The 230,016-nt window shown below is 71.3% G+C and carries 211 protein-coding genes and 2 pseudogenes (2 of these 213 running past the window's edge); 75 read left to right on the forward strand and 138 right to left on the reverse strand.

The features are described 5' to 3' along the window. From coaBC to pyrR, 12 genes are all read right to left on the reverse strand, one after another. Positions 1-145 carry the 5' portion of a bifunctional phosphopantothenoylcysteine decarboxylase/phosphopantothenate--cysteine ligase CoaBC gene (gene coaBC, locus BC793_RS04030; RefSeq protein WP_109589312.1) on the reverse strand. It extends 1,073 nt beyond the left edge of the window, so only the first 145 of its 1,218 coding nucleotides appear in the window; its start codon is at positions 143-145; its stop codon lies off the left edge, out of view. 87 nt (positions 146-232) lie between these two features. Beyond that, positions 233-496, reverse strand: coding sequence for a DNA-directed RNA polymerase subunit omega (rpoZ, locus tag BC793_RS04035; protein ID WP_015623990.1), 264 nt, complete (start codon positions 494-496; stop codon positions 233-235). An 11-nt stretch (positions 497-507) separates the two neighbouring features. Then, positions 508-1,095 (reverse strand): guanylate kinase, encoded by a 588-nt coding sequence (gene gmk / locus BC793_RS04040; RefSeq protein ID WP_109589314.1) that lies wholly within the window; start codon positions 1,093-1,095, stop codon positions 508-510. Between the two features lie 32 nt (positions 1,096-1,127). Then, positions 1,128-1,445, reverse strand: a complete 318-nt coding sequence (mihF, locus tag BC793_RS04045) for an integration host factor, actinobacterial type (protein ID WP_109589316.1) — start codon at positions 1,443-1,445, stop codon at positions 1,128-1,130. Between the two features lie 183 nt (positions 1,446-1,628). Then, positions 1,629-2,459 carry an orotidine-5'-phosphate decarboxylase gene (gene pyrF, locus BC793_RS04050; RefSeq protein WP_109589318.1) on the reverse strand — a complete coding sequence of 277 codons (831 nt, stop codon included), beginning with the start codon at positions 2,457-2,459 and terminating at the stop codon, positions 1,629-1,631. Positions 2,460-2,479: 20 nt separating this feature from the next. Continuing rightward, positions 2,480-3,811 (reverse strand): adenosylmethionine--8-amino-7-oxononanoate transaminase, encoded by a 1,332-nt coding sequence (locus tag BC793_RS04055; protein WP_109589319.1) that lies wholly within the window; start codon positions 3,809-3,811, stop codon positions 2,480-2,482. Continuing rightward, positions 3,808-4,836 (reverse strand): quinone-dependent dihydroorotate dehydrogenase, encoded by a 1,029-nt coding sequence (locus BC793_RS04060; protein ID WP_109589321.1) that lies wholly within the window; start codon positions 4,834-4,836, stop codon positions 3,808-3,810. Before BC793_RS04060 ends, BC793_RS04055 begins: the two co-directional genes overlap by 4 nt. 82 nt (positions 4,837-4,918) lie before the next feature. Further along, positions 4,919-8,233, reverse strand: a complete 3,315-nt coding sequence (gene carB, locus BC793_RS04065) for a carbamoyl-phosphate synthase large subunit (protein WP_109589323.1) — start codon at positions 8,231-8,233, stop codon at positions 4,919-4,921. A gap of 4 nt (positions 8,234-8,237) precedes the next feature. Then, on the reverse strand, positions 8,238-9,347 hold the full coding sequence (carA, locus tag BC793_RS04070; protein WP_109589325.1) for a glutamine-hydrolyzing carbamoyl-phosphate synthase small subunit: 1,110 nt from the start codon (positions 9,345-9,347) through the stop codon (positions 8,238-8,240). After that, on the reverse strand, positions 9,344-10,606 hold the full coding sequence (locus tag BC793_RS04075; RefSeq protein WP_109589327.1) for a dihydroorotase: 1,263 nt from the start codon (positions 10,604-10,606) through the stop codon (positions 9,344-9,346). Before BC793_RS04075 ends, carA begins: the two co-directional genes overlap by 4 nt. Next, a complete protein-coding gene (locus BC793_RS04080) occupies positions 10,603-11,523 on the reverse strand; it encodes an aspartate carbamoyltransferase catalytic subunit (RefSeq protein ID WP_109589329.1) in 921 nt (306 codons plus the stop codon). The genes BC793_RS04075 and BC793_RS04080 overlap by 4 nt, the downstream gene beginning before the upstream one ends. Continuing rightward, positions 11,520-12,104, reverse strand: coding sequence for a bifunctional pyr operon transcriptional regulator/uracil phosphoribosyltransferase PyrR (gene pyrR, locus BC793_RS04085; RefSeq protein WP_373871146.1), 585 nt, complete (start codon positions 12,102-12,104; stop codon positions 11,520-11,522). The genes BC793_RS04080 and pyrR overlap by 4 nt, the downstream gene beginning before the upstream one ends. A 284-nt stretch (positions 12,105-12,388) precedes the next feature. Between pyrR and bldD the strand changes: the two genes are divergently transcribed. Beyond that, entirely contained in the window at positions 12,389-12,877 is a 489-nt protein-coding gene (bldD, locus tag BC793_RS04090; protein WP_014446326.1) for a transcriptional regulator BldD, read from the forward strand. A gap of 321 nt (positions 12,878-13,198) precedes the next feature. On the opposite strand, the gene nusB is transcribed toward bldD, so the two are convergent. From nusB to aroB, 4 genes are all read right to left on the reverse strand, one after another. After that, positions 13,199-13,633: a transcription antitermination factor NusB gene (gene nusB, locus BC793_RS04095; RefSeq protein ID WP_109589331.1), complete on the reverse strand. Its 435-nt coding sequence runs from the start codon at positions 13,631-13,633 to the stop codon at positions 13,199-13,201. Next, the gene (gene efp / locus BC793_RS04100) at positions 13,633-14,190 is read right to left on the reverse strand and encodes an elongation factor P (protein WP_109589333.1); all 558 of its coding nucleotides are present in this window, start codon (positions 14,188-14,190) and stop codon (positions 13,633-13,635) included. Before efp ends, nusB begins: the two co-directional genes overlap by 1 nt. A 75-nt stretch (positions 14,191-14,265) precedes the next feature. Next, on the reverse strand, positions 14,266-14,685 hold the full coding sequence (gene aroQ / locus BC793_RS04105) for a type II 3-dehydroquinate dehydratase (RefSeq protein ID WP_109589335.1): 420 nt from the start codon (positions 14,683-14,685) through the stop codon (positions 14,266-14,268). Continuing rightward, positions 14,682-15,746 (reverse strand): 3-dehydroquinate synthase, encoded by a 1,065-nt coding sequence (aroB, locus tag BC793_RS04110; protein ID WP_109589337.1) that lies wholly within the window; start codon positions 15,744-15,746, stop codon positions 14,682-14,684. The genes aroQ and aroB overlap by 4 nt, the downstream gene beginning before the upstream one ends. Before the next feature lie 78 nt (positions 15,747-15,824). Between aroB and BC793_RS04115 the strand changes: the two genes are divergently transcribed. Together BC793_RS04115 and BC793_RS04120 are read left to right on the forward strand one after the other, a co-directional pair. Beyond that, the gene (locus BC793_RS04115; protein ID WP_109589339.1) at positions 15,825-16,544 is read left to right on the forward strand and encodes a Clp protease N-terminal domain-containing protein; all 720 of its coding nucleotides are present in this window, start codon (positions 15,825-15,827) and stop codon (positions 16,542-16,544) included. Between the two features lie 79 nt (positions 16,545-16,623). Beyond that, positions 16,624-17,403 carry a polysaccharide deacetylase family protein gene (locus tag BC793_RS04120; protein WP_249037374.1) on the forward strand — a complete coding sequence of 260 codons (780 nt, stop codon included), beginning with the start codon at positions 16,624-16,626 and terminating at the stop codon, positions 17,401-17,403. 56 nt (positions 17,404-17,459) lie between these two features. Here BC793_RS04120 and BC793_RS04125 read toward each other — a convergent pair whose 3' ends face one another. The 19 genes and pseudogenes from BC793_RS04125 to BC793_RS04225 form a co-directional block, all read right to left on the reverse strand. Continuing rightward, on the reverse strand, positions 17,460-17,984 hold the full coding sequence (locus tag BC793_RS04125) for a shikimate kinase (protein ID WP_109589343.1): 525 nt from the start codon (positions 17,982-17,984) through the stop codon (positions 17,460-17,462). Beyond that, complete coding sequence (aroC, locus tag BC793_RS04130; protein ID WP_109589345.1) at positions 17,984-19,162, reverse strand: chorismate synthase; 1,179 nt, start codon at positions 19,160-19,162, stop codon at positions 17,984-17,986. Before aroC ends, BC793_RS04125 begins: the two co-directional genes overlap by 1 nt. Before the next feature lie 78 nt (positions 19,163-19,240). After that, complete coding sequence (locus BC793_RS04135; RefSeq protein WP_109590306.1) at positions 19,241-20,125, reverse strand: shikimate dehydrogenase; 885 nt, start codon at positions 20,123-20,125, stop codon at positions 19,241-19,243. Between the two features lie 31 nt (positions 20,126-20,156). Next, the gene (mltG, locus tag BC793_RS04140; RefSeq protein WP_109589347.1) at positions 20,157-21,338 is read right to left on the reverse strand and encodes an endolytic transglycosylase MltG; all 1,182 of its coding nucleotides are present in this window, start codon (positions 21,336-21,338) and stop codon (positions 20,157-20,159) included. Between the two features lie 165 nt (positions 21,339-21,503). Further along, entirely contained in the window at positions 21,504-22,685 is a 1,182-nt protein-coding gene (mltG, locus tag BC793_RS04145) for an endolytic transglycosylase MltG (protein WP_109589349.1), read from the reverse strand. A gap of 1 nt (position 22,686) precedes the next feature. Then, positions 22,687-23,142: a Holliday junction resolvase RuvX gene (gene ruvX / locus BC793_RS04150; protein WP_373871231.1), complete on the reverse strand. Its 456-nt coding sequence runs from the start codon at positions 23,140-23,142 to the stop codon at positions 22,687-22,689. 264 nt (positions 23,143-23,406) lie between these two features. After that, a complete protein-coding gene (alaS, locus tag BC793_RS04155; protein ID WP_109589351.1) occupies positions 23,407-26,088 on the reverse strand; it encodes an alanine--tRNA ligase in 2,682 nt (893 codons plus the stop codon). Next, on the reverse strand, positions 26,085-26,375 hold the full coding sequence (locus tag BC793_RS04160) for a hypothetical protein (protein ID WP_093613856.1): 291 nt from the start codon (positions 26,373-26,375) through the stop codon (positions 26,085-26,087). Before BC793_RS04160 ends, alaS begins: the two co-directional genes overlap by 4 nt. A gap of 32 nt (positions 26,376-26,407) precedes the next feature. Beyond that, on the reverse strand, positions 26,408-26,857 hold the full coding sequence (locus BC793_RS04165) for a DUF948 domain-containing protein (RefSeq protein ID WP_109589353.1): 450 nt from the start codon (positions 26,855-26,857) through the stop codon (positions 26,408-26,410). Positions 26,858-26,936: 79 nt separating this feature from the next. Then, positions 26,937-27,710: a hypothetical protein gene (locus tag BC793_RS04170; protein ID WP_146246184.1), complete on the reverse strand. Its 774-nt coding sequence runs from the start codon at positions 27,708-27,710 to the stop codon at positions 26,937-26,939. Between the two features lie 302 nt (positions 27,711-28,012). Next, positions 28,013-28,789 (reverse strand): hypothetical protein, encoded by a 777-nt coding sequence (locus tag BC793_RS48705; RefSeq protein ID WP_146246185.1) that lies wholly within the window; start codon positions 28,787-28,789, stop codon positions 28,013-28,015. Positions 28,790-32,119: 3,330 nt separating this feature from the next. After that, positions 32,120-34,063 carry a replication-associated recombination protein A gene (locus tag BC793_RS04190; protein ID WP_239170141.1) on the reverse strand — a complete coding sequence of 648 codons (1,944 nt, stop codon included), beginning with the start codon at positions 34,061-34,063 and terminating at the stop codon, positions 32,120-32,122. Positions 34,064-34,225: 162 nt separating this feature from the next. Continuing rightward, on the reverse strand, positions 34,226-34,447 hold the full coding sequence (locus tag BC793_RS04195; protein WP_109589361.1) for a hypothetical protein: 222 nt from the start codon (positions 34,445-34,447) through the stop codon (positions 34,226-34,228). Between the two features lie 32 nt (positions 34,448-34,479). Then, the gene (locus BC793_RS04200) at positions 34,480-35,736 is read right to left on the reverse strand and encodes an MFS transporter (protein WP_109589363.1); all 1,257 of its coding nucleotides are present in this window, start codon (positions 35,734-35,736) and stop codon (positions 34,480-34,482) included. Continuing rightward, positions 35,733-36,302 (reverse strand): helix-turn-helix domain-containing protein, encoded by a 570-nt coding sequence (locus tag BC793_RS04205; RefSeq protein ID WP_239170140.1) that lies wholly within the window; start codon positions 36,300-36,302, stop codon positions 35,733-35,735. The genes BC793_RS04200 and BC793_RS04205 overlap by 4 nt, the downstream gene beginning before the upstream one ends. 127 nt (positions 36,303-36,429) lie before the next feature. Then, complete coding sequence (gene aspS, locus BC793_RS04210; RefSeq protein ID WP_109589367.1) at positions 36,430-38,232, reverse strand: aspartate--tRNA ligase; 1,803 nt, start codon at positions 38,230-38,232, stop codon at positions 36,430-36,432. A gap of 97 nt (positions 38,233-38,329) precedes the next feature. Further along, positions 38,330-39,172 carry a serine/threonine-protein kinase gene (locus BC793_RS04215; RefSeq protein ID WP_146246186.1) on the reverse strand — a complete coding sequence of 281 codons (843 nt, stop codon included), beginning with the start codon at positions 39,170-39,172 and terminating at the stop codon, positions 38,330-38,332. A 129-nt stretch (positions 39,173-39,301) separates the two neighbouring features. Beyond that, a pseudogene (locus BC793_RS04220) lies at positions 39,302-39,586 on the reverse strand (GNAT family N-acetyltransferase); the annotation flags it as partial. A 21-nt stretch (positions 39,587-39,607) separates the two neighbouring features. Next, a complete protein-coding gene (locus BC793_RS04225) occupies positions 39,608-40,795 on the reverse strand; it encodes an alanine racemase (protein ID WP_109589374.1) in 1,188 nt (395 codons plus the stop codon). A gap of 125 nt (positions 40,796-40,920) precedes the next feature. Between BC793_RS04225 and BC793_RS04230 the strand changes: the two genes are divergently transcribed. Next, positions 40,921-41,841, forward strand: coding sequence for an aminoglycoside phosphotransferase family protein (locus BC793_RS04230; RefSeq protein ID WP_109589376.1), 921 nt, complete (start codon positions 40,921-40,923; stop codon positions 41,839-41,841). Positions 41,842-41,852: 11 nt separating this feature from the next. On the opposite strand, the gene BC793_RS04235 is transcribed toward BC793_RS04230, so the two are convergent. The 4 genes and pseudogenes from BC793_RS04235 to BC793_RS04250 form a co-directional block, all read right to left on the reverse strand. Further along, positions 41,853-43,220 (reverse strand): beta-N-acetylhexosaminidase, encoded by a 1,368-nt coding sequence (locus tag BC793_RS04235; protein WP_239170138.1) that lies wholly within the window; start codon positions 43,218-43,220, stop codon positions 41,853-41,855. A 67-nt stretch (positions 43,221-43,287) separates the two neighbouring features. Continuing rightward, a pseudogene (locus tag BC793_RS04240) lies at positions 43,288-44,007 on the reverse strand (carbohydrate ABC transporter permease); the annotation flags it as partial. Positions 44,008-44,078: 71 nt separating this feature from the next. Beyond that, positions 44,079-44,960: a carbohydrate ABC transporter permease gene (locus tag BC793_RS04245; RefSeq protein WP_109589380.1), complete on the reverse strand. Its 882-nt coding sequence runs from the start codon at positions 44,958-44,960 to the stop codon at positions 44,079-44,081. Beyond that, entirely contained in the window at positions 44,957-46,219 is a 1,263-nt protein-coding gene (locus BC793_RS04250) for an extracellular solute-binding protein (protein ID WP_109590310.1), read from the reverse strand. The genes BC793_RS04245 and BC793_RS04250 overlap by 4 nt, the downstream gene beginning before the upstream one ends. A 160-nt stretch (positions 46,220-46,379) precedes the next feature. Here BC793_RS04250 and BC793_RS04255 point away from each other — a divergent pair, with 160 nt between their 5' ends. The 4 genes from BC793_RS04255 to BC793_RS50490 are packed head-to-tail and all read left to right on the forward strand — an operon-like array spanning position 46,380 to position 51,484. Next, a complete protein-coding gene (locus BC793_RS04255; RefSeq protein WP_109589382.1) occupies positions 46,380-47,675 on the forward strand; it encodes a MarR family transcriptional regulator in 1,296 nt (431 codons plus the stop codon). After that, positions 47,672-48,910: an amidohydrolase family protein gene (locus BC793_RS04260; protein ID WP_109589384.1), complete on the forward strand. Its 1,239-nt coding sequence runs from the start codon at positions 47,672-47,674 to the stop codon at positions 48,908-48,910. Before BC793_RS04255 ends, BC793_RS04260 begins: the two co-directional genes overlap by 4 nt. Next, positions 48,910-49,290, forward strand: a complete 381-nt coding sequence (locus tag BC793_RS04265; protein WP_109589386.1) for a RidA family protein — start codon at positions 48,910-48,912, stop codon at positions 49,288-49,290. Before BC793_RS04260 ends, BC793_RS04265 begins: the two co-directional genes overlap by 1 nt. 49 nt (positions 49,291-49,339) lie before the next feature. Beyond that, entirely contained in the window at positions 49,340-51,484 is a 2,145-nt protein-coding gene (locus BC793_RS50490) for a serine/threonine-protein kinase (protein WP_211340630.1), read from the forward strand. Between the two features lie 205 nt (positions 51,485-51,689). Here the strand turns inward: BC793_RS50490 and BC793_RS04275 are convergent, their stop codons facing one another. Then, a complete protein-coding gene (locus BC793_RS04275; RefSeq protein ID WP_203896283.1) occupies positions 51,690-54,836 on the reverse strand; it encodes a bifunctional cytochrome P450/NADPH--P450 reductase in 3,147 nt (1,048 codons plus the stop codon). A gap of 49 nt (positions 54,837-54,885) precedes the next feature. Here BC793_RS04275 and BC793_RS04280 point away from each other — a divergent pair, with 49 nt between their 5' ends. From BC793_RS04280 to BC793_RS04315, 8 genes are all read left to right on the forward strand, one after another. Continuing rightward, positions 54,886-55,455 carry a TetR/AcrR family transcriptional regulator gene (locus tag BC793_RS04280; RefSeq protein WP_158319198.1) on the forward strand — a complete coding sequence of 190 codons (570 nt, stop codon included), beginning with the start codon at positions 54,886-54,888 and terminating at the stop codon, positions 55,453-55,455. A gap of 204 nt (positions 55,456-55,659) precedes the next feature. Further along, positions 55,660-57,684 carry an acyltransferase family protein gene (locus tag BC793_RS04285; RefSeq protein WP_239170136.1) on the forward strand — a complete coding sequence of 675 codons (2,025 nt, stop codon included), beginning with the start codon at positions 55,660-55,662 and terminating at the stop codon, positions 57,682-57,684. Between the two features lie 153 nt (positions 57,685-57,837). Then, positions 57,838-58,140: an urease subunit gamma gene (locus BC793_RS04290; RefSeq protein WP_109589394.1), complete on the forward strand. Its 303-nt coding sequence runs from the start codon at positions 57,838-57,840 to the stop codon at positions 58,138-58,140. Next, positions 58,137-58,544 (forward strand): urease subunit beta, encoded by a 408-nt coding sequence (locus BC793_RS04295; protein WP_109589396.1) that lies wholly within the window; start codon positions 58,137-58,139, stop codon positions 58,542-58,544. The genes BC793_RS04290 and BC793_RS04295 overlap by 4 nt, the downstream gene beginning before the upstream one ends. Next, positions 58,541-60,259, forward strand: coding sequence for an urease subunit alpha (locus BC793_RS04300; protein ID WP_109589398.1), 1,719 nt, complete (start codon positions 58,541-58,543; stop codon positions 60,257-60,259). Before BC793_RS04295 ends, BC793_RS04300 begins: the two co-directional genes overlap by 4 nt. 36 nt (positions 60,260-60,295) lie before the next feature. Then, complete coding sequence (locus BC793_RS04305; RefSeq protein ID WP_109589400.1) at positions 60,296-60,940, forward strand: urease accessory protein UreF; 645 nt, start codon at positions 60,296-60,298, stop codon at positions 60,938-60,940. A 101-nt stretch (positions 60,941-61,041) separates the two neighbouring features. Then, positions 61,042-61,740 carry an urease accessory protein UreG gene (gene ureG / locus BC793_RS04310; RefSeq protein WP_109590312.1) on the forward strand — a complete coding sequence of 233 codons (699 nt, stop codon included), beginning with the start codon at positions 61,042-61,044 and terminating at the stop codon, positions 61,738-61,740. A gap of 2 nt (positions 61,741-61,742) precedes the next feature. Beyond that, positions 61,743-62,495 (forward strand): urease accessory protein UreD, encoded by a 753-nt coding sequence (locus BC793_RS04315; protein WP_109589402.1) that lies wholly within the window; start codon positions 61,743-61,745, stop codon positions 62,493-62,495. 43 nt (positions 62,496-62,538) lie between these two features. Here the strand turns inward: BC793_RS04315 and BC793_RS04320 are convergent, their stop codons facing one another. From BC793_RS04320 to BC793_RS04355, 8 genes are all read right to left on the reverse strand, one after another. Beyond that, positions 62,539-63,441, reverse strand: coding sequence for a sigma-70 family RNA polymerase sigma factor (locus BC793_RS04320; protein ID WP_109589404.1), 903 nt, complete (start codon positions 63,439-63,441; stop codon positions 62,539-62,541). 211 nt (positions 63,442-63,652) lie between these two features. Further along, entirely contained in the window at positions 63,653-63,907 is a 255-nt protein-coding gene (locus tag BC793_RS04325; RefSeq protein WP_109589407.1) for a hypothetical protein, read from the reverse strand. Positions 63,908-64,153: 246 nt separating this feature from the next. After that, positions 64,154-66,136: a serine/threonine-protein kinase gene (locus BC793_RS04330; protein WP_239170135.1), complete on the reverse strand. Its 1,983-nt coding sequence runs from the start codon at positions 66,134-66,136 to the stop codon at positions 64,154-64,156. A 364-nt stretch (positions 66,137-66,500) separates the two neighbouring features. Continuing rightward, positions 66,501-69,227 (reverse strand): cyanophycin synthetase, encoded by a 2,727-nt coding sequence (gene cphA / locus BC793_RS04335; protein WP_109589411.1) that lies wholly within the window; start codon positions 69,225-69,227, stop codon positions 66,501-66,503. Next, positions 69,224-70,030 carry a cyanophycinase gene (locus BC793_RS04340; protein ID WP_109589413.1) on the reverse strand — a complete coding sequence of 269 codons (807 nt, stop codon included), beginning with the start codon at positions 70,028-70,030 and terminating at the stop codon, positions 69,224-69,226. The genes cphA and BC793_RS04340 overlap by 4 nt, the downstream gene beginning before the upstream one ends. 54 nt (positions 70,031-70,084) lie before the next feature. Beyond that, on the reverse strand, positions 70,085-71,014 hold the full coding sequence (locus tag BC793_RS04345; protein WP_109589415.1) for an acyl-ACP desaturase: 930 nt from the start codon (positions 71,012-71,014) through the stop codon (positions 70,085-70,087). Between the two features lie 37 nt (positions 71,015-71,051). Next, complete coding sequence (hisS, locus tag BC793_RS04350; RefSeq protein ID WP_109589417.1) at positions 71,052-72,362, reverse strand: histidine--tRNA ligase; 1,311 nt, start codon at positions 72,360-72,362, stop codon at positions 71,052-71,054. A gap of 13 nt (positions 72,363-72,375) precedes the next feature. After that, positions 72,376-73,074 carry an MBL fold metallo-hydrolase gene (locus tag BC793_RS04355; RefSeq protein ID WP_109589419.1) on the reverse strand — a complete coding sequence of 233 codons (699 nt, stop codon included), beginning with the start codon at positions 73,072-73,074 and terminating at the stop codon, positions 72,376-72,378. A gap of 189 nt (positions 73,075-73,263) precedes the next feature. Between BC793_RS04355 and BC793_RS04360 the strand changes: the two genes are divergently transcribed. Together BC793_RS04360 and BC793_RS04365 are read left to right on the forward strand one after the other, a co-directional pair. Then, on the forward strand, positions 73,264-74,142 hold the full coding sequence (locus tag BC793_RS04360) for a peptidylprolyl isomerase (protein ID WP_109589421.1): 879 nt from the start codon (positions 73,264-73,266) through the stop codon (positions 74,140-74,142). A 35-nt stretch (positions 74,143-74,177) separates the two neighbouring features. Beyond that, positions 74,178-75,062: a peptidylprolyl isomerase gene (locus BC793_RS04365; RefSeq protein ID WP_109590314.1), complete on the forward strand. Its 885-nt coding sequence runs from the start codon at positions 74,178-74,180 to the stop codon at positions 75,060-75,062. Between the two features lie 154 nt (positions 75,063-75,216). Here BC793_RS04365 and BC793_RS04370 read toward each other — a convergent pair whose 3' ends face one another. From BC793_RS04370 to ruvC, 8 genes are all read right to left on the reverse strand, one after another. Beyond that, the gene (locus tag BC793_RS04370; protein ID WP_109589424.1) at positions 75,217-77,616 is read right to left on the reverse strand and encodes a RelA/SpoT family protein; all 2,400 of its coding nucleotides are present in this window, start codon (positions 77,614-77,616) and stop codon (positions 75,217-75,219) included. Between the two features lie 133 nt (positions 77,617-77,749). Then, a complete protein-coding gene (locus BC793_RS04375) occupies positions 77,750-78,292 on the reverse strand; it encodes an adenine phosphoribosyltransferase (RefSeq protein ID WP_109589426.1) in 543 nt (180 codons plus the stop codon). A gap of 79 nt (positions 78,293-78,371) precedes the next feature. Further along, a complete protein-coding gene (secF, locus tag BC793_RS04380) occupies positions 78,372-79,538 on the reverse strand; it encodes a protein translocase subunit SecF (protein ID WP_109589428.1) in 1,167 nt (388 codons plus the stop codon). Position 79,539: 1 nt separating this feature from the next. Then, positions 79,540-81,456, reverse strand: a complete 1,917-nt coding sequence (gene secD, locus BC793_RS04385) for a protein translocase subunit SecD (RefSeq protein WP_109589430.1) — start codon at positions 81,454-81,456, stop codon at positions 79,540-79,542. A 164-nt stretch (positions 81,457-81,620) separates the two neighbouring features. Further along, the gene (gene yajC, locus BC793_RS04390) at positions 81,621-82,016 is read right to left on the reverse strand and encodes a preprotein translocase subunit YajC (protein ID WP_109589432.1); all 396 of its coding nucleotides are present in this window, start codon (positions 82,014-82,016) and stop codon (positions 81,621-81,623) included. A gap of 157 nt (positions 82,017-82,173) precedes the next feature. After that, entirely contained in the window at positions 82,174-83,220 is a 1,047-nt protein-coding gene (ruvB, locus tag BC793_RS04395; RefSeq protein ID WP_109589435.1) for a Holliday junction branch migration DNA helicase RuvB, read from the reverse strand. A gap of 37 nt (positions 83,221-83,257) precedes the next feature. After that, positions 83,258-83,860, reverse strand: a complete 603-nt coding sequence (gene ruvA, locus BC793_RS04400; RefSeq protein ID WP_109589436.1) for a Holliday junction branch migration protein RuvA — start codon at positions 83,858-83,860, stop codon at positions 83,258-83,260. Continuing rightward, entirely contained in the window at positions 83,857-84,387 is a 531-nt protein-coding gene (gene ruvC / locus BC793_RS04405; RefSeq protein ID WP_109589438.1) for a crossover junction endodeoxyribonuclease RuvC, read from the reverse strand. The genes ruvA and ruvC overlap by 4 nt, the downstream gene beginning before the upstream one ends. Before the next feature lie 101 nt (positions 84,388-84,488). On the opposite strand from ruvC, the gene BC793_RS04410 reads away from it, so the two are divergent. Beyond that, the gene (locus tag BC793_RS04410; RefSeq protein ID WP_109589440.1) at positions 84,489-85,007 is read left to right on the forward strand and encodes a hypothetical protein; all 519 of its coding nucleotides are present in this window, start codon (positions 84,489-84,491) and stop codon (positions 85,005-85,007) included. Here BC793_RS04410 and BC793_RS04415 read toward each other — a convergent pair. The 3 genes from BC793_RS04415 to pdxT are packed head-to-tail and all read right to left on the reverse strand — an operon-like array spanning position 85,004 to position 86,980. Then, complete coding sequence (locus tag BC793_RS04415; RefSeq protein ID WP_239170134.1) at positions 85,004-85,573, reverse strand: Uma2 family endonuclease; 570 nt, start codon at positions 85,571-85,573, stop codon at positions 85,004-85,006. The genes BC793_RS04410 and BC793_RS04415 overlap by 4 nt on opposite strands. 39 nt (positions 85,574-85,612) lie before the next feature. Further along, positions 85,613-86,365 carry a YebC/PmpR family DNA-binding transcriptional regulator gene (locus BC793_RS04420; protein WP_109589442.1) on the reverse strand — a complete coding sequence of 251 codons (753 nt, stop codon included), beginning with the start codon at positions 86,363-86,365 and terminating at the stop codon, positions 85,613-85,615. Between the two features lie 18 nt (positions 86,366-86,383). Continuing rightward, entirely contained in the window at positions 86,384-86,980 is a 597-nt protein-coding gene (gene pdxT / locus BC793_RS04425) for a pyridoxal 5'-phosphate synthase glutaminase subunit PdxT (protein ID WP_109589444.1), read from the reverse strand. A gap of 132 nt (positions 86,981-87,112) precedes the next feature. Here pdxT and pdxS point away from each other — a divergent pair, with 132 nt between their 5' ends. Continuing rightward, the gene (gene pdxS / locus BC793_RS04430) at positions 87,113-88,009 is read left to right on the forward strand and encodes a pyridoxal 5'-phosphate synthase lyase subunit PdxS (RefSeq protein WP_109589446.1); all 897 of its coding nucleotides are present in this window, start codon (positions 87,113-87,115) and stop codon (positions 88,007-88,009) included. Between the two features lie 950 nt (positions 88,010-88,959). Here pdxS and BC793_RS04435 read toward each other — a convergent pair. Genes BC793_RS04435 through pgsA form a run of 4 tightly spaced genes read right to left on the reverse strand, consistent with a single transcriptional unit; the run spans position 88,960 to position 92,170 of the window. Then, positions 88,960-89,511, reverse strand: coding sequence for a hypothetical protein (locus BC793_RS04435; RefSeq protein ID WP_109589448.1), 552 nt, complete (start codon positions 89,509-89,511; stop codon positions 88,960-88,962). A 30-nt stretch (positions 89,512-89,541) separates the two neighbouring features. Beyond that, the gene (locus BC793_RS04440; protein WP_109589451.1) at positions 89,542-90,678 is read right to left on the reverse strand and encodes a glycosyltransferase family 4 protein; all 1,137 of its coding nucleotides are present in this window, start codon (positions 90,676-90,678) and stop codon (positions 89,542-89,544) included. 8 nt (positions 90,679-90,686) lie between these two features. Continuing rightward, on the reverse strand, positions 90,687-91,553 hold the full coding sequence (locus BC793_RS04445) for a phosphatidylinositol mannoside acyltransferase (RefSeq protein WP_109589454.1): 867 nt from the start codon (positions 91,551-91,553) through the stop codon (positions 90,687-90,689). Next, complete coding sequence (gene pgsA, locus BC793_RS04450) at positions 91,550-92,170, reverse strand: phosphatidylinositol phosphate synthase (RefSeq protein ID WP_109589455.1); 621 nt, start codon at positions 92,168-92,170, stop codon at positions 91,550-91,552. Before pgsA ends, BC793_RS04445 begins: the two co-directional genes overlap by 4 nt. A gap of 176 nt (positions 92,171-92,346) precedes the next feature. Between pgsA and BC793_RS04455 the strand changes: the two genes are divergently transcribed. Then, positions 92,347-94,509, forward strand: a complete 2,163-nt coding sequence (locus tag BC793_RS04455; protein ID WP_109589458.1) for an elongation factor G-like protein EF-G2 — start codon at positions 92,347-92,349, stop codon at positions 94,507-94,509. Here BC793_RS04455 and BC793_RS04460 read toward each other — a convergent pair whose 3' ends face one another. Then, positions 94,510-95,682, reverse strand: coding sequence for an FAD-dependent monooxygenase (locus BC793_RS04460; RefSeq protein ID WP_109589460.1), 1,173 nt, complete (start codon positions 95,680-95,682; stop codon positions 94,510-94,512). It abuts the gene before it with no gap. Between the two features lie 53 nt (positions 95,683-95,735). Between BC793_RS04460 and BC793_RS04465 the strand changes: the two genes are divergently transcribed. Next, complete coding sequence (locus BC793_RS04465) at positions 95,736-96,335, forward strand: TetR/AcrR family transcriptional regulator (protein WP_109589462.1); 600 nt, start codon at positions 95,736-95,738, stop codon at positions 96,333-96,335. Here the strand turns inward: BC793_RS04465 and BC793_RS04470 are convergent. The 3 genes from BC793_RS04470 to BC793_RS04480 form a co-directional block, all read right to left on the reverse strand. Further along, entirely contained in the window at positions 96,285-96,824 is a 540-nt protein-coding gene (locus BC793_RS04470) for an HIT family protein (RefSeq protein WP_239170133.1), read from the reverse strand. The genes BC793_RS04465 and BC793_RS04470 overlap by 51 nt on opposite strands. A 67-nt stretch (positions 96,825-96,891) precedes the next feature. Beyond that, entirely contained in the window at positions 96,892-98,889 is a 1,998-nt protein-coding gene (gene thrS, locus BC793_RS04475; RefSeq protein WP_203896282.1) for a threonine--tRNA ligase, read from the reverse strand. Positions 98,890-98,927: 38 nt separating this feature from the next. After that, positions 98,928-99,854, reverse strand: coding sequence for an ADP-ribosylglycohydrolase family protein (locus BC793_RS04480; RefSeq protein WP_109589467.1), 927 nt, complete (start codon positions 99,852-99,854; stop codon positions 98,928-98,930). Between the two features lie 96 nt (positions 99,855-99,950). Between BC793_RS04480 and BC793_RS04485 the strand changes: the two genes are divergently transcribed. The 4 genes from BC793_RS04485 (at position 99,951) to BC793_RS50155 (ending at position 104,703) form a co-directional block, all read left to right on the forward strand. Beyond that, positions 99,951-100,640, forward strand: a complete 690-nt coding sequence (locus BC793_RS04485; RefSeq protein ID WP_043525920.1) for a response regulator transcription factor — start codon at positions 99,951-99,953, stop codon at positions 100,638-100,640. Between the two features lie 2 nt (positions 100,641-100,642). Then, complete coding sequence (locus tag BC793_RS04490) at positions 100,643-102,064, forward strand: HAMP domain-containing sensor histidine kinase (RefSeq protein ID WP_239170132.1); 1,422 nt, start codon at positions 100,643-100,645, stop codon at positions 102,062-102,064. Positions 102,065-102,315: 251 nt separating this feature from the next. Then, a complete protein-coding gene (locus tag BC793_RS04495; protein WP_109589469.1) occupies positions 102,316-104,541 on the forward strand; it encodes an RICIN domain-containing protein in 2,226 nt (741 codons plus the stop codon). A gap of 15 nt (positions 104,542-104,556) precedes the next feature. Next, a complete protein-coding gene (locus BC793_RS50155) occupies positions 104,557-104,703 on the forward strand; it encodes a hypothetical protein (RefSeq protein WP_170167196.1) in 147 nt (48 codons plus the stop codon). Here the strand turns inward: BC793_RS50155 and BC793_RS04500 are convergent. Next, positions 104,694-105,716, reverse strand: coding sequence for an adenosine deaminase (locus tag BC793_RS04500; protein ID WP_109589471.1), 1,023 nt, complete (start codon positions 105,714-105,716; stop codon positions 104,694-104,696). The two genes, BC793_RS50155 and BC793_RS04500, sit on opposite strands and share 10 nt — an antisense overlap. Before the next feature lie 13 nt (positions 105,717-105,729). Further along, positions 105,730-106,473: a methyltransferase domain-containing protein gene (locus BC793_RS04505; protein WP_109589474.1), complete on the reverse strand. Its 744-nt coding sequence runs from the start codon at positions 106,471-106,473 to the stop codon at positions 105,730-105,732. A 64-nt stretch (positions 106,474-106,537) separates the two neighbouring features. Between BC793_RS04505 and BC793_RS04510 the strand changes: the two genes are divergently transcribed. Continuing rightward, positions 106,538-107,515 (forward strand): aldo/keto reductase, encoded by a 978-nt coding sequence (locus BC793_RS04510; protein ID WP_109589476.1) that lies wholly within the window; start codon positions 106,538-106,540, stop codon positions 107,513-107,515. Beyond that, positions 107,509-107,739, forward strand: coding sequence for a hypothetical protein (locus BC793_RS04515; RefSeq protein WP_109589478.1), 231 nt, complete (start codon positions 107,509-107,511; stop codon positions 107,737-107,739). The genes BC793_RS04510 and BC793_RS04515 overlap by 7 nt, the downstream gene beginning before the upstream one ends. Before the next feature lie 127 nt (positions 107,740-107,866). Here the strand turns inward: BC793_RS04515 and BC793_RS04520 are convergent, their stop codons facing one another. The 7 genes from BC793_RS04520 to BC793_RS04550 form a co-directional block, all read right to left on the reverse strand. Further along, positions 107,867-108,070 (reverse strand): cold-shock protein, encoded by a 204-nt coding sequence (locus BC793_RS04520; RefSeq protein WP_011905669.1) that lies wholly within the window; start codon positions 108,068-108,070, stop codon positions 107,867-107,869. 356 nt (positions 108,071-108,426) lie between these two features. Then, positions 108,427-108,699, reverse strand: a complete 273-nt coding sequence (locus BC793_RS04525) for a DUF4235 domain-containing protein (RefSeq protein WP_109589480.1) — start codon at positions 108,697-108,699, stop codon at positions 108,427-108,429. After that, positions 108,699-109,064, reverse strand: a complete 366-nt coding sequence (locus tag BC793_RS04530; RefSeq protein WP_109589483.1) for a DUF3618 domain-containing protein — start codon at positions 109,062-109,064, stop codon at positions 108,699-108,701. Before BC793_RS04530 ends, BC793_RS04525 begins: the two co-directional genes overlap by 1 nt. Then, on the reverse strand, positions 109,061-109,495 hold the full coding sequence (locus BC793_RS04535) for a phage holin family protein (protein ID WP_109590321.1): 435 nt from the start codon (positions 109,493-109,495) through the stop codon (positions 109,061-109,063). The genes BC793_RS04530 and BC793_RS04535 overlap by 4 nt, the downstream gene beginning before the upstream one ends. Before the next feature lie 49 nt (positions 109,496-109,544). After that, positions 109,545-110,732 (reverse strand): mechanosensitive ion channel family protein, encoded by a 1,188-nt coding sequence (locus tag BC793_RS04540; protein ID WP_109589486.1) that lies wholly within the window; start codon positions 110,730-110,732, stop codon positions 109,545-109,547. A gap of 125 nt (positions 110,733-110,857) precedes the next feature. Further along, positions 110,858-111,679, reverse strand: coding sequence for a DUF1206 domain-containing protein (locus tag BC793_RS04545; protein WP_109589488.1), 822 nt, complete (start codon positions 111,677-111,679; stop codon positions 110,858-110,860). 44 nt (positions 111,680-111,723) lie between these two features. Then, positions 111,724-112,050, reverse strand: a complete 327-nt coding sequence (locus tag BC793_RS04550; RefSeq protein WP_109589490.1) for a hypothetical protein — start codon at positions 112,048-112,050, stop codon at positions 111,724-111,726. Positions 112,051-112,093: 43 nt separating this feature from the next. On the opposite strand from BC793_RS04550, the gene BC793_RS04555 reads away from it, so the two are divergent. Beyond that, positions 112,094-112,381 (forward strand): GNAT family N-acetyltransferase, encoded by a 288-nt coding sequence (locus tag BC793_RS04555; protein ID WP_109589492.1) that lies wholly within the window; start codon positions 112,094-112,096, stop codon positions 112,379-112,381. 70 nt (positions 112,382-112,451) lie between these two features. Here BC793_RS04555 and BC793_RS04560 read toward each other — a convergent pair whose 3' ends face one another. Continuing rightward, the gene (locus BC793_RS04560; protein WP_109589494.1) at positions 112,452-114,020 is read right to left on the reverse strand and encodes a glycoside hydrolase family 3 protein; all 1,569 of its coding nucleotides are present in this window, start codon (positions 114,018-114,020) and stop codon (positions 112,452-112,454) included. Positions 114,021-114,142: 122 nt separating this feature from the next. Here BC793_RS04560 and BC793_RS52195 point away from each other — a divergent pair, with 122 nt between their 5' ends. From BC793_RS52195 to BC793_RS04575, 4 genes are all read left to right on the forward strand, one after another. Next, positions 114,143-114,268, forward strand: coding sequence for a hypothetical protein (locus BC793_RS52195; protein WP_275413259.1), 126 nt, complete (start codon positions 114,143-114,145; stop codon positions 114,266-114,268). A 15-nt stretch (positions 114,269-114,283) separates the two neighbouring features. Further along, on the forward strand, positions 114,284-115,234 hold the full coding sequence (locus BC793_RS04565) for a TIGR03557 family F420-dependent LLM class oxidoreductase (protein WP_109589496.1): 951 nt from the start codon (positions 114,284-114,286) through the stop codon (positions 115,232-115,234). A gap of 10 nt (positions 115,235-115,244) precedes the next feature. Then, positions 115,245-116,891, forward strand: coding sequence for a RecQ family ATP-dependent DNA helicase (locus tag BC793_RS04570; protein WP_109589498.1), 1,647 nt, complete (start codon positions 115,245-115,247; stop codon positions 116,889-116,891). A gap of 150 nt (positions 116,892-117,041) precedes the next feature. Next, entirely contained in the window at positions 117,042-118,130 is a 1,089-nt protein-coding gene (locus BC793_RS04575) for an LCP family protein (protein ID WP_109589500.1), read from the forward strand. Between the two features lie 483 nt (positions 118,131-118,613). On the opposite strand, the gene BC793_RS04580 is transcribed toward BC793_RS04575, so the two are convergent. Together BC793_RS04580 and BC793_RS04585 are read right to left on the reverse strand one after the other, a co-directional pair. Further along, positions 118,614-119,288 carry an MBL fold metallo-hydrolase gene (locus BC793_RS04580; RefSeq protein WP_239170131.1) on the reverse strand — a complete coding sequence of 225 codons (675 nt, stop codon included), beginning with the start codon at positions 119,286-119,288 and terminating at the stop codon, positions 118,614-118,616. A 577-nt stretch (positions 119,289-119,865) separates the two neighbouring features. Beyond that, a complete protein-coding gene (locus BC793_RS04585; RefSeq protein WP_109589504.1) occupies positions 119,866-120,315 on the reverse strand; it encodes an HXXEE domain-containing protein in 450 nt (149 codons plus the stop codon). A gap of 97 nt (positions 120,316-120,412) precedes the next feature. Here BC793_RS04585 and BC793_RS04590 point away from each other — a divergent pair, with 97 nt between their 5' ends. Continuing rightward, a complete protein-coding gene (locus tag BC793_RS04590) occupies positions 120,413-120,916 on the forward strand; it encodes a hypothetical protein (protein ID WP_109589506.1) in 504 nt (167 codons plus the stop codon). 651 nt (positions 120,917-121,567) lie between these two features. Here BC793_RS04590 and BC793_RS04595 read toward each other — a convergent pair. The 7 genes from BC793_RS04595 to BC793_RS04625 all read right to left on the reverse strand — a co-directional run bounded on the left by BC793_RS04595 (position 121,568) and on the right by BC793_RS04625 (position 127,568). After that, positions 121,568-121,975, reverse strand: coding sequence for a VOC family protein (locus BC793_RS04595; protein WP_109589508.1), 408 nt, complete (start codon positions 121,973-121,975; stop codon positions 121,568-121,570). 27 nt (positions 121,976-122,002) lie between these two features. Further along, on the reverse strand, positions 122,003-122,794 hold the full coding sequence (locus BC793_RS04600; RefSeq protein WP_109589510.1) for an AraC family transcriptional regulator: 792 nt from the start codon (positions 122,792-122,794) through the stop codon (positions 122,003-122,005). Between the two features lie 15 nt (positions 122,795-122,809). After that, the gene (locus tag BC793_RS04605; protein WP_109589512.1) at positions 122,810-123,436 is read right to left on the reverse strand and encodes a response regulator; all 627 of its coding nucleotides are present in this window, start codon (positions 123,434-123,436) and stop codon (positions 122,810-122,812) included. Next, on the reverse strand, positions 123,433-124,701 hold the full coding sequence (locus BC793_RS04610) for a sensor histidine kinase (RefSeq protein ID WP_109589514.1): 1,269 nt from the start codon (positions 124,699-124,701) through the stop codon (positions 123,433-123,435). Before BC793_RS04610 ends, BC793_RS04605 begins: the two co-directional genes overlap by 4 nt. A gap of 2 nt (positions 124,702-124,703) precedes the next feature. Beyond that, the gene (locus BC793_RS04615) at positions 124,704-125,444 is read right to left on the reverse strand and encodes an ABC transporter permease (protein ID WP_109590323.1); all 741 of its coding nucleotides are present in this window, start codon (positions 125,442-125,444) and stop codon (positions 124,704-124,706) included. A 5-nt stretch (positions 125,445-125,449) separates the two neighbouring features. Continuing rightward, a complete protein-coding gene (locus tag BC793_RS04620; RefSeq protein WP_109589516.1) occupies positions 125,450-126,343 on the reverse strand; it encodes an ABC transporter ATP-binding protein in 894 nt (297 codons plus the stop codon). An 82-nt stretch (positions 126,344-126,425) separates the two neighbouring features. Continuing rightward, positions 126,426-127,568 carry a glycosyltransferase gene (locus BC793_RS04625; protein ID WP_239170130.1) on the reverse strand — a complete coding sequence of 381 codons (1,143 nt, stop codon included), beginning with the start codon at positions 127,566-127,568 and terminating at the stop codon, positions 126,426-126,428. Positions 127,569-127,687: 119 nt separating this feature from the next. On the opposite strand from BC793_RS04625, the gene BC793_RS04630 reads away from it, so the two are divergent. After that, on the forward strand, positions 127,688-128,119 hold the full coding sequence (locus BC793_RS04630) for an SRPBCC family protein (protein ID WP_307784575.1): 432 nt from the start codon (positions 127,688-127,690) through the stop codon (positions 128,117-128,119). Here the strand turns inward: BC793_RS04630 and BC793_RS04635 are convergent. Next, positions 128,110-129,672: a phytoene desaturase family protein gene (locus tag BC793_RS04635; protein ID WP_109589522.1), complete on the reverse strand. Its 1,563-nt coding sequence runs from the start codon at positions 129,670-129,672 to the stop codon at positions 128,110-128,112. The genes BC793_RS04630 and BC793_RS04635 overlap by 10 nt on opposite strands. A gap of 170 nt (positions 129,673-129,842) precedes the next feature. Between BC793_RS04635 and BC793_RS04640 the strand changes: the two genes are divergently transcribed. After that, the gene (locus BC793_RS04640) at positions 129,843-130,307 is read left to right on the forward strand and encodes an SRPBCC family protein (RefSeq protein WP_109589524.1); all 465 of its coding nucleotides are present in this window, start codon (positions 129,843-129,845) and stop codon (positions 130,305-130,307) included. 101 nt (positions 130,308-130,408) lie between these two features. Next, a complete protein-coding gene (locus BC793_RS04645) occupies positions 130,409-130,597 on the forward strand; it encodes a hypothetical protein (protein WP_109589526.1) in 189 nt (62 codons plus the stop codon). A gap of 256 nt (positions 130,598-130,853) precedes the next feature. On the opposite strand, the gene BC793_RS50495 is transcribed toward BC793_RS04645, so the two are convergent. Further along, complete coding sequence (locus BC793_RS50495; RefSeq protein WP_146246187.1) at positions 130,854-132,122, reverse strand: YML083C domain-containing protein; 1,269 nt, start codon at positions 132,120-132,122, stop codon at positions 130,854-130,856. Between the two features lie 4 nt (positions 132,123-132,126). Here BC793_RS50495 and BC793_RS04655 point away from each other — a divergent pair, with 4 nt between their 5' ends. Beyond that, positions 132,127-132,411 carry a hypothetical protein gene (locus BC793_RS04655; protein WP_239170129.1) on the forward strand — a complete coding sequence of 95 codons (285 nt, stop codon included), beginning with the start codon at positions 132,127-132,129 and terminating at the stop codon, positions 132,409-132,411. A 408-nt stretch (positions 132,412-132,819) separates the two neighbouring features. Here the strand turns inward: BC793_RS04655 and BC793_RS04660 are convergent, their stop codons facing one another. Beyond that, positions 132,820-133,326, reverse strand: a complete 507-nt coding sequence (locus tag BC793_RS04660) for a hypothetical protein (RefSeq protein WP_239170128.1) — start codon at positions 133,324-133,326, stop codon at positions 132,820-132,822. Positions 133,327-133,536: 210 nt separating this feature from the next. Here BC793_RS04660 and BC793_RS04665 point away from each other — a divergent pair, with 210 nt between their 5' ends. Next, positions 133,537-133,893 (forward strand): DUF6401 family natural product biosynthesis protein, encoded by a 357-nt coding sequence (locus BC793_RS04665; RefSeq protein WP_109589529.1) that lies wholly within the window; start codon positions 133,537-133,539, stop codon positions 133,891-133,893. A gap of 567 nt (positions 133,894-134,460) precedes the next feature. Here BC793_RS04665 and BC793_RS50500 read toward each other — a convergent pair. Continuing rightward, positions 134,461-137,391 (reverse strand): mechanosensitive ion channel family protein, encoded by a 2,931-nt coding sequence (locus BC793_RS50500; RefSeq protein ID WP_109589531.1) that lies wholly within the window; start codon positions 137,389-137,391, stop codon positions 134,461-134,463. Positions 137,392-137,920: 529 nt separating this feature from the next. Between BC793_RS50500 and BC793_RS04675 the strand changes: the two genes are divergently transcribed. From BC793_RS04675 to BC793_RS52750, 6 genes are all read left to right on the forward strand, one after another. Continuing rightward, positions 137,921-140,002 (forward strand): ATP-binding SpoIIE family protein phosphatase, encoded by a 2,082-nt coding sequence (locus BC793_RS04675; protein WP_239170127.1) that lies wholly within the window; start codon positions 137,921-137,923, stop codon positions 140,000-140,002. After that, on the forward strand, positions 139,999-141,258 hold the full coding sequence (locus tag BC793_RS04680; RefSeq protein WP_239170126.1) for a cation:proton antiporter: 1,260 nt from the start codon (positions 139,999-140,001) through the stop codon (positions 141,256-141,258). The genes BC793_RS04675 and BC793_RS04680 overlap by 4 nt, the downstream gene beginning before the upstream one ends. Before the next feature lie 144 nt (positions 141,259-141,402). After that, the gene (locus BC793_RS04685) at positions 141,403-142,119 is read left to right on the forward strand and encodes a VOC family protein (RefSeq protein WP_239170125.1); all 717 of its coding nucleotides are present in this window, start codon (positions 141,403-141,405) and stop codon (positions 142,117-142,119) included. A 158-nt stretch (positions 142,120-142,277) separates the two neighbouring features. Further along, positions 142,278-142,481: a DUF3072 domain-containing protein gene (locus BC793_RS04690; RefSeq protein ID WP_109589535.1), complete on the forward strand. Its 204-nt coding sequence runs from the start codon at positions 142,278-142,280 to the stop codon at positions 142,479-142,481. 107 nt (positions 142,482-142,588) lie between these two features. Next, the gene (locus tag BC793_RS04695; protein ID WP_109589537.1) at positions 142,589-142,825 is read left to right on the forward strand and encodes a helix-turn-helix domain-containing protein; all 237 of its coding nucleotides are present in this window, start codon (positions 142,589-142,591) and stop codon (positions 142,823-142,825) included. Between the two features lies 1 nt (position 142,826). Continuing rightward, the gene (locus BC793_RS52750; RefSeq protein WP_109589540.1) at positions 142,827-143,447 is read left to right on the forward strand and encodes a Clp protease N-terminal domain-containing protein; all 621 of its coding nucleotides are present in this window, start codon (positions 142,827-142,829) and stop codon (positions 143,445-143,447) included. Between the two features lie 6 nt (positions 143,448-143,453). Here the strand turns inward: BC793_RS52750 and BC793_RS04705 are convergent, their stop codons facing one another. Next, positions 143,454-143,969: a GNAT family N-acetyltransferase gene (locus tag BC793_RS04705; protein WP_109589542.1), complete on the reverse strand. Its 516-nt coding sequence runs from the start codon at positions 143,967-143,969 to the stop codon at positions 143,454-143,456. 66 nt (positions 143,970-144,035) lie between these two features. Beyond that, positions 144,036-144,500 carry a GNAT family N-acetyltransferase gene (locus BC793_RS04710; RefSeq protein WP_239170124.1) on the reverse strand — a complete coding sequence of 155 codons (465 nt, stop codon included), beginning with the start codon at positions 144,498-144,500 and terminating at the stop codon, positions 144,036-144,038. Positions 144,501-144,570: 70 nt separating this feature from the next. Between BC793_RS04710 and BC793_RS04715 the strand changes: the two genes are divergently transcribed. The 3 genes from BC793_RS04715 to BC793_RS04725 are packed head-to-tail and all read left to right on the forward strand — an operon-like array spanning position 144,571 to position 147,178. After that, positions 144,571-145,011: a MarR family winged helix-turn-helix transcriptional regulator gene (locus tag BC793_RS04715; protein ID WP_109589544.1), complete on the forward strand. Its 441-nt coding sequence runs from the start codon at positions 144,571-144,573 to the stop codon at positions 145,009-145,011. A gap of 5 nt (positions 145,012-145,016) precedes the next feature. Further along, entirely contained in the window at positions 145,017-145,967 is a 951-nt protein-coding gene (locus BC793_RS04720) for a pirin family protein (protein WP_109589546.1), read from the forward strand. 14 nt (positions 145,968-145,981) lie between these two features. Next, complete coding sequence (locus BC793_RS04725; protein ID WP_109589548.1) at positions 145,982-147,178, forward strand: aminopeptidase; 1,197 nt, start codon at positions 145,982-145,984, stop codon at positions 147,176-147,178. 4 nt (positions 147,179-147,182) lie between these two features. On the opposite strand, the gene BC793_RS04730 is transcribed toward BC793_RS04725, so the two are convergent. Continuing rightward, a complete protein-coding gene (locus BC793_RS04730) occupies positions 147,183-148,766 on the reverse strand; it encodes a phospholipase D family protein (RefSeq protein WP_109589550.1) in 1,584 nt (527 codons plus the stop codon). A 98-nt stretch (positions 148,767-148,864) separates the two neighbouring features. On the opposite strand from BC793_RS04730, the gene BC793_RS52200 reads away from it, so the two are divergent. Next, positions 148,865-148,990 carry a hypothetical protein gene (locus tag BC793_RS52200; protein WP_275416199.1) on the forward strand — a complete coding sequence of 42 codons (126 nt, stop codon included), beginning with the start codon at positions 148,865-148,867 and terminating at the stop codon, positions 148,988-148,990. On the opposite strand, the gene BC793_RS04735 is transcribed toward BC793_RS52200, so the two are convergent. Further along, positions 148,956-149,630, reverse strand: a complete 675-nt coding sequence (locus tag BC793_RS04735) for a class I SAM-dependent methyltransferase (RefSeq protein ID WP_109589553.1) — start codon at positions 149,628-149,630, stop codon at positions 148,956-148,958. The genes BC793_RS52200 and BC793_RS04735 overlap by 35 nt on opposite strands. 84 nt (positions 149,631-149,714) lie before the next feature. Between BC793_RS04735 and BC793_RS04740 the strand changes: the two genes are divergently transcribed. Together BC793_RS04740 and BC793_RS04745 are read left to right on the forward strand one after the other, a co-directional pair. Further along, positions 149,715-150,968 (forward strand): sensor histidine kinase, encoded by a 1,254-nt coding sequence (locus BC793_RS04740; RefSeq protein ID WP_109590332.1) that lies wholly within the window; start codon positions 149,715-149,717, stop codon positions 150,966-150,968. Next, on the forward strand, positions 150,965-151,606 hold the full coding sequence (locus BC793_RS04745; protein WP_109589555.1) for a response regulator: 642 nt from the start codon (positions 150,965-150,967) through the stop codon (positions 151,604-151,606). Before BC793_RS04740 ends, BC793_RS04745 begins: the two co-directional genes overlap by 4 nt. Positions 151,607-152,504: 898 nt before the next feature. Here the strand turns inward: BC793_RS04745 and BC793_RS51055 are convergent. Then, positions 152,505-153,794 (reverse strand): protein-L-isoaspartate O-methyltransferase family protein, encoded by a 1,290-nt coding sequence (locus BC793_RS51055; protein WP_239170123.1) that lies wholly within the window; start codon positions 153,792-153,794, stop codon positions 152,505-152,507. 42 nt (positions 153,795-153,836) lie between these two features. Here BC793_RS51055 and BC793_RS04755 point away from each other — a divergent pair, with 42 nt between their 5' ends. Next, a complete protein-coding gene (locus BC793_RS04755) occupies positions 153,837-154,694 on the forward strand; it encodes a transglutaminase-like domain-containing protein (RefSeq protein ID WP_239170122.1) in 858 nt (285 codons plus the stop codon). Here the strand turns inward: BC793_RS04755 and BC793_RS04760 are convergent. The 3 genes from BC793_RS04760 to allB are packed head-to-tail and all read right to left on the reverse strand — an operon-like array spanning position 154,680 to position 158,085. Then, positions 154,680-155,807 (reverse strand): phosphotransferase family protein, encoded by a 1,128-nt coding sequence (locus BC793_RS04760; protein WP_109589557.1) that lies wholly within the window; start codon positions 155,805-155,807, stop codon positions 154,680-154,682. The genes BC793_RS04755 and BC793_RS04760 overlap by 15 nt on opposite strands. Then, entirely contained in the window at positions 155,804-156,775 is a 972-nt protein-coding gene (gene alc, locus BC793_RS04765) for an allantoicase (RefSeq protein WP_109589559.1), read from the reverse strand. Before alc ends, BC793_RS04760 begins: the two co-directional genes overlap by 4 nt. Then, on the reverse strand, positions 156,775-158,085 hold the full coding sequence (gene allB / locus BC793_RS04770) for an allantoinase AllB (protein WP_109589561.1): 1,311 nt from the start codon (positions 158,083-158,085) through the stop codon (positions 156,775-156,777). Before allB ends, alc begins: the two co-directional genes overlap by 1 nt. A gap of 159 nt (positions 158,086-158,244) precedes the next feature. Here allB and BC793_RS04775 point away from each other — a divergent pair, with 159 nt between their 5' ends. Next, a complete protein-coding gene (locus BC793_RS04775; protein ID WP_109589563.1) occupies positions 158,245-158,667 on the forward strand; it encodes a glutaredoxin family protein in 423 nt (140 codons plus the stop codon). Here the strand turns inward: BC793_RS04775 and BC793_RS52205 are convergent. Then, a complete protein-coding gene (locus BC793_RS52205) occupies positions 158,658-158,780 on the reverse strand; it encodes a hypothetical protein (protein ID WP_275416198.1) in 123 nt (40 codons plus the stop codon). The genes BC793_RS04775 and BC793_RS52205 overlap by 10 nt on opposite strands. 271 nt (positions 158,781-159,051) lie before the next feature. Between BC793_RS52205 and BC793_RS04785 the strand changes: the two genes are divergently transcribed. Continuing rightward, a complete protein-coding gene (locus BC793_RS04785; protein ID WP_109589567.1) occupies positions 159,052-159,366 on the forward strand; it encodes a hypothetical protein in 315 nt (104 codons plus the stop codon). A 107-nt stretch (positions 159,367-159,473) separates the two neighbouring features. On the opposite strand, the gene BC793_RS04790 is transcribed toward BC793_RS04785, so the two are convergent. The 7 genes from BC793_RS04790 to uraD all read right to left on the reverse strand — a co-directional run bounded on the left by BC793_RS04790 (position 159,474) and on the right by uraD (position 166,128). Next, positions 159,474-160,130, reverse strand: a complete 657-nt coding sequence (locus tag BC793_RS04790; protein WP_203896278.1) for a hypothetical protein — start codon at positions 160,128-160,130, stop codon at positions 159,474-159,476. Positions 160,131-160,151: 21 nt separating this feature from the next. Beyond that, complete coding sequence (locus tag BC793_RS04795) at positions 160,152-161,288, reverse strand: DUF6986 family protein (protein ID WP_109589569.1); 1,137 nt, start codon at positions 161,286-161,288, stop codon at positions 160,152-160,154. A gap of 59 nt (positions 161,289-161,347) precedes the next feature. Continuing rightward, positions 161,348-162,895 carry a malate synthase A gene (gene aceB, locus BC793_RS04800; RefSeq protein ID WP_109589572.1) on the reverse strand — a complete coding sequence of 516 codons (1,548 nt, stop codon included), beginning with the start codon at positions 162,893-162,895 and terminating at the stop codon, positions 161,348-161,350. A gap of 171 nt (positions 162,896-163,066) precedes the next feature. Beyond that, entirely contained in the window at positions 163,067-164,410 is a 1,344-nt protein-coding gene (locus BC793_RS04805; RefSeq protein WP_109589574.1) for an 8-oxoguanine deaminase, read from the reverse strand. Then, a complete protein-coding gene (gene pucL, locus BC793_RS04810) occupies positions 164,407-165,258 on the reverse strand; it encodes a factor-independent urate hydroxylase (protein WP_239170121.1) in 852 nt (283 codons plus the stop codon). Before pucL ends, BC793_RS04805 begins: the two co-directional genes overlap by 4 nt. Before the next feature lie 14 nt (positions 165,259-165,272). Next, positions 165,273-165,632 (reverse strand): hydroxyisourate hydrolase, encoded by a 360-nt coding sequence (uraH, locus tag BC793_RS04815; protein WP_109589578.1) that lies wholly within the window; start codon positions 165,630-165,632, stop codon positions 165,273-165,275. After that, on the reverse strand, positions 165,622-166,128 hold the full coding sequence (gene uraD / locus BC793_RS04820) for a 2-oxo-4-hydroxy-4-carboxy-5-ureidoimidazoline decarboxylase (protein WP_170167197.1): 507 nt from the start codon (positions 166,126-166,128) through the stop codon (positions 165,622-165,624). The genes uraH and uraD overlap by 11 nt, the downstream gene beginning before the upstream one ends. Positions 166,129-166,474: 346 nt before the next feature. Between uraD and BC793_RS04825 the strand changes: the two genes are divergently transcribed. Beyond that, the gene (locus BC793_RS04825) at positions 166,475-169,222 is read left to right on the forward strand and encodes an ATP-dependent RNA helicase (protein ID WP_373871230.1); all 2,748 of its coding nucleotides are present in this window, start codon (positions 166,475-166,477) and stop codon (positions 169,220-169,222) included. Between the two features lie 12 nt (positions 169,223-169,234). On the opposite strand, the gene BC793_RS04830 is transcribed toward BC793_RS04825, so the two are convergent. From BC793_RS04830 to glgX, 8 genes are all read right to left on the reverse strand, one after another. Then, on the reverse strand, positions 169,235-172,036 hold the full coding sequence (locus BC793_RS04830) for a putative bifunctional diguanylate cyclase/phosphodiesterase (protein ID WP_239170119.1): 2,802 nt from the start codon (positions 172,034-172,036) through the stop codon (positions 169,235-169,237). A 45-nt stretch (positions 172,037-172,081) separates the two neighbouring features. After that, the gene (locus BC793_RS04835) at positions 172,082-172,804 is read right to left on the reverse strand and encodes a PP2C family protein-serine/threonine phosphatase (RefSeq protein ID WP_109589583.1); all 723 of its coding nucleotides are present in this window, start codon (positions 172,802-172,804) and stop codon (positions 172,082-172,084) included. A gap of 81 nt (positions 172,805-172,885) precedes the next feature. Next, positions 172,886-173,935: a hypothetical protein gene (locus BC793_RS04840; protein WP_239170118.1), complete on the reverse strand. Its 1,050-nt coding sequence runs from the start codon at positions 173,933-173,935 to the stop codon at positions 172,886-172,888. Further along, a complete protein-coding gene (locus tag BC793_RS04845) occupies positions 173,932-175,164 on the reverse strand; it encodes a transporter substrate-binding domain-containing protein (RefSeq protein WP_239170117.1) in 1,233 nt (410 codons plus the stop codon). Before BC793_RS04845 ends, BC793_RS04840 begins: the two co-directional genes overlap by 4 nt. A gap of 45 nt (positions 175,165-175,209) precedes the next feature. Then, a complete protein-coding gene (yidD, locus tag BC793_RS04850; RefSeq protein WP_239170116.1) occupies positions 175,210-175,584 on the reverse strand; it encodes a membrane protein insertion efficiency factor YidD in 375 nt (124 codons plus the stop codon). 27 nt (positions 175,585-175,611) lie between these two features. Beyond that, a complete protein-coding gene (gene treZ / locus BC793_RS04855) occupies positions 175,612-177,342 on the reverse strand; it encodes a malto-oligosyltrehalose trehalohydrolase (RefSeq protein WP_109589587.1) in 1,731 nt (576 codons plus the stop codon). Then, entirely contained in the window at positions 177,339-179,606 is a 2,268-nt protein-coding gene (gene treY, locus BC793_RS04860) for a malto-oligosyltrehalose synthase (protein ID WP_109589589.1), read from the reverse strand. The genes treZ and treY overlap by 4 nt, the downstream gene beginning before the upstream one ends. Further along, entirely contained in the window at positions 179,606-181,717 is a 2,112-nt protein-coding gene (gene glgX / locus BC793_RS04865; RefSeq protein ID WP_109589591.1) for a glycogen debranching protein GlgX, read from the reverse strand. Before glgX ends, treY begins: the two co-directional genes overlap by 1 nt. Before the next feature lie 197 nt (positions 181,718-181,914). Between glgX and BC793_RS04870 the strand changes: the two genes are divergently transcribed. Together BC793_RS04870 and BC793_RS04880 are read left to right on the forward strand one after the other, a co-directional pair. After that, complete coding sequence (locus tag BC793_RS04870; protein WP_239170115.1) at positions 181,915-183,927, forward strand: glycogen debranching enzyme N-terminal domain-containing protein; 2,013 nt, start codon at positions 181,915-181,917, stop codon at positions 183,925-183,927. A 331-nt stretch (positions 183,928-184,258) separates the two neighbouring features. After that, on the forward strand, positions 184,259-185,512 hold the full coding sequence (locus BC793_RS04880) for a glycosyltransferase family 4 protein (RefSeq protein WP_109589595.1): 1,254 nt from the start codon (positions 184,259-184,261) through the stop codon (positions 185,510-185,512). Positions 185,513-186,049: 537 nt separating this feature from the next. Here the strand turns inward: BC793_RS04880 and BC793_RS04885 are convergent. The 5 genes from BC793_RS04885 to BC793_RS04905 are packed head-to-tail and all read right to left on the reverse strand — an operon-like array spanning position 186,050 to position 190,210. Beyond that, on the reverse strand, positions 186,050-187,108 hold the full coding sequence (locus tag BC793_RS04885) for a 2-dehydropantoate 2-reductase (protein ID WP_109589597.1): 1,059 nt from the start codon (positions 187,106-187,108) through the stop codon (positions 186,050-186,052). Continuing rightward, positions 187,105-187,368 carry a UBP-type zinc finger domain-containing protein gene (locus tag BC793_RS04890; protein ID WP_109589599.1) on the reverse strand — a complete coding sequence of 88 codons (264 nt, stop codon included), beginning with the start codon at positions 187,366-187,368 and terminating at the stop codon, positions 187,105-187,107. The genes BC793_RS04885 and BC793_RS04890 overlap by 4 nt, the downstream gene beginning before the upstream one ends. After that, complete coding sequence (locus BC793_RS04895) at positions 187,365-188,939, reverse strand: Na+/H+ antiporter (protein WP_109589601.1); 1,575 nt, start codon at positions 188,937-188,939, stop codon at positions 187,365-187,367. Before BC793_RS04895 ends, BC793_RS04890 begins: the two co-directional genes overlap by 4 nt. Before the next feature lie 34 nt (positions 188,940-188,973). Beyond that, positions 188,974-189,573 (reverse strand): fibronectin type III domain-containing protein, encoded by a 600-nt coding sequence (locus BC793_RS04900; RefSeq protein WP_109589604.1) that lies wholly within the window; start codon positions 189,571-189,573, stop codon positions 188,974-188,976. A gap of 31 nt (positions 189,574-189,604) precedes the next feature. Further along, a complete protein-coding gene (locus tag BC793_RS04905) occupies positions 189,605-190,210 on the reverse strand; it encodes an EcsC family protein (RefSeq protein WP_109590346.1) in 606 nt (201 codons plus the stop codon). Between the two features lie 237 nt (positions 190,211-190,447). On the opposite strand from BC793_RS04905, the gene BC793_RS04910 reads away from it, so the two are divergent. Then, complete coding sequence (locus tag BC793_RS04910; RefSeq protein WP_109589606.1) at positions 190,448-191,353, forward strand: proteasome assembly chaperone family protein; 906 nt, start codon at positions 190,448-190,450, stop codon at positions 191,351-191,353. A gap of 3 nt (positions 191,354-191,356) precedes the next feature. Here the strand turns inward: BC793_RS04910 and BC793_RS04915 are convergent, their stop codons facing one another. The 3 genes from BC793_RS04915 to BC793_RS04925 form a co-directional block, all read right to left on the reverse strand. After that, a complete protein-coding gene (locus BC793_RS04915) occupies positions 191,357-192,100 on the reverse strand; it encodes an alpha/beta hydrolase (protein WP_109589608.1) in 744 nt (247 codons plus the stop codon). 79 nt (positions 192,101-192,179) lie between these two features. Continuing rightward, positions 192,180-192,935, reverse strand: a complete 756-nt coding sequence (locus tag BC793_RS04920; RefSeq protein WP_109589610.1) for a class I SAM-dependent methyltransferase — start codon at positions 192,933-192,935, stop codon at positions 192,180-192,182. Positions 192,936-193,053: 118 nt separating this feature from the next. After that, a complete protein-coding gene (locus tag BC793_RS04925) occupies positions 193,054-193,617 on the reverse strand; it encodes a uridine kinase family protein (protein WP_109589612.1) in 564 nt (187 codons plus the stop codon). Positions 193,618-193,909: 292 nt separating this feature from the next. Between BC793_RS04925 and BC793_RS04930 the strand changes: the two genes are divergently transcribed. The 5 genes from BC793_RS04930 (at position 193,910) to BC793_RS04950 (ending at position 200,654) form a co-directional block, all read left to right on the forward strand. Next, entirely contained in the window at positions 193,910-194,524 is a 615-nt protein-coding gene (locus BC793_RS04930; RefSeq protein ID WP_109590348.1) for a hypothetical protein, read from the forward strand. 574 nt (positions 194,525-195,098) lie between these two features. Next, the gene (locus tag BC793_RS04935; RefSeq protein ID WP_239170112.1) at positions 195,099-196,244 is read left to right on the forward strand and encodes a DMT family transporter; all 1,146 of its coding nucleotides are present in this window, start codon (positions 195,099-195,101) and stop codon (positions 196,242-196,244) included. A gap of 148 nt (positions 196,245-196,392) precedes the next feature. Beyond that, the gene (locus BC793_RS04940) at positions 196,393-197,418 is read left to right on the forward strand and encodes a TolB family protein (RefSeq protein WP_109589616.1); all 1,026 of its coding nucleotides are present in this window, start codon (positions 196,393-196,395) and stop codon (positions 197,416-197,418) included. A 241-nt stretch (positions 197,419-197,659) separates the two neighbouring features. Further along, a complete protein-coding gene (gene trmB, locus BC793_RS04945; RefSeq protein ID WP_428839515.1) occupies positions 197,660-198,277 on the forward strand; it encodes a tRNA (guanosine(46)-N7)-methyltransferase TrmB in 618 nt (205 codons plus the stop codon). 223 nt (positions 198,278-198,500) lie between these two features. Beyond that, positions 198,501-200,654, forward strand: a complete 2,154-nt coding sequence (locus BC793_RS04950; protein ID WP_109589621.1) for a sensor histidine kinase — start codon at positions 198,501-198,503, stop codon at positions 200,652-200,654. Between the two features lie 3 nt (positions 200,655-200,657). Here BC793_RS04950 and BC793_RS04955 read toward each other — a convergent pair whose 3' ends face one another. The 3 genes from BC793_RS04955 to BC793_RS04965 form a co-directional block, all read right to left on the reverse strand. Continuing rightward, the gene (locus tag BC793_RS04955) at positions 200,658-201,242 is read right to left on the reverse strand and encodes a hypothetical protein (RefSeq protein WP_109589623.1); all 585 of its coding nucleotides are present in this window, start codon (positions 201,240-201,242) and stop codon (positions 200,658-200,660) included. Between the two features lie 59 nt (positions 201,243-201,301). Then, positions 201,302-203,092, reverse strand: a complete 1,791-nt coding sequence (gene ggt / locus BC793_RS04960; protein ID WP_109589625.1) for a gamma-glutamyltransferase — start codon at positions 203,090-203,092, stop codon at positions 201,302-201,304. 70 nt (positions 203,093-203,162) lie between these two features. Then, complete coding sequence (locus tag BC793_RS04965) at positions 203,163-204,671, reverse strand: alpha/beta hydrolase (protein WP_109590350.1); 1,509 nt, start codon at positions 204,669-204,671, stop codon at positions 203,163-203,165. Positions 204,672-204,773: 102 nt separating this feature from the next. Here BC793_RS04965 and BC793_RS04970 point away from each other — a divergent pair, with 102 nt between their 5' ends. Then, positions 204,774-205,862 carry a PQQ-dependent sugar dehydrogenase gene (locus BC793_RS04970; protein ID WP_109589627.1) on the forward strand — a complete coding sequence of 363 codons (1,089 nt, stop codon included), beginning with the start codon at positions 204,774-204,776 and terminating at the stop codon, positions 205,860-205,862. A gap of 5 nt (positions 205,863-205,867) precedes the next feature. Here BC793_RS04970 and BC793_RS04975 read toward each other — a convergent pair whose 3' ends face one another. The 4 genes from BC793_RS04975 to BC793_RS04990 all read right to left on the reverse strand — a co-directional run bounded on the left by BC793_RS04975 (position 205,868) and on the right by BC793_RS04990 (position 208,849). Further along, positions 205,868-206,119 carry a hypothetical protein gene (locus BC793_RS04975; protein WP_170167198.1) on the reverse strand — a complete coding sequence of 84 codons (252 nt, stop codon included), beginning with the start codon at positions 206,117-206,119 and terminating at the stop codon, positions 205,868-205,870. Positions 206,120-206,208: 89 nt separating this feature from the next. Beyond that, positions 206,209-206,469 (reverse strand): hypothetical protein, encoded by a 261-nt coding sequence (locus BC793_RS04980; protein ID WP_109589629.1) that lies wholly within the window; start codon positions 206,467-206,469, stop codon positions 206,209-206,211. 13 nt (positions 206,470-206,482) lie between these two features. Continuing rightward, a complete protein-coding gene (locus BC793_RS04985; RefSeq protein ID WP_109589631.1) occupies positions 206,483-208,129 on the reverse strand; it encodes a sodium:solute symporter family protein in 1,647 nt (548 codons plus the stop codon). A 60-nt stretch (positions 208,130-208,189) separates the two neighbouring features. Continuing rightward, positions 208,190-208,849 carry an HAD family hydrolase gene (locus tag BC793_RS04990; protein ID WP_109590354.1) on the reverse strand — a complete coding sequence of 220 codons (660 nt, stop codon included), beginning with the start codon at positions 208,847-208,849 and terminating at the stop codon, positions 208,190-208,192. Positions 208,850-209,050: 201 nt separating this feature from the next. On the opposite strand from BC793_RS04990, the gene BC793_RS04995 reads away from it, so the two are divergent. Further along, positions 209,051-210,256, forward strand: coding sequence for a glycosyltransferase family 2 protein (locus BC793_RS04995; protein WP_158319199.1), 1,206 nt, complete (start codon positions 209,051-209,053; stop codon positions 210,254-210,256). Between the two features lie 9 nt (positions 210,257-210,265). Here BC793_RS04995 and fgd read toward each other — a convergent pair whose 3' ends face one another. Next, positions 210,266-211,264: a glucose-6-phosphate dehydrogenase (coenzyme-F420) gene (gene fgd, locus BC793_RS05000; RefSeq protein WP_109589635.1), complete on the reverse strand. Its 999-nt coding sequence runs from the start codon at positions 211,262-211,264 to the stop codon at positions 210,266-210,268. 80 nt (positions 211,265-211,344) lie between these two features. Continuing rightward, positions 211,345-213,168, reverse strand: coding sequence for a sigma-70 family RNA polymerase sigma factor (locus tag BC793_RS05005; protein WP_109590356.1), 1,824 nt, complete (start codon positions 213,166-213,168; stop codon positions 211,345-211,347). Positions 213,169-213,297: 129 nt separating this feature from the next. Between BC793_RS05005 and BC793_RS05010 the strand changes: the two genes are divergently transcribed. The 4 genes from BC793_RS05010 to BC793_RS05025 all read left to right on the forward strand — a co-directional run bounded on the left by BC793_RS05010 (position 213,298) and on the right by BC793_RS05025 (position 216,668). Then, positions 213,298-213,684 carry an ATP-binding protein gene (locus BC793_RS05010; protein ID WP_239170111.1) on the forward strand — a complete coding sequence of 129 codons (387 nt, stop codon included), beginning with the start codon at positions 213,298-213,300 and terminating at the stop codon, positions 213,682-213,684. Between the two features lie 169 nt (positions 213,685-213,853). Then, complete coding sequence (locus tag BC793_RS05015; protein WP_109589639.1) at positions 213,854-214,996, forward strand: PP2C family protein-serine/threonine phosphatase; 1,143 nt, start codon at positions 213,854-213,856, stop codon at positions 214,994-214,996. Between the two features lie 75 nt (positions 214,997-215,071). Beyond that, positions 215,072-215,536 carry a MarR family winged helix-turn-helix transcriptional regulator gene (locus tag BC793_RS05020; protein WP_109589641.1) on the forward strand — a complete coding sequence of 155 codons (465 nt, stop codon included), beginning with the start codon at positions 215,072-215,074 and terminating at the stop codon, positions 215,534-215,536. A gap of 253 nt (positions 215,537-215,789) precedes the next feature. After that, positions 215,790-216,668, forward strand: a complete 879-nt coding sequence (locus tag BC793_RS05025) for an LLM class flavin-dependent oxidoreductase (RefSeq protein WP_109589643.1) — start codon at positions 215,790-215,792, stop codon at positions 216,666-216,668. Positions 216,669-216,944: 276 nt separating this feature from the next. Here BC793_RS05025 and BC793_RS05030 read toward each other — a convergent pair whose 3' ends face one another. After that, a complete protein-coding gene (locus BC793_RS05030) occupies positions 216,945-217,295 on the reverse strand; it encodes a histone-like nucleoid-structuring protein Lsr2 (protein WP_109589645.1) in 351 nt (116 codons plus the stop codon). 184 nt (positions 217,296-217,479) lie between these two features. Here BC793_RS05030 and BC793_RS05035 point away from each other — a divergent pair, with 184 nt between their 5' ends. Next, positions 217,480-217,911: a hypothetical protein gene (locus BC793_RS05035; protein ID WP_109589648.1), complete on the forward strand. Its 432-nt coding sequence runs from the start codon at positions 217,480-217,482 to the stop codon at positions 217,909-217,911. A gap of 236 nt (positions 217,912-218,147) precedes the next feature. Continuing rightward, entirely contained in the window at positions 218,148-219,359 is a 1,212-nt protein-coding gene (locus BC793_RS05040; RefSeq protein ID WP_239170114.1) for a D-alanyl-D-alanine carboxypeptidase family protein, read from the forward strand. A gap of 102 nt (positions 219,360-219,461) precedes the next feature. Here BC793_RS05040 and BC793_RS05045 read toward each other — a convergent pair whose 3' ends face one another. Beyond that, a complete protein-coding gene (locus BC793_RS05045) occupies positions 219,462-219,962 on the reverse strand; it encodes a DUF456 domain-containing protein (protein WP_109590360.1) in 501 nt (166 codons plus the stop codon). Between the two features lie 331 nt (positions 219,963-220,293). On the opposite strand from BC793_RS05045, the gene BC793_RS05050 reads away from it, so the two are divergent. Then, positions 220,294-221,217 (forward strand): sigma-70 family RNA polymerase sigma factor, encoded by a 924-nt coding sequence (locus BC793_RS05050; protein ID WP_109589650.1) that lies wholly within the window; start codon positions 220,294-220,296, stop codon positions 221,215-221,217. An 89-nt stretch (positions 221,218-221,306) separates the two neighbouring features. Here the strand turns inward: BC793_RS05050 and BC793_RS05055 are convergent, their stop codons facing one another. After that, the gene (locus BC793_RS05055; protein WP_109589652.1) at positions 221,307-222,155 is read right to left on the reverse strand and encodes a GNAT family N-acetyltransferase; all 849 of its coding nucleotides are present in this window, start codon (positions 222,153-222,155) and stop codon (positions 221,307-221,309) included. Positions 222,156-222,255: 100 nt separating this feature from the next. Continuing rightward, entirely contained in the window at positions 222,256-224,562 is a 2,307-nt protein-coding gene (locus BC793_RS05060; RefSeq protein ID WP_109589654.1) for a HelD family protein, read from the reverse strand. 175 nt (positions 224,563-224,737) lie between these two features. On the opposite strand from BC793_RS05060, the gene BC793_RS05065 reads away from it, so the two are divergent. Further along, positions 224,738-225,268: a hypothetical protein gene (locus BC793_RS05065; protein ID WP_109589657.1), complete on the forward strand. Its 531-nt coding sequence runs from the start codon at positions 224,738-224,740 to the stop codon at positions 225,266-225,268. 50 nt (positions 225,269-225,318) lie between these two features. On the opposite strand, the gene BC793_RS05070 is transcribed toward BC793_RS05065, so the two are convergent. Then, positions 225,319-226,173 (reverse strand): sigma-70 family RNA polymerase sigma factor, encoded by an 855-nt coding sequence (locus tag BC793_RS05070; RefSeq protein WP_109589659.1) that lies wholly within the window; start codon positions 226,171-226,173, stop codon positions 225,319-225,321. Positions 226,174-226,335: 162 nt separating this feature from the next. Between BC793_RS05070 and BC793_RS05075 the strand changes: the two genes are divergently transcribed. Further along, positions 226,336-227,916 (forward strand): DEAD/DEAH box helicase, encoded by a 1,581-nt coding sequence (locus BC793_RS05075; protein ID WP_109589661.1) that lies wholly within the window; start codon positions 226,336-226,338, stop codon positions 227,914-227,916. A 477-nt stretch (positions 227,917-228,393) separates the two neighbouring features. Here the strand turns inward: BC793_RS05075 and BC793_RS05080 are convergent, their stop codons facing one another. After that, positions 228,394-229,044, reverse strand: coding sequence for a hypothetical protein (locus tag BC793_RS05080; RefSeq protein ID WP_109589663.1), 651 nt, complete (start codon positions 229,042-229,044; stop codon positions 228,394-228,396). A 17-nt stretch (positions 229,045-229,061) separates the two neighbouring features. Here BC793_RS05080 and BC793_RS50165 point away from each other — a divergent pair, with 17 nt between their 5' ends. Next, positions 229,062-229,235 (forward strand): hypothetical protein, encoded by a 174-nt coding sequence (locus tag BC793_RS50165; protein ID WP_170167199.1) that lies wholly within the window; start codon positions 229,062-229,064, stop codon positions 229,233-229,235. On the opposite strand, the gene BC793_RS05085 is transcribed toward BC793_RS50165, so the two are convergent. Then, positions 229,232-230,016, reverse strand: the 3' portion of a protein-coding gene (locus tag BC793_RS05085) for an App1 family protein phosphatidate phosphatase (RefSeq protein ID WP_109589665.1). Its footprint extends 241 nt past the window's final position; the window shows 785 of its 1,026 coding nt (coding positions 242-1,026); its start codon lies off the right edge, out of view; its stop codon occupies positions 229,232-229,234. The two genes, BC793_RS50165 and BC793_RS05085, sit on opposite strands and share 4 nt — an antisense overlap.

Consider the following 230,016-nt stretch of genomic DNA (forward strand, 5'->3'; position numbering starts at 1 on the left):
CCCAGGTGGGCTCGCCGACGAACTTCAGCGCCGAGTCGGTCGGGACGACCCGCACCGCGTGGCCGGACTCGGTGAACAGCCGCAGCAGTTCGCACGCCTTGTAGGCGGCGATCCCCCCGCCGACGCCCAGCACGATCTCGGTCACAGTTTCACCATCGGCACGGAATCCCCTTGGATAACAATTGATCCCGCGCCCATGATGCGGGACGCGGGATCAAAGGATCGGCTCAGATCACGGGTTGTCGGTCGCCTCGGCGGTCAGCAGCCCGGCGTTGATCTCGCGCATCGCGATGGAGAGCGGCTTCTCCTGGGGAGTGGTCTCGACCAGCGGGCCGACATACTCCAGAAGGCCCTCACCGAGCTGGCTGTAGTAGGCGTTGACCTGGCGGGCGCGCTTGGCCGCGAAGATCACCAGCGAGTACTTCGACGAGGTCTTGTCGAGCAGTTCGTCGATCGGCGGATTGGTGATGCCTTCGGGGTTCGCGATGGTTCCCACGTGGTGAATCCTTAATGCTCGTGTGCCAGGTATAACGAACCGAGCAATCCTACCAGCTCATCAGCCGCACGTTCGACGAAGTCGTTCACGACGGTGACGTCGAACTCCGCCTCGGCCGCCAGCTCCTCGTCGGCGTGCGCGAGCCTGCGCTTGATCGTCTCCTCGTCGTCGGTCCCCCGGCCGATGAGGCGCCGCTGCAGCTCCTCCACGCTCGGTGGGGCCAGGAAGACCAGCTGGGCGGCCGGCATGGCGGCACGGACCTGCCGTGCGCCCTGGAGGTCGATCTTCAGCAAAACGGGCCGGCCCTGATGGAGCCAGCCCTCGACCTGTGCGCGGGGCGTCCCGTAGAGGTTGCCCGCGAATTCCGCCCACTCCAGTAGCTGATTTCCGTCGATCAGTCGCTGGAACTCGGACCTCGTCACAAAGTGATAGTGCTCGCCGTCGGTCTCGTAGTCGCGTTTCTTGCGTGTTGTCACCGACACCGAGAGTTTGATCCACGGCGAGCGCAGCCGGATCAGCTCGATCACACTGTCCTTTCCGACCCCGGAAGGGCCGGAAAGAACAGTGAGGCGGGCTGCCGGCTGCGCGTCGTCATCCATGCTCACGGCTCATTCCTACACGAGCCCGTGAGTCAGTTCGCAGCGAACTCCCCCAGGAGGGCCTTGCGCTGCTGCTCGCCGAGACCCCGGAGCCGGCGGCTCTCGGCGATCTTCAGCTTCTCCATGATCTGGGTCGCACGGATCTTGCCGATGCCCGGCAGCGCCTGAAGCACCGCCGAAACCTTCAGCTTGCCGACGACCTCGTCGCCTTCCGCGCGCTCGAGCACGGCGGCGAGGGTGGTCTTGCCGGACTTGAGCTGTTCCTTCAGCTCAGCCCGAGCCTTGCGAACTTCCGCGGCCTTCTCCAGCGCAGCAGCACGCTGTTCGGGGCTCAATGACGGGAGCGGCACCAGTTCTCCTCAGGTCCCTGAGCGGCGGTAGTTCAATACCGGCGCTTCTGTGAAACGTGGTGTGCCATGGAACCGAAGGGGCATATGGTTCCCGGCGCCGGGAAAACTAGCGGTCAAACCGGGTTTCGGCAACGTGGGGGTACCCCCGCCCCGCCTCATCCGGAGCCTGATAAGCAGGCCGTTTCACCCGAGCGCGGCGCGCACGCCGGCCAGAACGCGGTCCGTCGCGGCCCGCAGATCGGCGATCTCCGGGCCCGCGGCGAGAACCTCGCGTGAGTACGACGGCAACACGTTGTGAAGGCTCTCACCGAAGACTGCTCGCAGGTCATCGGGTGTTCCGCCCTGCGCTCCGAGGCCCGGCGCGAGCATCGGGCCGTTGACCGCGGAGAGGTCGTGACCGGTCTCGCCGATCGTCGCGCCGACCACGAGGCCGAGACTGCCGAGCGGCTTCACACCCGCGTTGACCTGCGAAATCTCATCGATCACCGTTTGCGCGACGGTCTTTCCGGACGCCGTGACGGCGTGCTGGACGGCCGGCCCCTCGGGGTTCGAGGTGAGCGCCAGGACGAAGACGCCGCCCCCGTGAGCGGCCGCCGATTCGAATGTCGGCCGCAGAGAACCGACTCCGAGGTAGGGACTCACAGTAATGGCGTCAGCACAGAGAGTGCTTGCGGGATTCAGGTACGCGTCGGCGTACGCGGCCATCGTCGAGCCGATGTCACCACGTTTCACATCGAGCAGGACAAGAGCACCGGCTTCTCGAGACTGTCGGATAGTTGACTCAAGAATCGCGACACCGCGTGACCCAAATCTCTCAAAAAAAGCCGACTGCGGCTTCAGAACAGCCACCCGATCGGCCAGTGCTTCGACGACCGTATGGGCGAAGCGTTCGAGGCCGGAGATGTCGTCGGGGAGGCCCCAGCGGGCCAGGAGCGAGGCGTGCGGATCGATCCCGACGCACAGCGGACCACGCTCTGCAACTACCGCGTGCAGTCGTTCGCCGAAGGTTTCCATGGACTTCTCACTCTCCCGTGTCAGGTTGCCGCCACCGCGGCGGCGATTCCGGCGGTAATGCGGGCCACGTCGGCGTCACCGGTGACGTACGGCGGCATGGTGTAGATCAGGTCCCGGAACGGCCGCAGCCAGACGCCCTCGGCCACCGCCGCCGCGGTCGCCTTGGCCATGTCCACCGGCCGGTCCATCTGAACGACGCCGATGGCGCCGAGGACCCGCACGTCAGCGACCCCGTGCGCCCCGCGAAGCGGCTTTAGACCGCGTTTCAGCCCGGATTCGATATCGGGTACGGCCGTCGCCCATCCGCCCGCCCGCAAGAGGCTGAGAGAGGCGAGGGCGACGGAACAGGCGAGCGGGTTACCCATGAAGGTCGGGCCGTGCGCCAGCCCGCCACCCTCCCCCGCCGAGATCGCCTCGGCCACCTCACGTGTGCACAGGGTCGCCGCCAGGGTCAGGTATCCCCCGGTCAGCGCCTTGCCGAGGCACATGATGTCCGGGCTCACCCCGGCGTGATCGGCCCCGAAGAACCGCCCGGTCCGGCCGAACCCGGTCGCGATCTCGTCGAAGATCAGGAAGATGCCGTGCGCGGCCGTCACCTCGCGGAGCACCCGCAGGTAGGCCGGATGATGGAACCGCATCCCCCCGGCCCCCTGGACGACCGGTTCGACGATCACCGCGGCGATCTCGTCGGCGTGACGCTCGATCGTGTCGGTCAGCCGGGCGGCGTAGCCTTCGTCCCACCCGGCGGGCGGCGCCTCCACGAAGACCTGGACCGGCAGCACCCCGGTCCAGAGCGAGTGCATGCCGCCGACGGGGTCGCAGACGCTCATCGGATGAAACGTGTCACCGTGATATCCGCCACGCCAGGTCGCGAGGCGGCTGCGTCCCGGCCGCCCCCGTGCCCGCTGCGCCTGGAGCGCCATCTTGATCGCCACCTCGACGCCGACCGAGCCGGAGTCGCAGAGGAAGACGTGCTCCAGCCCCTCCGGGGTGATCCCGGCCAGCTCGGTGGCCAGCCGGATCGCCGGCTCGTGGGTGAGCCCGCCGAACATCACATGGCTCATCCGGCCGGCCTGCTCGGCCAGTGCCGCGTCCAGAGCCGGGTGACGGTACCCGTGGATCGCCGCCCACCAGGACGACATCCCGTCGACCAGTTCACGGCCGTCGGACAGGCGCAGCCGTACCCCCTCGGCGCTCTCCACCAGGTAGGGCTCGCTGCGGCCGGGCATCGGCCCGTACGGGTGCCAGACGTGCGCCCGGTCGAGCGCCAGCAGCGCCGCCGCGCCGTCGTCCGGCCCCGTGGGACCGGACGACGGGCCGAGCGCAAACAGGTCGCGCCCGGCGGGGCTCATCGCGCCGCTGCCGCCCGCGCCGGGCGGGCGCCCCGGGCGACCTCCAGAACCAGGTCCGGGCCCCGGTAGATGAACCCGGAGTAGAGCTGCACCAGGGCGGCACCGGCGTCGAGCATCCGGGACGCGTCGTCGGCCGACATGATCCCGCCGACTCCGATGATCGGCAGCCTGCCGCCGCTCTCGGTGTGCACGAACCGGACCACCTCGCGGGACCTCGCGGTCAGCGGTGCCCCGGAGAGCCCGCCGGCCTCGTTCGCCAGATGCCGGTCCGCCGCGGCGAGACCGTCCCGGGACAGTGTCGTGTTGGTGGCGATGATCCCGGCCGCGCCGTGCTCCAGGCAGACCTCGAGCAGCTCGGCGATGGCCGGGGCGGTCAGGTCCGGTGCGATCTTGACGAGCACCGGCACCGGGCCGGCCAGCGCCTTGAGCAGCGCCGCGATCGAGTCCCGGTCCTGCAGGGTGCGCAGGCCCGGGGTGTTCGGCGAGGACACGTTGACCGCGATGTAGTCGGCGTACGGATGCAGCAGCCGGTACGAGGTCAGGTAGTCCTCGACCGCGTCCTCCAGCGGGGTCACCTTCGACTTGCCGAGCGAGATGCCCAGCGGCACGTCGAGCGGGCCCAGCTCGGCCAGGCGATCGGCCAGGGCCGCCGCACCGGCGTTGTTGAAGCCCATCCGGTTGACGATGCCCTCGCTGGCCCTGGCCCGGAACAGGCGCGGCTTGTCGTTGCCGGGCTGTGGCTTCGCGGTGACCGTGCCGACCTCGACGAAGCCGAAGCCGAGTGCCGGCCACGCGGGCAGCGCGACCCCGTTCTTGTCGACGCCGGCGGCCAGGCCGACCCGGTTCGGGAAGCGGACGCCGAAGACCTCGACCGGGTTGGAGAAGCCGTACCAGCGGCGCATCGCGGCCAGCGCCGGGGCGGGCAGCCGCGCGAGCCGGTCCAGCGTCCACTCGTGGGCGTGCTCGGCGTCCCCGCCGCCCAGCCGGAACAGGGCCGGCCGGGCGACCTTGGTGAACAGACTCACCAGAGCCTCCCGGTCATGCTCTCCTGGCCCTCACCCGCGGCGTTCCCGGCCGGCTCGGGCACGTTGCGTTCGGTGCCGTCGATCATTCCGAACCCCGCAGCAGCTTGTGCAGCTCCTGGAGCGGCCGGACCGTCATGTCACCGGCACGGAGGGCCTCGATGCCCATCACCGCGGCCGCCGCGCCCGGCACCGTGGTGATGCTCGGTACGTCCGCGGTGACGGCGGCGCTGCGGATCTCGTACCCGTCGAGGCGGGCGCTGGCGCCGGAGCCCTGCGGCGTGTTGATGATCAGCGCGATCTCGCCGGCCAGGATCAGCTCGACCGCGTTGCGCTCGCCCGGCTTCTCGTAGTGCTTCGGGACGATCTCGCAGTCGATGCCGTACCGGCGCAGCACCTCGCCGGTCCCGGCGGTGGTGACGATGGTGAAGCCCAGGTCGGCGAGCCGCTTGACCGGGAAGATCATCGACCGCTTGTCCCGGTTGGCGACCGAGACGAAGACCTTGCCGCTGGTCGGCAGCGAGCCGTAGGCGGCGGCCTGCGACTTGGCGAACGCCTGGCCGAAGCCGGCGTCGATGCCCATCACCTCGCCGGTCGACTTCATCTCCGGGCTGAGCAGGCTGTCCACGTTCTTGCCGGCCAGCGTGCGGAACCGCTTGAACGGGAGCACCGCCTCCTTGATGGCGATCGGCGCGTTGGCCGGCACGTGCCCGCCGTCGCCGGTGGGCAGCAGCATGCCCTCGGCCCGCAGATCGGCGATGGTGGCGCCGAGCATGATCCGGGCGGCCGCCTTGGCCAGCGGCACCGCGGTCGCCTTGGAGACGAACGGCACGGTCCGCGAGGCCCGCGGGTTCGCCTCCAGCACGTAGAGGGACTCGTCCTTGAGCGCGTACTGCACGTTCATCAGACCGCGCACGCCGATGCCCCGGGCCAGCGCCTCGGTGTAGCGGCGGACCTCGGCGATGTGCGAGGCGGCCAGCGTGATCGGCGGCAGCGAGCAGGCCGAGTCGCCGGAGTGGATGCCGGCCTCCTCGATGTGCTCCATCACGCCACCGAGGTAGACCTCGCCGGTGGCGTCGCAGAGCGCGTCCACGTCGATCTCGACGGCGTCGTCGAGGAACCGGTCGACGAGCACCGGGTGGTCCGGTGAGATCTCGGTGGCCCGCTCGATGTAGCCCTTCAGGGTCGGCTCGTCGTAGACGATCTCCATGCCCCGGCCGCCCAGCACGTAGGACGGGCGGACCAGGACCGGGTAGCCGATCGTGTCGGCGATCGCCTTGGCCTCGCTGAAGCTGGTCGCGGTGCCGTGGTCGGGCGAGCGCAGCCCGTTCTCGGCCAGCAGCACGCCGAACAGGCCCCGGTCCTCGGCCAGGTCGATCGACTCCGGTGTGGTGCCGACGATCGGGATGCCGGCCGCCTTGAGCCGGTTCGCCAGGCCGAGCGGGGTCTGACCGCCGAGCTGGACGATCACGCCGACCACGCCGGGCCCGCCGGCCGCCTTGCCGGAGCCGTCCTCGGCGTGGAAGACCTCGAGGACGTCCTCGAAGGTGAGCGGCTCGAAGTAGAGCCGGTCGGCGGTGTCGTAGTCGGTGGAGACCGTCTCCGGGTTGCAGTTGACCATCACGGTCTCGAAATCGACACCCCGCAGCGCTTGTACGGCGTGCACGCACGAGTAGTCGAACTCGATGCCCTGCCCGATCCGGTTCGGCCCGGAGCCCAGGATGATCACCTTGGGCCGGTCGCTCGGTACGACCTCGGTCTCGTCGTCGTACGTCGAGTAGTGGTACGGCGTGTTCGCCTCGAACTCGGCCGCGCACGTGTCGACGGTCTTGTAGACCGGGCGGATGCCGAGCCGGTGCCGCAGCGAGCGGACGCCGTCCTCACCGGCCAGTTCCGGGCGGAGCATCGCCAGCTGCTTGTCGGAGAGCCCGGACCGCTTGGCGCGGCGCAGCAGCTCCTCGTCGAGGAACGGGGCGGCCAGGATCTCGGCACGCAGCTCGACCAGGGCCTGGATCTCGTCGAGGAACCACGGGTCGATCCGGCCGGACGCCGCGTGCACCTGCTCGACGGTGGCGCCGAGCCGCAGCGCCGCCTCGACCGTGTAGAGCCGGCCGTCGTGCGGGATCTTCAGGGCCTCCAGGGCCTCGTCCACGTTCTCGAACGTCGGCGCGGTCCAGAAGCCGGCGGCCTTGGTCTCCATCGAGCGCATGGCCTTGTTGAGCGCCTCGGCGAAGTTGCGGCCCAGGCTCATCGCCTCGCCGACCGACTTCATCGTGGTGGTGAGCTCCTTGTCCGCGCCCGGGAACTTCTCGAACGCGAACCGCGGGATCTTCACGACCACGTAGTCGAGCGCCGGCTCGAACGCGGCCGGCGTCTTGAGCGTGATGTCGTTCGGGATCTCGTCGAGGGTGTAGCCGATGGCCAGCTTCGCGGCGATCTTGGCGATCGGGAAGCCGGTGGCCTTCGACGCCAGCGCCGAGGAGCGGGAGACCCGCGGGTTCATCTCGATCACGATCATCCGGCCGTCGTCCGGGTTGATCGCGAACTGGATGTTGCAGCCGCCGGTGTCCACGCCGACCTCACGGAGCACGGCGATGCCCAGGTCACGGAGCTTCTGGTACTCCCGGTCGGTTAGCGTCATGGCCGGGGCCACGGTGACGCTGTCGCCGGTGTGCACGCCCATCGGGTCGATGTTCTCGATCGAGCAGACGACCACGACGTTGTCGTGCTTGTCGCGCATCAGCTCGAGCTCGTACTCCTTCCAGCCGAGCACGCTCTCCTCGATGAGCACCTCGTGCACCGGGGAGGCGGCCAGGCCGGCGCCGGCGATCCGCTCCAGGTCGTCAGCAGTGTGGGCCATTCCCGAACCCAGGCCGCCCATCGTGAACGACGGCCGGATGACGACCGGCAGGCCGATCTCGGCGACGGTGTCCCGTACCTCGTCCATGGAATGGCAGACCCGGGACCGCGGCGTCTCGCCGCCGGCCTGGGCCACGATGTCCTTGAACAGCTGGCGGTCCTCGCCCTTACGGATGGCGTCGACGTTCGCGCCGATCAGCTCGACGCCGTACTTCTCCAGGACGCCGCTCTCGTGCAGGGCGATCGCCGTGTTCAGCGCGGTCTGCCCGCCCAGGGTCGGCAGGATCGCGTCCGGGCGTTCCCTGGCGATGACCAGCTCGACGAACTCGGGGGTGATCGGCTCGACGTAGGTGGCGTCGGCGAACTCCGGGTCGGTCATGATCGTGGCCGGGTTGGAGTTGACCAGCGAGACGCGGATGCCCTCGGAACGCAGCACCTGGCACGCCTGGGTGCCGGAGTAGTCGAACTCGCAGGCCTGGCCGATGACGATCGGGCCGGACCCGATCACCATGACGTGCTTGAGATCTTCACGCTTCGGCACGTGCTCAGCCCTTCTTTTCCACAAGGTCGACGAAGCGGTCGAACAGGTAGTCCGCGTCGTGCGGGCCGGCAGCGGCCTCGGGGTGGTACTGGACGGTGAAAGCCGGGACCTCCAGGCCCCGCAGGCCCTCGACCACGTCGTCGTTCAGGCAGACGTGCGAGACCTCGACACCACCGAAGTCGGTGTCGATGCGCTGCCCGATCGGGGCGTCCACGGCGAAACCGTGGTTGTGGCTGGTCACCTCGACCTTGCCGGTGGTCTTGTCGAGCACCGGCTGGTTGATGCCGCGGTGGCCGTACCCCAGCTTGTAGGTGCCGAAGCCGAGCGCCCGGCCGAGGATCTGGCTGCCGAAGCAGATGCCGAACAGCGGCACCTGCCGGCGCATGACCTCCTGTGCCAGCGCGACCGGGCCGTCGGCGGTCGCCGGGTCGCCGGGGCCGGGCGAGAAGAACACCGCGTCCGGGCCGACCGCCAGCAGGTCCTCGATCGACGAGGAGGCCGGGAAGACGTGCGTGGTCACGCCCCGCTCGGCCAGCCGGCGCGAGACGTTGCGCTTGATGCCCAGGTCCAGCGCGGCGACCGTGTAGCGGTGCTCGCCCGCCGCCGCGACGGTGTACCGCTGCGGGGTGGAGACCTGGGCGGACAGGTCGGCGCCGAGCATCTGCGGCTGCGCCAGGACCCGCTGCTGCAACGCCCGCACGTCGAGGTCGACGGACGAGATGCCGACCCGCATCGCGCCGCGTTCCCGCAGGTGGCGGGTGAGAGCGCGGGTGTCGACGCCGCTGATGCCGACGATGCCCTCGGCCTTGAGCCGGTCGCCGAGGTCCCCGGTGGAGCGCCAGTTGGACGGGCGGCGGGCCGGGTCACGGACCACGTAACCGGCCACCCAGATGCGGTCGGACTCGTCGTCCTCGTCGTTGACGCCGGTGTTGCCGATCTGCGGCGCGGTCTGCACCACGACCTGCCGGTGGAACGAGGGGTCGGTCAGGACCTCCTGATATCCGGTCATGCCGGTGGTGAACACCGCCTCACCGAACGTCTCGCCCACGGCGCCGTACGCCGTGCCGTGGAATGTCCGCCCGTCCTCGAGAACGAGGATTGCCTTCGACGTCACTTGACTGCCTTCCCGTCCAGAACCGTAGCCTCGCCCCGCAGGAAGGTCGCCACGATGCGACCGGGCAGGGTCATGCCCGCGTACGGTGTGTTGCGACTGCGGCTCGCCAGCTCCGACGGGTCGACGACCCGGCGCGCGGACGGGTCCACCAGCGTCAGGTTCGCCGGGGAGCCGACGGTCAGGTCACCGCCGTGCCCGGCCAGACCGGCGATGCGGGCCGGGGCCCGGGACATCCGGTCGGCGATCAGCTCCCACTGCGGGCCGTAGATGCTCAGCACGATCGGCAGCGCGGTCTCCAGGCCGAGCATGCCGGGCCGCGCGTGCGCCCACTCGCACTCCTTGTCCTGCACGGCGTGCGGGGCGTGGTCGGTGGCCACCACGTCGATCACCCCGTCCAGCAGTGCCTGGCGCAGGGCCTCGACGTCCTTGCGCGTACGCAACGGGGGGTTGACCTTGAAGACCGGGTCGTAACCGGCCGCGAGCTCGTCGGTGAGCAGCAGGTGGTGCGGGGTGACCTCGGCGGTCACCCGGACGCCGCGGGCCTTGGCCTGGCGCAGCACCTCGACCGAGCCGGCCGTGGAGACGTGGCAGACGTGCAGGCGGCTACCGACGTGCTCGGCCAGCAGCACGTCCCGGGCGATGATCGCCTCCTCGGCGACCGCCGGCCAGCCGGTGAGACCGAGCCGGGTGCTGACCTCGCCCTCGTGCATCTGCGCGCCCTCGGTGAGGCGGGGCTCCTCGGCGTGCTGGGCGATCACGCCGTCGAACGCCTTCACGTACTCCAGGGCCCGGCGCATCAGCTTCGGGTCGGCGACGCAGAAGCCGTCGTCGGAGAAGATCCGCACGTTCGCGGCGGAGGAGGCCATCGCGCCGAGCTCGGCCATCTGCTTGCCGGCCAGGCCGACCGTGACCGCGCCGATCGGTTGCACGTCGACCAGCCCGGCCTCCCGGCCGAGCCGCCAGACCTGCTCGACCACGCCGGCGGTGTCGGCGACCGGCGAGGTGTTCGCCATCGCGCAGACCGCGGTGTAGCCGCCCAGGGCCGCGGCACGGGAGCCGGTCTCGACCGTCTCGGCGTCCTCACGGCCGGGCTCGCGCAGGTGGGTGTGCACGTCCACCAGGCCGGGCAGCGCGACGAGTCCCCCGGCGTCGACGACCTCGGCGCCCTCGAACGGAGCGGCGATCACACCGTCCTTGATGAACAGATCGGTCGGCGCGGCGCCGAGGATCGAGACGCCCTTGATCAGGTACGCCATCACTTGCCTCCCAAAAGCAGGTAGAGGACGGCCATCCGGACGCTGACGCCGTTGGCGACCTGTTCGACGATCGTGGAGCGGGGTGAGTCGGCCACCTCGGGCGCGATCTCCATCCCGCGGTTCATCGGGCCGGGGTGCATGACGATCGCGTGCTCCGGCATCTTCGCCAGCCGGGACACATCGAGCCCGTAGCGGCGGCTGTACTCCCGCGCCGACGGGAAGTAGGAGTCCTGCATCCGCTCGGTCTGCACGCGCAGCATCATCACCACGTCGCTGTCCGGCAGCACCGCGTCCAGGTCGAAGGAGACCTGGGTCTTCTCGGACAGCGCGGCGGCCACGTCGAGCGGGATCAGCGTGGGCGGGCCGACCACGGTCACCTGCGCGCCGAGGGTGGTCAGCAGCAGGACGTTGGACCGGGCCACCCGGCTGTGCAGCACGTCGCCGACGATCGCGACCCGCAGGCCGTCGAGACGGCCGAGACGGGACCGCATCGTGTACGCGTCGAGCAGCGCCTGGGTCGGGTGCTCGTGGGTGCCGTCGCCGGCGTTGACCACCGAGCCGTCCACCCAGTTCGCCAGCCGGTGCGGCGCGCCGCTGGCCCAGTGCCGGATCACCACGGCGTCGGCGCCCATCGCCTGGAGGGTCAGCGCGGTGTCCTTGAGGCTCTCGCCCTTCGACACGCTGGAGCCCTTGGCGGAGAAGTTGATGACGTCGGCGGAGAGCCGCTTGGCGGCCGCCTCGAAGGAGATCCGGGTGCGGGTCGAGTCCTCGTAGAAGAGGTTGACCACGGTGCGGCCGCGCAGCGCGGGCAGTTTCTTCACCTCGCGGCCGGAGAGCGCGGCCATCTCGGCCGCGGTGTCCAGGATCAGCGTGGCGGTGGCGGCGTCCAGGTCGGCGGCGGAGCGCAGGTGCTTGATCACGAGAGGCCTCCGAGCAGCTTGACCTCGTCGGCGCCGTCGGTCTCGGTGAGGGTCACCTTGACACTCTCGCTGAGCGCGGTCGGGATGTTCTTGCCCACGTAGTCGGCGCGGATCGGCAACTGCCGGTGACCGCGGTCGACCAGGACCGCGAGCTGCACCGAGCTGGGCCGGCCGACGTCGTTGAGGGCGTCCAGGGCGGCACGCACCGACCGGCCGGAGAAGAGCACGTCGTCGACGAGGATGACCCGCAGCCCGTCGATGCCACCGGGCGGCAACTCGGTACGGCCGAGCGCGCGGGTGGCCTTGAGGCGCAGATCGTCGCGGTAGAGCGTGATGTCGAGCGAGCCGACCGGGACCTCGACGCCCTCGAAGGCGTGAATCCGGGCGGCGAGGCGGTGGGCGAGCGGGACGCCCCGGGTCGGGATGCCGAGGAGCACGGTCCCGGTGGCGCCGGAGGTCTTCTCGAGAATCTGATGGGCGATCCGGTCGACGACCCGGTGCAGGTCGGACTCCGCCAGAATGATCTTGCTAGGTGCGTCTGCGCGTGGTTGTGCCACGGCGGACCTCCTTCCCCGCCTCACGGGACGGGTCGTTAAAGGACGTCGGTCGGGTCTCCGGTGGTGAAAGTCCCGATGGCTGACGCTACGTTACCAGTGGACGCGCCGTTGGCCATGGTGACGTGCCTGACGGGAGCAGAGCGGACAAATCACGCCGACTAGGGATACAGCCGGTAACTTTGGTGCGCCCCGCACGACTCATCGGTAACCAACACTTGACCGGCGGTCGCAAACTCCGTACCGTCACGCAGCGTAGCGATCCGTGAGGAAAGAACCCTCCGGGCCAGCACAGTACCGGGAGTGTCCGTATGCCGTCTGAGTACGCGAAGTCGCTGGGCGCCCGCCTGCGCTCCATCCGTCAGCAGCAGGGCCTGTCCCTGCAGGGTGTCGAAGAGAAGTCCAACGGCCGCTGGAAAGCCGTCGTGGTCGGCTCCTACGAGCGTGGCGACCGCGCCGTCACCGTGTCACGTCTGGCCGAACTGGCCGACTTCTACCGTGTGCCCGTCTCCGAGCTGCTGCCCGACGGCAGTGGCATCCGCCTCGAGGCCACCAACAAGATCGTCCTGGACCTCGAGAAACTGTACGACACCACTGGTGAGGACCTCGCCTATGTGGCGCGGTACGCCCGTGCGATCCAGCAGCAGCGTGGCGACTACAACGGCCGGGTGCTGTCCATCCGGGCCGACGACCTGCGTGCGCTCGCCATCGTCTACGACATCTCGCCGTCCGGCCTCATCGAGCGCCTGACCGAGCAGGGTGTCCTGGTGGCCGACCCGCGTGCGTTCTTCGCCAGCTGAACCCGGCTGCACCCGGCTGAACCTCGGCCGGCTTAACGAAATCAGCAACACCCTGTAGCGCCCCCCGTAAAGCCCGCGTCCCCCCGACGCGGGCTTTCGCCTTTGCACCCCTCGCCGCGCGTGAGCCCCCCGGCGACGCGCCCGCCGGGGGCGTCCCCGATGCGTGACCGCGCTCCGTGAAACGGGCCTCGTCGCTCTGCGTCGCCGGTTCGGGATTCCCGGGCCCGGACGCAGCACCTTCTCACAACGGGCTGACACGGGCTGTGAGGCGGAAACAGGGCGGGCCCGGACCACGAAGGTCCGGGCCCGCCCTGACAGCGCTCAGCGCGTGGCGAAGGCCGCGATCCGGTCGAGCAGCCCGTTGAGGAAACGGGGACTGTCGTCGGTCGACATCTCCCTGGCCAGTTCGACCGCCTCGGTGATGGCCACCGGGTCGTCCACGTCCGCCTCGTAGAGCAGCTCGTAGACCGCGATCCGGGCAAGGTTACGGTCGACCGCGGGCATCCGGTCGATCGTCCAGCCCTCGGCGTAGCTGGCGATCAGCTCGTCGATCCGGTCGAGGTGCTTGGCCACACCCTCGATGAGCGTCTTCGAATACTCGAGATGCTCGGGGTGTGGCCTCGCGATCCGGTCCAGGTACGTCAGGAGCACCTGACCCGGCGGGAGGTCACGCAGGTCTGCCTCGAAGAGGACGTCCAGCGCTCGCTTGCGGGCCTTGCGACGCGCGAGCCGTTCCTTCTTGGGACCTTCAGCCATCAGCTGCGGCCGAGGTAGCGGCCGTCGCGGGTGTCGACCTTGATCTTCTCACCGGTGGTGATGAAGAGCGGAACCTGAACCGTTGCGCCGGTCTCGACTGTCGCCGGCTTGGTGCCACCGGTCGAGCGGTCGCCCTGAAGGCCCGGCTCGGTGTAGGTGACCTCGAGGAACACGCTGGTCGGCAGCTCGATGTAGAGCGGCACACCCTCGTGCAGCGCGACCGTGGCCTCAGCCTCGGCCAGCAGGTAGTTGGCGTTGTCACCGACCGTGGCGCCGGGGACGTGGATCTGGTCGTAGGTGTCCAGGTCCATGAAGACGTAGTCCTCACCGTCCTGGTACAGATACTGCATCGTGCGCTTGTCCACGGTCGCGGTTTCAACCTTGGTGCCCGCGTTGAAGGTCTTGTCGACGACCTTGCCGGACAGCACGTGCTTCAGCGTGGTCCGCACGAAGGCCGGGCCCTTACCTGGCTTGACGTGCTGGAACTCAACGACGGACCACAGCTCCTTGTCGAGGTTGAGAACCAGGCCGTTCTTCAGGTCGTTGGTGGAAGCCATGTCCTGCCTTGATCTTGACGCGAATCGGTGACCGAACCACTCTACCGGCGTGAAGCTGGCCGGAGCGAATCGGGCCTAGCGGGCGATGTGCTCCAGGGCCAGGCGATATCCGTCGAAACCCAGTCCGGCGATCACCCCGGTGGCGACCGGTGAGATGACCGAGTGGTGCCGGAACTCCTCCCGGGCGTGGACGTTGGAGATGTGCACCTCGACCAGCTTGCCGCGCAGCATCGCGCAGGCGTCCCGCACGGCGTAGTTGTAGTGGGTCCAGGCGCCCGGGTTGAGCACCACGTCGGCGCCCTCGTCGGCGGCCTGGTAGAGCCACTCCAGCATCTCGTACTCGGCGTTCGTCTGCTTCACTTCGACGGTCAGGCCCAGGTCGTCGGCGACGGTCTGGCACATCTCGACCAGGTCCTGATACGTCGAGGACCCGTAGACGCCGGGCTCACGCAGGCCCAGCCGGCCCAGGTTCGGCCCGTTCAGCACATAGATCATCGGGCCACCGCCGCGTACGCCGCACGCAGCAGCTCCTCGTCCGGGCCGGCCAGGATGCCCGGTTTCGCCAGCCCGTCCAGGACCACGAACCGCAGGGTGGCCGCGCGCGCCTTCTTGTCGACGCGCATGGCCGGCAGCAGGTCGTCCCAGGCCTCCGCCGGGTACGCCGTGGGCAGCCCCAGCGACTCCAGGACCACCCGGTGCCGCGCGGCGGTCGCCTCGTCCAGCCGCCCGGTGAGCCGGCCCAGCTCGGCCGCGAAGATCAGGCCCACCGCGATGGCGTTCCCGTGCTTCCAGGAGTACTTCTCCCGTCGCTCGATCGCGTGACCCAGCGTGTGCCCGTAGTTGAGGATCTCGCGCAGCCCGGACTCCTTGAGGTCCACCCCGACCACGTCCGCCTTCACCCGGATCTTGCGCTCGATCAGCTCACGCAGCACGTCGCTGCGCGGGTCGAGAGCCGCCGCCGGATCCGCCTCGATCAACTCGAGGATCCGCGGGTCGGCGATGAAGCCGCCCTTGACCACCTCGGCGAGGCCGGCCGCGACGTCCTCGGCGGGCAGCGTGTCCAGCGCGTCCAGGTCGCACAGCACCCCGGCGGGCGGGTGGAAGGCGCCCACCAGGTTCTTACCGGCGGCGATGTTGACCGCGGTCTTGCCACCGACGGCGGCGTCGACCATGCCGGCCACCGAGGTGGCCACCGGCACCCAGCGGACCCCGCGGAGCCAGGCCGCCGCGACATAACCGGCGAGGTCGGTGGTCGCGCCACCCCCGACACCCACCACCACATCGGTACGGGTGAAGCCCGCGGCCCCGAGCTGGTCCCAGCACCGGGCGGCGACCTCGATCGACTTGCCCCGCTCGGCGTCGGGCACCTCGATCGGCACCACGGTCGTGGCACCGGCCGCCCCGGCGACGGCCTCGGCGCGCTCGCGGAGCGTCGGCGGGTGCAGCACCGCCACCCGGGTCGCGCCCTCGATCATCGCCGGTAGCTCGTCCGCCAGCCCTCGGCCCACGACCACGTCATATGGACGGTCACCCGTCACCGGAATCCGCGTCACCACGGGCTACACCCTATGCGTACGCCCGCGGGCCTCCATGGGGTTATATACAGATGACCCCAAGAGGGTTACACATGAGTCATGCCGAAAATCAACGTGTACCTTCCCGACGACCTGGCCGAAGCGGTCCGCGAGACCGGCCTGCCCGTCTCGCCGATCTGCCAACGGGCCCTGGAGCACGCGGTCCGCCGCATCACCACGATCCGCCAGGCCGTCCTGACCGACATCGACCCGGCCTGGCTCGCCGAGCGCCTGCCCAGCTTCACCGCCCGCCTGGTCAGCGTCCTCAACCTGGCCGCGGTGCGGGCCCGCGAGACCGGCGCCGGCTCGGTCACCACCGGCCACCTGCTGCACGGTCTGCTCGCCGAGGGACAGAACCTGGGCCTGCAGATCCTCCACGCGATGGACGTCGCCCCCGGCTCGCTGACCGCACCGGACACCCCCGAGCCCCCGGCCGTCCCCGGCGCGCTGCGGTTCAGCGCCGCCGCCGCGGTCGCCCTGGAACTCAGCGTCGGGGAGGCGATCGGGTTCGGCCACAACTACGTGGGCTGCGAGCACCTGCTGGTCGGCCTGGCCGCCGAGCCGGACGGTGCGGCCGGGGAACTGCTCCGCTCCCGCGCCGTCGACGGCAAGGCCGCCCGCCGCACGGTGGCCGCCGCCATCGCCGGTTACGCCCACCTCCGGGCCACCACCGCCGACCAGACCGCACCCCCGGCCCTGCTGAACGCCCTCCGTGCCGAACTGGCGCCGCTCCTCCAGCGGATCGAGCGGCTGGAACAGCACCTCCCGAGAATCCCCTGACGATCCCGTTGCGGTCGTCCGATATTGTCGCTGACCGCAACGGGGGGAACTGAAAATGGGTATCGATCGACGTACGGTCATGCGGCGTGCGCTCCTGGCGACCGGTGGGGTGGCCGCCGGCGCCGCCGGGGCGGTCGCTCTGCCCCGCCTGTTCGGATGGGACCGGCCGCCGCTCAGCGGTGGGTACGCGGCGGCCGCGGACGCACCGGCGGACCTGCAGAACCCCGGACTGTCGGTGCGCTACTACGTGGAGACCACGGAGCCGGTGGTGGCCTTCACGTTCGACGACGGGCCGGCCCCGGACTGGACGCCGATGGTGCTCGACGCCCTCGACGCCGCCGCGATCCCGGCCACGTTCTTCATGGTCGGGCGCAACCTGGAGGCCAACGCCGGGCTGGTCCGCGACCGGATGGCCCGGCACGAGATCGGCAACCACTCGTGGTCGCACGACGACCTCGCCACCCTGGACAAGGCCGGTGTGCAGAGCGAGCTGTCCCGCACGCACGAGATGATCCAGAAGGTCTTCGGGCGGACCCCGACGCTGATGCGCCCGCCGTACGGGCATCTCGGCGGCTCCACCGTGCTGGCCGCCGACTGCATGGGCTACGACATCGTGCTCTGGTCGCACCTGATGCGCGAGCTGCACTTCGAGGAGGACCCGGACGGGCAGGTACGCGACATCGTCGACAACGTCCGCCCGGGTTCGATCGTGCTGGCCCACGATGTCGGCAAGCCGCACCGGCTGGTGTCGCTGCGCGGCCTCGGCGCCATGTTCGCCGGCCTGAAGGCGCGCGGTTTCCGGTTCGCGACCGTCTCCGAGCTGGCCGCCCTGGAGACGAGCAAGACGAGCGCCGCCTAGCTGCCGGCCGCCCTCGCCGGCCGCCGGCCGCCCTCACTAGCCGCCGGCCGCTCTCGCTAGCTGCCGGTGCCGGTGCCGGTGCCGCGGAGCAGGGCGATCACCTCGGCGGTGATGTCCGGCTCCTCGCGGCCGTCGGTGACCACGGTGTGGGTGGCCACCTCGAGATAGAGCGGGCGGCGCTGCTCGAGCAGGTATTTCAGGGTGGCGCGCGGGTTCATCGCCAGCAACGGACGGCCCGCGCCCAGACCGACCCGCTTGATCGCGTCGGTCAGCTCCACGGACAGGAAGACGACCGTGTGGTCGGCGAGGCTCTTCCGCGTACCCTCGTCGAGGATCGCGCCGCCGCCCAGGGCGAGGATGCCGCCGAACGACTCCAGCGAGGACGCCACGACCTCGCGTTCGAGGGCGCGGAACGCGGCCTCCCCGTCGTCGACGAAGATCTCCGGGATCGGCTTGCCGGCCCGCTCCTCGATGATCGCGTCGGTGTCGCCGAAGGGCACCCCGAGCGCCGCGGCGACCGCCTGGCCGACGGTGGTCTTGCCGGCGCCCATCACGCCGACGAAGACGGCGACCGGCGCCATCAGTGGATGATCAGGTTGTCGAGGTACGACTTGAGGTTGCGCCGGATCTCGGCGACCGAGTCACCGCCGAACTTCTCCGTCGCCGCCTCGGCCAGCACCAGGGCGACCATCGCCTCGGCGACGACCGCGCCGGCCGGGACCGCACAGACGTCGGACCGCTGGTTGATCGCGGTGGCCGGCTCGCCGGTGAGGATGTCGACGGTCTGGAGCGCCCGGTTCAGCGAGGAGATCGGCTTGAGCGCGGCACGCACCCGCAGCGGCTCACCGTTGGTGATGCCACCTTCCAGGCCGCCGGCCCGGTCGGTCACCCGTTTCACGCCCTCGGGTGTCGGCACGATCTCGTCGTGGGCGACCGAACCGCGGGACCGGGCCTGGGTGAAACCGTCACCGATCTCGACACCCTTGACCGACTGGATCGACATCAGCGCGGTGGCCAGGCGGGCGTCGAGCTTGCGGTCCCACTGCACGTGCGAGCCGAGACCCGGCGGCACGTTGTAGGCCAGCACCTCGACGATGCCGCCGAGCGTGTCCGCGTCCTGCTTGGCGGCGTCGACCTCGGCCACCATGCGGGCGCTGGCCTCCGGGTCGAGGCAGCGCAACGGGTCCTCGTCGATGCGATCGAAGTCGTCGGGGGTCGGGATCACCCCCGGCTTCGCGGCGACCGAGCCCAGCTCGATGACGTGCGAGACGATGTCGATACCGAGGGCCTGCTTGATCAGCTGCTTGGCGACCACACCGACGGCGACACGGGCCGCGGTCTCCCGGGCGCTGGCGCGCTCCAGGATCGGGCGGGCGTCGGTGTGCCCATACTTCTGCATGCCGGCCAGGTCGGCGTGACCGGGACGCGGCCGGGTCAGCGCCGCGTTGCGCGACTGCGACGCCAGCACCTCCGGGTCGACCGGGTCGGCCGCCATGACGGTCTCCCACTTGGGCCACTCGGTGTTACCGATCCGGATCGCCACCGGCGAGCCCTGGGTCACCCCGTGCCGGACACCGCCGATGATCTCGAGCTCGTCCTGCTCGAACTTCATCCGGGCGCCCCGGCCGTAGCCCAGGCGGCGACGCACCAGATCACGGGTGATGTCCGCGCTCGTCACCTCGATACCGGCGGGAACACCCTCCAGCAGCGCGACGAGCGCCGGTCCGTGCGATTCACCTGCAGTCAGCCAGCGCAACACGGCAACAGTCTGGCACGGCGCCCGCACGCGGCGGCACGAGGCCGTCCGCATCCCGTCCTGCGGACACCCGGTCCGCTCTCACCCGCGGGTCGCGACGGCCTCGCCGAGAGCCGTCCGCATCGCCTCCTGCGGAGCCTCCGCCACCCCGGTGAACTGCTCGAACTGGCTGAGCGCCTGTGCCAGCAGCAGGTCCAGCCCGGAGACCACGGGAACGTCGTGCCGCACCGCGGAGGCGGCCAGCGGCGTCGGCCACGGGTGGTAGAGGGCGTCGAAATACACACTGCCGGGTCGCCAGGTGACCCGCTCGGCCAGCTCGTCGGTGGCGCCCTTGGGGACGGTGGACAGGACCGCGTCGGCGTCGAAGGCGCCCTCCGCGTCGGCCCAGGCGACGCCGTCGAGGGTGAGCCCGAGAGCCACGGCCACCGGCTCCAGCTCCTCGCGCGCCCCGGGACGCCGGGTGACCACGGTGACCGCCTGAGCGCCCAGCTCCGCCGCGGCGGCGAGAGCGGCACGGGCGGTGCCGCCACCACCGAGCACGGTGATCCGCGGCGGCGCCTCCTTGACCGCGTGCCGGCCGCGGCTCAGGCCGAGCCCGGCCTCGCGCAGCACGTGCACCATGCCGGGGACGTCGGTGTTGTCGGCGTGCCAGGAACCGTCCGGCTGCCGGACCAGGGTGTTCGCCACGCCGGCCGCGATGGCGACCGGCGACGCCGACGTGGCCAGCCGCAGCGCGGCCTCCTTGAGCGGCATGGTCAGCGACAGCCCGGCCCACTCCGGGCCCAGGCCGGCGATCAGATCCGGCAGCTCGGACTCGGCGCATTCGATCGCCTCATACGTCCAGCCGGCCAGCCCGGCGGCGGCGAACCCGGCATTGTGGATCACCGGGGAGAGCGAGTGTGCGATCGGCTTACCGCACACGGCGGCCTTCCGGCCGCTGGACGGGGTCTCGTCTTGGCTCTGCACCCGGCCCACTTTACGGGGCCGGGGAACCCGCTCATTTACCGCAGAGGTCGATGCCGTTGGCGCAGGCCTTCTGCACGTTCTTCTGGTGCTCGGCGTCGGTCACCGCGAACGCGGAGCGGCCACTCTTGTCGACCGCCACGAAGAACAGCCACGGCCCGGTCGTCGGCTTCATGGACCCGATCAGCGCCGCCTTGCCGGGGCTGTTGATCGGCCCGAGCGGCAGACCCTTCACGATCTCCGTGTTGTACGGGTTCTTCGGGTCCTCCATCTCCTTGGTGAGGAGTTCACCCGAGTGCTTGGGGTCCTTGCCGTTGAGCTGGAGCCAATAGTTCGTGGTGACGTCGAACTGCAGGGGCATGTCCTTGACGTACGCCCGGTTGTAGGCGACCCGGGCCACCTTCGGCAGGTCCGCGGTGATACCGGCCTCGGCCTGGGCCAGCGACGCCACGATCAGCCCCTCGTACGGCGACACCTTGCGGTTCTTCTGTACGTCGTCGGCGAAGCCCATGTCACCGGTGACGGTGAGGAAGTGCTCCACCATGGTGCGCAGCGCCTGCTCGGCGGTCACCTTCGGGTCGAACTCGTAGGTGTCGGGGAAGAGGAAGCCCTCGGCGCTCCTGGCCGACTGCTTGCCGTCACTCCGGTTGAACCACCAGTCCGGCACGCCGAGCGCCACCGGGTCCTTCGCCGCCTCCTCGAAGTCCTTCACCGGGATGCCGGTGCCCTTGGAGAGCAGCTCGTACGTCTGCTTCGCGGTCTTGCCCTCGGGGATCGTCACACCCTTGCTGAGCCGCGTGTTCGGGTCGAGGAGCTGTGCGAGGGCCTGCTTGGCGGCCATCTGGCGGCGCAGCACGTAGGTGCCGGCCTGGATGTTCTCACTCTTCGGCTCGGCCTCGGCGGCCTGGATGAACGCCTTCGTACTCTTCACCACGTCGGCCTCGACCAGCTCGTTGCCGATCTCGGTGAGCGACTGGTTCTTCCTGATCGTGACCTCGACCGGAGTGGAACCGGAGCCCTCGTAGTCGGCGGCGACGAAGAAGCTGGCGACCTTCGTGTAACCGAAGTAGACACCACCACCCAGGACCGCGAACAACAACAGGGTCATGACCAGCGCGACGGCCGACCGGCCCCGCCCTTTCCCGGCCCGGTTGCCACGCCGGGAACCACCCGACTCGGCGTCCTCTTCGAACGCCACATCCAGTTCGTCGATCATCTCCGTCTGCCTCCGCTGCCCGTCCGGCCGACTCCCGTCAGAACACGACCAGCACTGACGCGCACCATACCCACATCGATGCCTTCGCGCCCACCCCTGCGTTCCTGCCTAACGCGTGGTGGCCGACCGGAGCAACCCCGGCCGACCAGAGCACCCGTCAGAGGGTCAGCAGATCGGGATACCGTTCCTGCATGCCACCTGGATGTTGGCGTTGTGCTCGTCGAAAGTCTTGCCGTACGCCATGGTGCCCTTAGCGTCGACCGTCACGAAGAAGAAGTACGGACTCTTCGGCGCGTCGATCGCACCCTTCAGAGCGATTTCACCCGGGTTGCTGATCGGCCCGATCGACATACCGGGCGCGTTGTACCGGTACGGGTTCTCCGCACCGTGCAACTCGTCGATCGTCAGCTTCTCGGAGGACTTACCCTCCTTGCCGTTCAGCCGGAGCCAGTAGTTGACCGTGCTGTCCAGCTGGAGGCAGCCGCACGGGAAGTCACCGGAGTACGCCCGGTTGTACAGCACCCGGGCCACCGGGCCCATGTCCTCCGGGAGCAGCGCCTCCACCTGGGTGATCGAGGCGGCCACCAGGGCCTCGTACGGCGAGATCTGAAGTTTCGCGGCCTTGTTGGCGAAGTCCAGCTTCGTCATCTCGGCGTTGAAGTTCTTGACGAGCATCTTGAGGATCTGGTCGGCCGTGGCGTTCTTCGGCAGCTCGTAGGTCGCCGGGTAGAGGAAGCCCTCGATGTTGGACTTGTCCACCTTCTTGCCGTCGGTCCGCTTGAGCCAGGCCGCCGGGACGCCCAGCTTGGAGATGTCGGACGCGGCCTTCTCGAAGTCCTCGTACTTGAGGCCGCTGGCCTTCGCGAGCGCGTCGAAGACCTGCATCTTCGTCCACCCCTCGGGGATGGTGACGGCACCCTCGACGTACTTGTTCTTCAGATCCAGCAGGGCGGTCACCGCGTCGGCGGCCTTCATCTCCTTGCGGAGCCGGTACTGCCCGACCTGGATGTCGGTGCTGTCCGGGTTCTCGTTCGCCGCGTTGACGAACGCCCGCGCACTCTTGACCACACCCTTGTCGTAGAGGGTTTCGGCGATCGCGGAGGCGGAATCGTTCTTCTTCACCTCGACGATCACCTCACCGGTGCCGGGGCCGTCGAAGTCGGCCGCCAGGAAACGGCCGGCGAAGCGGTCGTAGCCATACCACGCGCCGCCACCGAGGACGCCGAACAGCAGCAGGATCATGACGAACGCGACGACGGAGCGGCCCTTCCCCTCCTTACGGCGGTGACGCCACCGCCCGGGATCCGGGTTGCTCTCGAACCTGAGTTCCATCTCGTCGTTGCTCAAATTAAGTCTGCCTCCGCTGCGCGTCCAGCCAGCCCTGCAGGATCTCCACAGCCGCCGCCTGGTCCACCACCGCCCGCTGCTTCTTACCCCTCACACCGCGCTCCGCCAGACGCCGGGTGGCCACGACCGTGGACATCCGCTCGTCGGTCATCAGCACCGGCACCGGCGCGAGCACCGCACCGAGCCGTTCCGCGTACGCGCGGACGTGGCCGGCCGCCACACCCTCGCGCCCGTTGAGCGCGACCGGGAGCCCGACGACCACTTCGGTCGCCTCGTGCTCGGCCACCAGCCGGGCCAGCTCCACCATGTCCTTCGGAGTGCCGTCGTCACCGGTCTCCCGGTCCCGTGACACGGTGACCACCGGGCTGGCCAGGATCCCGTCCGGATCGCACTTGGCGACACCGACACGCACCTGACCCACGTCCACACCCAGGCGGACGCCCCGAGTGAAGCGCATGATCACGCTCCCACCCTGCTCAGCAGCAACCCGCATCTCCCGTCCCCGATTACGCACTGACGCGAAGATCAGCGATCGACCTCTTCGATGATCGTCACCGATCGCGACCAAGAGCTTAGCCCCCTCGCTGGCCGCAGCGCCGCCGCCCGGGGCAAGGCCTAATGAACCGCTAAGAAACGGAGTACCCAAACGACAGAGGCAATCACCGTGCGTGACGAGAAGAGCGCCCCGGAGGGTCTCCGGGGCGCTCTCATCAGATGGGAATCAGCTCCGGTCGGCGACCGCCTGCTCGATCGCCGCGAGCAGGCGCGGCGCCTGGTCCGCCGGGACGCCGCCACCCTGCGCCAGGTCGGCGTTACCGCCGCCACGGCCGGACAGCGCCGCCCGCACCAGGTCCTGCGCCGAGATGCCGAGGCCCTTCGCCGCGCCGTTGATCGCGACGATCAGCGACGCCTTGCCGTTGGACCGGGCGGTCACCGCGACCACCGCCGGGCGCGCCGCGTCGACCTTGCCGCGGATCTCCTGCGCCAGCGTCCGCACGTCGTTGCCGGCCGCGCCCTCCGGCGCCTCAGTGCCGACGTACGCCACACCGCGCACGTCCTTCGCCTGGCCGGCCAGCGCGGCCGCCCCGCCGAGGACCATCTGCGCCCGCAGCTTCTCCAGCTCCTTCTCCGCGTCGCGCAGCGCCGTCACGGTCTGCTCGACCCGGTCGGCGACCTGGTCGCCGGGCACCCGGAACAGATCGGCCAGGCGGGACACCAGCAGGTGCTCCTTCGCCAGGAAGCTGAACGCGTCCAGGCCGACGAGCGCCTCGACGCGGCGTACCCCGGAGCCGATCGACGACTCGTTGAGGATCTTCACCAGGCCCAGCTGACCGGACCGCGCCACGTGGGTGCCACCGCACAGCTCGCGGGCGTAGTCACCGACCTCGACCACGCGGACCTCGTCGCCGTACTTCTCGCCGAAGAGCGCCATCGCGCCGAGCCGCCGCGCCTCCTCCTGCGAGGTGACGAACGCGTTCACCTCGAGGTCGCGCAGCAGCACCTCGTTGATCTGCTGCTCGACGTCGAACAGCACCGACGGGTTGACCGCCCCCGGAGTGTGGAAGTCGAACCGCAGCCGGCCCGGCGCGTTCAGCGAACCCGCCTGGGTCGCCGACTCGCCGAGGAAGTTACGCATCGTCTGGTGCACCAGGTGCGTCGCGGTGTGCGAACGGGAGATCGCCTTACGACGGTTCACATCGATCTCGGCGAGACCGGTCTCCCCGGCGCGCACCTCACCGCGGACCACCCGCGCCTTGTGCACGATCAGGCCCGGCAGCGGCTGCTGCACATCGATGATCTCCAGCCGGCCGCCGCCGACGTTGATCACACCGGTGTCGGCCTGCTGGCCACCGCCCTCCGCGTAGAACGGGGTGGTGTCCAGCACCAGCTCGACGAAGTCGCCCTCGCCGGCCACCTCGATGCGTCCCTTCTCGCCGATCAGCGCCCGGACCCGCGACTCCCGGGTGATCTCCTGGTAGCCGGTGAACTCGACCGCGCCGCCCGCGTCCAGCGCCGAACGGTACGCGGAGAGGTCCGCGTGGCCGGTCTTACGCGCCGCCGCGTCCGCCTTCGCCCGGTTCCGCTGGTCGGCCATCAGACGGCGGAAACCGTCCTGGTCGACCTGAAGGCCCTGCTCCTGCGCGATCTCCAGGGTCAGGTCGATCGGGAAGCCGTACGTGTCGTGCAGCTGGAACGCCTTGTCACCGGAGAGCTGGCGACCGCCCTCCTTCTTGGTGTCGGTGATCGCCAGGTCCAGGATCGTGGTGCCCGAGCGCAGCGTGGAGAGGAACTGGTCCTCCTCCGCGTACGCGTACGTGGAGATCCGCTCGAAGTCGGTCGCCAGCTCCGGGTACGACGGGGACATGCAGTCACGCGCGATCGGCAGCAGGATCGGCAACGCCCGCTCCTGCCAGCCGAGCAGCCGGATCGCCCGGATCGCCCGGCGCATGATCCGGCGCAGCACGTAGCCGCGGCCCTCGTTCGTCGGGGTGACACCGTCACCGATCAACATCAGCGCGGTACGGACGTGGTCCGCGATCACCCGCAGGCGCACGTCGTCCGGGTGGCTCTCCGACGCCGCGTGGCCGGAGCGCTTGCCGTAATCCTTACCGGTCATCTCCGCGGCCTTCGCCAGGATCGGCCGGACCTCGTCGATCTCGTACAGGTTGTCGACACCCTGGAGGATCGACGCGATGCGCTCCAGGCCCATGCCGGTGTCGATGTTCTGCTTCGGCAGGTCACCGACGATCGTGAAGTCCTCCTTCGACTTCACGTCGGTGATCTCGTGCTGCATGAAGACCAGGTTCCAGAACTCCAGGTACCGGTCCTCGTCGACCTCCGGGCCACCCTCGGCGCCGTAGGCCGGGCCACGGTCGTAGTAGAGCTCCGAACACGGGCCCGCCGGTCCGGGGATGCCCATCGACCAGAAGTTGTCCTTCTTGCCGCGGCGCACGATCCGCTCGGCGGGCATGCCGGTCTGCTTCCAGATCTCGATCGCCTCGTCGTCGTCGAGATAGACGGTCGCCCAGATCTTCTCCGGGTCCAGACCGAAACCGCCCTGCTCGACCGGCTTCGTGGACAGCTCCCACGCCAGCGGGATCGCGCCCGCCTTGAAGTAGTCGCCGAACGAGAAGTTGCCGTTCATCTGGAAGAACGTCCCGTGCCGGCTGGTCTTGCCGACCTCGTCGATGTCCGGGGTCCGGATGCACTTCTGCACACTCGCCGCACGCGAGTACGACGGCGTCTGCTGCCCCAGGAAGAACGGGACGAACTGCACCATACCGGCGTTGATGAACAGCAGGTTCGGGTCGTCGATGGCAGGCAGCGGGGCACTCGGGACCACCGTGTGCCCGTTCGCCTCGAAATGCGCCAGGAAGCGCCGCTTGACCTCTGCCGTCTTCATCGATTTCCCTCCTGCGAACCGGGCTGCGCGTCGTCACGCAACTCGGCGAACTTGTCCTCGTACAGCTCACCCGCGGCGAACGCCTCGTGGATCTGCTGCTCCCGCTCGGCCATGCCTTCGCGGACGTCCTCCACGAAGCTACGCAGCGACTCGACGAGGCCGCCAGCGGATTCCGACAGGGACGTGGCGATGCCCGTCGGGGTGAACTCATTGGCCTTCTGGTTCAGCTTGCGGACGACGAGGGCGCCGACGGCCAAGCCGACGCCGAGCCACAGCAGGCGCTTCATGACGACAGTGATACCTCTCTAGCGGAACAGGCTCAGCGGGCGGCCTTGCGGCGCTGCTTGATCGCGGCGCGAACCTCGCGCTCATCCTCGGCGGACCGGCGCGCGGCCGCGGCCTTGCGCAGCCCATACCCGAACGACGCGACCTTGACCAGCGGGTTCGCCGCGGCCGCGGACACGACGGTGACCAGGTTCGCGACGTTCGCGGACACGTTCTGCGCGTGCTCGGTCATCGTGTCGACCTTGGCGAGCTGCACGTTCACGCCGTCCAAAGAGACCTGAACCTGGCCGAGCGCGACGTTGACGTTCTCCACCGTGGTGTTCACGTTCGACAGCAGCGGACCCGTCCGGTCCACGGTGTCGTTGATCGCATTGGTGGTGGCGTCGATCGTGCGCCCCAGCTTGAGGATCGGCACGGCCAGCACGAGGACGAGCATGAGGAAGGCGCCCGCCGCGATCAGACCTGCGATTTCTCCGGCATCCATGTGGCGCTTTCTCCTATTCGGGTGGTCACGGTTCGGCGGGTCGACCACCAGACCCTACCGTCCGTGACCACCACACGCGTCACGACGCCTCGGGTGTCGGATCTGTCTGGAAGATGGAATCGTCGGTGGGCAGCACCGCATCCGGCTGCACGCCCTGCGGGCCCGGCGCGGGATCCTTCTTGCCCCGCTCGTCCTCGATCGCGTTCCACACCTTGATGCTGACCGTCGATCCCACACACGAGGCCGGATCGACCGGTTCCGGGGCCTCCGCACCCGCCTGCGGGTTCAGCTCCGCCGACACCTGATCCACCGCGCAGCCCGGCAGGCTCACCGCCAGATCCAGAGTCAGTTCGTCGCGCTGCCAGCAGGTGTAGGTACCCTCCTCGGCACGGATCGGAGTCTCCGGACAGCCCTCGACCTTGCGCTCCGACCAGCCGGCGTCGGTGAGCGCCTTGGTGTAGACCTTCGTCGTCTCCGCGAACGGCTGATCCGACTCGGACACCCGCTCCCGGAACTCACAAACCCCCAGGCACAGGCTGTTGCCGGTCTCGAAGTCCTTGTCGTTCTTCGACGCCCACTCCGGAATCTTCAGCGAGTCCAGGGACGCCAGCACCGGATCGCTGGTCACCGCCCGCACCCCGAAGAACGCCGGCAGCACCAGCAGCACGAGCGCCGCCAGCGACATCAACGTGACCAGGCGCAGACGCCGCTGCGTGCGCAGCTTGTGCCGCAACTCGGCACTCGCCCCGCGCAGGCCACTGTCCGGCTCCTCCAAGCCCTCCCGGTCCGCCTCACCCTCAGCGGGTACGCCCGGAGCGTTCGCCTTGGCGCCGGCCACCACACGGCCGCTCACGCCCCCGGCACCGGCCGGCGCACCGGGACCGCCGCCCACACCGGCCCGGCCCGAGCCGGCGCCTCCGACCGTAGCCGTCCCGGCCGAGCCGACAGCCGCGGTGCCCACACCTGCGGTGCCTACGCCCGCTGTTCCCACGCTCGCTGTTCCTACGCCCGCGGTGCCCACACCTGCGGTGCCCACGCCCGCCGTGCCCACGCCTGCTTTACCCGCCGCGGCGACGCCGGACTTGCCTGCCTCGCGTCCCACCGACGCCCGTCCGGGTGCGGCCACACCCACCGACGCGGCACCCACGGCTCCGGTCACCGAACCGGCTGCCGGCCCACCGTCGGAGCCGGGCCCACCGCGACCCGGCACAGCCGCGCCACCACGGGCAGCACCCTGACCGTTGGGGCCCGCTCCCGGTCCACCGGGGGCCAGGCCATCGCCGGGCCCACGGCCGGGCACGGTTGCACCGCCCATCGCCCGCGACGGACCGTCAGCACCGTCCGGCCCTGCCGGACCACGACCGGGAACAGCCGCCCCGCCCATCGCCCGCGACGGACCATCCGGCCCCGCCGGACCACGGCCGGGCACAGTTGCGCCGCCCATCGCCCGCGACGGACCGTCAGCGCCGTCCGAACCCGCCGGACCACGACCGGGAACCGCAGCACCACCCATTGCCCGTGAAGGGCCGTCGAACCCGTCCGGACCACGGCCGGGAACAGCGGCGCCACCGGATGCCCGCGACGGGCTGTCGGGGCCTGTCGCGCGACCGGGGCCGCCCACAGCACGCCCCGGGGCGTTCGGGCCGCGGCCGGGCAGGCCCGAGGGCTCACCGCCCGGGCCGCCGGGGCCAGCGCCCATGGCGGTGACCTGATCACCGTCCGGGCCGCCGCGACCGGGTGCGCCGATCGCTCGGGACGGGCCGCCGTCCGGGCCACGCGCGGGCAGACCCGAGGGCCCGCCACCACGACGGCGCGATCCGGTGGGCCCGCCGTCGGGACCCGCCATACCGTGACGTGGGTCGCCGTCGGCTCCGGGCATGCCGTGGCGTGCCTCGCCGTCCGCGCCCACCGGCCCGCCACGCGGATCCCCATGGGCTCCGCCCATGCCGGGACGTCTGTCCTCCGGTCCGGCCAGACCCGGCCGTCCGCCCTCGGGCCCACCCGGACCGGGCGGGCCGCCGGCAGGTCCGGGCGCACCCGGACGTCCACCGTCCGGGCCTCCCCTGCCTGGCCGGCCACCATCCGGTCCGCCCATGCCACGAGGCGGCATGCCCGTCGGGCCACCGTCCGGATCAGTCTGGCCACGTCCCGGGGCACCGGCGCGTCCGCGGCCCGGGGCGACAGCGCCCGCCGCGCCCGCAGCCGCACCCATCGCCGCCGGGGGCATCCCGTCCGGGCCGGACGGGGGCCGGCCGGGAACCGCGGCACCACCTCGTGCGGGACCCTGACCTCGTGCCGGACCCTGCCCGGGTACGCGGGCTCCCCCTCGGGGGCCGCCCTCCGGCCCACCACCGGGACCGGACGGGCCGACCGCGGCACGGCCGGGTGCGGCAGCGCCCATCGCCGATGTGGGGCCGGTGCCCGGCGGAAGCGCCGGGGCGCCCCCGCGTACCGGGCCGGTGTTGTCGGGTCGCAGGCCGCTGTGCCGGCCGGTGTGCTCCTCGGACTCGGCGGAGAAGCCACCCGGAGCATCGGCGCGGGCCGGACGCCTGCCGGGCCCTGCCTGCTCGGGAACGGCCACGGCGCCCGTGCCACGATCCTCGCCGGGCTGCGGTCCACGCGGGCCCCGGCCGGGACGCGGAATCACCCCGGAGGTGCTGTCGGCCATCGCGCCGGCACGGCCCGGAACCACCGGGGTGCGGGCACCCTGACGGCCCGGTACGACCGGCGGGACCACGGCCGCGCCTCGCACCGGCCGCCCGTCACCAGGGCCGATGCGACGCGGACCCGGCACGTCCGGGGTTCCGGTGAAACCCCCGGCTTCGGGCTCGTCGGGGTCGGCACCCTGATGCGCGTTACGGCGGCGGCGTTCCTCGCTCCTGGTGAGGCCTTCGGCTCCGGGCCGGCTCTGCGGGCCACGGCGAACGACGTTCTGGGTGCCGGTGTCGCCTCCGGGCTCCACGAACCTGTGCGAGCCGGTGTCCGTACCGGTCTGCACGAACCCGTGCGAACCGGTGTCCGTACCGGTCTGCACGAACCTGTGCGAGCCGGTGTCCGTGCCGGCCTCCACGAACCCGTGCGAACCGCTGTCGGTGCCGGTCTGAACGAAAGCGTGGGAACCGCTGCCGGACCGCAACGCGCCGTCCGGAGAACCGTGCCGACCGGGCCGCTCGTTGCCGGGATCGGCCGACGCGGCATGTCCCGGACGGTGGGCGGGGTCGCCCTCAGCGACATGGCCGGGTGGTACACCACGACCGGAGTGCCGCCCGGTCGGTCCCTCGGCGGTGCCTTCCTCGACCGGGGCCCGACGGGCTCGTGCCCGCCCGGGACGTTCGCCGTCCGGACCGGGCCGCCCGGGCCCCGCCGCGGCGCCATAGGTGCCGGAAGCACCCCGATCGCCCTGCTCGTAGACGTTCGGGATGGCCCCGGACTGATGCACGGCGTCATAACCAGTCGGGATCGGCCCCGACTGGTGCACGGCGTCATAACCGCTCGGGATCGGACCCGACTGATGCACGGCGTCATAACCGCTCGGGATCGGACCGGACTGATGAACATCGTCACGCCCACCCGGAAGCGGACCCGACTGGTGAACACCGTCACGGCGGCCCGGGATAGGACCCGACTGGTGAACACCGTCACGGCCGCCCGGAAGCGGACCCGACTGGTGAACAGCGTCGTAACCGCTGGGGATCGGGCCGGACTGGTCGTAGACGTTCGGGATGGCCCCGGACTGGTGCACGGCGTCGTAGCCGGCAGGGATCGGGCCCGTCTGATGGATACCGTCGGGGCGGCCGGGTGACACCGGGTCCGACGGGCGGAAACGGTCCCGCGCGGGTGCTCCCGGCGACACCGGACGGACTCCGGATCCAGCAGACCGTGCCCCCGGCGAGACCGGCCGCACGCCGGGCGGTGCGGTCCGGTTCATCGGAATCTCGGGTGCGTTGCCGGACGGTGGCACCGCCGGCCCACCCGACGGCGACTGGCCGGGGAACATCTGCCCGGACGGGTCCGGCGTGATCGGTCGGCGTCCACCACCCGCCTCCGGGCCGACCGGAGCGCGGCCACCCTGTGGGGGACCACCCCGGCGAGCGCCCGGCGGCATCTGACCCGGAACGGCACCAGAAGGCATCTGACCAGGAACACCCCGACCAGGAACAGCCTGCCCGGGAACACTCTGACCGGGCACGCCTTGACCGTGCCCGCCTTGACCGGGCGGCATCTGACCGGGCGGAGGAGTACCAGGCGCAAGAGCACCAGGCGCAAGAGCACCCGGCGCAAGAGCACCCGGGGGAAGAACACCGGGCGGAAGAGCGCCCTGCGACCCACCGGGTGGCCGCTGTCCAGCGGGACCCGGTCCACGCCGGCCGCGGCCCTGCTGCTGGTCGAACGGCACCTGCCCGGCCGGAAGACCACCGGGCGGCATCTGACCCGGGCTGACCGGCCCCGCCGGCATCTGACCCGGCGGAACCGAACCCGGCGGAATCGGACCGGCCGACGCCTGCCGCGGCGGCACACCGCCCGGCCGCTGTGCGGGGCCAGCCTGCCCAGGACCAGCCTGCCCGGGGTTACCCGGACCGGGCCGCTGCTGCCCACCACGCCCCGGCGGAACCTGCCCGGCCGGAGCAGCACCGGGCGGAAGACCTGGCGGAACAGCACCGGCCGCATGAGCACCGGGCGGATAGGCACCGGAAGGAACAGCACCGGCCCCACGGGCGCCGGGCGGCACAGCACCGGCCGCACGGGCACCAGGGGGAACAGCGCCGGCCGCACGGGCGCCGGGCGGAACAGCACCGGCCGAATGAGCACCGGGCGGGAAGGATCCGGACGGAGCCGAGCCAGGCGGAACACCACCGGGCGGCATAGCACCCGGCGAGACCTGAGCGGCTCGCGGCACCGGGCCGGACCGTTGTCCCGGCGGCGCCTGCCTTCCTGCGGGGCCGTCCCCGGCGGCCGGATCGTCGGCCGGGTACGCGTCATCGGCATCGCCCGGGAACCCGAAGTCGTCGTCGGGATCCTCGTCCGGGCCGGGGGCCATCCGCCCGGACTTGCTGGTCCGGGCTTCTCCGGGACGGATGCCGGGCCCGATCGCCGCGGCTTCCTCCTTGGCCGTGCGCAGGTCGTCGAGCCAGCCGGTCTCCTCGCGCGGGACCTCCTGGGGAACGGCCGGCTGCTCGGCACGGCCGCCACCACGCCCGAAGCGCCGGCGGTTCTTACCGCCCTGGCCGGCTTCGTCGTCGGGTCGTTCGGCACCCCGCCCTGTCACCGCTGTTCCTTCCCGGCACTATCGCCGCTGTCGTCACTGCTGCCCTCGGCGTCACCCGTGGCCGTTCCACTCCCGGCCACCACGACGGCGCCGGCACCACTCCCGGCTACCTCCGCAACCGGGCCCTCCCCTGGGGCAGTAGCAACCGGACCGCGCCCGGAGGCAGTCGCCACCGGACCGTTCCCGGCGGCATGTGCATCCGGACCATCGCCGGCAGCATCCGCAACCAGGCCTCCCCCGGCAGGCGCAGCCGCACCGTTCCCGGTAACCTCCACGGCCGCACCGTTCCCGGCAACCTCCGCAGCCGTGCCGTTCCCGGCAACCTCCACGGCCGCACCGTTTCCGGTAACCACCGCAGCCGTGCCGTTCTCGGTAACCTCCGCAGCCGCAGCGTTCCCGGTAGCCTCCGCAACCGGACCGTTCCCCGCCGCGTCCGCGACCGGGACGACCGGTTCCGAGTCCGCCGAAGACTGTGACTCATTAGTCGGCCGAGCACCACCCGCCGCGCGGTCCGCCGTGCTCGCCGAAGTGGTGACCGGCGGGTTCGCCGGGGTCCGCGTCGTGGGGCCGAGGCCTCGCACGATCCGGCGAAGTCGCGGCACCCGTTCACCGACCGCGCGTTCGGCGCCATGATCGGTCGGCCGATAGTAGTCGGTTCCGACGAGATCGTCGGGGACGTACTGCTGGCGGACCACACCGCGTGGATCGTCGTGCGGGTAGCGGTAGCCGCGGCCGTGGCCGAGACCTCGCGAGCCGGGATAGTGCGCGTCGCGCAGGTGGGGCGGCACCGCGCCGCCGCGGCCGGCACGGACGTCGGCCATCGCCTCGCCGAGGGCCACGGTGACACTGTTGGACTTGGGCGCGGTGGCCAGGTGCACGACGGCGTGGGCGAGATTGAGCCCGGCCTCGGGCAGCCCCACATTCTGCACGGCCTGGGCGGCGGCGGTCGCCACGAGCAGCGCCTGCGGGTCGGCCATGCCGACGTCCTCACTGGCGAAGATGACGATGCGGCGGGCGATGAACCGTGGGTCCTCGCCGGCGACGAGCATCCGGGCCAGGTAGTGCAGGGCCGCGTCGGGGTCGCTGCCGCGCATGCTCTTGATGAACGCGCTGATCACGTCGTAGTGGGCGTCGCCGTCACGGTCGTAGCGGACCGCGGCCACGTCGACGGCCTTCTCCGCGGTGGCGAGATCGATCTCGGTGACGTCCTGGGCGAGCGCCGAGCCGGCCGCGGCTTCGAGGGCGGTCAGGGCTTTGCGGACGTCGCCGTTCGCCAGCCGTACCAAATGGTCTTCGGCCTCTGTGGTGAGGGTGACGGCGCCGCCCAGGCCGCGCTCGTCGGTGGTCGCGCGCCGGAGGAGGCCGCGGACGTGGTCCTCGCCGAGGGACTGAAGGGTGAGCAGGACACAGCGGGAGAGCAGGGGCGAGATGACCGAGAAGTACGGGTTCTCGGTGGTCGCCGCGAGCAGGGTGACCGTCCGGTCCTCGACGGCGGCGAGCAGCGAGTCCTGCTGGGTCTTGCTGAAGCGGTGCACCTCGTCGATGAACAGCACCGTCGGCGGGCCGCCGTAACGCCGCTCGCGGCGGGCCGTGTCGATGACGGCGCGCACGTCCTTGACCCCGGCGGTGAGGGCGGACATGGCGACGAACTTGCGGTCGGTGGCGTTGGCCACCAGGTGCGCGATGGTGGTCTTGCCGGTGCCGGGTGGGCCCCACAGGATCACCGACATCGGGCTGGCACCGGTGACCAGCTGGCGCAGCGGGGCGCCGGGAGCGAGCAGGTGCTCCTGGCCGATCAGCTCGTCGAGGGACACGGGCCGCATCCGCACCGGCAACGGCGCGTCGCCGGCCGGACGGCCGAAGCCGGCGGTCACGGCGCCGGCCGGATCCGCTGCCCGTGCGTCCGGCGATGCGAGAGAGAAGAGCCCGTCCGTTTCCATCACAACCGACAGTACCGGCCCTGCGGAGCCGATCCGAAACGCTGCCTTCCGTCCTGTGGATAACCTTCGAGCAGCAACGACAGCCTCACCGAGAGTGTCGGAAAATGCCTCCGGCCCGCCCCGGGGGAAGGGCGGGCCGGAGTGGCCGGAGGGCCGACGGGGTCAGCCGCGGCCGGGACGACGGCCGTAGAAACGGCGGCCGGAGCCGGTGCCGGAGCTGGCGCGCGGCCCGCTGCCGACGCCCGCCAGGTAGAGGGCGAGCAGGAGCAGGCCGAGCGAGGCCATGGTCGAGAAGTTGAACAGGTCGGGGGCGCCGAAGTTGGTGTCGAACAGATCAGCGAGCAGGTAGATGCCGAAGACTACGGCGGCGGCGATGGCGAGCATCGGTTCCTCCGGGGGTGTCAGAGAGCCAGTGGCTAGCTGATACCCGACTGGGAGGGCTCCCGAAACACGGTCGTCGATTTCACCAGATAGAGCGGAGCCGCGAGGGCGAGCACGACCGCACCGATGACGATGGCCGTCGATGTACTGCTCTGCACGGCGACCGCGGTGAGCACGACGGCGCCGATCGAGAAGCCCGGTGCGGCGACCATCGAGTTGAGCGAGAGCAGGCTCGCCCGGTAGGACCCCTCGGCCTGCCGGTGCAGCAGCCCGGAGTGCACCGGGTTGGCCGCGCCGTGCACCGCGTAGCAGAGCAGGAACGCGCCGATCACTCCGACCGGTCCGGCGAACAGGCCCATGCCGACGATCGTGAGGCCCTGCGCGATACGCATCGTGAACCCGGCCCACTGCGCGCCGACCCGGCGGACGAGCAGCGGCACCAGCGCGGCGCCGGCCGCCGACGCGCCCCAGGCGACCGAACTGACCGGCCCCAGCAACGGACCTGCCGCGCTCGTCACCTCACTGAGCCGCACCGGCATCAGCTTCTCGAAGGTGACCATGCCGAAACTCCACAGGAATTCGACGCCGACCAGCGCCTGCACCACCCGGGAACGGCGGGCCAGGCTGAGCGCCGAGCCGATCGCCACGGGCACACCGCGCAGCGAGACCACGAACGCGGCCTTTCCGCGAGCGGGGCGGTCCTCGGCCATCAGCAGCGCCACGGCGATCGTGCTGAGCAGGCTCAGAGCAAGAGCGAGCAGCACGGGTACGGTCAGCGCGCTCACCCGCCCGAGCGGCCCGAGGTCGAGCGCCCCGAGCCAGACCAGGCCACCACTGGCGAGGGCCGCCCCCGAGATCGCCAGGCTGCATGCCACCTCACCCCGGCTCAGGCCGGTCTCGATGTCGGCCTCCGGGTCGACGGCGAGGGCCTGGTCGACGAACCACGACTCCAGCGGCCCGCTGTCGAGCGCCCGGTAGACGCCCTGCAGCAGGTAGGCAGCCGCGAGCATCAGGACCGAGTCGTGGACCGCGAGCAGGGTCAGCCCGGCCAGGTTGACGACGCCGGCGATGAGCAGCACCGGCCGCCGCCCGATCGCGTCGGCGAGTCCGCCGGTCGGCAGCTCCAGCAGCAGGACGACGATGCCCTGGACGGCGACCGCGGAGCCGATCTGGGCGACGGTGAGCCCGCGCTCCAGCGGCAGCAGCACGAGGACCGGGATGAGCAGCCCGACCGGGAGCCAGCGCAGCGCGAGCAGGATCAGGTAGCGGGAGCGGATTTGGGCGGCCGTCACTGCTCCTCCCCCGCGAACGGCATGCCGCCGTAGAAGAACAGCACCTGGCGTGCATCCGGCCGCGGGTCGGCCAGCGCCCGGGCGCGGTGCCGCTCGATCAGCTCCTCGAGGTCGGCCTGCATGTCCCGCAGCTGCTCCGGCGCCATGGTGAGGACGTAGTCGCCCAGGCCGGCGACGTCACGCCACTCCTGCGACTCGGACGGCGCGACCAGGCGCCAGGCCTCGACCCGCCGGACCATCTGATTCAACTGGTACGACTCGAGCCAGTCGACGGCGGCGGCCGCATCCGGATCGCCGGGGTAGTCGCTGCGCTGCCAACTGGACAGCTGGTGCAGGGCCCGCCAGAAGCGCTGCCGGCCGCTGCCCGGCCGGTCCTCCTCGGTGACCAGCCCGGCGTCGGCGAGCTGGCGCAGGTGATAGCTGGTGGCACCGGTGTTGGTGTCGAGGGCCTCGGCGAGGCGGGTGGCGGTCGCCGGGCCGTCCAACCGCAGCCTTCCGAGCAGGCGGATCCGTAAGGGGTGGGCGAGCACCCGGATCTGCCGGGCGCTCAGATGCACCTCGGTCATAGACTCATCGTTGGCCATGGATCCACAGTAACTGTGCACAGAATCTGTGCACAAGTTCTTTGCATAGATTCGAGCATGAAAAAACCGGCGGCCGGGGTGTCCCCCAGCCGCCGGCCTCGTGGTCTTACTAGTTGGAGTGCTGCACCGGCGCCGCCTGGCCGTCGGTCCCCGGCGTGCCCGCCGCGGCCTTCGGTTTCGCGTCGATACCGGCCTCCAGGCGCTGCTGCGCGGTGATCGGGGTCGGCGCGGTGGTCAGCGGGTCGAAACCGCCCCGCGTCTTGGGGAACGCGATGACCTCACGGATCGATTCGTTACCGCTGAGCAGCATGCACGTGCGGTCCCAGCCCAGAGCGATACCGGCGTGCGGCGGCGGGCCGTACTTGAACGCCTCCAGCAGGAAGCCGAACTTGTCCGCGGCCTCCTCCGGCGTGATGCCCAGCAGGTCGAACACCCGGCTCTGCACGTCGGCGCGGTGGATACGGACCGAGCCGCCACCGATCTCGTTGCCGTTCACGACGATGTCGTACGCGTACGCCAGCGCCTTGTCCGGAGCCGACTCGAACGTGTCGATCCACTCCTCGTTCGGCGAGGTGAACGGGTGGTGCACGGCGGTCCAGCCGCCCTCGTCCGTCTTCTCGAACATCGGCGCGTCGACCACCCAGCAGAACGCCCACGACGACTCGTCGATCAGCTTCGCCCGCTTGGCGATCTCGATCCGGGCCGCGCCCAGCAGCTCCTGCGCCTCCCGGCGCTCGTTGGCCGCGGCGAAGAAGACCGCGTCACCCGGCTTCGCACCGACCTGGTCGGCCAGCCCGGACAGGTGCTCCGCCGACAGGTTCTTCGCGACCGGGCCCTTCGGCTCGCCGGTCTCCGCGTCGAGGACCACGTAGGCCAGGCCGCGGGCGCCCCGGGCCTTCGCCCAGTCCTGCCAGCCGTCCAGCTCCTTACGCGTCTGCGCGGCCCCGCCCGGCATGACCACCGCACCGACGTAGCCACCGGCGTCGATCGCGCCGGCGAACACCCGGAACGCGGTACCGCGCAGGTAGTCGGTCAGCTCGACCAGCTCCACGCCGTAGCGCAGGTCGGGCTTGTCCGACCCGTACCGGTTCATCGCGTCGGTCCAGGTGATCCGCGGGATCGGCAGCTGCACCTGGTAGTCGGCCAGCTCGCTCCACAAGCGGGAGACGATCTCCTCGCCCAGCTCGATGATGTCCTCTTGCGTGACGAACGACATCTCGATGTCGAGCTGGGTGAACTCCGGCTGCCGGTCGGCGCGGAAGTCCTCGTCGCGGTAGCAGCGGGCGATCTGGTAGTAGCGCTCCAGGCCGCCGACCATCAGGAGCTGCTTGAACAGCTGCGGGGACTGCGGCAGCGCATACCAGGTGCCGGGCTGGAGGCGGACCGGGACCAGGAAGTCGCGGGCACCCTCCGGCGTCGAGCGCGTCAGCGTCGGCGTCTCGATCTCGTTGAAGTCGCGGGCGTGCAGCACCTCGCGGGCGATCTGGTTGGCGCGGCTGCGCAGGCGCAGCGCCTTCGCCGGACCGGAGCGGCGCAGGTCCAGGTAGCGGTACTTCAGGCGCAGGTCGTCGGAGGCGGTGATCGTGTCGTCGACCGGCAGCGGCAGCGGGGCCGCCTCGGAGAGGACGGTCAGCTCGCTGGCGACCACCTCGATCTCACCGGTCGCCAGGTCCGGGTTCTCGTTACCGGCCGGGCGGGCGTTGACCTCGCCCACCACCTTCACGCAGAACTCGTTGCGCAGCGCGTGCGCGTCCTCCTCGCGGAACACGACCTGCACCACGCCGGAGGCGTCACGGAGGTCGACGAAGATGACACCGCCGTGGTCGCGCCGGCGCGCGACCCACCCGGCAAGCGTCACCGTCGTGCCGGCGTCGCTCGCGCGCAGAGTGCCGGCGTCATGGGTACGGATCACGGGAACGTCTCCTAACAGGGTTTCGCGTCCTGACAGAGTTCGCGGGGCGCACCCGACATTCTGTCAGGAGCGCCCCGCGCCGCGTGCCACGGGCCGGTCACCCGCCTCCCGGAACCTGCCAGGATGTGGCACGCAGGCCGGCGGTGCCGGAGCCGCCGACGTCGATGATCTCCAGGAGTACGAGTGCGGCCGGGGCCGCCGCGGTGAGCACGCACAGTGCCGTGCCCGCCCTGACCTCCACCTCCGGGCCGCGCCCGAGCGGGCCGGTCCGGATCGCCCGGTCACAGTCGGCCGCGCCGGCGTCGGCAGTCACCTGCCGGCTCGCACCGGCCGCCCCCACGCCCAGGCCGATCCGCGGTGGACGGGTACCGCAGCCGCCGTCGTACCGGAGATCGGCGAGCACCTCGGCCGCGTCGGCCCGGGGCTCGTCCAGATCGATGTGCAGCACGGCGGCGCACGGCACCTGCAACCGAAGCGGCTCCTTGGCGTACGCGACCGGATACTGCGCCGGCTGCGGCGGCCGGGTCCGGACCGGTTCCGAAGCCACCGGTGTCAGGAACTGCGGCGGCGTGGTGAGGGCCCGGGTCGCTTCCAGGGCACGCCAGGAGAACCAGCCGCCGGCCCCGGACACCAGGAGGGCGAGCAGGCTGAACAGCACCGCGACGATCACCCCGCCCCGGCGCGGCCGCCTGGTCCCGGCCGTTCTGCGTTCCGGCTCGGCCGGCTTGCGCTCCGGCTCGACCGGGGCGGAGGAGTGGGCCGAGGCGGAGGGGTGGGCCGGGGCGGAGGGGTGCGCCGGGCCGAGCGGTTCGGTGGGGCCGTCCGGATAACCCGGTTCCGGGGCGCGCTGGTGCGGCACCCGGTGCCCGGGCGAAGCGGGATGTGCGGCGTCGGGCGGACGATGGGCAGGGTCGCTGGCAGCTGCGCGGAATACGGACATGGCGGACTCCAACGGCGCAGGCGATGAAAGCGCTCGTTCAGCGCTCAATCACCGTAAACACCATCGATCCGGCAGGCCATCCCCCGCGAGGGGACGACCCCCGGTGAGTACGGCGGGCCGGCCGGTGATTCACCCACCCGCCGCACCGTCCACCGTCGTCAGATCGCGGCGCCAGTCGTGGCAGCGCAGTGGATTGCCCGGAGGGAACTCGAAGTCCACCTCGCCGCGCAACGCGAAACCGGACCGGCGGCAGAGCGCGTTGGACGCCGCGTTGTCGACGCGCGGGAAGGCGTGACCCCAGCGGATCCGGTCCTGGGCGGCGGCGTGCGCCAGCGTCCGGGCCAGCGCGCGCCCGGCCAGGCCACGGCCCTGGAACTCGGGCAGCACCTTCCACCCCAGCTCGTAGACCAGCTCGCCCTGCCAGTCCTTCTCTCCTCAGAAGTAGGTGTGCAGCACATCCACCACGCGCCGATCGTCGTCCACCACGGGGATGTCCCGCCACTTGTCGAAGGCGGTGCACGGGTGCGAGATCCCGAACCGGATCAGGTCTCCCGGGGCGAGGGCGGCCCCGTCGGAGAGGTACGTGTGGTGGTCGTTCAGCTTCGTCACCCGCACCCCGGCGGCGGGCTCGACCCGCCCGTCCACCCGGCGCACGTCCAGCGGCACCGGCAGGCCCTCGTCGAACGGGGCGTCACGCTTGCCCATGCCGGCGATGGCCAGGCCCGGCTCGGGCGCCGAGATCACCTGTGCCCAGATCTCCAGTGCCGCCGTGAGCGGGCCCTCGCCGGGCATCCTGGTGAACGGTGTGCGCTCCCGGTAGAAGCCGTCGTCGTGGCTGACGGTGGCACCGCTGCGCAGGACGACCCGCACCCGTTCGCGGAGCCCGGCGAGCCGTGCGGCGACCCGGTCGAACCAGGCACTGCCGCCGGCGGCGACGATCGGCCGGCCGGGCAGCAGACCCGCCGCCGCCAGCCGGTCCACACCCTCGGCGAGCTGATCCAGGTACGCGTCGACGCTGTCCTGGTCGCGCAGCTGGCCTTCGTAGCCGGCGACACCGGCGAGCTCCAGCCCGGGCGCGGCGGCGACCGCCCCGGCGACCCTCTCCAGCTCTTCCAGGCCCCGGACCCCGGTGCGCCCACCGTCGTGGCCGAGCTCGACGAGAACCCGTAGCGGGCCGCCGGTCGCGGCCGCGGCGGCGACGCCGGCGAGCGAGTCGGCCTGGAAGTACACCTCCCAGCCGGCGGCACTCTCGGCGGCCAGCCACCGCAGCGCCACCGGGTCGAGGACCTGGTTGGCGATCACCACCCGGTCGATGCCGAGCCGCCGCAGCACGAGCGCCTGGTTCGGGGTGGCCACGGTCAGCGCCCACGCCCCGGCCCGCATCTGGGCCGCCAGCAGCCCCGGAGCCATCGTGGTCTTGGCGTGCGGCGCGAGGTCGAACCCGTGCCGCCGGCAGTACGCGGCCATCGTCGCGATGTTCGCCTCCACCGCGTCCCGGCGCACCACGAGCAGCGGCCAGGTGAAGCCGCCCTCGAAGATGCCCGGCCGCTCCACGGCGAGCCGCCGCGGATCGACCGCCTCGTCCGGTGCCCAGAAACCCTTGCTCCGCCAGTCGATCGTCATATCGCTCCTCTCTGTCCGCGGCCGCCGACCGGAGGTCCCGGCCCGCCGATCGGAAGTCGCGGCCCGCCGACCGGAAGCCCCGGCCCTCCGATTGCGGACGGGCACCGATTGCGAAACTGCACGCCATGGCCGACATCACGCTCACCCCAGGATTCCGCCGTACCGTCGAGCAGACCTGGGGCGACACCGGCCGGGCCTGGCTCGCCGGGCTGCCCGGGCTGGCCGCCGGGCTGATGGCGGACTGGGAGCTGTCGCCGGCCGGGCCACTGCCACTGAGCATGAACTGGGTCGGCCGGGTCCGCCGGGCGGACGGGACCCCGGCCGTGCTCAAACTGGGCGTGCCGGAGAGCGGGCATCTCGCCGACGAGGCGACGGCGCTGGAGTGTTTCGCCGGGCGTGCGGCGATCACCGTGCTGGCCCGTGACGACGCCCGCGGCGCCCTGCTGCTGGAGGAGGCCCGGCCGGGCACCCCGGCGACGTCGCTGACACCGCGGGACGACGCGGCGGCGACGTCCGTGCTGATCGAGGTGATCGCACGGTTGCACCGGCCCGCGCCGGACGGTGTCGCGCTGCCCGAGCTGTCCGGCCGCATCCGCTCGTTCCGCGGGCACCTGCGGCGTTTCCCCGGCGACGATCCGCTGCCCCGGCATCTGGTCGAACGGGCCGCCGGCCTCTTCGAGGAGCTGTGTGCCACCGCGACCGGACGGGTGGTGCTGCACGGCGACCTGCACCACGACAACGTGCTGGCCGCCGAACGGGAACCGTGGCTCGCGATCGACCCGCACGGGGTGGTCGGCGACCCCGGTTACGAGGTCGGGGCCATGCTCTACAACCCGGACCCGCACGCGCCCGGTGACGCCGTCCTCGACGCCGCCGAAGCCCGGATCGAGCAGCTCGCCGACGGTCTCGGCATGCCCCGCGAACGGGTGGTGGCGTGGGGTTTCGTCCAGGCGGTGCTGTCCGAGGTGTGGTCCTGTGAGGGCGACGGCATGGTGAGCGGGCGGCCGCTGCGGCTGGCCCACCGCCTCCTGCCGCTGCTGCCCTGACGGCGCCCGGGTCACTCCGGTTCCCCGCGCAGGCCGGCGGTCATCTCGTGCAGTTCGGCGAGGCGGCCGGCGAGGTCGCGGGGATGACCCGGGGCGTCCGGCCGGGCGTCGGCCGGGCGTGGTCCGGACAGCGGGCGGTAGTTGACGCCCAGCGCGTCCAGGCGCTCCAGGTGCCGGGGCAGGCGGGCGGCGAAGTCGGCGAAGTCACGCTCGGCCGGGCCCCAGACCATCTCGGCGAGGGCGCACAGCCGCGGGAACGCCATGTATTCGACCCGGCGCAGCGACTCCATGTGCTCGGTCCAGATGTTGGCCTGGGCACCGAGGACGAGCGGCGAGTCCGGCGGCTCGTAGGTGTAGACGTCCTCAAGGGTGAGCAGCGTACCGACGGGGGTGGGCTCGCCGGGGTCGTCGGACTGCCGGTAGTCGAGGTAGAGCCGCACGTCGGGACAGCAGACGACCTGGTGACCGGCCCGGATCGCCACCGCGGCGGGTTCGGTGCCGCGCCACGCGGCGACGACCGCCCCGGCGGGTGCGCCGCCGGCCAGGATCTCGTCCCAGCCGTAGACACGACGGCCCCGGGCGGCCAGGTGGTCCGCCATCCGCGCGGTGAAGGCGACCTGGAGTTCGCGGCCGCCGGGCCACTCGTCGGTGGGGCACTCGTCACCGCCGATCCCGATGACCTCGGACGGGAAGATGTCGCAGACGTGGTCGAGCACCCGGCGGCAGAAGGCGAGGGTCTCCTCGGACAGGTTGAGGACGTGGCGGGAGACGCCCCAGCCGGTCCGGACCGGGCCGTCGAAGCCGTTGCCGAGCGAGGGGTACGCCGCGATGGCCGCCTGCATGTGCCCGGGCATGTCCACCTCGGGCACCACGGTGACGTGGCGCCGCGCCGCGTATTCGACGATCCGCCGCAGGTCGGCGGTGGTGTAGAAGCCGCCGTGCGGCCGGCCGTCGAAGAGACCGTGCACGCGCGACCCGAGCATGGTCGACGAGCGCCACGCACCGACCGAGGTGAGCCGGGGCCACCCGGGCACCTCGATCCGCCACCCCTGGTCGTCGGTGAGGTGCAGGTGCAGCACGTTGAGCTTGTGCAGGGCGATCAGATCAACGAATCGCAGGACATCGGGTACGGGCATGAAGTGCCGGGCCACGTCGAGCAGCACACCCCGCCACCCGAACCGGGGTGCGTCCTCGATGCGGCCGCACGGTGCCGGCGACCCCAGTTGTGCCAGGGTCTGCCGGCCGTAGAACAGCCCGGCGCCGGAGCCTGCCCGCAGCACCACGCCCTCGGGCGACAGGTCCAGCAGGTAGCCCTCGGCCGGGAGGTCCGGGTCGATGCGCGAGTCGACCGGAGAACCGGCGACGGTGCCGGGCTCCACCCGTACCGCATGAGGTCGGGGTATCAATCCTTGACCGCCCTCCGAGACCCGCGACGAGGCGGCGCCGGACGACGAGGAAGAAGATCAGCACGGGCACCGTCATGAGCGAGGAAGCGGCCATGATCGCGCCCCAGTCGTTCTCGTCGGGTTTGAAGAAGACGAGCAGTGCCATCGGCAGGGTCTGATTGTCCGCCTCGCTGATGATGAAGGTGCGCGCGAACAGGAAGTCGTTCCACGCGTGGATGAACGAGAACACGCTGACCGCGGCGAGTCCCGGGGCGACCAGCGGGAAGAGGATGCGCCACAGGACGGTGAAGCGGCCGGCCCCGTCGAGCTGGGCGGCCTCGTCGAGTTCGTCGGGGATCGCGCTCACGAAGCCGCGCAGCATCCAGATCGCGAACGGCAGGGTGAACGCGGTGTGGACGAGCATCAGTGCGCCGAGCGTGTTGAGGCCGACCCCGGGCACCACCCCGCCGATGTCGCGGACCAGGAAGAACAGCGGGATGGTCAGGGCCTCGATCGGCACCATCTGCGCGATCAGGAAGGTCACCAGGACGGTGGTGCGGAACCGGAACCGGAACCGGGTCAGTGCGACCGCGGCGAGGAACGCGATCAGCCCGGAGATCGCGACCACCACGAGGGCCACGATGAGGCTGTTCAGCAGGTAGCGGCCGAAGTCGTTGACCGCGAGGACCCGGCGGAACGCGTCCAGCGACGGGGCGAGGGTCCACGGTCTCTGGTCCAGCGACTGGATCTCGCCGGCCGGTTTCACCGCGGACAGGACCATCCAGTAGATCGGGAAGACGGTGACCAGCGCGATCAGCACCGCCACGATGTCGAGCACACGACGGCCGGCTCTCACAGCTGTTCTCCCGACCGGCGCAGCGCACGAAGGTAGACGACGGTGACGGCGAGCAGGATCAGCATCATCACCACACCGATCGCGGCACCGCGGCCGTACTCACTGGAGGCGAAGGCCTGCTGGTAGGCGTACACGTTGAGGGTGAGGTTCTGCCCGGCCAGGCCGCCGCCCCTGGTCATCACCCAGATCTGGGTGAAGACCTTGAAGTCCCAGATGATCGACTGGATGACGACGATGGCGAGCACCGGTCGCAGGATCGGCACGAGGATCTGCCAGAAGGTACGCCAGGTGCCCGCGCCGTCCAGTGCCGCCGCCTCCAGCACCGACTTCGGGACGGCCTCGATGCCGGCGTAGAGGGTGACCATCACGAACGGGAACGACGCCCACACCACCACCGCGCCGACCAGGCCGAAGGCGGTGTACCGGTCGTACAGCCAGTTGAAGCCCTCGATGCCGAACAGCTGGTTGACGAAGCCCAGGTCGGTGTCGAAGAGGAACATCCACGTGGTGGAGCCGGAGACGGCCGGAACCGCCCAGGCGGCCATCGCGGCCAGCGACAGCATCAGGCGCGGGATCCGGCTGACCCGGGTGAGCAGGACGGCCAGGCCGGCGCCGACCGCCAGGGTGGCGAGCACGCACGCGGCGGCGAAGAGGACCGTGGCCAGCAGCACGTCCCAGAACCGGGAGTCGGTGAGCAGCCGGGTGTAGTTCTCAGCGCCGACGAACCGGGTCGGCTGCCCGCCGCTGACCTGCGCCTGGGTGAAGTCGAGCACCGAGAGCAGGCCGAGCTGGTACATCGGGTAGAGGAAGAGACCGCCGAGCACCACCGCGGCCGGCAGGAGCAGCCACAGTGGTGCCCGGGTGCGTACCCTGCTCACCTGGTCAGGGCCTCGTCGATGAGCTCGGCGGCTTCGGTTGTGGCCTCGTCGACACCCGCCTTGCCGGTCGCCACCTTCTCGATCATGGTGGGCAGCACGGCCGAGGCGTCGATCTTTCCCCAGCCCGGGTCGAGCGGGACGAACCTGGTACCGGCACCGATGGTGTCGATGAACGGCTTGACGAAGGTGTCCTTGGCGGCGACCTCGTCACTGGCCGGCTTCAGCGTCGGCAGGTTGCCCATCGCGTCGTACATCTTCGCCTGGTATTTCCGGCCCGCCAGCAGGGTGAGGAAGTCGGCGGCCAGGGCCGGTCGCTGGGCGTTGCGCATGATGCCGAGGTTGTTGCCGCCGGCGAAGGCCGGGGCGATCGAGCCCGCGGTGACGCCGGGCAGCGGCACGACGGCGTACTTCCCCTTGGCCGTGCCGGCGTCGACGGCGGCGCGGTTGAAGTTGCCGAGGATGCCCATGGCGGCCTTGCCGCTCGCGAACAGTTCGACGGTCTTGCCGCCGGTCAGGTCGGCACAGTTCTGCGGCGGGCAGTTGTCCTCGGCGATCAGGTCGGTGTACGCCTTCAGCCCGGCCCGTGACTGCGCCGAGTCGATCGAGGTGAGGTCACCGCCGTGGGCCCAGACGAAGGGCATCGCGCCGTACGTGTACTTGCCACCCACCGCGACACCGAACAGCTCGGGCCGGGCCGCCCGGATCGCCCGCGCCGTGGTGGTCAGCTCGGCCAGCGTGGCGGGCGGCTTGAGCCCGAGTTCGGAGAACACGTCGGTCCGGTAGTACAGCGCCCGCACCCCGAGATACCACGGCACACCGAGCAGAGTGCCCTGGTAGGTGGCACTGGCCCTGGCCTCGGCGGTCAGATCCGCGCCCTCGGGCCAGCCGGAGACGACCGCGCCCAGGTCGGCGAGACCACCGGCGGTGGCGTACTCGGGCAGGTCGGTGTTGCCGTACTCGACGACGTCGGGGGCGCTGGCCGGGTCGTTGAACGCGCCCTTGAAACGCTCGCTGCGGGTGTCCACCGCGATGTACTGGACGTCCACCGTGGTGTCCGGGTGGGCGGCGGTGAACTCGGTGACCGCCTCCTTGATCACGGCCTCCTTCGGCCCGCGGTTGGGTTCGTCGAAGAGCCAGACCTTGAGGGCGCCGGTCCGGGGGCCGCCGTCGGACGCGGCGGTCGACGGCGCCGACGTCGACGGGGCACAGGCGGTGATCGTCAGAGCAAGTGCGGCAGCCGCCGCGAGTCGCAGTCTCATGAGCACTCCAGACGAACCAGGTTCGTTAATAGTTCGTTTTCGATGCGCCCTAGCGTGCGGCCCTGACCATGCGATCGTCAAGGGCGACTTGACCGGGGGCGGTCGGTCAGCGACGCTACGACGGCAATAACGAACCACTTGAGAACGAGACGGGGCCGGCATGATCGGATTGGTGGTGCACGCCAGCCACCGGGCACGCTTCGCCGACGCGGCGAGCACGCTCACCGGTGTCGAGTTCGCCTGGGCGGTCTACGAGCGCGAGGACGAGATCCGCGACCGGGTGTCCGGGCTGCTCCGCGGTCACCGGCTCGACGGGCTCCTCCTCGGCCTCGCGCCGTACGCGAAGGCCCGTGACCTGCTCCCCGCCGACCTGCCGGTCACCGTCACCCGCTCCGCCGCCCTCGACCTGGCACTGGCCTGGGCCCGCGCCCGCGGCAACGGATGGCCCGCCACCCCGGTCAGCGTCGACACCTTCACCACCGAGACGATCGACGAGGTGGCCGCCGCTCTCGACCTGGACCGGACGGCGATCGCGGCGCTGCCGTTCGACCCGGACCAGCCGGTCACCGAGGTCGTCGACTTCCACCGCGAGCATCTGGCACGCACCGGCGCGCCGTACGTGATCAGCGTCCGGATGGGGGTGGCGGCGGCCCTCGACGGCCGGACCGCCGTGCTGCACGCCCTGGCCACCCCCGGCACCATCCGCGCCGACCTGCACGAACTGGCCCTGCGGATCCACACCAAACGGGCCGACGGCCAGCGCTTCGCCGCCGGGCTGTTCCTGGTCGCCAGACCGGAGCAGAGCAGTGATCTGGACCGGGCCCGGGTGGGGCTCCAGCACCTGCTGCTGAACACACCCGAGTTCGCCGACGCCTGGATCGACCAGCGCGGCGCCCGCGGGGTGCTGGTCTTCGCCCCCGCGTCGCTGTTCGACAGCGTCACCCACCACTGGGTCGGACTGCCCGTCCTGGCCGAGGCACGGGAGACGCTCGGCATCCGGGCCGTCGCCGGGTTCGGCATCGGCGCGTCCGCACGGCTCAGCGTCGCCCTCGCCGAGCGCGCCGCGGCCCGGGCCGAGCAGGACGCCGATCCGGGCGCCTACCTGTTCACCGGTGACGGCATGACGATCGGCCCGATGGGCGCGTCGGCGGCCCCGCTCACCTACACCTACCGCGAGCACGGCGAGATCGAGCGCCTGGCCGGCCGGGCCGGACTCAGCCCGGCCACCCTGTCCCGGCTCGCCGCGATCGAACGCAACCTGGACGGCCAGCCGCTGTCCCCCGCCGAACTCGCCCGCACACTCGGCATCACCGATCCCAGCGGGCGGCGACTGATCCGCAAGCTGACCGGCGCCGATCTGGTGATCGAGACGGGCAGCGCACAGGAGAGCCGCAAGGGCCGCCCCACCCGACTGTACCGGCTCGCCATCACACCGGCGCTGGACGCCACCCGATGATCTGGGACCTGCTGCTCACCGGCGGCTCGCCCGCAGACGTGGCCGTCCGGGACGGCCGGATCGCCGCGGTCGGGGACCTGCCCCGTACCGCCCGCACGATCGTCGACGTGACCGGCTGCCTGGTCACCCCCGGCCTGATCGACGTGCACACCCACGTCGGCCCCGGCTACTGGGGCATCGACCCGGACCCTGTCGCCTGGCGCTCCGGCGTCACCACCTGGGTGGACGCCGGATCGGCGGGCGCCTACACGGTGGCCGGGCTGCGCGCCGTCGCCCGCACCGCCACCGTCCGGGTCCACGCCCTGCTCAACATCTCCGCCGTCGGCCTGGCCGGGCGCACCGGGGAGAGCCGCGACCTCGCCAACTGCGACGTGGCGCTGGCGATCGACACCATCCAGGCCGACCGTGAGCTGTTCCACGGCGTCAAGGTGCGCATCGACGCCGAGACCGTCGGCGCCAACGGGGTCGAGCCGCTGCGCCGCGGGCTGACCGCCGCCCAGGCCTGCGGCGTGCCCGTCATGGTCCACATCGGTACCGCGCCACCCGCCCTCGACGAGGTGCTCGACCTGCTGCGGCCCGGCGACCTGGTGACCCACTGCGCCAGTGGCATCGCCGCGCCGCTCGGGCCGGCCGTCCGCGACGCCGTCGGCCGGGGTGTGCTGCTCGACCTCGGGCACGGTTCCGGCGGCTTCGCCTTCGACGTCCTGGAAGCCCAGCTGGAGGCGGGCCTGCGCCCGTACACGGTCTCCACCGACCTGCACGCCCGGTCACTGCACGGCCCGGTCTTCGATCTGCCCACCACCATGGCGAAACTGCTGGCCTGCGGCGTCGCGCTAGCCGAGGTGATCGCGGCGGTCACCGCACACCCGGCGCGGGCGCTGGGCCTGCCCGGCGGTTCCCTCACCGTCGGCGACCCCGCCGACCTGGCGATCTTCGAGGTACGGGACGAGCCGCTCACCGTCGTCGACGCACACCGGCAGGTCCGCGTCTCACCCGTGCGGCTGCTCAACCGGGCGACGTACGTGTCGGGCCGCCCCCTGCCACCCCGGCTGCCCGCCGCCCCACCGCCGTGGATCCCGCTCACCGACCGGCAGCGGGCCGCCCTGGCCCGCCGCGAGCACGACATCCGCGCCCTGCTCGCCACGCCGCTCGTGGACGTGGACGGGCTGGCCGAACAGTTCCCCAGAACCTCTCCAGATCCGAACCTTCCCAGATCCGAACCGAGGAGTTCCTGATGCCCAAGCGCGCTGTGATCACCGACAAGGCGGGGCCGGCCGGCGGCCCGTACTCGCACGCCGTCGTCGCCGGCGACACGATCTACCTGGCCGGCGCGATCCCCTCGCTGCCCGACGGCACGCGGGTCACCGGCAGCTTCGCCGAGCAGGCACACGCCGCCTTCCGCAACCTGGCGGCCGTCGCCGAGGCCGCCGGGTCCAGCCTGGACGACGCCGTCCGCGTCGGCGTCTACCTGCGCGACTTCGCCGACTTCCCGGAGATGAACGAGATCTACCGCGAATACATCAAGGGCGAGCACCTTCCGGTACGCACCACCCTGCCGGTCCCGCTGGTCGGCTTCGACATCGAGATCGACGCCGTCCTCTACACCGGCGAGTAGCCGGGGCACGCACGGGTAGCCGGGCGCTCTCCTGGGTAGGGGAACATCCATGCCTCACACCGGAGAGTTGCTCGGCGGACGATACCGGCTCGACGATCGGATCGCCGCCGGTGGCATGGGCGAGGTGTGGCAGGCGACGGACACGGTGCTCGGGCGGGCGGTCGCGGTCAAGACACTGCTCGCCGACCGGGCCACCGATCCCGGTTTCCAGCGACGGTTCCGGCACGAGGCACAGGCCCTCGCCGCGCTACGCCATCCGGGTGTGGTTCCGGTCTACGACTTCGGGAACACCGCGGTCGAGGACGCGTACCTGGTGATGGCCCGGGTCGACGGGCAGCCGCTGAACCGGGTGCTCGCCGAACGCGGGCGGCTCTCCCCGGCCGAGACCATGTCGGTGGTGGCGCAGGCCGCCCAGGCACTGGAGGCCGCACACGAGGCGGGCATCGTCCACCGGGACGTCAAACCCGGCAACCTGCTCATCGAACCGGACGGCACGGTCGTGCTGGTCGACTTCGGGGTGGCCCGGTCCGCGCACTCCGGCACGGTCACCGGCGCCGGCGAGGTGGTCGGCACCGCCCTCTACATCGCACCCGAGCAGGTCGCCCAGCATGTCGCCGGTCCACCGGCGGACGTGTACGCGCTGGGGGCACTCGCCTACCACTGTCTGGCCGGGCATCCGCCGTTCCAGGGTAAGAACCCGATCGCGATCGCCCTGCAACATCTGGAGGACGAGGCCCCGGAACTGCCGGGGGACGTGCCGCCGGTGGTTCGGGACATCGTGCGTACCGCCCTGTCCAAGAACCCCGGCGACCGGTTCGCCTCAGCGGGCGTCATGGCGGAGGCGGCACGGGCGGCGGTCGCCGAATCCCCCGCCCCGGGCGCCGCGGCCTTCCCCATTCCGGCCGCCATCGGCTTCCCCGACCCGGACGCCATCGGGTCTCCCGCTCCGGACGACGGGTCTCACTTTTCGGACGCCAGGTCTCTCCCTTCGGCCGCCCGGTCTGTCCCTTCGGACGCCGCCGGGTCTCCCGCGAAGGCGGACGACGGACTCGCCGCCACCCGGGCGGGATCGCCGTGGATCGGTGCCCTCGGGATGCAACCGCTGGACAACACCGCGATCAACCACGTGCTCGATGACACCGCGCCGGGCACGGCTGTCGGCGAAGCTACCGAGGCGGACGCCACCGGCATTCCCCGGCAGAGACCGGCGCCCCACTCGGGCGCAGGCGTGGCCGATGCAGGCGCGGCCGGTGCAGGCGCGGCCGGTGCAGGCGCGGCCGGTGCAGGCGCGGCCGGTGCAGGCGCGGCCGGTGCAGGCATGGGCGGTACAAGCGCGGGCGCTACAGGTGCGGCCGGTGCAGGCGCGGCCGGTGCAGGCGCGGCCGGTGCAGGCGCGGCCGGTGCAGGCATGGGCGGTACAAGCGCGGGCGCTACAGGTGCGGCCGGTGCAGGTGCGGCCGGTGCAGGTGACGGCGATGCAGGTGGCGGCATTGCAGGTGGCGGCATTGCAGGCTCGGCGAATGAGGGCTCGCCTGGTGCAGGCGTCGCCGCTGCGGGTGCCGCAGGAGTAGCCGCGGCAGCGGCCACCCGGAACGGCGGCGTCGCGGCAGCCCGGCCAACGGTCATCGGCGACGCTGCGACGACGACCCGTCCGGCAGCGCCGGAACGGACTCCTCCCCTCGCGGGCACGACAGCCGGGGCCACAACGGGCCGCCGCCGTCTGCTCCCCCTGCTCGTGCTCGCCGCGGTCGTCGTGCTGGGCGGCCTGGGGACACTGGTGGCGACGGATCCGCTCGGCTGGTTCACCGACGAACCGAAGCCGACGACGAACGTTCCGGCCGCGCCGGTGAGTTCCGCGCCGCGGTCCGCCGCACCGGCCGGAGGCGGGAACGGCGGGGAGAGGGCGACCCGGCCCGAACGCACCGGCGAGACGGACAACGAGAGCCGGCCGACGAGCGCTGCGGCGACCACCCGGCCGGCCGAGGCGCCGGAAAGCACCGCACCGACCGCCACGGCGACGACCGGTGACACCACCGAGCCGACCCAGACGGCGACGACCCCGCCGGAGACCGGCGCCCCGGACGAGGAAGAGACCGAGCCGGGCGAGGGTGAGGGCGGCGGCGATGAAGGCGGCGGAAACCAGGCGGCCGGCGATCAGGCCGGCGATCAGGCCGCCGACAACGAAGCCGGCTGACCGGCACCGCCAACAAGACATGCGCCGCTGACAAGACCAGCACCGCCTACAAGAGCAGCACCGAAGACAAGAACAGCACCGCCAACAAGACCGACACCGCTGACAAGATCGGCACCGCTGACAAGATCGGCACCGCCAACAAGGCCGGAAGGCCGATCCTCGCAGCGGAACGGCGCCGGGAACGAAGCCCCGGCGCCGGACCGGATCAGGCGAAGACGTCCTGCTGGTAGCGGCCCACCGCTTCCAGGGAGCGCAGCCACGCCTCGGCCTCGGCCGCGGTGCCACCGGTGTGGCGGCGGAAGATGGCGTACAGCTCGTCGCGGACCGCCGGGGCCATCCGGGCGCCGTCCCCGCACAGGTAGATGTGGCCACCCTGTTCGAGTAGCTCCCACACGGCGTCACCCTCGGCGGCGAGGGCCTCCTGGACGAAGCGATGCGGGTGGCCGTCGACGGCGGAGAAGGCCAGGTGCAGGTCGGTGACGCCGTCGGCGGCCCACTGCTCCATCTCGGCGCGGTACAGCCAGTCGTGTTCCGGGTGCCGGCAGCCGTAGAACAGCTTGGCGGGGCCGCTGCCGGCCGTACGCGCGCGTTCTTGCAGGAAGCCGCGCAGCGGGGCGAAACCGGTGCCCGGTCCGATCAGGATCATCGGGGTGGCCGGGTCCTCGGGCAGCCGGAACGGCGGCGCGGGCACCCGGACGTGGCCGTAGAAGACGTCGCCGGGCGTCAGCCGGGCCAGGTACTGCGAGCACATCCCGCGGTAGCGCCCGTTCCCGGTGCGGGACGGCCCGTCGACCAGGCCGACGGTGATCGTCACGAGGGACGCGTCGACCGCCGGTGACGACGAGATCGAGTAGAACCGCGGCTTGATCGTGCCGACCAGTTCGAGGAAGACCGCGAACGGCAGCTCGACGGCCGGGAACCGTTCGAGCAGGGAGAGCACCGACACGCGTTTGGCCAGGATCTCGTCGGCGTACAGGTCGGCCGAGGTGGTCCAGGAGGTCAGCTGCCGGGTCGTCCACGGGCATGCGGTGTGCTCGGCGAGGACGGCGATCTGGCTGCGGGTGGCCGGTTCCTGGAGCTCGACGAAGTCGGTCAGCAGCAGGCCCGCGGTGACCGGTACGCCGATCGGCAGGCCGGTCGGCCGTTCCCCGTCCTGTCCGAGCCGGATCACCAGGTCGCGGGAGACGCGCAGGGTGTGCAGCGCCCAGTCGACCAGTTCGGGATCGTTCTTGGCGTAGACGGCCAGGTGGTCGCCGGCGGAGTAGGTGATCCCGTCGGGCAGCCGGACGGTGATCGCCTTGACGCCGGGCCGGGGCGCCTCACGGCTGAAGTCCCACAGGCCGGCCGGGTCGCCGACCAGTTCCTCCACCGACATGATCATGACGGGGTGTGCCTGGGTGGAGACGACGGCCGGGCGGATCTGGTCCTCGCCGAGCACCTCGACGCGGTACCGCGGGCCGCCGCTGCCGGCCGGCGTGGCCGCCCCGAACTCGGCGGCGAGTGCGTTCCACAGCCCGTTCAGCCAGGTCTGCGCCATGCCGTCGAAGTCGGCGGAGGCGTCGGTCTCACCGCGGTCGACGAGGGGCCGGGCGCCCGCGGCGGCGAGCTTGGCGAAGACACGACGGGGGTACGCCTGGTAGGTCGCCCACTGGGTGTTGCCGTTGCCGAGCACCGCGAACCGTACCGAGTCCAGCGCCCCGGCCGGGATGTCGAGGTCGTCGAAGGCCTGCGCGTTGTCCGGTGCCTTGCCGTTGTAGCTGGACGTGACGACCGTGAGCAGTCCCTCGGTCGGCAGGTCGGACGCCAGGTCGTCGAGCGTCTGCACGGTGACGTCGAACCCGGAGCGCCGGGCCCGGTCGGCGATCTGCTGGGCGAGGTCCTCGGAGGTGCCCAGGTTGGACCCGTAGGCGACGCGCAGCCGTACCCCCGAGGCCTGGACCTCGACCGTCTCGGACGTCTCCTCGACCGCCTCGTCGAAGGAGAGGCGCTCGTGCGCCAGACGGGGACGGACCCGCAGCCGGAAGCCGTCGGGCTTGATGGTGAGGGTCTGCTTGATGGTCAGCCGGTGACCGGCCGGGTCGGCGATCGCGAACCGCTGGAGCAGCATGGCGAGCGCCAGCCGGGCCTCGGTGAGGGCGAACTGGCGGCCGATGCAGGCCCGCTCGCCGTTGCCGAACGGCTTGTAGGCGTGCGGGTGGTGCCCGGCCTTGGCCTCCGGCAGCCACCGGTCGATGTCGAACGTCTCCGGGTCGGACCAGGCCTTCGGGTGGGTGTGCAGCGGTTTCAGGATCACCGCGACCTTCTGGTGCGCCGGGATCTCCCAGCGGCCGCCGAGCGTGGTCGCCTCACGGGAGGCCAGGCCGATCGCGGTGATCGGCGAGTGCAGGCGCAGCGTCTCGTCGAGGATCCGCGGGATCACGTCGAGCTTCATGATCAGCTCGTAGGTGGGCACGGTGTCGCCGGGCAGGATCCGGTCGACCTCGGCGTAGGCCTGAGCCAGCACGTGCGGGTTGCGCATCAGGTGGTGCAGGGCGAACGAGAGGGTGCCGCTGGTGGTCTCGTGGCCGGCGATCAGGAAGGTGAGGACCTGGTTGCGGATGTTCTCGTCGGACAGCCGCGCGCCGGTGAGCGGGTCGGCGGCTTCGAGCATCAGGCCGAGCAGGTCGTTCGACTTCTCGCCGGAGGCCCGGCGCGCCCGGATCACCTCGTCGACGGTGTCCTGCATGACCGCGATGTCCGACCGGTACGCCGCGTCGGCCCGCTTCTTCAGCCCGGTGACCATCGGCAGCTGCCGGGTCCGGTTCATCGCCTCGGTCAGCGCGCTGCCCATGGCCTGCAGGAACGGGTGCAGCTCGGCCTGCTCGAAGGACCTGAACTGCTGCCCGAACCCGGCGAGGGTGATGGTGTCGAGGGCGAGGCGCGTCATGTCGTCGGAGACGTCCACCTCGGGCCGCCCGGACCAGGCGGTCACCAGGTTGCCGGCGATCTCCAGCATCTGCGGGAAATACGCCTTCATCGACCGCTGACTGAAGGCCGGCAGCAGGATGCGGTGCGCCTGACCCCACACCTCCTCTTCCTCACGTGCGGTGAAGAGGCCGTCACCGGCGAAGTCGCGGACGTGCGCGAGCGGCGGGTCGATCGGCTTGTAGAAGCGGGTCTCGTCGCAGACCTCGGCGACCAGGTCGGGGTCGTGGACGAAGACGACGTGCCGGCCGGCGAGGTTGAGCCGGTAGATGCCGTCGGGGTGCTGCGCGGCTAGGTCGGCGAAGAACCGGTGCGTGCCCTCCACCGGCACCTGCAGTCCATTACCGACGATCGGCAGTCCGCGGGGGGTGGGAATAGCGGCGCTCACGGGGGGATCCTCCTCAGCCATACGGTGTATGGCGACTACCATACGGCGTATGGCACAAACCGCTAAGTCCGGTGATCAACGTTTAACAAAGGGCGCAATCCTCCAAGCGGCCCTGAAAATCGTCGACACCGACGGCGTGGACGCACTGAGCATGCGCAAACTCGCAGGCCAACTGGGTGTGAATCCGATGTCGATCTACCACCACGTGGAGAACAAGGCGGCCCTTCTGGACGGCCTCACCCGCCTGGTCACCGATGGCGCACGTCACATCGCCGTCGGGGACGGAACGTGGCAGCAACAACTGCGCAACCTCGCGTACGAGTTCCGGTCGCTCAGCCTCGCCCACGGCAACCTGATCCGGTACGCCTTTTCGAGTGACGACTTCATCCAGCGCGACGGCCCGATGTGGCGGGCCCTGTGCACGGTGCTGCGCACCGCGGGCCTCCCCGAGACCGAGGTCGAGCGGACCGGCGCGGTCCTGGCCGTACTCGTCGGCGGACTGCTGCACACCGAGGTCAACGGCACGATGCGCCGTCTGATCGGTTCCGGACAGGCCGACGACGCCGGCTTCGCCCTCGCGGTGCAGCTGTTGATCGACGGTGTGGCCGCCCGGGTGTGAGGTGAGCTGACCATGAAGTTGTGATGAACCGGCTGTGGAAGACCTGTGTCGCTGCAGGTAGGCTCGGCCCCCGATCCCGGCCGGTCACTCATCGCTAGGTAGGACATGTCGGTCACTTACGACGCCCAGCTCCACAGTGCGCGGCCGGGGACAGCCTCCCCCTCCGCGCAACCTCACCTCGGTTTCCGACCGGACATCGAGGGGATGCGCGCCATCGCGGTGACGCTCGTCGTGCTCTCGCACGCCGGCATCACCAGCCTCGAGGGCGGATACGTCGGTGTCGACGTGTTCTTCGTGATCTCCGGCTTCCTGATCACGACGCTGCTGCTCAAGGAGCTGAGCCGCACCGGGACCGTCTCGCTGGCCACCTTCTACGCCCGGCGGGCCACCCGGCTGCTGCCCGCGTCGACCGTGGTCCTGCTGGTCACCGTGACCGCCGCCTGGCTGTGGCTCCCGGCCACCCGGTTCAAGTCGATCTCGCTGGACGCGATCTACGCGACGTTCTACGGCATCAACTGGCGCCTGGCGAACGAGGGCGTCCAGTACATGAACGCCAGCGCCGAGCCCTCCCCGCTGCAGCACTTCTGGTCGCTCGCGGTGGAGGAGCAGTTCTACCTGGTCTGGCCGCTCCTGCTGCTGATCTTCGCGCTGGTCTGGGGTAAGCGCCGGGCGCCGGTGATCATCACGTTGATGCTCGTCGTCGCGGCCTCGCTGACGGTCAGCGTGCTGCAGACCTCGACGTCGGCGCCGTGGGCCTACTTCGGCGCGCACACCCGCGCCTGGGAGCTGGCGGTCGGCGCGCTGATCGCGGTCGGCGCGGCCCGCCTCGCCGGCCTCCCGAAGACCCTGGCCGCCGCCCTCACCTGGGCCGGACTCGCCGCCGTGGTCGTCTCGGCGTTCCTCTACGACGAGGAGACCCCGTTCCCCGGCTCGGCCGCGCTCCTGCCGGTGCTCGGCGCGGCCGCGATCATCGCCGGTGGCACGTCCGCTCCGGCCGGCGGCGCCGCGACGATCCTGCGGACCTGGCCGTTCCAGCAGATCGGCAGGTACTCGTACAGCTGGTACCTGTGGCACTGGCCGGTCCTGATGATCGTCCCGCACATGCTCGACGTGGAGCCGAACGTCCCGCTCAACCTCGGCCTCGCGGCCGGTGCGCTGGTGCTGGCGATCGGGTCGTACCACTTCATCGAGAACCCGGCCCGCAACCAGGCGTGGGTGAAGGCCAAGGCGCGCCGCGGCCTGGCCGTCGGCCTCGCGCTCTCCTGTTTCGCCGCCCTGGTCGCCCAGGCCGGTGCGATGAAGCCGCCGCAGCTGGCCAAGGGTGCCCCGGCGGTCGACACCGCGGCGGCCCTCGCGGCGGCCGCCGACCCGGAGGCCGAACTCCGGCGGATCATCGCCGCCTCGGCGGGCACCGGCAAGCTGCCGTCCAACACCACGCCGAAGGTGCAGAGCGCGTGGAAGGACAAGCCGGTCTACTACAACGCCGGATGCCACCTGGACTACCTGGACGCGGTCATGCCGAATCAGTGCGTGTACGGCGACCCGGCCGGCACCCGGACGGTGGTCCTGTTCGGTGACTCGCACGCCGCACACTGGTTCCCCGCGGTCGACACGATCGCCAAGGAGCGTGGCTGGAAGCTGCTGGTCCGCACCAAGAGCGCCTGCAACGCCGCGTCGGTGCTGACCTTCAGCCCCGGGCTCAAGCGGGACTACACCGAATGCCCGGCCTGGCGCGCGGAGGTGCTCGCCGAGATCAAGAAGGCGCAGCCGTACCTCGTGGTGATCTCCTCCAGCGGCAACAACGGCAACCCCCTGGTGGACGAGGCCGGCAACCGCCCCTCCGGACCCGGGCTGGACGCGGAGTGGGCGGCCGGATGGGAGACCACGTACCGCGCGCTCAAGGGGCCGAAGACCAGGCTGGTGCAGATCCGGGACACCCCGTGGCCCGGCTACAACATGCCGGAGTGCCTCGCCGAGCACTCCGACAAGGTCGCCCGGTGCGCCGCGCAGCCGGCGAAGTCGATCGTCCTGCCGGACCGGCAGGTACTCGTCGCCCGGACCGCGAAGACCAACGGGGTCCAGATGATCGACCCGCTCCCCTGGTTCTGCACCGCGGACGCCTGCCCGGGGCTGATCGGCAACGTGCTGGTGTGGCGCGACGACGACCACATCACCACGCGGTACTCCACGATGCTGGCTCCGCTGCTGTCCGCGAGGCTGCCGAAGTAGGGCGCCGCCGACCCGGACAACTGACGAAACGGCCCCGCCACCGGTACGGAAGCACCGGCAGCGGGGCCGTTCCATGTTTTGATCAGTCCGGGGTTACACGTCCGAAACTTCCACCTGCGAGCATTCCGTGGCGCGATCAGCAGGAGGTTCCCTTTGTTCCTCAGCCAGCACGAGCAGGAACGCCTGCTCATCCACGTCGCGGCCGATGTCGCCCAGCGGCGCCGCGACCGGGGTCTCCGGCTCAACTACCCGGAGGCCACCGCGATCATCACCGCCTTCCTGCTGGAGGGCGCGCGCGACGGGCGTACCGTCGCCGAACTGATGGACGCCGGCCGGCGCGTGCTCACCCGTGCGGACGTCATGGAGGGCGTGCCCGAGATGCTGGCCGAGGTGCAGGTCGAGGCCACGTTCCCGGACGGGACCAAGCTCGTCACCGTGCACGGGCCGATCTCATGATCCCCGGCGAGATCCTCTTCGGCGACGGCGACATCGAGATCAACGCCGGGCGCCCGACCGTGGCCCTGACCGTCCGCAACACCGGTGACCGGCCGGTGCAGGTCGGCTCGCACTTCCACTTCGCCGAGTCCAACGCCGCCCTGGAGTTCGACCGGACCGCCGCCTGGGGTCACCGCCTCGCCATCCCGGCCGGCACGTCGGTGCGGTTCGAGCCCGGCATCCCCCGCGACATCACGCTCGTGGCGCTCGCCGGCAACCGCATCGTGCCCGGCCTCCGCGGCCTGGCCGGCGGGCCGCTCGACCGGGTCCCGCCGCCGCCCGCACCCGACCCCACCGACATCGAGCCGGCCGGCTCCCTCGACGAGGACACCGGCGAGGGCGAGCACAACGGGAGCCCGCGATGACATCGTTGGACCGCAGCCGTTACGCGGCGCTGCTCGGGCCCACCAAGGGTGACCGGATCCGGCTCGCCGACACCGACCTGCTGATCGAGATCGAAGAGGACCGCAGCTCCGGCCCGGTCCCCGGCGACGAGGTCGTCTTCGGCGGCGGCAAGGTGATCCGCGAGTCGATGGGACAGGGCCGGGCCACCCGCGCCGAGGGCGCCCCGGACACCGTCATCACCGGTGTCGTCGTCCTCGACCACTGGGGGATCGTCAAGGCCGACGTCGGCATCCGCGACGGCCTGATCGTCGCCATCGGCAAGGCCGGCAACCCGGACACCATGGACGGCGTACACCCCGACCTGGTCATCGGCCCCGGCACCCAGATCCTGGCCGGCAACGGCAAGATCCTCACCGCCGGTGCGATCGACAGCCACGTGCACCTGATCAGCCCGACCATCCTGGACACCGCCCTCGCCGCCGGCATCACCACGATCATCGGTGGCGGCACCGGCCCCGACGAGGGCACCAAGGCCACCACCGTCACCCCGAACGCCTGGCACCTGGCCCGGATGCTGGAGTCGCTGGACACCTGGCCGATCAACGTGCTGCTGCTCGGCAAGGGCAACACGATGTCCGCCGAGTCGATGTGGGAGCAGCTGCGCGGCGGCGCGGGCGGCTTCAAACTGCACGAGGACTGGGGCACCACACCCGCCGCGATCGACGCCTGCCTCCAGGTGTGCGACGCGTCCGGGGTGCAGGTGGCGATCCACACCGACACGCTGAACGAGGCCGGCTTCGTCGAGGAGACGCTGCGGGCCATCGCCGGGCGGTCGATCCACGCCTATCACACCGAGGGCGCGGGCGGCGGGCACGCGCCGGACATCATCACGGTCGCGTCGCACCCGAACATCCTGCCGTCGTCGACCAACCCGACCCGGCCGTACACCCGCAACACCCTCAGCGAGCACCTGGACATGCTGATGGTCTGCCATCACCTGAACTCCTCGGTGCCGGAGGACCTGGCGTTCGCCGAGAGCCGGATCCGGCCGTCGACCATGGCCGCCGAGGACTACCTGCACGATCTGGGCGCCATCTCGATGATCGGGTCGGACTCGCAGGCGATGGGACGGGTGGGCGAGGTGATCATGCGTACCTGGCAGACCGCGCACGTGATGAAGGCCCGCGTCGGCTCCCTGCCGGGCGACGGCGCCGCGGACAACAACCGGGCGAAACGGTATGTCGCGAAGTACACGATCTGCCCGGCGCGGGCGCACGGCATGGACGCCCACGTCGGCTCGGTCGAGCCGGGCAAGCTGGCCGACCTGGTGCTCTGGGATCCGGCGTTCTTCGGGGTACGCCCGGCGGTCGTCCTCAAGGGCGGCATGATCGCCTGGGCGCAGATGGGTGACGCCAACGCCTCGATCCCGACCCCGCAGCCGATGCTGCCCCGCCCGATGTTCGGCGCCTACGGTGTCGTCCCGGCGCAGACGTCCGTCGCGTTCGTGGCCCCGGCCGCGATCGACGCCCTGCTCAACGACCGGATCGGGGTGAAGCGGGCGCTGGTGCCGGTCGGCGACACCCGCTCGGTCGGCAAGGCGGACATGCCGCTGAACGACGCCATGCCCCGCATCGAGGTCAAGGCGGACACGTTCGAGGTGCGCATCGACGGCCAGGTGATCGAACCCGATCCGGTCGACGTGCTGCCGATGGCCCAGCGCTATTTCCTGTTCTGACATGCCACCCCCCACCACCCCCGCCGGGGTCGCGGCATGAGTCTCGGGGCCCTGCTGCTGCTCGCCGACGGGCGGCTGCCCTCCGGTGGGCACGCGCACTCCGGAGGGCTGGAACCACAGATCGCCAACGGGCGGGTCCGGGATGTCGACGGGCTGGCCGGGTTCCTGCGGGGCAGGCTCGCCACCAGCGGCCTGGTGTCGGCGGCTTTCGCGGCCGCCACCTGCGCCGACGTCGGGCGGAGCGCCGAACTGGACGCGGGACTGGACGCCCGGACTCCGTCCCCCGCTCTGCGCCGGGCCTCGCGGGCGCAGGGCCGGGCTCTGCTGCGGGCAGGCCGGGCGATGTGGCCGATCGCCACGATCGGCAGGGAGCCGCATCAGCCGGTGGCGCTCGGCGCCCTCGCCGCGGCGGCCGGGTTGACGCCCGCCGAGGCCGCGATCGCCGCCGCGCACGGCACGATCACCGGCTCGGCCAGCGCCGGCGTTCGGCTGCTCGGCCTCGACCCGTACGCCGTCCACGCGCTCCTGGCACGGTTGACCCCCGAGTGCGACCGGATCGCGGCGCTCGCGGCGGCCCGGTCCGGTGACCCGGTCGACGAGCTGCCGGCCGCGGGCGCACCCCTGCTCGACATCGGCGCCGAGCACCACGCCACCTGGGAGGTCCGCCTCTTCGCCTCCTGAGGAGGAGCCGGACCACACCTTCCGACGACCCGGCCCCGGCACCCCACGTGCCGGACCGGACGCACGAGCTGGACCGAACCATCCTGAAGGGCAGGACGAACATGCATCCGGAACCGCACGAACACGGCCCCGACGAGGTTCCGCACACGCACCCGGAACCCGGTGTGGATCCGCACCTGCCGCTGGACGGCGGGCCCCGCGCGCTGCGCATCGGGATCGGCGGGCCGGTCGGCTCGGGCAAGACCGCACTGGTCGCGGCGCTGTGCCGGGCGCTCGGCGACGAGCTGCGCCTGGCGGTCGTGACCAACGACATCTACACCACCGAGGACGCCGACTTCCTGCTGCGCAACGGTGTGCTCCCGGAGGAGCGGGTCCGCGCCGTGGAGACCGGCTGCTGCCCGCACACCGCGATCCGCGACGACATCTCGGCGAACCTGGACGCCGTCGAGGATCTCGAGGAGAAGCTGGGCCCGCTGGACCTGGTACTGGTCGAGAGCGGTGGCGACAACTTGACGGCGACGTTCAGCAAGGGCCTGATCGACCGGCAGATCTTCGTGGTCGACGTGGCCGGCGGCGACAAGGTGCCCCGCAAGGGCGGCCCCGGCGTGACCACCGCCGACCTGCTGGTGATCAACAAGACGGATCTGGCCCCGATGGTCGGCGCGGACCTGTCGGTGATGGACCGCGACGCCCGGGCGCGGCGGCACGACCTGCCCACGGTCTTCCTGTCGTTGGCCGAGGACAAGCAGGCCACGCCGGTGGCCGACTGGATCCGCGGCCTGGTCGCGGCCCGGGTCTGAGGATGCGGGCGGAAGCCGGGATCGTCGCGGAGCGCGACGACCGGGGCGGGACCCGGCTCGCCGTGCTGCGCGGCGAGTCGCCGTTGCTGCTGCGCCGGACCGGGCGACCGGACGGCGGCGGCGTGACGGTTCATCTGGTCGGCGGCGCGGCCGGTCCGCTACGCGGCGACGAGCTGCGGCTGGACGTCGTGGTGGAGCCGGGTGCCCGGCTGGAGATACGCAGTGTGGCGGCGTCGCTCGCGCTGCCCGGCCGGCCGGCGCCGCCGTCCCGGCTGACCGTCACCGCGTCGGTGGCGGCCGGTGGAACGCTGCGGTGGCTGCCGGAGCCGCTGATCGCGGCCGCGGGCTGCGATCACGACGTGGTGACGCGGGTGGACGTGGCCGAGGGCGGGACGCTGCTGTGGCGCGACGACCTGGTCTGCGGGCGGCATCGGGAGGCGTCGGGCGCGGTTCGGGCGGACACCCTGATCCGGTACGCCGGGGTCGCGCTCTACCGGCATGAACTCGCCGTCGGGCCGGGCGCCCCGGGCTGGGACGGTGCGGCGGTGCTCGGTGGCGGGCGGGCGATCGGCACGGTGGTCACCGCCGGCCCGGAGCTGCCGGAACCGGCGGTGCTCGGGACGGATGCCGCGGCGATGCGACTGGCCGGGCCGGGAGTCCTGGCGACCGCGGTCGGCGAGGACATCCGGCAGGTGAAGGCGGCGCTCGACCCGTGGTGCGATCCAGCGTCCCGTCGGGCTCTCACCGCTGTCTGAGGCACGCCGAGACAGCGGTGAGAGCCATACCGTGAACCACTTCTCAGGCGGCGACCGCGATGGGTACGCCGTGGCTGTCGGTCAGCGCCAGCCGGGTGTGCAGGCTGCCCTGCTGCGCGACCTTCGCGAAATATTCGCTGCGCCGTCGCTGGAGACAGCCCTTACGCGTTCGTGGTCCCCCCGCGGCCACGGTCAGCAGTTCCGGCGCGAGTGAGCTGTTCAGGCCCTCCCGGAGCAGCCGTAACGCCTCGGTGCGCAGCTGGGAGATCCGGGACTCGGTGACACCGAGCCGGGCCGCCACCTCGCTGAGCGGCTGTTCCTGTAGGAAAGATTCCTGCACCACCTGCCTCAGGCGCTCCGGCAGCGCCTGGATGGCCTGATGCAGATAGCCCAGGCGTTCCCGCTTGAGCAGCAGGTCCTCGGGTCCTTCGGAAGTCTCCGGCACCATCTCCTCTGCCGCTCCGGTGGGGAATCCCTGGAGACTGAGCAGGGAGGCCTTCTGTACGTCGTCCTCGACGCTGGCCAGCTCGTTGACGCCGATGCCGAGCATCTCGGCCACTTCGGCGTCGCTGGGCGTACGGCCGAGCGCTCCGGTGAGTTCCTGGCGGGCGGTGGCGGCACGCCGGGCCCGGGCCCGGACCGATCGGCTGGCCCAGTCCTGTCCACGCAGTTCGTCGAGCAGGGCACCCCGGATCCGGACCGCGGCGAAACGGTGGAAGGGGATGCCACGGGTCACGTCGAAGGACCGGGCCGCGCCGAGCAGGGCCGCGAAGCCGGCGGACGAGAGGTCATCTGCGTGGACATGGCCGGGCACCCGGTTGAGCAGTTCCCGGACCAGATGGCCAACCATCGGCATGTTCTCGCGAATCAGATCCTCGATGTCACGCGCAGAGGGCACGTCGTGAATCAAGCCGATGGTGGCGGGGAGTTCGGTCGTGGTGGTCACGTAGTCCTCCTCGCTGGTACTAACCGGCTGATGAAACCGGCTTACGAGAAGAACAGTGGCCGTCTACGGGTGCAGCGTCAGGCGAACTTGGTTGCATTTGTGGAGTTTTTTCATGAAAAACCTCAGAACCGAGAGGACCACCACGGACCAACGAGGTTTCAAACACGGAACCCGGCCGCTGTGCGCGGCCGGGTTCGCAGAAGCGGGGACGTCAGTGCAGCACCGGGGCACGCAGCGCCGGCACCTCGGCCAGCTCCTCGTGCACCCACGTCATCCGCTGCACCGCGATCTCCGGGTGATCACCGAACTCCTCCGCCACGCCGGCGGCGCAACCGTCGCTGCCGTGCCGCAGGATCATCGCGGTGATCGCCTCCTGCACCGCGACCCCGGAGGGGCTCTCAGACGGCTGGAGGTACGAGACGAAAAGCGCCTCGGCGGCCAGATCCTTCACTGCTGTGCTGATCATTTCTGTCGAACTCCCCGATGTCGACGACCTGCTTGAACTCGGCTGACACCAACGACTTACCCGGGCTCTCGCCCATCATCCGCTCGGGTGCCATACGGGCCGGCAGCCACGCCGTGCCAAAGTGCCGCAATCCGGACTCTCGGATCGGAGCAGAAGCGCCTGTCGGTCTGAGTTCACCGTAGCGCTTCGGTCCGACCTTCTGCCCCCGGTTTTCCACCGCCGATCGGCTCCACCAGCCGACCGTTCCTACGACCCGGTGATCGGGCACTCGTCGATCTCGGCCTCACAGTCGTCGTTCACCGTCGCCGGCGGGGCGGGCGTGGTCGTCGTCGTCTCGACCACCGGATCCGTCGACGGCGGTCCTGCCGAGCTCGGCGGAATCGGGTCGATCGAGACCTTGGTCGTGCCGCCGCCGCCGTTCGTCGGGGTGGTGGTCGTCGTCGAGCTGCCCCCGCCACCCGGGGTGGTGGTGACGGTCGGTTTCGACGTGGCGGTCCGGGTCGGCGTGGGCGGGATCTGCACGCTGCCGCTCGGGCCGACCGAGATGCCCGGTGACGTGGACGGGTCGGCGATGCGGGCGCCGCCGCCCTCCAGGTGCTCGACCGGCCGGGCGGGCTGGCCCGGCACGGCCGACACGTACGTCTCGCAGGTCTCGCCGTTGAGCTTGAAGACCAGCGGGGCCAGGTTGCTCTCGGCGTAGCGCCCGGTGATCTGCATGCTGGCGGTGCGCTTCGGCTTGAGCGCGGCCTTCGAGGTCAGGCGGACTTCCCGGTCCTCCTGGGTGAGGGCGACCTTGCCGTTGCCGGAGAGCGTCTGGTCACCGGGCAGCAGGAACCACAGGTCCCACCCGTCGACCGGGGTGTCGGCCCGGTTGGCCAGCGTCACCTGCGCCTTGAACTTGACGCCGTCGTCCGACCAGACCGCGTAACTGACCACACACTCGCCGGAGACCTTGACCACGGCGGGACCGGGCGTCCCGAGAGCCTGCGGATTCCCGGTACGCGACTGGCCGAGGGCCGTCCAGCCGTAGGTCAGGGCGCTCAGGACGGCGACCGTGCCGGCGACCACGAGCACCCGGCGGATACTCACGCGCGCACGGGTCGGCGGGCGGCCGGCCGGCGGCGCCGACGACGGCCCGGTGGCACCGTGCCGCAACGGCGGAGCAGCCGACGGAGTACGGGCGGGCGGCACCAGCGACCCGGGATCCACCGTGGGCGCCGGTTTCGGGCCGGTCGTCGCCTCCGCACCCACGGTGGACATCCCGCCCGCCGCCATGCTCGCCGCCTCGGCCGCCGGGCCGAACCCCGAATACGGGTAACCGGACGGCAGGATGAAGGTGTCCTCGCCGTCCTCCCAGGCCGCCTCGAAACCGGAGGTGACCAGCGGCGCCCCGGCCGAGATCGTGGCGAGCGCACCGGCCAGCTCGGCGCTGGACGGCCGGTCGACGGGGTGTTTCTCCAGGCACCGGGCGATCAGGGCGTCGACCGACTGCGGCAGCCCGTCCACCGGGGGCAGCGGCTCGGGCTCCACGTACTGGTGGGCGCGCAGCAGGGCGGTGGTGGTGCCGACGTCCCACGGCAGCTGGCCGATCAGCATGCGGTAGATGAGCAGGCCGACCGCGTAGACGTCGGTGGCCGGGCTGACCTGGCCGCCCTCCAGCCGCTCGGGGGCGAGGTAGGCCGGGGTGCCCATCAGGCTGCCGTCGGGGTCGGTGTCGTTCTCCCCGATCAGGGCCGAGATGCCGAAGTCGACCACCTTGGCGCCGGACGGGGTGAGCATCACGTTGGCCGGGGTCACGTCACGGTGCACGATGCCCCGGGAGTGCGCCGAGGCCAGCGCTGCCGCGACCTCGGCGGCGATCCGCGCCGCGGTGGGCCACGGCAGGGTCCGCACCCGGGCCAGGACGGCGGCCAGCGACTCGCCGTCCACGAGCTCCATCACGACGTAGGGGACCGGCTCACCGTCGACGGTGGTGGCCTCGCCGTAGTCGTACACATTGGTGATGTGGGGATGGGTGAGCCGCGCCGCCGCCTGGGCCTCCGCGCGCAGCCTGCGCCGGAACGACGGGTCGGCGCTCGTCGACGGTGGAAGGACCTTGACCGCGACCTGCCGCCCGAGCACCTCGTCGAACCCACGCCAAACCACTGACATCCCGCCGGCGCCGAGACGCTCGACCAGTCGATACCGACCGGCGAGCAGTCCCGAACCGGGCAGGTCCGCCGTGCTCATGTGCCCCCACATGCGCGCTTGAAGAAGAGAACGTCGGACCGCACCGCCATGCCGTCCGACGCCGGGCGAGTCGGGCCCGACCATCGGACTCCGAGCATCCCCCATCGACGGCGAGGATGTTAGTCCCTATCAGCCGTCAGTTCGACCCATCACCAAGGCGGTCCACCTGCGCGTCATCACCGTGCGTCGGCCCTCGGGAACACCCCTGGAGAGTGAACTGCGGAGCGGAGTGTGACCGAGTGGATGCGTAATGCCCGGTTCGTCAGAACTTTCACTCTCCACCGATCGGGTGAGTCCATGACAGAGGGACTCACTGTCGGTCAATGGATGGCTACGCAGAGAGATCATGGCTGTCCATGATCTGTCAACTGCGGACGGGCGTTCCGACCCGCCGTGCCGGATGGCGGGACGGCAGTGCGGCCACCCCGGCCCGCACCGGTGTCCCCCCGGCCGGGGTGGCACCCAGCTCGGTCAACCAGGCCCGCATCGGCGCCCACTCCTCGAAGATCACCAGCACCACCTCACCCGGGACCGCCAGCCGCAGCGCCGCGGTCACGGCGTCCCGGTAACCGTCCGCCCGCACCGCGGTCAGCTGCGGCCGGCGGGCCCGCATCTCCCGCTCGACCAGACCGGACACCTCACCGGGTGCCCGGCCCCGCGGGTCGGTGTCCTCGTAGAGCACCACCCGGGTCAGGCCGTCGGCCAGCACCTGCGCCGAGGCGGCCAGCAGGTCGTCGCGCCGGTCCCCGGGCAGGGTCACCGCGGCCACACAGCGCTCCGCGCCCCACAGCCGGTGCAGGGTCCGCAGCGTGGCGGCCAGGGCGGCCGGATTGTGGGCGTAGTCCACGAACACCGAGACATCACCCAGGCGGAACAGGGTGCCCCGGCCCGGGTTCGCCACGATCGGGTCGAACTCGGCCAGCCGGTCGGCCAGGTTCTCCGGACGGGCCCCGAGCGCCCGGGCGGCGGCGATCGCGGCCAGGGTGTTGGCCGCCACGTGCAGGGCCGCTCCCCCGTACGCCCCCGGCACCTCGGCCAGCCGCACCAGCGGCATCCGCCGCGCACCCGTCGCCTGCACCAGCCAGCCGTCGTGCAGCACGTAGGCCGCGCCGCCCCGGGTCAGATGCTCGGTCAGCACCGGGCTCTCCGCGTCCAGGGAGAACCAGACCAGGCGCTTGCGGTCGGCCCGGACCCGCGGCCGGGCGGCCAGGCTGCGCACCCACGGGTCGTCGGCGTTGAGGACCAGCGTCCCGCCGTCGCGGACGCGCTCGGCCACCACCGCCTTGACGTGCGCCAGGTCCTCCACCGAGTGCAGCCCGTCCTGGCCCAGGTGGTCGGCGGTGATGTTGGTGATCACTCCGACGTCCGACCAGTCGTAGCCGAGACCGCGCCGGAGCAGGCCGCCGCGGGCCGTCTCGAGGACCGCCACCTCGACGTGCGGGTCACCGAGCACCATCTGCGCCGACCGCGGCCCGGTGGCGTCGGCCACCTGGATGGTGCGCCCGTCGATGACCACCCCGTCGGTGCTGGTCACGCCGGCCCGGATACCGCTGCCGGTGAGCAGGTGGGCGATCAGCCGGGTCACCGTCGTCTTGCCGTTGGTGCCGGTCACCGCCACCGCCGGGATCCGCCCGTCCGAGCCGCCCGGGAACATCGCCCGGACGATCGCGTCGCCCACGTCCCGGGGCCGGCCGTGCGCCGGTGCCAGGTGCATGCGCAGCCCCGGAACGGCGTTGACCTCGATCACCCCGGCGGTCGCCGGCCCACCGTCGGCCCGCAGCGGGTTGCCGATGTCCGGCAGCCTCAGGTCGATGCCGGCGATGTCCAGGCCGGTCAGAGCGACGATCCGCTGGCACAGCCGGGTCACGTCCGGATGCACCTGGTCGGTGACGTCCCGGCTGGTGCCCCCGGTGGACAGGTTCGCGGTGTCGCGCAGCCACACCGTCTCGCCGGCGGCCGGGACCGACGCCCTGGTCCGCCCGGCCCGCCGCAGCACGCGGTCGGTGGCCTCGTCCAGGTCGATCCGGGTGAGCACCCGGGAGTGCCCGGGCCCGCGCCGGGGGTCGGCGTTGACCTGTTCGACCAGTTCGGCGACGGTGGCCGTACCGTCGCCGGTGACGTGCGCGGCGACCCGCTCGGCGGCCGCCACCACCTCGCCGGAGATCACCAGCACCCGGTAGTCACGCCCGTCGAGCTGCTGCTCCACCACGGCCTCACCGCCGACCGCGGCGAACGCGGTGGCCACCTCGTCCGCCGTGGTCAGGTGCAGGGCCACGTCGCGGCCCTGGCGGCCGTGCCGGGGCTTGACCACGACCGGCCCCGCCAGCCCGGCGAACAGCCGCAGAGCGTCCTGGACGGTGGCGGCCGCGCCGCCCGGGGCGACCGGGATGCCGGCCTCGTCGAGCAGCCGCCGGGTGACGTGCTTGTCGCCGGCGATGTCCACGCCGACGGCACTGGTGCGGTCGGTCATCGCGGCCCAGGCGAGCCGCCGGCGGTGGCCCCACCCGAGCCGGACCAGGCTGAGGTCGTCGAACCGCTCCACCGGGATGCCACGGCGCCGGGCCGCCGTGATGATCGAGCGGGTACTGGGCCCGGTGGCCTCCCGCTCGGCCAGTTCGGCGAGCCCGGCGAGCCGGTGCGACAGCGTGGCGGCGGACGGCCCGGCACCCCCGTGCACCTCGACTACCAGGGCGATCGCGGCCTCGAACAGCTCCAGGGGCACCGGTGATTCGGGGGACTCGTCGACCGGGCACTCCATGATCACGTCGTAGGTGCCGGTCTCCCCGGCTCCGACGGTACGGCCGAAGCTGACGTCCCGGCCGATCAGCTGGGACAGTTCGATGGCCACGTGCTCGGTGACGTGCCCGAAGTAGGTGCCACCGCGCAGCCGGCTGACGAAGCCGCCGGGCGCCCCGGCCGCGCAGTGGTGCTCGGCCAGGCCGGGCAGGGCGCGCAGCAGACGCTCGGTGAACCCGGTGACATCGGCCGTCTCCACCCCCGCCAGGTCGTCCAGGAGCAGCCGGGCCACCACGGCGGGCCGGGAGAGATAGACGTTGGGGCCGCGTAGACGGCGCAGACTTTCGATCTTCATGCGGCTCGTTCCCGTTCTGGGGAAGGCGGGCCGGTGACGGGTCGGCGGCCCGTGAGGTGAAAGGTGCAGCCGGCCGGCAGCACATGGATACGGGCACCGGCGAGCGCGATCGGCCCGGACGGCGGCACCCGGATGTCGGTGGCGGCGCCGGCGTCCACCACCGTCACCGCCCCCCTGCCGAGGACCTCGAAACTGTCGCCCCCGGTCAGGATGGCGGTGTCCTCGTCGATGCCCACGCCCAGTTCGTGGGGGTAGCGGGCGACCGCGCTGAGCAGCCGGTTGAGCCGGCCCCGCTCGGCGAAGTGCTGGTCGATCAGTACGCACGGCAGGAACTCGAGCCCGGGCCCGGTGCGCACGCTGTCCGCGGTCACCCCGGGACGATCCCCGCCGGTGATCATGGTGGCCGACATCATCGCCGCTCCCGCGCTGGTCCCGGCCAGGATCACCCGGCCCTCGGCCACCAGCGCGTGCAGCAGGGTGTCGACGGTGGTGCCACCCAGGACGGTGATGATGCGCTCCTGATCGCCGCCGGTGAAGAAGACGCCGGTGGCGTCGCGCAGCGCGGCCTCGACCTCGGGGGCGTTCGCGTCGGCACGGCAGGCGAGAGGCAGGGCGCGGACCGCGCCGGCACCCAGGCCTTGAAAGCTCTCGCGGTACGCCGTCCCGGTCTCCTCCGGGGAATCACTGGCCGTCGCGATGACCACGATCCGGGCGTCGGCCGCTCCGGCCAGCTCGACGAACCGTGCCAGCAGGTCCGGACCGGCAGCCCCGCCCATGATCAGCAGCCGGCTGTTCCCCTCCATACTGCTGAGGTTAATCGGAACAAAACCGAAACATCCGGGCAATCCGAATGCGGCTCAGCTTTCGCCGTGCCTCCGGCGCCGGGCTTCGCGCTTCTCCTCGAACCGGGCCGCCTGGGTCTCCAGCTCACTCATCTGTGCGGCCAGCTCCTCCCGGGCACGCTCGCCGTCACCGCGCAGGTCGGTACGGTCCCAGACGTTCCACTGGCGCAGCACCGGTGCCAGCACCTCGTCACGGTGCTGGCGCAGGTCGTAGATGCCGGCCAGCGCGATCAGGATCGCCTTGCGGCCGAACCCGGCGATGTTCGCCCCCGGCATCCGGAAGTCCGCCGTCACGTTCGCGACCGCCCGCATCGCCTGGTCCGGCGCCAGCTCGAAGGCCGCCGCCAGCAGATTGCGGTAGAAGACCATGTGCAGGTTCTCGTCCGCCGCGACCCGGGTGAGCAACTGCTCGGCGATCGGGTCGCCGGTCGCCCGGCCGGTGTTGCGGTGCGAGATCCGGGTGGCCAGCTCCTGGAACGCGACGTAGGCGATCGAGTGCAGCACCTCGTGGCCGTGGACGTTGACGTAGCCGGACTGCATGTGATCCATCCGGGCCCGCTCCAGCTCGACCGGGTCCACGCCGCGGGTGACCGTCAGGTAGTCGCGGATCGCGACGCCGTGCCGTCCCTCCTCCGCGGTCCACCGGTGCACCCAGGTGCCCCACGCGCCGTCCCGCCCGAAGAGCGTGGCGATCTCGTGGTGGTAGGAGGGCAGGTTGTCCTCGGTCAGCAGGTTCACGATCAGCGCGGTCCGCGCCACGTCCGGCAGCTTCGAGTCGTCCGGCCGCCACGGCTCGCCGCCGAGCAGCCCGTCGAAGGTGCGGCCCTCGCTCCACGGCACGTACTCGTGCGGGAACCACTCCTTGGCGAGCGCCAGGTGCCGGTCGAGGTTGGTGGCGACGACCGGCTCCAGCTCGGTCAGCAGCGCGGTCTGGTCCAGCGGCATCCGATCACGGTAACCGCCGGACCAGCAACACGTAGCGTCAGCGCGCAGACACGTTCGGGTAGAGGTCGGCGGCCGGTGGCTGCCAGGTCGCCGCGTCCACCTCCACCTGCTCACCGGAGCGGATGTCCTTGACCGTGTCCGGCTCCCCGGGGAACCAGACGTACGGGATGCCCCGCCGGTCGGCGTACTGGATCTGCTTGCCGAATTTCGCCGCCGTCGGCGCCACCTCGGTCGCGATGCCCCGGCCCCGCAGCGCCGCCGCGATCCGGTCGCACTCGACCCGTTTGTCGTCGCTGGCCAGGGCGATCACGACACACGTCGGCACCGACCGGGAGACGGTCAGCGCGTCCTGGCCGAAGAGCAGGCCGAGCAGGCGCGACACACCGATCGAGATGCCGACACCCGGGAAGCGGGTGTTGCCGACCGACGCCAGGTTGTCGTACCGCCCGCCGGAGGTGATCGACCCGAACCGCTCGTAGCCCTGCAGCACCGTCTCGTACACCGTGCCGGTGTAGTAGTCCAGCCCACGGGCGATCTTCAGCTCGGCCCGCACCAGGCCCGGCGCGTGCTCGTTCGCCGTCTCGACGACCTGGAGCAGCTCGCCCAGACCCTCGTCCAGCAGCGGGTCGGTGACCCCGAGAGCACGGACCCGGTCGACGAACGAGCCGTCGGTCGCCGAGATCGCGGCCAGCGCCAGGCAGGCCGCGGCCTGCGCGTCGGTGGCACCGGCCGTCTCGACCAGAGCCGCCGCCACCTTCTCCGGGCCGATCTTGTCGAGCTTGTCCACCGTACGCAGCACCTGCGCGGTGTCGGCAAGACCGAGACCGCGGTAGAAGCCCTCACAGACCTTGCGGTTGTTGACCAGGATCACCGCGTCCGGGATGGGCAGTGACTTGAAGACGTCGCCGATCACCAGCGGCATCTCGGTGTCGAAGTGGAACGGCAGGGTGTCCCGGTTCACCACGTCGATGTCGGCCTGAAGGAACTCCCGGTAGCGCCCCTCCTGCGGGCGCTCACCGCGCCACACCTTCTGGATCTGGTACCGCTTGAACGGGAACTGGAGCTTGCCGTTGTTCTCCGTGACGAACCGTGCGAACGGGACCGTCAGGTCGAAGTGCAGGCCGAGCTGGTCGTCCCGCTTGGCGTTCTCCTCCTCCTGGAGCCGGTGCAGCAGGTAGACCTCCTTGGAGGTCTCGCCCTTGCTGAGCAGGGTCTCCAGCGGCTCGACCGCGCGCGTCTCCAGCGACGCGTAGCCGTACAGCTCGAAGGTGGACCGGATCCTGTCGAGCACCTGCTGTTCGATGATGCGCTGGGGCGGCAGCCACTCGGGAAAGCCGGAAATGGGCACTGTTCGCTCTCTTCTACAGGAAGCGGCCGGGCGCGGCGATCAGGTCCCGCAGGTACGGGTTCGACGCGCGCTCACGGCCGATGGTGGTGGCCGGTCCGTGGCCGGGCAGCACGACGGTGTCGTCGGCCAGCGGCAGGATCTTGTCCCGCAGGCTGGTCATCATCGTCGGGGTGCTGCCACCCGGCAGGTCGGTGCGCCCGATCGAGCCCGCGAAGAGCACGTCCCCGGAGAGACAGAGCTCCTCGGCGTCCCACGAGGAGCCCGCACCCGGCAGGCGGAACAGCACCGACCCGCCGGTATGGCCCGGCGCGTGGTCGACGGTCACCTCGAGGCCCGCGATGGTGAGAACCGCGCCGTCGGTCAGCTCCGCCACGTCGTCCGGCTCGGTGTAGGGCAGGCGGCCGCCGAACATCGCGGTCAGGTCGGCACTCAGGCCCTTGGCCGGATCGGCCAGCATCTCGCGGTCGTCGGGGTGCACATAGGCGGTGATGCCGCGCGCGCCGCAGACCGGCGCCACCGAGAAGGTGTGATCCAGGTGCCCGTGCGTGAGCAGCACCGCGGCCGGCGACAGACGGTGCTGCGCCAGGGTCTGCTCGAGCTGGTCCAGCACACCGATGCCCGGATCGACCACCAGGCACTGCTCCCCCGGACCGGCGGCCACCACATAGCAGTTGGTGCCGAAGGCCTGGGCCGGAAAGCCGGTGACGAGCACGAGGGCAACCTCTCAGGGATCGGGTGCGAATCGTAACGAGAGTAGCCGGGCGGGCGCACGCCACTTTCTCAGGAGGTACCCGTACACTCTTGCGGGCGTGTGGCGTGCCGCACCCCTTGACATGCAGAGGTGCTCCTGTGATTCCGGGCAGGCGTTCCTGTGATCCCAGGTAGGGAAGGACAGCGTTCGGTGGCTTCCAGCAAGGACCGGCAGCGCAAGCTCGCGCGGGCCAAATTCGACCGGCAGCAGACGCGCCGGGCTGAGCGCGAGCGCCGCCGTCGCCGGATCTCGGCAGGCGTCGGCACCACCCTCGCGGTCCTGCTCATCGCCGCGGGCGGCGCCTGGATCGGTGGTGCCTTCGACAAAGAGGAGCCGACCACCGACCCGAGCGCGCTCGACAGGTGCCTGTGGACACCCCTGGCCACGGAGAGCAACCCCGACCTCAAGAACGTCGGCACACCGCCCACGAAGGACATTCCCGAGTCCGGCACCGAGACCATGACGATCAGCACCGACAAGGGCGCCCCGATCGTCGTCGACATCGACGTGGCGGCTTCGACCTGTGCCGCCGCCAGCTTCTCGTACCTGGCGGGAAAGCAGTTCTTCGACAACACCGAGTGCCACGAGCTCACCACCGAGGGCGCGGTGCGCTGCGGCGACCCGAGCGGCACCGGGCAGGGTGGGCCGACCTACAGCTACTACGACGAGAACCCGCCGCTCGCCCCGACACCGGAGCCGAGCGCCTCGGCGGCCCCGACCGTGCTCTACCCCAAGGGCACCGTCGCCGTGATCGGTAACCCGAAGGGCGTGAACGGCAGCCAGTTCCTGATCTTCCACAAGGACTTCGCCACCGCCGACCCCCAGTACTCGATCCTCGGCAAGGTCACCGGCGGTCTGGACACCCTCGCGGCGATCGCCAAGATCCCGACGGTGGAGAACAGTGCCGGCGACAAGGTCAAACCGAAGGACAAGATCACCATCAAGACTTTGACCGTCGGCACGGCAGCCCCCGGCACGACCCCATCCGCGGCTGCCAGCGCCGCCCCCTCGACAGGCGCGCAGTCATGAGCACTGAAGGCAGAGACAGCAGCATGGAGGACACCGTGTCGTCGATCAAGGACCGGCAGCGCGCGGCGGCGCGTGCCCGGCTGGAGAAGGAGATGGCCGAGCGCTCGGCGGCCGCCCGCAAACGCCGGCAGCGGCAGGCGATCATCGGATCGGCCCTCGCGGTCGTGGTCATCGCCGGCGCGGCGTTCTTCGTCGTCCAGGCGATGAAGGACGACAAGGGCACCGAGACGTCGGCCGCTCCGGAGGCCTCGGCCAGCACCGGCGCCGAGCCGGCGGCGAGCCTGCCCCCGGCCGGCCCCGGCACGGTCAACTGCGTCTGGACGCCGTCCGACGAGGCCGGCGGCGGCAAGGTCAAGGACGTCGGCACCCCGCCGTTCAACGTGCCGAACACCGGCAAGTCGACCCTGACGTTCGAGACCAGCCTCGGTGCCATCTCGGCCGACATCGACCTCAGCAAGGCCCCGTGCACCGGCGCCAGCTTCAAGCACCTGGCCGAGAAGAAGTTCCTCGACAACACCAAGTGCCACCGGCTGGTCAACAAGGACGGCTTCAAGGTCCTCCAGTGCGGCGACCCGTTCGCCACCGGCGAGGGCTACCGCGACACCGACGGCACCGGCGGCCCGAGCTACACCATGGTCGAGGAGAACCTGCCGACCGACGACAAGAAGCCGTACCCGGCGGGCTCGATCGCGATGGCCAACACCGGCGCGCCCGGCAGCACCGGCAGCCAGTTCTTCATCTGCTCCGAGGACACCGTGCTCCCGGCGAACTACACGCTGCTCGGCACAATCAACAAGGGCCTGAACATCGTCCGCGACGTGGTCAAGGCCGGCGACGACGGCGCCTTCGAGCCCTCGCCCGGTGGCGGACGGCCGAAGACCGAGGTCGTCATCAAGACGATGACGCTCACCGCGGCCTGATCTGACGTACGACGAAGGGCGAGCCCCGCGGGGCTCGCCCTTCGTCGTATCCGTCGTTGGTCGGCGTCGTACCCGTCGTTGGTCGGCGTCGTATCCGTCGTTGGTCGGCGTCGTACCCGTCGTTTGATCGGCGTCGGAGCCGTCGTTGGTCGGCTCAGGCGCCGGAGGTCACCCGGTAGGCGTCGAAGACGCCGTCCACCTTACGCACCGCCGCGACCAGGTGACCCAGGTGCTTCGGGTCGGCCATCTCGAAGGTGAAGCGGCTCACGGCCACCCGGTCCCGCGTGGTGGTGACCGTCGCGGACAGGATGTTGACCCGCTCCTCGGACAGCACCCTGGTCACGTCGGCCAGCAGCTTGTGCCGGTCGAGCGCCTCCACCTGGATCGCCACCAGGAACGTGGACGCCGACGTCGGTTTCCAGCTGACCTCGACCATCCGCTCGCTCTGGTCCCGCAGGTCCTCGGCGTTGGCACAGTCGTCACGGTGCACACTCACCCCGCCGGAGCGGGTGACGAACCCGAAGACCGCGTCGCCGGGAACCGGGGTGCAGCAGCGGGCCAGTTTCACCCAGACGTCCGAGACGCCCTTCACCACGACACCGGGGTCCTGGGCCTGACTGCGGTTGCGGGGCGGACGGGTCGCGACGGCGGTCTCGGCGATGTCCTCGACCGCGCCCTCCTCACCGCCGAACCCGGCGACGAGTTTCTGCACCACCGACTGGGCGGAGACCGCGTTCTCCCCGACTGCGGCATAGAGCGACGCCACGTCCGGCAGATGCAGGTCGCGGGCGATCGTCATGAGGTTCTCGCTGGTCAGCATGCGCTGCAGGGGCAGGCCCTGCTTGCGCATCGCCTTGACGATCCCCTCCTTGCCGTCCTCGATCGCCTCCTCGCGGCGCTCCTTGTTGAAGTACTGCCGGATCTTCGTCCGGGCGCGCGGGCTCTTCACGAAGCCGAGCCAGTCCTGCGTGGGACCGGCCGTCGCCGACTTGGACGTGAAGATCTCGATCACGTCGCCGTTGGACAGCGGCGACTCCAGCGGCACCAGCTTGCCGTTGACCCGTGCGCCGATGCACTTGTGCCCGACCTCGGTGTGCACCGCATACGCGAAGTCCACCGGGGTCGAGCCGGTCGGCAGCGGGATCACGTCGCCCTTCGGCGTGAAGACGTAGACCTCCTGGCTGGAGAGGTCGAACCGCAACGCGTCCAGGAACTCGGACGGGTCGCTGGCCTCCCGCTGCCAGTCGAGCAGCTGCCGCAGCCAGGTCATCTCGTCGATGTGCGCCGGCGGGCCGACGATCGTCGCGCCCTTCTGCTCCTTGTACTTCCAGTGCGCGGCGATGCCGAACTCCGCCGTACGGTGCATCGCGAAGGTCCTGATCTGCATCTCGACCGGCTTGCCGGTCGGGCCGATCACCGTCGTGTGCAACGACTGGTACATGTTGAACTTCGGCATCGCGATGTAGTCCTTGAACCGGCCCGGCACCGGCTGCCAGTTCGCGTGGATGACGCCCAGCGCGGCATAGCAGTCGCGGACCGTGTCGACCAGGATGCGCACGCCGACCAGGTCGTAGATGTCGTTGAAGTCGCGGCCCCGCACGATCATCTTCTGATAGATCGAGTAGAGGTGCTTGGGCCGGCCGGTCGTCTCGGCCTTGATCTTCGCCGACTTGAGGTCGAGCTGGACCCGGTTGGTCACCTGGCGCAGCAGCGCCTCACGCTGCGGCTGGTGCTCCCCGATCAGGCGGTTGATCTCCTCGAACCGCTTGGGGAACAGGGTGCCGAACGCCAGGTCCTCCAGCTCCCACTTGATCGTGTTCATACCGAGGCGGTGAGCCAGCGGAGCCAGGATCTCCAGCGTCTCCTTGGCCTTCTGCTCCTGCTTGGGGCGGGGCAGGAAGGTCAGGGTGCGCATGTTGTGCAGCCGGTCGGCCAGCTTGATCACCAGCACGCGCGGGTCCTTGGCCATGGCCACGACCATCTTGCGGATCGTCTCCGCCTTCGCCGCGTCGCCGAGCTTGACCCGATCGAGTTTCGTCACGCCGTCGACGAGCAGCGCCACCTCGGCGCCGAAGTCGTTACGCATGCTCTCCAGCGAGTAGTCGGTGTCCTCGATGGTGTCGTGCAGCAGCGCCGCGACCAGGGTGGTGGTGTCCATGCCCAGGTTGGCCAGGATCGTCGCGACCGCGAGCGGATGCGTGATGTACGGGTCGCCGGACTTCCGGTACTGCCCGGAGTGCCACCGGGCCGCGACGTCGAACGCCTTCTGCAGCGCCCGGGCGTCGGCCTTGGGATGACTGGCCCGATGTGTCGCGATCAGCGGCTCCAGAACCTCGCTGACCTGCGTGCTCTGCCACGGCGCGTTGAACCGGGCGAGACGGGCGCGGACCCGCCGCCCGGTCGGGGCACCGGCCAGACCGGCGAAACCGCTGCCTGGCTCGTCGGCAGGCGCGAGTGGCTGGGTGGTGGTCTCAGGATCGCCAGTCGGGCTCTCGCCCGAGCTCTGGGTCGGTTGCACCGTGCCCTCCGCCGGAGGGGCGACGTCGCTGGACACCGGCCTCCTCACACGTTCGCCGGGATCATCTGGTCTGTTCGGAACGCCCATCCTACCCGCACCGCCTCACCGAATACCCCGGCCGAACCTACGAATAAGCAGGTCCCACCGGGCGGATAACATCGAAGACGGATCAAACGGTCAACAGCGCGTGTACCTTACGCGGGCTGAGCCGCTCCCGGCCGTCGAGGAACCCGAGCTCCATCAGCACGGTGAAGCCCGCGACCACCCCGCCGGCCCGCTCGACCAGATCCATGGTCGCACCCGCCGTGCCGCCCGTGGCGAGCACGTCGTCGACCACCAGGACGCGCTGTCCGGGCACGAACGCGCCCTCGCTGACCTCCAGGGTGGCCTCGCCGTATTCCAGCCCGTACGACGCGGAGAAGGCCGGTCGTGGCAGTTTCCCGGCCTTGCGGACCGGGACGACACCGGTGCCGGTCGCATAGGCGATCGCCGCCGCCACCACGAAGCCACGCGCCTCGACCCCGGCCACCACGTCGAACGACCCGGCGCCCCAGTGGGCGACGATGCCGTCGACGACCTTGCGGAACGTCGGCCCGTCACCGAAGAACGGCATCAGATCCTTGAAGACGATGCCCGGTTTGGGGAAGTCCGGCACATCGACGGTGCCTCCGGCGACCAGGGCCGCCAACTCCGGGCCGCTGTCGCCGGTCATCTCGCTAGTCACGGCGGACAGCCTAATGGAACGGCCCGCCACCCCCTCGGGGCGGCGGGCCGTCGCCCGTGCAGGAAGATCAGCGGCGCTTGCCGCCGGGCCGGTTGCCGGCCCCACCCTGACGCTTGGCCACCGGGCGCGCGCCCGGCCGCGGGGTGGTGCCGCCGGCGAACGCCGGGACCTCGTCCGACCCGGTGCGGTTGCCCGGACGGGTACGGTCGCCGCCGGCCGCCACGTCCTCGGACCGCTGTGCCCGGCGGGCCAGCACCCGGGCGTTGTGCGACTTGATCCGCGGCTCCCGGTCCTTCACGTAGCTGAGCAGCGGGGCGGCGAAGAAGATCGACGAATAGACGCCGATACCCATGCCGACGAAGAGCACCAGACCCAGGTCCTTCAGGGTGCCCGCGCCGAGCATGCCGGCGCCGATGAAGAGCACGCCACCGACCGGCAGCATCGCCACCAGGCTGGTGTTCAGCGAACGCATCAGGGTCTGGTTGATGGCCAGGTTGGTCGCCTCACCGTAGGTGCGGGTGCTGCCCGCGGTGATACCGCGGGTGTTCTCCTGCACCTTGTCGAAGACGACGACCACGTCGTAGAGCGAATAACCGAGGATCGTCAGGAAGCCGATCACCGTGTACGGCGTGAGCTCGAAGCCGACCAGCGAGTAGACGCCCGCGGTGAACGTCAGGTCGACCAGCAGCGAGGCGAACGCCGCCAGCGCCATCCGCCACTCGAACAGGACGATCAGGTAGGCCGTCACCAGCAGCAGGAAGATCACCAGGCCCAGTACGGCCTTCTGGATGACCGTGCCACCCCATGCGGACGAGACCTGGCTGTCGCTGATCTGCGTCACGTCGATGCCGAGATCCGCGGCGAGAGCCGCTTTGGCCTCCTGCATCTCCGCCGCGGACAACTCCGAAGAACGGATCTTGAAGGTGCCGTCCGCACCGTCGCCGACCTTCTGCGCCGCCTTGACCTCGGCGTCCGGGTCCACCCCGTCGACGGCCTTGGTCACCGACCCCTCGATCTGCTCCTGGGTGAGGGTCTTCCCGGCCACCTGCGTCGGGACGATGAACTCACTGCCGCCGGCGAATTCGATGCCGAGCTGGAAACCCCGGGTCAGGATGCTGCCGAGCGCGACGATCACCATGACCGCCACGACGGCGAACCACATGTTGCGGCGGCCGACGATCCGAAGATTTGCTTCACCCTGGTAGAGCCGTGAAGCGAGACTGTTCTTGGCCATCTCAGGCCTCCTTCACGCGCGAGGAGACGGGCTCCTCGGTCTGACTACGGCGCAGGACGCGGCCGAGGCCACTGACGGTGGGCGACATGAACGCCCTGGTGCTGGCGAGCACGGTCATGATCGGGTGCCGGAAGAGGAACACCACGAGCAGGTCGAGCACGGTGGAGAGGCCGAGAGCGAAGGCGAGACCCTGCACCTGGCCGATGGACACGATGTAGAGAACCACGGCACACATGATCGTGATGGCGTTCGCGGAGATGATCGTGCGCTTGGCTCGCTGCCACGCTCGCGGAACTGCGCTGCGTGGGCTCCGGCCCTCGTGGATCTCGTCCTTGAGCCGCTCGAAGTAGATGATGAACGAGTCCGCCGCCACACCGAGCGAGACGATGAAACCGACGATGCCGGCCAGCGTCAGCGTGAAGCCGATCGAACGGCCCAGGAAGACCAGGGCGCCGAAGGTGAGCAGGGCGGAGAGGCCCAGGCTCAGGAAGATCACCAGGCCGAGCAGGCGGTAGTAGAAGAACGAGTACAACGCCACCAGGCCGAGACCGATCGCGGCGGCCAGAAGGCCCGCCTCGAGCTGCTGGCTGCCGACGGTCGCGGTGATCGTCTGGGCCGGGCCGGCCTGGAACGTCACCGGGATGGCACCGAAGTTCAGCTGGTCCGCCAGCTCCTTGGCGCTCGCCGCGTTGAAGTCACCGGTGATCTGCGACTGGCCGGTCAGCACGGCCTGGATCTGCGGCGCCGAGATGACCGTCTTGTCGAGGACCACGGCCACCGAGCAGTGCGTCTCGCCCGAGGAACCGAACGCGCTCGCCGCGATGTAGCAGGGCTCCGTCGCGCCGGCCGTGAACGCCTTACGGGTCAGCTCGGCCCACTTCTTCTGGCCCTCGCTCTTGAAGTCGAGGGAGACGACCCACTGGCCGTTGGTGCTGTCCAGCTGCGGGGCGGCCTCGCTGATGTCGTCACCGATCACCTCGGCCTTGTCGAGCATCACCTTGGCGCCGTTGTAGCAGGCGACGACCTCGCTTTCGACGTCGTCGATCGCGCCGTTCGGCCGCTGGTCCAGCTGCTCACAGCCGATCGTCGGCACGTTGAACTGCATCTTCGGGTCGAGGGCGTTCACCTCGGCGCCGGTCAGCGACGCGAACGCCTTGAACGGCAGGCCCGCGCCCGGGTCGGTGGACAGGTCCACCGGCGCGGTCAGCTTCTCGGCCGCGGCCCAGGCCGGGCCCACCTTCTTCGCGATCGCCTCGCGCTGCGCCTTGGTGTCCGCCGTGACCGGGGCGGGGGCGGCGGCGGAAGCCGACGCGGACGGCGCCGGGGCGGCCGCGGACGGCCCGGCCGACGCGGGGACGCTCGGGGCCGGCGCGGCCGCGCCGCCACCCTGGCCACCGGACGACGGCGCGGAGGCGGCCGGAGCGCCGCTGGCGCCGGCCGACGGCTTGACCGCCGGAGACCCGGACGCGGCCGGGGCGGCGGGGCCGCTCGCCGAAGCGCTCGGGGCCGCGGCCGGCGGGGTCACCGCGGCCGCTGAGACGTCACCGGTCACCGCGGTCAGCAGCCGGAACCGCATGTTCGCGGCCTGGGCCAGGCTCTTCAGCTGCTCCTCGGCCTTACCGGCCAGCGAGACGACGATGGTGTTGTCGCCCTGGATGACCACCTCGGCCTCGGAGACACCGAGCGCGTTGACCCGGCTCTCGATGATCTCGCGGGCGGTCTCCATGTCCTCTTTGTCCGGCGGCGCACCCTGCTGCGAGGCGATGTAGGTGGCCTGCGTGCCGCCGATCAGGTCGAGGCCCAGCTTCGGCTCCAGGCGCTCTTTCCAGCTGCCCGAGGCGCCGGCGGCGAAGAAGACGAGCAGATAGAGGACGACGAAGACCAGACCGAGCACGCCGAGTTGGCGTCCAGGATGCATTTGTCCCTGTGGGGGTCGTGCCACGGCTTTTGGTCTCCCTGTGTTCCGGCCGCGCGACGACGCGGCACCATCTGTCTGTGACCGGCCGTCGACTGTCGAACGGCGGGCTGACGCACCGGCCCCGTTACTACCTCAACGCGGCCGGTGCGTACGGGAAATGCGGTTCAGTCCTGCTTACGTGTCTCGGTGACGGGGCTCTCCGGCTCCTCGACGTCCGTGTCCGCGCCGGGCGCGGGAACGTCGGGCTCCGGAATGACCTCGCCGGACTTCTGAATGACCTTGGCGATCGCCGGACGCGCGAAACGCACCTCGACACCGGGCGAGATCTCCAGAAGGACCTCACCGTCGGCCACGCCGGCGACGGTGCCGTGCAGGCCGCCGATCGTCACGATCTGGTCGCCCGGACCCAGCGTGTTCTGCATGTCCTGGGCCTCACGGCGCCGCTTCTGCTGCGGCCGGATCATGAAGAAGTAGAAGACGGCGAAGAAGAGGGCGATGATCAGGAAGAACGAGAAATCACCGCCGCCGCCGGCGGCTTGGGCATAACTTGCCTCGGGCACGAAAAAGGCCTTCCGTCAGCCGTCGGCGCAACGGGGTGGGCGGGCGCCGCGGCGATATGCGAATCCGGATGGAACGGCGGCGAGTCTAATAGGTCAACCTGGAGATAACGAATGCGGCACACGTCACGTTCACATCACGGGGGATAAGTAGCGCACATCACGTGTCCCGGGCGAACAGGTCACCCTGGAAAACGCCGGCCCGCCCGTCCGGCGGCGGCGTCTTCCCCAGATGTGCCCAGCCGGCCTCGGTGGCCACCCGGCCCCGCGGCGTCCGCGCCAGCAGACCCGCCCTGACCAGGAACGGCTCACACACCTCCTCGACCGTGTCGGACTGTTCCCCCACGGCCACGGCGAGTGTCGAGAGACCGACCGGGCCGCCCTTGAACGACTCGATCAGCGCCCGCAGCACCGCCCGGTCCAGCCGGTCCAGGCCGAGGGCGTCGACGTCGTACACCTGGAGGGCCGCCTTCGACACCTCCTCGGTCACCACGCCGTCCGCGCGCACCTCGGCGAAGTCACGCACCCGGCGCAGCAGCCGGTTCGCGATACGCGGGGTGCCACGGGACCGGCGGGCGATCTCCGCCGAGCCCTCCGGGGTGACCCGCACCCCGAGGATGCGGGCCGACCGGTGCAGCAGCGCGTCCAGGTCCGCGTGCGAGTAGAAGTCCAGGTGGGCGACGAAACCGAACCGGTCACGCATCGGCGCCGACAGCAGGCCCGCCCGGGTCGTCGCGCCGACCAGCGTGAACGGCTCCACATCCAGCGGGATCGCGGTCGCGCCCGGGCCCTTGCCGACGACCACGTCGACCCGGAAGTCCTCCATGGCGCTGTAGAGGAGTTCCTCGGCGGGTTTCGCGATCCGGTGGATCTCGTCGATGAACAGCACGTCGCCCGGGGCCAGGCCGGTCAGGATCGCGGCCAGATCGCCGGACCGCTCGATGACCGGGCCGCTCGTCGTCCGGATACCGGTGCCCAGCTCGGCCGCCACGATGTTCGCCAGCGTCGTCTTACCGAGACCCGGCGGGCCGGACAGCAGAATGTGGTCCGGTGGGGTGCCCCGGCCCATCGACGCCTTGAGCAGCAGCTCCAGCTGGTCACGGACCCGGTGCTGGGCGATGAAGTCGGCCAGCCGGCGCGGCCGGACACTGGCCTCCGCATCCAGATCCTCGTCGAACGCATCCGGGGAGACGAGTTCCTCGCTCATCGAGCCACCTCCACCGTACGCCCGGGCCTCGACGGGGTCATCGGGTCTTGCCCAGCAGGCGGATCGCCTGGCGCAGCAGCACCGGCACCGGCGGGGTCTCACCGTCGATCGTCTCGGTGAGCGCGGCCACCGCCTGATCGGCCTGCGACGCCGTCCAGCCGAGCGCGAGCACGCCCTGGCGGACCTGCTCCTGCCAGCCGCCGTTCAGCAGGCCGGCCGAGCCCGTCCCGCCCAGACCGATCGGGCCGATCTTGTCCTTCAGCTCGACGATCATCTTCTCCGCACCGCGCTTGCCGATACCCGGGACGGCGGTCAGGACCGCGACCTCACCGCCGGCCAGCGCCCGGCGTACCACATCGGGTTGATGGACCGCGAGAACCGCCTGCGCGATCCGCGGCCCGACCCCGTTGGCCGTCAGGAGCAGCTCGAAGAGCTGTTTCTCGTCCTCGTCGGCGAAGCCGAACAGGGTCAGCGAGTCCTCGCGGACGATCAGCGTCGTCGCGAGCCGCGCCTCGGCGCCGGTGCGCAGCCCGGCGAGCGTGCCCGGCGTGCAGAGGACCCGCATGCCGACACCACCCACCTCGACCACGGCACTGTCGTGGAGGATCGCGGTGACCACACCGCGCACGCTGGCGATCATCGGCTGCTCCTGCGGGCGGCGGCGGCCACCGCCGCGGCTTGTAGAAGAGAACGGGTGCCCCCACGCCAGATGTGGCAGATGGCGATGGCGATGGCGTCGGCGGCGTCCGCCGGTTTCGGTGGCGCCGACAGTTTCAGCAACCGGGTCACCATAGCGGTGACCTGCGCTTTGTCCGCAGTACCGGAGCCGGTGACGGCGGCTTTGACCTCACTCGGCGTGTAGGTCTGGACCGGTAGCCCGGCCCGCGCGCCGGCCAGGATCGCCACCCCGCTGGCCTGCGCCGTGCCCATCACGGTCCGCGCGTTGTGCTGCGAGAACACCCGCTCCACGGCCACGCTCTCCGGCTGATACTGCTCGACGAGGGTGGCCAGCGTCCGGTCCAGGTGCAGCAGGCGCTGGGAGATGTCCTCGTCGGGATCGCTGCGCACCACCGTGTAGCCGATCAGCTTGCCCGGCCGCCCCGGCATCCCCTCGACGACGCCGACGCCGCATCTCGTCAGCCCCGGATCGATGCCGAGCACTCGCACAGACTGCCTCCCCCTCGCGAACGTGTGTTCGACACCCTAATACGCGTTCCACTTGCGGCCTCCGGCGACACGCCTCGACCATGGAGTGTGGGAGGCCGGTCATGTACCTCATTCCGCCGATGGACGACGAGCCGCCAGCCGACTACGTCGCATTCGTCACCCTGCACGCTCCCGGGCTGCGCGCCGAGGCCGCACGGCTGGTCGGCGACGCCTCGGTGGCCGAGCAGATCTACCTCGCCGTGCTCACCGACCTGGCCGGCCGGTGGCGGCGGCTGCGATGGCTCGGGAGAGTCGAGAGTCACATGCGGCAGCGCCTGACGGCACGGACCGCGCAGTGGCGCGACGATCAGGTCTACGAGGTGGACGTCCGCGTCCTCCGGCCGCCGGATCCGGTGGTCCCGGTCTTCACCCGGGGCGGCAGCCTGGCCCTGCGCAAGGCGGAGATCCTCGACGGTACGACCAGAGCCCACCTGGACGCCCTGGCCGACGCCGAGATCGCGTGGGTGCACGCCTACCTTCGGTCGCAGTGGCGCCGCCTGCTCCGCTACGTGATCGGCAGCATCCTGCTCCTGACCGCCATCGTCCAGTACGTCACCTGGCTCGGCGCCGACCCCGTCTAGGAGCGGTACTCCGCCTCCAGCTCGGAGACGAGAAGCGACCGCTCCACCACATATTCAGCCTTGCCACCGGCCTCGTCCAGCCGCAGGACAGTGACCACGCCGTCATCGTCGGAGCGATCCGGCGTCTCCTCGACGATCCAATACTCCGGAATGCCGTGCTCGGCGAACCAGAGTTTCTTGTGATCGAACTCCCCGTTGGGCGAGTTTCTGGACACGACCTCCACGACCAACCGGTAGGCGGAGGACGGCAGGTTCGAATACCCGGTGAGGCCGGGCGGCACCTGCGAGACCACACCGAGGTCCGGAAGGCGGAGGTCCCGCGGCCGGGTCCCCCGCACTCCAGCATCCTGGAAGACGCGGAAACCGGCCGCACGCAACATGACGTAGAGGCGCCCCGTCATCTCCTTATGCCAGAAGGTGGACGGCGTCATGATGACGAGGTTGCCGTTGTGCAGCTCGTAGCGGAAACCCTTGGGCAGGGAGATGAGGTCGTCGACATCCAGTTTCTCGATCGAGGACAGATTGAGGAGCAATGACGGATTGAGTTCAGTCATGGCGGCCAACACCCCCTCACCCTACGCGCCTAGTAGTCGCCTATCAACCCGTCACTCGTCAATGGCCGCCAGGACCTCATCGGAGATGTCGGCATTGGAGTAGATGTTCTGCACGTCGTCGCAGTCCTCCAGGACGTCGATCAACTTGAGCACCTTGCGGGCCGCGTCCTCGTCGAGCGGCACGGTCATCGTCGGCACAAGCGACGACTCGGCCGAGTCGTAGTCGATGCCCGCACCCTGCAACGCCGTCCGCACCTTGACCAGGTCGGTCGGTTCGCTGACCACCTCGTACGCATCGCCCAGGTCGTTGATCTCCTCGGCGCCCGCGTCGAGGACGGCGAGCATCACATCGTCCTCGCTGGAGCCGGCCTTCGGGATGATGATCACGCCCTTGCGGTTGAACAGGAACGTCACCGAGCCCGCGTCGGCGAACGTGCCGTGGTTACGGGTGAGCCGGGTGCGCACCTCGGTGGCCGCCCGGTTCCGGTTGTCGGTGAGGCACTCGATCAGGATGGCGACGCCGTTCGGGCCGTAACCCTCATACATGAACGACTGCCAGTCGGCACCGCCGGCCTCGGCCCCGGAACCCCGCTTGACCGCGTTGGTGATGTTGTCGTTCGGGACCGACGACTTCTTCGCCTTCTGAATGGCGTCGTAGAGCGTGGGGTTACCCGAAGGATCACCACCGCCGGTCCGGGCCGCGACCTCGATGTTCTTGATCAGCTTGGCGAACATCTTGCCGCGCTTGGCGTCGATGACGGCCTTCTTGTGCTTGGTCGTCGCCCACTTGGAGTGGCCGGACATGCGTAACCTCCGCTTTGATCAAAGGGCCTGGCGGACCATCTCGACGAAGTACCGATGGACACGAAGGTCGCCGGTGAGCTCCGGGTGGAAAGCCGTGGCGAGCAGGTTCCCCTGCCGAACGGCCACAATCCTACCGGCGGCGGCCCCTTCGGCCACGCGCCCCAGCACCCGCACGTCGCGGCCGGTCGCCTCGACCCACGGAGCGCGGATGAAGACGGCGTGGAACGGGCCGCCCTCGATGTCCTCGATCTCGACCGACGCCTCGAACGAGTCGACCTGCCGGCCGAACGCGTTACGCCGCACCGTCATGTCGATGCCCTGGAACGACTCCTGGTCCGGCCGGCCGTCGAGCACCTGCCCGGCCAGCATGATCATGCCGGCGCAGGACCCGTACACCGGCATGCCGTCGGCGATCCGCTTGCGGATCGGGTCGAGGAGCCCGAAGGAGACCGCGAGGTTGCTGATCGCGGTCGACTCACCGCCCGGGATCACCAGGCCGTCGACGTCGGCCAGTTCCTCGGGACGACGCACCGGGCGGGCCAGCACGTCCGACTCCGCCAGGGCGGACAGGTGTTCACGAACGTCGCCCTGCAGGGCCAGCACTCCGATGTTCACGGCCCAACAATAGGAAGCCGCGGCCGGACGAGGTAAAGCAGGCCACCGGGGAGCCGATTGGCTATCGGAGCGCACGCTGCGAGTTCGTAGTATCCGGAACATCCGATAACCCGCACGAGGAGCCGAATCCCCATGTCTGAGAACCAGCCCGCCGTCGGAACCGCCCGCGTCAAGCGCGGCATGGCGGAGATGCTCAAGGGCGGCGTGATCATGGACGTGGTCAACGCCGAGCAGGCGAAGATCGCCGAGGACGCGGGTGCCGTCGCGGTCATGGCACTGGAACGCGTCCCGGCCGACATCCGGGCGCAGGGCGGCATCTCCCGGATGTCCGACCCCGACATGATCGAGAACATCATCAACACGGTCTCCATCCCGGTGATGGCCAAGGCCCGGATCGGCCACTTCGTCGAGGCCCAGGTCCTCCAGTCGCTCGGCGTCGACTACGTCGACGAGTCCGAGGTGCTGTCCCCGGCCGACTTCGCCAACCACATCGACAAATGGCAGTTCACCGTGCCGTTCGTCTGCGGCGCCACCAACCTGGGCGAGGCGCTGCGCCGCATCACCGAGGGCGCCGCCATGATCCGCTCGAAGGGCGAGGCCGGCACCGGCGACGTCTCCAACGCCACCACCCACATGCGGAAGATCCGCGCCGAGCTGCGCCGCCTCCAGACGCTGCCGGAGGACGAGCTGTACGTCGCCGCCAAGGAACTGCAGGCGCCGTACGACCTGGTCAAGGAGGTCGCCGAGGCGGGCAAACTGCCGGTCGTTCTGTTCACCGCGGGCGGCATCGCCACCCCGGCCGACGCGGCGATGATGATGCAGCTCGGCGCCGAGGGCGTGTTCGTCGGCTCCGGCATCTTCAAGTCCGGCAACCCTGCCCAGCGCGCCGCCGCGATCGTCAAGGCCACCACCTTCCACGACGACCCCGACGTGATCGCCAAGGTCTCCCGCGGCCTCGGCGAGGCCATGGTCGGCATCAACGTCGACGACGAGCCGGTCCCGCACCGCCTCTCCGAGCGCGGCTGGTAACCGACGGCGTCACCCTGAGGGCCCCGCTCCGGCGGGGCCTTCGGTCTCTCCGCACCGTCCGGTTCTTCCTCCTCGGGTACGGGACAAGGGTCCCCAGACGCACCGATCGCCGTCCCGGACCACACCGCGACGGGGTGCCCCCTCACCGCCGTAGCGCGGGCGCCGGGCTGGTTGCCCACTCACCGACCGGGGGCAGTCCCGTCTTCCGGCGGTTGTCACCGCCCTGATCGCCGGCCGCCTGCCCGCGTCCGGTGCCGGTTGTCGGGGCCGTCCACGGTCGCCGGCGGCCCACCACGCCGCGCCCGCAACGCCACCCACCGTCCGTAGCCCCTGCTGGCCAGCGCCCCACCGCGCCGGTACCGGTCGTCGACGCCACCCACCGTGCGCAGCCGCTCCCGGCCAGCGCCCACCGCGCCGGGTATCGGTTGTCGAAGCCGCCCACCCTCCGCAGCTGCTCCCGGCCGAGCGGCAGTTGCGCCGGTGTTGGTTGCGAAGCCCTGAACGAGGGTCGGCGCACACAATCAGGGAACGTGTGCGCTGATCAGTGCTATTACGACGACAGACGCGCACGATCCTCGGATCGTGGGCGCTGATCCATGTCATGGCGGTGACCGGCGCACACAAGCCGCCATCGTGTGCGCTCGCCGCCGTTGCCCGTCGTGCTGCCGATACCGGTCGCCGAACTGAACGCCGACCAACCGCCGACCGAAGACGGGCGTTGACCACCGCACGCACCGCATCCCGGCGCTGGCAAGCAACAATCGCCGACGGCGACCGGCACCGACCACCGCAACAACAGTCATGGCCGCCTCGAAAGCACCCCCGACCGCCCCGAAAGTACCCAGCAGTCGCCTAAAAGCCCGAAAGCCCATAAGAACCCCGAAGCCCGCAAGTACCCCTGAGCGCCCCGGCCACCCTGGAGGAAGACGACCCCGGGGCGGGAGGTGGGGTCAGACGGCCTGGGCGGGCAGGACGTCCTCGGCTGGGGCGGCGGGGACCGGGACCGCCGGGATCAGGGGGGCCTCCGGGAGGAAGGGCTCGACGATGTCGAAGTACTCCGGGCGGGGGTGGTGCCGGGCCAGGCGGAGCAGCCGGACGAAGAGGCGGCGGCGGGCGCTCAGCGCGTCGCGTACCAGATCGGTGTGCACCTGCCGGGCCAGGACGGCCCGCCGGCTGGTGGCGATCAGGGTGCGCGCCGCCGGGTCGGCCGGGTCGAGGGTGACGGCCTGGAGCTGGCGGGTGAGGTCGTTCTCGGCGGACTCGCGTTCGCCCGGTTCGGCGTCGAGTGCGAGCCGCGCCGCGGCGTAGAGCTCGACCGTTTCAGCCTGTTCGGCGACGACCGCCGCGGCCGCCGCCCGGCGCATCAGATGCGCGTCCAGGGCGCGCTCGGCCGACTGCGCCCGCGTGTGCAGACGCTCCACCCGTTGGGCGGTCCAGCCGAGGTACGCCGAGAAGATCGCGGCCAGCACGACGACTCCCACCACCCACCACATGCCGGGCATCGTAGTGCCCAAGCTTTACCGCACCAGTGGTCAGGACCACTCGTCGTCGAAAACTCTTCCGTCGGTCGCCTCGATGGCGGTGGCGTAGACCTCGAGCACCCGGTTGGCCACACTCGGCCAGTCGAACGCGCCGACCGCGAGCCGGGCGCACGATGCCAGGCCGGCCCGGCGTGCCGGATCATCCAGCAGTTCCCCCAGCAGCCGGGTGAGAGATGCCTGGTCACCGTTGGGGAAGAGGGCTCCGGCACGGCCGCCGTCGAGGACCCGGCGGAACGCGTCGAGGTCGCTGGCGGCGATCGTGGCGCCGGCCGCCATCGCCTCGGTGAGGATCATGCCGAAGCTCTCGCCGCCGGTGTTCGGGGCGACGTAGACGTCGACGCTGCGCAGCATCCGCGCCTTGTCCGGTTCGGAGACCAGGCCGAGGAACTCCACCCGGTCGTGGAGTTCCTTCGGGATGTCGTCGTAGAGCTCGTCACGGTCGCCGGGCCCGGCCACGAGCAGCCGCAGACCGGGGCGCTCCCGGGCGAGCGTCACGTAGGCCGTACGCAACAGGGGGAAGCCTTTGCGGGGCTCGGTGAAGCGGCCGAGGAAACCGAGGGTGCCGCCGTCGCCGGGCCATCCGGGCAAGGGCGCAGCCGAGGCGAACTTGCGGACCGCGACGCCGTTGGGGATCTCGACCGCACCGCCGCCGAGGTGTTCGACCTGGACCTTGCGGGCGAGTTCGCTGACCGCGATGCGCGCGGTGATCTTCTCCATCACCGGCTGGAGGAAGTTCTGGAGGCCGGCGAGCGCCCGGGAGCGGGTCATCGCGGTGTGGAAGGTGGCGACGACCGGGCCGCGGGCGGAAAGCACGGCCAGGAAGGACAGGCTGGGTGAGAACGGCTCGTGCACGTGGAGCACGTCGAACTCACCCTGTTTGAGCCAGCGCCGGACCCGGGCGGTGGAGAGTGGGCCGAACGAGATCCGGGCGACCGAGCCGTTGTACGGCAGGGGCACGGCCCGGCCGGCCGGCACCACGTAGGCGGGATGTTCGGCGTCGTCGTCGGCGGGCGCCAGGACGCTGACCTCGTGACCGATTTCGAGCAGGGCCTCGGCCAGGTCCATGATGTGGTTCTGCACACCGCCCGGGACGTCGAAGGAGTAGGGCGAGACGATCCCGATCCGCACCGAGCCTCCTAGAGCCAGAGCTTCTGGAGCATGTGCCAGTCCTGCGGATGGTCGGCGATGCCGGCCGCGTACGCGTCGGCGAGCATCTGGGTCGTCTTCCTGACCCGTTCGTCGAGGGGCCCGTCGGTGGGCGGGACGACCTTGCGCATCCGGGCCATCGTGCGTTTCTCGTCGAACCACAGGTCGACCGCGAAGAGCGGCGCGCCGGTACGGATGGCCAGGATCGCCGGCCCGGCGGGCATCCGCGTCTTTCCGCCGAAGAAGGTCACCTCGACCCCGGAGCGGGACAGGTCGCGGTCGCCGAGCAGCGGCACCACCCAGCCCTTCTGGAGGTGCTCGGCGAGCACGTCGAGAGGCGGGCGGGGCCCTCCGGTGAGGGGGAGGATGTGCATGCCGAGCGTTTCCCGGTAGGCCAGGAACCGCTTGTAGAGGGCCTCGGGCTTGAGTCGCTCGGCGACCGTGATCAGCGGCCAGTCGTGCGAGGTCACCCAGGCGCCGGCGGCGTCCCAGTTGCCCGCGTGCGGCAGCGCCAGGACCACGCCGTCACCGTCGGCGACGGCCGCCTTCAGCTGCTGGTAGCTCTCCGGGACCATGAAGAACCCGTCGAGGAACTGCGCGCGGTTCTGGGACGGCAGGCGGAACGCCTCCATCCAGTACCGGGCGTACGACCGCAGCCCGTCCCGGACCAGAGTGTCCGGCATGTCCTCGCCGACGACCTGGCGCAGGTTACGGCGCAGCCGCTGGGTGGCCGGCCCGTTCCCCTTGTACGCCCGGTCGGCACCGGCCCGGAACAGTCGCGTCGCGATCGGCAGCGGCAGCGCGCGCACGATCGCCCACCCGGCCGAGTAGCCGAGGTCGATCAGACGGTCCTTCACTTGGCGGGCACCTTCGGTTCGGTCCGGGCGGCGTGGATCAGGCGCTGGAAGGCGGTGATCACGGCGAGGGCGGCGAGCACCCACAGCGCCGCGGGCAGGCCCCACTCCTGGCCGGCCGCGCCGAGCAGTCCGCCGGCACCGACGATGAGCAGCCGTTCCAGGCGCTCGGCGATGCCGACGTCGGCGTTCAGGCCGAGGCTCTCGGCGCGGGCCTTCACATACGACACGACCTGGCCGAAGACGAGGCTGATCAGCGCCGCGACCACTCCGCCGTACGGGTTGCCCTCGGTCGCCAGGTAGTAGACGACGGCCCCGAACACGGCGCCGTCGGCGATCCGGTCCATGGAGGAGTCGAGGAGGGCCCCGAACTTCCCGGACCCGCCCCGCATCCGGGCCATTGTGCCGTCGAGCACGTCGGTGAGCGCGAACGCGGTTACGATCACGGTGCCCCAGAAGAGGTGGCCTTGCGACCCGAAGTATGAGCCGATCAGCACACCGACGGTGCCGGCGACGGTGACCGCGTTGGGTGACACGCCGATCCGGAGCAGGAAACGGGCGAGCGGGTTGACGCCGTACGAGACGACGGCACGGGCCGTTGTTTGAACGATCTTAGCCATGGCTGTCCCACCATAACGGCGCGCGACCAGCGGCGGTACGGCCCGGCCCCCGGTTGGCCGTATCGTCACCATCCGGCACCTTTGCAGGGCTGAGGGTCCTTGCGACCGCTACCGCGCCGGGTGTGGGATTCAGACAACAGCGGCGTAACAAAGAGGAAACGACGGGAGCGCTCGGCATGGCGCAGAAGACTTCGGAGAAAGGGCTAGCCGGTGCCGGTGCGCCGGTGGTGACCGAGCCCGGCAGAGTTCGCAACGTGGTGCTGGTGGGCCACTCCGGTTCCGGGAAGACGACCCTCGTCGAGGCGCTGCTCGCCGCGACCGGGACGATCCCGCGGGCCGGTGGTGTGGCGGACGGCACCACGGTGACCGACCACGATCCGGCGGCGGTCCGGCAGCAGCGTTCGGTGGCGCTGGCCTGCGCGCCCCTGCTGCACGGCGATGTGAAGATCAACTTGTTGGACACGCCCGGTTTCGCCGACTTCGTCGGTGAGCTGCGGGCCGGTCTGCGGGCCGCGGACGCGGCGCTGTTCGTGGTGTCGGCGGTCGACGGTGTGGACGATTCCACCGTCGCGCTGTGGGAGGAGTGCGCCGCGGTCGGCATGCCGCGCGCCGTCGCGATCACCCGGCTGGACCATCCGCGGGCCGACTACGAGCAGGCGCTCCAGGACTGTCAGGAGGCGTTCGGCGACAACGTACTGCCGGTCTTCCAACCGATGCTCGGTGACGACGGTCAGTCGGTGGCCGGCCTGCTCGGCCTGGTCACGTTGCGGGTGCTGGACTACTCGGAGGGTTATCCGCCGGTCGCCCGGGAGGCCGAGCCGCAGCATCTGAACCCGATCGCCGACGACCGGAACACGCTGATCGAGGGCATCATCGCCGAGAGCGAGGACGAGACCCTCATGGACCGCTACGTCGGCGGCGAGCTGATCAGCACCGAGGCGCTCATCCCGGATCTGGAGAAGGCCGTCGCGCGGGGCAACTTCTACCCCGTCATCCCGGTCTGCGCGTACACCGCCGTCGGTCTGGACGCCCTGCTCGACCTGCTGGTCAGCGGTTTCCCGTCACCGCTGGAGCACGACCTGCCGGTGGTCACCGGGGTGGACGGCTCGCCACGTTCCCCGCTCACCTGCGACCCGTCCGGCCCGCTGGTGGCCGAGGTGGTGCGCACCACGATCGACCGGCACGTCGGCCGGGTGTCACTGGTCCGGGTCTTCTCCGGCACACTGCGGCCGGACCTGACCCTGCACGTCTCCGGGCACGGCATGGCCGGGCGCGGTCACCCCGACCACGACGCCGACGAGCGGGTCGCGCACGTCTACTGCCCGCTCGGCGCGCAGCTGCGCGAGGTGCCGCAGGCGATCGCCGGTGACATCTGCGCGATCACCAAGTCCGGCAGTGCGGAGACCGGCGACACCCTGTCCGGCCGGGACGATCCGCTGTTGATGGCGCCGTGGACGATGCCGGAGCCGCTGCTGCCGATCGCCGTGGTGGCCAGGTCCCGCTCCGACGAGGACGCCCTCGCCAAGAACCTGGCCCGGCTGGTCGCCGGCGACCCGACGCTGCGCCTGGAGCGCAACCCGGAGACCCATCAGCAGGTGCTCTGGACGATGGGCGAGTCGCACGCCGACGTGGTCCTCGACCGGCTCCGCTCCGGTGGTGTGGAGCTGGACACCGAGCCGGTGAAGGTGGCGCTGCGGGAGACGTTCGGCTCGACGGCGAAGGGCCACGGCCGGCACGTCAAGCAGTCCGGCGGCCACGGCCAGTACGCGGTCTGCGACATCGAGATCGAGCCGCTGCCACGCGGTGAGGGTTTCGTGTTCGTGGACAAGGTGGTCGGTGGCGCGGTGCCGCACAACTACATCCCGTCGGTGGAGAAGGGTGTCCGGGCCCAGCTGGAGAAGGGCATCGTGGCCGGTTACCCGGTGGTGGATCTGAAGGTGACGCTCTACGACGGCAAGGCGCACAGCGTCGACTCGTCGGACGCCGCCTTCCAGACGGCCGGCGCGCTGGCCCTGCGTGCCGCGGCCGAGCAGGGTTCGGTCACCCTGCTGGAGCCGGTGGACGAGATCGAGGTCCGGGTGCCGGAGATGTTCGTCGGTGCGGTGATGAGCGATCTCTCCGGCCGGCGCGGCCGCCCGATGGGCAGCGAGTCCGGGGGGACCGGCGAGGCGAGCACGGTGCGCGCCGAGGTCCCGGCGATCGAGCTGGTCCGGTACGTGGTGGAACTGCGCGCCCTCACCTCGGGCACCGGCACGTTCACCCGGCGTTACGTCCGGCACGAGCCGATGCCGCCGCATCTGGCCGAGGCGGCCCGCAAGGAGCACGCCGCGGCACGGTGATCACGGGATCGTGATGGCGTTGGCCGCCTCGTGCATGGGCGCGAGGATCCTGTCGATCATCTGCTCTTTACGCGGGTGGTACTTGAGGGTCCGCATGCCGTAGTTACGGAACGCGATGCTGAGGCGGCCGCCGGGCACCATGTCCGCGGCCATCTTGCGGCCGAAGGCGAGGTTCTTCTCCGTGTACGGCCGCATCTCGCGCTCGTAGGCGTCCAGGCCGCCCGGCGTGCCGAGGTGCCGGCCGAGCACGTACGCCCCGACCAGCGCCAGACTGGTGCCCTGCCCGGAGGCGGGTGCCGGGCAGTGGGCGGCGTCGCCGAGCAGCGCGACCCGCCCGGAGGACCAGCGCGGCAGCTCGACCTGGCTCATCGCGTCGAAGTAGAAGTCGGGCGCGCCGTCCATCGCGGACAGGAAGTCGCCGACCCGCCACCCCTGGCCGTCGAACGCCGCCCGGACCAGCGCCTTCTGGGCGGCGACGTCGCGCCGGTCGTAGTCGAGCGGGGGCGAGGCGAAGGTCAGGCCGACCCGGGCCGGCTGGTCCCGGTCCATCGCGTAGGCGAAGACGAGCCGCCCGGGCCGGGAGTACATCACCTCCTCGCGCTCGATGCCGAGCAGGTTGGGCACGGTGTAGACGGCGATGTAGGACCCGAGGTGGCGCAGCGGGGTCTCGCCCATCACCATCCGCCGGGTCGCCGAGTGCAGCCCGTCCGCGCCGACCACGTGGTCGAACCGCCGGGCCGCGCCGCTCTCGAAGGTGACGCCGACACCGTCCGGCCCGTCGTCGAGGGTGGCGATGGCGTCGCCGAACACATACTCCACCCGGTCGGCGGTGGCGTCGTGCAGGATGCGGCTCAGGTCCCACCGCATGATCTCCAGGTCGTCGCCGCGGCGGCCCATCAGCACGTCGGCGGGGAGGGTGGCGATCGGGCCGCCGTTGCGCTTGACGTAGGTGATCCGCCGCATGCCGGTGTCGGCGGCCCGGGCGGCGGCGAGCAGGCCCATCCGGCGCAGCACCGCGGTGGCCGAGCCGCGCACGTCCACCTTGTAGCCCGCCTCGCGCAGTGCCGGGGCGCGCTCCACGACAGTGACCTGGAAACCTCGCCCGGCCAGCCAGAAGGCGAGAGCCGGGCCGCCGATGCCGGCGCCGGAGATCAGTACCCGTAAGTTCGTCATGCGCTTACTATACAAACGTCTTATACGTTTGTATAGAAGTTAGGATCGCGACCATGGGTCATCGCGAGGAGCTGCTGCGAGGCGCCAAGAAGGCGCTGCTGGAGAAGGGGTACGCCCGGACCACGGCACGCGACATCGTGGCGCTGTCCGGCACCAACCTGGGGTCGATCGGCTACCACTACGGCTCCACCGACGCACTGATGACCGCCGCGATGCTCAGCGCGATAGAGGAGTGGGGTGACGCGCTCGGCCGGGCACTGGGCGAGCCCGGCAGCGACTCCGGCGATCCGATGCTGCGTTTCTGGCGGCGGGTGATCCGCTCCATACAGACCGACCGGCCGCTCTGGCTCGCCAGCATCGAGGTGATGCTCCAGGCCGAGCACAACCCGGCGCTGCGCGAGCAGTTGGCCGGCGGTATGCGGGCCGGGCGATCCGGCATGGCGGCGCTGCTCACCGGGATCCCCGAGGATCAGATCGACGCCGAGACCGTCGCCTCGCTGGGCGCGGTGCAGATGGCCCTGATGTCCGGGGTGCTCACCCAGTGGCTGACCGACCCGGCGACCGCCCCGTCCGCGGAGCAGATCGTCGCCGGAATCCGGGCGTTAGGCGGCGGGCCAGGCCTTGGTCAGCAGATCACGGGTGTCGAAGAGTAGCTGCGGCAGCACCTTGGTCATGCCGATCACCGGCATGAAGTTGGCGTCGCCACCCCACCGCGGCACGATGTGCTGGTGCAGGTGGGCGGCGATACCGGCCCCCGCGATCGCGCCCTGGTTCATACCGAGGTTGAAACCGTGCGGGCTGCTGACCGTGCGCATCACCCGCATCGCGGTGCGGGTGAAGGCCGCCACCTCGACGGTCTCCGCCTCGGTCAGGTCGGTGTAGTCGGCCACGTGCCGGTAGGGGCAGACCATCAGGTGGCCGGGGTTGTACGGATACAGGTTGAGCAGCGCGAAGACCGACTCGCCCCGGGCCACCACCAGCGTCTCCGCCTCGGGCAGGGACGGGGCCAGGCAGAACGGGCAGCCCGCCGGTCTCTCGTAACCGCCCTCGGGCCGGTCCTCCCCGGAGACGTAGGCCAATCGGTACGGCGTCCAGAGCCGCTCCAGCCCGTCCGGATCACCCGCGCCCGCCCGTTGGTCCACGATCGCATCCTATGCGGCCGCGGCCGGTTTCCCGGGGTGGGAACCGGCCGCGGGGCACATCGCTGGATCAGGCGGCCGACGGCCCGGCGTTGGTCCGGGAGCGGACCACCTCGACGACGTGCGCGACGGCCTCGTCGATCGAGACACCGTTGCGCTGCGAGCCGTCCCGGTAGCGGAACGACACGGTGCCGCCGTTGACGTCGTCGTCGCCGGCGATCGCCATGAACGGGATCTTCTGCTGCTGCGCGGTACGGATCTTCTTCTGCATGCGGTCGGTGGAGTAGTCCACCTCGGCGCGGATGCCGGCCTTCTTCAGCTTGTCGACGAACCCGGCCAGATAGTCGGCGTGGTCGTCGCGGATCGGGATGCCGACCACCTGCACCGGGGCGAGCCACGCCGGGAACGCGCCCGCGTAGTGCTCGACCAGCACGCCGAAGAACCGCTCGATCGAGCCGAACTTCGCCGAGTGGATCATCACCGGCTCCTGGCGGCTGCCGTCGGCCGCCTGGTACTCCAGACCGAACCCGGCGGGCTGGTTGAAGTCGTACTGGATGGTCGACATCTGCCACGTACGCCCGATCGCGTCCTTGGCCTGGACACTGATCTTCGGGCCGTAGAAGGCCGCGCCGCCCGGGTCGAGGACCAGCTCCAGGCCGGACTCGGTGGCGACGTCCTCCAGGACCTTGGTGGCCTTCTCCCACTGCTCGTCCGTACCGATGAACTTGGAGCTGTCCGGGTCGCGGGTCGACAGCTCCAGGTAGTAGTCGTCCAGGCCGAAGTCGTCCAGCAGCGAGCGCACGAAGTTCAGCAGGTGCTTGATCTCGGCCGGGGCCTGCTCGGCGGTGACGTACGAGTGCGAGTCGTCCTGGGTCAGGCCGCGCACCCGGGTCAGGCCGTGCACCACGCCGGACTTCTCGTAGCGGTACACCGTGCCGAACTCGAACAGGCGCATCGGCAGCTCACGGTAGGACCGCCCGCGCGACCTGAAGATCAGGTTGTGCATCGGGCAGTTCATCGCCTTGAGGTAGTAGTTCGCCCCCTCCAGCTCCATCGGGGGGAACATCGTGTCCTTGTAGTACGGCAGGTGGCCCGAGGTGTGGAACAGGCCCTCCTTGGTGATGTGCGGCGACCCGACGTACTGGAAGCCCTCCTCGATGTGCCGGGCGCGGACGTAGTCCTCCATCTCGCGCTTGATCACACCGCCCTTGGGGTGGAAGACCACCAGGCCGGAGCCGATCTCGTCGGGGAAGGAGAAGAGGTCCAGCTCGGTGCCGAGCTTGCGGTGATCGCGGCGCTCGGCCTCGGCGAGCCGGGTCAGATACGCCTTCAGCTCGTCCCGGGACGGCCACGCGGTGCCGTAGACCCGCTGCAGCTGCGGGTTCTTCTCCGAACCACGCCAGTAGGCGGCCGCCGAGCGCATCAGCTTGAACGCCGGGATCAGCCGGGTCGACGGCAGGTGCGGGCCGCGGCACAGGTCGCCCCAGACGCGGTTGCCGTCCTTGTCGAGGTTGTCGTAGTGGGTCAGCTCGCCCGCACCGACCGCGGCGGCCTCCTCGTCCACGTCGCCCTTGATGTCGACCAGTTCGAGCTTGAACGGCTCGTCCTTCAGCTCGGCCTTGGCCTCGTCGAGCGTGCCGTACTCCCGGCGGTGGAAGGTCTGGCCGGCCTTGACGATCTCCTGCATCCGCTTCTCGAGCCGGGCCAGGTCGTCCGGCTGGAACGGCTTCTCGACGTCGAAGTCGTAGTAGAACCCGTCCCGGATCGGCGGGCCGATGCCCAGCTTCGCCTCCGGGAACACGTCCTGCACGGCCTGCGCCAGCACGTGGGCGGCGGAGTGGCGCAGCACGTCGAGCCCGTCCGGGGTGTCCATCGCGACCGGGGTCACCTCGGTGTCGGCGGCCGGCGCCCAGGCCAGGTCACGCAGCCGGCCGTCGGCCTCACGGACCACGACGACCGCCTTCGGCCCGTGGGCGGGGAGTCCGGCGGCGGCCACCGCGTCGGCCGCCGTAGTCCCGGCCGGGACGACTAGAGGGTCGGCCACGACGGGTGTACGGGGTGCAGACACGGTGATCTCCATTCAGACGGTGACGAGACGCCCTGATGCTATCCGCCTGCGGATTGGTCCCCGCTCGCGGCGGCCAGCCACGCCGGGAGCGGTTCGCGGTGGGCGAGCCAGTCGCCCGGGATGCCGTCGAGCCCGGTGTACGCCGCCACCACTCCCCCGGCGATCGCCGCGGTGGTGTCGACGTCCCCGCCGGCCACGACGCACGCCGCGACGGCCGCCGGGAAGTCGTCCAGATACCGGTCGGCGACCCAGAGCGCGAACGGCACGGTGTCCTGCGCGGTCGCCTGGCCGCCGTTGCCCAGCCGCTCGGCCGCCTCGGCGACACCTCCGCGCACGGACGTGGTGAGCCCGTCGCGGACCACGCTCGGGGCGGTGTGCGCCGCGGCGGCGAGCAGCAACCGGCCGGGGTCGGGCCGGTGCCCGTTGAGGCGGGCGGCGGCGGCGTACGCGGCGGCCACCGAGACCGCCACGCCACCGGCGATGCCCTCCGGGTGCGCGTGGGTGACCTCGGCCGCGCGTACCCCCTGCGTCGCCGCGTGGGCCAGGGAGTCCGCATGCCAGGCGCCCAGCGGTGCCGCACGCATCGCCGCGCCGTTGCCGCAGGAGCCCTGCCCGTTGAACGCCGCGGCGGCGGCGATCGGCCAGGGCAGACCCTCGCGGATCTCGCGGAGCATGACGACCGCGCCCGGGCCGTAACCGCGGTAGGGCTCGAACCGGTCGGCCAGCAGCGCGGCGAAGGCGTCCCGGTCGAAGTCGCCCTCGGCGAGGGTGGCGACCAGGCAGCAGGCCTGTTCGGTGTCGTCGGTCCACTCCCAGGGCGGCTCCGGGACACGGGCGTCGAGGAGGTCGGCGGGCTTGATGCCGGGCACGAAGTACTGCGCTCCGAGGGCGTCACCGACGCTGAGGCCGGCGAGACTCTCCAGGGCCAGGGTGCGGCGGGTACCGGGGAAAAGTGTGAATGACATCGGTACTTCGGATCGTATTCCATCACTGAGCGTCATCAAAGACTCTCGTTCGATCACCCTTTAGGTTCTCCTCGCCGGGGACGCTACGGTCTTCGCATGGCCACGGTGTTGCTCGTCGAAGACGATCATGTCGTGCGCGGCGCCATGCTCCGTTCGCTCGCCGACCGGGGGCACGCCGTGCACGCCGTCGGCACCGCACTGGAAGCGCTCCGGCGGGTCGCCGCCGAGACGCCCGACCTGGTCGTTCTGGACCTGGGGCTGCCCGACCTGGACGGGTCGGACGCGCTGCGCATGCTCCGCGGCATCACCGACGTGCCGATCATCATCGCCACCGCCCGCGACGACGAGCAGACCGTCGTGCGGCTGCTGCGGGCCGGCGCCGACGACTACATGGTGAAGCCGTTCACCGGCGCCCATCTGGACGCCCGGATAGCCACCGTGCTGCGCCGTGTCGGCCGGGCCAGCCGCGCCGCACAGCCCGCCGTCCACGAGGTGGGCGAGTTGCGGGTCGACGTCGGCGAGCGCAGCGCCACCCTCGGCGATCAGCCGCTGGCGCTGACCCGCAAGGAGTTCGACCTGCTGGCCTACCTCGCCGCCCGTCCGGGCCGAGTGGTTTCCCGTCGCGAGCTGTTGGAGGAGGTATGGCGACAGCCATCGGTCGGCGAGGACCAGACCATCGACGTGCATTTGTACTGGCTTCGCCGGAAACTGGGCGAGTCCGCGGCGAAGCCCCGCTACCTGCGCACCGTGCGGGGGGTCGGATTCCGGTTGGTGGCGCCGGACTGAGGTTGCGGCTGGCGTACACCACCGCCGCCACGACCGCCGTCGCCGCGCTCGTCTTCCTGCTCCCGCTCGGCTGGGAGCTGCGCAACGACCACCGGGACGCCGCGCTGGCCACCGCCGCGCAGCGCACCTCGACGGTGGCCGGCGCGATCGCGGCCGGCGCCGGTGAGAAGGGTGTCGCCGCCGCGATCGCCGCGGCCGGGGGCGCACCGGTCGTGCACACGCCGGGCCTGGCGCCCTCCTCCGGGGGCCGGGCCGACGCCGGGCTGATCGACCGGGCCGCGGTCGCATCCGAACCGACCGTCGAGGACGTCGACGGCGGAACGGTCCGGCTCCAGCCGGTGACCGCCGGCGGCAAGACCCTGGTGATCGAGGCCTTCGTGCCGGACGCCGAGCTGAACCACCACACCGCGCGGGACTGGTGGCTGCTGCTCGGCCTGGCCGTGGTGCTGGTCGGCGGCGCCGTCGTGGTGGTGGACCGGCTGGCCCGCGGCGCCGTCGGCTCGGCCCGCAACCTGGTCGACGCCGCGCTCGCGGTCGGTGACGGTGACCTGGAGATGCGCATCCAGCCGTCCGGCCCCCGGGAACTGGCCGAGGCCGGTTACGCCTTCAACCGGATGGCCGACCGGCTGGTGACCTCGCGGACCGACGAGCGGGAGCTGGTCGCCGACCTGTCGCACCGGCTGCGGACGCCGCTGACCGCCCTGCGCCTGGACGCCGAGGCACTCGACCCGGACGACACCCAGATCATCGACCTCACCGCCGACGAGGTGGACCGCCGTCGCGGCATCCGGCGCATCCGGACCGCGATCACCACCCTGGAGGACGAGGTCAACCACCTGATCAACACCACCCGGCAGGCCGTCGCGGACCGGGTCGCCGCCGAGCCGGAGGACGGGCTCTGCGACGCCAGCGAGGTCGTCCGGGAACGGATGATGTTCTGGTCGGCGCTCGCCTCCGACCAGGACCGGCAGTACCGGGTGGTCGGTGCGCATCTGCGCATCCCGGTGCCGGTGGCCCGCGCCGAGCTGGCCGCCGCGCTGGACGCGGTGCTGGGCAACGTCTTCCGCTACACCCCACAGGGCACCGCGTTCGAGGTGGCGCTCTCCCGCCGTGACGGCTGGGTGGCGCTGCGCATCGACGACGCCGGCCCGGGCATCCCGGACCCCGAGAAGGCGCTGCGCCGCGGCCAGAGCCAGCAGGGTTCCACCGGATTGGGACTGGACATCGCCCGCCGGGTGGCTCAGGCTACCGGCGGCTCGGTGAGTCTGGACCGGGCCGTGATGGGTGGGGCGAGCGTGGTGATGATGCTGACCGACGCGGACGCCACCCCGAAACAACCGAGCCGGTTCGGCCTGGTCGGGCGGGGCCGGCCGACACGCGACCGCGACCCGGGACGACGACGCTGGCAACGAGGACGGGAATGAGCAAGGGCTTCCATCGCCGCGACCCCATCGAGGACCGTGTCCCCCGGAAGACACAGCGCTTGCTTATATCTGCTTTAAGAAGGTTCCCCTTCTCCGCGCAGGCTGGCAGTGTTCCGTTCGATCCCATCCGGCTTCCCGGATCGCAACCCGCAGCGCGTCCCCATCGCCGCGATTCGCGAAGCCAGCGCGCGGTGGGAGGCGGTCACCCCATGGACCCCTCCCACCGCCAACCCGCTCGACAAGGAGACGCCGTGTCCGCGCATCGCCGGCCGACGTTCCGCGGGTCGCCGCCTGGACGGCGCCGCGCGGCGGGAACCCCGAAACCACCACAGACACGCTCCGCTACCTTCCGGCTCCTTCCGGTAGCCCTCGGCCTGGCGCTGCTCGGCGTCGGCGGCGTGGTCGGCCCCAGCGTGATCAACTACGGTCCGTCGGAGGACGACTACGCGCTGACCGCGCTGCCCACCGACGCCCCCGAGCAGGGACTCGTCTACAGCGGCCTGAAACTGGCCGCGTCCGGCTCGGTCTGCGCCGGGGCGTACCTGGTGTTCGAGGAGACCTGCACGCACGGCCCCGACCCGGCGCCGGACGGTCTCGCGGTACGCCGTGACGTCGCCCCGGTGACCGCAGGCAGTGACGAGGTGACCGTGGTCCGCCGGGAGACCGGTGGGGTTCCCGGCGACGCCGAGATCGCCCGCGACCTGGGTGGCAGCGCGATCACCGCGGACGCGCCGGCCCTGGTCCCGGACGCCGCACCCGGCCAGGCCGACTTCATCCTCGGCCCGGACGACGTGGCCTGCGCCGGCGACGGCCGCACCGGCAAGCGGGTGCAGCTGCTCTACCTGCACGAGTCGGCGTCGGCCAGCCGGTACGGCATGTTCCTCAACTCGTTCCGCACCTGGGCGGCCGGGGTGGACGAGATCTACGACGCGAGCGCCGGGGAGACCGGCGGATCGCGCCACATCCGGTACGTGACGACGCCGGAGTGCCGGCCCGACGTGGCCGAGGTGCAGCTGCCGGACGGTTCGCTGCGCTCGTTCGCCTCCACCATCGACGCGCTGCGGAGCCTCGGCTACAACCGCGCCGACCGCAAGTACCTGATGTTCGCCGACACGAAGCTCTACTGCGGCATCTCCACCTACGTCAACGACACCCGTCCCATCCGCGGCAACCGCAACAACGGCGGCCCGTCGTACTCCCGGGTCGATGCCGGCTGCTGGAGTGCCGCGATGGCCGCCCACCAGCTGACCCACGCGCTCGGCGCGGTGCTGTCCGACTCGCCGAACGCGACCGGCGCGGGCAGCTGCCTGGACGAGTACGACCTGCTGTGCGGCAAGGACCGGACCGGCAAGCCGGTGAAGAACGTGTGCCCGAAGAAGAACGACAACCGCCTCGACTGCGGTCACGACGACTACTTCAGCACCAACCCGGAGCCCGGCAGCTACCTGGCCACCCACTGGAACGTGGCGCTGAGCGAGTTCCTGCTGCGCAGCGACGGTGGCGACGACATCCCCGACGTGCCGGGTGCCGCGGTGCCCGACCAGGGCCCGTCGGCCACGCCCCCGTCGGCGAGGCCGTCGCCGGCCGGCCCGGCGGCGAGTGCACCGGCTCCGGACGGGAGCGCCGGCACCTCGCCGAGCCCGAGCGCCTCGGTGAGTGCTCCGGCCATCCCGGACCCGGGTGCCTCGACGACGCCGCCGGTGGTGGCGGTGACCCCGGTCGCGCAGCACCGGCCGGACACCACTCCCGCGCCCGGCACCGGCGACAGCGACGGTCTCGGGGCACCCCCCGGTGTCACCAACGACGGTGTGCAGGCGGTGCTGGAGATCCGCGAGGCGACGAGCGGTTCGGTCCGGCTGATCTGGAGCGCCGCCGCGAAGGACACCGACTACGAGGTCCTCGTCGACGGCGAGCCGGTGGCCACCACCCGCGCCACCCGGGCCCGCCTGATCGGGCTCCGGCCGGATGCGAAATACCGGGTCGAGGTCCGCAACCGCAAGCGCGGCTACCTCGCCAAGGGCACCGCGGCGACGGCGCCGGCGGCCCGCCCGGTGCAGAACTCGTGGTTCGTGCTGACCAACTCGCTGACCGGCGGCGCCGCCGACCTGTACGCGGCCCGCTCCACCGACGGCACACCGGTCACCCTCGGCAGCGACGAGGGCGGCACCCAGCAGCAGTGGCAGCTGGTGCCGGCCGGCAACAACAGCTACTCGCTGGTGTCGAAGGCGAGCAACCGGTGCGCGGTCCCGCTCGGCGGCCGCGCGGTCGCCGGGGCACCGCTGGTGCAGGGCGACTGCCAGGCCGGTACGGCCGGCCGGTGGACGTTGCGGGAGTCGGCGTACGGCTTCACGATCCGCGCCACCACCGGCGATCTGGTGATCGGGGTGGGCGCACAGCGCTTCGGCACGCAACGCGTGCTGGTACTGCAGGAGGACACCGAGCAGCGGCACCAGAGCTGGACTGCTGTGCCGGACTGACGGGAGAAGAAAGCGATGCCCGATGTGCTGAGTAGGCCGCAGACCGAGCCGGACGACAATCCGGCCCGGTTCACCCGGCGACGAGTGGTGCGATGGTTGACGATTCTCACCATCGGCACCCTGACGATGGTCGCCTGCTGGCAGGACCCGCTCTACCCCTGAGCCGCCCGGTAGGCGTCGATCTCGGCGATCAGGACGCTCTTGCCGGCCGCCGGCTGGAAGCTGTGCCGTACGGCGGCGCGGGCCAGGTCCGCGACGCCGTCCTCGTCCAGCTTCAGCAGCCGGGCCGCGGTGGCGTACTCCCGCTCCAGGGTGGTGCCGAACATCGGCGGGTCGTCGGAGTTGACGCTGACCGGGACGCCGGCCGCCACGAGTGTGGCGAGCGGGTGTTCCTCGATGTCGGCGACGGCCCGGGTCCGCAGGTTGGACGTGGGGCACACCTCCAGCGGGATCTGGTGCTCGGCGAGGTGGGCCATCAGCCGCTCGTCGCGGGCGGCGGCGATGCCGTGGCCGATGCGCTCGGCGCCCAGTTCGCGCAGGGCGTCCCAGACGGTCTCCGGCCCGGTGGTCTCGCCGGCGTGCGGGACGCTGTGCAGCCCGGCGGCGCGGGCCTGGTCGAAGTACGGCTTGAACTGCGGCCGCGGCACGCCGATCTCCGGCCCACCCAGCCCGAAACTGATCAGGCCGTCGGGTCGCTCGTCCAGGGCGATCCGCAGCGTCTGCTCGGCCGCGGGCAGCCCGGCCTCGCCCGGGATGTCGAAGCACCAGCGCAGGTCCACCCCGAAGTCGCGGGCGGCACCGAGCCGGGCGTCCTCGATCGCCTCGCAGAACGCCTTCGCCGCGATGCCCCGCCGCACGCTGGAGTACGGCGTGACGGTCAGCTCGGCATACCGCACGTTCTGCCGGCCCAGCTCCCGGCCGATCTCGTAGGTGAGCAGCCGGACGTCCTCGTCGTCGCGGATCAGGTCGACGACGCTCAGGTAGATCTCGATGAAGTGCGCGAAGTCCCGGAAGGCGAAGTAGTCGGCGAGCAGCGCCGGATCGGCCGGCACCGGTGAACTGCCCTCGTGCCGGGCGGCCAGCTCGGCGACGATCCGCGGTGACGCCGAGCCGACGTGGTGGACGTGCAGCTCGGCCTTGGGCAGGCCGGCGATGAACGACGTCAGGTCGGTCAAGATTTCTCCCTAGTCAGATGGAGGCCACCACGAAGATACGGCGGAAGGGGAACGCCACGAGGCCGTGCCGCTCCGGATGGTCGGCGATGATCCGTTCGGCCAGTTCGGCGCGGAAGGCGGCCCACGCGTCGTCGTCGAGGGCCGCGCGCACCGGGCGCAGGGCGGTCCCCTCCATCCAGCGCAGCACCGGGTGCTCCTGTCCGGTCTCCCAGGGCAGCAGGTGCAGGTAGGTGGTCTCCCACGCGTCCACGCTCGCCCCGGCCGCGGTCAGGGTCTCCGCGTAGCCGGCGGCGTCGGAGACGGGGTCGGCCCGCAATCCGACCGGCGACAGCTCCCGGGCGGCCCGGTGCCCGGGGCTGTCGAAGTTGCCCGGCACCTGCATCGCGAGCCAGGCCCCGGGCGGGAGCTCCCGCACCCAGCGGGCGAGCATCTCGCGGTGTCCCGGCACCCACTGGAGGGCGGCGTTGGTGACGACGACGTCGACGTCGGGTTCCGGGCTCCAGCCGGCGATGTCACCGCGCCGGAACTCGACCGGGCCGGCCTCGGCGGCGGCTTTGGCGATCATCTCGGCGGACGAGTCGATCCCGGTCACCCGGGCGCCGGGCCAGCGCCCGGCGAGGGTCCGGGTCAGGTCGCCGGGCCCGCAGCCCAGGTCGGTGACGGCCCGGGGCCGCTCGGCACCGATCCGGGCGACGAGGTCGAAGAACGGACGGGAGCGCTCGGCGCCGAAGCGGCGGTAGATCGCGGGATCCCACATGGCAACCTCCTAAACCGTACGTACGTCTTGTTTGAAGTTACCAGCTGAGCGGTAGGGTCACGAGGTGGAAAAACGAAGCTTCCGTAGGCTGGGCAGGACCGTCGGCGTGGTGGGTCTCGGTGCCTGGCAGCTCGGTGCCGACTGGGGGCAGGTCAGCGAGGCCGACGCGCACGCCACCCTCCAGGCCGCCGTCGACTCCGGGGTCACCTTCATCGACACCGCCGATGTGTACGGTGACGGCCGCAGCGAGCAGATCATCGGCTCGTTCCTCGCCGATCACCCGGACCTGACCGTCTTCACCAAGATGGGCCGCCGGCTCCCCCAGGAGCCCGCCAACTACCACCTGGACAACTTCCGGGCGTGGACCGACCGCTCCCGGGCCAACCTCGGCGTGGACACGCTGGACCTGGTGCAGCTGCACTGCCCGCCCACCGCCGTCTTCAGCTCGGACGAGGTCTACGACGCTCTCGACACGCTGGTCGAGGAGAAGCGGATCGCGGCGTACGGCGTGAGCGTCGAGAAGGTCGACGAGGCACTCGCCGCGATCGCCCGGCCCGGAGTCGCCAGCGTGCAGATCATCCTGAACGCGTTCCGGCTCAAGCCGCTGGAGCGGGTGCTGCCGGCCGCCGCCGAGGCCGGGGTGGGCATCATCGCCCGGGTGCCGCTCGCCAGTGGCCTGCTGTCCGGGCGCTATGACGAGAGCACCACGTTCGGCGCCGACGACCACCGCAACTACAACCGGCACGGCGAGGCGTTCGACGTCGGCGAGACCTTCTCCGGTGTGGACTTCCGGGTGGGCCTGGAGGCGGTGGGCCGGCTGCGCCCGCTGGTGCCGGCCGGCGCGACGATGGCGCAATTCGCTCTCCGCTGGATCATCGATCAACCGGGGGTCACGGCCGTGATCCCGGGTGCCCGTAACCCGGAACAGGCACGGGCGAACGCGGCGGCGGCCGACCTTACGCCACTCCCGCCGGAAAGCCGGGAAATGATCACTGCGGTCTACGATGAGTTGATTCGCCCACAGGTGCACGACAAATGGTGAACAATGAAACCGAGCCACCGCGGTTGAGAGGCTGGCTCACCATGTCCCTCGGTCTGCTCGCCGTCGTACTCGGTGGCGTGTGGACGCTTCAGGGCTTGGATTACCTGGGCGACAGTCTGATGAGCGGGCAGACGGTGTGGGCGGCGGTCGGCGGCGCGCTGATCGTTGTCGGACTGGCATTGATCGTCGTGGGGATGCGCCGGCGTTCCAGCGGACAGCACTGAGGTCCACCCGCGCGGGCGGACCGACGAAAGAGGCCCCGCACCTCGGTGACGAGGGTGCGGGGCCACGGTCGGGCCGGCCTCCGCCAGGCGGCCGGCGACCGGTCTCACGACCGGTTTAGATAAGGTCTCAGAGCGGGCGAACCTGCTCCGCCTGGGGGCCCTTCTGGCCCTGGGCGATCTCGAACTCGACCCGCTGGTTCTCCTCCAGAGTGCGGTAGCCGCTCGTCTGGATGGCCGAGAAGTGGACGAACACGTCAGCACCCCCGCCGTCGACGGTGATGAAGCCGAAGCCCTTGTCTGCGTTGAACCACTTCACGGTTCCTTGCGCCATGCTGAACTCTCCTTCTGAAAATGCCGGCCCGCCCAACCGCGGCAGCGCGGGGCCGATGACCGTTTTCGAGCAGCGGTACCGCGAGGCGGCCTTTCAGAGGACGTCCCGTCCACTCGGCCCTCGCGACACCTGGCGCCCCTCCCGGGATGGGGCCGGCGTCCCGTGGGCCCAGCAGAAGCTAGCGAACCACGTACGCAAAAACTGGCCACACTGTACCCGAAAATCGGGCCGCAAAGCTGCCCCTCGAAGGAATCCAATAATGGGTGACCGATATGGAAAAGGCCCCCCACTTCTTACCGAACGAGTCCGGTACGAAGCGGGAGGCCGCCAAGACAGTTGTCTATACAGAAGATGATCTAGTCGGGCCACGTGCCGGTCAGTTTGTGGGTGGTGATCACGCCCCCACGGTGGACCGCAGCCTTCACCAGTGAGAAGATCGCGCCCTGCAACGCGGCCGCGGTGAGGATCTCGCCCCAGCTTCGATCCGGGTCGCCGGCGTCCGGTGCGTCGTCCTCTCCGGCGACCAGCTTCCACACCTCTTTGAAGAGGAAACCAGCGGCCGCACCGGCGGCGAAACCGAGCGCCACGTTGACCGGCTTCAGTGCGACTTTCGAAAACTTGCCCGCCATCAGCGCCTCCCTCGGACGATCAGGATGATCCCGGCCAGTGCCGCCAGTCCGGCGACCACCAGCACCGTGGGCATCGGATTGGCTCGTACCCGCGATCCGGCCTGATATGCCAGTTCCCGCGGCGGGGTCTCGCGAACCCGGTCGGTCGCACCGGCCGCGGCCTCGCGCACCCGGCCGGTCATCGCGGCGGCCTGGGTCAGCACCCGCTGCTTGGTCTCCTGCACCTGCTCACGGGCGCGGGCCTTCACATCCGCGCGCGCGGCCAGCGCCTGCACCGTCGCGCCCAGATCGGCGCGGGTCTGCTTGATGTCATCGCGCAGCGCCGCCAGGTCCGGCTTCGCGGCGGATCCGTTCGTCTCTGTCATGCCCGGCTACGCTCCTTGACCGCGTGTTTCACTTCGTCGACATCGGCCTTGACACTCTCGATCGCGGCCAGCGGCTCCGGCGGGACGGCCCGGCTGAACTGCTTCTTGCCGACCAGCGCGAGCACGCCGGCGGTCGCGAAGAGCACCACCGTGACGATCAGGGCGGCCAGCCAGAGCGGTAGGACCAGGTCCAGGGCGATGACCACGGTCGCGATCGCCGCGCCCAGCCCGTACAGCCCCAGCGCTCCGGCGCCACCGAACAGCCCGGCGCCGATACCCGCCCGTTTGCCCTTCTCTGCCAGCTCAGCCTTGGCCAGGGCGATCTCGTCCCGGACCAGACGGCTCAGTTGCTCACTGGCCTGCTGCACCAGCTCCGCGGTCGACCTCTCGGCGGTCGGCCGGACGGGAACGCCGTTCACGACATCGGCCATCATGTCCCCCCTTTCCGTGTGTCCGGGGTATGCCCTGATCAGAGGTCTCTCAATCCTTGCTCTCCGACGCAACCGGGACGGGCCCTCCGAACACCACTCCGCGGGCTTCACCGTCCAGCCCGCCGCTGAAGACCCGGGCCGCGTCCGAGTCGGCATCGGCGTCCGCGACGGTGTCCGGCCGGTGCCGGCGGACCGGCTGGACCGGCACCGGCGCGGCCTGCTCGACCTCGGCGCGCATCCGCGGCACCGCGGCCCGCTGGTGCTGCCAGATCCAGCCGACCAGCCGCTCCCGGACCAGGCACCGCAGGTCCCACAGCGCCGCCGCGTCGTTCGCGCTGACCAGGGCCCGCAGGCGGATCCGCCCGTCGACCGCCTCGGTCACCTGGAGCACGCAGACCTTGCCGTTCCACAGGTCCGACTCCTCACAGACACGCCGCAGCTCGGCCCGCACCGGCTCGATCGGGGTGGCCCAGTCCACGTCGATCTCGGCGGTGCCGAGCACCGCCGACGACGTCCGCGTCCAGTTCTGGAACGGCTTGGTGGTGAAGTACGACGTGGGCAGGATCAGCCGCCGGTCGTCCCAGATCTGCAGCACCACGTAGGTCAGGGTGATCTCCTCGATCCGGCCCCACTCCTGCTCCACCACGACCACGTCGTCGACCCGGATCGCGTCGCTGAACGCCAGCTGGATGCCGGCGAACACGTTACCCAGGGTGCTCTGCGCGGCCAGGGCGGCGACCACGCTGATCACGCCGGCCGAGGCGAGCACGCTGGCGCCGAGCGCCCGGATGTCGGGGAAGGTCATCAGCATGACGCCGATGGTCAGCACCACGATGGCGGCAACGGTGACCCGGCGCAGCATCACCACCTGGGTCTTGATCCGCCGGCTCTTCAGATTGTCCGGCACGTCGGTGCGCCACCGGGCCAGTGCCATGTCCTCCAGCACCAGCAGGGTGGCGCCGACCAGCCAGGCGGCGGCCGCTATGCAGAGCAGCACCAGCGCGTGCACCACACCGGATCGTCCGTGGAAGTCACCGGCCCAGATCCGGACGGCCTGCTGCACCGTGGTCAGCGTGACGGTCGCCAGGAACGGCCGGTGCATGGTCCGGGCCAGGGCGGCGGCGAGCGGGTAACGGCGCCCGATCCGTTTGACGATCCAGTGGACTATCTCGACGAACACGATCGCCGCCCCCGCCGCGGCGGCGACGGCGAGCGGAGCTGTCACAACGCTGGACACTTGATCTCCTTCCCACGGGCGTGGTCACGGCCGGCGTCCAGCCTTGCCCGAGGGGGCGGACGGAAACACCGGTGGCGGCGGATGTCGGAGATAGCTCACATCCGCCGCCGGGGTTCCGTCCCGTGTCAGATCTTGCGGTACTTGGCCTGCGCGAGGCAGTAGACGCCGAACGCGGCGATACCGGCGGCGATCAGGACCAGCAGCCAGACACCCCAGGAGTAGCCGGCCAGCGTCTTCAGAGCGGCGTCCAGACCACGGGCCTGCTCCGGGGCGTAGTTGACGGCGGCGATCACCACGAGGAGACCGGCGATCGCGTACGCCACGCCCTTGGCCATGTAACCGGCCATGCCCAGGCGGACGATCGGCTGGCGGGTGCCGGCCGGCATCTGCTGGGTGTTGAGGTGACGGAGGAACTTCTTCTTCCAGCCGTAGTACGCCATGCCGACACCGATGCCGAGCACCACGAGACCGATCACGCCGACCAGGATGCGGCCGCTCTCGGAGGCCATCAGGCCGGAGGCGCCGCTCGCGTTGCTGTCACCCATCGAGGAGCCGGCGTCCTGGACCACCTTGATGGCGTTCCAGGCGAGGTAGCTGTAGAGGAGGGTGCGGGCGCCGGAGAGGATCCGCTCGGCCATGGCCCGGCGGTCCCGCGGCCCGCTCTCGCCGATCGCGGCCTCGAACGCCTGCCAGATCGCCATCGCGATCAGGCCGACGGCGATGATGATCAGCAGCGTCTTGCCGAACGGCTGCTTGGCGATGCTCTGGAGGGCTCCGGACTGGTCACTGTCCTGGTTGGAGCCGCCCAGGGCCACCTGCAGCGCGATCCAGGCGAAGAGCAGGTGGATGATGCCGTACCCGATGAACCCGCCCCGGGCCAGAAGCTCCAGGGGCTTGCTCTCGGCGGCCCGTGACGCGGTGTGCTTGACGTTCGAGGCTGCGGTCATGCCCCCCAATGTGACCAGCGGCGACGATCGTCAAACGTGGGCCGTCAGCGGGACACCTCGATCTGGATCGCGTCAGACGTCACGCTGGACAGCGAGACCTGGAGCCCGCCGACGTCGACGGCCTGCTGGCCCTTGGTGAGCTGGATCTGCTCGCCGGCCACGTCGAGAGTCACCGTGTTCTCGTCGGCGGAGATGAACTTGGCCTGCACCCCGAGCACCTCGACACTGGCGTTGGTCTCTCGCTTGATGTTGACGGTGCACTGGTCGAGGCCACAGCTGACGTCGTCACTGCACCCGGTGAGCAGGGTGAGGCCGAGGGCGGCGGAGGCGAGAGCGGCGGCGATGCGGCGGCGGGGCAAGGAGATCAACACCCTTCCCACGGTACGGGGTCCGAGCAAACCTAAGGTGGCAAGCGTGAGCGAATATCCGGTCCGCGACAACACCGCCGAGCACCGTTTCGAACTGAGCGTCGACGGCGAGGTGGGCGCACTGGCCACCTACCGGCTGCGCGACGGCGTGGTGAACATCCTGCACACCGAGACCGCACCGCCGATGCGCGGCCATGGCCTGGCCGGCGAACTGGCCCGGCAGACCCTCGACCAGATCCGCGAACGCGGCGACCGGGTCGTCCCGTCCTGCCCGTTCTTCGCCAGGTGGATCGAGGAGCATCCCGCCTACCAGGACCTGGTGGTCAGCCGCTGAGTCGCCGACGTCCCGCCCCGCCGACGTCTCGTGGACACGGCGGGGCGGGACGGTCCCCGGGAGGTGAAGCTCAGGCGGCGATCGGCTGCGGGGCCGGCTCGGGGACGTCCACCCCGGCGATGATCTCGGCGGCGGCCCGGCCCAGTGCCCGGGTCGCCCCGTGCGTGGCGATGTGCACCCCGCCGGTCACCGTGACCGGGATGCCCATCTCGACGACGATCGCGTCCGGCCGCGCCGCGAGGACCCCGGCCAGCGTCCGGTCGATCCACGGGTGGCGGTGCACGTCGCGGACCACCAGGACCAGCGGCCCCTCGCCCGCCCCGGCCAGCACCGGCACCGACGGGTCGGCCAGCGCCTCCAGGTCGGCGGCCTCGAACCGGACCGCGGTGGTGCCGGGCAGCAGCTCGGCGAGCGGTTCGCCGACCCCCCACGGGGTCTCGCTGCCGATCGCGATGTTGCGCGGCGGCGCGAACTCGACCACGTGCGGGATGCCGGTCACCGGCAGGGACGGGCTCGCGCCGGTGCTGGTCACCCGCACCGCCCGGCGCGCGGCCGCGAACCCGACCGTCGAGCCGAGCACCGCGACCTCGGTACCGGCCGCGGCGTCGGCGATCGCCCGGGCACCGGTCGCGATCTGCGTCCGGGTGGTCCAGGCGGCCAGCCGGCGGACCCGCGTGACGGCGTCGCGCAGCCGCTGCTCGGGGATCTCCCCGGAACGGACCGCCTCGACGATCGCGTCCCGCAACCGGATCGCGGTCTGCTCGTCGGCGTGGTCACCGCCCACGCAGATGGCGTCCACCCCGGCGGCGATCGCCCGGACCGCGGCGCCCTCCAGGCCGTAGCGGCGGCACACCCCCTGCATCTCGATGCCGTCGGTGACGATCAGGCCGTCGAAGCCCAGTTCCTGGCGGAGCAGGCCGGTAAGGATGCGCGGGCTGAGCGTGGCCGGCAGCTCCGGGTCCCAGGCCGGGACCAGCAGGTGGCCGGTCATCACCGACCGGGCACCGGCCGCGATCGCCGCCCGGAACGGGACCAGCTCGCACTCGGCCAGTTCGTCCTCGGTCCGGGCGATCACCGGCACGTCGTGGTGCGAGTCGACGGCGGTGTCGCCGTGACCCGGGAAGTGCTTGGCGCACCCGGCCACCCCGGCCGACTGGAGCCCGCGGATGAAGGCGGACGTGTGCCGGGCGACCAGGTGCGGCTCGGCGCCGAAGGCCCGTACCCCGATGACCGGGTTTCCGGGGTTGCTGTTGACGTCGGCGTCCGGGGCGTAGTCGAGGGTGATGCCGGCGTCGGCCAGCTCCCGGCCCAGATCCCGGGCGACCAGCTCGGTCAGCTCCGGGTCGTCGACCGCGCCCAGGGCCAGATTGCCCGGGCGGGAGCTGCCGTGCCGCGACTCGAACCGGGTGACGTCACCGGCCTCCTCGTCGATGGCAACGATCACATCGGGGTTCTCCGCGCGGAGCTGCGCGGTGAGGGCGGCCACCTGTGCGGGCGACTCCACGTTGCGGGCGAAGAGCGCCACGCCCCCGAGCCCGGTGCCGAGCCAGCGGCGGACCCAGTCCGGCGCGGTCGTTCCCACGAAACCCGGTTGCAGTACCGCAGCTGCCAGTTCCGGCAATTCGCCGTGAATGGACATGTGCCCCCGTACCTCCGATGCGTTCTGCTCCCCGTTACGGGGACCTATGTTCACACCCCCCGCAGACTTTAGTCAACAAACCTTTCTATTTGCTGTCACGTCCCGATCGCTAGGATGTGCACGTGCTCACTCCCCTCGCCGCAACGGGTGTCGACTGGTCCGAGGTGCATGCCGTCCGGCTCCTCGGCATCGCCCTGGCCGTGCTCTTCCTGCTCTGGGCGATCCGCCGCATGTTCGGAGGCAAATAGGGGTATCGGGGCGCCATGCGCATCGGATACTTCCTATCGAGCGAGGAGTACTCGCCCACCGAACTGATCGAGCAGGCCAAGGGCGCGGAGCGCGCGGGTTTCCAGGGCCTGTGGATCTCCGACCACTACCACCCGTGGGTGGACGCCCAGGGCCAGAGCGCGTTCGTGTGGTCCATGATCGGCGCACTGAGCCAGGCGACGGGCCTGCCGATCACCACGGCGGTGACCTGCCCGACCGTCCGCATCCACCCGGCGGTGATCGCCCAGGCCGCCGCCACCAGCGCGGTCCTCACCGGCGGCCGGTTCCGGCTCGGCGTCGGCACCGGAGAGGCGCTCAACGAGCACATCTTCGGCGACGCGTGGCCCGAACTCGACGTCCGCCTGGAGATGCTCGAAGAGGCCGTCGAGATCATGCGCGGCCTCTGGACCGGCGAGACGTTCTCGCACCACGGCAAGCACTACACCGTGGAGAACGCCCGGATCTACACCCTGCCGGAGAAGCCGGTCGAGATCCTGGTGTCCGGTTTCGGGCCCAAGGCCGTCGACTCCGCGGGCCGGATCGGCGACGGCTACGTCAGCGTCATGCCCGACGGCGACCTGGTCAGCCGGTTCCGGAAGGCCGGCGGCGGCGGCAAGGTCGCGCAGGGCGGGTTCAAGGCCGCCTTCGCCGGCACCGCGGAGGAAGGGGCCCGGATCGCGTACGAGAAGTGGCCCAACGCCGGCGTGCCCGGCGAACTCTCCCAGGTGCTGCCCTCCCCCAAGCACTTCGAACAGGCGTCCCAGCTGGTGACCCAGGAGATGGTGGCCGAGGCCTTCGTCTGCGGCAACGACCCGGAGCAGCATCTGGAGATGATCCGGAAGTACGCCGATGCCGGCTTCGACGAGGTCTACGTCGCCAACACCGGCCCGCACTACCAGGGCCTCTTCGACCTGTACGCCCGCGAGATCCTCCCGAAGATCGGATAGCCTCCCCTCGATGAAACTGCCGATCTACGGCCCGCGTCTGCGCCGGGTCGCCCGCAACCAGTTCGGGTGGCGCAGCCTGCGACCCGGCCAGTTCAAGCCGATGCGCGCCGTACTGCGCCGCAAGGACGCCCTCGTGGTGCTCCCGACCGGTGCCGGGAAGTCGGCGATCTACCAGATCCCGGCCGTGCTGCTGCCCGGCCCGACCGTGGTGATCTCGCCGCTGCTCGCCCTTCAGCAGGACCAGATCGCCGCCCTCAACGACCGTGGCGACGCCCGGACCCGCGCGGTCCGGGTGAGCTCCCAGGAGACGCCCAAGGAACAGCGGGAGGCGATCGAGGCGGTCCGCCGCGGCGAGGCCGAATTCCTCTTCATCACCCCGGAACAGCTCAGCAACCCCGAACGCCAGGCCGAGGTGAAGTCGCTGAAGCCCGGCCTGGTCGCGGTCGACGAGGCGCACTGCATCTCCGCCTGGGGGCACGACTTCCGCCCCGACTACCTCACGCTCGGCGACATGATCAAGAAGATCGGCCGGCCGCCGATCCTGGCGCTCACCGCCACCGCGTCGCCGCCGGTCCGCGAGGACATCATCGCCCGGCTGCGCCTGGACAAACCGGAGATCCACGTCTCGGGTCTGGACCGGCGCAACCTGTTCCTCGAGGTCGCGTACTGCCCCGACGACAACTACCGGTGGCGCAAACTGACCACGATGCTCGACGAGGAACAGCGGCCCGGCATCATCTACGTCGCCACCCGCCGCAACGCCGAGGAACTCGCCGAACGCCTCACCTCGTCCGGCTACCCGGCCGCCTATTACCACGGCGGGATGGCCGCCGGCCTGCGCGAGCAGCGCCACGAGGAGTTCACCGACGACAAGGTCGACATCATGGTGGCGACCTCGGCGTTCGGCATGGGCATCGACAAACCGAACATCCGCTGGGTCGCGCACGTCGCCCTGCCCGACTCCCCGGACAGCTACTTCCAGGAGATCGGCCGGGCCGGCCGCGACGGCGAACCCGCCCGCGCGCTGCTGCTGTGGCGCTCCGAGGACGAGGCCATCCAGCGCTTCTTCCAGGGCGGCTCCCCCGACCTCGAGGAACTGCGCAACCTCGCCGGCGAACTGCACAAGGGACCGGCCTCCAAGACGGCGCTCCAGAAGGCGACCGGGCTCGGGCCCCGCAAGCTCGGGCAGTACCTCAACCTGCTGGAACAGGCGGGCGCCGTACGGCCCGGCTCGGGCCACAAACTGACCGTCCCGGCCCGTGCTCCGCTCCCCGCCGAGGCGGCCGAGGCGGCGGCGGCGGAACACGAACGGCAGCAGGCGGTCATGCGGTCCCGGACCGACATGATGCGCGGGTTCGCCCAGTCCCGGCAGTGCCGCACCGAGACGCTGCTGGCGTACTTCGGCGAGAACCTGAAGAAGCCGTGCGGCCACTGTGACAATTGCGCCGACGGCACCGCCCAGGAGATCGCCGCCGCCGAACCGGCCGGCCCGTTCCCGGTGCACGCCCGGGTCCAGCACGGCGAATGGGGCGGTGGCATGGTGATGAACTACGAGGAGGACCGGATGACGGTCCTCTTCGACTCGGTCGGCTACAAGACGCTGTCGGTGCCGGTCGTCGTCGAACAGGAACTGCTGGCGCGGGAGGCTCCCGCCTGAGCCACCGGACCGCGCCGGAAGCGCTCCCATGAGGTTGCGCGAGTGTGCCATCATGCGCACGTTGCCGGTACGGGGGAGGCGAATGTGGCTGCGTCAACCAAACGACGATCACCGCTCTGGGCGAGGATCTGTGTCGGACTGGGCGCGGTGATGCTGGTCACCGGCGGCGGAACCCTCGTCGCCGGCCAGGCACTCGTCGCCAAGTACACCGACGCGGTCACCGACGAGAGCCTCCTCGCGCCGATCCAGGCGCAACCCGCCCAGGCCGCCGAGGTCGCCGAGGTGAAGTCCGACATCGACGGCTCGGTCAACATCCTGCTCGTCGGCATCGACCCGCGCGACGACCAGACCGCGCCGCTGGCCGACTCCATCGTGATCGCGCACATCCCGCGGGACCGGCACACCGCGTACCTCTTCTCCATCCCCCGCGACCTGCGGGTGGACATCCCGGCGTTCAAGGCGTCCGGCACCGGCGCCGACCGCACGAAGATCAACGCCGCGATGGCGTACGGCAGCCGGCTCGGCGACGGCAAGTTCAGCCCGGCGCAGGGCTTCCAACTGCTCGCCGCAACCGTCGGCAACGTCACCGGGATCAAACGGTTCGACGCCGGCGCCATCGTCAACTTCGGCGGCTTCAAGAAGATCGTCGAGGCGATGGGCGGCGTCGAGATGGTCATCGACATGGACGTCAAGTCCGAGCACCTGGGACCCGACGGCAAGACCCGGGAACGCATCGCGCGCTGCCGCAACGACCACACGTCGGCCAGCTGCGCCCACCCGTACACCGGACCGCAGAAGTTCTACAAGAAGAGCGACAAGCCGGTACGGATGCAGGCGTGGGAGGCACTCGACTACGTCCGCCAGCGGTACGGCGCCGACATGGACGACTACGACCGGCAGCGGCACCAGCAGCAGTTCATCAAGGCGATGGCGAAGCAGGCGATGAGCCGCGACGTGGTCACCGACCCGGGCAAACTGCTCGCCGTCATGGACGCGGCCGGCGGCTCCCTCACCTTCTCCGGCAACGGGCACACCGTGCTGGAATGGGCGATGGAGCTCAAATCACTCAACGTCGACGACATGATCACGGTGAAGCTGCCGGGCGTGGGCATCAACGAGGGCCGCTACCTGGGCGAGCAGTTCGAGCCGGAGGTCGCCGACTTCTTCAAGGCGCTCGCCGAGGACCGGGTGCCCGGGTTCCTGCTCGACCACCCGACATTCATCAACGAGACCAACTGACCGTCCCCGCCCCACCGAAACAGCATCGGTGACGCCAGCCGCGACGGCTGGGATGTGCGCCGGCCCAGACAGCCGGAACGCCTTGGAATGCGAGCCACCCCAAGCAGCCTGAACGCCTTGGGAATGCGAGCCGCCTCAAGCAGACGGAACGCCCTGAGAATGCGAGCCGGCCCAAGCAGCGGGAAAACGGCTTAGGAGTGTCACCCGCCGCCGTCCCGGCCAGCCGTCGCCTTCAGGTGTTAGCCGACCAGACCCACGGGGACGGCGCCTCGGGTCTTAGCCGGCCCGACCCGCCGGGACGGCCCCTCGGGTTTTAGCCAGTCCGGCCCACCGTCCCGGCGCCTCGGGTGTTAGCCAGCCTGGCCCGGCAGGACGCCGCCTCGGGTGTTAGCCGGCCCGGCGGGCCGGGGTCGGGTTGTCAGCCGGCTCGGCGGGACAGCGTCTGCAGTGTCAGCGGGCCCATAGGGACGGCATCAGGGGGTCTCAGCCGGCGACGGCCTTGCGGAAGGCTTCTACGGCCAGGCCGGAGACCGCCTTGCCGTGGCCGAAGACGGCGTGGTCGAACTCCAGCTCCGCCAGACGGGCCAGGCTCTCACCGGCCCGGACCGGGTCCGCCGTGACCGCCCGCGGCGGGCCGGACACCCGGCCCCGGCGGGCGGCCGCCGCATCCCCGGCGAACAGCACACCACCGGCCCGGTCCAGCAGGAACGAGACATGCCCGCGGGTGTGACCCGGCGTGTGCAGGGCGGTGAACCCGGGCAACGGCTCGGAACCGTCGGTGGTGATCAGCTGGTCGACCTTGGTCGGCTGGACCGTGCCGATCAGGCGCCCGGCCAGCTTGCCCAGAAGGCCGGCCGGCTGCGCGGGCGGAATGTGACCACCGATCCACGGAACCTCGGCGGCATGCGCGATCACCCGGGCGCCGGTCTGTTCCCGCAGGGCGGCGAGGCTGCCGATGTGGTCGGGGTGATGGTGGGTAACCAGGATCGTGGTCACCTCGCCGAGCGAACGCCGAATACCGCGCAGACCACGCTCGATCAGCGGCAACCGGCCCGGCAGACCGGTGTCGACCAGGACCACACCGTCATCGGTGACGATCAGGTGCACGTTGACATAACCCACGCGGAGTTCGAAGACCCCGTCGACCACCTCTCGCACGACGACGATTCTGTCAGCCGCCGCAAACCCTGCCCAGCCGGCAGGCCGAGCGACCGAGTCCCGTCACCACACCGCGACGGGGAACAAGGTCGGCGGATACGAACCCAGCTCGTTCTGCAAGGCGCCCCGTAGAACATCGGGACTGCGCCACACGACCGAAACCCGTGTTCCGGGCCGAATCCCGACGATCACCGCTACCCCAACCGCTAACGCCCTCGCCGGCTGGCTCCCAGCGCTGCCTCAGCCCTCACGAGACAGCGGTGACAACCAGCCAAGGCCCAGCGGCTGGCTCCCACCGCTGCCACCACCCGCGACACAACGCTGACAACCAGCCGAGGATCGGCGGCTGGTCCCCACCGCTTCCTCGGCGCCCCGGAAACAACGGTGAGAGCCAGCCGAAGGCCGGCGGCTGGTCCCCACCGCTGCCTCAGCGCCCCTGAGACAGCGGTGAGAGCCAGCCGGGGGTCGGCGGCTGGTTGTCACCGCTGTCTCGGCGTTCCTGAGGCAGCGGTGGGAGCCAGCCGAGGGGTGGGGGTTTACGGGGGTGGGAGGTGGGACAGGGCCTGGGCCAGAGCGGTCAGGGTGAGGGCTGCGATCGCCACGACGGCGATGGTGCGAGCGGGGATGGGGGCGGGGCGTAGGTGGCGGAGGTGAGGATTGAGTACGGGATCACCAGCACGGTCGCGGTCACCAGGCCCTGTACGTAGCCTCGCACCAGCAGGGACTGTCCGATGTCGATCAGTCCGTGCCAGCCGAATACCAGGACCGCCGTGCGGGAGAACGTCGAGTGGCCGGCCGTGAGCACGCCTCGCACCGTTGCGGCCAGGACTGCGATCCCGAGCACGGTGGCCGCCACCGCGAACCGGGGCGTCGTCGTGCCGAGGCTCTCCACCAGGGCGGGTGGCCAGCCTTGCGCCAGCAGGCGCGGGACGGTGGCGGCCGACCAGCGGGACGCGGAGAGCGCCTCCTCGACGTTGTGTACCGCCCAGGCTACGAAAAGCCCGGAACAGACCAGCGGGCGAGACATGGAACTGATCGTCACAGGATGCAACGACGGCGGAAAGGGGTAGGTAAGAATGCTGACGGCCGCCACGGCGGCCGGCCGAGGGAGAAGGGACAAGCGTGTGACGGATCGACCGCTCTATGCCGAACTGGGGTTCACCGATGCCGAATGGGGTCTGCTGACCGGCCTGCCGCAGTCGGTGCTCACCGCTGCCAGCGCCGCCAGCCCGGACAGTGCGCGCAAGACCCGGGCGGAGAGCGCCGCCGGGCTGGACCGGATCTCGGATGCCCGGTCGTCGGCGAGCACGCTGGTCGCGGCGGTCGCCACGGCCGCGGTGGCCGAGGCCGGTGACCCGGAGATCGGCGAGGAGCCGCCGGTGATCCAGCCGGGTGACCCTGCCGGGTATGCGGCGGATGTGGTCGCCCGGGCCGCTGAGGTGGCGGCGCTGCTGGCCGTGAAGGCGTCCCCGGCCGACGCGGAGACCTACCGGCACTGGCTGGTGGAGATCGCCGACGAGGTGGTGGGCGCGGCCTCCAGCGGTGGGCTCCTCGGTATCGGCGGCGAGACTGTCACCGAGAGCGAGCGCACCTTCCGCGACGACCTCGCCAAGGCTCTCGCGGGCTGATCGTTTCCGGTCGCGGCGCCCCATCCCGGAGCGCCGCGACCCGCTCGCCGCCGGCCATCGCCCAGACGCCCTCTCGCTACCGACCCAACCGAGCTGAGCACCGGCCGACAGACCGCCGTCGCCCTTACCACGCACAACCGAGCTGGACGTCGACTGGCAGACCGCCGTCAACTGGCAGACCGCCGTGGCCGGCAGACCGCCGTTGGCCCCACACTTCACCGGCCGCATGACCGTGTTCAGCGCCGGCCGACGCGGACATAGGTCGTCAGCCGCATCACCATGCTGAGCGAGCGACAGCCGCCAGCCGGCCTCCGCCCGCGCACCTGCCGTTGGCCGCATCGCCGGTGCTGAGCGAGCGGCAGCCAGCCTCCGCCTGCACGCCTGCCGTTGGCCGCATCGCCGATGCTGAGCGAGCGATACCTGCAGCCGGCCTCCGCGTGTATTCCTGCCGCTGGCCGCATCGCCGGAGCTGAGTGAGCGACAGCTGCCAGCCGGCCTCCGCCTGCACGCCTGCCGTTGGCCGGATCGCCGTGCTGAGCGACGGCGAGGGGTGGCGGTGACCCGCGGATTCCGCCCGAGAGACGCGCTGGTGGGCGGGAGTGGCGCCTGCGTCGCGGGGACAGCCACGGTGCCGGTGTAGGCCGTACCGGATTATTGGGGTTCGCCGCGGTAGGTGCCGAAATGCCAGAGGTTGCCCTCGGGATCGCGGGCGGTGAAATCGTGGGATCCGTAGTCGGTGGTGAAGGGTGCGCGGAGGATTTCGGCACCGGCGGCGACCGCGCGGGCGTGCAGCGCCTCGATGTCGTCGGCGACGACGTAGGCGCCGAAGGTGCCGGGTTTCAGGTTCCACGGGTCGTCCGGGGCGTCGCGGACCGAGCCGAGCATGATGCCGCCGCCGGGTGGCCAGCTGAGTTCGGCGTGCGCGACGACGTCGCCCTCGCCGTGCACGGCCGTCGGTACGAATCCGAACGCGTCGGACAGGAAACGGATCAGGGCGCGGGCGTCGGTGGCCCGCAGCGTCGGCCACACCTGCGGCGGCGGGATCTTCGTGTCGGTCATGGGTTCATCGTCGCGAGTGGCCGGCGGTCAGGCTTGGACAAAACCGAACTCGTCGGCCAGCCAGCGCGACGGTGCGCAGCCGGCGAACGACCGGAAGTCGCGGACCAGGTGCGACTGGTCGGCGTAGCCGTGCGCGGCGGCGACATCGGCGAGCCGCACCCCGGGCCGGATCGCGCGACGGGCGCGGTCGAAACGGGCGATCCGGGCGGCCTCCTTGGGGCGGATGCCGAGTTCGGCGCGAAACCGGTCGGTCAGGTGGCGTCCGCTCCAGCCGATCCGTTCGGCCGCCTCGGCAACCGGGACACCGTCGTTGACCAGGTGGAACGCGTAGGTGACCGGGGCCGGGCCGGCGGTGTCGCGCAGCCGGCCGCCGAGCGCCCGGTCGAGCACCGCGAACCGGGCCGCCCAGTCCGGCGCCTCGGACAGCCGATCCCGGACCTCGCCGACGAACGGGTCCCCGAAGACGGCGGCGGCGTCCACGTCCAGGTTCGCCACCTCGGCGGCGGGCAGCCCGAGCAGCGCCCGGCAGCCTTCCGGCCGGACCGCCACCTGCACTCCCGACTGGCTGCCGTCGTGGCTGATCAGCGCGGGCGTGAGGTGCAGCCCGCCGAGGAGGGAGCGGTACCGCCCGGGGACCTGCCGCGGATCCGGGTGGGCGGCGATGACCAGCGGCTCGTCCAGCGTGAAGATCAGCGTCAGGTACGGCGACGGCAGCCCCCGATGCGTGGCGGGGGCGAGGCCGCGCTGCCGGTAGCCGGAGTAGAACGCGACGTGCGGCCGGAGCACCGGGGCCGGGCGGGCGTGCGCGTACTCGTCCATCCTCCGATTCTGCCGCTAATCGCGCCGGATCAGGCCCTGCTCGATGGCGGTGGCGACGGCGGCGGCCCGGTCGCGGACGCCCAGTTTGGTGTAGGCGTGCAGCAGGTGCGTCTTGACGGTGGCCTCGCTGATGAAGAGGCGTTTCGCGGTCTCCCGGTTGGAGCAGCCGCGGGCGGTCAGTGTGAGGACCTCGATCTCCCGCTGGCTGAGAGGCTCCTTGGCGGGTGAGCGGAGCTGGCCCATCAGGCGGCCGGCGACGGTCGGGGACAGCACCGACTCGCCGCGGTGGGCGGCCACGACCGCGCGGAACAGTTCCTCGCGCGGGGTGTCCTTGAGGAGGTAGCCGGTGGCGCCGGCCTTGATCGCGGGCAGCACGTCGCTGTCGGTGTCGTAGGTGGTCAGCACCAGGACGCGGGCGGCGGAACCGCGGGCTTTCAGCTCCCGGATGGTGGTGACGCCGTCCATCACGGGCATCCGCAGATCCATCAGGACCACGTCGGGGGTGACCGCCTCGGTGACCGCCAGGGCCTCCCGGCCGTCGCCGGCCTCGCCGAGGACGGTGAACCGGTCGTCGCCGGCGAACATGCCGCGCAGGCCGTCCCGGACCACCGGGTGATCGTCCACGATGACGACCCTGATCATGCCGCTCCCCCTAGGGCCAGTGCCGGTACGCACGCTGAGATGGCGGTGCCTCCGCCGGGTTCGGACTCGACCTCGAGGGTGCCGGCGACGCGGCTGAGACGTTCCCGCATGGCGCGCAGGCCGTAGCCGCCCTCGTCGGTCACCTCGCGCGGGGCGTCCGGGTCGAAGCCGGTGCCGTCGTCGCGGACGTCGAGTGTCACGACGTCCTCCATGTAGGACAGTGTGAGACCGACCCGGCCGGCGGCGGCGTGTCTGGCCACGTTGGCGAGCGCCTCCTGGGCGGTCCGCAACAGCGTCGTCTCGATCTCCGGCAGCAGTGGCCGGGCGGTACCGGTGGTGGTCAGGTCGGCGCGGACACCGTGCAGGTCGGACCAGCCGTGCAGGACCTCGCCGAGGGCCTCCGGCAGACGGGCCGCGTCCAGGTGCTGGGGTCGCAGGGCCTGCACTGAGCGGCGGGCCTCGGCCAGGCTCTCCCGGGCCAGGCGTTTCGCGGCGGCCAGGTGCCGGTCGCGGTCGCCGGGGTGTGACTCCGCCGCCTCCAGCTGGGTGACGATGCCGGTCAGCCCCTGCGCGAGCACGTCGTGGATCTCGCCGGCCATCCGCTGCCGTTCATTGTGGACACCGGCCTCGTGTGCCTGGACCAGCAGTTGGGCGTGCAGGCCGGCGTTCTCCTGAAGGGCGGCGGCGAGTTTAGCGTTGGCCTCGGCGAGCTGGTCGATCCGGCGGACCCGGGTGTCCGCCACGCGCTCGTCCCGCAGTGTCACCCAGGTCATGGTCCCGGCGATCAGCAGGTTGCAGAGCAGGACCGCGAGGAAGATGACGTAGCCGTCCTCCTCGGCGGCGATGGTGTTCCATCCACCGATCTGGGACATCGCGTTGATCGTGGCCACCGGCAGGGTGCCCACCAGCTGCCAGCGGCCGGGCACGGCATAACCGAGGAAGATGTAGCCGGTCCAGGTGAAGACGCCGAAGAGCGGGCTGCACATGACCAGCAGGAAATTGAGAGTGAGCAGACCGGCCAGGAAGATCAGCATCAGGCCCCGGCGGCGCTGCCAGCCCGGGTGCAGGTCGACCCACCAGGCGATCCAGGCGGCGGTCACGAGCGTGACCGCCGCGGTCGTGCCGAGGTCGCGCTGGGGCAGTTCCTCGACGCCCCGGGTGACCACGGACAGCAGCAGTGAACCGAACAGGGTTCCGTACGACAGCCAGGTGATCCAGAGCTCGCGGGACGCAGCCGGTCGCTCCAGCGCCTCGGGCTTGCGCATCGTCACTCCCAGCGGAAGAGCTTGATCGCGGCGGCCCCGCAGATCACCAGGTATCCCACCAGAACCGTAATCGAGAGCAGCGCCGGCGACTGTCCCATGAGGGCGTCGGTCATCAGATCCTGGCCGGCGGCGAGCGGGGTGAAGTCGCCGATCCGTCGCAGGATCTCCGGCATCAGCTCGCGCGGCACCCACAGGCCGGCGAAGAACATCAGCGGGAAGAACAGGAAGGTGCCGATCGCGTTGGCGGTCTTACCGGTCGGCGCGACGGCGGCCAGGAGCAGGCCGAGGGAGAACGCGCCGGCGCAGTTGAGCAGGACCGCGAGCAGGAACAGGGCCGGGTTCTCCGGGAACGGCACGTCGAAGGCGAGGATCGCCACCGTGTAGACGAGCACCATCGACACCAGCACGGTGACCAGGTTCATCACCAGTTGCGCGGCGAGCAGCGTGACCGGCGGCGCCGGTGTGGTGGCGAGCCGCCGCAGGATGCCACGCTCGCGGTAGGTGGCCAGTACCGACGGCAGGCCCTGTAGTCCGATGATGCCGATGGCCAGGCCGAGCGCGAGGCCGGCGTACAGGTCGATCACCCGGAGACCGCCCAGTTCCGGCGGGGCCTCCTTCATGGTCGGTACGTTGCCGAGGATCAGCACCAGCAGGACCGGGAAGAGCAGGGTGAAGAAGGCGTAGAGCGGGTCGCGGAGAGTGAGCCGGAACTCGGTCAGCGTCAGTTTCGTGAAGACGGACATGCCGGTCACTCCTTGCCGGTCAGGTGGACGAAGGCGTCGTCGAGAGTGGACTGCTCGAGCGTCAGATCGGCGGCCACGACGCCGTTGCGGGCGAGTACCGAGACGACCGCGTGCAGCAGGTTCCCGGTGCCGACGACCTCGATCTTCGGACCGTTGCGGCGCAGCTCGCGGACCTCGGGCAGCACGGTGAGCAGTTCGTCGGAGATCGGCGTGGACGGCCGGAACCGGATGCGCTGCTCGTTGCCGGTCCGCTCGACCAGGCCGGCCGGGGTGTCCAGAGCGGCCACCGCACCCTTGTCGATCACCACGATCCGGTCGCAGAGGCGCTCGGCCTCCTCCATGAAGTGGGTGACCAGCAGCAGGGTGACGCCACGGTCCCGGATGCCGGAGATCAGCTCCCAGGTCTCCCGCCGGGCCTGTGGGTCCAGGCCGGTGGTCAGCTCGTCCAGGATGGCGATCTCGGGGTTGCCGATCAGGGCCAGCGCGATCGACAGGCGCTGCTTCTGACCGCCGGAGAGCTTGCCGAAACGCGACTTCAGCTTGGCGGTCAGGCCCAGGTCGTCGGCGAGGGCACGCCAGTCGGCCGGGTTCGGGTAGAAGGAGCTGTAGAGCTCCAGCGCCTCCCGGACGGTGATCTTGTCCTGGAGTTCGCTCTCCTGCAGCTGCACGCCGATGCGGGAGCGCAGGGCCGGGTCGCCGGCGGTGCTGCCGAGGACCGTGATCGACCCCGAGTCCGGGGTGCGCAGGCCGGCGATGCACTCGACGGTGGTGGTCTTCCCGGCGCCGTTCGGGCCGAGGATGCCGAAGATCTCACCGGGTTCGACACTGAAGGACACGTCCCGTACGGCGACGGTCTCGCCGTACCTCTTCGCCAGGTTCTGGACCTCGATGACTGTCATGCATAGAGCGTCGCCCGGCGACCCCGGTGCCCGAATCGAACAGCGGGCGGCGGTTCCGGTCCACCGATCGGTTGATGCCGCCCTACACCGCGTCTTCCACCACGGCCGCCGGTGTCCGGCGCAGACTCGCGTAGACCGAACCGACCTGCGCGGCCACCCGCTTCCACGAGTAGGCCTGCCGTGCCCGGTCCAGCGCCGCCGTCGCGTAGGTGAACCGCCGCACCTTGTCGTTGACCAGCCGGCGCAGGGCACCACCGAGCGCCCGCGGATCCCGCTCCGGCACCAGGTCCCCGGTGAGTCCGTCGACCACCGTCTCGGTGAGCGCACCGGACGCGGGGCCGACGATCGGCACGCCGCAGGCCATCGCCTCGAGCGCAGCCTGCTCCTCCCACGGGGTCGCGATCAGCACGTCGGCGGAGCGGTACCAGCTCGGCAGGTCCCGGTGCGGCACCGCGCCGACCAGCCGGAACCGGTCGGCGACCTTGAACTGCTCGGCCATCGACCGGAGCAGCCGGGCCCCCGGGTCGGCGGTCAGCTGATCGGCCGGCGGGCCGCCGACCACCACCACCTCGGCGCCGGGAACGTAGCGCATCGCCTGGATGACGTCACCGAACCCCTTGCGCTCGACCAGCTTGCCGACCGACAGGATGCGCGGGCGCTCCGGGTCGCGCTGGACGGCCGGGCCGTCCGGGGTGAACGTCTCGCTGTCCACACCGGCCGGGACGACCGTGAGACTGGCGCGGGGCACGCCGATACGGACCAGGCCGCGCACCTCCTCCTGGGTCTGTGCCACCACCCGGTCCACCGCCCGGCCGAGCGCCCGCTCGTATCCGGACCGGGACGGGCCGTGCGCCGCCTCACCGAACTCGCCGAGCTCGTGGAACGACTGCACCACCGGGATGTTCAGCTGCCGGGCGGCGGTCACCGCGGCCAGACCGCTGGTCCAGAAGTGGGCGTGCGCCACGTCCGGTTGCCAGCCGTGACGCCACTGCTCGCCGAGGATCCGGGCGAACTCGCCCATGTACGGCAGAACCAGGTCGGACGGGAGTGGCCGGGGCGGACCGGCCGTGATGTGGACCAGGTGCACACCGCTCGGGGTGACGACCACCTCGGCGACGTCCGGGTCCTCGCGGCGGGTGTATATCCGGACGTCGTGACCCAGCTCGGCCAGCGCGGCCGACAGGTCGGCGACGTCGGCGTGTTCGGAGATCATCGCAATGTGCACGGGGTCTCCTCCAGGGCCGGGATCAGGTACGCGCAGCAGTTGCCCGACAGCACGAACCGTAAACATGGGCCGCCAGTTACGGAACCTGTGAGCAGGGTAAACCGAATGCCGTGGCTATCGTGACGCGAACCGTTCAGGCCCCACCCGACCAGGTCTTCGCCGTTCTCGCCGACGGTTGGACCTACAGCGACTGGGTGGTCGGCACCGTACACATCAGGGACGTCGAGCCGGACTGGCCGGCCCCCGGCTCGAAACTCCATCACAAGGCCGGCCCGTGGCCGCTGTCGCTGCACGACGAGTCGACGGTCCTGGCCTGTGCGCCCGGCCGCTCGCTGCGGCTGAACGCCGGCCTGTGGCCGCTCGGGGCGGCCGAGGTCGACATCCGGCTCACCCCGGTCGGAGACGGCGGCGCCACCCGGGTGGAGATCGAGGAGGACTTCACCGAGGGACCCCTGCGGTGGGCCCGCAACAAACTCAACGACCTGCTGCTGCACCGCCGCAACGTGGAGACCCTGCGCCGGCTCGCCGACATCGCCGAACGTCAGCGGTAGATCACCCGGTGGGCCGCGCCGATGACGGCCGGGTAGAGCGGATTGCCGTCTCTGGCCAGCGCGGCCCGCGCCGCGTTGGCCCCCGGCGCCCCGTGCACCCCGCCGCCCGGATGCGCCGACGAGCTGCCGAGGAAGAGCCGGTCGACGGGGGTGTCCGCGCGCCCGAGCCCCGGCACCGGCCGCAGGAACAGCTGCTGGAACGCCGCGGCGGTGCCCCCGCCGAGGGCACCGCCGACGAGCGACGGGTTCTCCCGCTCCATGTCGCCGGGCGCGAACACGTTACGGGCCACCACGGCGCGCCGGAAGCCGGGCGCGTGCTCCTCGATCACCGCCTCCATCCGTTCGACGTGTTCGGCGATCTCGTCGGCGGTCCACGACGCGCGGTGCGGCAGGTGGGTGTACGCCCACAGCGACTCGGTCCCGTCCGGTGAACGGGTGGCATCGGTGGTGGTCATCTGCCCGAGCAGCAGGAACGGGTTCGGCGGGATCTCGTCGGACGCGAGGTGGGCGGCGTACCGGGTGAGCCCGTTCATGTCGGCGCCCAGGTGCACGGTGCCGGCTCCCGCGGCCGCCGGGTTCTTCCACGGCATCTTGGACCGCACCGCCCAGTCGACCTTCACGGTCGCTCCGTCCCAGCGGAAGTGGGCCATGTCCTCGGTGAGCCGAGGCGGCAGCCAGCGATCGCCGACCAGGTCGAGGTAGAGCGCCGGCGCGGGCACGTCGGCGATCACCGCCCGGCGGGCCCGCCAGTCACGGCCGTCCGCCGTGCGTACCCCCATCGCCCGGCCCCGCGCCACCAGCACCCGGGTCACCGGAGCGTTGTAGACGATCTCCCCCGGGAACCGGCGGACCAGAGCCGACGTCAGCTCCTGCGCCCCGCCGACCGGGGCGGGCCAGCCGACCTCCTGGCCGAGCATGGCGAGCAGCCAGCCGTAGACGCCGCCGCCCGCCTCCTCCGGTGACAGGTCGGTGTGCAGGGCACAGCCGGCCAGCGCCAGGGACGCGCCCTCGCCCTCGAACAGCTCGGAGCCGAGCTCCCGCACCGACAGCACCAGGCGGCGGGCCAGCCGCAGCGCACCGCCGACCCGGAGCCGCCGGAGCAGCCCGGCACTGCTGCGGACCGGCGGGAAGGGGGTGAACAGCGTGTCCACCATCGCGTCGGAGACCGAGCGCCAGTCCTCGTAGGCGTTGCGCCACCGGTCGCCGTCGCCGGGCGCGAACTGCTCCATCGACGCGGCGGTCCGGTCGACGTCACGGCTGACCGTGGCGGCCCGCCCGTCCGGCAGCAGGTGGGTGAAGACGTCCGGTGCGTGCGTCCACCGGACGTCGAGGTCCAGGCTCTTCAGCACCGGGGAGGCGTACCCCAGCGGATAGAAGGCGCTGAACAGGTCGGAGAGGTAGCCGGGGGCGGTCACGTGCCCGGAGCGGACCGCCCCGCCCGGTTGCGGGGTGGCCTCCAGCACCCGGACCGTCCACCCGGCATCGGCCAGCAGGTTCGCCGCGACGAGGCCGTTGTGCCCGGCCCCGACGACGATCGCGTCCACGTCGTCCACAGTTCGCAAGCTACCCGGTGTTTAGGGCATCCGCCCCCGGGCACCCCCTTTGACAACGGAGCGGGTCACCGGCCCGCGGGACCCGAGGGTCCCGCCGAGGTCAGGCGGCGGAGCTGTCGACGCCGCGCCGGCCCGCAAAGGGCTTGTAAGGCTAGTGAAGGGAGAAATGCGTGAGCACGGTCACCGAGTTCGTTGACGTGAACGTCCCGGTTCGCACCGCCTACAACCAGTGGACCCAGTTCGAGGAGTTCCCCCGGTTCATGGAGGGCGTCAGCGAGATCAGGCAGCTCGACGACACCCACACGCACTGGAAGACGGAGATCGCCGGCATCAAGCGCGAGTTCGACGCCGAGATCACCGAGCAGCTGCCCGACGAGCGGGTGGCCTGGCACGCGACCGACGGCGAGAAGCAGGCCGGCGTGGTCACGTTCCACCGCATCGACGACACCCACACCCGGGTCACCGTGCAGATGGACTTCGACCCGCAGGGCTTCGTCGAGACGGCCGGCGACAAGCTGGGCGTGATCGACCGGCGGGTGAAGAGCGACCTGCACCGGTTCAAGGAGTTCATCGAGAGCCGTGGCGGCATCGAGACCGGCGCGTGGCGTGGCCAGGTCGACCGGCCCGGCATCTGAACGATCGGCGCACCCTGAACGAATCGGCTCTGCGAGACGGCCGCCATTCCGGCGGCCGTCTCCGCCGTTTCCGGGACTTTCCGGCGGGTATGCCAACAGTCATGACCGATTCACGCGACAACGAGACCTGGCGCGACGAGGAGCGACTCCCGCTCAGCGAGCTCAACAAGGCGATGGCGAGCTGGGACACCGACGGCCAGAACGACCCCACCGACAACGACGCCGGCGCGGACCCTTCGGCCACCGGAGGCGAGCGGCCCAGCACGACCGGACGAACCGGACCCCACTGATTTTTTTGTACGGTCTACGCAGGGTTCCGAGCCTACGGACGGCCCGGTGGGCGAAACACCGGGCCGAAGCCCGGCCGCCGGGCTGACGCGGTGGTCAACGCGACCCCGTCACCCCTCTGCCCCAGCCCGGCCATCCGGCTGACGCGGTGATCAACGCGCGCCCGTCACCCCTGCCCCAGCCCGGCCGTCCGGCTGACGCGGTGATCAACACGCGCCCGTCACCTGCCCCAGCTCGGCCGTCCGGCTGACGCGGAGATCAACGCGACTGCGCTGGCCCGGTCCGCGTCGGCTTCGCTGATCTCGCGCTGGTGAGCGGTTTGCCCGTCCGGATCGGGTCGTCCGTTCGGCGCGGTTCAGTGGTCAGTGCCGGTTTCCGGACGGGCGCCGGTCCGCGATCAGGCTTCGCGGCCCGGCCGGACCGGCCTGATGCGGCGTCCTGGGGGACCTTCCGGTCGGCCGGGTCGGGCCCGGCCTTACGCACACCCGGCCGCCCCGGCCCCGGTTGCCGTGTACCTCGCCGATCGGGCTCTCGCACACCCTGGTCCCGCTTACCCCGTCCTCGCTGACCAGGCTCCCGCTGACTCTGGTCCCGCGCACTTCGCCCTCGCTGACCCGGCTCCCGCTGACCCGGCTTCCCGGCACCCCGCCGGCCCGGTTCCCGCGCACCCGGGTCCCGCGTTCCGGGCGCCGAGGTGGGGCGCCGGTCTCCGGTCGCCGGACCGGGCTGCCCGGCGGAAGGTGCCGTGCCCGGTTTCCGGAGCACCGCATCCGGGTCTCCGCTGGGCGATTCGCGGTCCGGCGGGCGACGGATGACCAGGCCACCGATACCGCTTTCGGCGCGGATCGCGAACCGGTTCCGGGCCAGGCCGAAGCCCGGTTCCCGGAGCACCGCCCCGGCGCCGGTGCCGTTGTTGGCGATCCAGGGTGTCTCCACCGATCCGGCACCCTCCGCGAGGTGGACACGAACCGGAACACCGCGCCGCACCGACACGATCGCCGTGCCGATCCCACCGGTGAAGACGACCGGCACCGTCCCGTCCGGCTCCGGCAGCCACACCTCGGCCAGCCCCGCGGCACCGACCTCGACCCGCTGCACCCGCCCGTCCCGCAGGTTGAGCTGCTGCTCGCCCGCCCCGGCCGGGAGGCGGATGTCCCACCGCACACTCCGGTTCAGGACGATCCACACCTCGTCGAGCCCGTCCCCCTCGGCTTCGGACAGCCGCACCGTGACCCGGCCACCACGGCGCTCGACGACCGGCACGACACCCGCGTCGGAGGCGGTGCTGATCCGGTAGAGCAGGCCCGGCAGCCGCGCGAACCGTACCCGTACCCGCGCCGCGGCATCACCCACGGTGAGCCAGGCGGCGGTCCGCCCGTCCAGCGGCCCGGCGACCACCCGCTCGTCCACCACCGGCGCGACGATCGGCGAGGACGGCCCGGTGGGCGCCGTCCAGACCATCGCGACGCCTCCCACGGCCAGCGCCGCAACCCCGGCGGCGACGACAATTGAGCGACGGAGACGCAAGTCGGTGGGCACCATCGGACAACGGAGAATCGGCCGAACGGGTGACGGCGATCTGCCCATATCGAGCCAGACTATCCGGGTGCGATCTGTCGGTTTCCTCTCCGAGCGTCAGCGCCGCCTCGCCTGGGTCGGCTTCCTTCTGGCTGCCTTCCAGGCTCCGTTGGCAGCAAAGCTGGTTGATGACGCGTCCTGGTTCTTCGCCGTCGTAGTGGCCATGGTGGTAGCCACCGTGATCATCGCCGACGACGCCGAGCGCCGCCGCCCCGAAACAGTCGACTACTCGGAGTAACCCGACGGACCCTCCCGCCACCGGCCGACGGCTCGCTTGCGCGCTCTCGGCCGGCCCCCTCACCGGCCCCGCCGTCCTTCCCACCGGTCGGCGACCTGGCCCGCTGTCGCCCGAATGAGCGGCCACCCGGCCATCGTCACGCCCATCGGCCGACGGTTCATGCCGGCTTCCAGGCCACTGCCAGCGCACCGCCTCGGGCTCGTTCCGCCCGGGGTCGTGCCGGCTTCCAGCCCGTAGCCCACGGACCACCTCGGCCCGTGCCAACTCGGCCCTGGCTCGTGCCGCGCCGGCTCCTGCCGGCTTTCCAGGCTGCTGCCTGCGGACCGCCTTCGGGGACCGTTCAGTCCGTGCATCGCGGGCCGTCGTCCTGGCGCCGCGATCAGCCGGTGGTGTCCGCCACCACCGCGATCAGTCGGTGGATTCCTCGACCCGTCCGGGCCGGGCCTCGTGCCCCGGTCGGCCGTGGGTGCGGCGGCGTTCCTTGAGTTCCGCCTCGTACAGATGCCGTCGACCGCCCGCCAGTCGTTCCCGCGCATCACGCTCGATGTCGCGGAACTCGGCGTAGTACCCGTCGTCGAACTCCTCGACGATCTGGAACGTCCAGTGCCCCGGAATGACGTTGCGCCCGATCAGCTCCCGCTCGATCCGCTCAGCCGTCTCGGTGTGCCCCGCCTGCATGAACAACGAGACCGCGTCATCGAGCGCGAAGTCCGCCTGCCCGATGAGCTGGTGCGCACTGTAGAGATGCCCGCGCACCCGTTCCACGGTCTCCAGGGCCTCACTGAGCTTGCCGAGTGCCTCGACGGTGACGTCGTTCAGCCCATCGGGCCGCCGGTGCGCCGAGTCGGGCCCGCTCTCCACCACGGCCGGCTCCTCACCGCCGCCCGTAGCCGCGTGCTGTTCCGCCACGCTCATTCTCCGCTCCCTCCACACCGCCACCAGCCAGAACGCTTCCACCCGCCGCCTGGCGGATTCCCTCACCGGCCCACCCGGCAGACAGCGGCCGGACGGCGTGGTGCGCGTCGCCGGCCGGCACTCAAGGCGATTTCCCGGGTTCGGCGAGTTCAACCTGCCTGCAACGGTGATGGACCCGTCGGTCACCCTGGGCTACCTAACGTTCTTCTCATGAATGGCCTGTTCAGCAACGCCGCCGCCCGCGCTGCTCAGCGCTCCGCCCACGCTTCGCTCGCCGACCTGACCGCCGCTGTCGGCGTGACCGGTCTCGCCGCCGCCCAGGCGAACCCCGGCCTCATGTCGGTGATCGACCAGCACGCCGCCGGCGTCCGGGACAGCCTCAACGCCGACTCCCGTCCACTGACCGCGATCCTGCTCGCGGCCTACGCCGAAGGTGTTCGCGACGCCGCGTTCCAGCACGGCTGGGCCGCTCCCGAGGGCGACATCGACTGGTCCGACAGCGACTGGGTACTCCGCCGTCTCCTCGCCGTCTGCATGCTGGCCACCACCCTGCCGGCCCCGAACTGACCAACCTCCCGGAACAGCGGCATCCCGCCACCCCGAACCGCGGCCCACGGCAGCGAATCCCGGTAGCAGCCGCTCCACCCTGACCGTCCCGGCCGGCTGATTCGGCCAGCCCTGCCACCCGAATCCCCGACCATGAAGGCCGGCACCGGAACCCCGGTGCCGGCCTTCCGTCATCCCACCTTCGCTCTTCCCGCTACCGCCCACCCGCCTCGGGGTCCCCCCAGCCATGGTCCTGCCGCCGCCGGGCCTCCCCATCGTGGTCCTCCGACCTCCGACCTCCGGGCTCCCGCCTCGGGCCTCTTGGCCCCAGTCCTCCCGCCGTGCCTCCCCGCCGTAGTCCTCCGGCCTCCAGGCCTCCGTGTTCGGGCCGTCAGGCCGTGGTCCTCCGACCTCCGGACCTCACACCTCCAGGCCTCCGTCTTCGAGCCGCCAAGCCGTAGTCCACCGGACCTCGCACCTCCGGGCCTCCAAGCCGTGGTCCTCCCGCCTCCGGGCCTCTCGGCCGTGGGCCTGCCGCACTGGTCCTCCCGCCTCTGGTCCGCCCCGTCGTGGTCTCCCCGCGTCCGGTCACATCGGCCGCGGGCCTTCCACCGTCGGTTCCTCTCTTCGCGAACCGATCCGATCTCTTTCAGAGTGGCTTTCTCCGCTGCTGCCCGGCGTACTCACCGTGGGCTCCTCCACCCCGGGTCGCACACCACCCAGCCGATCAGCGCCGGCAGCCGCGGATTCGTCAGCCTCGGCCTCCGCGACGGGCAGCGGCACGAGTTGGGTGCGTTCCCCGTCGTCTTCGTCGATCACCACGGCCGAGCCCGTCCCCGTTCCGCGGACGACTGTCGGTTCGTCACTGACGTCCGGCCCACGGGTGATGATCGAGGTCGTCGGCTCCTCCGAACCCGGCAGAGTCGCCGTCGGCTCCTCCCCACGAGAAAGGAAGGTCGTCGTCTCATCACCATCCGCATCCGCCGGATCAAGGACCGGCCCACCGGCCGACAGAACCCTGGTCGGCTCCTCAACCGTGGGACCATCCGCCGAGTAACCGCCGGGCGGAAGGAGTGCCGTCGGCTCACCTTCGGTCACGCCACCGGACCGCCACTCTTCATCCGGCGACGGCGGCCCCAACGGTTCACCGGGCTCTGAACCAGACGCCGACCCACCGCCGGGTGAGATGAACGCCGTCGGCTCGTCGGCTGTCGCCTCGCCGCCGGGCGGTGGCTCACCGCCGGGCGGTGGCTCGCTGACATCGGCCGGAGCGGACCGTGAGGGAGCCGGCTTGGGCCGTACTCCGGGGGTGAGGAGTGTGGTTTCGGCGGCTCCCGTTCTCACGAAGACCGTGTCGTCCTCGTCGCCGAGGCCGGGATCGGTGGGCAACTCGTCGTAGCGGTCGAAGCCCGGAATCATGTGGGGCCGGTCATCCGTCGGCGCGACGATGACCTGTGTCTCGTCGCTGTCCTGTTCGCGGGCGCGGCGTTCCTCATCAGCCCAGCGGGTCTCCCACGCCCAGTCGTCGGCCTCCTCCGGATATTCGGGACCGGCCATCGGGGCGCCCTCGGGCTCGCGGCTTCGAACGGCGGAAACGTCTCCGCTGTCGGGCCCGGCCGATCCAGTCGAGTCAACCGCCGACCCGGCCGGTGCCGTTCCGAAGTCATCGTCACCGCCGTCCAGGCGTAGGCCCGGCCGGACCGGAGATTCACCCGACCCAGCAGGCGCCGGCGACCCAACAGGGCCCGGGTGGACCGGAGACTCAGAGGACCCGGCAGGTCCCGGCCGGACCAGAGACTCATGGGACCCGGCAGATCCTGACCACCCGGCAGACCCGCCTGGCCCCGCCGGCTTCGCTGACTCGATCGGTCGGCTTCCGGCTCCAGGTGCCGACCCGCTGGAGAACGCCGCTGTGGGCTGGTCCTCGATGTCCGGCTGTGCTCCGCCTGGCTCCGGCCGGAACTCGGGAGCGGAAGTTCGGTCGTCCGCTGCCGGCCGGGTCGCGGTCCCCGAGGTGGGGCCCGCCATGGCTCCGGCCACGACCGGAGTCGCCGCTTCCGCGCCTGGCTCCGGCCGGAACTCAGGAGCGGAAGTTCGGTCGTCCGCTGCCGGCCGGGTCGCGGTCCCCGAGGTGGGGCCCGCCATGGCTCCGGCCACGACCGGAGTCGCCGCTTCCGTTCGGCGGTCCTCGGAGGCCCGGCGTACTTCGGCGGCCAGGTCGGCTTCACCGGCACGGCGAGCCTCTCCTGCGCGGCGCCGAGCATCGGTGAGCCGTGCTCCCGGTACCGGCAACGAGTCGGCCTCACCCTGCCCACCGGTGGCCGGACCGATGTCGGGCTCACCCACTGCACCGTCATGCCCGGTGGAGCCGCCGGGCGTCTCGGGCGCGGCCATGGCGAAGGTGTCATCGGAACCGCTGGGATCAGCGGGCCTGAGAGAGGTGAAACCGATGACATCGGCGGAACTCCTCGACCTCGCGCTCCCGGAACCCGCGGGCCGCTGGTCAGCAGGTCCTGAGCCGGCCGGGCCAGACCCAGCCGGATCGGAACCAGCCGGATCGGAACCTGCTGGATCGGAGCCTGCCGGATCAGAACCGGGCGGGCCGAATCCTGCCGGATCGGCACCGGGCAAGCCGGAACCAGCCGGGCCTGACCCACTCGGATCGGAACCGTGCGTGCCGGAACCAGCCGAGCCGGGCTCACCCGGATCGGAACGGGGCCGGCCGGCACCGGCCGGGCCCGGATGGGGCCGAGGCGCAGCGGCGGGGGCGTCAGGGGTTTCGGCGCTGGTGGGTGGCTGCTCGGTGGCCTGCCGGGATCGTTCTTCCGCGTAGGCGCGGGCCTGTGAGCGGATCGCCACCGACTCCGTGGCCGCGCGGTCGAGCCATCCTTCCCAGCGTTGCTGCATGGGCCGGATGAGGCCGCCGCCGACGCCCACGATGATCACCCCGGCGACGGTGGCCAGGATGGTGATCAGCAGGGGTCTGGTCACCGAGGTGGCGATGCCGATCTGGTCCAGGCCGGCGATCACGCCCAGGGTGACGATCACGGCGGCGGCCGCCTTGGCGAGGACGCGGGCGTAGGTGAGGCCGCCGAGGACGGCGAGAGCGAGATCGTGGGCGGCGCGGGCGATCGCCGTGGTGACCACGACGATGACGATGGCGACGAGGACCTGTGGCAGCCAGGAGATCAGGGCGGTGATCAGGTCGCTCGCCGGGTTGGGCCCCCACACGCCGAATGCCGCCTGTAGGCCGAACAGCAGCACCACGAAGAAGACCAGCCGGGCGCAGACGTCGGTGATGCTGGGGGTGCCGGGCCTGAGCAGGCGCCCGGCCGGCCCGCTCTGGACGGCGCGGTCGAAGCCTGCCCGCCGCAGTGTCTTGGCCGTGACGGTGCGGGCCAGGCGGGCCAGCAGGTAGCCGGCGATCAGGATCAGCAGCGACACCAGGACCGTCGGCAGATAGAGCACCACGGACCGCCACATGTCGTTCAGGCTTCGGGTCAGCCCGTCTCCGGTCATCCGTCCTCCCTGACTCGCCGAGGCGGGGCGTCGGCCACCGCCTCCCCGCAGGAGTACCACGGCCCCCTGACATTCGGGCCCGGCCCTGCGTAAAGCGGCATAACACCCGGCCAGGCATCGCCTGATCAGGGTCCGCCCTTAGCGGGGGTGACTCGGACGAGAGTGCGAGCCGGACGAAGGCGCGTCGCAGAGACTCCGCTGGTCGGCGGGCTGCCTGAGGCCTGCCATGTGGTGTGTCACACCGTGCGGCGGGCGGGTCGCGGTGGCGGCCGGTGGTTCAGGATCATGGTGGTGAACGGGACCTCACCGCTATCCGACCTTCACTCACGGTGAGCACAACCGCGAGCCACTCTCGGCATCGATTCCGCAGGCGTATCAGGAAACGGTCAATAACCGGACGGACGGCCGGTGGGGCATCGTACAAACGGACCACACGGGATAGGCTTTCCGCATGGTCGGGTCGGGAGGTTTCGGGGTGGGTGGTCCTCACCCGTCCACGATCACCACGCTCCCCCTGCAGACTGCGGGGATGCAGCACACCGGCCTGGGCTGTTCCGCGCTGGTGCACTCCTTCGACTGGTCGGCCACCTCGCTCGGCCCGATCACGGGGTGGGATCCGGCGGTTCGTGCCGCGGTGGAGCTGGCCCTCTCCTCTCCGGTGCCGATGCTGCTCACCGTCGGTGACGATTTCGTGGTCATTTACAACGATGCCTATGCCGAGGTGCTCGACGCGCTGCATCCGGCGGCGCTGGGCCGTCCCGCCGCGGCCGCATTCGGTGCCGCGTGGGACCAGCCGGGCCTGGGTGGCGTGATCCAGCAGGTGCACCGGACCGGCCGGTCGATCCTGGAGCCGGAGAGTCAGGTGCAGGTCGCGCCGGGCCGCACCGAGCCGGCGTTCTACACCCGGGGCCACTCGGTGGTCCGCACGTCGCGGGGCGCGGTGGCCGGGGTGCTCACGGTGGCGGCCGAGACGACGCATGTGATCCACCGGCTGCAGAGCCTCGGTGAGCTGACCGCCCGGCTGGCCGGCGCCCTCACCATCGACGATGTCACGCGGGTCGTCCTGGCGTACGCGATGGCGTCCTTTGATCTGGATCATTGCGTTCTGGCCGTGGACGAGGGCCTGACCTATCGCTATGTCCGCCGCATCCGCGGCGAGATGCTGGACGAGGTGGACGAGCGGCTGCCACCCGTCTGGCGGCGCATCAGCGCCGATCGGGCCGCGCCCGCGGTGGCCGCGGCGGAGACCGGGCGGGCGACGTTCGTCGCCGACGGCGAGCCGCTCGCGGCGGTGGCCGCCGACCGGCATGAGCGGAGGGTGCGTTCCCTGGCCGCCCTGCCGTTGCGGACGCCGTCGCTGCGGGGCGCGCTGACGGTCGGTTTCCGCCGGGCGCACACCTGGCTGCCCGCCGAGCGGGCGCTGCTGACGGCGGCGGCCGAGTTGGTCGCGCAGGCGGCGGAGCGGGCCCGGCGGTTCGAGGCCCAGCACGGTACCGCGCAGTTGCTCCAGCGCAGCATGCTTCCCGAGCATCTGCCCGAGCTCGACACGTTCCGGATCGCCGCGCGTTATGACGTGGGGGTCGACGGCAACGCGGCCGGTGGCGACTTCTATGACGCGTTCCATCTGCTCGACGGCCGGCTGGCGATGGTGCTCGGTGACGTGGCCGGGCACGACGTGCGGGCCGCCGCGGTGATGGGTCAGGTGCGGGCGGCGCTGCGGGCGATGGCGCTGACCGATCCGTCGCCGCCGAGTGTGCTGGCCGGGTTGGACCGGCTGGTCGGCTCGCTGGGCGCGGAGTCACGCAACGAAGAGATCTTCGTGACCGTGGTGTACGGGGTGCTGGACCCGTCGGACGGTTCGATCACGCTGGCCAGCGCCGGTCATCCGCCACCGGTGTTGCGCCGGGCCGGGCGGAGCGGCGGGCCGGCCACCGCCGAGTTGGTGAAGGTGCCGCCGGGTGCGCCGCTGGGCCTGGGCGGGCGCTGGCAGACCGGCGCGGTGCGGCTGGAGCCGGGCGACACGATCCTGATGTTCAGTGACGGCGTGGTGGAGCGGCGCGACCGGCCGCTCAACGACGGGCTGGATGCGCTGGTCACGGCGGCGGCGGCGTCGCCGAGCGGCGATCCGCGCAACATGTGCTCACTGGCGACGGCCGCGGTGCCGGGCACCACCGATGACGATGTGGCGGTGCTGGCGGTGGAGCACGCCCTGGCGATGAGCCGGGCGGCGACGTTGCAGGTGGCCGCCGAGCCGACGAGCCCGAGCCGGGTGCGGCAGTGGATGACGACGCGGCTGCGGGAGTGGAGTGTGCCGGAGCCGGTGATCGGCGCGGCGATCCTGTGCACGAGTGAGCTGACGACGAACGCCCTGTTGCACGCGGGGACCCCGGCGCAGGTGCACATCGATCTGAACGCGGAGCGGCTGCTGGTGTCGGTGGCCGACACCGGCACGCGCGGCAGCGTGATCCGGGCGCACGCCGACACGCTGGCCAGCCGCGGCCGGGGCCTGGGGCTGATCGAGGAACTCAGCGATTCGTGGGGCACGGACCCGACGGTGCGGGGATCGACGGTGTGGTTCGAGATGCTCTTGGCGGGTAAAGCGCGGGCATGATTTTCCCGGACATACAGGTGTCCGATGTGCTGTTCGCCCTGATCGGCACGGGTGCCCTGCTCGCCGGGATCCTGCCCCGGGTGCTGGAGCGCCGGCCACTGTCCATGCCGATGGCGTTCCTCGGGCTGGGGCTGCTGCTCTTCGGGCTGCCGCTGGGCCTGCCGGCGGCCGATCCTCTCGCGCATCCGAAGCTGACCGAGCACCTCACCGAGGTGGGCGTGATCGTGGCGCTGATGGGTGCCGGGCTGAAGATCGACCGGCCGTTCGGGCGCCGCCGGTGGGCGTCGACGTTCCGGCTGCTGATCATCGCGATGCCGGTGACGATCGCCGCGGTGGCGTTGCTCGGCTGGTGGTGGGCGGGGCTGGTGCCGGCGTCGGCACTGCTGCTGGGTGCGGCGATGGCGCCGACCGATCCGGTGCTCGCGTCGGATGTGCAGGTGGGTGAGCCGACCGACGAGGAGGACTCGGAGGACGAGGTCCGGTTCGCGCTGACGTCCGAGGCGGGGCTGAACGACGGGCTGGCGTTCCCGTTCGTTTATGCGGCGATCGCGATCGCGGCGCACGGGCTGGATCCGGGCGGCTGGCTCGGTGAGTGGGTGCTGGCCGACGTCCTCTACAAGGGCGTGGTCGGGCTGGTCGGCGGGATCGTGATCGGGAAGTTCCTCGGCCGGCTGTTCTTCCGGGTCAAACGGGACTCGTTGCGGTTGGCCCGGCATTCCGAGGGCTTTCAGGCCCTGGCGGCGACCTTTCTGGCGTACGGGGTGGTCGAGGTCGCCGGCGGCTACGGCTTCCTGGCCGTCTTCGTGGCGGCGCGGGCGATCCGGGCGGCCGAGCGCTCCCACGAGTACCACCAGGTGCTGCACGATTTCGCCGAGCAGATCGAGCGGCTGCTGACCGTACTCCTGCTGCTTCTGCTCGGTGGCGCCGTGGTCGGTGGCCTCCTGGCGCCGCTCACCTGGCCGGCCGCCCTCGCCGGCCTCGCGCTGATCTTCGTCATCCGCCCGCTGGCCGCTTTCGCCGCTCTGCGCGGAGCCCCTGGACGCCTATCGGAACACTGGGTGATCGCCACGTTCGGTATCCGTGGCGTCGGCACGTTCTATTACCTAGCGTATGCAGTGACACATGCCGATTTCCCGGACGAACCACTCGTCTGGGCGACCGCGGCATTCGTCGTCGTCGTGTCCGTAGTGCTGCACGGCGTAGCCGCGACCCCGGTGATGCGTCACCTGGATCACACACCCGCTTACCAAGAGTAGTTTAAAACTGCTCTAAACCAGACAATGAACCGGCCGGTGGTGACGAAGCGTTATCAGTGCCGTAGAGTACGAAGGTAACTGGGGATGTCCACCATGGAGCGGCTCATGCGGATCAGAGGCTATGCACCCTTGACACCTTGCTGGGTGGAACTGGCGAGTGCGGACCCCGCACGCGCGGCACAGTTTTACGGAGAGTTGTTCGGCTGGGAGTCGGCGGGTGATCGGTTCAAGCTCGGGGGGCGTGCTGTCGCCGGCCTCACCCGCAGCCAGTTCGACCGGCCGGACGGCTGGCTCACCCACCTGAGCACACCCGACCTCGAGGAGACGCTCGAACAGGTCGCCCTTTCCGGCGGCCACTGCCTCAGTCACCCGACCGAGGCGCACGGCGGCCGGCGCGCGATCGTCGCCGACCCGAACGGCGCCATCATCGGCCTGTGGCAGGGCTACGACTTCGCCGGCGCGCAGGCCGGCGGCGAACCCGGCACGATGTCGTGGCCGGAACTCATCACCGACGACCCGGACGCCGCGGCCCGTTTCTACGGTTCGGCGTTCGGCTGGCTGCTCAACCAGCAGTTCGGTTCCGGCGAGTGGCTGAACCAGGCCCACGACGCCGTCGCCGGCCTCGCTCCGGGTTACCGCGGCGCCTGGTGGCGTGCGGCCTTCCAGGTCGAGGACATCCGGGCCGCGGCCGACCACTGCGAGCGTCTCGGCGGCGCGGTCATCATGGAGCCCTCCGAGGCCGGGCTGACCGCCCTCGCCGAGCTGCGTGACCCGTTCGGCACCCGCTTCACGGTCGCCGCGCCGGTGCACCACCCGGTCGAGCTGACCGTCTCCCTGGGCACCCTGCCTGCCTGGGACTGATCCACCCGTACCACCAGCACGTTTCTCGGAAGAGGCCGGCCCTGCGGGGCCGGCCTCTCCGTGTTCCGGCCGGGTGAAGCCGGTGATCTCGGCGTGTGAAACGAGCCGCGGCGGGTAATGGCACAGGCGTTCGACACTCGCGACGAGAGGACGGCGTCATGACCGACCAGACGAACGCCGGCAATGCCATCAAGGACCCGCAGGACTGGACCACCGGCGACCAGCCGGCCACCGGTGCGCAGGAGTCTTACCTGCAGACTCTCGCCACCGAGGCACAGGAGGACGTGCCGGACGGCCTGACCAAGGCGGACGCGTCCCGCAAGATCGACGAGCTCCAGGAGAAGACCGGCCGGGGCGCCTGACCCACGCGGTACGAGAGAGGGTCGGCCCGTCATCGGGCCGGCCCTCTCTCGTACCCGAGTCGTCAACCCCGGTTGACACTATGGCGCTGTCAACGTAAGTTGACGACATGACCGAAGCTACCGATCTCGCCGCCGCCGCCGGCAGCACCGACCCCCGGGTCGGACTGCGGGCGGTCGTGGCGCTGCGCCGGCTCCTGGAGGGGCTGGAGCGCCTCCAGGTGGCGAATGCCCGGGCCAGAGGGTGGTCCTGGCAGGAGATCGCCGACGCGCTCGAAGTGACCCGCCAGGGCGTGCACAAGAAGCACGCCCGGCTGCTGCCGATGCCGGATCCACGGGAGGACTGAGATGTTCGAGCGATTCACCAAGGCGGCCCGCGAGGTCGTGATCGGCGCCCAGGGGAAGGCGCGGGCGCTCGGGCACGAGACGATCGGCACCGAGCACATCCTGCTGTCGCTGGTCTCCGGGGAGAACAGCGCGGTCCGCGAGGCCCTCCGGGGCGCCGCGGGCGAGGTCGACGAGACCTACGTCCAACAGGCGATCGTCCGGCACCTCGGCGACCGGAGCGAAACCGCCGTCATCGCCGACCGGGACGCCGAGGACGCCGCGGCGCTCAAGTCGATCGGCATCGACCTGGACGCGGTACGGGCCGCCATCGAGGAGAACTTCGGGGCCGGGGCGCTGCATATGGCCCGGCCCGCGCCCAGGAAGAAGGGGATCCTCGGGCGGTTCACCCCCACCACGGTGACCGGGCACCGGCCTTTCTCGGCGCGCAACAAGAAGGCCCTCGAACTGTCCCTGCGCGAAGCGATCCGGCTCAAACACAACTTCATCGCGCCGGAACACATCGCGCTCGGGATCCTGCGCGAGGGTCAGGGCCTGGCCATGCTGATCCTCGCCGAGCGCGGGGTCGATTTCGACGTGGCCCGCGAGCGGCTCACCCAGTCACTCAACACCCCGGCGGCGTAACAGTCGTCACCGGATCGCGGCGAAGAGCAGGCGGTCCCGCCACTCGCCGCGGATGTGCAGGTATTCCTTCAGACGGCCCTCGCAGGTGAGGCCGGCCTTCTCCAGGACGCGACGGGAGCCGGTGTTGGCCGGATCGCAGGTGGCGGCGACGCGGTGCAGGCCGGCCCGGTCGAAGGCGAAGGCCAGCACCGCGGTCGCCGCCTCGGTGGCGAAGCCGCGGCCCCATGCGGAACGGGCCAGGGCGTAACCGAACTCGCCGCGGGAGTGGAGGCGGCTGGTGACGCGGAGTTCGACGGCGCCGATCAGGTGACCGTCGTGCTCGATGGCGAACGGATGGACGCCGCCGGCCGGGTCGACCGCTCCGGCCGCCTCGGCCACGAACGCCTCCGTCTCGGGCAGGGTGTTCGGGCCCCAGTCCATGAAACGGACCACCTCGGGGTCGCCGGCGTAGGCGTGCACGGCCGCAACGTCCCCGAGGTCGAAGGGCCGCAGCAGGAGACGGTCGGTGGTCAGTTCGGTCACGGGGCCACGGTAGCCGGGCCGGAGTTCTCGTGAACCGGGTGCGGGTGGCCGTACCGGAGAAGGGTTTCAGAGACGCAGGCGCATCGCGGGCTCGGACGTGCGGGCGAACCCCAGCGACGTGTAGAGCGGCTCGCCGTCCGGCGAGGCCTTCAGGTCCGCGACGCGGACGCCCTGGTCGCGGAACCATCGCAGGATCGCCTCCAGGCAGGCGCGGGAGTAGCCGCGGCGGCGCATCGCGGGTTCGGTGACCACGTTGAAGACGTAGCCGACCCGGCCGTCGGGGCTGTACGGGTTGCCGAGGTGCTCGTCGATGACGCCGACCGCGCACGCGGCGAGCCCGGGACCGTCGGGGTGCTCGACGACGAAGGCCGCGAGGACCGGCTCCGCGGCGGCGAGGCGGCGCAGCAGGGACGCCCGGACCGGGGCGCGCCAGTCGTCGTTCCAGGCGCCGCGACCGAACGCCTGGAGCATGATCGCGCGGAGGCGGACGAGTTCGTCGACGTCGTCGGCGGTGGCTTGGCGGATCTTCACGGAAGCACCCTAACCGTGCACGTTTATTTCAGATTTGAAGTTTCAGATTTGAAGGAGTACTGTTCCCGGCATGGCCGAACCGCTGACCGGGACGCAACTGGCGCACTGGCGCACCTTCATCGAGAGCTCGTGGGCGCTGCACACCCGCCTCGAGGACGAGTTGCGCGCCGCCACCGGTCTGAGCATGAACGACTATCACGTGCTGATCGCGCTCGCCGACGCGCCCGGCCGGCGGATCCGGATGGGCGAGCTGGCCAGCCGCCTCGTCCTGTCGCCGAGCCGGATCACCTACCAGATCAACTCCATGATCAAACGAGGGCTGGTACGCAAGGAGAGCTGCCCGGACGACGGGCGCGGTCAGGAGGCCGTCCTCACCGAGGAGGGGCTGACCGCGCTGCGTGATGCCGCGCCCGCGCATCTGGCGACCGTCCGCGAGAGCTTCATCGATCATCTCGACGACGAGGAACTGGCCGTGATCGGCCGCGTCTTCGCCAAGATCAGGAAGGTGTGAGACCCATGCCCGCCATCACCGTCGACGACGTCCTCGTCCTCCCCCGCCTGCCGCGACTCGACCCGGTGACCACCGAGTTCCGCGCGGTCCGGCGGCTGACCACCGCACCGCAGGGCTACGAGGGCGAGGGTTTCCCGGTCCGCCGGGCCTTCGCCGGAGTGCCGATGTCCGAGCTCGACCCGTTCATCCACCTGGACCAGATGGGCGAGGTCGACTACGCGCCGGGCGAGCCGAAGGGGACGCCCTGGCATCCGCACCGCGGGTTCGAGACGGTCACCTACATGATCGACGGGATCATGGACCACCAGGACTCGCTCGGTGGCGGCGGCTCGATCTCCAACAGCGACACGCAGTGGATGACGGCCGGCTCCGGAATCCTGCACATCGAGGCGCCGCCGGAGCACCTGGTGGTCAGCGGTGGGCTCTTCCACGGACTCCAGCTGTGGGTCAACCTGCCGCGCGCGGCCAAGATGATCGACCCGAAATACCAGGACATCCGGGGCGGTAAGGCGGCACTGCTCACCACCCCGGACGGTGGCGGCCTGATCCGGGTGATCGCCGGTGAGATCGCCGGTCACCGCGGTCCCGGCTCGACGTTCACACCGATCAACCTGGCACACATCACCCTGCAACCGGGTGCGCGGCTCGATCTGCCGTGGCAGACCGACTACAACGCTCTGGTCTACACGCTCTCCGGCGAGGGCTCGGTGGGCACCGACATGCGGCCGGTCCGCCGCGGGCAGCTCGCCACCCACGGGCCGGGCGAGGCGGTCCGGGTCGAGGCGAAGACCGAACTCGACCTGTTCGTGATGGGTGGACAGCCGATCCGGGAGCCGATCGCCCACTACGGGCCGTTCGTGATGAACACGCAGGCCGAGCTGAAGCAGGCCTTCGAGGACTTCCAGAAAGGACGGCTCGGCGTCGTTCCGGCGGCGCGCGTACCGCACACCGACTGATTACGCTGAGCGGCATGGACCACATCGAGCGATTCGCCGACGTCGTGGTCCGGGCCGGTGTCAACGTCCAGCCCGGGCAGGGAGTCATTCTTCGTACGGACACCGCGCATCTGGAGATCGCCCGGGCCGTCGTGGCCGCCGCGTATGCGGCCGGGGCAGCCTGGGTCGAGCCGATCTGGTCGGACGGCCCGATGCGCCGCTCCGCCGTCGATCACGCCAGCCTGGAGTCGCTGTCCGCCAGCCGCGGCTGGGCGCTGCAGCGCATCCGCGAGTGGGCCGATCAGGGCATCGCGTCGATCGCCCTGATCGGCGACCCCGATCCGCACCTGCTCGACGGTGCCGACCCGGTGCGTGCCGCCGCGTTCCCGGCCGACGAGGTGCGGGCCATGCGTGAGCAGGTGATGGGCCGGCTGCGCTGGACCGTGGTCGGCGCACCCAACCCGGGCTGGGCACATCAGGTCTTCGGCGAGCCGGACACCGCGCGCCTGTGGGACGCGGTGTCGACGGCGATGCGCCTGGACGCCGCGGACCCGGCGCTCGCCTGGCGGGAGCGGGCCGCGACGCTGGCCGAGCGCGGGGCCCGGCTCGACGATCTGGAGCTGACCTCGGTCCGCTATGTCGGCGAGGGCACCGACCTCACCGTCGGGCTGATCCCGGGATGCCGGTGGACCGGCGGCGGGCTGATCGACGGCGACGGGGTGCCGTTCATGCCGAACATCCCGACCGAGGAGGTCTTCACCAGCCCCGACCGGCGCGCCGCGGACGGGGTCGTCCGGGTGACGAAACCGCTGGTGCTCAACGGGAGTCTGGTTCTCGGCCTGCGGCTGGAGTTCTCCGGCGGGCGGATCGTCGCGGCCACCGCGGACTCCGGCGCCGACGTCGTCCGCGCGCAGCTGGAGACCGATCCGGGCGCCCGCTCCCTCGGCGAGGTGTCCCTGGTCGACTCGGACAGCCGGATCGCCCGCACCGGGATCGTCTTCCACAACACGCTCTTCGACGAGAACGCCGGCTGTCACGTGGCCTGGGGTTCCAGCTTCCCGTTCGCCGTGGACGGCGGCGCCGCGATGACCGTCGCCCAGCGCGAGGAGCTGGGGCTGAACACCTCGGCCGTACACACCGACGTGGTGATCGGCGGCGACGGCATCACGGTCACCGGCACCGGACCGAAAGGCACGATCGAGATCATCCGCAACGACGAGTGGGTGCTCTGACCGGTCACCACCGGGCGTGCCGGCGATCCCGCCAGGGCCGGCCGTCCGGGTCGTAGACCAGGCGGTACGCGGGAAGGGCCCACAGCCGCTGGTGCCACGGCAGCCGCTCCGTCTCGTGCGGGATCAGCCGGCCCGCCGGGCGGGGCCCGACCCGGCCACCGTCCCGCCAGTCCCGCAGACGGTCCGCGGCGGCCGTCATCGCCTCCACGGCGTCGGCCGGATCGAGCAGGTCGGCGTCGTCGCCGTCGGCCCGATCCAGGTGCTCCCGCATCAGGGCCAGCCGCAGATCCCGCGGGAACCGGCGGGCACCGTCGCCGAGCCCGGCCGGGTCACGGGGCTCCCGCTCGTCCCTGGTGTCGTCGAGCACCGCGCAGGACAGCTCGCTGTCATGCGTCCACGAACGACGGTTGAAGTTGTCGCTGCCGACGCTGCACCAGATGTCGTCGATCACACAGATCTTGGCATGCACGTAGATCGGGGTGCCGGCGTGGTTTTCCAGGTCGAAGACGTGCACCCGGTCACCGGCGGCCTGCCTGCACAACTCGACGGCCTGCTCGCGGCCCACCTGGTTGGGCGGCAGCGCGAAACCGCCGTCCACGTCCGGGTGACGCGGCACCACCGCGATCAGGTGCAGCTCCGGGTTGTCCCGCATCGCCTCGGCGAAGAGCTGGGCCACCTCCTTCGACCACAGGTACTGGTCCTCCAGGTAGATCAGCCGGCGGGCCCGCTTGATCGCCTTGGTGTAGCCGCGGGCCACACTGCGCTCGCCGAGCCGGGCGAAGCCGTACGGCGGGCGCATCGCCGGATAGGTCCGCAGCACCTGGACGGTCTGCGTGCCACACTCCGGCGGGTCCGGTGGCTGCTCGGGAAGCGGGTCGGGACTCAGGTCCTCATGACGCAGCCGGTCGGTGACGGTGGCGATCGGGCCGTTCTGATCCAGCGGGACCCGATCGGTCCAACGCTCCCGGAACGAGTGGTCGAGGGCGCCGACGACCGGGCCGCGCAGGGCGAGCTGGATGTCGTGCCAGGGCGGGTTCGGGCCGTACGACGCGGCCATCTTGACCGCCTGCGGATCGCCGTGGTGCTCGGCGTCGTCGCGGCGGCTGTGGCACAGATCGATGCCACCGGCGAAGGCGATGTCCAGCTCGGGACGGCCCGGATGACGCAGCACCACGAGCTTCTGATGGTGTGACCCGCCGCGGCGGACCCGCTGGTCGAGCAGCACCTCGCCGCCGGCCGCCTCGATGTCGTCGCTGAGGTTGCGGTTCTCCTCCTCGCTGTACGCCAGCCTGTCGACGTGGGAGCGCCAGAGCAGGCCCTTGACGATCACGCCGCGCGCGGCGGCCGCGGAGAACAGCTCGGCCACGGTCGGCCCGTCGTCGCTGGTCCGCTCGTCCGGGTCACCACGCCAGTCGGTGAAGAACAGGTGATCACCGGACTTCAGCTGGCCGACCTCGCTCGCCAGCCGATCGAAGTAATTTTGCCCGTGAATAAGCGGCTCGACCGTGTTTCCGGTGTTCCATATGGGTATGGAGGTGTCCGGGTTGCCGCGTTCGGCAGCGGAGAGAAGCCATTCCTGCGGCGGCACTGCAGCCCCTTCGAGGTCGACGACGCCCTCACGGTAAGCCTCTCCGCCGTCGCTCGCATCCGGAGCGGACACCTCACCCCCCTCGGAGGACCGGACCCATGAGCAGTGAGCCACTGACCACGACGACCATGGCCGAGGCCACCGACACCACCGAGAAGGGGCTGCTCATCGCGGTCCTTCTCCTGGTGCTCATGGGTACTGCCGCGATGCTGATGATGTTCTGATCGCGAGCATCGTCGGGACCGGCGAACCGCCCTCGACGAAACCCTCGAGTCGCAGGCCCGCCTCCAGGAAGGCGGTCAGCAGGGCGGGCAGGGGCCAGTGACTGGCACCGACCTTGTCGCGGACGCCTCGGTCGGTCCACGACGCCTTCGTCCAGTGCCCGTCGAGGTATCCGGGGCGGATGACCACCGCGGCCGGATCGCCGCGATCGGCGAACCCGCCACAGAACGCCGGGTGCACACCGATGTGAACGAACCGCCCACCCGGGCGCAGGACCCGGCTGACCTCACGCAGCACGGCCGGGTAGCCGGGCATGTCGGTGTGCGCCATCACCGAGATCGCCGCGTCCACCGAGCCGTCCCGCAGCGGGAGCCGGGTCGCGTCGGCGCGGGCGACCGGCAGCCGGCCGGACGCGTGCCGCAGCATCCCGGCGGACAGGTCGACGCCGACCGGGCTCCAGCCGAGCCCGCGCACCTGGGCCGCATGGACGCCGGTGCCACAGCCGATCTCCAGGCAGCGGCCCCGGCCCGGACCGAGCTGCCCGGTGATCGCCTGCCGGACACCCAGCGGGTCACCGGGCAGGGTGACCGGCAGGAACTCGGTCTCGTACCAGTCCGCGATCTCGTCGTAGACCGCCTTCATCCGTAGAAGGTATACCCAGCACTACCCCGGAAGGTGTCCCTGAACGGCTGGGCCGGGCCCCTCGCCGCTGGCTACCGTGAGCCGGTGCTGATCGATGACCTGAAGGACCGCCGCTACCTGCTCACGGCCCGGCCGTGGTGGTCGCTGCTGCACCTGGCGGTGACCGCCGTGCTCGCCGCGCCGGTCGCGTTCGGCTTCTGGATGCTGATGCTGCCCTGGCTGGTCGCCGGGCAGGACGTCACCGAGGGCCGGGAGCCACCGGCGGCCGTGGTCGTCCTGATACTGACGTCGGCGTTCCTGTTCGCCGCCGCCGGACCGGCCGTGGCGCTGCCGCTGGCCGCGGTGGAGCGGCGCCGGTTGCGGCTGCCCGCCCCGCACCGGCCACTGATGTCCGGCCCGGTCGCCTGGTTCGTGGCCCGCTACCGTGAGGAGTCGACGTGGCGGGCCGTCGCCTACGCGGTGCTGCTCGCCCTGGCCGCTCCCCTGCTCGTGCTGGGTGCCACCCTGCTCGCCGTCGTCGAGGCGGTGCTGCTGTTCAGCCCGTGGATCGCCGAGTGGCGGCTCGGTGACCTGGTGATCCACGGCGGGCCCGAGTCGGTGCCGTTCATGTTCCTCGGTCTCGCCGGGCTCCCCCTCGTGCTCTATCTCGCCGGCGCCGTGGCGGCGCTGCACACCGCCCTGGCCCGGCGGCTGCTCGGCGGCACCGACGTGCTGCGCGACCAGCTGACCGAGGTGTCGCTGTCCCGGGCGCGGCTGGTCGACGCGTTCGACGCCGAGCGCCGCCGGATCGAGCGCGACCTGCACGACGGCGCCCAGCACCGGCTCACCAGCCTCACCCTCCAGCTCGGCATGGCCCGGCTGGACCTGCCCGGTGACTCGCCCGCCGCCGAGCCGCTGGGGCGGGCCCACGACCAGGCCAAGGAGCTGATGGTGGTGCTGCGCGACCTGGTCCACGGCATCCGCCCGCAGACCCTTGCCGACCTGGGGCTGCCGGCCGCCCTGTGGGAGTTGGCCGCCAACTCGCCGGTGCCGGTCGCGGTGGACGCCGACGCGATCGCCGGCCGGCTGCCGGAGCGGGTCGAGACCACCGCCTACTTCGTGGCCGCGGAGGCCCTGACCAACGTCGCCAAACACGCCCGCGCCGCATCCGTGCAGGTGCGCCTCACCCGGTCCGGGGAGGCGATCGTGCTGGAGATCCTCGACGACGGCCGGGGCGGGGCCGACCCGGCCCGCGGCTCCGGGCTCACCGGGCTGGCCGACCGGGTCGCCGCGGCCGGCGGCAAACTGCTGCTGGCCAGCCCGTCCGGCGGGCCGACCCTGCTGCGGGTCGAGCTGTGACCCGGGTCGTCCTGGCCGAGGACGGTGTCCTGCTGCGTGAGGGTCTGGTCGGGGTGCTGGTCCGGTTCGGGTTCGAGGTGGTCGCCGCGGTCGGTGACGCCGCCGAGCTGATGACCGCGGTCGACCGGCACGGGCCGGAGCTGGTGATCACCGACATCAAGATGCCGCCGTCCTTTCAGGACGAGGGGCTCCGGGCGGCGGTCCGGCTCCGGCAGAACCGCCCCGGCCTCCCGGTCATCGTGCTCAGCCAGTATGTGCAGCACGACTATGCCGCCGACCTGATCGGCACCGGCGACGGCGTCGGATATCTGCTCAAGGACCGGGTCGCCGACATCACCGAGTTCGTGGCCGCGCTGCGCACCGTGGTCACCGGTGGCACGGTCGTCGATCCGGACGTGGTGCGCCGCCTGATCAGCCGACCACAGGATCCGCTCGCCGGTCTCTCCGGCCGGGAGCGGGAGGTGCTGGCCCTGATCGCCGAGGGCCGGTCCAACTCGGCGATCGCGGCGGCCCTGTTCATCAGCGACCCGGCGGTCGGCAAACACGTCGGCAACATCCTGGCCAAGCTGGGCCTGCCACCGACCGACGACACCAACCGGCGGGTGCTGGCGGTGCTGGCCTATCTGAGATCCCGATGACGCCCAGCGCCTCCGCCCAGCGGGTCAAATGATCCTCCGCCCTCCGCCCTCCGCCCTCCGCCTTTCGCCTCCGCCCTCCGCCCTTCGCCCTTCGCCAGCGGAGGGCTTCCGGAGTCAGGGGCTGCCCCGCTCATCCGCGATCTCGTGGAGGGCCGGCACATCGTCGTCGCTGAAGTTCACATGATGTCGTCGCGGTCTCTGAACGGCTGCTCCCGGAACACCTGACCCGGCTTGCCGCGGATCGGGATCCTTGCCGACCGGTTCTCCTGTGACTGCCGGGCACACCAGCGTCCGGCGCTGCCGGGAGCCGGTGCGTGCCGGCCCGCCGGTTCCGCCGCGTCGCCGCATCGTTGGTCCCGCCACGCCACGCCACCACTCCCGCCGCGCCGCGCACCACCACTCCCGCCACGCCGCCGGTCGCGACGCCGGTCGCGGCCGGGATGATTGACTGATGCGGGTTGCCGACGGCAGGGGCGGCGACGTTGGCCGGCGCACACGATCGCTCAACGTGGGCTCGGACATACGTCATGGCATGCACCGACGCACACGATCTGCCGATCGTGCGCGTTCACCCAGGTCATGGCGATGACAGCAGCTCACATAAGCGTTGTGTGCGCTCCCGTCATCGCTCGCAGATCACAGGTCCGGACGGTGCAACCGCTACCGGCGCCGGGCTGCCCATCTGCGGGCACTAGAAAGCTTGCGGTGCCGAGGTCTGACCCCGTCCTTCCGCGTTCTTTGTCGAAAGCCGTCACACCGTCATCGCGGAACTCCACAAGATCGCGGTGCGGGCCGCAGACCTCGACACCGGAAGCTCTCTAGCTGTCGGATGCGTGCAGCTCACCACGATTCCGGCCTCGGCGCGGCGCGCAGAAACGAGGCCCTATCCGGAAGTTCTCTAGCGGGCGGCGGGCGGTGTCAGCGTCCAGCGGGTCGGGGACCAGATCGGCGCGGCCGGGTCGCCGACCAGGGCGAAACCGATCCGCCACGCGTTCATCGACGGCCGGTCCAGTGCCCACCAGCGGTCGGACAGCGCCGTGCCGACGGCCGCGCATCGCTCCGCCTGCGGTCCCGAGGCGAGGATCGCCCCGTCGGCCAGCACCACCGCGCCACCCGTGCCACTGTCGTCGAGCACCGCGAGGTAACTCTGCTCCCGGCCGGGGATCGACGCGTGGCTGACCCGGTGGTGCCAGGCGGCGGCCGCGAACCAGAGACCACGGTAGGCCTCAGCGTCGAGCGCTGGTTTCCAGCGGGCCGGCGACACCTCGTCCAGGCCCTCCAGACCGGAGGCCACCGGTGGGTGGCTGCGCGGATGGCGGGCACCGAGCGGCCCGGCGGCGCTCATGAAACCGGCCGAGCAGACCACGGTCGCGGTGAGCGGACCGGTGCGGGCGTCCTGGACCGCCCGGCCTCCCTGAACCGAACGCACCTCCGGAACCGGCGGGCCGCTGAAAACCGGGAACCCGTCCTGAATCGGAGGGCCATCCTGCGTCGGCGGCCCGCCCGGACCTGGGTGCCGGCCTGGGACCGGGGGCCCGCCCGAGACCGGGGGCCCGCCCGAGACCGGGGGCCCGCCCGAGACCGGGCGGATGTCGAGGACCGGGTGGATGCCGCCGTGCCCGACCGGGACGATCAGGCGGCCGTCGGGATCCAGGCGGTCCAGCCAGTGCGGGGAGATGCCGGCGACGCCGACGGTCACGATGATGCGGTCGTAACGTTCGAACGGGCCTCCGGTGTAGCCGTCGGCGGTCTCCACCCGTACCCCCGCGATGCCGGCCCGGGCCAGCGCGGACCGTGCCCGGGCCGCGACGTCGGCCTGAACGTCGACGGTGGTCACCACGGCGCCGAGCGAAGCGAGGAGTGCCGCGTTGTAACCGGTACCCGCGCCGATCTCGAGGACACGCATGCCCGGCGCCACGTCCAGCGCCTCGATCATGGCGGCCATCAGCGACGGCTGGCTGGACGAGCTGACCGGGACCTCACCGGCGAGCTTGGTGACCAGCACGTCGTCGCTGTAGACCGTCGGCAGATACTCCGGGTCGGCGGGCACCACACGCCGGCCGTCGCGGCGGTGGAATCCGTCGGCCACGAAGACCTCTCGTGGCACCGTCGCGAACGCCTCGGCCAGCGTGGGCGACAGGCCGTCACCACGGATCAGCTCGAGGTAGCGCCGCCGGACGTCTTCCATGACTGACACGGTACGTAACGTGCCGCCGATACGGTGAGAACTGTGGATATCTCCGAGGTCGGCTGCACCCTGGAATTCGACGTCACCGAGCCCGCCGAGATCGCGCTACAGGTCGCGGTGTCCGGCGCCGTCTCGGAGACGTTGCTGGTCAACGGCGTCGCCGTCGACCGGCAGCTGATCACTGCGGGCAAGGGCGCGCTGGTCGTGCGGTACTCGGCGGCGGTTCCGCCCGGATCGGTACCGCCCCCGGTCACCGACGAGGAACGCATCGTCGCGTTGCGGCCGAGCCGCTACTGCCCGTCCGACCGGCTCGGCGGATTCGCCGCCACCCGCTTCGGCACCTCGGTGCCGGACGGCGCGGGCTTCAGCACCTCCCAGCCGGACGGCGCGAGCTTCGGCACCGCTCTGCCGGACGGCGCGGGCTTCGGCGGCTCCCGGGCCGGGGACGGCACCGCCGGCACGGTTCGGGCGATCACCGACTGGGTGTACGAGCACATCACCTACCAGGGCGGAAGCAGTGGCCCCACGACCGACGCGGTGGACACCCTGCTCGCCGGCGCCGGGGTGTGCCGCGACTTCGCGCACCTGACCGCCACCCTGTGCCGGGCCCGCAACATCCCGGCCCGGGTCGCCGCCGTCTACGCGCCCGGGCTGTCCCCGATGGACTTCCACCTGGTGGTGGAGACCGCGATCGACGGCCACTGGCGGGTGTGGGACGCGACGCGGTTGGCGCCCCGGCAGTCGCTGATCCGGATCGCCACCGGCCGCGACGCCGCCGACACCGCGTTCGCGACCACGCTGTCCGGGGCGCTCACCCTGACCGGCACCGAGATCCTGGCGGTCGCCGGCGGGAATCTGCCGTTCGACGACCACCGGGATCTGGTGTCACTGCCGGGCTGAGTCAACCGCGGTCTGTAGGCACCGGCGCACGTCGTCGGCGTGGTACGGCCACTCGGACGGCTCGATCTGCGCCATGAACGTGTCGTAGACGGCCGCCTGACGCAGGAACTCCACCGGTTGCAGCAGCTCGGCGGCCCGTAGTGCGTCGTACTCCGGCCACAGCTTCGCCCATGCGGCGAGGACCTCCGGCTCGCCCCGCATCCGTACCGCGTCGAAGGCGGGGTTGCCGATCACCGCGTCACCCCAGTCGACGATGGTGAACGATTCGCCGTCCTGGATCACGTTGCCCATGTGCAGGTCACCGTGCACGAGAGTGTCCGGGAGACCGCACTCGGCGACGGCGGCGAGCCGGCGCGGAAGGTCGTCCAGCAACTCCCGCAGACCCGGAATGCCGGGAAGGTGCGGCGCGGCGATCCGCGGCAGGCCGTCCAGCGACAGCGCCGGGACTCCCGCGGCACGCAGCTCGTCGACCCGGCCGGCGAAGTGTTGCTGCACCGGTTGCAGCGCGGCCAGCACCTGAGCCCGGAAGGGCGGCGCGGCGCCGTAACGGTCCTCGCCGGGCACGTGGGTGATCAGGGCACGGCCCTCGTCACCGGCGGCCAGCACGTACGGCACCAGGCCCGGTGAGACCGCGTCGACCATGCGCAGGACGGCCGCCTCGTGTGCGAAGAACGGCGGCACCTGCTTGAGCCAGGCCACCGGCACACCGTCGGGGCCGTCGAACCGCCAGATCGCCGACAGGTTCCAGGTGCGCTGCTGGTGGGCGGTCAGCCCGGACAGCCCGATCCGGTCCAGGGCACCGGCTGCCCAGGCCAGCGACGCGGAGGCGCCGGCCGCCTCGGCGTACGCCGCGCGCAGCGGATGCGGCGACAGGTCGACGTCGGCCGGCAGCAGACCGGCCGGCCGCTCGGGGGTCATCGCCAGATAGGTGACGTGCCCGCCGGGTGGATCCTGATCACCGTGCAGCAGGCGCAGCACGGTGACGTCGATGCCGGCGCCGGCCAGCACGCCGGCGGAGTCCTGCCACCAGGGCACCTCCACGGTGAACGGGGGCAGCTGTCCGAGAAGCTCGCCCGACGGATCGACGAGCACCAGAGTGACGGTACGGCTCACCGGCCGAGTCTCGCATGCAGGAACTTGCGGTCGGCACGCCCCAGCAGGCGCAGCCGGGCCATGCCGCCGTCCGGGAAGATGTCCAGCCGGACCTGCGTCACCTCGGGCGCCTCGGCGAGCGCGAACCGGTGCGGCGTGTCCGGGCGCAGCGCCACCCGTCGCAGCAGTTCGTGCGGGAGGCCGTCGCTGTCGAAACCGGTGAGCGTGGCCCCGCCGGGGGCGTTGCCCTTGAAGTGGCTGGTGTCCAGGTCGGCGAAGCGCAGCACCGCCGGGGCGGCGAGCCGTACCAGCACCCAGTCGTTGCCGTCGTCACGGCGCCGCGACGTCTCCCACCCGTCGCCCATGTTGCGGGCCAGACCCGGCATCAGCATCCGTTGCGGGTTGCCGTAGAACATGTTGCTGCAGTCGACGACGGTGGCACCGTATTCGGCGGCGGCCACGTCGAACACCTTCGGCAGCAGTTCCGGGTCGGGTACCACCTCACCGTGCACGCGCAGGCGGGCCACTCCGCCGTCCGGGAAGATGTTGAGCCGCACGTGCGTGAACCGGTGACGGTCCTCCACCGGGTACAGGTTGCGGCCGTCGCCCTTCAGCGGTGACTTCGGCAGGATCTCCACCCAGTCGGCGGTGGCCAGTTCGTCCGGGCCGGGATAGCCGGGCATCTCCACGGCCTCGACCGAGGCGTACGGCGGGAAGTTGCCGGTGAAGAACGCGGTGTCGATGTCGACGCCGTGGACCACACCGGGCGCGCCCAGCCGGATGATCGCGAAGTCGTGACCCGGGGTCCGGCGGCGGCGGGTCTCCCAGCCGTCGTAGACCTGTCCTTTGTGGTCGAACGTCTTCGGCGCGTGACCCGGCGTGCCCGGCAGCACCAGGTGGTCGGCGGCGGCGAAGAACTCGTCGTTGGCGTGCACGACGCCTCCGCCGAACGCCCGGGACGCGAGGTCGGGCAGCGCGCTGAAGTCCATCAGATCTCCCTTGCCAGGAACTTTCCGCCGGCGTTGTCGCCGGTCACCACGCTTCCGCGCAGCCAGGTGGTGCGGACCACACCCCGCAGGACCTTTCCGGCGTACGGCGTGACCGGGTTCCGGTGATGCAGCGCGTGCACGTCGACGACGAACTCCCGGTCCGGCTCGAATGCCACCAGATCCGCGTCGGCGCCGACCATGATGCGGCCCTTGTTCCGCAATCCCACCAGATCGGCGGGGCGGCGCGCCATCCACTTCACCACGTCCGCGAGGGTATGCCCCCGTTCGGCGGCCGCGGTCCAGATCACCGGAAGACCCAGCTGCACCGAGGCGATCCCGCCCCACGCGGCCGCGAAGTCACCGGTGTCCTGCCGTTTCAGGTCGGGGGTGCACGGCGAGTGGTCGCTCACCACGCACGTGATCAGGCCGTCGGCCAGCGCCTCCCACAGTCGGTCGGCGTTCTCCGCGTCCCGGATCGGCGGGCAGCACTTGAACTCGGTGGCGCCGTCCGGGATCACGGCCGCGTCCAGAGTCAGGTAGTGCGGGCAGGTCTCGGCGGTCACCCGTACCCCCTCGGCTCTCGCCCGGGCGATCAGCGGGAGCGCGGAGGCGGCGGAGAGATGCAGGATGTGGGCGCGACGGCCCGCGGCGCGGGCCACCGCGATGGCGGTGCCGACCGCGGCATGCTCGGCGTCCTGCGGGCGGGAGTCCAAGAAGTCGGCGTACGCCGCCGAACTCGCCGCCTCGCGCAGATGATCCGGGTCCTCGGCGTGGATGACGAACAGCGCGTCGACCGCGTTCATCGCCTCGGCGAGCTGCCCCGCGTCGACCGGCGGGAACTCGGGCACACCGGAGTCGGCGAGGAACGACTTGAAACCGAAGACACCGTCGGCGTGCAGGCCCGGCAGGTCGGCGGCGTTGCCCGGGATCGCGCCGCCCCAGAATCCGACGTCGACGTGGCACTGACCGGCTGCGGCCGCCTGTTTGATCTTCAGGGCCGCGGTGGTCACGGTCGGCGGCAGGCTGTTCAGCGGCATGTCGATGATGGTGGTGACGCCGCCGGCCGCGGCCGCCCGGGTCGCCGTGGCGAACCCCTCCCACTCGGTCCGGCCCGGCTCGTTGACGTGCACATGGGTGTCCACCAGGCCGGGGAGCAACGCGGTGTCGCCGAGATCGATGTCCTGCGCCGCCTGCACCACGGCGTCGTAGGGCAGCACCGCCGCGATCGTCCCGCCCTCCACCACGACCGCCGCCGCCCGCTCGCCGTCCGGTGTCGTGACGCGCCGCGAACGCACTACAAGATCAGCCATGGGCCGACCCTATCGGCGCTTTGTTTCACCGCGGCCTGTTCGCCCCGGCCCTTTGTTTCACCGCGGCGCCTGTTCGCCGCGGGCGCTTTGTTTCACCCCGTGCGCATCAGGCCGGTCGGGCATGCCGTTACCGGCGGTAGCGGAGTACCGTGCCGCTCCATGGTGCGACGATGGAGTGTGGCGGCCCTGGCCGCCCTCTGCGGTGTGCTGATCGCGGCGGCCCGTTTCGGCGACGGCGCGCCCGGCACCGCCGCCCTGCTGCTGGCCGGATTCCTCGTACTCGCCTTCGTGCTGTCGCCGCTCGCGTTCCCCCGCGCCGCCGCGGTCGAGGACGACCGGCCGGTCGTCTACTGGCGGCCCGGCTGCGTGTTCTGCCTGCGGCTGCGGGCCCGCCTCGGTGCCGACGCGGACCGGCTGCGCTGGGTCGACATCTGGCAGGACCCGGCCGCGGCCGCCGCGGTCCGGGAGATCACCGGCGGCGACGAGACCGTGCCGACCGTGGTGATCGGCGGCCGGGGCCACGTCAACCCCGACCCGTCCTGGCTGCGCGACCAGATCGTGCCGACCGCGCCTCAGGCCTGAACCAGCTGGCCGTCGGTCCACCGCAGGAACCGGTCGAACAGTTCCGCCGGCGGCCCGGGTGGCAGCTCGGTCATGGCCCGGTCCAGGTGACCCCACATGTACATCGTCAACATGACCCGGTCCGCACCGTCCGACAGGGACACTCGCGCGGGTGTGCACGGCCACGGATCACCGCACACCCGGCACTCCCACGACGGCCGTTCACAAACGTGCTCTTCGTTACTCTGAGTCACACTCTTCTTCACTGAACGACACTCCCTCGCGTTGCGCGCGGTCCCGTCCCGTAGTACTCCCCACAGGCGGGAAAGGTTCGATCCACACGGGATTTGCCCATGCCGCTAGGGTCTGACTCACTGACACGGACCATCACGGAAGGCAACCGGCGTGACGAACCAGCAGCCCGCGGTGAACACCGGACCGAACATCCTCGTGCGCGGCGCCGCCGTCGCCGTCCTGGCCATCGCCGTCCTCACTTTCGCCGTCCTCGCGATCATCGACCCGGCGTCGCTGATCAGCCTCGCGCCGGAATGGTTCGGCGAACCGGGCGCCTCCTCGGTCCTCGCCGGCGCCGGTCTCGCCGGCGTGATGGCGGGCCTGCTCTACAAGGCCGTCCGCGAGGGCAACCGTGGCCACGACGAGCTGGCGACGTGGCTGACGCTCGCCGCGCTCCTCATCGTGCCGATCTTCTCCATGGTCTGAAAAACCCTCCTCATCGGGTACGCCCACACCTCCCACCACCGCACCACACCGAACCCCGCCTCCGGCGGCTGCCGCCGGAATTCCGTCGTGCCCGCCCACCTCAATCGCTAGGCGATCGTGGCGAATCCGTTCTCCGCGGCCGGCCCGAGATCGTGGATCTCACCCGCACCGCTGACCGTGAAAACGTGATTCCGCCGGGTCCGCGACTCGAATTCCGCCCACTCCCCACTCCCCCATTCACCGGGGCTGCGGGAATCGATTTCCGCATGATCCGGCCGGTCCACCAGCCGGATCACGTGCACGACGTTGTCCCGCACCTCGATCCGCCACCGGTCGTCCTCCTCCTCACCCTCCGCGGTGATCACCCCGTTGACCACGTGGTCACAGGTGAAGTGCTCGAACACGGCCGGACGGAACCACGCCCCCGGCACGTCGCCGCGAATCTCCGCACCCGGTGCCAGAAACGTCTCCACCAGATACGCGAGCCAGATCTCCGCGTGGTAGAACTTCTCCTCGCCGTTCCAGATGAGCGCGTCACCGGCGGCCGTCGGCACCCATTTGCACCAGTAGCCGGGATGTTCCGGGCCGGGGCCGTTCCCGCCGTACATCTCCCCGGGTGCCAGCCCGTTTCCGCTCACCGCATAGGGCCCGGCATCCCTCAGTTCGTGCCGGGTCTCGGCGAACCGGTCGAGGTATTCCACCTCGTAGGGATTCAGTGGCGGAACAATGGCGACCTGCCCCGTGAATCCGGTGTCATACCCCACTGTCGTCCTCCGCTGCTCGTCTCACGCCAGGGTGGTCAACTGCTCCCGTGGGAACCCGGCATCGGTCAGTGCGCCGCAGTCCAGGCCGCGCAGCAGATATCCGGCGAGCGCCCGTGCGGTGGCCGGCTCGTCGGCGATGCCCCCGTCCTGCCGGTCCAGGTAGCGCCGCAGGCGGGTCACGGCCGCGTCCCGGCCGTCCCGGAAGAACTCGTAGGTCGCCGCATACCGGGTCGGCAGCTGGGCCGGATGCAGGTCCCAGCCCTGGTAGTAGCCGCGCTCCAGGGACCGGCGGACCAGTCGCCGGTGCAGGTCCCAGGCGGCGTGCACGGCGGCGGTGTCCCCGACCGGGAGGACGTTGGTGGACCCGTCGGACAGGCGCACCCCGGTCTGGGCGGCGGCGGCCTGCATGACCGCCTTCGCGTAGTCGGCGACCGGGTGCTCCATCGACTGGTAGGCGGCGGCCACCCCGGCGGCGGCGCTGTAGTCGTAGGTGCCGTAGTGCAGCCCCGTGCACCGGCCGGCGGCCGCGGTGATCAGCCGCGCGACGGTCGCGGTCCCGTCGGCGGCGAGCACGGCCGACGGCAGTTCGATCTGGATCTCGAAGGTGAGGGCGCCGGCGCTCAGGCCGTACGACCGCTCCAGCTTCTCGCAGAGGGTGACCATGGCGGCGACCTGGCCGGTACCGCTGACCTTGGGCAGCGTGATCGTGAAGAGATCCTGGTAGTTGTCGAGGAAGAGGTCGAGGGTGCGCAGTGAGCGGCGCCGGGTCGCGGCCTCCAGGGATTTGATCCGGATGCCGAGGAACGGTGGACGTGGTCCGTCGGCGAGGATCGCGGCGGCCTTGCGGACGGCCGCGTCCTCCTGGTCGTCGTCGCGGACGCCGTAGCCGTCCTCGAAGTCGACGCGCAGGTCCTCGATCGGCTCGGCGGCGAGTTTGGCGCGGACCGCCGGGTCCGGCCAGGGGAAGTCGTGCCGGTCCATCGTGCCGAGGGCGATGCCGCCCCAGTCGCGGAAGTCGTCGAGACGGTCGGCCGGGATGTAGACGGTGTGGACCGGCTGCCGGCCGGGCCGGTCGCCCGGGTAGCGGGCCCGCAGGAACGCGTCGTGTGCGGCGAGGCCGGCGTCGATCTCGGCGTAGTCGTCCTCGTTCAGGCGCAACAGTCGGCCCTTCCTCGCGGTGGGGTGTGCGGCCGGGACCGGCCCGGCCGCACCGTGGATCAGTCGATCGAGTCGTAGGCGGCGCTGGTCAGGAAGTCGGCGAAGTCGTCGGCCAGCGCGACCCGCTCGAAGAGCTTGCGGGCGTCGTCGTAGCGGCCCGACGTCCAGGCCTCGTCGCCGACGGCCTCGCGGATCTTCGCGAGTTCCTCGTCCTCGATCCGCCCGACCAGCTCGGCGGTGATCGGCGTGCCGTCCTCGAGCTTCACTCCGTTGTGGATCCACTGCCAGACCTGGGACCGGGAGATCTCCGCGGTGGCGGCGTCCTCCATCAGGTTGTGGATCGCCACCGCGCCGTTGCCGCGCAGCCACGCCTCCAGGTACTGCAGGGCCACGTTGACGTTGTTGTGCAGCCCGGCGCGGGTGACGGCGCCACCGCCGCCGGCCACGTCGAGCAGGTCGGTGGCGTCGACCGCGACCTCGGGCCGCTTCTTGTCGAGCTGGTTCGGCCGGTCGCCGAGCACCCGGTCGAAGATCTCCCGGCAGACCGGCACCAGGTCGGGGTGGGCCACCCAGGAACCGTCGAATCCGTCGCCGGCCTCGCGCTCCTTGTCCTCCCTGACCTTGGTCAGCGCGACCTTGTTGACCTCCTGGTCACGCCGGCTCGGGATGAACGCGGCCATGCCGCCCATCGCGAACGCACCCCGCTTGTGGCAGGTGGAGACGAGCAGCTCGGTGTAGGCCCGCATGAACGGTGCGGTCATCGTGACGGCCGCCCGGTCCGGCAGGATCATGTTCGGGTTGTCCCGGAAGTACTTGATGATGCTGAACAGGTAGTCCCAGCGGCCGGCGTTGAGCCCGGAGATGTGCGGGCGCAGCGCGTGCAGGATCTCCTCCATCTCGAACGCGGCCGGGATCGTCTCGATCAGCACGGTGGCGCGGATGGTGCCGACCGGGACGCCCAGCGTCTCCTGCGCGTAGGTGAAGACGTCGTTCCACAGTGCGGCTTCCTTGTGGGACTCCATCTTGGGCAGGTAGAAGTACGGTCCGCTGCCCCGCTCCAGCAGCTCCTTCGCGTTGTGGAAGAAGTAGAGACCGAAGTCGACGAGCGCGCCGACGGCCGGTTCGCCGTCCACCGGCAGGTGCCGCTCGTCGAGGTGCCAGCCGCGGGGGCGCATCACGATCGTCGGGTACGGCCCGCCGTTCAGCTCGTACGTCTTCTTCTCGGTCTCCAGGGTGATGGTGCGCCGGATCGCGTCGTACAGGTTCTGCTGCCCGTCGACGACGTTCGACCAGTGCGGGGTGTTCGCGTCCTCCAGGTCGGCCAGCCACACCTTGGCGCCCGAGTTCAGCGCGTTGATCGTCATCTTCCGCTCGGTGGGGCCGGTGATCTCGACCCGCCGGTCCTGCAGGTCGGCCGGGGCGGGCGGGGCGGACCACTCGGCGGCGCGGATGTCCGCCGTCTCGGCCAGGAAGCCCAGCGTGGCACCGGCCGCGATCTCCGCACGGCGCGTGGCACGCGCCTGGAGGAGCTCGTTACGGCGAGGCCGGAATCGCCGGTTCAGGTCGGCGACGAACGCCACGGCCTCGTCGGACAGGATCTCGGTCATCGTTGACGATTCCTCTCAGTGTGGTTACTCCCCCGTACCGTAATCGAGCATTATTCATGGTCTCCTACGGTCTACCACTACCCGGAACCTGTGGTGTTCTTCTCTCCCGCGACGCTTCCTGCACCGCCTCTGTCCGGCTTTCTGCGCCCGCGCCTCTCCGACTCCGGCTGTCTACACCGCGTCGATCAGTCGGCGGTGGGCGCGCCGGGCGTTCGCCGTCAACGTGTCGGCATCCGCACCGACCAGTTCACCGCGCTCGACGATCGGACGGCCGCCGACCAGGGCCAGATCGACCCGCGCCGGTGGGCCGAACACCAGCGCCGCGACCTTGTCGTCGATGCCCTCGTGCCCCAGGCCGTCCAACCGCCACATCACCAGGTCGGCCAGCTTGCCCGGCTCCAGCGAGCCCAGGTCGTCCTGGCGGCCCAGGCAGCGGGCCCCGCCGATGGTGCCGAGCCGCAGCGCCTCCCGCGCGCCGAACGATTTCGGGCCCTGCCGCTGACGTGCCGTATACAGCGCCTGCCGCAACTCGGCGCCCAGGTGCGACACCTCCTGCGAGGCCGCGCCGTCCACCCCGAGACCCACCGGTACGCCGTTGTCCAGCAGCTCACGCACCCGCGCCGCACCGGTGCCGAGCCGCGCGTTCGAACTCGGGCAGTGCGCCACACCGGTGCCGGTGGCTCCGAGTCTCGCGATCGCCGAGTCGTCCAGGTGCACGCCGTGGGCCAGCCAGACGTCGTCGCCGAGCCAGCCGACGCGCTCCGCATACTCCACCGGGGTGCAGCCGAACTGCTTGAGGCAGAACTCCTCCTCGTCGTCCGTCTCGGCGAGATGGGTGTGCAGCCGCACTCCCCTGCGCCGGGCCAGCACCGCAGCCTCCTCCATGAGACGCGTGGTGACCGAGAACGGCGAACAGGGCGCCACCGCGATCTGGAGCATCGCATCCGGTGACGGGTCGTGCCAGCGGTCGATCGCCGCCTCGGTGGCCGCGAGAGCCTCGTCGGTGTCCTCGACCACGTGGTCCGGTGGCAGGCCGCCGTCCTTGCGGCTCAGGTCCATCGAGCCACGGGTCGGGTGGAACCGCACCCCGATCTGCCGGGCCGCCTCGATCTCGGCGGCCAGCACGTCACCGCCGTCCCGCGGGAACACGTAATGGTGATCCATGCTCGTGGTGCAGCCGGACAGCGCCAGCCAGCCCAGCCCGGCACCGGCCGCCGCGCCGACGATCTCCGCGTCCAGCCGGCCCCAGATCGGATAGAGCGTGGTGAGCCAGCCGAACAACGTCTCGTCCAGCGCCAGGCCGCGGGTCGCCCATTGGTAGAGGTGATGATGCGTGTTGACCAGGCCGGGTGTGACCAGGCAGCCGGTGCCGTCCCGGCGCTCCCCGGGCAGGTCGGAGCGGCCCGGCCCGACCGCGACGATACGGCCGTCGTCACCGACCACGACGTGGCCGCCGGCATACTCCGTACCGGCCGCGTCGACCGTTGCGACGTGCGCGTTCTCGATGATGATCACAGCCACCACTCCGCGGTCGCCGGGGGCGCGTCGTCGCGGACCACACTGCCCTCGATCAACCCGTACGGCCGGTCACCGGCGATGAACACCTCACCCGGGTTGTCCAGGCCGAACGGGGACAGGTCGGCCAGGTAGTGATGTCGGTTCGGCAGCGTGAGCCGCACCTCGGCGATCTCCGGACGGTCCTCGAGCACCCGCACGCCCATCGCGTGGAGCGTCTGTTGCAGCGAGTAGCTGTAGGTGCCGACGAACGCCTTCACCAGTGCGTCGAGCGCCCCCTCGTGCGAGGCCGCCCAGTCGGTGTCGTCCCCGATGTGCCGCCAACGGGCGTCCACGGCCGTGGCCAGGATCCGGTCGGTGGTCGGTTTCAGCGTCGTGTAGCCGTCCTCGACGAACCCGTGGAACTCCGAATCCGTCGAGTTCAGCAGCACCAGGCCGGTCACGCCGGAGACCACCTGCACGCTCTCCCGCGTCACGGAGACCACGGTGGTCCGCACGTGATCGCCCCGTTTCCGGAACGAGTGCGGGCCCAGCCGGTCCCATGCGAACGACTCGACCGACACCCCGGCCGCGTGCACCTGTGGCTGCGTGCTCACGAAATGCCGGGCCAGGAGCAGGGCGAACGTCTCCGGCTCGCCGACACCGTGCTCCTTGGCGAACGCATACACCGTGTTCTTCATCGTGTCGGTCGGCAGGACACCGGAGTTGTCGCCGGTCAGGTGAGCCGCGGTCAGGTCGCCGGAGAGCGCGATGCTGACGTTGAAGTCCACCAGGCCGTGCGAGTCACCGTCACGGTGCACCCGCACCAGACGCGTCTCCGCCTTGCCGTAGCGGTTCGGTCCGAGCACGATCCCCAACGGTGTCAGCTCCCTCGGTAGGTGGTGTAGCCGTACCGGCTGAGCAGCAGCGGCACGTGGTAGTGGCGATTCGGGTCGTGGACGTGGAAAGCGACCGTGATCTCCGGGAAGAAGCAGTCGCCGCCCAGATAGGGCTCCACGTAGAAGAACAGGCGATAGCCGCCGGCCTGCCACTCGTGCAGCGCCACCTCGTAGCGCAGACGGCCGTCGTCGTCGGTGCGGCCCTCGGCGATCGTGCTCCAGCCGTCCGAGTCGCGGCGCTCCAGCCGCACGTAGACGTCCTTCGCCGGGTCGCCGGTCACCGTGTCCAGGATGTGCGTCGAGATGCGGGCGTGGAACGCCGCGGTGACACCGTCAGAGGGCATCGAGCACCCGCTCCAGCCGCAGCCGCGCGATCTTGCGCAGCTCATCGGTCACGATCGCCCGCTCGGCCGCCTCGTCGTTGCCGAGCCGTTCCCGGGCGGCGGCGAGGATCTCGGCCTGCGACCGACCGCTCGCGAAGATCAGGAAGACGTGCCCGAACCGCTCCTCATACGCCCGGTTCGCCGCGATGAGCTCGGCCTTCGCCGTGTCGTCGGCGCTCTGTGCGGCAGCCGACTGCTCGGCACGCGACCAGGCGGCCTCCTGCGAGTCGCCGGCGGCCCGCTCCCCGATCCGTGGATGCGCGGACAGGCCCTGCAACACCTCCGGCCAGCTCAGCTCACGACTCGCGGTATCGGCCGCGGCGAGAAGCCCGGCCCGGTCGGCGAACGGCCTCTTGGCGGCGACGGCCGCGCCCCAGGCGGGCGCCGCACAGCAGGCGAGCAACTCGGCCTCCAGACGCTCCGCGGGCAGAGCATTGAAGGACTCCAGCGCACCCATCGGTCACCCCCTCGTCGATGGCGATCAGTCAAGCAGGCCCGAACCGGGCCACGCACGGACGGACCGAAGAATTAACAAGCGCCACCCTGCCACGAATGCCGGCCGGAAATCTCGCCGTCCGCTCAGGGCTGTGGACAACCCCGCGAGCAGCGCATCCGGCCATGGCGCGGCCCGTCCTGTGGACAACCGCCGGAAATGCACCGCGACCTCGCCGTTATCCCACGGTGACCCGGCCGTTTCCGAAGGCCGCCGTCATCCACAGAACCACGAACGGCGATCGCCGCGGGCGCCAGTGTGGACAACCGCGGAGGGCGCGGGCGGCATGGGCCAGACTGGGCGCGTGCTCATCCCCGTAGGCTCGCTGCCCGATCTCCCGGTCCGCCCCGTGCTGCCCGAGGTGGCCGCCGCCCTGGCCGGCGCCGGGGCCGCCGTCCTGGTCGCGCCCCCCGGCACCGGCAAGACCACGCTGGTCCCGCTGGCGCTGGCCGCACCCGGCAGCCGGGTGATCGTGGCCGAGCCGCGCCGGGTCGCCGCACGGGCCGCAGCCGGACGGATGGCCGCACTCCTCGGCGAGCGGCCCGGGCAGCGGGTCGGCTACGCGGTGCGCGGCGAACGGCAGGTCTCCCACGACACCGTCGTCGAGGTCGTCACCACCGGTCTGCTGGTCCGCCGGCTACAGGCCGACCCCGAGCTGGCCGGCGTCACCACGGTGATCCTCGACGAGTGCCACGAGCGGCATCTCGACTCCGATCTGGCTCTGGCCTTCCTCGTCGAGGTGCGTGCCGCGCTCCGCCCCGACCTGCGGGTCCTCGCGACCTCGGCGACCGCCGACGCCGACCGGCTCGCGACCGTCCTCGGCGAGCCGGGGCGGCCGGCACCGATCGTCACCGCCCGCGCGCGCACCTACCCGGTGGAGGTGATCTGGGCGCCGCCGGCCACGCCGGTCACCCCGCCGCACGGGCTCCGCGTCGACCCGCGTCTCCTCGACCACGTGGCCGCCACTACCCGGCGGGCGCTCGCTGAGGGCGACGGTGACGTCCTCGTCTTCCTTCCCGGCGCGGGCGAGATCTCCGCCGTCGCCGGCCGCCTCGGCGCCTCCGGCGCTTCCGGGTCCTCCGGCGGGCCCGGATCTCGCGGCGCTTCCAGCGGGCCCGGATCTCCCGGCGCTTCCGGCGGGCCCGGGCTTCTCGGCGCCGACGTGGTCACCCTGCACGGCCGGCAGACGGGCGCGGCGCAGGACGCGGTGCTGCGCGCCGGCCGGCACCGCCGGGTCGTGCTGGCCACGGCGGTCGCCGAGAGCAGTCTGACGGTTCCGGGGGTACGCGCCGTGGTCGACGCCGGGCTCAGCCGGGTGCCCCGGATGGATCACGCCCGAGGCCTGGGCGCCCTGGCCACCGTGGCGGTGTCCCGCTCGTCCGCCGAGCAGCGCGCCGGGCGGGCCGGCCGGGAGGCACCCGGCCGGGTCTACCGCTGCTGGCCGGCCGCCCTGCACGACCGGCTGCCCGCCCAGCCGGAACCGGAGATCACCGCGGCTGATCTGACCGGGTTCGCCCTCGACCTGGCGCTGTGGGGGCATCCCGACGGGGCCGGCCTGGCCCTGCCCGATCCGCCCCCGCCCGGCGCGCTGCGAGCCGCCGTCGCCGCCCTGCACGATCTGGGCGCCGTCGACGCCGAGGGCCGGGTCACCGCACGTGGCCGTGCCCTGGCCGGCGCGGGCCTGCATCCCCGGCTGGCCCGGGCTCTGATCGACGGTGCCGCCGTCCTCGGAGCGGACCGCGCGGCCGAGATCGTCGCCGTTCTCGACGACGACCGCACCACCAGCGGTGACGTGGTCACGGTCTGGCGGGCCGCCCGCAACGAGCCGGCCCGGCGAGCGGACGTCCGCCGCCTGACCCGGGCCCTGGACCGATCCCCCGGCCGGGAACCGGCGGTCACACCCACCAACGAGCCCGTAACGGGGACAAACACCGACCGACCACGGAACCCGGCCTCCGCACCCACCGGCCGACGACCTGCAGCCGGAGAGGCTTCGGGGCGGCCGGATAGCGGCCCACGACCTGCAGCCGGAGAGCCTTCGGGGCGGCCGGGCAGAGGCCGGCCGGGAACGGCGGCGCGGCTGAGCGACGACATCGCGGCCGGGCTGATCGTGGGATTGGCGTATCCGGAGCGGGTCGCGCGGGTGCGGGAGCCGGGCGGCATGGCCTACCTGATGGCCGGGGGCACCGCCGCCGAACTGCCGGCCGGCAGTTCGCTGGCGGGGTCGCCATGGCTGGCCGTGGCAGGCGCCGACCGCGCGGCCGGCGCCAGAGTGGCCCGGATCCGCAGCGCCGCACCCCTGGACGAGGAGACCGCCCTGGAGGTGGCCGCACCGATGCTGTCGGAAGCCACCGAGATCGGGTGGATCGACGGTGACGTGGTGGCCCGGCGGGTTCGCAAGCTGGGGGCGATCACCCTGGTCGCCACCCGCCTCACCGATCCGGATCCGGCACTGCTCCGTGCGGCGCTGGTCACCGGGCTGCGGCAGGAGGGGCTCGGCCTGCTGACGTGGAGCCGGAACGCCGAGGATCTGCGGAAACGGCTCGCATTCGCGCATGCGGCTCTCGGCGATCCCTGGCCCGACGTGTCCGACAGCGCGCTGCTGGAGAGCCCGGAGGACTGGCTCGGCCTCGGCTCCGCCCGGCGGCGTGCCGACCTGGCGAAGGTGGACGTCGCCGGTGGACTACGACGGCTGCTGCCCTGGTCGGTGGCGGGCCGGCTGGACGCGGTGGCGCCGGAGCGGCTTCCGGTGCCGAGCGGGTCGCAGGTGCGGGTCGACTACAGCGATCCGGCGGCGCCGGTGCTCGCGGTGAAGGTGCAGGAGGCGTTCGGATGGCGGGAGGCGCCCCGGCTGGCCGACGGCCGGGTTCCGGTGCTGCTGCACCTGCTCTCCCCGGCGGGGCGGCCGGTGGCCGTCACCGGTGATCTCGGCTCGTTCTGGGTGCAGGGCTACCCGCAGGTGCGCGCGGAGATGCGCGGCCGATACCCACGGCACCCATGGCCGGAGGACCCGGCCACCGCCGAGCCGACCCGGCGCCTCAACCCCCGGTCCCGCTGAACACGCCGCGGGTCAGGCTGCCGGCGGGTGGGGCAGGCGGGTGAGCGCGGCCGGAGCGCCGTAGAGGTATCCCTGGCCCAGGGGGCAGCCGAGAGCGGCCATCGCGCCGGCCCGTTCCTCGGTCTCCAGTCCTTCGGCCACGACGATGATGCCGAGTTCGGCGCAGATGGCCAGCACCGAGCGGCACAGGGCGCCGGCCCGGTCCGGGGAGGTGTCGACATCGGTCAGGGTGGAGTCGAGTTTGACGATGTCGACCGGGAGGGCGTGCAGCTGGGCGAGGGCGTTGTAGCCGCTGCCGAAGTCGTCGAGGGCCACCCGTACGCCCAGGTCGCGCAGTCGCTCGACGAGTGCGGCAGCGCACGGGAGGTCGGGGATGCGCAGCGTCTCGGTGATCTCGATGATCAGGCGGGCCGGTTCGAGGCGGTGGCGGGTCAGGGCGGCCCGGACGGCGTCTTCGAGACCCTGGCCGGCGAGGCGGCCGGCGGAGACGTTGACGTGCATGTCGATGGGGCGGCCGTAGAGCTCGGCGAGGCGGGCGGCGTCCGCGCAGGCACGGTCCAGGACGAAGTCGTCGATGGCCGCGACCAGGCCGGTTCGTTCGGCCATCGTGACGAAGACGTCGGGGTGGACCGGACCGGCCACCGGGTCGGTCCAGCGGGCCAGGGCCTCCACCGCGACGGTGGCGCCGTCACTGAGCCGGACGATCGGCTGGTAGTGCACGTTGAAACCGGCGGCCGCGGGGCTTCCGCCGGACAGCGCTCCGGCCAGGAGCTGTGGCAGGTCGGCGTGTGGGCCGGAGTCCTTGGGGCCGGTGTAGCGGATCAGTTCGCCCTTGCCGCGGCGTTTGACCGCGTACATGGCGGCGTCGGCGCGGCGTAGGAGCAGGTCGGCGGTGAGTTCGTCGCCGGGTTCGGCGGTGACCAGGCCGATGCTGACGCCGACACCGACCGAGCGGCCGTCGATGACGTACGGCTCGCGGAGGGTCGCCAGCACCCGCTGCCCGATGGCTTCGGCCTCGGCCTCCCATGCGGCGTCGAATCCGGCTACAGCGTCCCCCGGAGAAGAGACCGCCTCGGAAAGAGCCGACGAAGACGGAGGCGGAGACCCCCCGGAAAGGGCCGACGAAGACGGAGACGAAGACGCCCCGGAAAAAGCCGACGAAGACGGAGACAAAGCCGGAGACGAAGACGACGAAGGAGACGAAGGAGACGAAGACAGGGAGGACGACGGGACCGGAGAAGACGGGGAAACCGAGGAGATCGACGAGGCCAGGGACGGCGGCGCGGTCGCAGCAGACGAGGGGCCCGGAACCCCGGACGGGCCGGACGCACCGGACGCGCCCGACGGGCCGGCGGGAAATGCGGGCCCGTCCGTCGAGGTGTCCCACGACGGGGACACGGTGGCGCCGCCGGCGAACGCGGCTTCCGAGACACGTACCCCCGCTGCCGAAAGAACATAGCGGCGCTGCTTCAGGACGCTGTCGGCCCGGCGCCGCCAGGGCGCCCGGCGCCGGGGAGCCGGGACCGCGACGCCGCCCTGGTCCAGGACGATGGCGAACTCGTCGCCGCCGAGGCGGGCGACGAGGTCACCGGCGCGGACCCCGGCGCGCATCCGCTCGCCGATGGCCTGGAGCACGCGGTCGCCGATGGCGTGCCCGAACGTGTCGTTGATGAGTTTGAAGTCGTCGAGGTCGGCGAAGAGCACAGCGACGGGCGTGCCGCGTTTCTGGTGGGCGTCGATGGCGAGGACGAGCCGTTCCCGGAAGAGCGCGCGGTTGGCGAGGCCGGTGAGCGGGTCGTGGTACGCCTGGTGGTGCAGGCGGCGCTGGGCGGTGGCGACGCGGTCGAAGAGGACCGTGTTGTCGACGATGGTGATCATCTGCCGGGTGACGACGAGGGCCAGACCGAGCCAGCCGAGGTAGGCCTCGAACGGGCTGAGCGAGCCTTCGGCGACGGTACGCACGACGAGCACCACCCCGGTGACGACGACCGGCCCGTACGGGAGAAGCAGCCGGAACCAGTCGCGTTCCAGCACCTCGGCGTCGGGCGGTGGAACCGGGGTCCGGTTGGGGCTGAGTGCCGCCATGGCGATGAACGCCGGGCCGAGCAGGTGGCCGAGCCCTTCCAGCCAGGTGGGCCCGCCGCCGAGGAGCCGGACGGTGTCGGCGACGCCGAAGGCGAGCAGCGCCGAGCCGACGAGCCGCAGCGGCCGCCGCCCGGCCGGGGAGTCGGGCCGGGTGGTGAGCAGCAGCACCACCATGGTGAACAGGACGAGGTCGGCGATCAGGTAGATCAGCTGGACGACGTCGAGGCCGCGGAGGGCGGGCGGGCCGGGCGGCACCAGCCAGGAGCCGGGCAGCACCGACCAGCAGAGGGCCAGCACCGACCCGGTGATGAGCAGGCTGTCGATGACGAGCGCGATCTGGTCACGCAGCGGTGACGTGGGCACCGGCCGGGGCCGGGTGTGCACGGCGCCGAGCAGCCCGACGAGCATGCACACGGGCAGCACGAACAGCGCGGCGTAGGTGAGTGCGTGCGGCGGCAGCCGGTCGGCACCGGCCAGGTCCTGAACGACCCACCAGATCCGGTTGAGGGACCACACGACGAGGCCACCGGCGGCGAGCAGCCGCCAGCGGCGCGGGATGCCGGTACGGTCGCGGCCGACGGCCAGGCAGACGGTGGCCGCGACGAGTCCGGCGACCAGCTGTGCCGTGTCGGTGTAGAGGCGGGGCGTGCCGAGGACGAGTTCGCCGAAGGCGACCACACCCAGCGTGAGCGCCAGCGTGCCGAGCAGTCGCGCCGTCGTGATCACCACCAGAGTCCGGGCCGCGAGGCATCGCGGCCGGAGTAAAATACCCGCTCAGTCCCCCGCGGTCACGTCGGCGACGATCACCGTGATGTTGTCGGGCCCACCGCCGCGCAGGGCGAGATCGATGAGCCTCTCCGCGCAGGACTTCGGGTCGGCGATGGTGCGCAGCTCTTCCTCGAGGACCGGGTCGGGCACGACGCCGGTGAGACCGTCGCTGCAGAGCAGCCAGCGGTCACCGCGCTGTGGCTCGACGATGACGTAGGCCGGGGTGACCGGCTCGCCCTGGAGCACCCGGGTGACGACGGCCCGCCGGGGGTGGGCGGCCGCCTCCTCGGGCTTGATCAGGCCCTGGTCGACGAGCATCTGGACGTACGTGTCGTCCTTGGTGAGCTGGTTCAGCCGACCGTCGCGGAGCAGGTAGGCCCGGGAGTCGCCGACGTGGGCCATGGCCGCCCGCTCGCCGTTGAAGAGCACCGCCGTCAGCGTGGTGCCCATGCCCGCCAGCGTGGGGTCGAGGGCCACCTGCTCGGCGATCCGGCCGTTGGCGAGCTCGAGTCCACGGTGCAGGGCGTCCATCTGGTGATCGGTGGCGATCGGCGCGTCGAGCGAGACCATGGCTTCGATGGCGATCCGGCTGGCCAGATCGCCGGCGGCCATGCCGCCCATGCCGTCCGCGACGACGAGAAGCGAGTCACCGGCGAAGTGACAGTCCTCGTTGTTGCTCCGGACGTGTCCTTGGTCGGTGACGGCCGCCCACCGGAGGTGCAAGGTCATGGCGTGCAGCCTGCCAGGTCGGCGCCAACCTGTCTGCACGTGGTGGGCGGCATGTCGCACATGTCGTTGCTGAAATTACACTCATCCACCGCCTGAACCCCGATTCAGGGGCCGGCCGAGGCATCGGGGATCGATTTCGGTCACGGGTCGTGTCGGTGCGATCCATTCCAGTGCCGGGGCCTCGACCGGCCAGCCGCGGACGGTGAGACCACTGGCCGGGTCGTCGGCGGCCTGGGGGCACAGGGTTTTCGACCGGACCTCGCCGTTGGGGATGAAGACGACCCGGCCGGTGGCCTCGAGCATCGTGGTGGACGTGTCGTCGACGGCGATGAGCTGTCCGCGGACCACCCGTACCGGCTCGCCCTCGGTCGTCACCTCGATGGCGGTGTCCGGCAGGACGGGAGCGCGGAGGAAGACGACGCCGACCATGAACGGCATGGCGAAGGCCACCGCGACGGCCGGCCAGTGGGTGGCGATCCGGGCCCAGCGTTCCGGGACGGGCCCGGTGAGGACCGGGCCGAAGAGCGGAGGACCCAGCAGGAGTACGGCCGTCGCGTGATCACCGGCCCGGAACGAGGCGACCACTCCCGGCCACACGAAGATCCACACGATGATCCCGACGAGCACCGGCACGCCCAGGGTGAGCCACCGCATCAGCCACGGCTCACCGTGCTCCCCCTGCACCGCGGTCAGGCCGAGTACCGCCACCACCAGCATCATCAGCAGCGGCAGCATGCGCAGTTGCCAGGTGAAGGCGGCGATGCCGACGGCGATCACGACGACCCAGCCGGGCATCCGGAACGCGGCCACGGCCAGGAACGACGTCGCGGTCTGGTTCGGGGAGCTGACCAGCGAGATGCCGCCGAGCACCCGGACCAGGAGGATGGCCGCGGGTACCGTCCAGCTCAGGGTGATGAACAGGGCGCCGATCATGCCGAGCGGGTTGATGTACTGGACGAGCAGCAGCATCGTCGGCAGGTCCTGCTGGCTCAGATACCACAGTCGCAGCACGAGCAGCAGCAGCGGGAAGCCGGGCAGCACGGCGAGCAGCCAGTTCAGCTCGGCGCGGTAGCCGGGGCGGGGCGGGGTGCGTCTCTTGGAGACCCGTCCGGTTCGAATGTCGGTGGTCATCCCAGCGGATCCTCCCACGGCATCCAGCCGATCTCCGGCCGTTGCACCGGCGGCTGCTGACCGACCGCCACCGGGGTGTCGGCGACCGGGTCGATCTGGGTCTGGAGGTTCCGCTCGTAGGCCTTCTCCCACCGATCGTCCTCGGGATCGGCATACGAGCGGTAGAGGGTGAGGTTGACGAGCCGTTCCAGAGCCGGGTTCTCGCCCACGTTGACGCCCCACCGCTCGTTGGCTTCCAGGCCCAGGTCCCAGTGCTCGTACTTGTCCGGGAATCTGTGCTTCCAGCCGGCCAGGATGGCGGCGTCGGTGCTGATCGCCTCGACCTCGTTCTTGTCCAAGGCCTTGAAGCATTCGCTGACCCGGTTCTTCTGGGTGACCACCGCACGAGCGTTGGTCAGCGCGTTTGCGCTGGTCGAGGTGGAGAGCGTGCAGACCCGCTTGCCTTCGAGGTCCTTCAGCGCGACGACTGCCGGGTGGCCTTTCAGGGTGATCACCGACTGCTCGGTGTAGAGATAGGGCTGCGAGAAGTGGACGCCCGCTTCCTGCCGCTCGTCGGTGATGCTGTAACTGGCGATCACCAACTGGACCGGCACGCGCTTGCCGTCGACCGGGTCGGTGGCCTGCATGCGGGCCCGGTCCTCGCTCTCCAGACCGTAGAAGCGCACGTCGTCGCGCCGGAAACCCAGATCGGCGGCGATCATGTACGCGAGGTCGATGTCGAACCCTTCCCAGGTCTTTTTCGCCTGGTCGTAGTAGGCCACGCCGTACTGGTCGTCCTTGACGCCGATGGCCAGCGTCGTCCACGTGTCGACACCGGACTCGGCCCGCAGCTCGGCGATCGACGGCGGCCCGCCGACCAGCAACCGGCCCAGCGAGACCATCAGCGTCAGGACGATGAGCACCCCGAGCCCGGCCAGCCGCCACACCTTGAACTGGTTGTCGCGCCGGGCGATCGCCGCGTGCTCCGCCTCGGCCCGGGCCTGTTCGATCGCCGCCTGCGTGGCGATGTCCCGGGAGGCGAGCTCTTCGACGGTCATCTCCTCGACCGGGACGGGCGGCGGTTCCGCTGGGGCGGCGGCGGTCACGAACCGGCGCAGCGCGGCCAGCTGCTTCGGCGGAAGCTGTTGCAGCGTCCGCAGAAGCCAGCTCTCGTCCGGTTGTTGCCGCGGCGGCGGAAGCCCCGGCCGCGGTGGCGCGACGCCGTCGCCGCCGTTCTCGGTGTCAGCCATCGACCCGTCCCTTCGTCCCCAGACGAGTCATCGTGCCCGACAACCTCAGGGAACGGGATCCCCGGTACCGAACGGGACGCCCGGCCGGCAGCGCGCGAGCCGGGCGGCGGTCAGCCGCAGCCCGGCCCGGAGGCCGTGCCGCTCGATCGCGAGCAGCCCGTACGCACTACAGGTGGGCTGGTAGCGGCACCGGGTGGGCAGCCTCGGCGAGATCTTCCGGTAACCGCGGATGGCGGTGGTCACCGCCCGTTCGGCACGGGAGCTTCCGGGGGTACGGCTGAGCGCCGCGAACAACCGCAGCATCATGCTCAGCGAGAAGCAGTCACATCCGGGGATGTCACAGTCGCAGTTCGTGTTCGGGTTGCACGAGTCGAACCAGGAGTGCTTCTTTTTCTTCTTCCGTGATTTCCCAAAGCTCACGATCACATGATGGCGGACGGCCGCACGTCAGCGGACCGAGACGACCGCGGCGCTCTCCGGTGGCAGTACCAGCCGGTCCCGTTCGACGATTACGCCGGGCGAGGTGGCCAGCAGCACCGACCGTGGCAGGGCCCGCACGCTCACCGTCTGGGGGACGGTGGCGAGGTTGGCGGCCACCACGTTCGGCCCGCGCCGGACGACCACGTGCTGGTCGCCGTGCCACACCTCGACCTGGTGCAGCCACGGGTCGGTGAGACCGGGCGTGGACCGGCGCAGTGCGATCAGTTTCCGGTACAGGTCGAAAATCTCGGCATGACCGGGTTTGCCCAGCTCGGACCAGTCGAGCTTGGAACGCTCGAAGGTGGCCGGGTCCTGCGGGTCGGGCACGTCGGCCTCAGCCCAGCCGTGTTCGGCGAACTCGCGCCGGCGCCCGTTCTGCACAGCGGCGGCCAGGTCCGGCTCGGGGTGCGAGGTGAAGTACTGCCAGGGGCTGCTGGCCGCCCACTCCTCACCCATGAACAGCATCGGCGTGAACGGGGAGGTGAGCAGCAGGGTGGCGGCGACCTTGAGCAGGCCGGGCGAGAGGGTCGCGGTGAGCCGGTCGCCGATCGCCCGGTTGCCGATCTGGTCGTGGTTCTGCAGGAACGCGACGAACCGGTGGCCCGGCGTGCGCTGCCGGTCGACCGGGCGGCCGTGCCGGCGGCCACGGAACGACGACCAGGTGCCGGCGTGGAAGAACGCGCCCTCCAGGACCGTACGCAAGCAGTCCAGCGAACCGAAGTCACCGTAGTAGCCCTGGCGTTCCCCGGTGAACAGGGTGTGCAGGGCGTGGTGGATGTCGTCGTCCCACTGGGCGTGCAGGCCGTACCCACCGGCCTCACGCGGGGTGATCAGCTTGGCGTCGTTGAGGTCGGACTCGGCGATCAGGGACAGCGGCCGGCGCAGCTCGGTGGAGAGGGTCTCCACCTCGACGGCCATCTGTTCCAGCAGGTGGACGGCACCCTCGTCGTGCAGCGCGTGCACGGCGTCCAGCCGCAGCCCGTCGACGTGGTAGTCGCGCAGCCACATCAGCACGCTGTCGACGATGTAGCGGCGCACCTGCTCGGAGCCGGGCCCGTCCAGGTTGATCGCGCTGCCCCACGCGTTGCTGCCACTGCTGAGGTACGGGGCGAACATCGGCGCGTACGCCCCGGACGGCCCGAAGTGGTTGTAGACCACGTCGAGCACCACGCCGAGGCCCTTGGCGTGGGCCGCGTCGACGAACCGTTTGAGGCCGTCGGGGCCGCCGTACGCCTCGTGCGGGGCGAACCAGCAGACCCCGTCGTAGCCCCAGTTGTAGGTGCCGTTGAACGCGTTGACCGGCAGCAGCTCGACCATGTCGACACCGAGGTCGACGAGGTGGTCGAGCCGTTCGATCGCGGCGTCGAACGTACCCGCCGGGGTGAACGTGCCGATGTGCAGCTCGTAGAGGACCGAACCGGGCAGCTGCCGGCCGGTCCAGCCCTGATCGGTCCAGGCGAACGCCGAGTGGTCGTAGACGCGGCTCGGCCCGTGCACCCCCTGCGGCTGCCATGCCGACCGTGGGTCGGGCAGCGGATCGCCGGCCTCCGGCAGCAGGAAGGCGTAGTCACTGCCGGCCGGGGCCGCCGGCACGTCGAGGTGCCACCAGCCATCCTCGCCGGGCTCCATCGCACGGTCCTCACCGGCGACGCGCAGACGTACGGGCTTTTCGGGCGCCCACACCGAGAACAGAGTCATTCTTTCACCAGGAGAGCGACGGGATAGGTGTGTAGCAGTTCGGCCACCGCGAGGCGATTGCCGCCGTAGCTGGTGTTCGTGAACACTTCCGTCCAACTGTGGCCGTCGAGTGACAGCGTGGTGTCCCCCCAACCGCCGTGCCGTGACAATCCGACCGGGAGCCGGGTGGCGACCGCCACCACACCGCCGCGGTCGAAGGCCAGCACGTGGTCCGGGGCACGGCCCTCGGCGAAGACCGGACGGTAGCCGGTGAACAGCTCGGGTCGCTGCCGGCGCAGCCGCAGGACCCGGCTGGTGACGAGCAGTTTGGCCGCGCCGGTCTCGTCGACCGGGGGCAGCAGGCCGTCGTCGATGCGGCCGAGCAGCTCGCGGCGGGCGGCGAAGTCCACCGGGCGGCGGTTGTCCGGGTCGACCAGCGAGTGGTCCCACAGCTCGGTGCCCTGGTAGACGTCCGGGACGCCGGGCATGGTGAGCTGCACCAGTTTCTGGCCCAGCGAGTTCGACCAGCCGGGCGGGGTGATGGAGGCGGCGAAGTCGGCGATCTCCCGGTGCAGCGCCGGATCGTCGAAGATCCGGTCGACCAGCTCCCGCAGGGTGGTCTCGAAACCCTCGTCGGGGCTCAGCCAGCTGGTGCCTGTTCCGGCTTCCCGGGCGGCTTTCACGGCGTACGCCTGAAGTCGCTCCCGGGAGATCGGCCACGCACCGACCGTGACCTGCCAGAGAAGATGGGCCAGCGCCGGATCCGGGAGCGGAGCGAACCGGACCCACCGGCGCACCACCTCGGTCCAGTCGCCCGGCACCTCGGCGAGGACCGCCAGCCTCGCGCGCACGTCCTCGCCGCGTTTGGTGTCGTGGGTGGCCAGCGACGTCATGGTGTCCGGCCACTCGGCGAGCCGTTCCGCGGCGTAGTGGTGGAACTCGTCGACCGTGACCCCGAACTTCGCCGGGTCGTTGCCGACCTCGTTGCGGGCCACGAACCTGGTCCACCGGTAGAACGCGTTGTCCTCGACGCCCTTGGCCATCACCGCGCCGGTGAACTGCTGGAACCGGATCGCCAGCTCGTCGGCGGGGTTGCGCAGGCGGGTGGTCAGCTGATCGAGCACCGTGATCATCTGCGGGCGGCGGCGGCCCGCCTCGGACCGGGCGGTCGCCAGGTCACGGCTGCCGGCCGGCAGGTAGGAGCGGTACACCGGGAAACACGCGGCGAGCTCGGCCAGCGCACGGGGCGCGGCCTCGATCTCCGGTACGAGCGCCGCGAGCCGCGCCAGCTCGGCGGCCAGCACGTTCGTGGCCACGTGCAGTTTGGCGTCGTGCACCAGGTCCTGCCAGGAGGTGGTGGCACCGGTCAGGTGGTGGTCGAGGGTGTCGAAGAAGGCTTCCGTACCCGGGTCCACGAAGACCCCGTTGACCTCGGCCATCGCGTCGTACCCGGTGGTGCCGGCGACCGGCCAGTCGGGCAGTCGCTCACCCGGCTCCAGGATCTTCTCGACCACGATCCAGGCGTTCGGGGCGGCGTCGCGGAGCCGGTTGAAGTATTCCGCCGGGTTGCGCAGACCGTCCGGGTGGTCCACCCGGATGCCCTCCGCCAGGCCCTCGTTGTACCAGCGCAGGATCTCGGCATGGGTGGCGGCGAAGACGTCGGGATCCTCGACCCGCAGCCCGGCCAGGTCGGTGATCGCGAAGAACCGCCGGTAGTTGATCTCCCGGTCGCCACGGGTCCAGTTGACCAGCTCGTAGTGCTGCCGGTCGTGCACCTCGCGGGCGGTGCCCTCACCGGTGCCGTCCGCGATCGGGTAGCGCTTGTCGAAGTAGCGGAGTTCGCCGTCCTCGATGCGCAGGTCGTCGAGGGCGTCCGGGTCGTCGGCGAGAACCGGCAGCAGGATTCTTCCGCGCGACCAGTCGACGTCATAGTGGCCGGAGAATGCCGAGTCCTGGCCGTTCTTGAGAACGTCCCACCAGCTCGGGTTGGTGTGCGGCACCCCCACCCCGGCATGGTTGGGGACGATGTCCACGACCAGTCCCAGGTTCGCGGACTTCAGCGCCCCACTGAGCGCGTTCAGGCCGTCCACGCCGCCCAGCGCCGGGTTGACCTGCGCATGGTCGACCACGTCGTACCCGTGCTGCGACTCCGGCGCCGCGGACAGCAGCGGCGCCGAGTAGAGGTGGCTCACCCCGAGATCGGCCAGGTAATCGACGATCTCGGCGGTCGCGGTGAGCGGGAACTCGGGGCGGACCTGAATTCGATAGGTACTGCGCGGCGGCATCAGACCGTCCTGTCCAGAACGATTAGTGAGCGGTCCGGCACCCAGATCTTGTGTCCGGCCTCCACGACGGACGGGCGATCCGGGGACGGGTCGGCGGTTTCGATGACTTTCTCCCACTTCTCGCCGTATTCGGCGGGCGGAGTGGTGAACTCGAGCGGCGCGTCGTGCGCGTTGAAGAACAGCAGGAACGAGCTGTCCACGTGGCGCTGGCCGTACTGGCCGCGCTCCCGGATGCCCTCGCCGTTGACGAAGAGCGCCACGGCCCGGCCGAAGTCGTTGCCCCAGTCGTCGCCGGCCATCTGCCGGCCGTCCGGGGTGAACCACTCCAGGTCGGGCAACGGGTCCCCACCGCCGCGGGCGGTCACCGGCAGGCCGGTGAAGAACCGGCGGCGCTGGAACACCTGATGCCGGTGCCGGAACGCGGTCAGCTTGCGGGAGAACTCCAGCAGCTGCTCGTCGGCGTTCTCCCAGTCGATCCAGGCGAGCTCGTTGTCCTGGCAGTAGGCGTTGTTGTTGCCCTGCTGGGTGCGGCCCAGCTCGTCACCGTGCGAGATCATCGGCACGCCCTGGCTGAGCATCAGCGTGGCCAGGAAGTTGCGCCGCTGCCGGGCCCGCAGCGCGAGCACGCCCGAGTCGGTGGCCGGCCCCTCGATGCCACAGTTCCAGGACCGGTTGTGGCTCTCGCCGTCCCGGTTCTCCTCGCCGTTGGCCTCGTTGTGCTTGTCGTTGTACGACACCAGGTCGTTGAGCGTGAACCCGTCGTGCGCCGTCACGAAGTTGATCGAGTGGAACGGCTTGCGGCCGTCGTCCTGGTAGAGGTCGGCGGAACCGGTGATCCGGGAGGCGAACTCGGCCAGCGTGGCCGGCTCACCGCGCCAGAAGTCCCGGACCGTGTCCCGGTACTTGCCGTTCCATTCGGTCCAGTTCGGCGGGAAGTTGCCGACCTGGTAGCCGCCCGGCCCGACATCCCATGGCTCGGCGATCAGCTTCACCTGGCCCACGACCGGGTCCTGCTGCACCACCTCGAAGAACGTGGACAGCCGGTCCACGTCGTAGAACTCCCGGGCCAGTGTGGAGGCCAGGTCGAACCGGAACCCGTCGACGTGCATCTCGGTCACCCAGTACCGCAGCGAGTCCATGATCAGCTGGAGGCTCTGCGGGCTGCGCACGTTCAGGCTGTTACCCGTACCCGTGTAATCCATGTAGAACTGCGGCTGGTCGTCCACCAGCCGGTAGTAGGTCCGGTTGTCGATGCCCTTCAGCGACAGCGTCGGCCCCAGATGGTTGCCCTCGGCCGTGTGGTTGTAGACCACGTCGAGGATGACCTCCATGCCGGCCGCGTGCAGCGCCTTGACCATGCCCCGGAACTCCTGGGTCTGCTGGCCGAGCGAACCCATCGCCGAGTAACCGTGGTACGGCGCGAAGAACCCGAGCGTGTTGTAGCCCCAGTAGTTGCGCAGGCCCAGGTCGTGCAGCCGGTTGTCGTGCACGAAGTGGTGGACCGGCATCAGCTCGACCGCGGTCACGCCCAGGCTCTTCAGATGCTCGATGATCGCCGGGTGCCCGATCGCCGAATAGGTGCCGCGCATGTCCCGCGGGATCTCCGGATGCCGCTGCGTGAGGCCCTTGACGTGCGTCTCGTAGATCACCGAGTGGTGGTACGGGATGTCCGGGCGGCGGTCGTTGCCCCAGTCGAAGTACGGGTTCACCACCACGCCCTTGGGCATGTAGGGCCCCGAGTCCAGCTCCGACATCTGATCCGGGTTGTCGAAGTCGTACGCGTACAGCGACGGGTGCCAGTCGATGTCCGAGTCGACCGCCCGCGCGTACGGGTCCAGCAGCAGCTTGTGCGGATTGCACCGCAGCCCCCGGTGCGGCTCGTACGGGCCGTACACCCGGTATCCGTACCGCTGCCCCGGCTCCACCCCCGGCAGATAGGCGTGCCAGACGAACGCGTCCTGCTCGTGCAGCAGGACCTTCCGCTCGTTGCCGGACGGGTCGAACAGGCACAGCTCGACCGCCTCGGCCACCTCGGAGAAGATCGCGAAGTTCGTGCCCGTCCCGTCGTACGTGGCCCCCAACGGGTACCGGTGACCAGGCCAGACCTGCATATCCGTGCTCCTACCCTCGGCCGTCCCTGTGAGCGAGGCCGCCGGGCGATTCGTATGCCCGTCCGTGGGACCGGCAAACCCCGAGCGGCCGCGTCAGCGGCCATTCTCTCGAATTTCACTGCTAACGTCGGGCCGACTGTCCGGTTAGGCGCTGATATCTCCCCGTCCGGGGGTGGCGTGTATCAAATTGAGGGACCGTGCCGCGGAATGATCAGTTCACGTTCGGGCCGCACGTCTGCGGCTCCCTCGCCGCCGACGGGGGCACCGGCCGCGAGTGGCTGGTCACCGACGGCCTCGGCGGCTACGCCTCGGGCACCGTCAGTGGCCTGCGCACCCGCCGCGAACACGCCCTGCTGACCGTCCACGACCACGTCGCGCTCGCCGCATTGGACCTCACCGTCACCCTGCCCTCCGGTGCCAAGATCCCGCTGTACACCCACGCCTGGGCGTCCGGGTCGATCGAGCCGTCCGGTCACCGGTATCTGGAGACCTTCACCCTCGACCGGGGCCTGCCCCGCTGGCGCTGGCGGATCGGCGACGTCGTCATCGAACGTGAGCTGGCCATGCGCCACGGCCACCCGTCGGTCGCGGTCGTCCACCGCGTGGTCAGCGCCCCCGGCCCGGTCGGCCTGGCCGTCGCCGCGATGTGCACCTGGCGGACCGCACACACCAGCCGCCGCGCCGACGGTCCCGGCCTCACCGTCGAACCGGTCGCCGGCGGTGTGATCATCGACGGCGCCTACCGTCTGCACGGCCCCGGCTGGCAGCCCGCCGGGGCCTGGCACCTCGGCGTGCGTACCGGACCTCCTTCGCAGGGCGGTGCCCCTTTCGGCGGCTCCCCTCACGGCGGCTCTCCTTCCGACGGCTCGCCTCACGGCGTTCCTCCCTCCGGCGGCTCTTCTCACGGCGGCTCTGCTCACGGCGGCTCTGCTTTCGGCTCTGTTTTCGGGGAGGACGCCGTCGAGGATCTGTGGCACGCCGGCACCTTCTTCCGGCAGGCCGGACCGGGCGGCGCGTGCGAGATCTCCGCCTGGTCCGGCCCGCTCGGCGAGACCCCGCCACCACCGCCCGCGATCATCGCCGCGGAGCGCGAACGCGCACACCGGCTGGTCACCCTCTCCCAGGCCGAGGGGTACGCGAAGACGCTCGTCCTCGCCGCCGACAGGTTCATCGTCCGGACCGCGGACGGGCCCGACGTGGTCGCCGGATACCCGGGACAGGGCCGCTGGCTCGCCGACACGATGACCGCCTACGAGGGGCTGTTCCTCGAGACGGGCCGCATCGACGAGGGCCGTGAGCTGTTGATCGCCCGGACCCGGGCGGCCGCCCGTGACCTGCGCACCCCGGACGCTCCGTGGTTGCGGCACGATGCCCTCGACGGCCCGCTGTGGCTGGTCCACGCCGTCGGCCGGCACGTCACACGTACCGGCGACAGTGCTCTCGCCGCCAAACTCGCCGCACCGCTCGGCCGGCTGCTGCGCCATCACCTCGGCGGCTCCGGGCCGCTCGGCATCGACCCCGCCGACGGCCTCGTCCGGCTCGCCTCCCCCGGCCCCGAGACACCCCGGGTCGGCAAGCCCGTCGACCTCAACGCGCTCTGGGTCAACGCCCTCGCCACCATGTGCGACCTGCTCGCCGAGGGCGGCCACGACGACAGCGAGCCGCGGACCCGGCACGCCCGGGCCCGGGAGTCGTTCGCCGCCCGGTTCCCGGCCCCCGAGGGATGGCTGTACGACGTGATCGAGGGACCCGCCGCGGCCTACCCACTCGGCGCCGGCACCCACCACGACGACCCGTCGCTGCGGCCTCACCAACTGCTCGCCTGGTCGCTGCCGCACGCCCCGATGCGCGGCCGTCCGTCCGGTGCCGTCGGTGCCGTCGGCGAGTCCCTGCTCACTCCGCTCGGCCCCCGCACCCTGGCCCCCGGCGAGTACGGCTACCAGCCACACCGGCCCGCCGACCCGGACATGGCCCACCACCAGGGCCCGGTGTGGACGTGGCTGATCGGCCCGTACGCGGACGCCTGCGCCGCCACCGGTCGCCCCGTCGACGGCCTGCTCGACGCCCTCGACGCCCACCTGTGCGAAGCCGGCCTCGGCTCCCTCGGCGAGACCGCCGACGGCGACGCCCCCCATCGGGCCTCCGGCGTCCCGTTCTCCGCCCGCTCGGTCGCCGAGGCCCTACGCATCAAACAGAGGTACCCGTCATGACCGGCCCGGCCGCCCCCATCCCCGTCCCCGTCCCCGCTCCCCCACCGACAGCGCCCCTCACCCCCGCGCTCACCGTCCCCGCGCCGGCCGCGCTCACCTCCCGCACGGCTACACCACTCGACTCCCGCACCTCCGCACCCCTCACCTGCCGGGCGGCTTGGTCGCCCACCTCCCGGACGGCTACACCGCTGACCTCCCGCACGGTTGCACCGCTCGCCATCCGCATGGCCACACCGCTCGCCATCCGCGCGGCCGCACCGCTCGCCATCCGCACAGTTGCACCGCTCGCCATCCGCACAGTTGCACCGCTCGCCATCCGGGTGGCTGTGGCATGAGTCGGATCCTGATGCTGTCGTGGGAGTACCCGCCGCTGCTCGTCGGCGGGCTCGGCCGGCATGTGCACGCGCTGGCCACCACGCTGGTCCGGGCCGGTCACGAGGTCACCGTCGTCACCCGGCACGCCCCGGGAGCGCTGCTGGAGGAGTACACCGAAGGCGTCCGGGTGGTCCGCGCCCCCGACGACCCGCCGCACTTCGACGTCACCGGCGGCAACCTGCTGGCGTGGGCCGTCGCCTTCAACCACACGCTCACCCGGGCGGCCCTGCACGCCGCCCGTACCGGTGCCTTCGACGTGGTGCACGCCCACGACTGGCTGGTCGCACACACCGCCGTCACGCTGCGCGAACACCTCGACGTGCCGCTGGTCGCCACCATCCACGCCACCGAGTCCGGCCGGCACCAGGGCTACCTGCCGGCGGCCCACAACCGCACGATCGACGACATCGAACGCTGGCTCGCCACCGAGGCGGTACGCGTGATCGTCTGCTCCGCCTACATGAAACGCGAGATCGGCCGTCACTTCGACGTGCCCGCGAACCGCGTCGACGTCGTCCACAACGGGGTCGACGCCCTGCGCTGGCGGGCCCGTCCCCGCGCCGTCGCCGCCGCCCGCGCCCAGTGGGCCGGTGACGGGCCGCTGGTCAGCTACGCCGGCCGGCTCGTCTACGAGAAGGGCGTCCAGCACCTGATCGCCGCCGTACCGGCGCTGCGCTCCCGATTCCCGGGCCTGCGCGTGGTGATCGCCGGCGACGGCCCCTACCGGGCCGACCTGGAAACCCTTGCCGCCGGTACGCCCGAGGTGAGCTTCACCGGATTCCTGGGCGGGCACGAGCTCACCGCTCTGATGGGTGCCTCCGACTGCTACGTGGTGCCGAGCATCTACGAGCCGTTCGGCATGGTCGCGTTGGAGGCGGCCGCCGCCGGAACCCCGGTCGCCGTCGCCGGAACCGGCGGCCTCGACGAGATCGTCGAACACGGCGTGACCGGCGTGAAGTTCACCCCCGCCGATCCGGCCGCACTGGCCGAGGCCACCGGCTGGGTACTCGGCGACCGCGACTTCGCCCGCTCCCTGGCACTGCGAGCCCGCGACCGGGTCCGCGCCGACTTCAACTGGCCGGCCATCGCGGACCGCACCGCCGCCGTCTACGACCACGCCCGAGCAGCCGACGCCGACCGCGTCTCCCGCGAGGCCGAACACGTTCTGGCCCACATCCCCGCCCACACCACCCCAGACCCCAACAGCTGACCCCGCCCTCGCCACCTCCCAGACCCGCCGGCCCCACCTGCCCAGTGGTGCCATCAGTCCCAGCCCTCATGGGCCCGGGCCCGCCGACCCGTCGGGCCCAGCAGTCGCAGCAGTCCAGGCGCCCAGCGACCCAGCGACCCAGCGACCCAGCGACCCAGCGACCCAGCGACCCAGCGACCCAGCGACCCAGCGACGGTGATGATCGACCGCGGAGAACCGGGAACGGCGGCGCCGGCGACGTTGGCCGGCGCACACAATCGCCGAACGTGGGGTCTCGATACGTCCTGGCACACACCGGCGCACACCATCATCGGACCGTGTGCGTTCAGCCGGGTCATGACGATGACAGCAGCCCACACAAGCCCAGCGTGCGCTGCCATCGTCGCTCCCAGGCAGCTGACCGCTCCGCTGACCGCACGACGAACACCGAAGCCGGCAGCCAGGTAAGCGCCTGACGTACACCGATGATCTTCGCGGCGGGCCATCATCGTGGAACAACGCAAAGGTCAAGACCGGGTTCGGGTGGCCGTACGAAGATCAGAGGCTTGCCGAATAGACCGCCAACCCGGTGTGGGCCGCGGCCAGCAACGGCACGCTGAGCTGGTGTTTCGCCGCCTCGGTGACCATGTCCCCGACGATCGCGCCGGCCTCGACCGGCAGTCCCTGGATGAGATCGCGGTACATCGACGAGGTCGTCGGCTCGGTGGTCACGATGGTGGCTTCGAGCATCGCCGCCGCCTTGCCCTGGATCGGGTGTCCGGCCGCGGCGGCGACCGCGGACGTCTCGGCGGCGAGCGCGTGCAGGAACTCGCTACCCCCGGGCGCCTTGTTGATCGCGCCGATCGAACCGCGCAGCAGGGTGGTAGCCGCCCCGAGCGTGGCCAATAAGACCCATTTGTCCCAAAGTTCCTGAACGATAGTGCTCGAGGCCCGGGCATCGAACCCGGCACCTGTCAGCGCGGCGGTGACGCCTGACAGCCGCTCATCGAGATCACTCCCGTCGGCCGAAGCGCCACCGTCAAAGACACCACCGAACGAACCGCCGCCAACCGAAGCGCCGCCGGTCAAGACACCTTCGAACGAAGCATCGCCGGACGAAGCACCACCGGCCAAGACACCACCGGCCAGGACACCGTCGGGTGAAGCGTCCGAGAGCGGCCCGAACGACAGCCGATGCAGGCCGCTCATCCGGTGTACGTCGCCGTTCTCGTCCAGCGTCGCGTGGATCATGCAGACGCCGCCCCACGCCCGGTCCGCGCCGAAGCGGCGGATCAGGGACTCGATGTGCCGGATGCCGTTGAGCAGCGGGATCACGACGGTCCGCGGGCCGACCGCGGGGGTCAGTGCGGTCAGCGCGGTCTCCAGCGAGTAGCTCTTGACCGCGACGAGCACCAGGTCGTAGTGCCCGTCGGCCTCGGTGATGGTGCGTGGCCGCAACTCGATCTCGCCGTCGGGGCTCTTGATCCGCAGGCCGCGTTCGGCCAGCCGGGCCGCCCGGCCGGGCCGGACCAGGAACGTCACGTCACGTCCGGCCTGGGCCAGGCGTCCGCCGAAGTAGCCGCCGGTCGCGCCCGCGCCGACCACCAGGATCCTCATCCGAGCTGATCGTCCTCGTAGCACCACCGCCACGACTCACCCGGCTCGAACGAGCGCATCACCGGATGGCCCTCGGCGGCGTGGTGGGCCGACATGTGCCGGGCCGGCGACGAGTCACAGCAGGCCACCAGCCCGCAGGCCAGGCACAGGCGCAGATGCACCCAGTTGTGGTTGCCCACGGCGTGGCACTGCGGGCACCCGTCCTCGTAGGCGCTCAGCGGCGCCGGCTCGGTCGTCTCCTTGAGATGCTGACAGGTCAATCGTCACTCCGTTGCAACTGGGATTCTTCGAGGTCGAGCTCACGTTGGGCGCGGACCAGCACCTCCTCGGGGATCCGCCCCTCATTGCGGGCGATCTTGAAGACGTGCCGTTCCGCTCTGATCATCTCGCGGCGCAACCGACCGTACGCGGCCGACGGGGTTTCCCGCTCCTGGCTGCCGAGCCGTTCCCAGGCGTTGTTGCCGCGGCTCTCGACCAGGCCGCGCAGCCGCTCGACGACGGTCGGGGGCGCGCCGTCGGCGTGCTGCTCCAGCGCCTCCAGGGCGGCCCGGCCGGCCGCATGCTGCACCCCGGCCTCGGCCAGCGCGTCCTGGGCGCTGTTGTCCTCGCGGACGCCGAGCCTGCGGGCCAGCCACGGCAACGTGGTGCCCTGCACCATCAGGGTCAGCACGATCACCGCGAAGGCCACGAAGACGAGCAGCTCGCGGGGATAGTCGGGCACCCCGTCGACGCCGGGCGGCGGGAGGGTCTGTGCGGCCGCCAGGGTCACCACGCCGCGCATGCCGGCCCAGGCGATCACGGTCGGCACGGTGACCGGTGGCCGTGGCTCGCGGTTGCGGATCCGTGGGACCAGCCGGGCCAGGTAGGTCGCCGGATACATCCACAGGAACCGGATCGCCAGCAGTGCCCCGAACACCACGGCGGTCACCTGCACGGTGGTGGCCAGGCTGGTCTCGATGGTGCCGATCACCTCACGCAGCTGGAGACCGACCAGCAGGAAGACCACGCCCTCCAGCAGGAAGTTGATCAGTCGCCAGACCGCGTCCATCTGGAGGCGGGAGGTGGGCGACAGAAGGTAGGGGATGCGGTGACCGAGGTAGAGGCCGGCGATCACCACGGCCACCACGCTCGACGTGTGCAGCTTCTCCGCGATGATCACCACGACGAACGGGGTGAGCAGCGCCACCGCGTCGTCGAGCAGCGGGTCGTCGATCTTGCGGTGCAGCCAGGCCACGCCCGCCGCGAACACCAGGCCGATCAGCACGCCGCCGCCCGCGGTGAGCACCACGTCCTGGGTGATCTCCCAGAAACCGGCCGCGGTCCCGCCCAGCGCGACGATCGCGACCCGCACCATGACCAGGGCCGTCGCGTCGTTGAGCAGGCTCTCGCCCTCGAGGATCGTCACGACGCGGCGGGGCAGCCCCACCCGGCGGGCGATGGCGGTCGCGGAGACCGCGTCCGGCGGGGCGACGATCGCCCCCAGCGCGATGCAGGCGGCCAGCGGGACGGCCGGGAGCAGCATGTGTACGAGAAAGCCCACCGTCACCGCGGTCAGCACCACGAGGCCCACCGCGAGCAGCAGGATGGGCCGCAGCGCGAGCCGGAAGGCGGGCACCGAGGTCTGCAGCGCCGCCACGTAGAGCAGCGGTGGCAGGATCCCGATCAGCACCAGCTCGTGGTCGAGGTGCGCCTCCGGGAACCCGGGCACGAACGACAGCCCGAGGCCGGCGACGAGCAGCACCAGTGGCGCGACGAACCCCAGCCGGCGGGCGAGGGCCGCGCCGACGACGGCGATCGTCACCAGAATGACAGTGTCGACGATCGTCTCCATGCCGGGAAGCTTAGAGACTCCCTGGGACAAGTCCCTACGTGGTGCTGATTACCCCGGATCGCGCGATCGTCCGGGTGTAGACGCCCTCCAGGCTGAAGTTGTCCCGGGTGAGCACCACGTCGACGACGAAGGTGTACGGCGTCTGCGGGTCCAGCCCGGTGACGGTGGCGCTGACGTCACCGCATTCGGCCGGCGCGCTGCGGGTCCAGCCGACCTCCTTCTGCGCGCCGGTCACCAGGTCCTGGTTGATCGCGGTGACCCGGTAGTCGACGATGTTGCCGCCGCCCGGGTGGTACCAGGTGACCACCGCGCTGGTGCTGGCCGGCGTCACGGCCAGCCCGTCGATCGTCTTGATCCGCTGCATCGGCGTGCACGTGCTGCCCGGTGTGGCCGTCGGTGAGGCGCCGCCGGTGGGCAGCGGCGGCAGCGTCGTCGACGGGGTCGGTGACGCCTTGCCGACCGGGTCGGTGGGCGACGGGGTGGGGTCGCCCTCCTCCACCACGATCCAGTCGCGGCCGGCGCCGGCCGTCTCCTCCTCGCCCGGCCGGGTCGACGACGAGGAGGAGCAGCCCACGAGCAGCAGCGGCAGCGCGACGGCGGTCAGGGCGACGGCGTACTTCCGATATCCCAGCACGTCAGGTGCTTCGGGTCGCGGCAGCGGAACCTTAGTCCTTGCGGTAATGCTCCCGCGCACGTTTCGCCAGGTCCTTGGTGGCCGCCGAGTTGACCCAGGTGCCGAGGATGATGCCGGCGCCCGGGACCATCTTGGCGAACAGCCGCCTGGCGGCCCGCACCCCGGCCATCTGCGCCAGTTTCACGCCGAGTTTCACCAGGACCCCGGCGAACGGGCGGCCGGAGTCGCCGGTGAAGATCCGGCTGGCGCGTTCCCGTCCGGCGGCGACGCCGAGCGCGGTCCGGGCGGTCTCCGCCACCTTGTGCACGCGTTGCAGCACGAGCAGGTCGGTGGCGCGTTCCGGGGCGGCCGGGTCGGCGCCGTAGGCGGCGGCCACGTGCAGCACGAGACGGGCCTGGGTCCAGGCGAGGACGCCGACGTCGACAACCGCGCCAGGTAGCCCGGCCGCGCCGGAGACCGCCCCGGAGACCCGGGCCAGCGTGGTGAAGTGTTTGATCGCGAGGTTGGCGAGGCCGTCGGCGTCGAGGTCCGGGCGTTCCCGGCGGAGCCGGGCGTGCCAGGCCGCGGCCTCCGGGCCGAGCCGGCGCACCGCGTCGAGGGCGAGATGCTCCGGGGCATACTGCGGGTCGGCCTTCATCCGGGCCCACAGCGTGCCGGACGGGGCGATGGTCTCTGCTGACTGCTGTCGGTTCAAGATCACTCCGGGGGGACGGGGAAGTCGATCTGAACCCCATTGTGCGCGGTGCGTGCACGTCACCGTTGCCACGCTCCGGTGCGTAATGATGGGTACGTGCCGGAATGAACGCCGGCAGCCGGCTGTTACCGCCGGAACAGGCCCGCGTCAGCGGGCACCGCTCTCACGGAGGTTCACAGCGTGCTCGACCCCCACGGGCTCTACGAGGTGACCGGCGACCTTCCGGCTCTGGACGGCCCGGTGCTCATCCAGGCGCTCACCGGTTTCGTCGACGCGGGCACCGCGATCCAGCTGGCCAGAGAACATCTGCTGGAGCACCTGGAGAGCGAGGTCGTCGCCACGTTCGACCTGGACCAGCTGCTCGACTACCGTTCCCGGCGCCCTCCGATGATCTTCGTGGCCGACCACTTCGAGAGCTACGAGGAGCCGGGTCTCGCCCTGCACCTGGTCAAGGATCAGCTGGGCACCCCGTTCCTGCTGCTCGCCGGCCCCGAGCCGGACCTCCAGTGGGAGCGTTTCATCGCCGCGGTGACCGGCCTGATCGACCGGCTCGGCGTCAGCGTCACCGTCGGTCTCAACGCGATCCCGATGGCCGTGCCGCACACCCGCCCGGTCGGTGTCACCGCGCACGCCACCGACAAGCGCCTGCTCGGCGAGCACGAGTCGTGGTTGCAGCGGGTCCAGGTGCCGGCCAGTGTCGGTAACCTCCTCGAGTTCCGGCTCGGCCAGTCCGGGCGTGACGCTCTGGGTTACGCGGCGCACGTCCCGCACTACCTGGCGCAGACCGGTTTTCCGGCCGCCGCCGAGGTGCTGCTCGACTCGGTGTCGGCGAGCACCGGCCTCGCCCTGCCGACCGGTGGCCTCCGCGAGTCGGCCAAGGCGGTCCGCGACGAGGTGGACAAGCAGGTCGCCGACGACGAGCAGGCCGGGCGCCTGGTCACGTCGCTGGAGGCGCAGTACGACGCGTTCCTGCGCGGCCGCCAGGGCAACCTGCTCGCCGACTCGGACACCCCGCTGCCCACCGCCGAGGAACTCGGTGCCGAGCTGGAGCGTTTCCTGGCCGAGCAGAGCCGCGACGACAACTGACCGTCATCTCTTGAGCAGCCAGGCCAGCACACCCGGAAGCTGCCGGTCCCAGAACTCCCAGGTGTGGTCGCCCGGCTCGAACGCGGCGTCCACCTCGACACCGGCGGTCGTGCAGGCCGCCACGAACCGGCGGTTCTGCGCCACCAGATGGTCGTCGCTGCCGCAGCGCAGCATCAGCCGCGGCAGCGACGACGGATCCGCCACCCGGATCAGGTGCATCAGGTCCTCGTCGCCGCCGGCGACGATCCGGTCGGCGAAGACCCTGGCGACCAGGGCACGGATGTGCGGGCGACGATCATGTTCCTGGATGTACGCCAGATCGAGCGCCCCGGACAAGGTGGCCGCCGCGGCGAACCGCTCCGGCTCGCGCAGCGCCCACTTGACCGCGCCGTAGCCGCCCATCGACAGCCCCGCCACGAACGTGTCCTCCCGGCGCGCGGACACCCGGAAGAACCGGCCCACCCGCTCGGGCAGCTCCGCCGACAGAAGATCCCAGAACCTCATCCCGTACGCCTCGTTGGCGTAGAAGCTGCGGTCCACCGACGGCATCACCACCGCCAGGCCCCGGTCCTCGGCATACCGCTCCACCGAACTGAACCGGGTCCACGCGGTGTGATCGTCGGTCAGCCCGTGCAGCAGGTAGAGCACCGGTGGCGGATCCGTCGCGTCGCCGTCGGGCAGGATCACCGTCATCGAGGTGCTCATCTCCAGCGCCTCGGACCAGAAGTCACAGCGGATCAGTGCCATCGTTCCCTCTTCCGCTCAGCGGGTGCCGGCCGGCGGGCCCTCCGACAGTGAACGGGATCGTCCTCCGTTCGTACCCGGATCAAAGGTTTTCCGCCATGAACTGCCGGAAGTCGTCGAAGGCCGGCTCGAACCGCTCGGCCGGGAGCCGGATCGCGCGGCAGCGCGGGTTGCCGGCGACGGCGCCGGAGTTGCGGGTCATCTCCTCCCCGGTCGTGACGCCCTCGGCGACTCTCGAGCCGCCGGCGAACGCCTCGGGGAGCACGGTCCAGCCCAGGTTGTACTCGAAGTAGCGGACGGCGGTCCGGATCGACGGCGCCCAGTCGTCGTCGAGGACGATCAGGCCGCCCGGTTTGACGATCTTGCGGAGGTAGTAGAGGTCGACGAAGACCTCGTGGAAGCGGTGGCTGCCGTCGACGAACGCGGCGTCGGCGACCACGCCCTCGGCCAGCAGCCTCGGCAGTGCCTCGGAAGACGGCTGCCGGATCAGCTCGGCGATCCGGTCCAGGCCGGCCCTGATCATCAGGTTCCAACCGACATCGTGGTACGCGTCCCGCTGAAACGGGTCGATCACGACGTGTCGCGGTGTCCCCCCGGACTGCTCCGCACCGGCCGCCAGCGCCTCGCCGATCGCCAGCGCCGAACTGCCGTAGGCCAGGCCCACCTCGATCACCGTCCCGGCGCGTTCGGTGATCAGCAGGTCGCGCAGCAGGTCGCAGTCGCGTTCCGGCAGGGTGACCGTCGCGAAGTCGCGTTCCGGGCCGCGGGTCCACTCGGGACCGTCCTGGCTCAGCCGGCGGCGTGCCTGCCGGATCGGTTCCAGATCATTGATCGCCATGCCCTCAGCATGCCGCCATCCGACGTCCGGTTCCCACCGCGGGAGCCGATGGTGGTGCTCGAAGCCGTTGCGGCGGTAACACCGTGGGCCGATGGCCTCTTGAAGCCGGTGACGTCCTTCATCCGTGAGGGGCGGTGTCGATGATGAGATCGGCGCGGTCACGGGTGCCGTCGGAGGCGAAGAATGCCGCCTCCTCGGCCATCCATCGCTGCCAGAGCTGCTCAGCGCCGGCGAGGGCGCCGTCCCGGGCGAGGCCGCGGGCCAGTCGTAACGGCGCCGGCGCATCGACCCAGACGGCGTAGGCGAGTCGGCCGATCGTCTCGCGGCGGGTGCAGGTCACGCCTTCGACGATGACGGTGGATGTCCAGGGCTGCGTCCTCCACTCCCCGAGGGTGCCGCCGTACCAGTCCGTCCAGTCTCTGGCCTGGTAGTGGGCGTCCTCGCCGCGAAGTAACGGGGTCAGCACCTGGGTGTCGAACCGTGGCCACCATCCGGCGAAGTCGTCCCAGGAGACGAAGTCGTCGATCTCGACGATCGGCGCCTGCAGAGCCTTGGCGAGACTGCGGGCGAGGTGGCTCTTCCCCGCGCCGCTCGGGCCGTCGACGCCGACGATGCGTATGCCGTTGACCGGCTCGCGGGCGGCAACGGCGGCGGCGACTTCGTCCACGACGTCGAGGGCCATGGCCGGAGCCTAGCGGCGGCTGACGCCCGGCCGAACGGCTCGCAAGATCACTCGCGGGCCTTCCCGTGACCCCTCGCAGGATTGTTCGGAAGAGACACCGGCGAGGGGCCCTCCGCGCGTTGGGAATGTCGTACCCGTCGATTAGTATGTATGTACGAAAGAGGGGACCTGAGCTGCGGATCTTCAGGCCTTCGGAGGCCCGGTCCGGCCTGTTTTTCCGCAGTGCGAGCGAGGAGACGACGTGACTATCTCGACCACCACCCCCGTGCCTGTGATCCCTCCCTACGCGACGATGCTCGGCTTCACCCGCTATGTGTCGCGCACCGGTCCGGCGAAGGCCACCTTCGTCGGCGGCCTGCGCAAGCAGCGTGAGCGCCGCAGCGGTTTCAACCCGCACGGCCAGCTGGTCAAGGCGCTGAAGGCCGACATCGCGTTCCGCACCGGCGGCAGCTACCTCAGCGGCGTGGTCGACGTGGTGAAAGACCGGTGGAAGCCGCTGTATGGGGCGCTGCAGAGCGGCGCCCGCACCTACCTGGCCTCGCTCGGCGACCCTGAGCAGGTCAATCTCGCGCAGACCCGGGACGCCATCGCCACGGTCGGCCCACTGGCCGTGAAGATCAACCCGCACTTCGGCCTGCGCTACGACGACGGGCGCCGCGAGGCCGTCCGGATCCACTTCGACGAGGAGCCGCCGAGCCCCGAGGCCGCGACGGCGATGCTCCACCTGATGGCCCGCCACATGGATCAGATCCTGCCCAACGCCGAGCCGGTCCTGGTCGACCTGCGCCGCGGCGTCACCCACCGCATCGCCACGTCGGCCCGCCCGGCCGACGTGGAGAGCTGGCTGGCCGGCGAGGCGGCGGCCTTCACCGCCATGTGGGCCGCCACCGCGTCCCCAGCCGCCTGACCGTCCCCGATCCCGGCCGGGCACGTGCCACCCCGCGTGCCCGGCCGCTCCACCCCCAGACCGCCGCCCACCCCTGGTCGCCCCAAGCCACCCCGCCTCGCCCGGCCCGGCCCGCCATGCCTCGCCTCGCCCGGCCCTGCCCCGCCATGCCTCGTCCGACCCTGCCCCGCCACGCCACGCCACGTCCGGCCCTGCCTGGCCCCGCCACGCCACGTCCGGCCCTGCCTGGCCCCGCCACGCCACGCCCGGCCCTGCCCGGCCCCGCCACGCCCGGCGCTGCCCCGCCTCGCCCTGTCCGGCCCTGCCACGCCTCGCCTCGCCACGCCTCGCCGCCGCCGCTGCGTCCTTCGGTGACCCGGCGGGCCGGCCGTGTGGGTGCCGGCACGTGTCGCCCTGGAGGTCGAGGACGCTGGGGAGCGGCTAAGCTGCCTGGCGTGAGTCCGTTTCCCGGCGTTCTGCCGCCGCCGCGCTCCTGACCGGAGCGCCGCCGCGCCGATCCAGCACCGGCTGATCGGCCGCATTGCCTTGCGCTCCGTCGCCGTTTCCTGACGACTCACTCTTCTTCGGAGCGCACGTGTTCACCTCGTACTTCTCGTCTGTCTTCTCGTCGGCCTCGGCCGGCGCCCGGCTCAGCCTGTTGCAGGTGTCCGCCGCCGGGATCCTCTGGGGCACCGCCGGTGTCGTCGTCCAGGTCGTCGCCGGGCACACCGGGCTCGGGGCACTGGCGATCGCCTTCTACCGGCTCGCCGTCGCCGCGATCGTCCTGCTGGTCATCGGGTTCCCGGCCCGGCGCCGGATCCGGGCGGCGTTCCGGGCCGCGCCAGCCGCGGTGATCGCGGCGGGTGTGGGGCTCGCCACCTATCAGGGTCTCTATTTCGTGGCCGTCCGGCTGAGCGGTGTCAGCATCGCCACGGTGGTCAGCCTCGGCATCGCGCCGGTGCTGCTCAGTGCCTGGGAGGCGTGGCGTACCCGGCAGCGTCCCGGTACCGCGACTCTGGCCGCCTCGGCCGCGGCCATCGGCGGCCTGGTCCTGATCGGTGGCGCCACCGTCGACTCCGGCGCCACCGCCACGGCCGGTCTCGGCCTGCTCGCCGCCATCGGTTCGGGCATCGTCTACGCCGCGTCGACCGCGATCAGCCGGCACACCACCCAGGGCATGGAGCCGCTGACCCTCACCACCCTGTCCTGCGCGATCGGCGCGATCGCGATCCTGCCGATCGCCGCCGTCGAGGGTCTCGCGTTCACTCCGCGGGCGCTCCCGGTAGCCCTGCTGGTCTACGCGGGCGCGGTCACCACGGCTCTGGCGTACGCACTGTTCTACACCGGTCTGCGTCGCATCTCCGGCAGCGTCGCCGTGGTGGTGACCCTCCTCGAGCCGCTGACCGCGGCCCTGCTCGCCGTCCTGCTGATCGACGAGCCGCTCGGCCCGGCCACGATCGTCGGCGGGCTGCTGCTGCTCGGCGCGGTGGCCACCCTCTACCTGGACGCGGGCGACGACACCGCGACTGCTCCGGTCGTCACCGGCCCGGCCGGCGCCCCGGTCGTTACCGGCCCGGCCAGCGCCCCGGTCGTCACCGGCCCGGCCAGCACCCCGGTCGTCACCGCCCCGGCCAGCACCCCGGACCTCGCCGGCTCGGCCGGCACCCCACACCTGGCCGGCCCGGCCGGCACCCCGGACCTCGCCGGCGAGGCGCCGGCAACCGCACCGGCGCGAGGCTGACCTTCCGTTTCGCACGGCCCCCACCCGGCTTCGCGAGAGGCCGGGTGGGGCAGGTCCGGGTTGCGTCGCGGGAACGGCTTAGGTGCCGGGCGGTTGCGACGATGTCTCCTGGTGAAGGTGGCAGGCGGGACCTGGGGGGCGTTCGGCCATGAAGAAGTTCGGGCAGGTGGCGGGCAGTGTGACACTGGCGGCGGTGGTGGGCCTGGGTGGCTCACCGGCGCAGGCGGCGCAGGCGGCGCAGGCGGCGCAGGCGGCGCAGGCGGCGCAGGCGGCGCAAGCCGCGGCGGCTCCGGCGGCGGGGCTGCCGGGGCTGGTGGCGTATGTGCGGGGCGGAGACGTCTACGTCGGCAAGGGGACCACCGAACAACGGCTGACCACCGGCGGTGGGCATGCCCGGCCGAGGTGGTCACCCGACGGCCGGCGGCTAGCCGTTCTGCACCAGGGCCGGGTCTGGGTCATGGCGGCGGACGGCAGCGGGCGGCGCCGGCTGAGCACCCGGCCGGCGGGTGGGGCGTCATGGTCGCCGGACGGCGGGTCGATCGCATTCGCGTCCCTGTCGTGCACCGGCGGGCCCGGGGTGTACCGGATCTCGGCCACGGCTGCCGGGGCGGAACCGGAGGTGCTCTTCCCCCGGGACTGCCGCGGTGAGGAGCTTCCGGAGGAGACGACGGCCGGGCCGGCCACCGGGTCTCTGCGGGAGCGGCTCCAGTACGACAATGCGGTGGCCTGGTCACCGGACGGCTCGCGGATCGCGTTCCGGGGCGGGGACTGCGAGTCGGTGTACGACGCCTGCCTGACCATCGGGACGGTCACGACGGGGGCGGAGCAGACCGTCGAGGCCTACGGGGGTGGCGGCACGCAGAACAGAGGTTTCGCGGTGGTGCCGAGCTGGCGCCCGGACGGGGTGAAGCTGTCCTGGACCGCCTACCGGCAGGGCGAGACGGCAGCCGACGACAGGCCGGTCCACCTCGTGGAATACGACACGGCCACGGGTACGAAACGGACAGTCGGCGGTGCGCTGGACCGGGAGCTCGCCTACGTCGACGGCGACCGTGCAGTGGTCACCAGCCGGAACAACGGCGGTTCGTGGCTGACCGTGCTCGGCCTGGCGAACGGCACCCGCACCCTGCTGCGTTCCGGCTCCCAGCCGAGCATCCAGCCCCTCCCCCGCTGACCGGCGAGCAACGGGCGGCGGCGCGGGCGGCGAGCAACGGGCGGCGGCGCGGGCGGGCGAGCGGCGAGCGACGAGCGACGGGCGACGGGCGGCGGCGCGGGCGGCGGGCGGCGGCGCGGGCGGCGGCGCGGGCGAGGATTTCCGTAGGAGCCGGGGCGGGTTCTATCGTTGGCGCGCCATGAGTGAGACCGAGACGCCCGCAACCAGGCCCATTCGTACCTTCCATCCGCGCCGTGGGCGGATGAGCAGCCGTCACGCGGACGCGCACGCCGCGTTGTGGCCACGGCTCGGGTTGACGGTGATCGACGGGGACCGGACGCCGCTGGATCTGGTGGAACTGTTCGGCCGGGAGATCCCGGTGGTTCTGGAGATCGGTTTCGGGATGGGTGACGCGACCGCCGCCATGGCCGCCGCGGACCCCGGCCGCGGTTACCTCGGTGTGGAGGTGCACACCCCGGGCATCGGGAACCTGCTGGCCCTCACCGGCGAACTGGCACTCGGCAACGTCCGCGTCGCGCACGGCGATGCGATGGAACTGGCCCAGCGGATCGCCCCGGGAAGCCTGGACGCCGTGCATGTGTTCTTCCCGGACCCGTGGCCGAAGGCCCGCCATCACAAGCGGCGCCTGATTCAGCCGTCGAACGTCGCTGTGCTGCGGGAACGACTGCGCCCGGGCGGCGTGCTGCACTGCGCGACCGACTGGCCGGAGTATGCGGAGGCGATGGCCGGGACCCTGGACGCGGATCCCGGCCTCCGGCGCCTGCCGGCCGCACCGCACGGTCGCCCGGAGACGAAGTTCGAACGGCGCGGCACCGCGGCGGGACGCCCGATCACCGATCTGCGGTACGAGCGACGCTGACCCGACCGAGCGGCGACGCCGGGAGAGCGCGCGGCGGCTACCGCCGCCGACGTCCCGGGACGCCGGCGGAAAACCTGGGCCAAAGGGTCGGGCGACGGCGGCCGACACTGAAGGATGTGGGGCGGATCGCAGTCACCCCGCCGCGAAGGGGTAGCGGACGCGCACCGCGTCATTTGCCGGTTTCAGCCCTTTCGCGCATCTAGGCTTGAGGTGGAGGTCGGCCATGCGGCGAGAAGGCCCCGGCGACGCCGGGCGGTCCGGACGGACGCACGCGGCGGAAGCCGCGATTCCCGCGCGCACGGCCACGCCTTACGGGGGGACGGCCGTCGACGAGCATCCACGTTCGTCGGCGGCCGCCGCCGGTTTTCTTGGATCTCCCACGCATCGTGGTGTCCTGACCAGCGGCTCCGCCGACCAGCTGGCGGCGCTGACGGCCCGGGCGGCGTCCGCGCCGAGCGCCTGCGTCCAGTTCGTCGAGGGTGACCGGCTGCGCCTGTACGGCAGCTGGGGTGTCGCCGCCGACTGGGACGAGATCAACCACACCGACCTGGAGTCGTCACTCGGCGGGATCGTCGTGCGTACCGGTGACACCCTCGCCGTGTCGGACGCGCTGGCCGACGACCGGGTGCCGGCGGGGGTGCTGCGTGACCACGGCGGCGCCTACCTGGGTTACCCGGTGCACGACCGGATGGGCATGGTGCTGGGTGTCTGCTGCGCCTACGATCGCCGGCCGCGGGAGTGGACGGCCGAGCAGATCGCCGCGGTGGCGGAGGCGGCCGAGGTGGCGACGCTGCTGATCGGCGAGCAACTGGCCCGGCACGAGCTGGAGCAGCAGCACCGGTTCCTGGACGCGGTGCTGGACAGCCTGCACGACGGGGTGGCCGCGTGTGACGCCGCCGGCCGGGTGGTGTTCGTGAACGAGCGGATGCGCCGGCTGTGGGGCGACTCGCCGGTGGAGGACGTGACGGGGCTGGCCGACGCTTCGGGCGTTCCGCTGCTGCGGGAGGAACTCGGGCTGTTCCGGGCGCTGCGCGGGGAACGGGTACGCGACGCGCCGATCGCCGCGCACGGACGTGGCCGCCGGACCAGATTCTTCCTGATGGACGCGCAGCCCATCCGCGGGCTGGACGGCCGGGTGGTGGGCGCCGTGCAGGCGGTCCAGGACGTGACCCGGCAGCGGCGGGCGGAGCGGTTCCGCAGTTGTGAGCTGGCGGTGACGACGGCGCTGGCGGGGGCGGCCAGCATCGAGGCGGCGGGGCCGCGGGTGCTGGAGGCGGTGGTCGCGACCCTGGACTGGGTGCACGCCGAGTTGTGGACGGTCGACGAGGGGACGATCCGTGCGGCGGCCCGGTGGAGCACGCCGGGCTGGCCGTCGGGGATCCCGGTGCCGGAGCGGCTGGCGTACGGGCAGGGTCTGGCCGGCCGGGCCTGGCAGGTGGACAAGCCGCTGTGGATCCGCGACGTGGGCCGCCCGCAGAGCCTGATCTCCCCGGACACCTCGGCGGACCGGCTGCACACCGCGCTGGCGATCCCGGTGCACGACGGGGCGGGCCCGATCGGGGTGCTGACGGTGTTCGCCGATTCGGTGGAGGACCCGGAGGACGAGCTGGTCGCGCTGATGTCGGGGATCGCCGCGCATCTGGGGCAGTTCGTGGAACGGCGCCGGGTGGAGGATCTGCAGCGGCAGCTGACCCGGAGCAAGAACGAGTATCTGGCCCTGATCGGCCACGAACTGCGCACCCCGCTGACGTCGATAAGCGCCTACACGGAGCTGCTGCGGGAGGCCGACGAGGCGACCCTGGTCCGGGACGGCCCGCGCCTGATCGCGGTGATCGAGCGCAACACCAACCAGCTCCGGGAGATCATCAACGAGCTGCTGGAGCTGTCGGCGCTGGACGCCGGGCACGCGGACGTACGGCGTACCCCCATGGATCTCGCCGCGGTGGTCCGTGAGGTGGTGGACCGGGCGCGGGTGGCCATCGACGGCGCTCCCGTGGTGATCGACGCCGACCTGCCGGGCGAGTTGATCGTGCCGGGCGACCGGGACCGGCTGCGGCACATCGTGGAGAACCTGCTGGGCAGCGCGGTCCGGTTCAGCCCGGACGGCGGGCACGTGGCGGTGTCGCTGCGCAGCACCGGGCGGGCGGCCGAGCTGGCCGTGTCGGACGCGGCCGGCGATGTGCCGCGAGCCGAGCGCGAGCAGCTGTTCACCGGGCATTTCCGGACCGCCCGCGGCCACGACCGGATCCTGCCGGGCAGTGGGCTGGGCCTGACGCTGAGCCGCGCCGTGGTCGAGAAACACCAGGGCAGCATCGAGCTGACCGGTGGGGACGCGGGCACGACGGTGCTGGTCAGGCTGCCCCTCGAAGTACGGTGAGCCCTACTCGCCGGGCCGGCCGCGGCGCTCGATGTCGCGATGGACCTCCGGGTCCCACTTCGAGGCGTCCCAGTCGTCGCGCTGCAGGATGGTGCTCGGGCGGCCGCCGAGGTCGCGGAGACCGGTCTCCCGGCGGATCCGGGCGCGGGCCAGGACGACGCCGGTGATGAGGGCGGCCCAGCCGCCGAGCCGGAGGCCCGAGGCGGCCAGTTGGGTCACCGGGAGGATGTAGCTGAGGCTGATCAGCAGCAGGGTGACGAAGAGGCCGCCGTATCCGGCCGCGCCGGGGCCGGTCGGCGACACCTTGTGGGCGCTGACGATCCAGACGATCGTGGAGATCAGCAGGCCGATGATGCAGACCCAGGTCACCAGACCGAGGATCAGGATGCCGAGCACCAGGGTGGCCTGGGTGCCGGGCGAGTTGGGGTCGGCGGCGCCGGTCTGGATCGCGCTCACCCCGGCCAGCACCAGCCCGGCGCTGAGCAGGGCGATCACCAGGAACGCGATGCTGAATCGGATCACCCTGCGGGTCGCCAGACCGAAGGTGTCCAGGTTGCCCTCGTGCGGCGCCTTGCTCTCGAAACTCATTGCCTCTCCCCGATCGGCCCGCACCATGATGGCCGACCGATCGGGGAGACCGCAAAGGCTCAGCGTGCCGGGCGCACCACTCCGGCCGCCCCGCCACCTCGGCGGACGGGTTCGGCCGAGGCGATGAACCCGCCGCCCCGGGTGAATTCGATCGCGGTGGCCGCCCCGAGTTCCGGGGCGTCGGCGGCGAATGTGTGACCGAGCGGGGTGAGCGCCGGGCCGTACTGGAGACGGAACGCGGCCTCCGCCTGGATCCCGGCACTGTTGCGCTGGGAGGCACGCGGCGCGGCCATCGCCTCGGGCAGGGTCATGCCCAGCTCCACCCGGTTGAGCAGCAGCTGGGTGACGGTGGTGATGATGGTGGCGCCACCGGGCGAACCGAGCGCGAGGAACGGCCTGCCGTCCTTGAGCACGATCGTCGGCGACATCGAGCTGCGCGGCCGCTTGCCCGGACCGGGCAGGTTGGGGTCGGGCGCGGTGCCCTGGGTGGGTGCGAAGTTGAAATCGGTCAGCTCGTTGTTGAGCAGGAAGCCGCGGCCCGGCACGACCATGGTGTTCCCGCCGGTCGCCTCGATGGTGAAGGTGTACTCGACGATGTTGCCCCACCGGTCGGCAACGGTCAGGTTGGTGGTGCTCTGGCCCTCCTCGACCGGCCGGCCGACCGCCGCACGGGTGCAGCCGGAGCCGTTCAGATCACCCGGCGCGACCGGCTTGACCAGGGCTTTCGTGCGGTCGATCAGGCAGGCACGCTGGGCCGCCCAGCGATCCGAGATCAACTTCTTCAGGACCGAGGGCGAGGTGTACGCCCCCACGAACCGGTTCCGGTCGGCGAAGGCGAGCGCCGTGGCCTCCAGGTAGTAGTGCAGCTTCTCGATCCCGGTCGCCGAGGTGGGCAGCCCCGCCTCCAGGATGTTCAGCGCCTCGCCGACCGCGACGCCGCCGCTGGACGGCGTGGACATGCCGTAGACGGTCAGCCCGCGATAGTCCGACCGGGTCGGCGCCGGGTACCGCAACCGGTATCCGGCCAGGTCGGCCCGGGTCAGGACACCGGGACGGATCGGGTACGCCCACGTGCCCCACGGGTCGGCGGCGACCGGCGGGTGCTGCACCGCGTCGACGATGTCCTCCGCGACGGCCCCGCGGTAGAAGACCCCGGTGCCCTCCCGGGCGATCAGCCGGTAGGTGTCGGCCAGGTCCGGGTTGCGCTGGGTCGTGCCGACCGCCGGCGGGGCCCCACCCGGCAGGTACAGCTCCCGGCTCGACGTGAACTGCCCGAACGCGGCGGCGTTGTCGGCGACCTGCTGACGGAACGTGGCGTCGACGGTGAAGCCGCGGTCGGCGAGGCGGGCGGCCGGCTGCAAGGAGGCGGACAGCGACCGGGTGCCCCAGCGGCGCAGGGCCGCCTCCCAGGTGGCCACGGTGCCGGGGGTGCCGGCGGAGAGGCCGCTGACCCGGGCCTCGTTGAAGTCGTACGGCAGTCCGTCCACCGGGTCGATGAAGTACTTCTCGGTGGCCGTGGCCGGCGCGGTCTCCCGCCCGTCGATGGTGGAGACCCGCCCGGTGCGCGCGTCGTAGTGGACGAAGAAGCCACCACCGCCGATCCCGGCCGAGAACGGTTCGGTGACACCGAGAGCCGCAGCCGCGGCGACCGCCGCGTCGACCGCGTTGCCGCCACGGCGCAGCACGTCCAGCCCGATCGCGGTGGCCTCCGCGTCGACCGTGGCGACCGCGCCGCCGTACCCGATCGCGGTGGGTTGTTTGATGACCCCACCGGCGAGTGCCGGTGGGGAGGCGGCCACGAATCCCAGGGTGGTGAGTGACAGCGCTGTCAGCGCGGGCAGGAACCGCATCGGCCCTCCAGGTTGGGCATTGCCGGTCGTCCATATCTGCCTACCGGGACGGGACCGTCGGCGCAACAAATCAGCCGACCCCGAACGGCTTCGGCTCGACCGCCGGGCAGCTCGCGCCCTCGGCGGGCAGGGTCAGCTCGGTGAGGTAGCGGTCGACGGTCGCGCTCACGCACGTGCTGTGCCGGTAGGCCACGTGCCCCCAGCCCTGATAGGTGAGCAGCCGTGCGGACGGGCCGAGCTGCCGGGCCACCTGTTGCGCCCAGGGGTAGGCGGTGGCCGGGTCGTACCGGGAGTTGACGACGAGGACCGGGCCGGCCGCCCTCGGGATGGGCCGCTGCGGGTTGACCGGCGCGGCGGCCCGGCCGAGGCAGCCGGAGACGGCGGTCAGCGCGAGCGGCGAGGCCCGCATCTGCGGGGCCCGGCCGGCCAGCGCGCGCAGCCGGTCGCGGTAGCCGGTGAAGCCGCCGACCGGCAGCGACCAGTCCTGGCAGAAGACGGCGGGGAAGCTGTGCGGGGTGAGATCCACCAGCCGCGGGACGGCCCGGCGGCCCACCGGGGTGGGCGCCGGGTCGTACGCCTCTTTCAGGTAGTGGGCGAACGAGTACCACTGCGGGTCGTAGAAGGCGCTGAACGCCGCCGACATCAGCTCCCACGTGCCGATCCGGCTGGGCGGGTCGTACGGGTTGACGAGTTGCCCCGCCGCGGACCGCCGCAGCAACTCGGCCCACATGACCCGGATGTCGCGCCCGCGCAGCACACACCTGTCGTCGCGCGCGCACCACGCGACGAACTGGTCGAACGCCGACTGCACGGCGTCCGCGGTCTGGTCGAGGAACGCGTCGACGCCGGCGCTGTGGTCCATCACGCTGTCCAGAGCGAGGGCACGGATCCGCCCCGGGTAGCGCTCGGCGTAGAGCTGGCCGAGCAGGGTGCCGTAGGAGGCGCCGAAGAAGCTGATCCGCTCCTCGCCGAGGGCCATCCGGACGGCTTCCATGTCCCGGGCCACGCTGATCGTGTCGGCGTACCCGTAGACCGGCCCGCTGCGGCCGGCGCAGTCCGCGGCGAGTCGCCGGTTGTAGTCCTCGGCCTTCCGGAACTCGGCCTCGCTGCCGTACAGCGGCGACGGTTTCGCGTCGACCAGCTTCTGGTCGCACAGGATCGGGGCGCTGCGGCCGACCCCGCGCGGGTCGAGGCCGACGATGTCGAACCGGCTGCTCACCCCGGAGCCGAAGAAGTCGTGGTCGAGGGCGAGGTTGACCGCCGAGACACCGGGGCCGCCCGGGTTGACCATCAGGACGCCGATCCGGCGTGCCGGGTCGGCGGCCGGGCGGCGGGCCAACTGGACGTCGATCTGCGGGCCGAACGGGGCGGTCCAGTCCACCGGTACGCGCATCAGACCGCACTGGACCCGCTCGTCCTCGGGGCAGTCCTTCCAGCGGATCGGGCCGGGGACGACGTCGCGCAGGACCCGGGGCGGCACACCGACGGCCCGGTCGGCCACGGCCGGTTGCGGCGCGTACCCGAGGAGGGTGGTGAGGGTGAGGATCGCGGCCGCGACCGGCCGTCCCAAAGCTGGCATCGAGCCCATCTTGGTCCGGATCCACGCGGCGAATGCGGCAAACAACATCATTTACCGCAGACGAGTCATGCCGGTACGCCGTCGCCGTGGCACCGTAGACCGATGACCATCACGCGACTCGCCGCGGCAGCCGCCGGTCTGGCCGTGCTGACCGCCTGCTCCTCCGACGGCTCGGCGGCGCCGCCGACCGTCGCCCCGGTCCCGTCGGTGACCGGAGCGGTGACCCCCGCCCCGGCGCCGTCGGTGCCCGGCACACCCGATCTGGGCGCCCCGGAGACGATCGCCACCGGCATCGACGTGCCGTGGGGACTGGCCTTCCGGCCGGACGGCAGCGCCCTGGTGGCGGAGCGCAACACCGGCCGGATCCTGGAGATCGCGCCGGGCGGCGAGCCGCGCGAGGTGTACCGGGTGCCGGGCGTGGAGTCCGGCGGCGAGGGCGGGCTGCTCGGCCTGGCCGTGCGCGACGACTGGGTGTATGCGTACTTCACCGCGGCCGCCGACAACCGGATCATCCGGTTCAAGGTGGCCGGCGGCGAGCCGGAGGTGATCTTCGACGGGATCACCCGGGGCGGCCGGCACAACGGCGGCCGGATCGCGTTCGGCCCGGACGGCATGCTCTACGTGGGCACCGGCGACGCGAGCGAGGAGTCCCGCTCACAGGACCGGGCGGACCCGTCCGGCAAGATCCTGCGGCTCACCCCGGAGGGCAGGCCGGCGCCCGGCAACCCGTGGGCGGGCTCGCCGGTCTGGAGTCTCGGCCACCGCAACGTGCAGGGCATCGCCTGGGACGCGCAGGGCCGGATGTACGGCATCGAGTTCGGTCAGAACCGCTGGGACGAGGTCAACGTCATCGAGGCGGGAAAGAACTACGGCTGGCCCGAGGTCGAGGGCCGTACCGACGACGACCGGTATGTGAACCCGATCGTGCAGTGGGGCACCGACGAGGCCTCCCCGAGCGGCGCGGCCGTGGCCGGCGGCACCCTCTACGTCGCCGCCCTCAGGGGCGAACGACTGTGGACGGTGCCGCTCGGCGGCGGCTCGACGAAGGCGGAGTTCACCGGGAGGTACGGACGGCTGCGCACGGTCGCCGTGGCGCCGGACGGTTCGCTGTGGCTGACCACCTCGAACACCGACGGCCGCGGCGACACACGCGACGGCGACGACCGCATCCTGCGGTTCCCGGCGAAATAGGGGGTTCAGCCGGCGGGCGGGAGTTGGGGCAACGCCGAGATGGCCGTCGCGTACTGACTTACCTGGCGGTTGTTGGGCACGACGCCGTAGACCCGAAGCTGGTCCTGGATGGCCTGCTTGACGGCGTCTTCGGACTGGCCGCGATGCGTCTGCATCACCTTGTTGACGACGTAGTCGACGCGGAGCTGCACCTGCCAGCCGATGGGCCGACGGCTGGCCTCGGTAGCGAGGCCGCTGATTGAGGCGAGGGGTTCCATGCCCCGGTAATCGGTCGGACCGGGGCCCGGGTTGACGATTCGCGGGTCCTCTCTAACCCGATCGCAACCCGGGCACACCGAGCCGGTAATCAGACCTCGCGGTCCGCCGTCTCCGCCGGTGGGTCGGCCGGCTCCGGCGGCGGGTTGAGACGCAGCCAGAGCAGCATCAGCAGGCCCAGCGCCAGCATGCCGAGACCCATCCAGAGATTGATGCGTACGCCCTGCGCCTTCTCCAGCTCCGAGGGCCCGTCGAGGACACCGATCAGGGTGACGATCAGGCCGTACACCACGAACAGGCCACCGATCACCCGCCGTACGTCGAACAGCCGGGCCAGTTTGCGTTCCGCCATGGTCTCGTCTCCTCTACCAGACGGGGATGTACAGGATGATGGCCAGGACCACGGCGATCACGCCGAGCAGCACCGGGTTGCGCCACCAGACCCGGTCGGCGGTCAGCACGTCACCGGTTGAGCTGTCCAGGCCGTAGACCAGGCCCCGCAACTCGTCATCGGGTTTGCCGGGCGTGAACGGGGTGATCAGCAGGGCCACCACGACCGCCACCACGAAGGCCAGGCCGGCGCCCCAGAAGCTCTGCTCCAGGTCGGAGTTGAACTTCAGGACCTCGGTCAGGTGCAGGATGTAGAGCACGAACGCGGCCAGGAAGCCCAGGAACAGCGACCAGAACCCGGCCCACGCCGACATCCGCTTCCAGAACATGCCGACGATGAAGGTGGCGAACAGGGGCGCGTTGAACAGCGAGAACAGCGCCTGGATGTAGTTCATGATGTTGTCGAACCCGGCCGCGATGAACGCCGTCCCGATACCGACCACGATGCCGGCGATCGTCGCGATCCGGCCCACCCGCACGTAGTAGGCGTCGTCCCGGTCCTTACGGATGTACGCCTGCCAGATGTCGTAGGTGAAGACCGTGTTGAACCCGCTGACGTTCGCCGCCATACCGGCCATGAACGACGCCACCAGACCGGTCACCGCCACCCCGAGCACACCGTTGGGCAGCAGATCGCGCATCAGCAGCGGGATCGCGTTGTTGTAGGTCAGGTCGCCCTCCGCGGCACCCAGCCCCTGCACCGTGACCAGGGCGATCAGGCCGGGGATCACGGTCACCGCCGGGATCAGCAGCTTCGGGAACGCGCCGATGATCGGGGTTCGCCGGGCCGCACTCATGTCCTTGGCGCTCAGGGCCCGCTGCACCTCGGCGAAGTTGGTGGTCCAGTAGCCGAACGACAGCACGAACCCGAGGCCGAAGACGATGCCGATCCAGCTCGCGCCGAGCGGGTTCTCCGTACCGCCGGTGTCCGCCCAGGTGTGCAGGCCGGCTTCGCCGAGCGGGCTCTGCCGCACCTTCTCGAACAGCCCGTCGATGCCGCCGACCTTGACCAGGCCGATGATCGTGATCGGCAGCAGACCCGCGATGATCACGAAGAACTGGAGCACCTCGTTGTAGATCGCGGCGGACAGCCCGCCCAGCACGATGTACGACAGCACGATCACCGCGCCGACCACGATCGACGTCCAGAGCTGCCAGCCGAGCAGCGCCTGAAGGATCAGCGCCAGGGCGTACAGGTTGACACCGGCGATCAGGACCTGCGCCACCGCGAAACTGACCGCGTTGAACAGGTGGGTGGGCCGGTTGAACCGCAGCCGCAGGAACTCGGGGACGCTGCGCACCTTGGAGCCGTAGTAGAACGGCATCATCACGATGCCGAGGAACACCATGGCCGGCACCGCGCCGATCCAGTAGTAGTGCAGCGTCATGAGGCCGTACTGGGCGCCGTTCGCGGCCATGCCGACGATCTCCAGGGCACCCAGGTTGGCCGAGATGAAGGCCAGGCCGGTCACCCACGCGGGCATCGACCGGCCGGAGAGGAAGAAGTCGGCGCTGCTCTTGATCGCGCGCCGGGCGGCGAAACCGACACCGAGAACGGTGACGAAATAGATCGCCAGGATCAGGTAGTCGACGAACCCCACGTCGAGCCGGAGTCCCGTCACGGGTCACCTCCATGAGTGTGGCCCGCGACGTACCCCTAACGAAGAATTCTCACACCGAACTCACAGACTCGAAATTTTTTCGGGCGTCACCTCGGTGATCGCCTTCACCACCAGATGAGCTCCGGCCAGGGCGTCCTCGGCCGGCGGGTAGACACCGTGCGGCACCGCGACGACGGTGAGACCGGCCGCGGCCGCCGACCGCAGGCCGTTGCTGGAGTCCTCCACGGCGGCGCAGACCCCCGGAGTGAGACCCAGCTTCGCGACCGCGGTGAGATAGACGTCCGGCGCCGGCTTGCCGCGCGGCACCTCCTCGGTCGACAGGGTCACCTCGAAGACGTCGGTCAGCCCGGCCGTCGCCAGCACCTGGTCGATCAGGATGCGAGCCGACGAGCTGGCCAGCGCCAGGCGATACCGCGCGGCGAGCGCCCGGACCGTCTCGACCGACCCGGGGATCAGCGGCAGGTCCTCCCGGTAGCGTCCGGCCATGCGGCCCAGGACGTCGGCGGCGACCTCTTCGGCGGTACGCGGTACGCCCACCTCGTCGGCCAGATGAGCCGACCACTCCCCGGTGCTCATGCCCATCATCCGGTCCTGGGAGTCGGGCAGGAACTCGCGGCCGTGCTCGGCGACGTAACCGCGGCGCACCTCCTCCCACACCTCCTCGGTGTCGATGATGACGCCGTCCAGGTCGAAGACGACCGCCTCGATGCTGTTCTTCACATCGATCACCCTATCCAACTTCTGTACGGTCGGTGACGGCCCGGCAACGCACACGGGCCGTCACCGCCGGTTCGGTCCGCGGAGATGATCACCCTCAACCGATAGGACAGGGTGCAGGCAGGTTGCGGGCCGGTAGCTTCGGGCGCAGCAACGCCGCCGAGCCGGGAGCCGTATTACATGCCAGTGCCGCAGTTACACTCCGTGAGCGTTGTGATCCCCCTGGCGTCCGTCGACCGGCTGCCGCTCCTGTTCGCCGGACTGCCGCCGGTGAGCGAGATCATCGTGGTCGTCGGGCCCGGCGAGGACACCGTCCTGCCGCTGCCCCGGGCCGCCCGGGTGATCCGGCAGACCCGCCACGGAGCCGGCAACGCGATCGCCTGCGGGGTGGCCGCCGCGACCGGCGACGTGATCGTCACGCTGCCCGGCGACGGCTCCTGCGATCCGGCCGACCTGCCCCGGCTCGTCGAAGCGCTCGGCACCTCCGCCGGCCGCGCCTGTGACGTCGCGGAGGGTGTCCGGACCGCGCGGCGGTCCGACCTCGTCCTGCTCTGGTTCATGAGTGTTCTCCTCGGCTGCCGACCGTCCGGGCCCGGCGCCGGTTTCCGGGCCTTCCGGCGGGACCACGCCGACCGCCTCGGCCTGCCGCGGGTGGCCGGCACCGACCCCGACCGGGGCGACGGGCGGGACGTCGAGCCGCTGCTCACGGCCCGTTCCCGGGCTGCCGGGCTGCGCGTGGCCGAGATACCGGTGACGTACTACCCGCAGATCGGCGGCACCGCCCTGCTGCCCGGACTCGCCGGAATCATCCGGGAGGCTCTGGCACGGCGCCGGGGCGCTCCGGCATCCGGCGCGGAGAGCATCGTGATCCTGACCGGCGGCCCGTCCCACCATGAGCCCGGCGAACCCGGCCGCCGCACGCCCGGCGAAGCGTCCCGCCGCACGCCCGGCGAACCGGGCCGCCCGACGCTCGCCGACCTGTCCCGCCTGACGCCCGGGGATCCGGCCCGCCCGATCCCGGCCCCGATCTTCGTCGGCCCGGTGAACACCCCGCGCCAGCCGGGCGCCGATCATCGGCCCACCGATCCGGGTCTGCGCCGCTGGCCGGCACCGAACCGGATGACCGCGACCGGCGCCGACCACCCGAACAGCGCCGGCATCGGCATCGCGGACCGCCGCCGCGGCAGCGACCGCCGTGGACCGGAGCGCCGGCGTACCGACGCCACCCCCGATCGCCGTGCGGCCACCGGACGGCCGGGCAACGACCGCCCGAACGCCGACTCCCCGCACCGGCGCCGCTGGCGCGACGGTCAGACCGACCTCAACACCGGCCGCCGCCCCGACCTGCGGGTCATCAACGGCGAGGGCAGCGGCTCCGGAGGCACCCGGGGGCACCTCCGCTCGGTGTGAGCGACGGCCCTAGGTGCGCGAGCGCAACTGCGGGAGGATCTGCTCCGAGTAGAGGCGCAGGAAACGCTCCTGGTCCGGCCCCGGCGCGTGGAACACCAGGTGCTTGAAGCCCATGTCGAGGTACTCGGAGACCTTGGCGGCGTGCTCGGCCGGGTCGGACGAGACGATCCACCGGGTGGCGGTCCGCTCGACCGACAGCGCGTCGGCGAGCCGCTGCATCTCGATCGGGTCCTCGACGCCGGTCTTCTCCTCCGGCGACAGCGCCAGCGCACCCCAGTAGTGGGTGTCGTTGCGGGCCCGCTCGATGTCGTCGTCGAAGGACACCTTGACCTCGATCAGCAGATCCAGGTCGTCGATCTTGCGGCCGGCCTTCTCGGCGCCCTCGGTGACCGCCGGGAGCAGCGTGTCGGTGTAGAGCCCGTGCCCCTTGCCGCTGGTGGTGATGAACCCGTCGGCGATCCGGCCGGCGAGCCGGGTCGCGGCCGGACCGGAGGCCCCGATGTAGATCGGCACCGGCACCTCCGGCTTGTCGTAGATGGTGGCGTTCTCGGTCTTGTAGAACTGCCCCTCATACGTCACGCGGTCCTCGGCCCACAGCTTCTGGATCAGCAGCACCGCCTCCTTGAGGCGGGCGAACCGCTCCTTGCCGTCCGGCCACTGCGTGCCGAGCGGCACCTCGTTGAGCGACTCGCCGGAGCCGACACCGAGGATCGCCCGGCCCGGGGCGAGGCAGCCGAGGGTCGCGAAGGCCTGCGCCACCACGGCCGGGTGGTAGCGGAAGGTCGGGGTCAGCACGCTGGTCCCGATCAGCACCCGCTCGGTCCGGGCGGCCAGCGCCCCGAGCCAGGGCAGGGCCGCCGGGGCATGGCCGCCGTCGTGCCGCCACGGTTGCAGGTGGTCGCTGACGAACACCGAGTCGAAGCCCAGCTCCTCCGCCAGAATGCCGTACTTGAGCAGCTCAGCCGGCGCGAACTGCTCCGCCGACGCCTTGTACCCGAACCGAATCATTACCGAAGACTAACCTCGCCCCGGCGGCCGGGCCCCTCGTTCGGCGGGGGCACTCCCTTGTGGATCGGATCACGCGAGGGTCACCCGGCCGCCCGGTACGCCCTTCCCGCCGCTGTCGGGCTGTCGCCGTCGAGGTAGAGCCCGAAATCCACGCTGTCGCCCACGGCGGGCAGCCCGAAATAGGCGTAGCGCTCGACGTACGACCGCTTCTCCAGTCCGGTGGTGGCGCCCTTGATGAACGCGACCTTCTGCGCGTCGCCGGCGTACTTCGGCGAGCCACCGAAGTTGATCAGACCGAACTCGGTGATCCAGATGGGTTTCCGGTATCTGCGGTACACGGCGTCGACGTACCCGAGGAACTGGTCGACCGAGGCGGAGCTGAAGTCGGAGCCGTACCAGTGCAGAGCGATCGCGTCGACCCGCAGGCCCCGGGACTTCGCGCCGGTCATGAAGCGGTCCAGCCAGCCGCCGGCCGTGTCACCGCCGAACGCGACGGCCGGGCTGACCAGCTTCATCCCGGTCGCCTCCAGCTTCGGCCAGGCGGCCAGGGCGGCCTCGACGGTCATGTTCGACTGCTCGGCGAGGTCCGGCTCGTTGAAGCCGAGCAGCACGTCGCCCTCGGCCTCGACCTCCTTGAGCCTGGCGTCGGTGACGTCGGCGGCGCCCCACACCATCGGCACGAACTCGACGCCGGCCGGTCCGGGCACCTCGTTGTCGTTGGCCGACCAGGAGTAGTACCAGGACGCGCCGACGTCCTTGAGCGCACCTTTCGACCCGGCGAACTTCCACACCGCGGCGCCCTTCTTGGCCGAGGCGTTCGCCACCGGTGGTGCGGCCGGCGCCGAGGGCGACCGACGGGAGGGAGACGGCGACGGTCCGGTCACCGACGGCGTGGGCGAGGGCGCGGCGGCCGACGGAGGCGGTGCCTGCGGTGAGGCGACGGCGGCCGCGGTCGTGATCGGCTCCGCCGGGCTCCGGTACGACCAGACGGCCGCCCCGCCGCCCGCCACGACTCCGGTGGCCAGCAGTCCGGCGAGCACCTTCTGCGCCACGATGCCACCGGTCTTCGCCACGATCGAGGCGGGTGCCGCCGTGGAGGCCGCGGAGGAGACGGCGCCGGTGGCCGTACCCCCGAGGGCGTTGATCTTGAAAATCGCCAGGCCGGGCGGCAGGGGGATGAGCGCCATGCCGGCCAGCAACCGCTCCGCCTCGACGAGGTTCTGCCAGGCCGGCGAGCAGAGCCGGCAGTCCCGGGTGTGCCGTGCGATGCGTTTGCGCCAGAGCGGACCGGGATGGCCGTCCCACCCGGTGAGAACGCCGGTCAGCTCGGCGCAGTGCGGCCCGCGCAGCGCCCGGACCACCGCCCGCGCCGTCTCCAGCTGGGCCTTCATCCGCTGGATCCGGACCGCCGCGTGCTGGCGGCCGAGACCGCTGGCGTCGACGATCTCGTCCCGGGTGAGTTCGCCGGAGGCCTCCAGCCACCACAGCGACAGCAGCTCCCGGTTGTCGTCGTCGAGCCAGCGGGTCGCCTCGGCGGTCTCCCGGCGCTGTCCGGACAGTTCCAGCCGGGTGATCGCCAGATCGGTGAAGTCGGCGCCCGGATCACGCAGATCGGGGTCGAGCGGGTCGGCCGGCGGCCGGGCACGGAAGCGTTCCCGGACCTGGCGCACGGTGATCGCGACCAGCCAGGACCGGAACGCCGACGGATCGCGCAGCTCGCCGAGGTTGCGCAGGACCCGGAGCATGACCTCCTGGACCACGTCGTCCACGTCGGCGTGACCCTCCAGGGCCCGGCCCACGATGGTGTAGACCAGCGGCAGATATCCGGCGACCAGCCGGTCGACCGCCACCGGATCGCCGGCGCGGGCCGCGATGACGGTCGCCGTGTCAGGTTGTCCCACCATGTCTCTCCACTCCGTGTATCCGCTGCACAGGGAGACGGGCGCGGCCCACATGGATAACACGAATCAGTGACCCGGTCATCAGGGTCACGGTTAACCGGGCCGACGAACGGGCACAGGATCGTCATGCGCATGTCGGTTCGGCTCAATCTGCCCCGCGAGGTGGACAGCGTTCCCGCCGTGCGCCGGCTGTTGCGGTGCGCCCTGACGATCCTCCGCGTGGATCGTCAGGCCGGCGCCGATCTGGAGATCGCCCTCACCGAGGCGTGCGCCAACGTGGTCAAGCACGCCGACGGGGCGAACAGCTTCGAGGTCCGCCTGGACGTCGGCCAGGACCGCTGTTCCATCGACGTGATGGACGACGGTTCCGGTTTCGACCCGGCGGCGGACGCCGTACCCTCGCCGACCAGCGAGCGCGGGCGAGGTCTACTCCTGATCAAGGCGCTGGGCGAGAACGTTCGCATGCACTCCAGCCCGCGCAGTGGAAGCCTGATCCACTTCGAGAAGTCCTTCGCCTGAGGCCTGTCGCGCCGGGTCGCCCCCTGGGTGGGGTACCCCGGCGCGATTTGCTTGCCGTATAACAAATAACCGATCGTTGCCGTCCGCATGCCGACCTTTCGTCATGCGTGTCGACTTCGGCACGTCAGGTTCGCGTTCGTCTGCAGGTCGCTTGAGAGAGGAGTCTGCAATGTCTGATCAGCCGGCACCCCTCGGCTCACTCCTGCGGGCCGCGCCACCCGATCGCCTGCCCGAGGTCGCCGCCGAGCACCTCCGCCGCCACTTCTCCGCCGGAACCGTCGAGGTGCTCCTGCCCGACCTCACCGGCACCCGCCTGCACCCGCTGCTCGGTGAACCCGAGACCGCCGACACCACCACCGCGATGCGATGCTTCGGCAGTCAGCAGCCGAGCCTGGAGCGCGCCCCGGCCGGTAACGTCCGGCTCCATCTCCCCCTCGCCTGCTGGGGCGAACGGGTCGGCGTGCTCCGCGTGGAACTGCCCGCCCCGCCCGCCGACGATCTGTCCGAACGGCTCGCCGCGGACAGCGACGACCTGGCCACCGCGCTGCTGGCCGCCGAGACGGCCACCGATCGCTACCACCGCGCCCGGCGCCGCGGCCGGCTCACCATGGCCGCCGAGCTGCAGTGGGACCTGCTGCCCGGCCGGGCCCTCGGCGACGAACGGTTCCTGGTCGCCGGTCAACTGGAGCCGGCGTACGACGTGCGCGGCGACCACTTCGACTGGGCGCTGGAGGGCGACCGGCTGACCGTGACCGTGCTGAACGGGCACGGCGACGGGATGGAGGCCGCCCTGCTCACCTCCTTGGCCGTCAACGCCATGCGCAACGCCCGCCGCTGTGGCGCCGACATCGTCGAACAGGCCGAACTGTCCTCCGACGCGATCCACTCCCGCTACGGCGGCACCGTCCACGCCGCCACCCTCCTCCTGGAGATCGACCTGGTCAGCGGTGGAGTGGCCGCGGTCGACGCCGGATCGCCGCACTGCCTGATCGCCCGCGGCAGCGAGATCGAGCAGGTCCCGCTGGAGGAGCAGCTGCCGCTCGGCATGTTCGCCGAGGCCCACTACGAGATCCAGCGATTCCAGCTCGAACCCGGCGACCGGATGCTGGTGGTCAGCGACGGCGTCCACGGCGCGGGCCCGGCAGGGCTCTCCCGATTCGGCGAGTCCGGGCTGCTCAGCGCGCTACGCCGGACACGGTTGCAGCCCGCCACCGAGGCGGTCGGTACGGTGTTGCGGGGCCTGCGCGAATACCATGCCGGGGCAGAGCCGGACGACGACGCGGTGATGGTCTGCCTGGATTGGCGACGCTGATCGTGTTAGAGCGGGGCCGAACCGGGTATACATGCAGGTTCACGGACCGCCGACTTCCGATGACGGGGATACGGGATGGATCGTGCCACCGAGATCGCCGCGGCTGTCGAGTCGTCGGTGGAGGCGCTGGTGGCCGTCCTCGAACGGGCGCGGCTCGCTCAGCAACCCACCGTACCGCCCGCCCAACTGCGTGTACTGACCATCGTCGCCGGTAACCGGCACACCAACATGAGCCGGCTGGCCGAGGCCCTGGACGTGGTGCCGTCCTCGGCGAGCCGCCTCTGCGACCGGCTGGAGGCCACCGGGCTGCTGCGCCGGGTCGCCGACCCCCGCGATCGTCGCGAGGTCCGGCTGCTGCTCACCTCGGCGTCCCGGCGGCTCCTCATCGACCTGCGGGAACGCCGGCAGGCCGCGCTCGCCGAGGTGCTGGAGCGGATGCCGGCCGGCGCGCAGCAGGACCTGTTGCGGGCGTTGCAGGCCTTCGGGGCGGCGGCCACCGCGCCGGAGGCGCCGGGCCGGGAGAACCTCCAGAGCGCCTGACCGGCCCTTCCTCGGCCGCTGCTCCCCCTCGCGGCCGTCACACCCTGCGAGGTCCACTCACCGCCGTCACGGGCTGCGGCCCCGCTCGCCGCCTTCACGGGCTGCTGGTTGCGCTCGCCGCCTTACGGGCTGCCGGTTTGCGCTCGCCGCCTTCACGGGCTGCGGGGTCCGCGCGCCGGGCTTCGTCGGCTGCGGGTTCGCTCCTGCCCTGGCCCTGCCGGGGCGGTGCCATGGTCCCGGTAGGCTTCGGCGGGTGCGTATCGGCATCGTGATCCTTCCCGACCAGCGCTGGACCGTCGCGAGCCGGCGCTGGCGACTCGCCGACGAGTACGGCTTCGACCACGCCTGGACCTACGACCACCTCGGCTGGCGTGACCTGATCGCCGGGCCGTGGTTCGACTCGGTGCCCACCCTCACGGCGGCCGCTCTGGTCACCTCGCGGATCCGCCTCGGGACGTATGTGGCCACGCCGAACTTCCGGCACCCGGTGCACTTCGCCCGCCAGGTCACCGCCCTCGACGACATCTCCGCCGGCCGGATCGTCCTCGGCCTGGGCGCCGGCGGCACCGGCTTCGACTCGGCGGTGCTCGGGCAGCCGGAGCTGACACCCCGCGCCCGGGTCGACCGGTTCGCCGAATTCCTGGAACTGCTCGACACCATCCTGCGGCAGCCGTCGACCACCTGGTCAGGTGAGTGGTTCTCGGCCGTCGACGCCCGCAGCACCCCCGGCCCGGTCCAGCAGCCCCGGCCGCCGTTCGTGGTCGCCGCCAACGGCCCGCGGGCGCTGCGCCTGGCCGCCCGGCACGGCGACGGCTGGGTCACCACCGGCCCGCAGCAGGCGGACACCGCCGAACTCTGGTGGAAGGAGGTGACCGTGCTCCGCGACCGGTTCACCGCGACGCTGGAAGCGGCGGGCCGCCCCCTGGACTCGGTGGACCGCTACCTCAACCTGGACACGTCACCGATCTTCTCGATGAGCAGTGTGGAAGCCTTCACCGACGCGGTCGGGCGAGCTCGCGAACTCGGATTCACCGATGTGATCGCACACTGGCCACGCGAGTCGAGCTGGTACGCCGGCGACGAGAAGGTGCTGGAGGCGGTGGCCGCCGAACTGCCCCGCCTGCGCCTTTGACACTCACCGTCCGCACCTTTGAGGCCTGCCGGTGGCGCCTTTGAGGCCCGCCGGTGGCGCCTTTGAGGCCCGCCAGCCGTGCCTTTGAGGTGCTCCGGCCGTGCCTTTGACGCCGGTCGTGCCTTTGACGCCCGTCGTCCGGAAAGTATTTCCCAGTCCAATTCGGACTGTTAACGATTCAGCGAAGATCGAGTGGGATTTCTCACCCGGGCACGCTGAGGAGCAGCGGTCACCCGCCGTGCCGGGCCTGCGCCGGCACGGCGACAACGGCACGAATCAGCGGCCGTGCGCGGCCCGGTAGGCGTTGCTGACCTCCTGGGGAATGCGGCCCCGCTCGGAGATTTTGTGCCCGTTGCTGATCGCCCACTCGCGGATCAGCCGGTTCTCGTCACGCGAACCGGCGGTGCGGACCGGAGCGGCGCCACGCGACGGGATGCGCCCCGACGTGGACCGGCCCAGGCGGGTGCCCGCACTGATGAACGGATCCAGAGCCTTACGCAGCTTTCCGGCATTGGCCTCGGAAAGGTCGATCGTGTAGCTGACGCCGTCGAGACTGAACTCGACAGTCCGATCCGCCTTGTTGCCGTCCAGATCGTCGATCAGGGTGGTGATTACCTGCCGCGCCATAACGACTCCCGAGAAGAATAATTCAACCGCGCCCAGTCTGGCGCCCAACCGGTCCGCGGCGCAACTCCTGACCGCGATCCGGCAATTCTTTCCGGTCGGTTATCGGAATGGGGCCGGGAATGGGAGCCGAATCCGTCAAAGCCCGGTTGGCCGAGGGCCGGGTTCCCACGTTAGGGTCGGCGCCATGCAGGACGAGCAGGCCGCCTGGCGGGAGCAGCAACGGCACGCCGTGGCCGTTCGCGCCGCCGCTCTGGAGGCCGACCGGGCCGCTGAGACACGCCGGGCCGAGGCACTGCTCGACGACTTCGTCCACCGGGCCGGCGAGCTCGGGCTGCGACCGCACGTGCTGGCCGCGCGGAGCCTGGACGGACGATCGACGTACAAGACGCACGTCCGCGGGTGGTATCTGAAATCCGACCGCTCCGTCGCCGTCGGCGAGGACGGAGGCTATTACGTGCTCACCGTCAGCCCGTCGTTGCGGGCCCGGTTCGCCGGCGCCGACCTGTCACCCAGCGCCGCCCGCCTGATCGTGGGCGCCGGTGGTGGTGACGGCGACCCGATCCCTCTGGCCACCCTGCTGGAGCGCCGGCTGACAGCCGGTGACCGCTGGCCGTGAGGGCCCTGCCGGCGGCGGTGGCCGCGATCCTGCTGGCCACCCCACTCTCCGGTGCCCCGGCCGCAGCCGCCCCCTCGACCACCACGGCCTCCCGCCAAGCGGTCGCCTCCGCGCACGGGGCGGCGCCGCTGAACGGCACGGCCTCCCGCCACGCGGCTACCTCCCGGCACGGGGCTGGCCCGCTGAATGGCACGGCCTCACGCCACCCGGCCACCTCTGTGCACGCGGCGGGCCCGCTGAACGGCACGGCCTCGCTCGGCCGGGCCGCCTCGCTCACCACCGGTTCCCAGTCGGCTGCCGAGGTGCCCTGTCCCAAGCCGAGGATCGCGAAACCGAGCGCCCCACCGCGGCCCAGACCGCCGGCCGAGGTCGCCGAGGACATGACGGTCGGTGGCCAGGCTCTCGCGACGCACGGGCTGGTCGTTCCGGCGGGCAGCCCGGCCCCGCCCGCCCTGACCGCGACCACGTGGCTGGTCGCCGATCTCGGCACCGGCGAGGTGCTCGGCGCCTGCGGGCCGCACGTGCACCAGACCCCGGCCAGCGTGCAGAAGATGCTGCTGGCCGCGACCGCGATCGATCAGCTCGACCCGGCCCAGAAGATGAGGGTGACCGAGGGCGACCTGGACATCGAGCCCGGCAGTTCGGCGGTCGGCCTGGTCGTCGGCGGCACCTACTCGATCTCCACGCTGTGGCTGGGCCTGATGCTCAACTCCGGCAACGACGCGGCCAACGCGCTCGCCCGGCTGGCCGGTGGCGGCGGTCCGGACGGCCTGGCGAAGACGGTTGCGGCGATGAACGCCAAGGCGGCCTCGATCGGCGCACGCCAGACCCATGCGGTCACCCCCTCCGGCCTGGACGGCGAAGGACAGTTCACCAGCGCGTACGATCTGGCGCTCATCGCCCGGGTCTGCTTCGCCAGCGATGACTTCCGCAAGTATGTGCTGACCAGGTCGGCGCGGATGCCCGCTCAGAAGAACCCGAAGGCCGGCGGGTTCCAGTTCCAGAACGAGAACAAGCTGATCTACAACTACCCGGGCGCGCTGGGTGGGAAGACCGGCTTCACCACCCTGGCCCGGCACAGCTACGTCGGTGCGGCCACCCGCAACGGCCGTACCCTGGTCGCCACCCTGCTCGGCGCCGAAGCCCGTCCCCTGCGCGGCTGGGAGCAGGGTGCCGCGCTGCTCGACTGGGGTTTCGCACTGCCGGCCGGCACGTCGGTCGGCAAGCTGGTCACCCCGGAGGAGGTGGCGGCGGCCGAGAGGGCCGCGCTCGTCACTCCGGAGAGAACGGCCGCCGGGGCGGGTGCGGCGGTCCAGGCCGCTCATCCGGGAGGCCCGACCGCGCTCACCGTGGTCGCCGCCGTCGCGGTGGCGGCCGCACTGACCGCGATCCCGCTGCTGCTCCTGCTGACCCAGCGCCGTCAGCGCCGCCTACGCAAGACCGAATAGGGACCGGCCACCCGAAGACCCGGAGTCCGGCTGAGCGAAGGCCAGACCGGAAGACCGGAAGCCGGCCGGGCGAAGGCCGGACCGGAGATCCGCTGACCGGCGCTAGGCGAAGGCCAGGCCGAAGAGCCAGAGCACCGCGATCAGCAGGGCCGCGGCCAGCTCGACCAGTAGGGACAGGCCGACCGCGGCGATCGCGGAGCGGGTCGACGGCCAGGCGCGTTCGGAGCCCAGGCGGCGCAGTTCCATCAGCCAGACGCCGAGGATGAAGCCGAGCACCAGGCCGATCACCGGCACCGCGAAGAAGCCGATCAGGCCGAGCACGCCGCCGACGGCAACGGCTGAGGCGGGCACGCCGGTGTCCTTGAGTTTCTTGCCCGGCCACACGAACTTGGTCACCAGGCCGAGGCCGGCGATCAGTGTGGCGAGCACCGCGACGAGCAGCCGGGCGCCGCCGGATCCGCCGCCGAGCAGCGACCAGAGCAGCACCCCGCTCCAGGTCAGCAGCAGGCCGGGCAGCACCGGCACGAGAACGCCGAGCACCCCCGTCAAGATCACCAGGCCGGAGATGATGGTGACGGCCCCGCCCGTATCGCTCAGATCCATGCGGCACACCTTGCCGCACCGCACCCGGAACTCTCAACCGGGTCCCTCACCCGCCGATGGAAGGCCAACGCGAAAGCGGGCGAACGCCGAACGAGCGGAAGCCGGCGAGCGGCACGACGAACGAAAGCGCAAGGGGACGGACCCCCGGGGAACCGCAAGCCGACGGCCGACCGCCCACGGGGCCGGAGGCCGAAGTCGCCGGGGCCGGGACCGAAGCAACCGGTAGGCAACTGTCCGTGACCGGTACGCGCACCCTCCGGAGTTGAAAGTTTCTCCTGTCAGCCGGTGCCCACCCAGCCAGGGGCGCCGACGAGCAACCGGGGGAAACCAGATGACCAGCACCGTGACGACCGCTGCCGACTTCGCCGCCGACACCGCCTCCGCCACGCCGGTGCTCACCGTGCGCGAGCAGGAGGACCTGATCCGCACGCACATGCCGCTGGTCGGCCACCTGGTGCGCGACATGCTCAGCCGGATCCCGAACCACATCCACCGGGACGATCTGACCAGCGCCGGTCTGCACGCGCTGGTCACCGCGGCCCGCGGCTGGGACCCGCAGCGCGGAGTGCCGTTCCACCGTTTCGCCGGCACCCGGATCCGGGGCGCCCTGCTCGACGAGCTGCGTGCGCTGGACTGGGCGACCCGTTCGGTGCGGTCGAAGGCCCGCAACACCGACGTCACCCGGCAGCAGCTGACCACCACGCTGGGCCGTACGCCCACGCCGGAGGAGCTGGCGCAGGCGCTCGGCACCACCACCACCGACCTGCACCAGACCGACACCGACGTGCAGCGGGCGACCGTGCTGTCGTTGCAGGGCTTCACCACGAGCAGCGCCGACGACCTGGTCACCGAGCGTGAGCCGGGCCCGGAGGAGATGCTGCTGCGCCGCGAGCAGATCGGTTACCTGCACCACGCGATCGGCTCGCTGCCGGAGCGTCTCCAGACCGTGGTCAACGAGTACTTCCTCCAGGAGCGCCCGATGGCGGAGATCGCCGCCGACCTGGGTGTCACCGAGTCGCGGGTATCCCAGCTGCGCGCCGAGGCGCTGTCGCTGCTGCGCGACGGCCTGAACACGCACCTCAACCCGGAGATGGCGCCGGTTCCGGACAACCCGGAGAGCATCACGGCCCGTCGCCGCGCCACCTACTACGCGAACATCGCCAGCAGCACCACCCTGCGCAGCCGCCTGGCGATGACCAACGCGCACGGTCACACGGCGATCGGGCGCGGCGCCCAGCCGTACACGGCCGCCTGACCTTCTCGACGAGCATGGGCTCGGCGTCCACGGACGCCGAGCCCATCACCGTCTCCGCGGTTTCCCGCGGACGGCCGGCACCGGAGCGGTCACCCCAGTTCGAGTGAGGTGACCGCCCAGATCCCGGCGCGGTCGATCTCGGGGACGCCGCCGGTGTACATCCGGGCCGTGTCCCAGGCGGCCTTGAGCCCCGCCCGCTCGGCCAGCTGGGTCGCCGGCCGGTGGTCCGCCGGCACGTCGATCATGACCGGCATCTCGTCCCCGCCGGGCAGGCTCAACGCGGCCAGCAGTGACTCGGCGATCTCCGGCGAGTCGGCGAAGAGCGGCCCGATCCGGTCCACGTCGCCGGCGGACCGGCGGGCCGCGAACCCGATGACCGTCCCGCCCCGCCGCGCGACGACGGCCCGGCGCCCGGGCAGCGTGATCCACAGGGCGAGGAAGGCGTCCCGCTCGGCCGGGAAGAACCGCCGGTCGTAGGCGGCCAGATCACCGAACCCGACACTGCGGGCGTCGGTCACCTCGATCCCGGGATCGCGTCGCAGCCCGCCCAGCACACCCTGATAGCGGGTGGTGGTCCAGGCGTCCCGGAAACCCGACTTGCGATAGTTGGGCTGTTGCGCGACGACGCCGTCGAGGCCGATGTTGCGCCCGGTGAGCCGTTCCATGCCGGCCCGCCAGGTGCGGTACCCGAAGCCGCGCCCCCGGAACTCGGGAACGGTCAGGTACAGCCCGATGAATCCGTGCCCCGTCCCGTACCGGATCGCGGCGATGGACGTGATCGGCTGCCCGTCCAGCCGCCCGACGAGGAACCCGCCCGGGTCCACCGGGTAGAAGGCACTCTCGTCCCCGTCGCCCGGGTTCCAGCCCTCGGCCACCGCCCATCCGGCGATCACCCGCACATCGTCGGCGCTGGCCGCCGACACCGTGAACTCCGCCACTGCCACCCTCTTCCACCGCGCCCGCCCCGGCCCCACCCTCGGCGATCTTCAACGATCCACCGCCGGAAACGGCACCGGATCGTCGAAGATCGGACCGACGTCAGGCGAGGGAGGACAGCACTTTCGGGAGGTCGGCGGTGTGCAGGACCCCGAGCCGGCGGGTGGCCCGGGTGACCGCGACGTAGAGGTCGGACAGGCCGCGCGGCGACTCGGCGATGATCTCGTCGGGGGCCACCACCAGGACCGAGTCGAACTCCAGCCCCTTCGCCTGGCGGACGGTCATCAGGGTCACGTGGTTGAGCAGGTCGGGCTGCTCGCCGACGGCCGCGCCCGGAACGGCGGCGACCAGGTCGGCACCGAGTGGACCTTCGAGGCGGTCCGGGACGAGGACACCGAGACGGCCCTCCTCGATGAGGGCGGCCTCCTTGCGTACCTCCGCGATCAGCTCGTCGGAGAGGGTGAGCGGCGTCACCCGCCGCGCCCACGGTGTCACGCCGGCCGATCGCACCGACCGCGGCGGCCGCAGCGCGGGGTCGACGGCGGCGAGCACGTCGGCCGCGACCGCCATCACCTCGGCCGGCGTGCGGTAGTTGACGCTCAGTTCGACGATCCGCCAGCGCTGTGCAACGTACGGCTCGAAGACCTGCTCCCAGCTGTTGGTGCCGGCCAGCTCGGAGGTCTGTGCCACGTCACCGACGGCCGTGACCGAGCGGCTCGGGCAGCGGCGCATGAGCAGCCGCCAGGCCATCGGGGACAGTTCCTGCGCCTCGTCGACGATGACGTGACCGAAGACCCAGGTACGGTCGGCGGCGGCCCGTTCCGCCGCGGTCCGGGTGTCGATCACCTCGTGACGTTCGACGAACGCACCCGCGTCGACGACGTCGAGGGCGGACAGGATCTCGTCCTTCTCGGCGCCCTCGTCCTCGAAGTCCAGGGACCGGGAGCCTTCGACGATCTCGAGGACGCCTTCCGCGTACTCGATGGCCTCTCGTCGCTGACGCTGCTGCTCGCGGAGTTTGAGGGTGTCGTCGATGCCGAGGAGTTCGGCGAGTTCGTCGAGAAGGGGGACGTCGGCGGGCGTCCAGCCCGCCGAACGGTCCCGCAGCAGTTCGGGCGGCAGCCCGGCGGACTCCAGCCGGCCGGCGTCGCTGAGCAGGTCGCGCAGCACCTGGCGCGGGGTGAGGACCGGCCAGAAGTCGAACAGCACCTGCTGGACGTCGATGTCCTCGCGCAGCTCGCGGCGGGTCTCGGCGAGGTCGGCCTCGGAGAGCAGGTTGTCGCCGCCGAGCGGGTCGGCACCGATCCGGTCGGCGATCTGCCGGGAGAGCTGGTGGATGGCCTCGGTGACGAAGATCTGCCGGGCGACGTTGTGCGGCCGGCCGGAGCGGCGGGCCGCGGTCCGCGCCGCGAGCAGCACCTCGCGCTCGATGCGCAGCGGATAACCGTCGTGGTCGACCTCGACGAAGTCGTCGGGCAGCGTCTGCCGGTCGGCGACCGCGTTCTCCAGGGCGTCGAGCATGTCGACGCCTCCCTTGATCGCGGCGACGGCGGGCGGCTCGGCGGCGCGCGCGCGGACGCCGGGGAACATGTCGCCCAGGGTGGCCAGCAGTACGCCGGTCTCGGCGAGGCCCGGCAGCACCTGGGAGATGTAGCGCAGGAACGTGGTGTTCGGGCCGAGGATCAGCACACCGCTGCGGGTCAGCTGCTCGCGGTAGGTGTAGAGCAGGTAGGCCGCCCGGTGCAGGGCGACCGCGGTCTTGCCGGTGCCCGGGCCACCCTGGACGACGAGGACGCCGGGCAGGCTGGAGCGGATCACCTCGTCCTGCTCGGCCTGGATGGTCTCGACGATGTCGCGCATCCGGCCGGTCCGGTTGGCGGTCAGGGCGGAGAGCAGCGCGGCCTCGCCGGTCACGTCCTCCCGCCCGGTGCCGTCGCCGGCCTCGATGTCGAGGGTCTCGTCGTCGATGCCGGTGAGGATCCGGCCGCGGGTGCGCAGGTGCCGGCGGCGGGTGACGCCCTCCGGGTGCACGGCGGTGGCCAGGTAGAACGGCCGGGCGGCCGGGGCGCGCCAGTCCACCAGGAGCGGACCGGCGTCGCGGTCCTCGGCGAAGAGGCCGAGTCGCCCGATATAGCGCGGACTGTCCGCGGAGAAGTCGAGTCGCCCGAAACAGAGCCCGTTCTCGACGGAATTGAACTGTGCCAGTTGTTCGGCATAGTGGGCGCGGGTCGCCTCACGCTGGGTGCGGCCCTGTGGGGTGCCGCCCGCCTCCAGGAGGATCGCGCGCAGCCGGTTGTCGGCCTGCTCACGCAATTGATCCAGGCGCTGGTAGAGCGTGGTCAAGTACGCCTGCTCAGAATCGATGTCGGCGCTAGAGCTTGACAAAGTCGCCCCTTTTTGTGGTATCATTCCGGCGTTCGGCAGCCATTCTTATGGTTGCCTTTTTCTTTGCCCGTGGAGCATTCGGCAAACGACCAGAATAGCCGAGGCCCGGCGGGTTACGGCCGCGGGCGCAAGTGTCCGGAACCCGTCATCGACACGCCGGGGCCGTTACGCCCGGCGGGCAGCCGTCATTAACCGGAACATGGACAACAGCCACCCGAAGCACCTGCGGCTGGGCGCCGTGGCCCTCGCCGCGGTCGCCACCCTCACCCTCGCCGCCGCCTGCACCGAGGAGACCCCGGAACCGGAGCCGGCCGGCAACGCCGCGGCCGCCGCGGCCGAAGCCGGCGGCCCCCAGCCCAAGACCCTGGACGGTGCCAAGGCCGCCGCGCAGGTCGTGTTCGACCGGTTCAGCGGCGGCGACTTCGCCGGAGCCTGGGACATGTACACCGCGGCCGGCAAGAAGGCGATCAGCAAGGACGACTACGTCAAGCTGAACACCGCCTGCTCCCGCAAGGGCCTGGCGATCCAGCTGACCAGCGCCCGGATGGAGGGCGCCGACAAGGCCGTCGTGATCGCGAAGCAGCTGGTCGCGGCGCAGTCGTACACCATGGTCTACGAGCAGGACGCCTGGAAGCTCGAGCCCGCCAAGGAGGGGCTCAGCCTCTACAAGATGGGCGCCACCAAGGCGATCGCCGCCCAGAAGAAGGCCGGAACCTGCGCCAACTCCTGAGTTATTGGGGCCCGCCGCGAACCGCGACGGGCCCCGCTCTCCCGCGAGGTCTAGGCGGCCACCAACGGCAGGCCGTCCGGGCCGGTCAGGGCCAGCCGGGTACGCAGCGTCCCCCGGCTGGCGATCTTGTCGTAGTACGCGGCCCGCCGCCGGGCCACACAGCCTTCCTTGGGCGGGCTCTGCGCCGCGAGCGCCGGGTCCAGGTGGGTGTTCAGCCCGTCCCGGAGCAGCACCAGCGCCTCAGCCCGCAGTTGCGACACCCGCGACTCGCTGACCCCCAGCTCGGCCGCGATCTGGGCCATCGGCCGCTCGGCGTAGAAGTAGCCCTCCACCACCACCCGCAGCCGCTCCGGGAGCGCGTCGACGGCGTGCCGGAGGTAGCCGAACCGTTCCCGGCGCAACAGCATGTCCTCCGGGCCGAGTCCCGGCTCGGTGACGATGTCGTCGGCGGTCGCGGTGGCGAAGCCCTGGAGACTGAAGACGGTCGCGCGGTGCACGTCACCCTCGCCGTGCTCGATGTCCTCGACACTGCAGCCGAGCTTGTCGGCCACCTCCTGGACGGTCGGGGTACGGCCCAGCGCCGCCATCAGCTCCTCACGTGCCGAATCGGCACGCCGGGCCCGCTGCCGGACCGAGCGGCTGGCCCAGTCGAGCCCGCGCAACTCGTCCAGCAGCGCACCGCGTACCCGGGCCGCCGCGAATCGCGGGAACGGCACCCCTCGCTCCGGGTCGAAGCCCCGGGCCGCCGCCACCAGCGCGGCATACCCGGCGGACAGCAGGTCGTCCCGGTTGACGTGCGAGGGAACCCGGGCCAGCATCTCCCGGACCAGATGTCCGACGAGCGGCATGTTCGCCCGGACGATGTCCTCGCCACGCCGCTCGACAGCAGGTGTCTCAACACTCATCGGGGGTCTCCTCAGGTACCGGCCGGTCAGGGGGGATGTCCGGCGCTGAGGAGAAAGATGGGGCGCGTTGAGTGCGGACCGGTTCGCCTTCGGGTGCGAACCGGTTGCAGACGAAGCCGAGCTAGAATGATCAGTAATCGACCATTCGGAGTTTCCATCTTCATGACTTCCTTCACCGAGCTCGGCGTGCCCGCCGTCCTCAACACGGCGCTTGACCGGCTCGGGATCACCACCCCGTTCCCCATCCAGGCGGCAACCCTGCCCGACTCTCTGGCCGGGCGTGACGTGCTGGGCCGGGGGCGTACCGGTTCCGGCAAGACGTACGCCTTCGTGATCCCGCTCGTGGCACGCCTCGCCGCCGCGGCACGCAAACCGCAACCCGGCCGCCCACGTGCGCTGATCCTGGCGCCCACCCGGGAACTGGCCACTCAGATCGAGGCGACACTGCGCCCGCTGGCCGACGCGGCCGGTCTGCGTACCCTCGTCGTCTTCGGCGGCGTCGGTCCCAACCCGCAGATCAAGGCGCTGAAAGCGGGCGTCGACGTGCTGGTGGCGTGCCCGGGCCGGCTCGACGACCACATCCGCAGCGGTCACGCCTCGCTCGACGCGGTCGAAGTGACCGTCCTCGACGAGGCCGACCACATGGCCGATCTGGGCTTCCTGCCGGTGGTGCGGCGGCTGATGTCACAGACTCCGGTCGGCGGTCAGCGGCTGCTCTTCTCCGCCACCCTGGACAACGGGGTCGACGTGCTGGTGCAGAAATTCATGCGCCGGCCCGTCACCCACCACGTCGACTCGGCCGCCCAGACGCCGGTCGAGATGGACCACCACGTGCTGCACGTGCGCGACGACGACCGGTTCGGCATCCTCGTCGAGCTTCTCGCCGCGCCCGGCCGTTCGGTGGTGTTCACCCGTACCAAACGGCGTGCCAAGGTGCTGACCCGCCAGCTCAACGCGGCCGGTGTGCCGGCTGTCGAGCTGCACGGCAACCTCGCCCAGAACGCGCGTAACCGCAACCTGTCGGCGTTCTCCGACGGCAGCGCGGGCACGCTCGTCGCGACCGACATCGCCGCCCGCGGCATCCACGTCGACGACGTCAGCCTGGTCATCCACGCCGACCCGCCGGTCGAGCACAAGGCCTATCTGCACCGGTCCGGCCGGACCGCGCGGGCCGGCGCCCGTGGCACGGTGATCACGCTGATGACCGACGAGCAGCAGGCCGACGTACGGGACCTGGCCCGCAAGGCCGGCATCCGCCCGGTCACCACCCGCACCCGGCCGGGCGACGCCCTGCTGGCCCAGCTCGCGCCGGGTGAGCGCATCTTCGTGACACCCGCTCCCCCGGCCGCGCCGTCGACACCGTCCGGTCCGTCCCGCCCGGCGTCGCCGGAGGACAGCACCGGTTCGGGCGGCCGCTCCCGGTCCCGCCGTCCGCGGCGAGGCCGTGGCCACTCCACGACCGAGGGGGCGGCGCCCGCGGCATCGTCCACGGGTCAGGGCCGCCCGCGTGCCGGCGCCGCCGACAACGGTCAGGGTTCCCGGCGACGGGGGTCCGCGGCCGGGTCCGGGCAGGCCCGTGGTTCCGGTTCAGACCACCGCTCGGGTACGCCGCAGCAGCGCGCCACCACGGCCGGAGCGGGCACGCGTTCCGCTTCGCCGCGTTCCACGTCCACCGCTCCGTCCACGGGCGGGGGCGCGGCTGCCTTCTCGTCACGGGGCGGGGGCCGGCGTACCGGTCGTTGACGGACGCCCGTCCCACCACAGCACCACCGATCGCCGCCCGTCTGTCGACGGGCGGCGATCCTCGTTTCCCCCAGACCTACCGCACAGCCGGACCCTGCTCACCGCCCGACCCACCCTGAAACCCTCGCCAACGCCCAGCTCGACGCCGGCATAGCGCGGGGCGGGGGCTCATGCCCGGCTGGTCCCCACCGCTGCCTCAGACGCGCTGAGACAACGGTGACAGCCAGCCAGCCCCTTCGGGCTGGTCCCCACCGCTGCCTCAGACGCGCTGAGACAGCGGTGACAGCCAGCTGGATCTTTCGGGCTGGTCCCCACCGCTGCCTCGAAGGTCCGGAGACAGCGGTGACGGCCAGCCGGGGGGGTGGCTGGGGGCGGCAGGGCGGGGATCTCAGGCCACAGCGGCAAGCCGCAGCCCGGGGGCCGAGGAAGGGCCGGGGCGGCGAGCCACCGGGGCAGGCCGGGGCGGCGGGTCGGGGGTCAGGCCTCTGGGACCCGGACGGCGATCTCGTCGCCGAGGGCGAATCCGGCGCAGAGTTCGAGTTCGTCGCCGCTCCAGAAGCGGCCCGGGTCGTACCAGTTGGCCTTGCGGCCGCGCGGCAGCAGGCCCATGTCCTCGTAGGTGACGGCGACGACCTCGGCACAGTACGCCTTCTCCAGGCTGGCCTCGCTCTCCTCCCGGTCCTGCCAGGGCAGCCGGATCTGCGGGACCCGGCCGCGCGCCCACCGGGCGGCGAGCTGCGACGTGGACGGGAAGGGGGTGCCGTCGAGGCGGGCGACGGTCTTGAGGGCCTTGTCCTCCATCGCCCGGGTGACGCCGGGGTCGAGCTGCCGCAGCCAGCCGCGCTGGCCGTAGCGCCGGGCCCAGACGGTGACGGCGTCGCGCAGATCGTGCAGCTGGACGCCCCGCTGGAATCTGCCGGACCACATGTCCGGGAGCGATCTGCCGAGCTCGGCATGCCACATCAGCGGCGGCATGTCGTCGATCACCAGGGACATTCCGACGTGGTTGACCGGGCTGTTGGTGAGGGTCTGGATGGCCCGGTCCGGCCCGGATCGTCCCCGGAAGATCCAGATGTCGCCGGTACGGGTCAGGTCGATGGCCTCGTCGAGGCTGAGTTCTGCTCCCACATGTCTATTCTCGGCTGATGCGTTGGTGGAAGATAGCGGGACTGGCGGGGCTGGCGGGAGTCGCGGCGACGGGGGCGGTGATCGCCCGGGCGGAACGCAAGCGCCGGGCGTACACGCCGGAGGAGATCCGGGGCCGGCTGCATGAGCGGGTGGCCGAGGTGGCGACCGGGCCGGAGCAGGAGAAACCCTAGTCGCGGGGCTTGGGGACCAGGTCGGTGTCGCGCAGCAGCGACCAGAGACCGGCGCCGTCGGGGGCCGCGAACCAGTTCTTTCCGCCGGAGGGCACGACTTCGGCGGCTTCCGACGGGCCGGGGACGGCGCCGGCCAGCACGGCCTGGGTCGGCGACAGCCGGCGGATCGCCACGGCTGCCACGTTCTGCGGATACTCCCGGGCGAATTCGGAATAGATCTCCTGGTCGTGCTGACCGTCGTCGCCGATGAGCAGCCACCGCACGTCGGGGAACTCCTCGGCGAGCCGGCGCAGCGACTTGCGTTTGTGCTCCTGACCGCTGCGGAACCAGCGGTCGGGGGTGGGGCCCCAGTCGGTGAGCAGGATCGGGCCGGCCGGGTAGAGGTGGCGGCTGAGGAACCGGGTGAGGGTGGGCGCGACGTTCCACGCGCCGGTGGAGAGGTAGACGACCGGCGTGCCGGGGTTGGCGTGCACCAGCCGCTCGTAGAGGACCGCCATGCCGGGGACGGCGGCGCGGGCGTGCTCGTCGAGGACGAACGTGTTCCACGCGGCGAGCAGCGGGCGCGGCAGTGTGGTGACCATCACGGTGTCGTCGATGTCGGAGATCACACCGAATTTGACGCCGGGATCGATGACCCGGATCGGTGCCTCGACCGGGACGGTGCCCTCGGTGGAGAGTTTCGCGCAGCCCCAGCCGGGGTTCAGATCGCCCTTGACGATGACGTCGAGGTATCCACTACGGTCGGTGCGGGCCTCGGTGACCGTGTTCCCGAGCTCGATGC

It is taken from the genome of Actinoplanes xinjiangensis, from assembly GCF_003148685.1.
Taxonomy (GTDB): domain Bacteria; phylum Actinomycetota; class Actinomycetes; order Mycobacteriales; family Micromonosporaceae; genus Actinoplanes; species Actinoplanes xinjiangensis.

Excerpts from the sequence above, each read along its gene's own strand:
- gmk (WP_109589314.1), bottom strand. The coding sequence starts at position 1,095 with ATGGATGACGACGCGCAGCCGGCAGCCCGCCTCACTGTTCTTTCCGGC.
- pyrF (WP_109589318.1), bottom strand. The coding sequence starts at position 2,459 with ATGGAAACCTTCGGCGAACGACTGCACGCGGTAGTTGCAGAGCGTGGT.
- BC793_RS04055 (WP_109589319.1), bottom strand. The coding sequence starts at position 3,811 with ATGAGCCCCGCCGGGCGCGACCTGTTTGCGCTCGGCCCGTCGTCCGGT.
- bldD (WP_014446326.1), top strand. The coding sequence starts at position 12,389 with ATGCCGTCTGAGTACGCGAAGTCGCTGGGCGCCCGCCTGCGCTCCATC.
- nusB (WP_109589331.1), bottom strand. The coding sequence starts at position 13,633 with ATGGCTGAAGGTCCCAAGAAGGAACGGCTCGCGCGTCGCAAGGCCCGC.
- efp (WP_109589333.1), bottom strand. The coding sequence starts at position 14,190 with ATGGCTTCCACCAACGACCTGAAGAACGGCCTGGTTCTCAACCTCGAC.
- aroQ (WP_109589335.1), bottom strand. The coding sequence starts at position 14,685 with ATGATCTATGTGCTGAACGGGCCGAACCTGGGCCGGCTGGGCCTGCGT.
- BC793_RS04115 (WP_109589339.1), top strand. The coding sequence starts at position 15,825 with ATGCCGAAAATCAACGTGTACCTTCCCGACGACCTGGCCGAAGCGGTC.
- BC793_RS04120 (WP_249037374.1), top strand. The coding sequence starts at position 16,624 with ATGCGGCGTGCGCTCCTGGCGACCGGTGGGGTGGCCGCCGGCGCCGCC.
- BC793_RS04125 (WP_109589343.1), bottom strand. The coding sequence starts at position 17,984 with ATGGCGCCGGTCGCCGTCTTCGTCGGCGTGATGGGCGCCGGCAAGACC.
- mltG (WP_109589347.1), bottom strand. The coding sequence starts at position 21,338 with ATGATCGACGAACTGGATGTGGCGTTCGAAGAGGACGCCGAGTCGGGT.
- ruvX (WP_373871231.1), bottom strand. The coding sequence starts at position 23,142 with ATGCGCTTCACTCGGGGCGTCCGCCTGGGTGTGGACGTGGGTCAGGTG.
- alaS (WP_109589351.1), bottom strand. The coding sequence starts at position 26,088 with ATGAAGACGGCAGAGGTCAAGCGGCGCTTCCTGGCGCATTTCGAGGCG.
- BC793_RS04160 (WP_093613856.1), bottom strand. The coding sequence starts at position 26,375 with ATGAAGCGCCTGCTGTGGCTCGGCGTCGGCTTGGCCGTCGGCGCCCTC.
- BC793_RS04165 (WP_109589353.1), bottom strand. The coding sequence starts at position 26,857 with ATGGATGCCGGAGAAATCGCAGGTCTGATCGCGGCGGGCGCCTTCCTC.
- BC793_RS48705 (WP_146246185.1), bottom strand. The coding sequence starts at position 28,789 with ATGGGGATCCGCGTGGCGGGCCGGTGGGCGCGGACGGCGAGGCACGCC.
- BC793_RS04190 (WP_239170141.1), bottom strand. The coding sequence starts at position 34,063 with ATGGAAACGGACGGGCTCTTCTCTCTCGCATCGCCGGACGCACGGGCA.
- BC793_RS04195 (WP_109589361.1), bottom strand. The coding sequence starts at position 34,447 with ATGCTCGCCATCGCCGCCGCCGTAGTCTTCGGCATCTACCTGCTCGCT.
- BC793_RS04205 (WP_239170140.1), bottom strand. The coding sequence starts at position 36,302 with ATGACCGAGGTGCATCTGAGCGCCCGGCAGATCCGGGTGCTCGCCCAC.
- BC793_RS04215 (WP_146246186.1), bottom strand. The coding sequence starts at position 39,172 with ATGTCCGTATTCCGCGCAGCTGCCAGCGACCCTGCCCATCGTCCGCCC.
- BC793_RS04225 (WP_109589374.1), bottom strand. The coding sequence starts at position 40,795 with ATGACGATCGACTGGCGGAGCAAGGGTTTCTGGGCACCGGACGAGGCG.
- BC793_RS04230 (WP_109589376.1), top strand. The coding sequence starts at position 40,921 with ATGGCCGACATCACGCTCACCCCAGGATTCCGCCGTACCGTCGAGCAG.
- BC793_RS04250 (WP_109590310.1), bottom strand. The coding sequence starts at position 46,219 with ATGAGACTGCGACTCGCGGCGGCTGCCGCACTTGCTCTGACGATCACC.
- BC793_RS04255 (WP_109589382.1), top strand. The coding sequence starts at position 46,380 with ATGATCGGATTGGTGGTGCACGCCAGCCACCGGGCACGCTTCGCCGAC.
- BC793_RS04260 (WP_109589384.1), top strand. The coding sequence starts at position 47,672 with ATGATCTGGGACCTGCTGCTCACCGGCGGCTCGCCCGCAGACGTGGCC.
- BC793_RS04265 (WP_109589386.1), top strand. The coding sequence starts at position 48,910 with ATGCCCAAGCGCGCTGTGATCACCGACAAGGCGGGGCCGGCCGGCGGC.
- BC793_RS50490 (WP_211340630.1), top strand. The coding sequence starts at position 49,340 with ATGCCTCACACCGGAGAGTTGCTCGGCGGACGATACCGGCTCGACGAT.
- BC793_RS04280 (WP_158319198.1), top strand. The coding sequence starts at position 54,886 with ATGGCACAAACCGCTAAGTCCGGTGATCAACGTTTAACAAAGGGCGCA.
- BC793_RS04285 (WP_239170136.1), top strand. The coding sequence starts at position 55,660 with ATGCGCGCCATCGCGGTGACGCTCGTCGTGCTCTCGCACGCCGGCATC.
- BC793_RS04295 (WP_109589396.1), top strand. The coding sequence starts at position 58,137 with ATGATCCCCGGCGAGATCCTCTTCGGCGACGGCGACATCGAGATCAAC.
- BC793_RS04300 (WP_109589398.1), top strand. The coding sequence starts at position 58,541 with ATGACATCGTTGGACCGCAGCCGTTACGCGGCGCTGCTCGGGCCCACC.
- BC793_RS04305 (WP_109589400.1), top strand. The coding sequence starts at position 60,296 with ATGAGTCTCGGGGCCCTGCTGCTGCTCGCCGACGGGCGGCTGCCCTCC.
- ureG (WP_109590312.1), top strand. The coding sequence starts at position 61,042 with ATGCATCCGGAACCGCACGAACACGGCCCCGACGAGGTTCCGCACACG.
- BC793_RS04315 (WP_109589402.1), top strand. The coding sequence starts at position 61,743 with ATGCGGGCGGAAGCCGGGATCGTCGCGGAGCGCGACGACCGGGGCGGG.
- BC793_RS04325 (WP_109589407.1), bottom strand. The coding sequence starts at position 63,907 with ATGATCAGCACAGCAGTGAAGGATCTGGCCGCCGAGGCGCTTTTCGTC.
- BC793_RS04330 (WP_239170135.1), bottom strand. The coding sequence starts at position 66,136 with ATGAGCACGGCGGACCTGCCCGGTTCGGGACTGCTCGCCGGTCGGTAT.
- cphA (WP_109589411.1), bottom strand. The coding sequence starts at position 69,227 with ATGAAGATCGAAAGTCTGCGCCGTCTACGCGGCCCCAACGTCTATCTC.
- BC793_RS04340 (WP_109589413.1), bottom strand. The coding sequence starts at position 70,030 with ATGGAGGGGAACAGCCGGCTGCTGATCATGGGCGGGGCTGCCGGTCCG.
- BC793_RS04345 (WP_109589415.1), bottom strand. The coding sequence starts at position 71,014 with ATGCCGCTGGACCAGACCGCGCTGCTGACCGAGCTGGAGCCGGTCGTC.
- BC793_RS04375 (WP_109589426.1), bottom strand. The coding sequence starts at position 78,292 with ATGACCGGCGACAGCGGCCCGGAGTTGGCGGCCCTGGTCGCCGGAGGC.
- secF (WP_109589428.1), bottom strand. The coding sequence starts at position 79,538 with ATGGCCAAGAACAGTCTCGCTTCACGGCTCTACCAGGGTGAAGCAAAT.
- secD (WP_109589430.1), bottom strand. The coding sequence starts at position 81,456 with ATGCATCCTGGACGCCAACTCGGCGTGCTCGGTCTGGTCTTCGTCGTC.
- ruvB (WP_109589435.1), bottom strand. The coding sequence starts at position 83,220 with ATGAGCGAGGAACTCGTCTCCCCGGATGCGTTCGACGAGGATCTGGAT.
- ruvA (WP_109589436.1), bottom strand. The coding sequence starts at position 83,860 with ATGATCGCCAGCGTGCGCGGTGTGGTCACCGCGATCCTCCACGACAGT.
- BC793_RS04410 (WP_109589440.1), top strand. The coding sequence starts at position 84,489 with ATGTACCTCATTCCGCCGATGGACGACGAGCCGCCAGCCGACTACGTC.
- BC793_RS04420 (WP_109589442.1), bottom strand. The coding sequence starts at position 86,365 with ATGTCCGGCCACTCCAAGTGGGCGACGACCAAGCACAAGAAGGCCGTC.
- pdxS (WP_109589446.1), top strand. The coding sequence starts at position 87,113 with ATGTCTGAGAACCAGCCCGCCGTCGGAACCGCCCGCGTCAAGCGCGGC.
- BC793_RS04435 (WP_109589448.1), bottom strand. The coding sequence starts at position 89,511 with ATGCCCGGCATGTGGTGGGTGGTGGGAGTCGTCGTGCTGGCCGCGATC.
- pgsA (WP_109589455.1), bottom strand. The coding sequence starts at position 92,170 with ATGGCTAAGATCGTTCAAACAACGGCCCGTGCCGTCGTCTCGTACGGC.
- BC793_RS04455 (WP_109589458.1), top strand. The coding sequence starts at position 92,347 with ATGGCGCAGAAGACTTCGGAGAAAGGGCTAGCCGGTGCCGGTGCGCCG.
- BC793_RS04460 (WP_109589460.1), bottom strand. The coding sequence starts at position 95,682 with ATGACGAACTTACGGGTACTGATCTCCGGCGCCGGCATCGGCGGCCCG.
- BC793_RS04465 (WP_109589462.1), top strand. The coding sequence starts at position 95,736 with ATGGGTCATCGCGAGGAGCTGCTGCGAGGCGCCAAGAAGGCGCTGCTG.
- BC793_RS04480 (WP_109589467.1), bottom strand. The coding sequence starts at position 99,854 with ATGTCATTCACACTTTTCCCCGGTACCCGCCGCACCCTGGCCCTGGAG.
- BC793_RS04485 (WP_043525920.1), top strand. The coding sequence starts at position 99,951 with ATGGCCACGGTGTTGCTCGTCGAAGACGATCATGTCGTGCGCGGCGCC.
- BC793_RS50155 (WP_170167196.1), top strand. The coding sequence starts at position 104,557 with ATGCCCGATGTGCTGAGTAGGCCGCAGACCGAGCCGGACGACAATCCG.
- BC793_RS04505 (WP_109589474.1), bottom strand. The coding sequence starts at position 106,473 with ATGTGGGATCCCGCGATCTACCGCCGCTTCGGCGCCGAGCGCTCCCGT.
- BC793_RS04515 (WP_109589478.1), top strand. The coding sequence starts at position 107,509 with ATGGTGAACAATGAAACCGAGCCACCGCGGTTGAGAGGCTGGCTCACC.
- BC793_RS04520 (WP_011905669.1), bottom strand. The coding sequence starts at position 108,070 with ATGGCGCAAGGAACCGTGAAGTGGTTCAACGCAGACAAGGGCTTCGGC.
- BC793_RS04525 (WP_109589480.1), bottom strand. The coding sequence starts at position 108,699 with ATGGCGGGCAAGTTTTCGAAAGTCGCACTGAAGCCGGTCAACGTGGCG.
- BC793_RS04530 (WP_109589483.1), bottom strand. The coding sequence starts at position 109,064 with ATGACAGAGACGAACGGATCCGCCGCGAAGCCGGACCTGGCGGCGCTG.
- BC793_RS04535 (WP_109590321.1), bottom strand. The coding sequence starts at position 109,495 with ATGGCCGATGTCGTGAACGGCGTTCCCGTCCGGCCGACCGCCGAGAGG.
- BC793_RS04545 (WP_109589488.1), bottom strand. The coding sequence starts at position 111,679 with ATGACCGCAGCCTCGAACGTCAAGCACACCGCGTCACGGGCCGCCGAG.
- BC793_RS04560 (WP_109589494.1), bottom strand. The coding sequence starts at position 114,020 with ATGTCCATTCACGGCGAATTGCCGGAACTGGCAGCTGCGGTACTGCAA.
- BC793_RS04565 (WP_109589496.1), top strand. The coding sequence starts at position 114,284 with ATGCGCATCGGATACTTCCTATCGAGCGAGGAGTACTCGCCCACCGAA.
- BC793_RS04570 (WP_109589498.1), top strand. The coding sequence starts at position 115,245 with ATGAAACTGCCGATCTACGGCCCGCGTCTGCGCCGGGTCGCCCGCAAC.
- BC793_RS04575 (WP_109589500.1), top strand. The coding sequence starts at position 117,042 with ATGCTGGTCACCGGCGGCGGAACCCTCGTCGCCGGCCAGGCACTCGTC.
- BC793_RS04585 (WP_109589504.1), bottom strand. The coding sequence starts at position 120,315 with ATGTCTCGCCCGCTGGTCTGTTCCGGGCTTTTCGTAGCCTGGGCGGTA.
- BC793_RS04595 (WP_109589508.1), bottom strand. The coding sequence starts at position 121,975 with ATGACCGACACGAAGATCCCGCCGCCGCAGGTGTGGCCGACGCTGCGG.
- BC793_RS04600 (WP_109589510.1), bottom strand. The coding sequence starts at position 122,794 with ATGGACGAGTACGCGCACGCCCGCCCGGCCCCGGTGCTCCGGCCGCAC.
- BC793_RS04605 (WP_109589512.1), bottom strand. The coding sequence starts at position 123,436 with ATGATCAGGGTCGTCATCGTGGACGATCACCCGGTGGTCCGGGACGGC.
- BC793_RS04610 (WP_109589514.1), bottom strand. The coding sequence starts at position 124,701 with ATGCGCAAGCCCGAGGCGCTGGAGCGACCGGCTGCGTCCCGCGAGCTC.
- BC793_RS04615 (WP_109590323.1), bottom strand. The coding sequence starts at position 125,444 with ATGTCCGTCTTCACGAAACTGACGCTGACCGAGTTCCGGCTCACTCTC.
- BC793_RS04620 (WP_109589516.1), bottom strand. The coding sequence starts at position 126,343 with ATGACAGTCATCGAGGTCCAGAACCTGGCGAAGAGGTACGGCGAGACC.
- BC793_RS04645 (WP_109589526.1), top strand. The coding sequence starts at position 130,409 with ATGACCGATTCACGCGACAACGAGACCTGGCGCGACGAGGAGCGACTC.
- BC793_RS04660 (WP_239170128.1), bottom strand. The coding sequence starts at position 133,326 with ATGAGCGTGGCGGAACAGCACGCGGCTACGGGCGGCGGTGAGGAGCCG.
- BC793_RS04665 (WP_109589529.1), top strand. The coding sequence starts at position 133,537 with ATGAATGGCCTGTTCAGCAACGCCGCCGCCCGCGCTGCTCAGCGCTCC.
- BC793_RS50500 (WP_109589531.1), bottom strand. The coding sequence starts at position 137,391 with ATGACCGGAGACGGGCTGACCCGAAGCCTGAACGACATGTGGCGGTCC.
- BC793_RS04675 (WP_239170127.1), top strand. The coding sequence starts at position 137,921 with ATGCAGCACACCGGCCTGGGCTGTTCCGCGCTGGTGCACTCCTTCGAC.
- BC793_RS04680 (WP_239170126.1), top strand. The coding sequence starts at position 139,999 with ATGATTTTCCCGGACATACAGGTGTCCGATGTGCTGTTCGCCCTGATC.
- BC793_RS04690 (WP_109589535.1), top strand. The coding sequence starts at position 142,278 with ATGACCGACCAGACGAACGCCGGCAATGCCATCAAGGACCCGCAGGAC.
- BC793_RS04695 (WP_109589537.1), top strand. The coding sequence starts at position 142,589 with ATGACCGAAGCTACCGATCTCGCCGCCGCCGCCGGCAGCACCGACCCC.
- BC793_RS52750 (WP_109589540.1), top strand. The coding sequence starts at position 142,827 with ATGTTCGAGCGATTCACCAAGGCGGCCCGCGAGGTCGTGATCGGCGCC.
- BC793_RS04715 (WP_109589544.1), top strand. The coding sequence starts at position 144,571 with ATGGCCGAACCGCTGACCGGGACGCAACTGGCGCACTGGCGCACCTTC.
- BC793_RS04720 (WP_109589546.1), top strand. The coding sequence starts at position 145,017 with ATGCCCGCCATCACCGTCGACGACGTCCTCGTCCTCCCCCGCCTGCCG.
- BC793_RS04725 (WP_109589548.1), top strand. The coding sequence starts at position 145,982 with ATGGACCACATCGAGCGATTCGCCGACGTCGTGGTCCGGGCCGGTGTC.
- BC793_RS52200 (WP_275416199.1), top strand. The coding sequence starts at position 148,865 with ATGAGCAGTGAGCCACTGACCACGACGACCATGGCCGAGGCCACCGAC.
- BC793_RS04735 (WP_109589553.1), bottom strand. The coding sequence starts at position 149,630 with ATGAAGGCGGTCTACGACGAGATCGCGGACTGGTACGAGACCGAGTTC.
- BC793_RS51055 (WP_239170123.1), bottom strand. The coding sequence starts at position 153,794 with ATGGAAGACGTCCGGCGGCGCTACCTCGAGCTGATCCGTGGTGACGGC.
- alc (WP_109589559.1), bottom strand. The coding sequence starts at position 156,775 with ATGGACTTCAGCGCGCTGCCCGACCTCGCGTCCCGGGCGTTCGGCGGA.
- allB (WP_109589561.1), bottom strand. The coding sequence starts at position 158,085 with ATGGCTGATCTTGTAGTGCGTTCGCGGCGCGTCACGACACCGGACGGC.
- BC793_RS04775 (WP_109589563.1), top strand. The coding sequence starts at position 158,245 with ATGGTGCGACGATGGAGTGTGGCGGCCCTGGCCGCCCTCTGCGGTGTG.
- BC793_RS52205 (WP_275416198.1), bottom strand. The coding sequence starts at position 158,780 with ATGTTGACGATGTACATGTGGGGTCACCTGGACCGGGCCATGACCGAG.
- aceB (WP_109589572.1), bottom strand. The coding sequence starts at position 162,895 with ATGACCGAGATCCTGTCCGACGAGGCCGTGGCGTTCGTCGCCGACCTG.
- uraH (WP_109589578.1), bottom strand. The coding sequence starts at position 165,632 with ATGCCCTCTGACGGTGTCACCGCGGCGTTCCACGCCCGCATCTCGACG.
- uraD (WP_170167197.1), bottom strand. The coding sequence starts at position 166,128 with ATGGGTGCGCTGGAGTCCTTCAATGCTCTGCCCGCGGAGCGTCTGGAG.
- BC793_RS04835 (WP_109589583.1), bottom strand. The coding sequence starts at position 172,804 with ATGACCTTGCACCTCCGGTGGGCGGCCGTCACCGACCAAGGACACGTC.
- BC793_RS04840 (WP_239170118.1), bottom strand. The coding sequence starts at position 173,935 with ATGACCACCGACATTCGAACCGGACGGGTCTCCAAGAGACGCACCCCG.
- BC793_RS04845 (WP_239170117.1), bottom strand. The coding sequence starts at position 175,164 with ATGGCTGACACCGAGAACGGCGGCGACGGCGTCGCGCCACCGCGGCCG.
- treZ (WP_109589587.1), bottom strand. The coding sequence starts at position 177,342 with ATGACTCTGTTCTCGGTGTGGGCGCCCGAAAAGCCCGTACGTCTGCGC.
- treY (WP_109589589.1), bottom strand. The coding sequence starts at position 179,606 with ATGCCGCCGCGCAGTACCTATCGAATTCAGGTCCGCCCCGAGTTCCCG.
- glgX (WP_109589591.1), bottom strand. The coding sequence starts at position 181,717 with ATGCAGGTCTGGCCTGGTCACCGGTACCCGTTGGGGGCCACGTACGAC.
- BC793_RS04880 (WP_109589595.1), top strand. The coding sequence starts at position 184,259 with ATGAGTCGGATCCTGATGCTGTCGTGGGAGTACCCGCCGCTGCTCGTC.
- BC793_RS04885 (WP_109589597.1), bottom strand. The coding sequence starts at position 187,108 with ATGAGGATCCTGGTGGTCGGCGCGGGCGCGACCGGCGGCTACTTCGGC.
- BC793_RS04895 (WP_109589601.1), bottom strand. The coding sequence starts at position 188,939 with ATGGAGACGATCGTCGACACTGTCATTCTGGTGACGATCGCCGTCGTC.
- BC793_RS04905 (WP_109590346.1), bottom strand. The coding sequence starts at position 190,210 with ATGAAGGCCGACCCGCAGTATGCCCCGGAGCATCTCGCCCTCGACGCG.
- BC793_RS04915 (WP_109589608.1), bottom strand. The coding sequence starts at position 192,100 with ATGGCACTGATCCGCTGTGACTTCTGGTCCGAGGCGCTGGAGATGAGC.
- BC793_RS04920 (WP_109589610.1), bottom strand. The coding sequence starts at position 192,935 with ATGGCGATCAATGATCTGGAACCGATCCGGCAGGCACGCCGCCGGCTG.
- BC793_RS04925 (WP_109589612.1), bottom strand. The coding sequence starts at position 193,617 with ATGGCCCTCGACGTCGTGGACGAAGTCGCCGCCGCCGTTGCCGCCCGC.
- BC793_RS04930 (WP_109590348.1), top strand. The coding sequence starts at position 193,910 with ATGCTCGGCTTCACCCGCTATGTGTCGCGCACCGGTCCGGCGAAGGCC.
- BC793_RS04940 (WP_109589616.1), top strand. The coding sequence starts at position 196,393 with ATGAAGAAGTTCGGGCAGGTGGCGGGCAGTGTGACACTGGCGGCGGTG.
- trmB (WP_428839515.1), top strand. The coding sequence starts at position 197,660 with ATGAGCAGCCGTCACGCGGACGCGCACGCCGCGTTGTGGCCACGGCTC.
- BC793_RS04950 (WP_109589621.1), top strand. The coding sequence starts at position 198,501 with ATGCGGCGAGAAGGCCCCGGCGACGCCGGGCGGTCCGGACGGACGCAC.
- BC793_RS04955 (WP_109589623.1), bottom strand. The coding sequence starts at position 201,242 with ATGAGTTTCGAGAGCAAGGCGCCGCACGAGGGCAACCTGGACACCTTC.
- ggt (WP_109589625.1), bottom strand. The coding sequence starts at position 203,092 with ATGCGGTTCCTGCCCGCGCTGACAGCGCTGTCACTCACCACCCTGGGA.
- BC793_RS04965 (WP_109590350.1), bottom strand. The coding sequence starts at position 204,671 with ATGCCAGCTTTGGGACGGCCGGTCGCGGCCGCGATCCTCACCCTCACC.
- BC793_RS04970 (WP_109589627.1), top strand. The coding sequence starts at position 204,774 with ATGACCATCACGCGACTCGCCGCGGCAGCCGCCGGTCTGGCCGTGCTG.
- BC793_RS04975 (WP_170167198.1), bottom strand. The coding sequence starts at position 206,119 with ATGGAACCCCTCGCCTCAATCAGCGGCCTCGCTACCGAGGCCAGCCGT.
- BC793_RS04980 (WP_109589629.1), bottom strand. The coding sequence starts at position 206,469 with ATGGCGGAACGCAAACTGGCCCGGCTGTTCGACGTACGGCGGGTGATC.
- fgd (WP_109589635.1), bottom strand. The coding sequence starts at position 211,264 with ATGATTCGGTTCGGGTACAAGGCGTCGGCGGAGCAGTTCGCGCCGGCT.
- BC793_RS05005 (WP_109590356.1), bottom strand. The coding sequence starts at position 213,168 with ATGGTGGGACAACCTGACACGGCGACCGTCATCGCGGCCCGCGCCGGC.
- BC793_RS05010 (WP_239170111.1), top strand. The coding sequence starts at position 213,298 with ATGTCGGTTCGGCTCAATCTGCCCCGCGAGGTGGACAGCGTTCCCGCC.
- BC793_RS05015 (WP_109589639.1), top strand. The coding sequence starts at position 213,854 with ATGTCTGATCAGCCGGCACCCCTCGGCTCACTCCTGCGGGCCGCGCCA.
- BC793_RS05020 (WP_109589641.1), top strand. The coding sequence starts at position 215,072 with ATGGATCGTGCCACCGAGATCGCCGCGGCTGTCGAGTCGTCGGTGGAG.
- BC793_RS05030 (WP_109589645.1), bottom strand. The coding sequence starts at position 217,295 with ATGGCGCGGCAGGTAATCACCACCCTGATCGACGATCTGGACGGCAAC.
- BC793_RS05035 (WP_109589648.1), top strand. The coding sequence starts at position 217,480 with ATGCAGGACGAGCAGGCCGCCTGGCGGGAGCAGCAACGGCACGCCGTG.
- BC793_RS05045 (WP_109590360.1), bottom strand. The coding sequence starts at position 219,962 with ATGGATCTGAGCGATACGGGCGGGGCCGTCACCATCATCTCCGGCCTG.
- BC793_RS05050 (WP_109589650.1), top strand. The coding sequence starts at position 220,294 with ATGACCAGCACCGTGACGACCGCTGCCGACTTCGCCGCCGACACCGCC.
- BC793_RS05060 (WP_109589654.1), bottom strand. The coding sequence starts at position 224,562 with ATGATACCACAAAAAGGGGCGACTTTGTCAAGCTCTAGCGCCGACATC.
- BC793_RS05065 (WP_109589657.1), top strand. The coding sequence starts at position 224,738 with ATGGACAACAGCCACCCGAAGCACCTGCGGCTGGGCGCCGTGGCCCTC.
- BC793_RS05070 (WP_109589659.1), bottom strand. The coding sequence starts at position 226,173 with ATGAGTGTTGAGACACCTGCTGTCGAGCGGCGTGGCGAGGACATCGTC.
- BC793_RS05075 (WP_109589661.1), top strand. The coding sequence starts at position 226,336 with ATGACTTCCTTCACCGAGCTCGGCGTGCCCGCCGTCCTCAACACGGCG.
- BC793_RS50165 (WP_170167199.1), top strand. The coding sequence starts at position 229,062 with ATGCGTTGGTGGAAGATAGCGGGACTGGCGGGGCTGGCGGGAGTCGCG.